General features: G+C 36.8%; 185 protein-coding genes, 2 tRNA genes, 2 pseudogenes and 2 riboswitches. Of the genes and pseudogenes, 99 read left to right on the forward strand and 90 right to left on the reverse strand.

What is annotated here, in order from left to right; translation table 11 throughout:
* The 11 genes from JML65_RS13020 to JML65_RS13070 all read right to left on the reverse strand — a co-directional run.
* The coding region (locus JML65_RS13020; protein WP_410669414.1) for a radical SAM protein at positions 1 to 710 on the reverse strand (710 nt) is incomplete at its 3' end.
* A 9-nt stretch (positions 711 to 719) separates the two neighbouring features.
* Entirely contained in the window at positions 720 to 1,496 is a 777-nt protein-coding gene (locus JML65_RS13025; RefSeq protein WP_202271106.1) for a thiazole synthase, read from the reverse strand.
* A gap of 71 nt (positions 1,497 to 1,567) precedes the next feature.
* On the reverse strand, positions 1,568 to 2,194 hold the full coding sequence (locus JML65_RS13030; RefSeq protein WP_202271107.1) for a thiamine phosphate synthase: 627 nt from the start codon (positions 2,192 to 2,194) through the stop codon (positions 1,568 to 1,570).
* A 40-nt stretch (positions 2,195 to 2,234) separates the two neighbouring features.
* A complete protein-coding gene (locus tag JML65_RS13035) occupies positions 2,235 to 2,822 on the reverse strand; it encodes a thiamine phosphate synthase (RefSeq protein ID WP_202271108.1) in 588 nt (195 codons plus the stop codon).
* Positions 2,819 to 4,630, reverse strand: a complete 1,812-nt coding sequence (thiC, locus tag JML65_RS13040) for a phosphomethylpyrimidine synthase ThiC (RefSeq protein WP_084087042.1) — start codon at positions 4,628 to 4,630, stop codon at positions 2,819 to 2,821. The genes JML65_RS13035 and thiC overlap by 4 nt, the downstream gene beginning before the upstream one ends.
* Positions 4,631 to 4,654: 24 nt before the next feature.
* Positions 4,655 to 4,861 (reverse strand): sulfur carrier protein ThiS, encoded by a 207-nt coding sequence (gene thiS, locus JML65_RS13045; protein ID WP_047491705.1) that lies wholly within the window; start codon positions 4,859 to 4,861, stop codon positions 4,655 to 4,657.
* A gap of 57 nt (positions 4,862 to 4,918) precedes the next feature.
* A riboswitch (TPP riboswitch) is annotated at positions 4,919 to 5,016 on the reverse strand.
* 100 nt (positions 5,017 to 5,116) lie between these two features.
* Positions 5,117 to 5,953 (reverse strand): hypothetical protein, encoded by an 837-nt coding sequence (locus JML65_RS13050; protein WP_202271109.1) that lies wholly within the window; start codon positions 5,951 to 5,953, stop codon positions 5,117 to 5,119.
* Between the two features lie 15 nt (positions 5,954 to 5,968).
* Positions 5,969 to 6,649 (reverse strand): RluA family pseudouridine synthase, encoded by a 681-nt coding sequence (locus JML65_RS13055; RefSeq protein WP_202271188.1) that lies wholly within the window; start codon positions 6,647 to 6,649, stop codon positions 5,969 to 5,971.
* An 8-nt stretch (positions 6,650 to 6,657) separates the two neighbouring features.
* Positions 6,658 to 6,975 (reverse strand): hypothetical protein, encoded by a 318-nt coding sequence (locus tag JML65_RS13060; protein ID WP_202271110.1) that lies wholly within the window; start codon positions 6,973 to 6,975, stop codon positions 6,658 to 6,660.
* 3 nt (positions 6,976 to 6,978) lie between these two features.
* The gene (panB, locus tag JML65_RS13065; protein ID WP_047491717.1) at positions 6,979 to 7,794 is read right to left on the reverse strand and encodes a 3-methyl-2-oxobutanoate hydroxymethyltransferase; all 816 of its coding nucleotides are present in this window, start codon (positions 7,792 to 7,794) and stop codon (positions 6,979 to 6,981) included.
* Between the two features lie 62 nt (positions 7,795 to 7,856).
* Complete coding sequence (locus JML65_RS13070; protein ID WP_034692595.1) at positions 7,857 to 8,570, reverse strand: Crp/Fnr family transcriptional regulator; 714 nt, start codon at positions 8,568 to 8,570, stop codon at positions 7,857 to 7,859.
* Between the two features lie 89 nt (positions 8,571 to 8,659).
* Here JML65_RS13070 and JML65_RS13075 point away from each other — a divergent pair, with 89 nt between their 5' ends.
* From JML65_RS13075 to JML65_RS13115, 9 genes are all read left to right on the forward strand, one after another.
* The gene (locus JML65_RS13075; RefSeq protein ID WP_047491972.1) at positions 8,660 to 11,038 is read left to right on the forward strand and encodes a heavy metal translocating P-type ATPase; all 2,379 of its coding nucleotides are present in this window, start codon (positions 8,660 to 8,662) and stop codon (positions 11,036 to 11,038) included.
* A gap of 109 nt (positions 11,039 to 11,147) precedes the next feature.
* Positions 11,148 to 11,360 (forward strand): cbb3-type cytochrome oxidase assembly protein CcoS, encoded by a 213-nt coding sequence (gene ccoS / locus JML65_RS13080; RefSeq protein ID WP_047491719.1) that lies wholly within the window; start codon positions 11,148 to 11,150, stop codon positions 11,358 to 11,360.
* Positions 11,361 to 11,381: 21 nt separating this feature from the next.
* On the forward strand, positions 11,382 to 13,643 hold the full coding sequence (gene ccoN, locus JML65_RS13085) for a cytochrome-c oxidase, cbb3-type subunit I (protein ID WP_047491722.1): 2,262 nt from the start codon (positions 11,382 to 11,384) through the stop codon (positions 13,641 to 13,643).
* 16 nt (positions 13,644 to 13,659) lie between these two features.
* The gene (locus JML65_RS13090) at positions 13,660 to 13,860 is read left to right on the forward strand and encodes a cbb3-type cytochrome oxidase subunit 3 (protein WP_027373015.1); all 201 of its coding nucleotides are present in this window, start codon (positions 13,660 to 13,662) and stop codon (positions 13,858 to 13,860) included.
* Between the two features lie 10 nt (positions 13,861 to 13,870).
* Complete coding sequence (locus JML65_RS13095) at positions 13,871 to 14,752, forward strand: cbb3-type cytochrome c oxidase N-terminal domain-containing protein (RefSeq protein WP_202271111.1); 882 nt, start codon at positions 13,871 to 13,873, stop codon at positions 14,750 to 14,752.
* A gap of 95 nt (positions 14,753 to 14,847) precedes the next feature.
* A complete protein-coding gene (gene ccoG / locus JML65_RS13100) occupies positions 14,848 to 16,302 on the forward strand; it encodes a cytochrome c oxidase accessory protein CcoG (RefSeq protein ID WP_202271112.1) in 1,455 nt (484 codons plus the stop codon).
* Positions 16,303 to 16,388: 86 nt separating this feature from the next.
* Entirely contained in the window at positions 16,389 to 16,841 is a 453-nt protein-coding gene (locus JML65_RS13105) for a FixH family protein (protein ID WP_047491730.1), read from the forward strand.
* Positions 16,832 to 17,557: a sulfite exporter TauE/SafE family protein gene (locus JML65_RS13110; RefSeq protein ID WP_047491732.1), complete on the forward strand. Its 726-nt coding sequence runs from the start codon at positions 16,832 to 16,834 to the stop codon at positions 17,555 to 17,557. Before JML65_RS13105 ends, JML65_RS13110 begins: the two co-directional genes overlap by 10 nt.
* Before the next feature lie 21 nt (positions 17,558 to 17,578).
* Positions 17,579 to 18,316 carry a hypothetical protein gene (locus JML65_RS13115; protein ID WP_202271113.1) on the forward strand — a complete coding sequence of 246 codons (738 nt, stop codon included), beginning with the start codon at positions 17,579 to 17,581 and terminating at the stop codon, positions 18,314 to 18,316.
* Between the two features lie 52 nt (positions 18,317 to 18,368).
* Here the strand turns inward: JML65_RS13115 and serS are convergent, their stop codons facing one another.
* From serS to JML65_RS13170, 11 genes are all read right to left on the reverse strand, one after another.
* Entirely contained in the window at positions 18,369 to 19,637 is a 1,269-nt protein-coding gene (serS, locus tag JML65_RS13120) for a serine--tRNA ligase (RefSeq protein WP_202271114.1), read from the reverse strand.
* 65 nt (positions 19,638 to 19,702) lie between these two features.
* Positions 19,703 to 20,224: a hypothetical protein gene (locus tag JML65_RS13125; RefSeq protein ID WP_047491741.1), complete on the reverse strand. Its 522-nt coding sequence runs from the start codon at positions 20,222 to 20,224 to the stop codon at positions 19,703 to 19,705.
* Between the two features lie 39 nt (positions 20,225 to 20,263).
* Positions 20,264 to 22,162: an asparagine synthase (glutamine-hydrolyzing) gene (gene asnB / locus JML65_RS13130; protein WP_202271115.1), complete on the reverse strand. Its 1,899-nt coding sequence runs from the start codon at positions 22,160 to 22,162 to the stop codon at positions 20,264 to 20,266.
* A 60-nt stretch (positions 22,163 to 22,222) separates the two neighbouring features.
* Positions 22,223 to 23,476, reverse strand: coding sequence for a lipopolysaccharide biosynthesis protein (locus JML65_RS13135; protein WP_202271116.1), 1,254 nt, complete (start codon positions 23,474 to 23,476; stop codon positions 22,223 to 22,225).
* Positions 23,477 to 23,478: 2 nt separating this feature from the next.
* On the reverse strand, positions 23,479 to 24,615 hold the full coding sequence (locus tag JML65_RS13140) for a glycosyltransferase (RefSeq protein WP_202271117.1): 1,137 nt from the start codon (positions 24,613 to 24,615) through the stop codon (positions 23,479 to 23,481).
* Positions 24,616 to 24,707: 92 nt separating this feature from the next.
* A complete protein-coding gene (locus JML65_RS13145; RefSeq protein WP_047491753.1) occupies positions 24,708 to 25,196 on the reverse strand; it encodes a hypothetical protein in 489 nt (162 codons plus the stop codon).
* A gap of 190 nt (positions 25,197 to 25,386) precedes the next feature.
* Positions 25,387 to 26,166, reverse strand: coding sequence for a (Fe-S)-binding protein (locus tag JML65_RS13150; protein WP_047491756.1), 780 nt, complete (start codon positions 26,164 to 26,166; stop codon positions 25,387 to 25,389).
* A complete protein-coding gene (locus tag JML65_RS13155) occupies positions 26,156 to 26,779 on the reverse strand; it encodes a hypothetical protein (protein ID WP_047491760.1) in 624 nt (207 codons plus the stop codon). The genes JML65_RS13150 and JML65_RS13155 overlap by 11 nt, the downstream gene beginning before the upstream one ends.
* Before the next feature lie 3 nt (positions 26,780 to 26,782).
* Positions 26,783 to 28,111: a (Fe-S)-binding protein gene (locus JML65_RS13160; RefSeq protein WP_202271118.1), complete on the reverse strand. Its 1,329-nt coding sequence runs from the start codon at positions 28,109 to 28,111 to the stop codon at positions 26,783 to 26,785.
* An 8-nt stretch (positions 28,112 to 28,119) separates the two neighbouring features.
* Complete coding sequence (locus tag JML65_RS13165; RefSeq protein ID WP_047491766.1) at positions 28,120 to 29,070, reverse strand: MlaD family protein; 951 nt, start codon at positions 29,068 to 29,070, stop codon at positions 28,120 to 28,122.
* A gap of 128 nt (positions 29,071 to 29,198) precedes the next feature.
* The gene (locus JML65_RS13170) at positions 29,199 to 31,352 is read right to left on the reverse strand and encodes a peptidylprolyl isomerase (RefSeq protein ID WP_202271119.1); all 2,154 of its coding nucleotides are present in this window, start codon (positions 31,350 to 31,352) and stop codon (positions 29,199 to 29,201) included.
* A gap of 260 nt (positions 31,353 to 31,612) precedes the next feature.
* Here JML65_RS13170 and lon point away from each other — a divergent pair, with 260 nt between their 5' ends.
* The 3 genes from lon (at position 31,613) to JML65_RS13185 (ending at position 35,884) form a co-directional block, all read left to right on the forward strand.
* Positions 31,613 to 34,018, forward strand: coding sequence for an endopeptidase La (gene lon, locus JML65_RS13175; RefSeq protein ID WP_047491771.1), 2,406 nt, complete (start codon positions 31,613 to 31,615; stop codon positions 34,016 to 34,018).
* 213 nt (positions 34,019 to 34,231) lie between these two features.
* Positions 34,232 to 35,344 (forward strand): AI-2E family transporter, encoded by a 1,113-nt coding sequence (locus JML65_RS13180; RefSeq protein ID WP_047491773.1) that lies wholly within the window; start codon positions 34,232 to 34,234, stop codon positions 35,342 to 35,344.
* Between the two features lie 162 nt (positions 35,345 to 35,506).
* Positions 35,507 to 35,884, forward strand: a complete 378-nt coding sequence (locus JML65_RS13185) for a MauE/DoxX family redox-associated membrane protein (RefSeq protein ID WP_084087022.1) — start codon at positions 35,507 to 35,509, stop codon at positions 35,882 to 35,884.
* Positions 35,885 to 36,019: 135 nt separating this feature from the next.
* Here JML65_RS13185 and JML65_RS13190 read toward each other — a convergent pair whose 3' ends face one another.
* A complete protein-coding gene (locus JML65_RS13190; protein ID WP_202271120.1) occupies positions 36,020 to 37,378 on the reverse strand; it encodes an acyl-CoA dehydrogenase family protein in 1,359 nt (452 codons plus the stop codon).
* Positions 37,379 to 37,585: 207 nt separating this feature from the next.
* On the opposite strand from JML65_RS13190, the gene JML65_RS13195 reads away from it, so the two are divergent.
* The 11 genes from JML65_RS13195 (at position 37,586) to JML65_RS13245 (ending at position 47,803) form a co-directional block, all read left to right on the forward strand.
* Positions 37,586 to 38,497: a DUF4349 domain-containing protein gene (locus JML65_RS13195; RefSeq protein WP_202271121.1), complete on the forward strand. Its 912-nt coding sequence runs from the start codon at positions 37,586 to 37,588 to the stop codon at positions 38,495 to 38,497.
* A 155-nt stretch (positions 38,498 to 38,652) separates the two neighbouring features.
* A complete protein-coding gene (locus JML65_RS13200) occupies positions 38,653 to 39,528 on the forward strand; it encodes a TraB/GumN family protein (protein ID WP_202271122.1) in 876 nt (291 codons plus the stop codon).
* 99 nt (positions 39,529 to 39,627) lie between these two features.
* A complete protein-coding gene (locus tag JML65_RS13205) occupies positions 39,628 to 40,062 on the forward strand; it encodes an RNA polymerase sigma factor (protein ID WP_374709626.1) in 435 nt (144 codons plus the stop codon).
* Positions 40,052 to 40,657: a hypothetical protein gene (locus JML65_RS13210; RefSeq protein WP_084087012.1), complete on the forward strand. Its 606-nt coding sequence runs from the start codon at positions 40,052 to 40,054 to the stop codon at positions 40,655 to 40,657. The genes JML65_RS13205 and JML65_RS13210 overlap by 11 nt, the downstream gene beginning before the upstream one ends.
* A 195-nt stretch (positions 40,658 to 40,852) precedes the next feature.
* A complete protein-coding gene (gene pgi / locus JML65_RS13215) occupies positions 40,853 to 42,493 on the forward strand; it encodes a glucose-6-phosphate isomerase (protein ID WP_115916890.1) in 1,641 nt (546 codons plus the stop codon).
* Between the two features lie 109 nt (positions 42,494 to 42,602).
* Positions 42,603 to 43,487, forward strand: coding sequence for a bifunctional 5,10-methylenetetrahydrofolate dehydrogenase/5,10-methenyltetrahydrofolate cyclohydrolase (locus JML65_RS13220; protein WP_047491792.1), 885 nt, complete (start codon positions 42,603 to 42,605; stop codon positions 43,485 to 43,487).
* 8 nt (positions 43,488 to 43,495) lie between these two features.
* The gene (locus JML65_RS13225; protein ID WP_047491795.1) at positions 43,496 to 44,125 is read left to right on the forward strand and encodes a 7-carboxy-7-deazaguanine synthase QueE; all 630 of its coding nucleotides are present in this window, start codon (positions 43,496 to 43,498) and stop codon (positions 44,123 to 44,125) included.
* Positions 44,126 to 44,167: 42 nt separating this feature from the next.
* Entirely contained in the window at positions 44,168 to 45,538 is a 1,371-nt protein-coding gene (locus tag JML65_RS13230; RefSeq protein WP_202271123.1) for an exopolysaccharide biosynthesis polyprenyl glycosylphosphotransferase, read from the forward strand.
* Positions 45,539 to 45,640: 102 nt separating this feature from the next.
* Positions 45,641 to 46,393: an MlaE family ABC transporter permease gene (locus JML65_RS13235; protein ID WP_047491802.1), complete on the forward strand. Its 753-nt coding sequence runs from the start codon at positions 45,641 to 45,643 to the stop codon at positions 46,391 to 46,393.
* Positions 46,393 to 47,208 (forward strand): ABC transporter ATP-binding protein, encoded by an 816-nt coding sequence (locus JML65_RS13240; RefSeq protein WP_084087006.1) that lies wholly within the window; start codon positions 46,393 to 46,395, stop codon positions 47,206 to 47,208. The genes JML65_RS13235 and JML65_RS13240 overlap by 1 nt, the downstream gene beginning before the upstream one ends.
* Positions 47,192 to 47,803: an outer membrane beta-barrel protein gene (locus JML65_RS13245; protein ID WP_052188686.1), complete on the forward strand. Its 612-nt coding sequence runs from the start codon at positions 47,192 to 47,194 to the stop codon at positions 47,801 to 47,803. Before JML65_RS13240 ends, JML65_RS13245 begins: the two co-directional genes overlap by 17 nt.
* 37 nt (positions 47,804 to 47,840) lie before the next feature.
* Here the strand turns inward: JML65_RS13245 and JML65_RS13250 are convergent, their stop codons facing one another.
* A complete protein-coding gene (locus JML65_RS13250) occupies positions 47,841 to 48,155 on the reverse strand; it encodes a hypothetical protein (protein WP_047491808.1) in 315 nt (104 codons plus the stop codon).
* Between the two features lie 89 nt (positions 48,156 to 48,244).
* A complete protein-coding gene (locus JML65_RS13255) occupies positions 48,245 to 49,051 on the reverse strand; it encodes a M48 family metallopeptidase (protein ID WP_084087004.1) in 807 nt (268 codons plus the stop codon).
* Between the two features lie 107 nt (positions 49,052 to 49,158).
* On the opposite strand from JML65_RS13255, the gene JML65_RS13260 reads away from it, so the two are divergent.
* Entirely contained in the window at positions 49,159 to 49,704 is a 546-nt protein-coding gene (locus JML65_RS13260; RefSeq protein WP_202271124.1) for a DUF4251 domain-containing protein, read from the forward strand.
* Here the strand turns inward: JML65_RS13260 and meaB are convergent.
* The gene (gene meaB / locus JML65_RS13265; protein WP_202271125.1) at positions 49,701 to 50,699 is read right to left on the reverse strand and encodes a methylmalonyl Co-A mutase-associated GTPase MeaB; all 999 of its coding nucleotides are present in this window, start codon (positions 50,697 to 50,699) and stop codon (positions 49,701 to 49,703) included. The genes JML65_RS13260 and meaB overlap by 4 nt on opposite strands.
* A gap of 198 nt (positions 50,700 to 50,897) precedes the next feature.
* Here meaB and JML65_RS13270 point away from each other — a divergent pair, with 198 nt between their 5' ends.
* Both JML65_RS13270 and JML65_RS13275 read left to right on the forward strand, forming a co-directional pair.
* A complete protein-coding gene (locus tag JML65_RS13270; protein ID WP_202271126.1) occupies positions 50,898 to 51,185 on the forward strand; it encodes a c-type cytochrome in 288 nt (95 codons plus the stop codon).
* Positions 51,186 to 51,205: 20 nt separating this feature from the next.
* A complete protein-coding gene (locus JML65_RS13275) occupies positions 51,206 to 51,493 on the forward strand; it encodes a c-type cytochrome (RefSeq protein ID WP_047491822.1) in 288 nt (95 codons plus the stop codon).
* A gap of 45 nt (positions 51,494 to 51,538) precedes the next feature.
* On the opposite strand, the gene JML65_RS13280 is transcribed toward JML65_RS13275, so the two are convergent.
* From JML65_RS13280 to JML65_RS13295, 4 genes are all read right to left on the reverse strand, one after another.
* Entirely contained in the window at positions 51,539 to 52,045 is a 507-nt protein-coding gene (locus JML65_RS13280; protein ID WP_202271127.1) for a tetratricopeptide repeat protein, read from the reverse strand.
* Positions 52,032 to 52,730, reverse strand: coding sequence for a peptide chain release factor H (gene prfH / locus JML65_RS13285; protein WP_084086997.1), 699 nt, complete (start codon positions 52,728 to 52,730; stop codon positions 52,032 to 52,034). The genes JML65_RS13280 and prfH overlap by 14 nt, the downstream gene beginning before the upstream one ends.
* 78 nt (positions 52,731 to 52,808) lie before the next feature.
* Positions 52,809 to 54,200, reverse strand: a complete 1,392-nt coding sequence (locus JML65_RS13290; RefSeq protein ID WP_202271128.1) for an RtcB family protein — start codon at positions 54,198 to 54,200, stop codon at positions 52,809 to 52,811.
* A 27-nt stretch (positions 54,201 to 54,227) separates the two neighbouring features.
* Positions 54,228 to 54,965: a hypothetical protein gene (locus JML65_RS13295; RefSeq protein ID WP_202271129.1), complete on the reverse strand. Its 738-nt coding sequence runs from the start codon at positions 54,963 to 54,965 to the stop codon at positions 54,228 to 54,230.
* Between the two features lie 435 nt (positions 54,966 to 55,400).
* On the opposite strand from JML65_RS13295, the gene JML65_RS13300 reads away from it, so the two are divergent.
* Complete coding sequence (locus JML65_RS13300; protein WP_202271130.1) at positions 55,401 to 56,246, forward strand: hypothetical protein; 846 nt, start codon at positions 55,401 to 55,403, stop codon at positions 56,244 to 56,246.
* Between the two features lie 59 nt (positions 56,247 to 56,305).
* On the opposite strand, the gene scpA is transcribed toward JML65_RS13300, so the two are convergent.
* From scpA to JML65_RS13340, 8 genes are all read right to left on the reverse strand, one after another.
* On the reverse strand, positions 56,306 to 58,429 hold the full coding sequence (scpA, locus tag JML65_RS13305) for a methylmalonyl-CoA mutase (RefSeq protein WP_115916903.1): 2,124 nt from the start codon (positions 58,427 to 58,429) through the stop codon (positions 56,306 to 56,308).
* Between the two features lie 137 nt (positions 58,430 to 58,566).
* Positions 58,567 to 61,617 carry a reprolysin-like metallopeptidase gene (locus JML65_RS13310; RefSeq protein WP_202271131.1) on the reverse strand — a complete coding sequence of 1,017 codons (3,051 nt, stop codon included), beginning with the start codon at positions 61,615 to 61,617 and terminating at the stop codon, positions 58,567 to 58,569.
* 138 nt (positions 61,618 to 61,755) lie between these two features.
* Positions 61,756 to 63,858: a prolyl oligopeptidase family serine peptidase gene (locus JML65_RS13315; RefSeq protein WP_115916907.1), complete on the reverse strand. Its 2,103-nt coding sequence runs from the start codon at positions 63,856 to 63,858 to the stop codon at positions 61,756 to 61,758.
* Between the two features lie 93 nt (positions 63,859 to 63,951).
* Complete coding sequence (locus tag JML65_RS13320) at positions 63,952 to 64,629, reverse strand: hypothetical protein (RefSeq protein ID WP_084086985.1); 678 nt, start codon at positions 64,627 to 64,629, stop codon at positions 63,952 to 63,954.
* A gap of 85 nt (positions 64,630 to 64,714) precedes the next feature.
* Positions 64,715 to 65,800, reverse strand: a complete 1,086-nt coding sequence (prfA, locus tag JML65_RS13325; protein ID WP_047491851.1) for a peptide chain release factor 1 — start codon at positions 65,798 to 65,800, stop codon at positions 64,715 to 64,717.
* A 116-nt stretch (positions 65,801 to 65,916) separates the two neighbouring features.
* Positions 65,917 to 67,245, reverse strand: coding sequence for an APC family permease (locus JML65_RS13330; RefSeq protein ID WP_202271132.1), 1,329 nt, complete (start codon positions 67,243 to 67,245; stop codon positions 65,917 to 65,919).
* Between the two features lie 6 nt (positions 67,246 to 67,251).
* A complete protein-coding gene (locus tag JML65_RS13335) occupies positions 67,252 to 69,696 on the reverse strand; it encodes a TonB-dependent receptor plug domain-containing protein (RefSeq protein ID WP_202271133.1) in 2,445 nt (814 codons plus the stop codon).
* A gap of 94 nt (positions 69,697 to 69,790) precedes the next feature.
* Positions 69,791 to 69,896, reverse strand: a riboswitch (SAM riboswitch).
* 172 nt (positions 69,897 to 70,068) lie between these two features.
* Positions 70,069 to 71,115, reverse strand: coding sequence for a T9SS type A sorting domain-containing protein (locus JML65_RS13340; protein ID WP_237390883.1), 1,047 nt, complete (start codon positions 71,113 to 71,115; stop codon positions 70,069 to 70,071).
* 145 nt (positions 71,116 to 71,260) lie between these two features.
* Between JML65_RS13340 and JML65_RS13345 the strand changes: the two genes are divergently transcribed.
* Entirely contained in the window at positions 71,261 to 72,121 is an 861-nt protein-coding gene (locus JML65_RS13345; RefSeq protein WP_202271135.1) for an AraC family transcriptional regulator, read from the forward strand.
* 92 nt (positions 72,122 to 72,213) lie between these two features.
* Here JML65_RS13345 and JML65_RS13350 read toward each other — a convergent pair whose 3' ends face one another.
* Positions 72,214 to 72,498, reverse strand: coding sequence for a hypothetical protein (locus JML65_RS13350; protein ID WP_174772367.1), 285 nt, complete (start codon positions 72,496 to 72,498; stop codon positions 72,214 to 72,216).
* Between the two features lie 92 nt (positions 72,499 to 72,590).
* On the reverse strand, positions 72,591 to 74,198 hold the full coding sequence (locus JML65_RS13355) for a fumarate hydratase (protein WP_202271136.1): 1,608 nt from the start codon (positions 74,196 to 74,198) through the stop codon (positions 72,591 to 72,593).
* 137 nt (positions 74,199 to 74,335) lie between these two features.
* Here JML65_RS13355 and fumC point away from each other — a divergent pair, with 137 nt between their 5' ends.
* Together fumC and JML65_RS13365 are read left to right on the forward strand one after the other, a co-directional pair.
* Positions 74,336 to 75,730, forward strand: a complete 1,395-nt coding sequence (gene fumC / locus JML65_RS13360) for a class II fumarate hydratase (RefSeq protein WP_115916917.1) — start codon at positions 74,336 to 74,338, stop codon at positions 75,728 to 75,730.
* A gap of 146 nt (positions 75,731 to 75,876) precedes the next feature.
* The gene (locus tag JML65_RS13365) at positions 75,877 to 76,068 is read left to right on the forward strand and encodes a bacteriocin-like protein (RefSeq protein WP_123863272.1); all 192 of its coding nucleotides are present in this window, start codon (positions 75,877 to 75,879) and stop codon (positions 76,066 to 76,068) included.
* A 77-nt stretch (positions 76,069 to 76,145) separates the two neighbouring features.
* Here the strand turns inward: JML65_RS13365 and JML65_RS13370 are convergent, their stop codons facing one another.
* The 7 genes from JML65_RS13370 to JML65_RS13400 form a co-directional block, all read right to left on the reverse strand.
* The gene (locus JML65_RS13370; protein WP_202271137.1) at positions 76,146 to 77,081 is read right to left on the reverse strand and encodes a Dyp-type peroxidase; all 936 of its coding nucleotides are present in this window, start codon (positions 77,079 to 77,081) and stop codon (positions 76,146 to 76,148) included.
* 61 nt (positions 77,082 to 77,142) lie between these two features.
* Complete coding sequence (locus tag JML65_RS13375) at positions 77,143 to 78,792, reverse strand: DNA repair protein RecN (RefSeq protein ID WP_202271138.1); 1,650 nt, start codon at positions 78,790 to 78,792, stop codon at positions 77,143 to 77,145.
* Positions 78,793 to 78,873: 81 nt separating this feature from the next.
* Positions 78,874 to 79,776 (reverse strand): DUF4835 family protein, encoded by a 903-nt coding sequence (locus tag JML65_RS13380; RefSeq protein ID WP_047491877.1) that lies wholly within the window; start codon positions 79,774 to 79,776, stop codon positions 78,874 to 78,876.
* A gap of 36 nt (positions 79,777 to 79,812) precedes the next feature.
* Entirely contained in the window at positions 79,813 to 81,018 is a 1,206-nt protein-coding gene (gene coaBC, locus JML65_RS13385) for a bifunctional phosphopantothenoylcysteine decarboxylase/phosphopantothenate--cysteine ligase CoaBC (protein ID WP_202271139.1), read from the reverse strand.
* 123 nt (positions 81,019 to 81,141) lie between these two features.
* Entirely contained in the window at positions 81,142 to 81,465 is a 324-nt protein-coding gene (locus JML65_RS13390; RefSeq protein WP_027378789.1) for a DNA-directed RNA polymerase subunit omega, read from the reverse strand.
* Between the two features lie 42 nt (positions 81,466 to 81,507).
* Positions 81,508 to 82,503, reverse strand: a complete 996-nt coding sequence (locus tag JML65_RS13395; protein WP_047491885.1) for an outer membrane protein assembly factor BamD — start codon at positions 82,501 to 82,503, stop codon at positions 81,508 to 81,510.
* Between the two features lie 103 nt (positions 82,504 to 82,606).
* Positions 82,607 to 83,236: a TetR/AcrR family transcriptional regulator gene (locus JML65_RS13400; protein WP_047491889.1), complete on the reverse strand. Its 630-nt coding sequence runs from the start codon at positions 83,234 to 83,236 to the stop codon at positions 82,607 to 82,609.
* Between the two features lie 96 nt (positions 83,237 to 83,332).
* Here JML65_RS13400 and JML65_RS13405 point away from each other — a divergent pair, with 96 nt between their 5' ends.
* The 4 genes from JML65_RS13405 to JML65_RS13420 all read left to right on the forward strand — a co-directional run bounded on the left by JML65_RS13405 (position 83,333) and on the right by JML65_RS13420 (position 85,879).
* Positions 83,333 to 83,959: a TatD family hydrolase gene (locus JML65_RS13405; protein ID WP_202271140.1), complete on the forward strand. Its 627-nt coding sequence runs from the start codon at positions 83,333 to 83,335 to the stop codon at positions 83,957 to 83,959.
* Positions 83,952 to 84,677 (forward strand): ThiF family adenylyltransferase, encoded by a 726-nt coding sequence (locus JML65_RS13410; RefSeq protein WP_202271141.1) that lies wholly within the window; start codon positions 83,952 to 83,954, stop codon positions 84,675 to 84,677. The genes JML65_RS13405 and JML65_RS13410 overlap by 8 nt, the downstream gene beginning before the upstream one ends.
* Entirely contained in the window at positions 84,677 to 85,051 is a 375-nt protein-coding gene (rnpA, locus tag JML65_RS13415; RefSeq protein ID WP_047491900.1) for a ribonuclease P protein component, read from the forward strand. Before JML65_RS13410 ends, rnpA begins: the two co-directional genes overlap by 1 nt.
* Before the next feature lie 219 nt (positions 85,052 to 85,270).
* Positions 85,271 to 85,879 (forward strand): DUF4126 domain-containing protein, encoded by a 609-nt coding sequence (locus JML65_RS13420; RefSeq protein WP_047491903.1) that lies wholly within the window; start codon positions 85,271 to 85,273, stop codon positions 85,877 to 85,879.
* 32 nt (positions 85,880 to 85,911) lie between these two features.
* On the opposite strand, the gene JML65_RS13425 is transcribed toward JML65_RS13420, so the two are convergent.
* From JML65_RS13425 to JML65_RS13480, 12 genes are all read right to left on the reverse strand, one after another.
* Complete coding sequence (locus JML65_RS13425; protein ID WP_202271142.1) at positions 85,912 to 88,440, reverse strand: hypothetical protein; 2,529 nt, start codon at positions 88,438 to 88,440, stop codon at positions 85,912 to 85,914.
* 1 nt (position 88,441) lies between these two features.
* Positions 88,442 to 88,993, reverse strand: coding sequence for an LptE family protein (locus tag JML65_RS13430; protein ID WP_047491908.1), 552 nt, complete (start codon positions 88,991 to 88,993; stop codon positions 88,442 to 88,444).
* Between the two features lie 41 nt (positions 88,994 to 89,034).
* On the reverse strand, positions 89,035 to 90,324 hold the full coding sequence (locus JML65_RS13435) for a sigma-54 interaction domain-containing protein (RefSeq protein ID WP_047491911.1): 1,290 nt from the start codon (positions 90,322 to 90,324) through the stop codon (positions 89,035 to 89,037).
* Between the two features lie 32 nt (positions 90,325 to 90,356).
* Positions 90,357 to 91,154, reverse strand: coding sequence for a tetratricopeptide repeat protein (locus JML65_RS13440; RefSeq protein ID WP_115916930.1), 798 nt, complete (start codon positions 91,152 to 91,154; stop codon positions 90,357 to 90,359).
* Positions 91,126 to 91,575, reverse strand: a complete 450-nt coding sequence (locus JML65_RS13445; RefSeq protein ID WP_202271143.1) for a hypothetical protein — start codon at positions 91,573 to 91,575, stop codon at positions 91,126 to 91,128. Before JML65_RS13445 ends, JML65_RS13440 begins: the two co-directional genes overlap by 29 nt.
* Positions 91,576 to 91,653: 78 nt before the next feature.
* Positions 91,654 to 93,090, reverse strand: coding sequence for a tRNA (N6-isopentenyl adenosine(37)-C2)-methylthiotransferase MiaB (gene miaB, locus JML65_RS13450; RefSeq protein ID WP_115917074.1), 1,437 nt, complete (start codon positions 93,088 to 93,090; stop codon positions 91,654 to 91,656).
* A gap of 233 nt (positions 93,091 to 93,323) precedes the next feature.
* Positions 93,324 to 93,737, reverse strand: a complete 414-nt coding sequence (locus JML65_RS13455) for an energy transducer TonB (protein ID WP_202271144.1) — start codon at positions 93,735 to 93,737, stop codon at positions 93,324 to 93,326.
* Position 93,738: 1 nt separating this feature from the next.
* A complete protein-coding gene (locus tag JML65_RS13460) occupies positions 93,739 to 94,218 on the reverse strand; it encodes an energy transducer TonB (RefSeq protein ID WP_202271145.1) in 480 nt (159 codons plus the stop codon).
* A gap of 118 nt (positions 94,219 to 94,336) precedes the next feature.
* Entirely contained in the window at positions 94,337 to 96,070 is a 1,734-nt protein-coding gene (locus tag JML65_RS13465; RefSeq protein ID WP_047491923.1) for a thiamine pyrophosphate-dependent enzyme, read from the reverse strand.
* Between the two features lie 252 nt (positions 96,071 to 96,322).
* A complete protein-coding gene (gene lysA, locus JML65_RS13470) occupies positions 96,323 to 97,525 on the reverse strand; it encodes a diaminopimelate decarboxylase (RefSeq protein ID WP_179140084.1) in 1,203 nt (400 codons plus the stop codon).
* Positions 97,526 to 97,788: 263 nt separating this feature from the next.
* Positions 97,789 to 99,012 carry a PolC-type DNA polymerase III gene (locus JML65_RS13475; protein ID WP_202271146.1) on the reverse strand — a complete coding sequence of 408 codons (1,224 nt, stop codon included), beginning with the start codon at positions 99,010 to 99,012 and terminating at the stop codon, positions 97,789 to 97,791.
* A gap of 133 nt (positions 99,013 to 99,145) precedes the next feature.
* The gene (locus tag JML65_RS13480) at positions 99,146 to 100,672 is read right to left on the reverse strand and encodes a helicase HerA-like domain-containing protein (protein ID WP_047491993.1); all 1,527 of its coding nucleotides are present in this window, start codon (positions 100,670 to 100,672) and stop codon (positions 99,146 to 99,148) included.
* Between the two features lie 134 nt (positions 100,673 to 100,806).
* Here JML65_RS13480 and JML65_RS13485 point away from each other — a divergent pair, with 134 nt between their 5' ends.
* From JML65_RS13485 to JML65_RS13500, 4 genes are all read left to right on the forward strand, one after another.
* Positions 100,807 to 101,880: a hypothetical protein gene (locus JML65_RS13485; protein ID WP_202271147.1), complete on the forward strand. Its 1,074-nt coding sequence runs from the start codon at positions 100,807 to 100,809 to the stop codon at positions 101,878 to 101,880.
* Positions 101,881 to 102,274: 394 nt separating this feature from the next.
* Positions 102,275 to 103,684, forward strand: a complete 1,410-nt coding sequence (locus JML65_RS13490; protein ID WP_202271148.1) for an MBL fold metallo-hydrolase — start codon at positions 102,275 to 102,277, stop codon at positions 103,682 to 103,684.
* Positions 103,685 to 103,688: 4 nt separating this feature from the next.
* Positions 103,689 to 104,060 carry a rhodanese-like domain-containing protein gene (locus JML65_RS13495; RefSeq protein ID WP_202271149.1) on the forward strand — a complete coding sequence of 124 codons (372 nt, stop codon included), beginning with the start codon at positions 103,689 to 103,691 and terminating at the stop codon, positions 104,058 to 104,060.
* Between the two features lie 20 nt (positions 104,061 to 104,080).
* Positions 104,081 to 104,380, forward strand: a complete 300-nt coding sequence (locus JML65_RS13500; RefSeq protein WP_047491938.1) for a thioredoxin family protein — start codon at positions 104,081 to 104,083, stop codon at positions 104,378 to 104,380.
* A gap of 60 nt (positions 104,381 to 104,440) precedes the next feature.
* Here JML65_RS13500 and JML65_RS13505 read toward each other — a convergent pair whose 3' ends face one another.
* Positions 104,441 to 105,193, reverse strand: a complete 753-nt coding sequence (locus tag JML65_RS13505) for a nitrilase-related carbon-nitrogen hydrolase (RefSeq protein WP_202271150.1) — start codon at positions 105,191 to 105,193, stop codon at positions 104,441 to 104,443.
* Positions 105,194 to 105,438: 245 nt separating this feature from the next.
* On the opposite strand from JML65_RS13505, the gene JML65_RS13510 reads away from it, so the two are divergent.
* The 6 genes from JML65_RS13510 (at position 105,439) to JML65_RS13535 (ending at position 111,481) form a co-directional block, all read left to right on the forward strand.
* Entirely contained in the window at positions 105,439 to 105,879 is a 441-nt protein-coding gene (locus JML65_RS13510) for a DUF6646 family protein (RefSeq protein ID WP_047491944.1), read from the forward strand.
* A gap of 105 nt (positions 105,880 to 105,984) precedes the next feature.
* The gene (gene rseP / locus JML65_RS13515; RefSeq protein WP_047491947.1) at positions 105,985 to 107,466 is read left to right on the forward strand and encodes an RIP metalloprotease RseP; all 1,482 of its coding nucleotides are present in this window, start codon (positions 105,985 to 105,987) and stop codon (positions 107,464 to 107,466) included.
* Between the two features lie 81 nt (positions 107,467 to 107,547).
* Positions 107,548 to 107,624 (forward strand) — tRNA-Asn (locus JML65_RS13520).
* An 84-nt stretch (positions 107,625 to 107,708) separates the two neighbouring features.
* Positions 107,709 to 108,428, forward strand: a complete 720-nt coding sequence (locus JML65_RS13525; protein ID WP_202271151.1) for an AAA family ATPase — start codon at positions 107,709 to 107,711, stop codon at positions 108,426 to 108,428.
* Between the two features lie 136 nt (positions 108,429 to 108,564).
* Positions 108,565 to 108,638 (forward strand) — tRNA-Asn (locus JML65_RS13530).
* A gap of 383 nt (positions 108,639 to 109,021) precedes the next feature.
* A complete protein-coding gene (locus JML65_RS13535; RefSeq protein WP_237390885.1) occupies positions 109,022 to 111,481 on the forward strand; it encodes a DUF5686 family protein in 2,460 nt (819 codons plus the stop codon).
* 121 nt (positions 111,482 to 111,602) lie between these two features.
* On the opposite strand, the gene JML65_RS13540 is transcribed toward JML65_RS13535, so the two are convergent.
* From JML65_RS13540 to rplU, 4 genes are all read right to left on the reverse strand, one after another.
* Positions 111,603 to 111,776, reverse strand: coding sequence for a bacteriocin-like protein (locus JML65_RS13540; protein ID WP_143330553.1), 174 nt, complete (start codon positions 111,774 to 111,776; stop codon positions 111,603 to 111,605).
* A 232-nt stretch (positions 111,777 to 112,008) separates the two neighbouring features.
* Complete coding sequence (locus JML65_RS13545) at positions 112,009 to 112,176, reverse strand: bacteriocin-like protein (RefSeq protein ID WP_157969872.1); 168 nt, start codon at positions 112,174 to 112,176, stop codon at positions 112,009 to 112,011.
* Between the two features lie 235 nt (positions 112,177 to 112,411).
* Positions 112,412 to 112,669 (reverse strand): 50S ribosomal protein L27, encoded by a 258-nt coding sequence (gene rpmA / locus JML65_RS13550; protein WP_047489604.1) that lies wholly within the window; start codon positions 112,667 to 112,669, stop codon positions 112,412 to 112,414.
* A 12-nt stretch (positions 112,670 to 112,681) separates the two neighbouring features.
* Positions 112,682 to 113,257 (reverse strand): 50S ribosomal protein L21, encoded by a 576-nt coding sequence (gene rplU / locus JML65_RS13555; RefSeq protein ID WP_081989034.1) that lies wholly within the window; start codon positions 113,255 to 113,257, stop codon positions 112,682 to 112,684.
* Between the two features lie 184 nt (positions 113,258 to 113,441).
* Here rplU and JML65_RS13560 point away from each other — a divergent pair, with 184 nt between their 5' ends.
* The 8 genes and pseudogenes from JML65_RS13560 to JML65_RS13595 all read left to right on the forward strand — a co-directional run bounded on the left by JML65_RS13560 (position 113,442) and on the right by JML65_RS13595 (position 123,375).
* Positions 113,442 to 114,326 carry a metalloprotease gene (locus tag JML65_RS13560; RefSeq protein WP_202271152.1) on the forward strand — a complete coding sequence of 295 codons (885 nt, stop codon included), beginning with the start codon at positions 113,442 to 113,444 and terminating at the stop codon, positions 114,324 to 114,326.
* A gap of 114 nt (positions 114,327 to 114,440) precedes the next feature.
* A complete protein-coding gene (locus JML65_RS13565; protein ID WP_202271153.1) occupies positions 114,441 to 115,529 on the forward strand; it encodes an acyltransferase family protein in 1,089 nt (362 codons plus the stop codon).
* 74 nt (positions 115,530 to 115,603) lie between these two features.
* A pseudogene (locus tag JML65_RS13570) lies at positions 115,604 to 116,181 on the forward strand (tRNA-(ms[2]io[6]A)-hydroxylase).
* Positions 116,182 to 116,213: 32 nt separating this feature from the next.
* Complete coding sequence (locus JML65_RS13575) at positions 116,214 to 116,831, forward strand: DUF502 domain-containing protein (RefSeq protein WP_084086948.1); 618 nt, start codon at positions 116,214 to 116,216, stop codon at positions 116,829 to 116,831.
* A gap of 91 nt (positions 116,832 to 116,922) precedes the next feature.
* Positions 116,923 to 118,299: a tryptophanase gene (locus JML65_RS13580; protein WP_084086947.1), complete on the forward strand. Its 1,377-nt coding sequence runs from the start codon at positions 116,923 to 116,925 to the stop codon at positions 118,297 to 118,299.
* Between the two features lie 248 nt (positions 118,300 to 118,547).
* Positions 118,548 to 119,621, forward strand: coding sequence for an FAD-dependent oxidoreductase (locus tag JML65_RS13585; RefSeq protein WP_202271154.1), 1,074 nt, complete (start codon positions 118,548 to 118,550; stop codon positions 119,619 to 119,621).
* Positions 119,622 to 119,625: 4 nt separating this feature from the next.
* Positions 119,626 to 120,783, forward strand: a complete 1,158-nt coding sequence (locus JML65_RS13590; RefSeq protein WP_202271155.1) for a pyridoxal phosphate-dependent aminotransferase — start codon at positions 119,626 to 119,628, stop codon at positions 120,781 to 120,783.
* Positions 120,784 to 120,945: 162 nt separating this feature from the next.
* On the forward strand, positions 120,946 to 123,375 hold the full coding sequence (locus tag JML65_RS13595; RefSeq protein ID WP_202271156.1) for a TonB-dependent receptor plug domain-containing protein: 2,430 nt from the start codon (positions 120,946 to 120,948) through the stop codon (positions 123,373 to 123,375).
* Between the two features lie 159 nt (positions 123,376 to 123,534).
* Here JML65_RS13595 and JML65_RS13600 read toward each other — a convergent pair whose 3' ends face one another.
* Entirely contained in the window at positions 123,535 to 124,752 is a 1,218-nt protein-coding gene (locus JML65_RS13600; RefSeq protein ID WP_202271157.1) for a PQQ-dependent sugar dehydrogenase, read from the reverse strand.
* 105 nt (positions 124,753 to 124,857) lie between these two features.
* Between JML65_RS13600 and JML65_RS13605 the strand changes: the two genes are divergently transcribed.
* The 3 genes from JML65_RS13605 to uvrB all read left to right on the forward strand — a co-directional run bounded on the left by JML65_RS13605 (position 124,858) and on the right by uvrB (position 128,859).
* A complete protein-coding gene (locus JML65_RS13605) occupies positions 124,858 to 125,229 on the forward strand; it encodes a BlaI/MecI/CopY family transcriptional regulator (RefSeq protein ID WP_047489637.1) in 372 nt (123 codons plus the stop codon).
* A gap of 85 nt (positions 125,230 to 125,314) precedes the next feature.
* Complete coding sequence (locus tag JML65_RS13610) at positions 125,315 to 126,643, forward strand: M56 family metallopeptidase (RefSeq protein WP_237390886.1); 1,329 nt, start codon at positions 125,315 to 125,317, stop codon at positions 126,641 to 126,643.
* A gap of 224 nt (positions 126,644 to 126,867) precedes the next feature.
* Positions 126,868 to 128,859, forward strand: coding sequence for an excinuclease ABC subunit UvrB (uvrB, locus tag JML65_RS13615; RefSeq protein WP_047489643.1), 1,992 nt, complete (start codon positions 126,868 to 126,870; stop codon positions 128,857 to 128,859).
* Positions 128,860 to 128,944: 85 nt separating this feature from the next.
* On the opposite strand, the gene JML65_RS13620 is transcribed toward uvrB, so the two are convergent.
* From JML65_RS13620 to JML65_RS13635, 4 genes are all read right to left on the reverse strand, one after another.
* Complete coding sequence (locus tag JML65_RS13620) at positions 128,945 to 129,181, reverse strand: DUF3820 family protein (RefSeq protein WP_047489644.1); 237 nt, start codon at positions 129,179 to 129,181, stop codon at positions 128,945 to 128,947.
* A gap of 11 nt (positions 129,182 to 129,192) precedes the next feature.
* Entirely contained in the window at positions 129,193 to 130,272 is a 1,080-nt protein-coding gene (locus JML65_RS13625; protein WP_047489645.1) for an AI-2E family transporter, read from the reverse strand.
* A gap of 15 nt (positions 130,273 to 130,287) precedes the next feature.
* On the reverse strand, positions 130,288 to 131,019 hold the full coding sequence (locus JML65_RS13630; RefSeq protein WP_047489646.1) for a hypothetical protein: 732 nt from the start codon (positions 131,017 to 131,019) through the stop codon (positions 130,288 to 130,290).
* 74 nt (positions 131,020 to 131,093) lie between these two features.
* Positions 131,094 to 131,819, reverse strand: coding sequence for a hypothetical protein (locus tag JML65_RS13635; RefSeq protein ID WP_047489649.1), 726 nt, complete (start codon positions 131,817 to 131,819; stop codon positions 131,094 to 131,096).
* Positions 131,820 to 131,863: 44 nt separating this feature from the next.
* Between JML65_RS13635 and JML65_RS13640 the strand changes: the two genes are divergently transcribed.
* Entirely contained in the window at positions 131,864 to 132,841 is a 978-nt protein-coding gene (locus JML65_RS13640; RefSeq protein ID WP_202271159.1) for an aminodeoxychorismate synthase component I, read from the forward strand.
* Positions 132,825 to 133,451, forward strand: a complete 627-nt coding sequence (locus JML65_RS13645; RefSeq protein ID WP_202271160.1) for an aminotransferase class IV — start codon at positions 132,825 to 132,827, stop codon at positions 133,449 to 133,451. Before JML65_RS13640 ends, JML65_RS13645 begins: the two co-directional genes overlap by 17 nt.
* Before the next feature lie 2 nt (positions 133,452 to 133,453).
* Here JML65_RS13645 and menD read toward each other — a convergent pair whose 3' ends face one another.
* Positions 133,454 to 135,124: a 2-succinyl-5-enolpyruvyl-6-hydroxy-3-cyclohexene-1-carboxylic-acid synthase gene (gene menD, locus JML65_RS13650; RefSeq protein WP_202271161.1), complete on the reverse strand. Its 1,671-nt coding sequence runs from the start codon at positions 135,122 to 135,124 to the stop codon at positions 133,454 to 133,456.
* Positions 135,125 to 135,208: 84 nt separating this feature from the next.
* Here menD and JML65_RS13655 point away from each other — a divergent pair, with 84 nt between their 5' ends.
* The 3 genes from JML65_RS13655 (at position 135,209) to JML65_RS13665 (ending at position 136,917) form a co-directional block, all read left to right on the forward strand.
* Positions 135,209 to 136,159, forward strand: a complete 951-nt coding sequence (locus tag JML65_RS13655; protein WP_047489661.1) for an isopenicillin N synthase family dioxygenase — start codon at positions 135,209 to 135,211, stop codon at positions 136,157 to 136,159.
* Positions 136,160 to 136,381: 222 nt separating this feature from the next.
* Positions 136,382 to 136,540: a bacteriocin-like protein gene (locus JML65_RS13660; RefSeq protein WP_167449341.1), complete on the forward strand. Its 159-nt coding sequence runs from the start codon at positions 136,382 to 136,384 to the stop codon at positions 136,538 to 136,540.
* 206 nt (positions 136,541 to 136,746) lie between these two features.
* Entirely contained in the window at positions 136,747 to 136,917 is a 171-nt protein-coding gene (locus JML65_RS13665) for a bacteriocin-like protein (protein ID WP_115916961.1), read from the forward strand.
* A 59-nt stretch (positions 136,918 to 136,976) separates the two neighbouring features.
* Here the strand turns inward: JML65_RS13665 and JML65_RS13670 are convergent, their stop codons facing one another.
* Together JML65_RS13670 and JML65_RS13675 are read right to left on the reverse strand one after the other, a co-directional pair.
* Positions 136,977 to 138,023 (reverse strand): PA0069 family radical SAM protein, encoded by a 1,047-nt coding sequence (locus JML65_RS13670; RefSeq protein WP_202271162.1) that lies wholly within the window; start codon positions 138,021 to 138,023, stop codon positions 136,977 to 136,979.
* 123 nt (positions 138,024 to 138,146) lie between these two features.
* Positions 138,147 to 138,341 carry a hypothetical protein gene (locus JML65_RS13675; protein WP_047489666.1) on the reverse strand — a complete coding sequence of 65 codons (195 nt, stop codon included), beginning with the start codon at positions 138,339 to 138,341 and terminating at the stop codon, positions 138,147 to 138,149.
* A gap of 174 nt (positions 138,342 to 138,515) precedes the next feature.
* On the opposite strand from JML65_RS13675, the gene JML65_RS13680 reads away from it, so the two are divergent.
* Positions 138,516 to 138,866: a hypothetical protein gene (locus JML65_RS13680; protein ID WP_047489668.1), complete on the forward strand. Its 351-nt coding sequence runs from the start codon at positions 138,516 to 138,518 to the stop codon at positions 138,864 to 138,866.
* A 118-nt stretch (positions 138,867 to 138,984) separates the two neighbouring features.
* On the opposite strand, the gene JML65_RS13685 is transcribed toward JML65_RS13680, so the two are convergent.
* Positions 138,985 to 141,645, reverse strand: coding sequence for a hypothetical protein (locus JML65_RS13685; RefSeq protein WP_202271163.1), 2,661 nt, complete (start codon positions 141,643 to 141,645; stop codon positions 138,985 to 138,987).
* 165 nt (positions 141,646 to 141,810) lie between these two features.
* Entirely contained in the window at positions 141,811 to 142,602 is a 792-nt protein-coding gene (locus JML65_RS13690; RefSeq protein WP_047489679.1) for a DUF2797 domain-containing protein, read from the reverse strand.
* 97 nt (positions 142,603 to 142,699) lie between these two features.
* On the opposite strand from JML65_RS13690, the gene JML65_RS13695 reads away from it, so the two are divergent.
* The 10 genes from JML65_RS13695 to msrA all read left to right on the forward strand — a co-directional run bounded on the left by JML65_RS13695 (position 142,700) and on the right by msrA (position 158,326).
* Entirely contained in the window at positions 142,700 to 143,728 is a 1,029-nt protein-coding gene (locus JML65_RS13695; RefSeq protein ID WP_047489682.1) for a GDP-mannose 4,6-dehydratase, read from the forward strand.
* Positions 143,729 to 143,863: 135 nt separating this feature from the next.
* Entirely contained in the window at positions 143,864 to 144,085 is a 222-nt protein-coding gene (locus JML65_RS13700) for a DUF2795 domain-containing protein (protein WP_002662059.1), read from the forward strand.
* 121 nt (positions 144,086 to 144,206) lie between these two features.
* Positions 144,207 to 147,281 (forward strand): preprotein translocase subunit SecA, encoded by a 3,075-nt coding sequence (secA, locus tag JML65_RS13705; protein WP_047489685.1) that lies wholly within the window; start codon positions 144,207 to 144,209, stop codon positions 147,279 to 147,281.
* Between the two features lie 150 nt (positions 147,282 to 147,431).
* Positions 147,432 to 149,639 (forward strand): TonB-dependent siderophore receptor, encoded by a 2,208-nt coding sequence (locus tag JML65_RS13710; protein ID WP_202271164.1) that lies wholly within the window; start codon positions 147,432 to 147,434, stop codon positions 149,637 to 149,639.
* 32 nt (positions 149,640 to 149,671) lie between these two features.
* A complete protein-coding gene (locus tag JML65_RS13715) occupies positions 149,672 to 151,831 on the forward strand; it encodes a TonB-dependent siderophore receptor (RefSeq protein WP_202271165.1) in 2,160 nt (719 codons plus the stop codon).
* A 41-nt stretch (positions 151,832 to 151,872) separates the two neighbouring features.
* On the forward strand, positions 151,873 to 153,072 hold the full coding sequence (locus tag JML65_RS13720) for a PepSY-associated TM helix domain-containing protein (protein WP_202271166.1): 1,200 nt from the start codon (positions 151,873 to 151,875) through the stop codon (positions 153,070 to 153,072).
* A complete protein-coding gene (locus JML65_RS13725; protein WP_202271167.1) occupies positions 153,072 to 155,186 on the forward strand; it encodes a TonB-dependent receptor in 2,115 nt (704 codons plus the stop codon). The genes JML65_RS13720 and JML65_RS13725 overlap by 1 nt, the downstream gene beginning before the upstream one ends.
* A 51-nt stretch (positions 155,187 to 155,237) precedes the next feature.
* Positions 155,238 to 156,449, forward strand: a complete 1,212-nt coding sequence (locus JML65_RS13730) for a PepSY-associated TM helix domain-containing protein (RefSeq protein ID WP_047489697.1) — start codon at positions 155,238 to 155,240, stop codon at positions 156,447 to 156,449.
* A 78-nt stretch (positions 156,450 to 156,527) separates the two neighbouring features.
* Positions 156,528 to 157,496 carry an ROK family protein gene (locus tag JML65_RS13735; RefSeq protein WP_047489704.1) on the forward strand — a complete coding sequence of 323 codons (969 nt, stop codon included), beginning with the start codon at positions 156,528 to 156,530 and terminating at the stop codon, positions 157,494 to 157,496.
* A gap of 275 nt (positions 157,497 to 157,771) precedes the next feature.
* Positions 157,772 to 158,326 carry a peptide-methionine (S)-S-oxide reductase MsrA gene (gene msrA, locus JML65_RS13740; RefSeq protein WP_115916977.1) on the forward strand — a complete coding sequence of 185 codons (555 nt, stop codon included), beginning with the start codon at positions 157,772 to 157,774 and terminating at the stop codon, positions 158,324 to 158,326.
* A gap of 61 nt (positions 158,327 to 158,387) precedes the next feature.
* On the opposite strand, the gene JML65_RS13745 is transcribed toward msrA, so the two are convergent.
* Positions 158,388 to 159,227, reverse strand: coding sequence for a hypothetical protein (locus JML65_RS13745; protein ID WP_202271168.1), 840 nt, complete (start codon positions 159,225 to 159,227; stop codon positions 158,388 to 158,390).
* A gap of 380 nt (positions 159,228 to 159,607) precedes the next feature.
* Between JML65_RS13745 and JML65_RS13750 the strand changes: the two genes are divergently transcribed.
* The 6 genes from JML65_RS13750 to JML65_RS13775 all read left to right on the forward strand — a co-directional run bounded on the left by JML65_RS13750 (position 159,608) and on the right by JML65_RS13775 (position 164,129).
* Positions 159,608 to 159,808, forward strand: a complete 201-nt coding sequence (locus JML65_RS13750) for a hypothetical protein (protein ID WP_202271169.1) — start codon at positions 159,608 to 159,610, stop codon at positions 159,806 to 159,808.
* A gap of 78 nt (positions 159,809 to 159,886) precedes the next feature.
* Positions 159,887 to 161,551: an ATP-binding protein gene (locus JML65_RS13755; RefSeq protein ID WP_202271170.1), complete on the forward strand. Its 1,665-nt coding sequence runs from the start codon at positions 159,887 to 159,889 to the stop codon at positions 161,549 to 161,551.
* Positions 161,552 to 161,565: 14 nt separating this feature from the next.
* Positions 161,566 to 162,231: a response regulator gene (locus JML65_RS13760; RefSeq protein ID WP_047489711.1), complete on the forward strand. Its 666-nt coding sequence runs from the start codon at positions 161,566 to 161,568 to the stop codon at positions 162,229 to 162,231.
* 127 nt (positions 162,232 to 162,358) lie between these two features.
* Positions 162,359 to 162,691: a YegP family protein gene (locus JML65_RS13765; RefSeq protein ID WP_047489715.1), complete on the forward strand. Its 333-nt coding sequence runs from the start codon at positions 162,359 to 162,361 to the stop codon at positions 162,689 to 162,691.
* A gap of 11 nt (positions 162,692 to 162,702) precedes the next feature.
* Positions 162,703 to 163,770, forward strand: coding sequence for a type I restriction endonuclease (locus JML65_RS13770; protein ID WP_084086929.1), 1,068 nt, complete (start codon positions 162,703 to 162,705; stop codon positions 163,768 to 163,770).
* Between the two features lie 53 nt (positions 163,771 to 163,823).
* Positions 163,824 to 164,129, forward strand: coding sequence for a hypothetical protein (locus tag JML65_RS13775; RefSeq protein WP_202271171.1), 306 nt, complete (start codon positions 163,824 to 163,826; stop codon positions 164,127 to 164,129).
* A 70-nt stretch (positions 164,130 to 164,199) separates the two neighbouring features.
* Here JML65_RS13775 and JML65_RS13780 read toward each other — a convergent pair whose 3' ends face one another.
* From JML65_RS13780 to JML65_RS13790, 3 genes are read right to left on the reverse strand one after another with little or no spacing between them, the layout of a single operon-like run.
* On the reverse strand, positions 164,200 to 164,649 hold the full coding sequence (locus tag JML65_RS13780) for a GNAT family N-acetyltransferase (protein WP_047489729.1): 450 nt from the start codon (positions 164,647 to 164,649) through the stop codon (positions 164,200 to 164,202).
* A complete protein-coding gene (gene yihA / locus JML65_RS13785; protein ID WP_047489732.1) occupies positions 164,642 to 165,265 on the reverse strand; it encodes a ribosome biogenesis GTP-binding protein YihA/YsxC in 624 nt (207 codons plus the stop codon). Before yihA ends, JML65_RS13780 begins: the two co-directional genes overlap by 8 nt.
* A 60-nt stretch (positions 165,266 to 165,325) precedes the next feature.
* The gene (locus JML65_RS13790) at positions 165,326 to 166,087 is read right to left on the reverse strand and encodes an alpha/beta fold hydrolase (protein WP_047489737.1); all 762 of its coding nucleotides are present in this window, start codon (positions 166,085 to 166,087) and stop codon (positions 165,326 to 165,328) included.
* A 272-nt stretch (positions 166,088 to 166,359) separates the two neighbouring features.
* Between JML65_RS13790 and mraZ the strand changes: the two genes are divergently transcribed.
* From mraZ to JML65_RS13870, 16 genes are all read left to right on the forward strand, one after another.
* A complete protein-coding gene (gene mraZ, locus JML65_RS13795; protein WP_047489740.1) occupies positions 166,360 to 166,818 on the forward strand; it encodes a division/cell wall cluster transcriptional repressor MraZ in 459 nt (152 codons plus the stop codon).
* Positions 166,819 to 166,860: 42 nt separating this feature from the next.
* Positions 166,861 to 167,754: a 16S rRNA (cytosine(1402)-N(4))-methyltransferase RsmH gene (gene rsmH / locus JML65_RS13800; RefSeq protein WP_202271172.1), complete on the forward strand. Its 894-nt coding sequence runs from the start codon at positions 166,861 to 166,863 to the stop codon at positions 167,752 to 167,754.
* Positions 167,755 to 167,854: 100 nt separating this feature from the next.
* Entirely contained in the window at positions 167,855 to 168,220 is a 366-nt protein-coding gene (locus JML65_RS13805) for an FtsL-like putative cell division protein (RefSeq protein ID WP_047489745.1), read from the forward strand.
* Positions 168,204 to 170,195: a penicillin-binding transpeptidase domain-containing protein gene (locus JML65_RS13810; protein WP_047489747.1), complete on the forward strand. Its 1,992-nt coding sequence runs from the start codon at positions 168,204 to 168,206 to the stop codon at positions 170,193 to 170,195. The genes JML65_RS13805 and JML65_RS13810 overlap by 17 nt, the downstream gene beginning before the upstream one ends.
* 62 nt (positions 170,196 to 170,257) lie before the next feature.
* Complete coding sequence (locus JML65_RS13815; protein WP_202271173.1) at positions 170,258 to 171,718, forward strand: UDP-N-acetylmuramoyl-L-alanyl-D-glutamate--2,6-diaminopimelate ligase; 1,461 nt, start codon at positions 170,258 to 170,260, stop codon at positions 171,716 to 171,718.
* A gap of 35 nt (positions 171,719 to 171,753) precedes the next feature.
* Positions 171,754 to 172,995: a phospho-N-acetylmuramoyl-pentapeptide-transferase gene (gene mraY / locus JML65_RS13820; RefSeq protein ID WP_047489752.1), complete on the forward strand. Its 1,242-nt coding sequence runs from the start codon at positions 171,754 to 171,756 to the stop codon at positions 172,993 to 172,995.
* Positions 172,996 to 173,081: 86 nt separating this feature from the next.
* Positions 173,082 to 174,419, forward strand: coding sequence for a UDP-N-acetylmuramoyl-L-alanine--D-glutamate ligase (gene murD / locus JML65_RS13825; RefSeq protein ID WP_047489756.1), 1,338 nt, complete (start codon positions 173,082 to 173,084; stop codon positions 174,417 to 174,419).
* 22 nt (positions 174,420 to 174,441) lie between these two features.
* On the forward strand, positions 174,442 to 175,680 hold the full coding sequence (locus JML65_RS13830; RefSeq protein ID WP_084087150.1) for an FtsW/RodA/SpoVE family cell cycle protein: 1,239 nt from the start codon (positions 174,442 to 174,444) through the stop codon (positions 175,678 to 175,680).
* A gap of 55 nt (positions 175,681 to 175,735) precedes the next feature.
* Entirely contained in the window at positions 175,736 to 176,833 is a 1,098-nt protein-coding gene (gene murG / locus JML65_RS13835) for an undecaprenyldiphospho-muramoylpentapeptide beta-N-acetylglucosaminyltransferase (protein WP_202271174.1), read from the forward strand.
* 50 nt (positions 176,834 to 176,883) lie between these two features.
* Positions 176,884 to 178,254: a UDP-N-acetylmuramate--L-alanine ligase gene (murC, locus tag JML65_RS13840; protein WP_047489761.1), complete on the forward strand. Its 1,371-nt coding sequence runs from the start codon at positions 176,884 to 176,886 to the stop codon at positions 178,252 to 178,254.
* Between the two features lie 84 nt (positions 178,255 to 178,338).
* Positions 178,339 to 179,310: a cell division protein FtsQ/DivIB gene (locus tag JML65_RS13845; RefSeq protein WP_047489763.1), complete on the forward strand. Its 972-nt coding sequence runs from the start codon at positions 178,339 to 178,341 to the stop codon at positions 179,308 to 179,310.
* A gap of 81 nt (positions 179,311 to 179,391) precedes the next feature.
* Positions 179,392 to 180,777 carry a cell division protein FtsA gene (gene ftsA, locus JML65_RS13850; protein WP_084087146.1) on the forward strand — a complete coding sequence of 462 codons (1,386 nt, stop codon included), beginning with the start codon at positions 179,392 to 179,394 and terminating at the stop codon, positions 180,775 to 180,777.
* A 78-nt stretch (positions 180,778 to 180,855) separates the two neighbouring features.
* Positions 180,856 to 182,754: a cell division protein FtsZ gene (gene ftsZ, locus JML65_RS13855; protein ID WP_084087144.1), complete on the forward strand. Its 1,899-nt coding sequence runs from the start codon at positions 180,856 to 180,858 to the stop codon at positions 182,752 to 182,754.
* A gap of 73 nt (positions 182,755 to 182,827) precedes the next feature.
* Positions 182,828 to 183,274: a GatB/YqeY domain-containing protein gene (locus tag JML65_RS13860; RefSeq protein ID WP_202271175.1), complete on the forward strand. Its 447-nt coding sequence runs from the start codon at positions 182,828 to 182,830 to the stop codon at positions 183,272 to 183,274.
* 449 nt (positions 183,275 to 183,723) lie between these two features.
* Complete coding sequence (locus JML65_RS13865; RefSeq protein ID WP_047489771.1) at positions 183,724 to 184,134, forward strand: BrxA/BrxB family bacilliredoxin; 411 nt, start codon at positions 183,724 to 183,726, stop codon at positions 184,132 to 184,134.
* 106 nt (positions 184,135 to 184,240) lie between these two features.
* Positions 184,241 to 185,755, forward strand: a complete 1,515-nt coding sequence (locus JML65_RS13870; RefSeq protein WP_202271176.1) for a GH3 auxin-responsive promoter family protein — start codon at positions 184,241 to 184,243, stop codon at positions 185,753 to 185,755.
* A 55-nt stretch (positions 185,756 to 185,810) separates the two neighbouring features.
* Here JML65_RS13870 and JML65_RS13875 read toward each other — a convergent pair whose 3' ends face one another.
* The 10 genes from JML65_RS13875 to JML65_RS13920 form a co-directional block, all read right to left on the reverse strand.
* Positions 185,811 to 186,224 carry a hypothetical protein gene (locus JML65_RS13875; protein ID WP_202271177.1) on the reverse strand — a complete coding sequence of 138 codons (414 nt, stop codon included), beginning with the start codon at positions 186,222 to 186,224 and terminating at the stop codon, positions 185,811 to 185,813.
* Between the two features lie 24 nt (positions 186,225 to 186,248).
* On the reverse strand, positions 186,249 to 186,617 hold the full coding sequence (locus JML65_RS13880; protein ID WP_202271178.1) for a hypothetical protein: 369 nt from the start codon (positions 186,615 to 186,617) through the stop codon (positions 186,249 to 186,251).
* 4 nt (positions 186,618 to 186,621) lie between these two features.
* Positions 186,622 to 187,593 (reverse strand): endonuclease/exonuclease/phosphatase family protein, encoded by a 972-nt coding sequence (locus JML65_RS13885; protein ID WP_202271179.1) that lies wholly within the window; start codon positions 187,591 to 187,593, stop codon positions 186,622 to 186,624.
* Between the two features lie 74 nt (positions 187,594 to 187,667).
* Complete coding sequence (locus JML65_RS13890; RefSeq protein ID WP_309946037.1) at positions 187,668 to 188,663, reverse strand: endonuclease/exonuclease/phosphatase family protein; 996 nt, start codon at positions 188,661 to 188,663, stop codon at positions 187,668 to 187,670.
* 9 nt (positions 188,664 to 188,672) lie between these two features.
* On the reverse strand, positions 188,673 to 189,428 hold the full coding sequence (locus JML65_RS13895; RefSeq protein WP_047489789.1) for a rhomboid family intramembrane serine protease: 756 nt from the start codon (positions 189,426 to 189,428) through the stop codon (positions 188,673 to 188,675).
* Between the two features lie 5 nt (positions 189,429 to 189,433).
* The gene (gene mutL, locus JML65_RS13900; RefSeq protein ID WP_047489792.1) at positions 189,434 to 191,227 is read right to left on the reverse strand and encodes a DNA mismatch repair endonuclease MutL; all 1,794 of its coding nucleotides are present in this window, start codon (positions 191,225 to 191,227) and stop codon (positions 189,434 to 189,436) included.
* Positions 191,228 to 191,474: 247 nt separating this feature from the next.
* Positions 191,475 to 192,302 carry a YoaK family protein gene (locus tag JML65_RS13905; protein WP_047489795.1) on the reverse strand — a complete coding sequence of 276 codons (828 nt, stop codon included), beginning with the start codon at positions 192,300 to 192,302 and terminating at the stop codon, positions 191,475 to 191,477.
* A 28-nt stretch (positions 192,303 to 192,330) separates the two neighbouring features.
* Positions 192,331 to 192,825: a hypothetical protein gene (locus JML65_RS13910; protein ID WP_202271180.1), complete on the reverse strand. Its 495-nt coding sequence runs from the start codon at positions 192,823 to 192,825 to the stop codon at positions 192,331 to 192,333.
* Positions 192,826 to 193,056: 231 nt separating this feature from the next.
* The gene (locus JML65_RS13915) at positions 193,057 to 194,460 is read right to left on the reverse strand and encodes a sensor histidine kinase (RefSeq protein WP_202271181.1); all 1,404 of its coding nucleotides are present in this window, start codon (positions 194,458 to 194,460) and stop codon (positions 193,057 to 193,059) included.
* Positions 194,461 to 194,463: 3 nt separating this feature from the next.
* Positions 194,464 to 195,171: a response regulator transcription factor gene (locus tag JML65_RS13920; protein WP_047489805.1), complete on the reverse strand. Its 708-nt coding sequence runs from the start codon at positions 195,169 to 195,171 to the stop codon at positions 194,464 to 194,466.
* Positions 195,172 to 195,351: 180 nt separating this feature from the next.
* On the opposite strand from JML65_RS13920, the gene JML65_RS13925 reads away from it, so the two are divergent.
* The 6 genes from JML65_RS13925 to JML65_RS13950 all read left to right on the forward strand — a co-directional run bounded on the left by JML65_RS13925 (position 195,352) and on the right by JML65_RS13950 (position 204,548).
* Entirely contained in the window at positions 195,352 to 195,921 is a 570-nt protein-coding gene (locus JML65_RS13925) for a helix-turn-helix domain-containing protein (protein ID WP_047489807.1), read from the forward strand.
* 481 nt (positions 195,922 to 196,402) lie between these two features.
* Complete coding sequence (locus tag JML65_RS13930; RefSeq protein WP_202271182.1) at positions 196,403 to 199,228, forward strand: TonB-dependent receptor; 2,826 nt, start codon at positions 196,403 to 196,405, stop codon at positions 199,226 to 199,228.
* A gap of 9 nt (positions 199,229 to 199,237) precedes the next feature.
* Entirely contained in the window at positions 199,238 to 200,536 is a 1,299-nt protein-coding gene (locus tag JML65_RS13935; RefSeq protein WP_202271183.1) for a DUF5690 family protein, read from the forward strand.
* A gap of 11 nt (positions 200,537 to 200,547) precedes the next feature.
* The gene (locus JML65_RS13940; protein ID WP_202271184.1) at positions 200,548 to 201,702 is read left to right on the forward strand and encodes a TIGR03364 family FAD-dependent oxidoreductase; all 1,155 of its coding nucleotides are present in this window, start codon (positions 200,548 to 200,550) and stop codon (positions 201,700 to 201,702) included.
* Positions 201,703 to 201,709: 7 nt separating this feature from the next.
* On the forward strand, positions 201,710 to 202,378 hold the full coding sequence (locus JML65_RS13945) for an HAD-IA family hydrolase (protein WP_202271185.1): 669 nt from the start codon (positions 201,710 to 201,712) through the stop codon (positions 202,376 to 202,378).
* A gap of 316 nt (positions 202,379 to 202,694) precedes the next feature.
* Positions 202,695 to 204,548, forward strand: a complete 1,854-nt coding sequence (locus JML65_RS13950) for an alkaline phosphatase family protein (RefSeq protein WP_202271186.1) — start codon at positions 202,695 to 202,697, stop codon at positions 204,546 to 204,548.
* A 75-nt stretch (positions 204,549 to 204,623) separates the two neighbouring features.
* Here the strand turns inward: JML65_RS13950 and JML65_RS13955 are convergent, their stop codons facing one another.
* Positions 204,624 to 205,112, reverse strand: coding sequence for a GNAT family N-acetyltransferase (locus tag JML65_RS13955; protein ID WP_202271187.1), 489 nt, complete (start codon positions 205,110 to 205,112; stop codon positions 204,624 to 204,626).
* Between the two features lie 14 nt (positions 205,113 to 205,126).
* A pseudogene (locus tag JML65_RS13960) lies at positions 205,127 to 205,478 on the reverse strand (PLP-dependent aminotransferase family protein); the annotation flags it as partial.

Consider the following 205,478-nt stretch of genomic DNA (forward strand, 5'->3'; position numbering starts at 1 on the left):
AAAAAACTGTCTACCCGCCAATCTTCCAGCCCTAGCAGAACTCCCAGTCCTATTTTATGAATACCTGACCTCCCTATTCTATCCGGGGTATCCAGGCGAAAATCAAAATTGGATTTCTTTCCTTTCGGATGGTATTCTTTGTATACTTCCTGATGATAAGTTTCCTGATATACCAATACCGAATGGACTCCCTCTTCATGCAAAAGTTTATATTCCTCTTCTGCTAAAGGCTGTACTTCGATGGAAATATTGGAAAAATGTGGTCTTAATAAACGGACCGCATTCTGAAAATAAGGAACCCCCACTATTTTGTTAGCTTCCCCACTTACCAGCAATATATGATTCACTTCCATAGACTTCAGTACCGAAGCCTCTACCATGAGTTCTGTATCGGATAGTGTTTTCCTCTTTAAGTTATTATCCAGGCTGAAGCCGCAATAGGTACAGATATTCTGACATTCATTGCTGAGATACAGGGGTGCATATAACTGAATGGTTTTCCCAAAACGTTTTTGGGTTAGCGCCTGTGTCATTCTAGCCATCTGTTCCAATTCTGAAGCGGCAGCCGGAGAAAGCAGGTTCAGAAAGTCTTCAAGGGTTTTATTTTTTTTCTGAAGGCTGATTTGAACATCAGACAGACTTACTTTTTCAAGCTTATTCTTTACCTCATCCCATTGAAATTGTTCAAAAACATCTTTAAAGCTTTTCATATCATGATTTTATTCAAATAAAAAGGAAGTAAGAGGACTTGATGCTTCTGCATGATCTGCAATTGCTCCCAACCCGGATTCAAAGGCTCTTCTTCCGGCAATAACCCCTTCTTTAAATGCAACTGCCATATTAACCGGATTTCTTGCTACAGCAATAGCCGTGTTCACAAGAACGGCATCTGCCCCCATTTCCATTGCTTTTGCAGCATCAGAAGGTGCTCCTATTCCTGCATCTACAACAACGGGTACATTACTTTGGCTGATGATAATTTCTAAAAAATCTAATGTTCTTAACCCTTTATTGGTTCCGATAGGTGCTCCTAAGGGCATAACCACAGCTGTTCCGGCATCTTCAAGACGTTTACATAAAACGGGATCTGCATGGATATAAGGCATCACTATAAATCCCAGTTTTGCAAGCTCTTCCGTAGCGTACAAGGTTTCAATAGGATCAGGCAGCAAATATTTGGGATCAGGATGAATTTCCAGTTTCACCCAATTGGTCTCCAGTGCTTCTCTGGCTAATTGGGCTGCTAATACGGCCTCTTTTGCCGTTCTGGCCCCTGAAGTATTAGGAAGGAGATGAACATGGGTTTCTCTTAATGACTCAAGCAAATCGTCTTCTGCCGACTGCGCGTCAATTCTTTTCAATGCCATGGTCACCATATCTGTTCCTGAAGCGACAACAGATGATGTCATATCTCTAAGACTTCCAAATTTTCCTGTTCCTAAAAACAATCTTGATTCAAAGGCCCTGTCTGCTATTATCAATTTTTGATTATTCATATTCTCTATTTATTTTTCCCAAGAAGTACAGTCTTTATTTTAGACTTTTCTTTACTTGTCTAAAAGTTTCGTTACTGGCAATTGTATATCATTGCCTTTTTTAATGTGTTAATAATAGATGGTTGTTTTGTGATCTCTCCTGAAACGGAAATCCCATAAATCCCGATTTGCTGTAATGGCACAATATCTTCAAGGGTAACACTTCCAATGGCAAATATTTTAGGAATCTCTAAGGATCTTTCTTTCAGGTGATCAATGATCTTCTGATATCCTTCAAAGCCCAGAACGGGGCTCAGTTTTTCTTTGGTGGCTGTAAACCTTAATGGTCCTAAACCAATATAGTTACACGGCTCATGCATCCTTTGAAGAACATCAGCTATCGTATTTGCCGTCCCCCCGATTATTTTATGCTCTCCCAAAAACAGTCTTGTTTCTTTAACAGATCCGTCATTCAATCCCAAATGAACACCATCTGCATCAATCTCCTTTGCTAGCTGCACATTATCATTAATAATAGAGACCGCCTCATATTCTGAACATAGCTGTTTTGCAATTTCACAAAGACCGGTCAATTCTCTTTCTGGAGCATTTTTCCATCGCACCTGTACCCATTTTACTCCATGGTCTAAAGCTTTCCTGATATTTAGCTCCTGCTCTTCTTTTGTATTTCCCTGTGATATGTATTGTAATTTTTCCATAGGTAGTAAGTATCCCGCTAAAGAGGGATCCGTTTTTTAATTATAAAAAGACTTTTTTTCTGCATTTCATAAAAGCTTCTAATGGTTCTTCACGTTCCCAGATACCGCCAAGCAAAGCAGCTCCATCTGCACCGGCATCAAAAACTTTCTGAATATTCTCCGCATCAATGCCTCCTAAAGCAATCAGTTTTACATGCTCATTATTCCGGGAGTTTATATCCTCCATAACAGTTGTATTTTCACCATATCCTTTTTTAGAAATACTTGGAAAGAATGGGCTTATGAAAGCATATTCCCATTCTTTTTCTAACCTGTTATATACTCTGATATCATGTACTGAGGTTGATATTGTATGCTCTTCCACCACAGGTTTATATTTCTTTTCTTCCCGATCAGCTTCCCTATAATGAAACCGTGATATATTATGTTCTTTTCCAAGCTCATAATGCGTATGCAAAACCAATTGAGGATAAAAAGACTGATCAATATTGCTGATAAAAGCAGTCAATTCACTTTTGCTGATCCCGGGTTTTCTGATATGAAGTAAATCCAGACCTTCCTGAAACATCTGATTAATAATCTCAGCTTCATTGGGAAATTTCTGTTCGGGAGTAATCACAAGGATCATATATAAATTTCCTTCCCTTTTTCGATAAATTCCTGAGACTTGTCCAGCATTCCTTGTTCTGCGGATTCCCTGATTTCCTGAGTGATTTTCATAGAGCAGAATTTTGGTCCGCACATAGAACAGAAGTGGGCAATTTTTGCTCCTTCTGCAGGAAGAGTCTCATCATGATAAGCTCTTGCCGTATCCGGATCCAGCGAAAGATTAAACTGATCTTCCCATCTGAATTCAAACCTGGCTTTACTTAATGCATTATCCCTGTATTGTGATCCTGGATGTCCTTTTGCCAGATCTGCAGCATGCGCAGCCAGTTTATAAGTGATTACCCCATCTTTAACGTCTTTTTTATTCGGAAGACCTAAGTGTTCTTTGGGAGTTACATAACAAAGCATGGCACATCCGAACCATCCAATCATTGCTGCTCCAATTCCTGAAGTAATATGATCATAACCCGGTGCGATATCCGTTGTCAAAGGGCCTAATGTATAAAATGGAGCTTCGTGGCATTCTTCCAGCTGTTTATCCATATTTTCTTTAATCATATGCATTGGAACGTGGCCGGGACCTTCAATCATTACCTGTACATTATGTTTCCATGCAATTTTTGTCAGCTCTCCTAAAGTTTCCAGTTCAGCAAATTGTGCGGCATCATTAGCATCCGCGATGGATCCGGGACGAAGACCGTCCCCAAGAGAAAAAGCGACATCATACTTCTTCATGATCTCACAAATCTCTTCAAAATGGGTATATAAAAAGTTTTCTTTATGATGGAAAAGGCACCATTTAGCCATGATAGAACCTCCCCTGGACACAATTCCTGTTACTCTATTGACTGTCAAATGAATATACCTTAATAAAACTCCGGCATGAATGGTAAAATAAGAAACTCCCTGTTCTGCCTGCTCGATCAGAGTATCTTTAAAAACTTCCCATGTAAGGTCTTCAGGCACTCCTTTTACTTTTTCCAATGCCTGATAAATAGGAACTGTACCGATAGGCACCGGGCTGTTTCTGATAATCCATTCTCTTGTTTCATGGATATTCTTTCCTGTGGACAGGTCCATGATGGTATCAGCTCCCCATCGGCAGGCCCATACTGCTTTCTCTACCTCTTCATCGATGCTGGAAGAAACAGCACTGTTTCCTATATTCGCATTAATCTTTACCAAAAAGTTCCTCCCAATGATCATGGGTTCGCTTTCCGGGTGATTGATGTTATTGGGAATAATAGCTCTTCCTGCTGCAATTTCATCTCTTACAAATTCCGGAGTGATTTTACCTTTCGGAGTATTTGCGCCAAAGCTGTTTCCCGTATGCTGAAAAGCCATCTCTTTTGAAACCGTTCCAAGCTGTTCAATACGTTGGTTCTCTCTAATCGCCACATACTCCATTTCAGCGGTGATGATTCCCTGTTTTGCATAATACAGCTGGGTAAGTTCCTTACCTTCCTGGGCAACTTTGGGTCTGTGATCATAAGAAAAACGCAGTTCATCAAGACGTGGATCTGCTAAACGGGCTTTTCCGTATTCAGATGATATTCCACTCAGGATGTTTACATCTTTTCTGTCTAAAATCCATTGTTCTCTTATTCTCGGAAGGCCTTTTTGAATATCAATTTCTGCATTGACATCCGTATAAGGACCTGAAGTATCGTAAACCGTTACAGGAGCATTGTCTTCAAAGCCTCCTTTCGTAAGCTTGGTGGGACTAAGTGCTATTTCACGCATTGCTACATTGATAGGATGTATTGTTCCTTCAACATAGATTTTCTTTGAGTTCGGAAATGGCGAACACGTAATTGAATGAGCCATAAATATTGGTATTAAATATGAAAATTAGCCGCCTTGAGTGGCAGTAATGATTAAAACTGAATCTTGATCTTTGAGAAATGTCTCTGCCCAGGCGGACAGTGGAATAATACGGTTGTTTACAGCTACAGCAATCCCTTTTTTCTTTCCGGGGAGTTCCATAGCCAGTAATGCTTCCAGATTATCGGGAAGTATATCAAATGTTTTTCGTGTGTGGTTGATTATAAGTTCCATTCCTAATAATTTAAATATACTTTAGGAATGGCCATTATTGTACAATAGAATGCACAGCAAAAGTCATCTGCTTTTCCCTACGCTGGTATAATCCAGATCAGGTTCAAAGGGTAAAGTCTCAGTCTGTTGGTCAACAGACACCCCTAAAGTCTGGGACGAAGGTAGGTATTTTTTCAGAACGGGCAAAATTGAATTTTCCTTAAACAAAAAACCACCTCAAAATTGAGATGGCCTATTTATCTGTACTAATTATTTTTAATAGTAAAGTTTTACATTTCCATTAGAGTCATACTGATTCACCCATTTTGATTCTCCAATTCCACTGTTATATAGTTTTACCTCTTTTTGAAAGTTATTTTTTGATAGTGAAAAATAAAAGTATTCTTCAAAAATCTGCAACTTTTTAAAAGGATTGGGGGCTGTATCAAAATTACTGAACTCTACTGTATTTTCTATGTAAAAATCAACGTTATTATGCCTTTCTACTTCAACAGATTTTTTCAGATTTCCTATATTATCATAAGTAAATCTTTTAGCTATTGTCCAAATAAAGTCATCAGGGTCAGTCGGATCATAAGGCATGTTTGGAAACATTGTTAAAATTTCAATGAGTTTCCCAGATGAATCATAACTATAATTCAGGTGTTTATCAAAATACGGATTATCTACTGAAGGAATAATAGATTTCATTATTCTTCCCTGATTGTCAACTTCAAATGTTCTTTTATTGATTGGGACAATATAGTCAGGGCTACTGCTGAATGTAGAAATAGAAATTATATTCCCATTATAGGAAACACTGGTATAAATGTCTTTAGAAAAATGTGTAGAGTTATATCCTGTATTAGGATCAATAAATATAAAACCTCCCACTTTTTTAGCAACCCTTCCCTGAGAATCATATTCAAAATAGATATTAGGGTCTGTCATATTTCCCACCCCATTAGGTGATAAAACCGGAAAGTTCCAGGATATTTTATTAGGACGATCCACAGTTCTTTGCTGTGGATTTTCTGTCAATATTTCATCATTATTACTAGAACAAGATGCAAAAGCCATTAATATGGCAAAGCACAATAATTGAATTTTCATGTATTTTAGTTTTTTTTACTCCTCACAAGCTCTCCAGATTGCATCATTTTGCGGAACCGGTGCTGTAATTTCGATCTTTTCTTTGGTTACCGGATGAATGAACTCCAATTTTCTTGCATGAAGATTAATTCCTCCGTCAGGATTAGAACGGGGTGCCCCATATTTAAGATCTCCTTTGATGGGAATTCCTGTTTTAGATAATTGGGCACGGATCTGATGATGTCTGCCTGTTTCCAGATCAATTTCAAGAAGTATATAATTATCAAGTGTTTTAATAACATGATAGGTTAAAATCGCTTCTTTAGCTCCTTCTGTCACTTTTGGAAAAACAATAGCTTTATTGTTTTTTTCATTTTTCTTTAAGTAATGAACCAGCCTCTGGCTTTGTGGAATTATTTCTTTTCCTACCACAGCCCAATACGTCTTTTTAACCTCACGGTTTTTGACCATTTGAGTCAGGCGGGAAAGTGCTTTGGAAGTTTTAGCATAGATTACCAATCCTGAAGTAGGACGGTCTATACGATGAACCAAGCCGAGAAAAACATTCCCCGGCTTAGCATCTCTTATTTTTATAAAATTCTTTATAGATTCTAATAGTGATTCATCGCCGGTTTTATCTCCTTGTACAAGTTGACCGACTTTTTTGTTAACCACCAGAAGATGGTTATCTTCATATACAATCTGCTCCTTCATAATTCTTCAGTCTATCTTCTTCTATTGGACAGCGAAAGAATAATCCCCCCCAAAAGGCCAATGGTTTTAAGTGCTGAAAGTTTTGAATCTTCAGGTAGAAAGGCTCCGATAACACAAATTCCTGCCGCAGCATACATGGCATAGACAAAGTTTTTATTGGTAAGCAATGGGGCCTGGATAAAGAAACTGGCCCCTATCAGTACATAAAAAACTTTTCGGGAAAGCAGATGATTGATTTCCGGAGAAAAAAAATTAAACCAGCCTATAGCAAGACAAATAAGTGCTGCGATAGATAAGATTCCCTGGATAGATTGTTGTTGATTTTGCATAGATTAATAACTTTCGTTTTCGTTTGGAAATTCTACAGTCTTTACATCTTTCACGTATTGAGCAACAGCTCCTGTTATTTCAGTATAAAGATCAAGGTATCTTCTTAAGAATTTCGGACTGAACCCTTTATTCATTCCCACCATATCATGATAGACCAAAACCTGTCCGTCACAGTCTGCTCCGGCGCCAATTCCAATAGTAGGGATAGAAATACTTTCCGTTACTCTTTTAGCCAGATCAGCAGGAATTTTCTCTAAGACTACAGAAAAACATCCCAGTTCTTCCAAAAGCTGTGCATCAGCAATCAGTTTCTCTGCTTCTGCTTCATCTTTTGCTCTTACTTTATAGGTTCCGAATTTATAAATAGATTGTGGAGTTAATCCCAAATGTCCCATTACAGGAATTCCTGCGTTCACAATTTTCTTTATTGATTTAGAAATTTCTTTTCCCCCTTCAATTTTTACGGCATGGGCTCCTCCTTCCTTCATCATTCTTACTGCAGATTCCAATGCTTTTTCAGGGTTACTCTGATAAGTTCCGAAAGGCAGATCCGCAATAACCAACGCTCTATCAGTTCCTCTTACCACACTTTGAGCGTGATAAATCATCTGATCCAGGGTAATAGGTAATGTGGTTTCAAAACCAGCCATCACATTTGCTGCAGAATCTCCAATCAAAATAGCATCTACACCGCCAGCATCTACCATCTTTGCCGTGGTAAAGTCATAGGCTGTAAGCATTGTTATTTTTTCCTTGTCGAATTTCATTTTACGCAAGGTTTCAGTCGTAACTTTTTTAATTTCAGAGTGAACAGACATAATTTATCTATTTTTAAAAGTTAAAAAGTCGGCCTTCAGCCGACTTAAATTTTGTATGATTTTTATAAAACTACGTGACCGAGTTTCATGAGTTTGTCGTGATTTAAAATCTTGATATTTCTTCCGTCTACTTCAATCAGGCTATCCTGTTTGAATTCTGAGATCAGACGGATGGCACTTTCTGTAGCGGTACCAATAATATTGGCAATTTCTTCTCTTGTCAGGGAAATCTTAATAAAGCCTTCCGGATCTACTCCCAGCTTCTGCTCCAGAAGCAGCAGTATTTCAGCCAACCTTTCTCTTACGGTTTTCTGTGCAAGGAATGTAATGGTGTTAGAAGATTCTCCTAATTCGTATGAAATTTTTTGAAGCATGACAAAAGAAAGCTGTGGATCTACCTCTAAGAGATACATAAAGATATCTGCAGGTAGAAAAACACATTCAATATCTGTCATTGCTTCGGCTTTGGCTTGGAAGTTTTCTCCACAAAGCAAAGAACGATAGCCGATGATATCCCCTTCTTTGATAAATCTTAAAATCTGATCTTTTCCGAATGCTCCTGATTTTGATAATTTGGCCGCACCTTTTTCCAGGACGAATACTCCTTTTGGAGTTTCTCCATCCTCAAAAATAGTGTCATGTTTCTGAAAACTTAATTTCTTTTTGCCATTAATATATTTTTCAAAATCTGCGCTAGAAAGTCTTTCCTTAAATGATTTATCATTAAAAACTCTGGCGAACCTCTCTTCAATTGCTATCTGTTGTTCCTGCGGCATTTTATATGATATTTATCACAAAAATAGAACTTTTTAACACGATAAACAAAAAAAATTGTTATAATTTTGTAGTTCAATATTTTATGGTGGTGAGCGAGAACTGTTTTCATTGTGGTCAAGGTATAGAAAAAGAGAGAATTTTGTTTGATGAAAGGACTTTCTGTTGCAACGGATGTAAATCTGTTTACGAAATCCTGAATTCGAACAATTTAAGTAACTTTTACGAGCTTAATAAGGGTGCCGGAATTCGTCCCGGTGATGAAAACTCTACACAGTTCGATTACCTGGATACCCCTGAAATTTTCGATAAGGTCACCGACTTCTCTGAGGGAAACACCAGTCTTGTAACTTTCAAAATCCCTGTAATCCACTGTTCTTCATGTATATGGTTACTGGAAAGCCTTCATACCTTAAATAAGTACATTAAGTATTCACAGGTTAATTTCACAAGAAAAACCCTACAGATCTCTTTTAATCATAAAGACTTACCATTAAGCGAGCTTGCCAATTTTTTAACTAATCTGGGATACAAACCGGTCATCAGTCTTGAAACAGCCGAAAAAAATGTTGATCACCTCGACAAATCTCTTCTTGTAAAATTTGCTATCGCAGGTTTCGCATTTGGGAACGGAATGTTCCTTGCCTTTCCTGAATATGTAGGAGGTGAAGATTACTGGATGGAACATTATAAAGGGCTTTTCAGAGTACTGATGTTTTTACTCGCCTGCCCCGTTGTATTTTATTCCGCTTCAGATTACTATAAATCAGCATGGTACGGTTTAAAAAATAAAATCGTCAATATTGATGTTCCTATTGTATTGGGAATATTTGTTCTTTTCGGAAGAAGTATTTATGAGGTGGCTACCGACTACGGTCCGGGATATTTCGATACACTGTGCGGCCTTTTATTCTTTATGCTGATGGGTAAGCTTTTCCAAAAAAGAACATACAGTGCCCTTTCGTACGACAGAGATTACAAATCTTTTTATCCTATTGCCGTAACGAAGGTTGACTTTGAAGGAAAACAGGACAACATTCTACTTTCTGAAGTCAAAGTAGGAGACAGAATATTGGTTAGAAACCAGGAAATCATTCCGGTAGATGCCATTCTGATCAATGGTGAAGGAAATATTGACAACAGTTTTATTACCGGAGAAAGTGAAAGCATCAGCAAACAGCCGGGAGATAAGATTTTTGCCGGTGGAAAACAGGTAGGATCATCTCTGGAACTGGAAGTTATTAAAGATGTAGACCAAAGTTATCTGACACAGCTTTGGAATAAAGAAGCCTTTAAGAAACATGAAACGGGGCTTGACACCCTGACCAACAACATCAGTAAATACTTCACATTCATTATTTTAGGCATCGCGGTCATTTCCGGAATTTATTGGTCATTTATTGATTTATCAAAAATGTTTCAGGTTATTTCAGCAATTCTGATTATCGCCTGCCCTTGTGCGCTCGCGCTGTCCGCACCGTTTACTTTCGGTCACATTATGAGGATTTTAGGTAGAAATAAATTCTATGTAAAAGATACGTTAACGATTGAAAAAATTGCTAAGCTGGATACCATTGTTTTTGACAAAACAGGAACAATTACCCATAGAAAAAAGTCTAATATCAAATATGACGGTTCTGAGATTGCTGAATTTGACTTACTAAATATCAAGACGTTATTAAAGAACTCCAATCACCCTCTCTCAAAATCACTCTATGAATTCATAGAAGTCAATGATAATTATTTCCCTGTAGAAAACTTCAAAGAAATTTCAGGAAAAGGATATGAAGCAAGCATAAGAGGAAATCTTTACAAAATAGGTTCTGCACGTTATAATAACCAGGAACCAAAGAATCTTGAAACCGCAGTTTTCATTAGTAAAAATGATCAGTTTCTAGGAAAATTCATCTTCAAAAATGAATACCGCCCTAGGCTTAAAGATTTATTCAATAAATTAACCCACTACAAAATATTTATCCTTAGTGGCGACAACTCCTCAGAAGAAACTCAACTTCAGGAACTTATCCCCAACTACAAAGGAATGGCCTTTAATCAAAGCCCGGAGGATAAGCTGAATTATATTAAAAACCTTCAGGATCAGCATATGAAAGTAGCCATGCTGGGAGATGGATTAAATGATGCCGGTGCGCTGAAACAGAGCAATGTAGGTATTGCCATTGCAGATGACACCAACAGCTTTACCCCATCTTCTGATGTCATTATGAATGGTGAAAAAGTAGTCAGTCTTGACAATTACCTGAACGTATGTAAAGGATCGATCACCATTGTGAAAATGACATTCATAATCAGTTTTCTGTACAATATAGTTGGTTTAAGTTACGCAGTTACAGGACATATGCACCCTCTTTTCGCCGCTATCATTATGCCGGCGAGCTCTATAACTGTGGTTACCTTCACTACACTTTCTACCTGGATTTTAGGTCGAAAATATTTTAAAAAACGCGCTTAAAAGCCCTTATTTAGACTGATTTTAAATTAGCTGAAATCGGCATTTCGTGATGAATGTCATTATTTTTCACTAAATTTGAACCCCGAAAATAGGTTAATTTTGTTGTCCAATGGATATTCTATATTTAATGATCGTTTGCAGTGTTTCCTTAGCTGCGATTTTCTTGGTCGTATTTATAGTGTATGCCCGGAAAGGACAGTTTGAAGATGATGAATCTCCGGCTGTCAGAATCCTTTTTGATGATGAAAGAATCGAAGAAAAAGATGAAACTGGCGACAAGAATAAAGACGAAAAAGAAATAGGAGAAAATAATAAAAATTGAGAAAAATAGTGAATAGTTGATATGGAAACACAAAAGTTTAGTTATGACAATAGTATTGTCCGTGCGTTCCTCTATGCGACCATCATCTTTGGTTTTATAGGGTTTACGTTTGGGCTTACGGCGGCATTAATGCTTTTCTACCCGGAATTACCTGAATTCTTATTCGGTACAGATGATACAACCATTAATAGTTTATCATCCGGTAATATCCAAGGGTTAATAAACACTCATGGGGCGTTTGGATTTGGTAGAATCAGGATGTTGCACACCAATACCGTAATCTTCGCGTTCGTGTGTAATATTGTTTATGTTGGAGTATATTACTCTACGCAAAGATTATTAAAAACAAGAATGTATAGTGATACATTATCATGGTTACATTTCTGGACTTGGCAGTTTATGATCGTTGCTACGTTCATCACCTTCTTTATGGGGATCAATACTTCTAAAGAATATGCTGAACATGAATGGCCGATCGACATATTGATTGCTTTCTCATGGATCATTTTCGGGGTTAATATGATTCTTACTATTTCGAAAAGAAGAGTAAGACACTTGTATGTAGCAATCTGGTTCTATTTGGGTACCTGGGTTGCAGTAGCAATGCTTCATATTTTCAACAACCTTGAAGTTCCGTTATCATTCACTGGCTGGAAGTCTTATTCTGCTTATGCAGGAGCAAAAGATGCCATCGTACAATGGTGGTATGGTCACAATGCTGTAGCATTCGTATTGACTACTCCGGTATTAGGTTTAATGTATTATTTCTTACCAAAAGCAGCAGACAGACCAGTTTTCTCATATAAACTGTCTATTATTCACTTCTGGTCATTAATTTTCGTATATATCTGGGCTGGTCCTCACCACCTTCAGTATACAGCACTTCCGGCATGGGCACAGGCAGTAGGAACAGGATTCTCTATCATGCTTATTGCACCGTCTTGGGGAGGAATGTTAAATGGTCTTCTTACCTTAAGAGGAGCTTGGGATAAAGTAAGAGAAAATCCTATCCTTAAGTTCTTCGTAGTAGCTGTTACTTGTTATGGTATGGCAACGTTTGAAGGACCGCTTTTAGCAACTAAAAACATCAACAAAATTGGTCACTTTACAGACTGGGTTATCGGTCACGTACACTTAGGAGCTCTTGGATGGAATGGTTTCATGGCATTCGGGGTTATCTATTATCTGGTACCAATTATGTGGAGAACAAAAATTTGGTCTGTAAAATTAGCTAACTGGCATTTCTGGTTAGGGACATTAGGAATTATTTTCTATGCAGTACCAATGTATATTTCAGGATTCACACAAGGATTAATGTGGAAACAATTCAACCCGGACGGAACATTATTATGGAAAAACTGGTTGGATACTGTAACGGCTATTATCCCTTACTTTAAAATGAGATTCTTAGGAGGTCTATTCTATATTTCAGGAGCTATCCTAATGATCGTAAACGTAATTGCTACGGTAAGAAAAGGATCATTCCAGAAAGAAGTACCTGCAGAAGCTCCAGCTTTAGCAAATATTGGTAACAAACGTAAAGAAGGAGAAGGATTCCACCTTTGGTTGGAAAGAATGCCATTATTGTTAACCGTATTATCATTGTGTACAATTTCAATAGGAAGTATGGTGGAGATTATCCCTACCCTATCTCTTAAGAAAAGTGTTCCTACCATTTCAGCAGTAAAACCTTATTCTCCGCTTGAATTAGAGGGTAGAGATATTTATATTCGTGAAGGATGTAATGCATGTCACTCTCAGATGATCAGACCGTTCAGAGATGAGATTACCAGATTTAACGGTAAAAACGGACAGTACTCTAAAGCAGGGGAATTCATCTATGACAGACCATTCTTATGGGGTTCTAAGAGAACAGGACCGGATTTACATAGAGAAGGAGGTAAAAACCCAAGTTCTTGGCACTACAAACACATGTATAACCCAAGATCTACATCAGCAGGTTCTATCATGCCACGTTACCCTTGGTTGATCGCTACTAATCTAGACAGATCTAAAATGGTAGACAAAATGAAGCTAATGAAGAATACATTCGATGTACCTTATACAAAGGCTCAAATTGATTCTGCAGACCAGTGGGCGAATAACCAATCGGCAAAAATTGTAAAAGATATCTTCTCTGAAGCAAATGACTTGAAAGAGGCTTATGCTAAGAGACCTCAGGGAGAATTGGAGAAAAAAGAAATTGTTGCTCTTATTTCTTACCTACAGAGATTAGGAACTGATATCAAAACAACAGAAATCAAAACAGCAAGTAATAACTAAACATTAAAATGTTCATATGATTCCTCAGAACTTTAAAGATATATTATCCAATACAGAAAATGCTGGTTTCTACCAGACCCTGGCTCTAATTTTCTTTATGCTGTTCTTCGTTGCTTTGATAATCTATGTTTTTAGCAAGCCTAAAAAATATTACAAAGAAGAAGAAGAGGCACCACTTGGGGATGATGAAGATGACGATTTTAATTTAAAAAATTAAACTATTTTTTATGAAACAAAGAACACCTGTTGTCGTAAACATCTTGATAATAATTGGACTTTTAATAGTTTTTTATTATTTATTTGTACAGAGCTACGCATTCCTAGCTTCACCTTATTTCTGGGGAACTGTAGTGATCGCTGGTATCTTGGCATACATCCATAGTTCGATTGGAGATTTGATTGAAAACAACAAATTCAAAAAATTATCTCCGGAAGAAAAAGCAGCTTATTTAGCTGAAAAGAAAGTTCCTTTCTTAAGAAGAATGTATGATGCAGCTTTCAAAAAGCAATCTGAAACTGAAGAAAAGGATATCCTTATTGACCACGGTTTCGATGGAATTATGGAGTTGGACAACCAATTACCGAAATGGTGGGTAGGTTTATTCTATTTTGGGACTGCTTTTTGTATTGTATATATTGCCGCTTATTCATTTACAGATTTCGCTCACCCGTTAAGCGAATATGAAAAAGAATACAAAGAGCAATTGGCAAGCATTGAAGAATATCAAAAAACTCAGCCTCCTGTAACGATTGAAACAGCTAAATATTCAGCTGATAATATCGCAGAAGGTAAAGAATTATTCAAAACAAACTGTGCATCTTGTCATAAAGAAGACGGTAGTGGAGGTATCGGACCAAACCTTACTGATAACTACTGGATCAATATGCCAGAGAAGACTTTATTCAAGAACGTTTTCCATATGGACTGGAATGGTTCGCCTACTAACCCGGCGATGAGAGCATTCGGTAAAAACGGAGAAGTTTCAGGTGCCGAGATTGAGAAGATTGCAGCGTATGTATATCACATCAATCAAGAGCAACCACCAGTGACTCAGGCTCAGGGAGGAGCAGCTCCTCAAGGAACTGAAGCACATTGGGAAAAAGAATAATTTAAGAAATTAGAAACATATGAAAAAAACATAATTTGTTATTAGCTAAAAAATAGTAACGAATTATGTTTTTTCTTTTTTAAACCTAGTACAATATGTCAGACATAGAAGAAATAGAAGCAAGAGGCGGACAGGGGCAAGTTCTGGACCCTGAAACTTACAGAGATTCTATCGGGACAATGGAGCAATCCGGGAAAAGAAGATGGGTGTTCCCAAGAAAACCTAAAGGGAAATACACCAATTATAGAAACCTTGTAAGCTACGCTTTACTCATTATTTATTTTTCACTGCCATTCATCAAGATCAATGGTAATCCATTGCTGTTATTTAATGTTATAGACAGAGAATTTTTCATCTTTGGACAACCTTTCTATCCACAGGACTTTTTTATCCTTACTTTAGGAGCCATCGCATCTTTAATCTTTATTATTGTTTTTACGATTGCATTCGGAAGAATTTTCTGCGGGTGGATATGCCCTCAGACAATTTTTATGGAATCTATCTTCCGTAAAATCGAATATCTGATTGAAGGAGACCGAAACAAGCAAATGAAGCTGGACAGACAGGAGTGGAATAGTGAGAAAATCTGGAAAAGAAGCTTAAAATGGACGGTGTATATCATTATATCACTTATTATCACTCACTTTATGTTTATGTATATTGTGGGTTATGAAGAAGTACTTAGAATTGTCTCTGAAGGGCCGTTTGCTCATCCTACCAATTTCATAGTAATGATTCTCCTTACGGCTGCATTTTATTTTGTATTTGCATGGTTCAGAGAACAGGTTTGTACACTGGTTTGCCCTTATGGAAGACTTCAGGGGGTACTGATTGATAAAGATACGATCAACGTTTTCTACGATTTTAAAAGAGGGGAAAACAGATCAAAATGGAGAAAGGGTGAAGACAGAAAAGCTGCAGGTAAAGGAGATTGTATAGACTGTCACCAATGTGTAGTGGTATGTCCTACTGGAATTGACATCCGAGACGGGCAGCAGCTGGAATGTATCAACTGTACAGCGTGTATTGATGCCTGTGATGAAGTAATGGAAAAGGTAGGTCTTCCGAAAGGGCTTGTAAGATATGCTTCTGAAAATGAAATTGAGCAAGAGACTCAGTTTAAATTTACCGGAAGAATGAAAGGCTTCTCGATATTCCTATTCCTTTTGGTAGGATTCCTGGGATATCTTCTTTACAGCCGTGGCGAAATGGAAGCAAAATTCATTAAACCTGCAGGAAGTACATTCTTTGTAAGGGATGGAAAAATTACCAATACCTACAATTATACTTTCCTTAATAAAACAAACGATAAGAAAATTGTAACCATAAAGGTCATTAATCCTGCCCATGGTGAGATCATTTACAGTGCATCAAGTAAAATTCAGGTAGACAGAGATAAAATCTCTAAAGGAACCATCAATATCAGTTTCCCTGAAGATGAGATGAAACTTTCTAAACAGAATATTACCATTGGTGTTTACGATATGAAAGGCAAGCTGATCGATTCCTATCAGACCTATTTTGAAGGACCTTTCAAACTACAATTTTAATTTTTACGAAACCTCAGGGATTCAAAGAGTATTAATCAGGGAGGTTTTTGAGTATCATAAAAGACAAATAAAAAAATCCGGAAAAAATGAAGAACTTTAGTTGGGGACATGGTGTTGTAATCGCATTATTTGCATTCATAGTTTTTATATTATCCATGTTATTTCTTTTCCCGAACGGGCAGAAGAATTCTGAGATGGTCACTGATAATTATTATGAAGAGGAACTACAGTACCAGGATGTAATTGATGCTAAGAAAAAGGCTGACAATCTGCAGGAAAAGCCTGCGTATAGCCAGGATACCAATGGAATAAAAATCACTTTTCCAAAAGAATATGATAATTCTAATACAACGGCTAAATTTGTTTTAAACAGAACCGATGATCAGAATTTAGATATCAAAAAGTCTGTACAGCTTGATGCTGACCATACTTTCGTAATACCTGCACAGGTATTGAAAATGGGTAACTATACCCTAAGACTGAGCTGGACAAAAGATAAAACAGACTACAGAATGGATTATGATGTAATATGGAAATAGGACTTGTCATATCAGCTATTGCTTTAGGCTTTGCTTCCGGCTTTCACTGTATCGGAATGTGTGGCCCTATTGCCTTATCGATGGGACTCACAAAGAAGCAGGCCGCAAATTTCTATCTTCAAAATCTCACTTACCAATTCGGAAGGATATTTACCTATTCTTTATTAGGAGCTCTTCTGGGAATTATTGGACAGGGTTTTGAGATGGCGGGATTTCAGAAATACCTGACGATTACCGCAGGGGTTCTGCTGATTATTATGGCTGTATTTTCTTTTGGGGGAAAAGATTTTGCTTCAAAAATCCCTTTTCTTTCCAAATTTTTATATTCTGTAAAATCAAATTTAGGAAGGCTGCTTCAAAAGGCAGATTACCGTTCCAGATTTACAACAGGTATTCTTAATGGCTTTCTTCCGTGTGGAATGGTCTATATGGCTTTAACAGCCAGCCTGGCAGGCGGAGGAATATGGCAGGGAGCCGCATATATGGCTTTATTTGGTTTAGGAACCCTACCGTTCATGTTTGCTATTGTTTTAGCCGGAAATCTCATGAATCAAGCCTTTAGAATAAAAGTCTTAAAAGCTGTTCCTGTGATCATGATTATCCTGGGAGGATTATTCATTCTAAGAGGCCTGGAACTGGGAATACCTTACGTTTCCCCAAAAGCAGAAGCCATGACGATATCCAAAGATCCCAATGGAGCTGTAAACTGCCATTAAAAAGAAACTTAAAATAGAACCATGAAGAAAATGATTGTCTTATTTCTGATAAGCCTCTTTATGCTGGAATCCTGTAGTGTCAACTCTGAGATTATCTATCATCAGGATGCCTCCTCTACCTCTGCAACGGATATTGATACCAGAGAGTTTATGGCAGAAATGAAAGCAATGACTCCTGACTCCCTGAAACAGAATGAATTTGCAGAGATGGATAAGCTCCCCACTACCTGGACAAGCATCTATGAGCTTGAGAAGCAGGAAGGGAAATTAAAAACAGCGAATCCGGACACCATCAGAATCATGAAAAAGATTTTCATGAAATCTAAAAAAGAAAACAATCAGCCTTCTGGCTTTGCCTTTAAAATGGAACATTTCACCCCTGAAGACTATCGGGCGCTGAAAAACTTTACCAAGGAGGAAAAGCTCCCTCTCGATCAGAATATTTTCAATAGCTGGGATGGAAAAACACTGACTATAGACACAGAAAATTTTAACCTTAAAAATATTGAAGAGGCCCTTCGTACCAAGACATCAAAAGAAGAATCCGAAAAAATGGAAGGCATGATGACGATGTTTTTTAAAAACATAGGAACTTCTTTAAAATTTGAGAACAAAATAAAATCTATTACAGGAAAACATGACTGGCTGAAGCAGACCGATGATTATTCGGTAAGGATAGAATATGATCTGAAAACTTTATATGATACAGAAGCAAAGCTCAAAAATGCAGACCAAAAGATTGTTATCATAACAGAATAAATAGAGCCCACCAAATGAATTGGTGGGCTCTATTTTATTTAGTTTCTATTGATTAGTTTATCACTTCAAATCTTGCGTACTCAGCAATTTTCTTAGGAAGTTTGATTCCTTCTGCAGTTTGATTGTTTTCAAGCAATGCAGCCATAATTCTTGGCAATGCCATTGCAGATCCATTTAAGGTGTGAACCAGCTGAGACTTACCATCTGCTTTATAACGGCATTTCAGTCTGTTAGCCTGGAACGTTTCAAAATTAGATACAGAACTTACTTCCAACCACATTTCCTGAGCGGCACTCCACACTTCAAAATCGTAGGTCATTGCAGAAGCAAAACCTGTATCACCACCGCAAAGTCTTAATACTCTGAAAGGAAGTTCAAGATCAGTAAGAATTTCTTTGATGTGTTCTACCATTTCTTCTAAAACAGCATAAGAATTTTCCGGTTTTTCAATTCTTACAATTTCTACTTTTTCGAATTGGTGAAGACGGTTCAGTCCTCTTACATGAGCTCCGTAGCTCCCCGCCTCTCTTCTGTAACACTGAGAAAAAGCTGTATTTTTAATAGGAAGATCTTTCTCATCAAGCAATACATCACGGTAAAGATTGGTTACCGGAACCTCTGCCGTTGGAATTAAATATAGTTTATCTTCATTGATATAGTACATTTGTCCTTCTTTATCAGGCAGCTGACCTGTTCCAAATCCGGATGCTTCATTTACTACGTGAGGGGGATTTACTTCTGTATATCCTTTATCAACATTTTTATCAAGGAAATACTGAACCAAAGCTCTCTGTAATCTGGCTCCTTTACCCAGATAAACAGGGAAACCGGCTCCCGCAATTTTCACTCCCAATTCAAAATCAATCAGGTTATATTTTTTTGCCAGTTCCCAGTGAGGAATAGCCCCTTCGCCAAGACCTTCCACTGTATGAGACTGGAAAATAATTTCGTTATCATCTGCAGAAGCTCCACTCTTTACCAATTCATTCGGTATGTTGGGAAGTTGGTATAAAATATCCAATAAAGCAGCTTCTTTTGCTTCTAACTGAATTTTCAATTCTGAACTCGACTCTTTGTACTGTGCTGTTTTAGATTTTGCCGATTCCGCCTCTTCTCTCTTTCCTTCCTTCATCAAAAGTCCAATTTCTTTGGAGATTTTGTTGATCTCGGAAAGCTGGGAATCTAATTCAAACTGGATTCTTTTTCTTTCTTCGTCAGCAGCGATAGCCTCGTCTACCAACTCAAGATTCTTGAATTGTCTTTTCTTAAGACCTTCTAAAACGCGCTCTTTATTGTCGCGCAAAAAATTGACTTGTAACATTTTATTGAGATGTTAAATATTAGAAAGTTAGCTTCAAATAAACTAACAATTGTACAAATTTAAAATTATTTTGTGATAGTAAAGGTATTTATCGAATTTGGTTGATCTGCTTCTTTGGAAAATTGCAGCACATCATTGTAATATACTTTAGATACCTGGAATAAAGTGGGTGTTTTACGATACTCGATTCTTAATCTGTCTGTGATAGTATCTGCGACATTATTCACAGTTCTTCTTAAGCCAAGCGTCATTACAGAATAGTAAGAATTGCCTGTTCCCGGATTATCCGGACTCACAGAATCCAGCCTTTTTCTTTTTGCCCCCGCAATATATTCCATATAAAATGTAGAATCAGCCCTCATTCTCAGCGGAATATTAACAGGAGAAATATCTCTGTCTCCTAAACTGTCGTTCACCGAATACCCGCTAAATGATCCTGGCTTTTTGCTATTCAACAAATCCTGCCCTGCACTATTAACCATATAAATATTCATGATCTGATCAATCCTTTGTAAAGATTCATCATCACTTTTACAACTTAAAAGTGCGAAAGCCATAACCAATATTCCAAAAACAAAATTTCTCATTCACAACAAAGATAAAATATTAATCTTTAGACTCCTTCTTTATTTCTCAAAATATTTCTGGTACCATAGCTCAAAAGTCACCAGCTGCCAGATTTTCACCCAGTCATATTCATTTTCCAAACGGTTCCACCATTCATCAATAACTTCTGTTTTGAAAAAATTTCTTTTTTTCAGGCTCTCAAGATTTTCAATAATAAAATTTCTGATTTTTTGTTCATTCTTAATAAAGTGGTTAAGAGGGAAAGAAAAACCTCTTTTTGACATATTCAAAACTTCGGAAGGAAGATATTTTTCTGCTGTTTTACGTAATAAAGGTTTATTTTGAATACCATTAAACCTGAAATGCTCCGGCAAAACCGCAACATAATCTATCAAGCGGTTACTGAGATAGGGATAACGAAATTCTACCCCATATTTCATGGCACTCAGATCGTCTCTGAAAACATGATGAGAAGAGAGAGAATATTTTATATCATACTCAAAATAACCTGAATAATTTTTTGATTCTGATAAATGATAACCTGCAAGGTCCGAATCAATATTTTTATAAATGTCTGATGTTATTATATTTTTCGCCTCAAAAGGGGTCATACTGATCTGGCTCTGACGGAAAAAATCAAACATAAAATCCTGAGAAAAATAGTTTTTAACCTTCCTGGAAAAAGGGTCTTTCGTGAAAATAAAATGTCTGGTAAAATTAAAATTCCTCATCAAAAGCCATTTCTTAAGCTTCAGTGTATGGGAATAACCTCCAAAAAGCTCATCTGCCCCATTTCCGCTCAACACCACTTTTATACCATTATCTTTCGCATATTTTGCAGCATTGATCAGCACTTCAAGGCTACAGTAGGGTTCTTCAAAATGCTGTATATTTTCTTTCAACTGGTCTAAAACATCTTCATCGCTCACTTTTTCAACCTTATGCAGAACTCCAAAATGTTCGGCAGCCAGAGAAGCATTTTGTATCTCCTCTTCAGAAAAAGGATAGGAAATAGTGTATGTGTTGATCCTGGCATTAAAAGGTTTTGATTTAGCGGCAATTAGCGTAGAATCAATGCCACCACTCATCATGACCGCTACAGGAACATCCGCATACAGCTGTTCCGATATGCTTTCAGACAACAAATGATCTATGGTTTTTACAGCTTCTTCTTCAGAAATACCCTGCTCCATCTTTAAAGGCAGCTTCCAAAATTTTTCAACAGTCAGTTTCTGATCTGGTAAACTAATGGTCATTACAGAAGCAGGTTCTAAAGAAAAAATTCCTTTAAAACAGGTTTTGGGAGCTAATGTCGTCTGAAAAAGGAAGTTGGTATATACTCCATCCCAATTGATTTCAGTCGTTACCAGTTCATTTTTCAAAATGGCCTTTATTTCTGAAGCCCAAACTATCCCCTGCTCACTTTGATGATAAAAAAGAGGTTTCATTCCTACTCTATCCCTAGCTACCATAAGTTTCTGTGTACTGAGATCCACAATGCAGAGAGCAAACATTCCATCCAGCTTTTCAAACATGCCCGTGCCCCATTCCTGATAAGACTTCAGCAGTACTTCAGTGTCGGAAGATCCATCAAAGTGATACCCCAATATCTGAAGTTCTTCCCTGAGCTTTCTGAAGTTGTAAATCTCCCCATTGAAAGTAATTACAACCTGCTCATCTTCGGTAAGCATAGGCTGATGCCCTTTTTCAGAAAGATCAATAATAGAAAGTCTTCGAAATCCTAAAGCAATTTCTGACTTATCATCTTCCAGAATCGGAAACTGTTCTTTTATTTTCGGAGTAGAATCACTTCCGGAAAAAGAGGTTCCCTTTTTTTTGTCAGACAGCCAAAAGCCTTCATCATCCGGGCCCCGATGTTTAATGGCCTGATTCATCTCTAAAATATTTTTAGAGGAAATACTTTTATGAAATGAACAATAACCGCTGATTCCGCACATACTAGATCTTAATAGGGTTGTAAAAATAGGAAAATGACTTTATTTGCTGGCTACAAGGACCTATTTCTTTATAAATTTTGCTTTTAAAAGATGGATCTCTTCTTTTGAGATCATAAAATCATTCAGTTTAAATTCCGTAGAACGGTAAAACTTCCGGAATAACAGGAATGCAGAAGCTAAATAAGAAAATGTGGTCACAAAACATGCCCCCAAAATTCCCCATCTTGGTATGGCTATAAAAGAAAAAACAACTGTAATCACCAATCCCACAATTGCCTTTACATTCAGTATTTTAAGTTCCCTGATCCCTGAAAAATAATATCCGATCATATCACTTACCGCAATAGCAAAAATACCGGGAGATAAAAGAAGCATAATTTCTTTGGTATTCCTGAATTCTCTTCCGAAGATCATTTCGTAAACCTGAGCAGGAATAATGATGATTCCCAGGACAAAACCCAGCATGAGAATAAACGTCAGCTTAAGTGAAGATTTCGTCTTTTCTATAGATTCTTCCCTGCTTTTACTGTTGACAACATCGGAATATAAAACCACGGCAATACTTCTGGTAATGGTCCATATGGCTTCTGAAAAGGTAATCCCGATCGAAAAAATCCCTACACTTGCTATCCCCTCAAAATGTTCGAGGAAATAAAATGAAAGCCTGTAATTAAGAAACTGGACAAATGCACTCAATTGTGTTTTCCAGCCATATTCAAACATATTTCTTGAAACTTCTTTTGAAAAAGATATTTCCGAAATACTACATTTTCTCATAATTTGAAAAAAGCTGGTGAAAAATAAAAGTCCAAGGCATCCAATCTGGGCAAGGAAATACACAGAAACATCTTTAATATTGAAAAGATAGATGAAAATTCCAATAAAGACAATATGCACCAGCTGTTGTAAAACTGTATAGATATTAAACTTTCTAATATTCTGGGTTCCAACAAATAAATTGATATTTGTGGATAGTAATGAAGAAAAAACGGAGATACCGATAAGGTAAGGAAGATAGCCACTCTGAATTGAGGCAAAACTAAAGGCAAGAGGAATTAATATACCTGTCACAAGAGACCATAGATAGGCATACAGCAAAACTTTTTCAATCTTAAACTTCGAAACAAAATAAGAAGTACTGCTGCCTGAAAAGATACTGCTGAAAAAGCTTACTGCTGCAGCATTGGCAATGACAATAGAAATGGTTCCCTTTCCCTCACTTCCCCACATATTCGTGGAATAAATAACCAAACCAAAACTCAGGATCAGAATCAGAAAGCGCGAAATAAAGGTTTTAATAACAGTAAGCTTCATGATTATAATTTTTCGATAGCTCTTTTTACAAAATTAGCAAATGAATCACGAATAACTCCCCAATTGTATTTTTCCTTAAATTCTTTTCTGGCATTGAATGCATGGGCATCGTACAGCTCAGGAGTCTTCACATACTTTATGATGATTTCTGCAATCTGCTCCGTATTCTGAGGGTCTACAAGGCTTCCAAACGAAAGACTTCGCATATGTTTCCGGATTCCCTTCAGATGGGAGTAAATAACGGGTTTTCCGGCTCCCATAAAATAAAACAACTTGATCGGTAGAGAGTGATTATTCTCAAAATTGATTTCCCTGAGATCAAAACACATGTCAGCACCGGAAAATGCTTCCGTAAATTTCTCAAAAGAAGTTGGTTTTTTGATTTCAATCTCATCAAACGCATATTTTTTAAGCAGTGATGAAAAATACATCTCATCACTTTCCTGCCTTGTAGATCCTACAATAAGGATTTTAAGTCTAAGCCGAGGCTCCTTTTTTCTTACCCGATCAGCCGCTTTAAAGAAATTATCTATTCCTTTATCTTTTGAAATCATCCCTGTATAGCAAAGGGTAAGGGTACCAGGCTCAAGTTTTTTTATACTTTCCCGGATATACATTTCATCCGGGTAATAAGGAAGAACCATCTGTTTTTTAAAACCAAACAAATAGCCCAAAGGAAATTTCTTTGTAGTTTCTCCAAAAATAAAATGGGTACTGAGGCAACCGGCATACAGCTGAATCAGAAAAAACTTTACCGCCTGAATGATCTTAACAGGAAACGGATAGACTTCAAGCATAGACATGGCAGGATACCATTCCGTAATATCATAAATACAGCTGATTTTATGGTCTTTTACAAACTTTCTGGAAGCAATTACTGCCAAAGGTTCTGAGCAGATAATACCATCGGGCTGAAAGGACTGACAAACATCCCGGAATATTTTTATTTTCGACTCTATGCTTTCTTCTAAAGCAGAATAAGACTCAATATCAATCCCATCAAGAAAGCCTCTATAATCTGCATATAAACTACATATTTTAACGGTATACCCTTCATCTCTGAGAGCTTTAGCCTGATGATAAAAAATCCGGTCATCATCGTAGCGGTGTGAGGTCGTTAAGAAAAGTACTTTTGGCATTAGCAATTACTGAGTCCCTGCAAAGATACATTAAAACAAAAAAGTGGAAATGCATTCCACTTTCTGATTGATTACCGTGTTTCTTTAAACACTTATTTTATAGAAGCCGCCCAACTTTTTTCCAAAGGTAAAAGGAAGTGGCTTAAGAAGTCCAGATAGGTATTTTTAGAGAAATCAAAAACCTCGATATCCCCTGAAAGCTCTCCGCTTCTCAATTGGGATTTAAAATCCTGAAGTTTTAATGTCTTCACCTCTCCGTTGTCTACAAAACTGGCTTTCATTCTGTCGAAAAGTCCCAGTTGGTATTCTTCATCAATTTCTCTCATGATCTTACCCAATGCATCAATACTGCATCCTGAAGCCATTTCTTTTTCTTCATCTACACAGATGATGATAAATTGATTTTTTTCAATTTTAAAAGAAGAAGAAAGTGCTTTTCCGTGAGCCGCCCATGTCGCAAGGAAGTCAAACAATTTTTCAGTAATTGCTTTTGCTTCTTTAGTTTCAAAAGGCCTTGAAGCCGGGTATATAATAACTCTGTAGTCGTTAGTTTCTACAATATTGGATTCTTCTATTTTCATATGTAAGTATTTATTTATTAATAACATATATTATCTTCATCACCAGTTCTTCCTGCCAGAAAGTATCATGGAATGACGATTTCATATGTTATCAATTTAAAGTATCAAAATTAAGAAATATTCTTGAGTTGATCACAAATAAAAACTCAAGCTAAAGCCTGAGTTTTTATCTATATTGTATGTAAAAGTATTATAAATCCTCTGCTTCAGCAAGAAGTTCTACAATATCTTTTACGGCAACTTCTGTATTCTTATTAAAGTGTTTTACTCCATCAGTCATCATCGTATTACAGAAAGGACATCCTGTAGCAATCACTTTAGGTTCAAAAGATAAGGCTTCTTCGGTTCTCTCGATATTGATGTCTTTATTTCCTTTTTCAGGTTCCTTAAACATCTGTGCACCTCCAGCACCACAACAAAGACCATTCGTTTTGCAACGTTTCATTTCCACAAGCTCCGCATCCAGCTTTTCAAGCAATAATCTCGGTGCTTCATACTCGTCGTTGGCTCTTCCCAGGTAGCACGGATCATGAAAGGTAATTTTCTTTCCTTTAAATGCACCGCCTTCAATTTTTAATCTTCCCTCTTCCATCAATGTTTTAAGGAATTGGGTATGGTGAACCACATCAAAGTGTCCCCCAAGGCTTGGATATTCATTTTTAAGGGTATTGAAACAGTGCGGGCAAGCCGTTACTATTTTTTTCACCTCATATGCATTCAGTACTTCAATATTGGTAAGGGCCATCATCTGGAAAACAAATTCGTTTCCAGCTCTTTTTGCAGGATCTCCGGTACAGCTTTCTTCCTGTCCCAGCACCGCAAATTCAACTCCTATTTTATTTAATATTTTGCAAAATGCTTTTGTAATTTTTTTGGCGCGGTCATCGAAACTTCCAGCACATCCAACCCAAAATAAAACTTCCGGGGATCTTCCTTCGGCAGCAAATTCTGCCATTGTTTTAATTTGCATTTTCTTTTTGTTTAATTAATAAGTTAGCATAGTATTCCTTTGCCTTTTTCATGACCTCCACAGGGACTATAGAAACATATAAAGGATTGGCTTCGTCATAATTCAGATACTTCCAGGTATTTGATGTTGTTTTATCATTGAGGGCAAGGATCATACTTTGCTTACTCATTTCCAGGGTCGTATCATTGATAAATTGTGCCTTCATTCCTTGAGCTTCCATCATTCCCAGCACCATCTTCTTTTTATCTTCATCAAACTTTTCCTTTAAAAATGTCATTTTCATTTTCATCGGATAGCTGCTGAACGCATATTTTGTGTTATCTGTAGTGGTAAAAATATCAGAAACATTAAATCTGGTCTGATCCGTATCTACCATTTCTATTTCAAATTCATCATTCTTCTCAAACATTTTTTTGAAACCATCGATCATTGATTTTTTATCAATTTTTTCAAATATTGCCGGATGGGTCATATTCAGCATTCCATCATAATCTTTCTTTTGAAATAAAGATATGAAAGACCGTGAATCCTCAAGAATTTTCTTCTGATCCTCCGATTGAGCCAGAAGAAAACCTGAACATAAGAACAGAAATATGAAGATTAGTTTTTTCATGATTTAATCATTTGCCCAGTTCAAACGGTCTGCCTGGTTATATTGCCAAGGAGCAGCATTATTTTCCACATTCGTCATCATCAGGTTCAGTTCCTGTGGTGCAGCAGACTGCTCCATTACCAGGAATCTTCTCATCTCAAAAATAATGGAAAGAGGATCTAATAATACAGGGCAGGCATCTGTACATGCATTACAGGTGGTACAAGCCCAAAGTTCTTCTTTTGTGATATAATCATTCAACAACTTTTTACCGTCGTCAACAAATTTTCCGTTTTTATCTATATTTTTTCCTACCTCTTCCAATCGGTCTCTTGTTTTCATAAGGATTAATCTTGGAGAAAGTTTTTTACCCGTAATATTAGCAGGACAAACAGAAGTACAACGTCCACATTCTGTACAGGAATAGGCATTAAGCAGTTGTACCTGATTGAGGTCAAATATATCTTCTGCACCAAATTTAGAAGGAGCAGCATCTGCCTCACCTTCAGCCGGAGCTGCATAAGGATCAGCATTAGGGTCCATCATTAATTTGATTTCCTTAGTTACAGATTCAAGATTATTGAATTTTCCTTTTTTATCAAGATTGGCAAACCATGTGCTTGGGAACGCCAGGATAATGTGTAAATGTTTTGAATAGTAAAGATAGTTCATGAAGAAAAGAATTCCCACAAAATGGAACCACCATGCTGCTTTCTCTGTAAAGAAAAGAAAACCGTCACTAAAGCCACCTAAAACCGGTGCTAAAAAGGTAGAACTGATAGGGAAACTTCCATGCTCAGGAAGAAGACCTCTCTGTTGCAAAATCCAATCTGCTCCGTTCATCTTAAAGAAAGCCATCATTAAGGCAAATTCTATAATAAGAATCCAGTTAGCATCTTGTTTTGGCCACCCGAAAAGCTCTTTCATGGTTAATCTTTTGACTCCATAAAAGTTTCTTCTGATAAAGAACACCACTACTCCGATCACTACAAGAAGTGCCAGAACCTCTAATGTCGCAGTAAAGAAATTATAAAATCCATGTCCGAAAACCGAAGCCAGGAAACGGTGGGTTCCGAATAATCCATCCACCACAATTTCTATAAGCTCGATATTAATAATAATAAAACCTACGTATACAAAAAGGTGCAATATCCCTGCAACAGGACGTTTTACCATTTTGCTCTGCCCCATAGCCACTCTTGCCATGGTAGTCCAGCGCTCAGATTTTCTGTCATTTCTGTTAATTTCATGCCCGAGCCTGATATTTCTGTAGATCTTCTGCAGGCTTTTAGCAAACAAGCCAAACCCAGCCACTAATAAAATCAGGAAAATAATGTTATCGATGTACTGCATAGGACGTATTAGTCTTTATTATTTTTACCGAAAACCGAGAAATTAATATATCTCTTAGGATTCGCTTTCATATCTTCAATCAATGAATTCAGATTCGAAGATGCTGAATTCAGATTATTATAAAGTTGTTCATCCTTCATTAGTTTGCCTAAACTTCCCTCTCCTTTATCTATACCGCCAATTACCTGATTCAGCTTACCTACAGTAGTATCCAAATTGGCAATGGTTGCATTTAATTGTTTGGTATCAATGCTTTGTGCTAAGTTTCCATATTTGTCTAAGGTTACTTTTCCACTCTGCATAGTAAGGCTTGCATCGTCCAATACTTTCTGAAGTTTAGGATCATTATGTCCTACCAGCGTATTGACACTTCCTGCTGTTGCCTGTAATGCTCCTACCGTTTTATTAAGATTGGTTAATAAAGCCTTGATTTCAGCTCTATTCTGAGCATCAAAGATCTGATTGGCATTGGTCATCAAAGAATCTACTCTATGTAATACCACCTGTAGCTGATCTTTAACCGGGCCTACCTGAGAAGAAAGACTTCCCATCATTCCCAATTTAAAAGCTCCTTTCAGGGTATCACCATCTTTTGCAGTAGCCCCTCCATACACAAGATTCACTCTCATTTCTTTACCGGACATTAATCCCGGTTCAAAAATTTCCAGCATTGAATTTTTTGAAAATTCGAACTTGTTATCAACCGTAATTTTGACAATAAAGCTGATTTTACCGTCTTTTGCTGTTTGAGGAATGATCTTATCCACCTGCCCTACTTTCAGACCGTTGATAGACACCGCTGAAGATTGCGCAAGGCCTTCCACATTGTCATATTTTGCATAAAATATATTATCGGTAGTAAAAAGGCTTTTCCCTTTCATGAATTGAAACAACACCACAAAGCCTACGATAGCTAGAAGTGTGATCACACCAGCTTTTAATTCTTTACTGAACTTCACTTGCTAATTTTTTTCTAATAAGCAAATATAGTACATTTTAAATAAATCTTTTCGGTTATTGTTCTGCGTTAAATACAAAAAAAGCGACAAAAAAATTTGTCGCTTTTATATTGTTGAAATTTAATTTCTTATTGTTGTTGATTTCCTACCTTATTCCAGATCTCGATTCTATAATCTTCGATTTCAGAATTATCCTGAAGACTCTTTAACCAAGCCTGTCCGAACATTCCTACATTTCTCTGTGTAATAGATTCTGTGAACTGCTTAAGATCTCCAGGCTGTTTGTTTATTGTTTCTGATTTTTTGATCAGAACATATACTCCTGTTCCACCTTCAACCGGCTTAGAAAGCTGACCTTTCTTCACTCCAAATGCAGCACCTGCCACTTTAGGTTCCATAGCACCTGCTACTGAAGGGTTCAATAGATTCACCTGAGCTGATTGTTTTGAAGAAGCAAACAATGTAGCAATCTGATCTAAATTAGAAGCTTTAGCTCCTGCAATTTTATCAGAAATCTGTTTTGCAGCCAATTTATTTTTAACAATCACTTCAATCTGATCTCTTACAGATTCCGGATCAGCAAGACCAGCTTCCTGTTTTCCGTTCAGGTATACTACAATTTTGTCACCTGTTCCTTCTACAGTAAATAATTCTGTATCTCCTTTAGTTCTTTTCTTATCAAAAGCCCAAGTAAGGATCTCAGCGTCTTTGTCAGTACCTAAGCCCTGAAGCTGACCTTCAAATCTTTTTGCTGCTTTTGGATTAGAGAACTGATAGTTATCTTTCTTAGCAATATTCACAAAATCGTTGAAAGATTTCCCTTGAATCTGCTGAATGAATTTTCTTGATTTTTTATCTGTTTCTGCTTCTGTAGCATCTGAAGCTTTAATTGCTTTCACTAAGTTAGCAACCTGATACCCCATTGATCCGGATTTTTTATCTTCAATATTGATGATATGATAACCGAACTGTGTTTCTACTACCCCTGTAGCTCCTTTAGGATTATTTGCAAGGTAAGTAAGGAATTCAGGAACGAAAGGAGTTTCTGGAGTTGTCCATCCTAAACTTCCTCCTTGTGCTGCAGAATTTGGATCGTTAGAAAGCTTAAGGAATTCTGTAAATTTAGCAGGAGTTGATTTTACAATAGCTCCGATAGAGTCTGCCAATTTCTTAGCCTGCTCTTTAGATCTTGTTACTCCTTCTCCGGCAGGACTTCCTTTGAAAGCAATAAGGATATGTCTTGACAATGTAGAATCTGAAGTCTTTTTACCAACAAGTTTAGACACTACATAAAAATCCTGTTCTTTATATGGTCCAAAAGTTTGTCCTATTGCTGCCGTAGTAATCTGGCTCTGTATTGTAGCCGGTAACTGAGCAGGTTTCATATACTGAGGATTGAAAGGCATATCAGAGTTTGCCATTACAAACATAGAATCGTTCTTTGTATTCTGGAAGTTTTCCGTACCTCCGCTGGCATCACTACCTGCTGAGTATAATTTTGTAATTTCTTTCAATGCTGCGGCATCATCTGCTGCGCTAGGTTTAGATGGGAAATATACAATTCCAATATTTCTGCTAGGTTCAGCTTTGAACATTACAGGATGCTGCTTGATGTAATTAGCAAGATCTTCCGTCGTAACATTAATTTTAGTTTTCTGAAGATAAGCTGCATAGTCCACTTTCACAAAGTCGATATCTGCAAGCTGATCTCTCTGCTTCATCAATTCTTCAGCTTCTTTTTTACCTGTAGTAATACCTGCTGAAATATTGCTGAATACCTGTCTCGCCATCAGTCTGTATTCAATCGTCTTCTTTGTTTTCAACCATTGAGCATATCCCTGAGGGTTAGCACTTTGTAATGTTTCGATTTCTTTTTTAAGCTCTTGAGTTTTAAAGTTACCCTTCTCATCAAAAAACTGTTTATTCTGAGCAAACATCTGATCATACTGAATCTGGTTCCAGAAATAATCATCAGTCATTTCAAAGCCCAATTTCTCGAACTGCTGTTTGATAAGTTTAGATTGCACCAATAATTGCCAAGCCTGTTCTTCAAGACCGGTCTTTGGACCGCCTTGTTGTTCAGCTTGTTGCTGCAATACGAAAAGCTGATCGTTAAACTCTTCGCGGGTAATTTTTTCACCATTTACTTTTCCTAAAATGTCAGGATTTTTACCAAAAACCTTGTCAATACTGTCTGGGTTAACCAAAAACGCTAAAAGCGCTAAGGCTATTACTCCCATTAAAAGCCAAGGCTTACTCCTAATTTGTCCTAAAATTGCCATTTTATAAATTATAGTTTTTTATCAGTTTGCGAAAATACACATTTTTAAGAAATTACAGAAATAGAAGTGCTTTATTTTAATTTTTAATCATCAAGTTTATTCAAAAAAGGAAATTTTGACCATATTTTTTCGTAAAAAACAAATGGCATAAGTATTGTGCAACATAGAGTATTATAATATACCACCCGTTTTCAGGGCTTATTATAAAAAATCACTTTAACGATTAAAAACGAAAATGACAATTTGTCATTTGATTGAGTATGACAGAATTTGAAGATATTAGTTTAGAAGAAATGATCAGCGACGGATTTGATATCGTAACTGAGGAAATCAATCTTTCCGACTTTTCGGAAACTGATAAAAATTCCGAACAAAAAATATTCCCTATACTTCCTGTAAGAAATATGGTAATGTTCCCTAATGTGGTAATTCCTATTACTGCAGGGAGAAAAACCTCAATACAACTTCTTGAAGAAGCTCAGAAGAACGGAGATTTTATTGGAATCGTAAGCCAGAAGAATTCAGATCTGGAACAACCTACTGAAAAAGACATCTATCTTACCGGAACACTGGCCAAGATCATTAAGATTATAAAATTACCCGAAGGCAATATTACAGCTATTACTAAAGGTTTTCACAGATTTAAGATCAAAAAGATTGTTGATCTTCAGCCTTATTTTAAAGCTGAAATTTCAAAATTAAAAGATTCCAAACCGAAAAATCAGGAGGAATACGAGGCATTGCTTGAAAACATTAAAGAACTTGCTTTAAAAATCATTGAACTGGATCCTAACATTCCCAATGCAGCTAATTTTGCTATCAAAAACATCAATAATAATGATGATCTTTTGAATTTTATCTGCACCAACTCCAGTTTCCCTTCTGTGGAAAAGCAAAAGCTGTTGGAGGAAAAAAGCATGATGGAAAGAGCTAAGAAATGCTATGAAATGATGCATGAGGATTTCAGAAAGCTGGAATTAAGAAGCCAGATCCATCAGAAAACCTCCAAAGATCTTGACAAACAACAAAGAGAATATTTCCTGAACCAACAGATCAGAACGATCCAGGAAGAGTTGGGTGGCGGTCCTGAAAGTGATGTAGAAGATCTCATTGCTAAAGCTAAAACCAAAAAATGGAGCCAGGAAGTAGAAGACCATTTCCAGAAAGAGATTGGCAGACTACAGCGTCAGAATCCAAATTCTCCGGACTATAATGTTCAGAGAAATTATCTGGATTTCTTTACGGATCTTCCATGGGAAACTTACACCAAAGATATTTTTGATATTGCAAAAGCAGAGAAAGTATTGGATAAAGCTCATTTTGGATTGGAAGATATCAAGAAAAGGATCCTGGAGCATATGGCTGTTTTAAAATTAAAAAACAACATGAAATCTCCTATTCTCTTATTGGTAGGACCTCCGGGAGTAGGTAAGACCTCTTTAGGAAAATCTATTGCTGATGCTTTAGGAAGAAAATACGTAAGATTATCTTTAGGTGGCCTTCATGATGAAAGTGAAATCCGCGGACACAGAAAAACCTATATCGGAGCAATGGCAGGAAGAATTGTACAGTCTATTAAAAAGGCCGGTACTTCTAACCCTGTAATCGTTCTGGATGAGATTGATAAAATCGGACAGGGTCTTCATGGCGATCCCAGCTCAGCATTGCTGGAAGTTCTTGATCCCGAACAAAATAAATCTTTCTATGATAATTTCCTTGAAATGGGTTATGACCTATCCAAAGTCATGTTCATAGCAACAGCCAATTCATTATCAACCATACAGAGTCCTCTTTTAGACAGAACAGAGATCATACAGATTGCAGGATATACACTGGAGGAGAAAATTGAAATTGCAAAAAGACACCTGATCAAGAAACAACAGGAGGAAAATGGATTGGACACCAAGTCATTTAAACTTGGAAACCCTGAGCTTAAGCACATTATAGAGGCACACACTTCAGAAAGCGGAGTAAGAAGTTTAGAGAAAAGAATTGCATCCATCGCCAGATGGGTGGCATTACAGACAGCCCTGGTAAAAGAGTATGACTCTAAAATTTCTGTTGAAAAAGTAGATGAAATCCTGGGCGTTCCAAGACCTAAAAGTCTATCTGAAATCACAGGAGTACCCGGTGTTGTTACAGGTTTAGCCTGGACGAGTGTAGGTGGAGATATTCTTTACATTGAAAGTATCTTGAGCAACGGAAAAGGAACGTTAACCATGACCGGAAACCTGGGAACCGTGATGAAAGAATCAGCAACCATTGCGCTGGAATATATTAAAGCAAGACATGACGAACTGGGAATACCACAGGAGGAACTGGATAAGAAAAACATCCACGTTCACGTTCCTGAAGGGGCAACTCCTAAGGATGGGCCATCAGCAGGTATTGCCATGCTGACTTCTATGGTTTCTTCTTTCAAAAATAAAAAGGTAAAACCTCACCTTGCGATGACAGGAGAAATTACACTAAGAGGAAAAGTTCTTCCTGTAGGGGGAATTAAAGAAAAACTTCTTGCTGCAACCAGAGCTGGAGTTAAAGATGTCATATTGTGTGATGCCAACAGAAAAGATGTAGAAGAGATCAAAAAGGACTATTTAAAAAACCTGAAAGTTCACTATGTCAGCAGAATGGAGGAGGTCATAGACATCGCTATTGAAAAATAATTCATTATAACATATCAACTTCTCAATAAAGAAACACGTTTCGGATATCCGGAACGTGTTTCTGTTTGATGTTAACCCGTATAAAATACGTTCAGTCCTCATTTTGATGGAATAAAATTTGCTGTTCTAAAAATAAAACTCAAGTTGATCCCTAATTAATTTCTCAATTCAGTGGGTTTTCTTATTTTTAATCCATACTGCATATTTTAAATTATGAATTTTCTTAGACTCCCTTTCCTTACCAAGCTTACATTGGTTGTAATTTCTATTATTGGCATTGGTTATCTGCTGGCATTAGGACAGAGTATTCTAGCTCCATTTTTCTTTGCATTCCTGATGGCCATGCTATTTTTGCCTGTAGCCACTTTCATGGAAAGAAAGCTCAGATTTCCAAGGTCTGTATCTACAATGACTTCCGTTTTTATGATGTTGGTCATTTTAAGTGGGGTGATATATTTTTTCAGCACCCAATTGTCTGACTTCAGTAAGGATCTTCCTCATCTCAGAGAACAGTTTACCACTTTATTTAATAATCTTCAGCATTGGGTTTCTAAAACATTCAATGTCAAAGTAGATGAACAGGTAGATTACATCAACCAAGGACTGAATAAACTTTTATCTTCTTCAGGGGCTATTTTAGGATTTACATTTGGAATATTTTCAACAGGATTCGGGTTTATTCTATTTTTCACATTGTTCTTCATCTTCATTTTAAATTACCGAAGACTTTTAAATAATTTTATTGTTACTGTTTTTAACGAAAGACATAAGAACAGTGTGCAGGAAGCGGTAACAGAGATTCGCGTGATGACCAAAAAATATATTTTCGGTCTTTTTCTTCAGGTTATTATTGTATCCACGCTTACCTCTATCGTTCTCACTATTTTAGGCGTGAAATATGCCATCCTTTTAGCGGTCCTAACAGGCCTGCTCAATGTTATTCCATATCTTGGAATTTTCATCTCTCTTGTCATATCCTGTTTTATTGCATTTGCTACCTCTACACCATCTACCTGTATTTATGTTATTATTGGCTATATTGGAGTACATGCTGTGGATGGAAATATTGTTCTGCCATTTGTAGTAGGTTCAAAAGTGAAAATCAACGCATTATTTTCTTTTATCGGAATTCTTTTAGGAGAACATCTTTGGGGAATAGCAGGAATGTTTCTGTGTATTCCAGCCATTGCAATCATTAAAATCATCTGTGAAAAAGTAGATGATTTAAAACCTTGGGGAAGACTGCTTGGGGAAGAACAAAAACCTAATAAAAAGAAGAAAAGCTATAAAATTTCCAAGAATATTACCCTCGAGGAAATGGATTAGACATAGGTATCAAGCCATAAACAAAGAGCAGTACTTAAAACACAAACGACACTTTACTAAAACACACCAATATTAAAAAAGAAACACGGAAATTGTAATTTTTATTAAAAACCAATAAACAAATCTCATATTTGTTTTACATTTGATATAAAATTATCAATTATGAAAATCGTAAAATTCATTTTCTGTCTGTTGTTCGCACTTACTTTTATCAATGCGGGCTTAACCAAGTTTTTCCAGTATGCTCCCATGCCTAAAATGACGGATGAACAGGTGAAAATATACGCTGCTTTCACTGAAATTGGCTGGCTAATGCCTTTGGTAGGCGTTGTAGAAATTGTTGGAGGGATATTATTTATTTTCCCAAAAACCAGAGCGTTGGGCGCAATTATCATATTACCTGTCATGGTAGGAATATTCCTTCAAAATGTATACAGAGACCCATCCCAAATGGGGATAGGCATGTCTATTGTTTTGCTTCTAATTAATCTTTGGGTAATTCTTGATAATAAAGAAAAGTACAGGAATTTAATCAGTTAATAATTAGATCGCAGGTGTCAGATAGCAAGCAGGAGATTACTATGTAGCGATACTCCAAAATTTATGTTGTTTAAAACAACAAATCATTAAAATTTTACAAGGCTGCAACCTGCTTTACTATCTGCCACCTATACCCTAAACAAATGCACTGAATCCCGTGATCGAACGTCCTACGATCAGAGAGTTTATTTCTTTTGTTCCCTCATAAGAATAAATAGCTTCTGCGTCGGCAACAAATCTTGCCACATCGTATTCCAGCAAGATTCCGTTTCCACCCATTACTTCTCTGGCCCTGGACACAATATCTCTTGTTCTAAGGGTACAGAAAACTTTAGCTAAAGAAGCATGTTCGTCTTTTAAAATCCCTTCATCCTGCATTTCAGACAATCTGAAAACCATTGTCTGCATCGCAGTAAGATTGGATAACATTTCCACTAAGTGCCCCTGAATCATCTGAAATGAAGCAATTGGTCTTCCAAACTGCTCCCTTTTTCGGGTATAATCCAAAGCACTTTCATAAGCCCCCCTTGCGCAACCTGTAGCCATCCAGGCCACTCCTGCCCTGGTCATCCGAAGTACTTTTCCGGTATCTTTAAATGAGTTGGCATTCTGAAGTCTGTTTTCTTCAGTCACCACACAGTCTTTTAAAGTAATAAGGCCATTCTGAACAATTCTTAAGGCCATTTTCCCTTTGATTTTTTCTACAGAGAATCCGGGATTGTCTTTTTCTACAATAAAGCCTTTTACTTCTCCGCTATCCAAATCTCTTGCCCAGATAATGATAATATCTGCAAAAGTTGCATTTCCAATCCATTTTTTCTGTCCGTTAAGAATCCAGCCCTCATCTGTTTTTCTGCATGTCACGGTAAGACCTCCTGCAGCTCCGGATCCCACTTCGGGCTCCGTAAGTCCGAAAGCTCCTATCTTTTCAAATTTCTGCATTTGGGGAAGCCATTTCTGTTTTTGCTCTTCTGAACCGCAGATGTAAATAGAACCCATAGCCAGCCCGGACTGCACTCCAAAAAAGGTGGCAATTGATGCATCTACTCTAGCCATTTCCATAGCAATAACACCCTCCATCAAAAAAGGCATTCCCGGACAGCCGTATCCTTCATAGGTAACACCACAGATATCGAGTTTCTGAAATTTAGGAATCAGTTCAAAAGGAAATTCGTCTCTCAACCAATAATGGTTCACCAAAGGCTTCACTTCCTTTTCCATAAAAGCTCTTACTTTAAGCTGTATTTCCCGCTGCTCAGGAGTTAAGGTGTGGTAGATATCATAAAAATCACCGTCAATAGGTGGAAGCTCTTTCTTTTTCTTATCCGAATCCAGCATTTTCATAAGCCCTGCAAGCTGTTTATCATCCAGTTTTGAAAAATTTTGCATCAGTTTTGGTAAGTCCACTTTTTTAGAGATTGTACTCAATTGATCAAAATCTATGGACGTGAATAGTCCTATCGCGTTTCTTATTTTAGAAAAGGTATTTGACATAATGATTATTTGTGGGTTTGGTTTGTAAAAGATAAGCAAAAATTACTCCGAAAAAAAACAGCATCCATTGAATCAGTTTTACAAAATACTTAAATTCAACACATTACAACGGAATATTTTCTTTACAAGCTTTTTACTGCAGTTTTTCAAGCATTACAAAAGATCCTGCCCCAACTTTGACCTAAGCAAAACATTAAACCTCACACTATGAAAACTACGTACATTACATTATCGCTATCTGCATTTCTTTTATTAGGAATATCTTCATGTAAAAAAGGAGAAGTAGCTTCTACAGAGCTTGAAGCCTATGCCAGTGCAGATTCAACAGCAACCATTGTATCAGACAGCATCTCATCAGTGGCTACGATGAAAGTAAAAGACAAGCAGTTCATCAAAACTGCGGATATTAATATGGAGGTAAAAGATGTTTATAATACAACCCTCTCTATCGAAAAATCAGTTCAGGATCTTGGTGGATTTGTAGTTAAGAGTAATCTTCAAACTAATATCGTTTCGGAAAACACTTATAATACCTCTAATGAAGAAGCGATGCTGATTAAAAAATATCAGACAGAAAATACGATGCAGGTACGTGTTCCCACGGAAAAACTAGGCGAGCTTCTGACCTTGGTTAATAACAATAAACTATTCCTTAATTCCAGATCTGTTAACGCGGAAGATATCACAGCCAGCATTAAATATGCAGAAATGGAAGGTAAGAGAAACCAAAAAACATCTGAAAACATCGGCCAACTGAAAACAGATAAGGATAAAGTAAAGCTTGATGATGAAAACATGGCAGAGGGAAATATCCAAAAACTGACCAGTATGGATACAACTGATAATCTGAAGTACAGTACCGTTGATATCTACATCAAAGAACCCAAATTACGCATTGCAGAAATCGCCATTACCAATACTAACAGTATTGACAATAAATATAAATTCAATTTTATATACCAAGTGAAAGAAGGTTTTGTATATGGATTTTATCTGATTCAGAATATTATAGTAGCGCTTATCAATATTTGGCCTCTCTTACTCATTGCAGGTGTAGGTATTTATTTTTTCAGAAAAAGAAAAACAGCAAAGCATGAGCATTCAAAAATATCGGAATAAAAAAACACCTAACCAATTGGTTATCATTATAATTTTAGATTTTACAACCTCCTTTTTTAAGGAGGTTTTTATTTTTTTTCAAAAAAAACTGTAACGATTGCAGCACCACATTTACCTACTGTTTAAAGAATAAGAAATCAAAAAAAATTAATAATATGAAAAATTTAGTAAAACTTGGATTCGCAGCATTATTATCAATGAATACGATGACCACAAAAGCACAGAAATCAACTCCCAGCAATGACAACAGCCTGCTATGGGAAGTATCCGGAAATGGTCTCTCCAAGCCTTCTTATATTACCGGAACTTTTCATATCTTATGCAGTAAAGATTTTGAAATAAAACCCAAGGTATTGAAAGCTCTTGAGAAATCTGACAATTTTGTCATGGAGATCAATTATACAGATCCTGCTGAAATAAAATCACTACAAAAAATGTATCAGACAGATAAAAAAATATCAGAACAGCTTTCTCCGAATGAAGCCAAAGAACTGAATACAATTCTGGCTGATTATGGGACGGATCTAAAAAGTATAGACTCATCAAGTCCACAAGCACTTTATGCTCTACTTTCTACTAAAGCAATACCATGTCCCCAGACTGAAATAAAGCTCTATGAAATGGAACTTCTCCAGAAAGCAATAAAAGATAAAAAAACGATCAAAGGTCTTGAAAAGGTAGAGGATCAGTTGAAGAGCATTAATGAAGCTTATAATCTGAGAAGTACAATCACCCAACTAAAAATGGGTAAGGAATATGAAATCCTTTTTAAACAAATGATAGAAGCTTTTAAAAATGAAAATATACACTTACTTTATAGTCTTTTTAAGGATGAAAGATTTATGAATACCCAACAGGAAAAAGCAATGCTCACCAACAGAAATCAAAACTGGGTAAAAGCAATGCCTGAAATAATGAAAAACCAAAGCTCTTTATTTGCTGTGGGTGGATCTCATCTTATGGGTGAAAATGGCATTATCCCTCTTCTGCAGTCAAAAGGTTATACTGTAAAGCCTGTATCAAGTTTATAATCATAACCAAACCATGAAACTATTGTGAGTAATCCAACTGAAACAGCTTTTTTAAAGCTTGTCAACCAGCACAAGGGTATTTTGTACAAAGCCTCACGGATCTACGCAGATTCCACTGAGGACCGGGAAGACCTGCAGCAGGAGATTCTTATCCAGCTATGGAAATCTTACCAAAACTTTAAAGGAAACAGTGAATTCTCAACATGGATGTACCGTGTCGCCATCAATACTTCCATTACTTATTTAAAAAAAGAAAAACAGAGAACCAATACCCATACAGACCCTTCTCATCATTTTGAAGTAGCGCAGGAAGACTACAACCCGGCAAAAGATAGGCAGCTGGAAATTTTTTACAGCGCCGTACAGGAACTCAATTCGTTGGAAAAAGCCGTCATATTTTATTTCATGGAGGGGATGTCTCATAAGGAAATCGGAAGCAATCTGGGACTCAGCGAAGGCAATGCCCGCGTAAAACTTAACAGAACAAAAGAAAAAATACAGCAAATCATAAAAAAATCAGGTTATGAATTTTGATCAATTAAAAGAACAATGGAATAATGAAGACCATAACGTCCAAATTCCAGATACTATAGAAAAGCTAAAAGAAAGTAAACATCCTATTTCAAAGATCCAGAAAAACATGAAAAAGGAATTCCCAATGCAGGTGGTTGCCATCATCCTTATTGGTTTTTTCCCTCTTCAACTGGGATTCCCATCTTCGCAATACATCATCTACTATATATCTTATACGATGATGGTTGTTATATCCTCTTATTATCTTTATGGATTTTATAAGTTTTATAAACAAACTGAACTGTATACAGGCAATACTAAAAACAGTCTTTGGAAGATATATCATGAGCTGAGATTGAATATGGAAAGATATCAGTCTTTCGGGTTTTTGTTACTCCCTCATTTTCTTATCACCATTGGCCTAGAGATCTATAATCTTTTGGAAAAAAAGGGAAAAACCCTGTCTGAACTTACCAATTCCTATCAGCAAGCTTTGATAATAGCCGTATTATTGGGAACACTTTCTATTGTAGTAAGTATTGTTCTATGGACAAAATATATCTATGGACGCAATGCCAATCAGCTGGAAAATATCCTGAATGAAATGGATGAATAATATAAACCAAATCTTCTAATCAGTGAAAAAAAACAAAGCCCCGGATCCTATCTGAGGCTTTGTTCTTTAAAAAAATGTTATTTATCATCTTCAAATTTATTTGAGGTTTTATTTTTCCTTAAATTTGCAGATCAGAAATAAAGTCTTATGAATTTTTAAAAATGTTTATTCTCTGAACTCTAATTCCCGAAAAATATGCTATCAAAAATAAATCCTATACAAACTAACAGCTGGAAAGCTCTTGACGAACATTTTGCAGGAAACGATTTTGACCTGAGAAGCCTTTTCCAGTATAATCCGAATCGTTTTTCAGAATTTTCTTTACAAAAGGACAATTATCTTTTTGATTATTCTAAAAACTTAATTGATTCGAGAACAAAAGAACTTCTGTTACAGCTGGCCGAAGAATGTCAGTTGAAAGAAGCCATTTCAAAAATGTTCTCTGGTGATAAAATCAACGAGACAGAAGGAAGAGCAGTATTGCATACCGCGTTAAGAGATTTTTCTGACCGCGAAATTCTTGTAGACGGTGAAAATATCAAACCACAGATCAAAAGAGTTCTTGACCACATGAAAGCCTTCTCCGAAAAAATCATATCTGGAGAACACAAAGGTTTCAGTGGAAAAGAGATCACGGATGTCGTGAATATAGGTATTGGAGGTTCAGATTTAGGACCGGTCATGGTATGTTCTGCTTTAAAGCATTTTAAAACCAGACTGGATGTTCATTTTGTATCCAATGTAGATGGCAATCATATCGCAGAGGTAGTTAAAAAATTAAACCCTGAAACCACTTTATTCATCATTGCTTCCAAGACCTTTACGACCCAGGAAACAATGACGAATGCGAACTCAGCAAAAGACTGGTTCCTGAAAGCTGGAAAACAGGAAGATGTAGCAAAACACTTTGTAGCCTTATCTACCAACATCGAGGAAGTTAAAAAATTCGGAATTGCAGAAGAAAATATTTTTGAATTCTGGGATTGGGTAGGCGGAAGATATTCGCTTTGGAGTGCTATCGGATTAAGCATTGTCCTTGCTGTAGGATATGAAAATTTCGAACAGCTGTTAAGAGGTGCTTTTGATACCGACCAACACTTCCAAACTGCAGACTTCTCCGAAAACGTTCCGGTTTTAATGGGACTTTTAGGAATCTGGTACCGTAATTTTTATGCGGCGACCAGCTACGCTATTCTGCCATATTCTCAGTATTTAGACAGGTTTGCAGCTTATCTTCAGCAGGGAGACATGGAAAGCAATGGAAAATGCGTAGACAGAAACGGAGAATTTGTAGAATATGAAACCGGACCAATTATCTGGGGAGAACCGGGAACAAACGGACAGCATGCATTTTACCAACTGATCCACCAGGGTACCGAATTGATTCCGGCAGACTTTATAGCTTATGCAAAAAGCGCTAACGAGGTATCTGATCACCAGGAAAAATTGCTGGCCAACTTCTTCGCTCAAACAGAAGCCCTTGCTTTTGGTAAAACTGAAGAAGAAGTAGAACAAGAGCTTATCAATGCCGGGAAATCCGATGAGGAAATAGACCGACTGTTGAACTTTAAGGTCTTCCATGGAAACACACCCACTAACTCAATGATATTCAAAGAACTAACCCCATTTTCACTAGGACAACTTATTGCCATGTATGAGCATAAAATTTTTGTTCAGGGGGTGATCTGGAATATTTTCAGCTTCGATCAGTTTGGAGTGGAATTAGGTAAAGTCTTAGCTAATAAAATCCTTCCGGAACTGGAGAACAATGAGCCCATAGACTCACATGACAGCTCTACCAACGGATTGATTAATTATTATAAAGAAAATAAATAGTCTATAAAAAAGAAGATTCCGGAGAAATCATGTAGAGAAAGAAGAGGCTGGTGAATTTCAGGATATCATTGTATTCAATAAAATCTAAATAAAAGTAAAAAAAGTAAAAATGGCAGAAATTCTTGACGGACTTAAAGTATCCAAAGAAATAAAAGCAGAGATCAAGGTTGAAGTAGATAAGATCCTTGAAAGCAAAAGAAGAGCACCCCACTTAGTGGCAATTCTTGTTGGAAACAACGGGGCAAGCAAGGCTTATGTGAATGCTAAAGTAAAAGACTGTGAAGAAGTAGGATTTCAATCCAGCTTGGTTAAATTTCCAAGTACGGTTTCTGAATCTGAATTGCTGGAAAAAATTGACGAACTGAACAAATCTAAAGCAGTAGATGGATTTATCGTTCAGCTACCTTTACCAGATCAGGTGGATCAGGAAAAAATTATCAATGCAATCGATCCAAGAAAAGATGTGGATGGATTCCACCCTGAAAACTTTGGAAAGATGGCTTTGGAAATGGATACTTTCTTACCGGCTACCCCTTTTGGTATCTTAACTTTACTGGAGAGATACAACATTGAAACTAAAGGAAAAGACTGTGTAATTATCGGAAGAAGTAAAATTGTAGGAAGACCAATGAGTATTCTTATGGGAAGAAAAGATTTCCCTGGAAATTCTACGGTTACCCTTACCCACTCTTACACTAAAGATATTGAAGAATATACTAAAAAAGCAGACATTGTAATTACCGCTTTAGGAGATCCTCATTTCTTAAAAGGAGAAATGATCAAAGATGGTGCTGTGATTGTTGACGTAGGAATTACAAGAGTAGATGATGATTCTCCAAAAGGATATTATCTGGCAGGTGATGTAGATTTTGACAGCTGTGCAGCTAAAGCAAGCTGGATCACTCCGGTACCTGGAGGAGTAGGCCCTATGACAAGAGCAATGTTAATGAAAAACACCATCATTGCTTATAAAACTTCGGTCTATAATGACTAATTTTAAAAATGAACAAAGAAGAAGATATTTTATTAAAAGAAGGTAAAATGCTCCCTGTAATGGAGCATTTTTACACTTTACAGGGAGAAGGAGCCCATACGGGAAAAGCCGCCTATTTCATCAGATTGGGAGGTTGTGATGTAGGATGTCACTGGTGTGATGTAAAAGAAAGCTGGGATCCTGAGCTTCATCCTTTGATGAATGCTACAGAGATTGCTGAAACAGCAGCTAAACATTGTAAAACTGTTGTTCTGACAGGAGGAGAACCCCTTATGTGGAACTTAGAGATTCTTACCTCTAAATTAAAAGAATTAGGATGTACTATTCATATTGAAACTTCTGGAGCATATCCTATGAGTGGACATTTGGACTGGATCACTCTTTCCCCGAAGAAAACAGGATTACCAAAAGAAGAGATTTATCAAAAGGCTCATGAGCTTAAAGTCATCATTTTCAATAACAACGACTTTAAATTTGCTGAAGAACAGGCTGCAAAAGTTTCTGACAAGTGTAGGCTATACCTTCAAAGCGAATGGAGTAAGAGAAATGACATGTATCCAAAGATTACGGATTTCATTCTGGAACATCCGGAATGGCAGGCCTCTGTTCAGACCCATAAATACCTGAATATCCCATAAAAACACGTAAATTAGCTAGTCGTATTTTTTAAAAACTGATAGATGCAGAGAATTCGATACTCTAGATACCTGAAATCGATTATTATTTTGCTTGACCTAATGGTTATTGCATCTATCTTCATATTTTTTTTTATAAGCAGAAACGAAAGTTTAAAATACCATAAGGAAACCTGGTATCAAAATATTTTTTCTCTGATTTTGTTATTTTTGTTCTGGGTACTTTTAAGTGGTAGGACAAAAATTTACAATATTCCAAGGAATCTGACCTATACCCTTTTCCTTGAACGCCTTTTTATCCATTTCCTCTTTTTTATACTGGGAGTTCTGCTTATTGGAAAAGTAAGTAAAAATGTTTTTTTCAATTCTGATATTTACTGGCTTTCGTTTTACCTTTTGGCTTTTATTTTTCTGGCAAAATCTATCATTTATTTTACCATTAAGTATTTCCGTTCATTGGGTATCAATTATAGGAATGTAATGTTCCTGGGAAATAACGATTCTACGGGGATCCTTAAAAATATATTTGAAGCCAGAAAAGATTATGGATATCGGATATTTGAATATGAATACGCAGATATAAATACGGATGAATTAGTTAGTTTTTGGAAAAAAAATGGGATACATACCCTATTTTTATCCACAGAAAATTCATTTAACGAAAATACGGAAACAAAAATTTTTAAGCTGGCAGAAGATCATAAGGTGCATATCTCGTTAATTCCGAGTATAACACAAAGTGATTTTTTCCTTTATGATCTCGGATATATCCAGACCCAACCCGTTCTTAACCAGGCAAGATATCCATTAGATTATTACTCTAATTTTCTGATGAAAAGAACTTTTGATATTGTTTTTTCCATTATAATATTAGTTTTCATCTGCTCCTGGGCATTCCCCATTATTGCTATTTTAATCAAAGCAAGCTCTAAAGGTCCGGTTTTCTTCCTGCAAAAAAGGTATGGCTTCCACGAAGAAGTCTTCAACTGTTTAAAGTTCAGAACCATGGTGCCCAATGATGAATCTGCTACCAGTACGACCAGGGAAAATGATTCAAGAATTACTAAAGTCGGGAAGTTCCTGAGAAAAACCAGTATGGATGAGCTTCCTCAGTTTATCAATGTACTGAAAGGAGAAATGTCCGTCGTAGGCCCACGCCCTCATATGCTGGCCGTAGATAATTATTATAAGCCGAAAATCGGAAGATATAGCTTAAGAAGTATGGCCAATCCTGGGATTACAGGTCTTGCACAGGTAAGCGGTTTGCGGGGTGATTTTGGAGATGTGGAAGTAGAAATGAAAAAGCGGGTTCTGGCAGATGCATTCTATGTAAGAAACTGGAGTTTCGTATTGGATATGGTTATTATTTTAAAAACAGTCTTATTGGTTATAGGTGGAGATAAAAACGCAAAATAAGGTGTAAAGCAATAGAAAAAAAATTCAATTTTAACACTTATCTGGGTTCCTGTCTTGGTATCAACCTTAGCCCAATTCAATAAAAAAGTCTAATTTAGCGCTATGTTAAAAAAGTTTTTCACAGCAGTAGGGGAATACATGATTCTACTGGGAAAATCCTTACAGAAACCTCAGAAAATGAAGGTTTTCTGGAAGCTGTTCATGAGAGAAATTAATGATTTAGGGGTCAATTCTTTTGGCCTTGTTATCTTCACTTCTATATTCGTAGGGGCAGTAGTTGCCATTCAGATGTTCAACAATTTTGATGCATCGTCGTTTCCTATTCCTCCTTCATTTGTAGGATATGCCACAAAAGCAGTACTTGTTTTAGAGTTTGCTCCTACAATTATCAGTTTAATTCTGGCCGGTAAAGTAGGCTCTTATATTGCTTCCAGTATTGGAACAATGAGAGTTTCCGAGCAGATAGATGCATTAGACATTATGGGAGTTAACTCACCTAATTTTTTGATTTTTCCTAAAATTATTGCCTGTATGCTTTTTAACCCTCTGCTTATCGCCATCAGTATCGTATTTGGTATCGGCGGCGGATATATTGCAGGGATCTTAACAGGAAACTGGACAGAAAACGATTATATTGTAGGAATTCAAATGTATATGCCTAATCTCTTTATATATTATGCATTTAGCAAAACTATTGTTTTTGCTTTCATCATTGCTACCGTTCCTTCTTATTTCGGATATAATGTAAAAGGTGGATCTCTGGAAGTTGGTAGAGCCAGCACGCAGGCTGTGGTATGGACAATGGTATTCATTATCATTTCGGAATTAATTTTAACCCAATTAATATTAAGCTAATGATTGAGGTAAAAGATCTTAAGAAAAGTTTTGGAGATGTTGAAGTACTTAAGGGAATTTCAACTTCATTTGATAAAGGAAAGGTAAATCTGATCATTGGACAAAGTGGTTCCGGGAAAACGGTTTTTCTTAAAAGTCTATTGAATGTTTATATGCCGTCATCCGGAGAAATCTTATTCGACGGAAGGAATGTCAATACAATGACAAGAGACGAAAAACAACATCTTCGTTCAGAAATTGGAACGGTATTCCAGGGAAGTGCCCTATTTGATTCTTTAACTGTGGAAGAAAATATTATGTTTCCACTGGATATGTTTACCAATCTTACCTATAGAGAGAAAAAGAAAAGGGTTTTTGAGGTAATAGGCAGAGTTCACCTTGACAAGGCTGATAAAAAATATCCATCTGAAATCTCTGGAGGAATGCAGAAAAGGGTAGCCATTGCAAGAGCCATTGTAAACAATCCTAAATATTTATTCTGTGACGAACCCAATTCAGGGTTAGATCCATATACTTCCAAAATCATTGATGATCTTCTCTATGAAATCACCAAGGAATATAATACGACTACGATCATCAATACACACGATATGAACTCTGTAATGACGATTGGTGAGAAAATTGTATATCTGAGATTAGGAATCAAAGAGTGGGAAGGAAATAAAGATATCCTGATCACTGCAGGCAATAAAAATCTGATCGATTTCGTTTATTCTTCAGAACTGTTTAAAGAGCTGCGAGAATATTTGCTTGAAAATAATAAAACAATTGAAAATACAAATACAAAAATAGACGATAATGAAAAAGGCACTTAGTATAGCATTAATAGGGTTTTCAATGTGGGCTTCAGCACAGATCTCACTGGCAGGTAAAGCCAATTTAATATTTCCTACAGGCTCTCCTTCATGGTCAAACATCAAAGGAACTGTGAATGATGCTATTGAAGGAACAGGAAAAAATAATGTAGGTTTCAATGTGGGGCTTTCCCTAAAAGTAGGTCTTCCTACTTCATTATTTGTAATGCCTGAAATCTATTATACTCACTTCAAAAATGAGTTCACAACAGAGAATACAACTTTTGATGTAAAAAGCAACCGTATAGACGTTCCGGTTCTTTTAGGGTATAATCTTTTAGGAAATATGCTGGGCGTATTTGTAGGTCCGGTAGGAAGCTTTAATTTGAGCAAGGATAATACTTACAATGACTTCAAAGAAAATTCCAAAAACGATTTTACAGTAGGATACCAGTTTGGAGCACAGCTTGAAATTAAGAAGCTGATTGTCAATGCAAGGTATGAAGGAGCATTCAGTAAGGATGAAAGAAACTTTATCAATAAGGTTTCAGGATCTGAGATCAGATATGACAACAGACCTAACTTATTTATGGTAGGTTTAGGGTATAAGTTTTAATCAACTATCGAAAATAACAACTTTAAATCCTCAAATTTTATATTTGAGGATTTTTATTTTGACTTTCTTCAAGCTCTGCCTGTCTTTTAGCAATCTCAGCAGCCTGTTTTTCAAGGTCTTCTTTATCCTTTTGCAACTGCTTGAATTCTTTTTTCTTTTGTTCTGCTTTTATAGCACTTCCTTTACTTACATAGCCTACCATTCCTCCAATAATTAATCCTATTCCTACTCCTGCCATCATCCCCATAATATGAGAAATTTTAATCTGCTCTACAGCAAAATCAGTAGTTAAATAAAAAAGTAAAGCGGAAACAGCTAACAGTATAAGTCCGGTAATTGATAAACTCTTCATAATATTGTGTTTGGGTGGTTAATTAAAAAAGCCTTACCAAATTTACTAAAAATTTAATAAGGCTTACTCAAGATTAAAATTCTATACGATTATATTTTCCCGCCAGCAGCCTTATAATATTCTAAAGCTTTAGGAAGGTCCTTATTAATATCTGAAATTCTGGTTTCCGGATTCGGGTGGGTAGACAGGAATTCCGGCTGTCTGTTTCCTGAAGATGCAGCTTCCATTCTATTCCAGAAAGGAATCGCAGCTCTAGGATCATATCCTGCCATAGACATCAGATAAAGTCCCATTTCATCGGCTTCAGACTCTTGTCCTCTTCCGTATTTCAATAAAGCAACCTGAGATCCGATAGGATATACCTTTTGAAAAACACCTGCCCATTGTGCATTTGAAATAGTTCCTCCCAAAATAGCTCCTCCGTATTGTGCTACCATAGCCTGAGAAATTCTTTCATTTCCGTGTCCTGCCAATGCATGGGAAACTTCATGTCCCATTACTACAGCAAGTCCGTTATCATCTTTCGTTACCGGCAAAATCCCTGTATAAACAGCCACTTTACCTCCTGGCATACACCATGCATTCAACTCACTACTCTGCAAAAGATTAAATTCCCAGTTGTAGCTGGAAAGATCTGCCGATCTTCCAATGCTCTGATAATATCTTTCTGCTGCGTTTTTAATTCTACTTCCAACATTTGCCACTCTCTTTGCATCTGCCGTACCGGTAATCACTTTACCTTTAGACAATGTCGTTCTGTATTCCTGCGCAGACATTGTTAAAATTTCCGAGTTGTTGGCCAACTGTAACGATGATCTCCCGGTAATCGGGTTCGTAGTACAGGCAACAGCCGACAGAGCAATAGCTCCTATTCCAAATAGATGTGTAACTTTCATAGTTTGAGTGTTAATAATTCAACCTTAACAATTTTTATTCCAAAACAGTATGAAAAAAATATATTTGCATACATTTTGCTATTTAAAATTAATAATTTAATTCGATCATGAAAAAGTTTATTTCTTTCTTATTTGCTTTTGGATTGTTGTTCTTTTTTCAGAACTGCGCTTCTCAAGGTTCAGTAGATCCAAAAACAGTAGAAACTTTAGTGGATTCACAGGAGTTTACATTCTATGCACAAAGGGCAAATCCTACAAACTATGATGTGATCAACGTGATGAATTCAATGCCGAATTCCACAGCTACAAGAGTACTGAATCTGAATGGGGATTACACGATTGATCTCAGTAAAAATAATATGGTTGTCGTTCTTCCTTATTTTGGAAGAGCATTTAGCCCTAATTACGGAAATCCCGATCAGAATAGCTACAGATTTACATCAAAAGATTTTACCGTAAAGAAATCACAAACTAAAAAAGGAAAATGGGTTCTCAAGATCAGACCTAATGATGTAAGTAACGTTAGTGACATCAATATTGAGATCTTCAAAAATGGTAAAGCATTTGTTTCAATAGGAAGTAGTGACAGACAGCCTATTACCTATGATGGATATATTGGAAAAACTGAAATAAAAAAAGATAAGGAAAACTAATCCTTATTTTCTTTAGATTTAGATAGAAACATTTCAACAAATAATTTTGCTTCAGTGCTTGGGCTTGAAACCATCTCTGAAGCATTTTTTTTGTGCATCAGATAAGCTTCTTCCATGGATTCACTTTTTTTCATCAAGGCTAGAATATATTCCTGAACCCAATATTCAAACCTTTTTTCGGCCTGTAGAATGCGGATTTCTTCAAACCGACCACTTTTTTTCTTCAGCTCAATAAATTCAGTGATTGTATCATATATTTCTTTCAAGCCTTCATTATGCAAGGCAGATCCCAATAAAACGGGGATTTTCCATCCTTTTTCCTTAGGAGGAATAAAATCTAACGCTCTTTTTAATTCTAATCTTGTGTTTTTGGCTTTCTGAAAATTATCCTGATCTACTTTATTGATAAAGATTAGATCTACCATTTCCATGATTCCACGTTTTATCCCCTGAAGTTCATCTCCGCCGCCGATAATTTTAAGAAATAAAAAAACATCTGTAATATCTGCAACCAATACTTCCGACTGTCCTACTCCAACAGTTTCAATGAGTATATAATCATAACCTGCAGCTTCGCAGATCATCATGGTTTCAAAAGTTGTATTGGCAACTCCTCCTAAGAACCCAGAGCTTGGGGAGGGGCGAATGAAAGCATTTTCTTCTTTGGCAAGTTCTTCCATCCTGGTTTTATCTCCCAAAATACTTCCTTTATTGATAGAAGAGCTGGGATCAATGGCTAAAACAGCAACTTTTTGACCCTGGGCAATAGCCAGTCTTCCGAAATTTTCAATGAAAGTAGATTTCCCTGCACCGGGCACTCCTGTAACGCCTACTCTGACAGATTTTCCCGTAAGGGGCATTATTCTTTTCAGAAGTTCTTCTGCCTGCATCCTGTGCTCTGCCTTTTTACTTTCAACCAATGTAATAGCTTTTGCAATCAGGCGTTTGTTTCCTGATCGTATTCCTTCTATTAAGTCTTCTGTAGAAAATTTCATTGGTTCAAAAATAATTAATTAAATGGGAATGGCCAATAATTAATGGGGAATGATGAACCAGAAATGGCTTATCATTTGAGCAAAAATCTATTTCCTGTATGTTTTTAATTTTTATTTCTTCTAAATTAAAACTACAACGCCGCGTATCAATGGCTTAGAGAATTTGTTACATTTGTTATCTATCAAAAAATAAGAAACATGAAAAAATTCATCGCTGTGGCGTCATTTACTTTCATTTTATTGGTTTCCTGTACACCAAAAGCATCTACATCTGCTGTGGGATCTTCAACCTCAACGGCAGAACAAATTGCTCAGGGAAAAACAATTTTTGAAAATTCATGTGCAAAGTGTCATAAATTACCCGATCCTACCTCTCACAATCCTGTACAATGGGTAGGAATTATGAATTCTATGGCTCCAAAAGCAAAATTAAACGATGAACAGCACCAATGGGTTTATGATTATATCATTTCTGTGAAAAAATAACACCAAATCCCAATAGCTTTATGAAAAAACTTATCTTAACCGGCATCGCAGCATCAGCATTTCTGGTATCCTGCGGACCAAAAAGTGTGGCTGTAACAGGGCCAAAGTATACCTCATCTGAGCAGTTGGCACAGGGAAAAACCATTTTTGAAAACTCCTGTGCAAAATGTCATAAGCTGCCAGAACCTACCAAGCATGACGACAAGGGATGGATCAACACTTTAAGCAGAATGGCTCCAAAGGCTAAACTGACTGATGACCAGCATCAAATGGTGTATGACTATCTGATCTCTGTAAATAAAAAATAAGCTTTCTAACGAAAGCTTATTTTTTTAATATGGTTTGAAAACAGATTATTCCGTCTTTTTTCTTGTTCTTGCTCTGGCTGCCTTTGCTCTCACAAATTTTTCTCTTTCTTCAAGTGCTTCAAGCGTAGTTTTGCAGTAAGTGAATTGTTTGGCTTCTTTAAGGATTTCCAAGGCTGGTTTATACTCATTTTTTCTTTCCAGTAAGAAAGATTTACAATTCAGGATTTCGGCCTTATCAATTCCTTTTATCTTAAGAGCAAATTCAATAAGTTTTTCTGCTTCTTTATAATCTTCATTATTCAAAAGACATTCAATGTAATATTTGGGGATATTGATATTTCCGATATTACTCTGCATGGCTTCATCAAAGTATTTTTTAGCTGTTTCATAATCCTTCAATTCTTCCGAATATACTCTTCCCATCAAACAAAGGCTGTCTGCATCTTCGGGTTCATAGGACAAGGCATAGTTCAGAGCATCCATACATTCAGAAAGATTGAATGGAAAATAGTCTAATGCTTCAAAATAGTATTTACTTTTAGTTAAGGTCATTTCTGTAGTTTTTGAGTTCGTTTTTTAAGACATTCCTTTGTTTTCTAAACGTCCTGTCTTCGTAATTCTTTTTAAAATCTGTTCCTGAAAATGTCCGAACCGGATTTCCACGTTCCACCTGCATCTGAAGAGACCAGGTTTCTTTCAGCTTTCTTTCCAGTTGTTGAATATAAACTTCCATTACCTTCTCTTTGAGTCTGATAACAGATCGTTTTTTATTCTCCAGCTGCGAACGCGAATCCTGTACAAACACGGTTTCTCTAGTAGGAATATGGGTGGCACGCACAGCAGTATTCACTTTGTTTACATTTTGTCCGCCGCTTCCCTGACTTCTCGCTGTTTGAAACCGGATATCTTTTTCATTGAAATCAATCATTTTTACATCTTCAAGTTCAAAGATTCCGATAAACCAATTGCTTCTTTTATTGAGTTTCCTGAATGTACTTTTTCCTATCCAGCAAACACTTCCCAGCCAGTTTTTTAAAAACAGGTTTAGGTCTTTTCCTTTTAAAAGCAGGGTCACAGACTTTAATGTCAGGTTTTCATCACCGTTTTCACGATGAATGATTTCGTATTCTATTGTATTTTGTTTTAATTCTTCAAGAAAGGTCTTCAGAACCTTGGCTACTACCCATTGGCATTCTAAAGGTCCTCTTCCTGAAGTTATTTGTATTAATTTTTCCATTGTTTACGTATTGAAAGCTGTTGGTTTACAGCTAACAGTCAAGCTCTCTCAACTGTTAACTACAAACCATAAGCTTAATTATCGGTCCATTCTCACGATTCTTGGTTGAAATGTCCCTAAAATATCTACCAGCCCGCTCTGTGCATTCATCACTTCATTGATATCTTTATAAGCCATTGGAGCTTCTTCAGCATTTCCCCCCATTAAGGTAACGTTCTTCAGTTTCAGTTCCTTTTTAATATCATTTTGAGTGAAAAGACTTCTGCATACCCCTCTGGAGTGCGCTCTTCCTGCCCCATGTGATGCAGAGTTCAGAGAATCCGGATTTCCTTTTCCACGAACAATAAATCCTTTTGCCGTCATAGACCCGGGAATCATTCCCAGCTCATTCTCATTGGCTGGAGTAGCCCCTTTTCTGTGAACAATCACTTCTTTCCCATGATGAATTTCCTTCCAGGCAAAGTTGTGATGGTTTTCAATTCTGGCTTTTACTCTGCCCCCTACAGCTTTCACCAATCTTCGGTGAATATCATCATGACAGGCAGAGGCATAGTCTCCCGCAAGGTTCATAGCCGTCCAGTATTCCAATCCAAGATGGGTACTAAGGTCTAGCCATGCAAATTGCTGGGCTTCTTTTGGCAGCGGACACTGTTCTACAGCCACTCTCGAATAATACTGGGCAATCTCTGCTCCCAGTCCTCTGGAGCCGCTATGAGAGAGAATTCCCAGATATCTTCCTTTCGGTAATCCGATCTGTTCATCCTCTTCAGTAATCTCTACTTCTCCAAATTCCACGAAATGATTTCCACCGCCTGATGATCCCATTTGTTTAATGGCTTTGCCTTTTAATCTTCTAAGAATTGGAATATGATCAAAGGTATCTCTATCAAAGATTTCGTGATCTATATGGGATTTATGAGTTTCATACATCCCAAATTTGGTATGTTCCGCAAGAGCCTTTTCATATTTATCTCTTGCTCCGTTAAGATATGAAACCGGTGTATCCAAAATACTGAGGCTCATCCTGCATCCGATATCCATCCCAACTCCGTAAGGAATCACTGCATTTTCCACGGCAAGAACTCCCCCGATCGGAAGACCATAGCCACTGTGTGCATCGGGCATCAAAGCTCCCTGGACCGATACCGGTAGTTTTAAAGCAGTATACAGCTGATTTTTTGCTTCTTCCGAAATATTGCTCCCAAAGATCTGGAAAGAAGCACGCTGAGTATTCAGCATCCTTTTTTCTGTTTTTTTGGATGAAAGCAGGCTCTCTGCAATCTGCCCAAAAGTCAGATCCTTTTCAAAATTTTCCGGATGTACCAGTATTTCCTTTAAAAGAGATTTCACATGGTGAATATTTTTAGTTGCAAAATTTCTTTTCATGACTTCCAAAGCCACATTAACGCTTTGATTACTGGGGTAGCCCAGTTTTAATATATCTTTTCCTTTTAGTTTTAAATTTCCCATTGTTTTTGTTTTAAATAATAACAGGACCTATACGTCCATAAAGCTTTCTGCAATCTCTGTTGCAGACATTCTGCAGTTTATATATTTCCTGCTTTTGATAAGATGTAAGTCTTCTTTTTTCGTTCGCCATGAATTTGATTTACCATACATTGTTTTGTGAACAATTCCGGCAACGGTATGGTCCCTTAAATAAGATTCCAGTTCCGCGTATTCTTTTTCCAGTTCAAAGTCTACAGGTTTATAGTGGGTAATCATATTGACCTTTACACGTAAAATAAACCTCCATGGCTCAGTAAATTCGTAGTACACTTCATTGCATTTCCGATAGGGACAATATTCTTCGTATTTCAGAAAATATCGTCGCTCTTGAACACTGAGTCCAAATTTTGGATCATTCCAAGACAAGGAAGAAATACGTTTCAGTTTTTGCTCTTTTTCTACATATATTCTTTTACCGAATTTTCTCTTTTTCTTAAGAAACTGACGGCTTTCGGAGTACATATAGGTATTGATTTTCTTTAGAATTCCTTCGAAAAACTCTCCGTCTTGGGATCTCATTACATCGTCCCTGACGACAAAGAACCTTACAAATCCCCTTTGATAAGGATTATCTAAAGGAATCCATGGGATATTTCTTTTTATATCCCTAAGCTCTTCACTACGTTTATACTTTTTTCTTATTTGCTTTATTACATCTTTTCTAATAATTCTTTTCCTGCTTCTGACGCTTCTAAGGCGGGAAAACAGAAGGTTATCATTTTCCATTTTAAGACACCAGATATCGATACAAGATCAACGATGATGAGCTTGTAAAACATCTGTTTTTTTTCAACTTAAATTTTAGTTGAATAATTTTACAATGATGAACAAGACGAAGTTTTAATCATAAAGATTCCTTCATTCTGTCCTTAATGACACTGAAAAGATTTCGGGGAAACGTGAGTTTGAAATATTGCGCAATAAAAAACCCGAAATCTCTACGACTTCGGGTTCTGATATTTCATTGTACTGTTATTCTATGAGTATACCAAACCACGAAGCCTTACCACCATAAGTGGCAATCCAACTGTAGAATTCTGTTTTGTTCTGAACATTGCTTCGTTGTTTTTTAATGGTTAGACTTGATTTTCAGATGCAAATATAAAATTATTTTTTTAATCACCAATTCTTTTTAAATCTTATTTTTGTGAAAAACAATTTATGTATAAACTTTTATTAGGCTTGCTTCCCTTGCTTTTTGTTGCATGTAAGAAGGAAAATCCTGTAAAAAAAGAAGAAGTAAAAACAACTGACACCGCCTGCAATTCGTCTCATTTTATGAAAAAGATTCTGGAGTTAGATGAAATGAAGACTCAGGCTAAATTTTTGGATTCAGTAACCCATGGAAAAAGCAGAATTGCTTTTTTGGTAGACAGTACAAGGGTGAAAAATGTCTGGGAATACTCTTTTTCTGCCGGTTATAATGGTCCAGACCGTTTTGAAACCTATCATATTTTTTATGCTTCAAGTGACCAGTGCAACGCTCTAAAGATTGCAGAACCTGTATCCGGGGAGACTCTTTCTATAGAGGAATGGAGAAAACGTAAAGATGAGCCTGTAGAAATGGAGTCCTCTTTAAAAAAAGGCCTCTACAGTTTACCTGTAGAGAGTCTTCCGCAAGTGGATGTGAAGTTTTTGGAAACAGATTTTCTCATAGAAGGATCAGAGCAATACAGCTGCGGAAATCCTATGTTCAGATATTTTCCTTTAACTCGGTATAAAAATATTGAACTGGTTCTGGTTCCTATGGATTGTGGTGATTTTGACTACCGGTATTATCTTCTTACGGTATTGAATAACAAAATAATCGGAGAACTTTATGTGGAAGGACTTTGGTTTGATCCGGGAAAGGATGATAAAATCGAAGAATTCAGCAGCTATGAAATCAGTAAGAGTGGGAAGGTTACTGTAACTACAGAACAAAAGCTTGACGGAAATCCTCAAAAAACAACGGATACTTATTATCAGATTATGGATGATGGTCATATCAATCCAATAAAAAAATAAAATAAAAAGGCTGTTTTCCATGTTGAGAAACAGCCTTTTGTTTATTCTTGATTTATCATTCAGATTTTTGCCAACAGTCTTTCTAAGATTTCCACGGCACATTTGGGAAGGTTTGTTCCCGGCCCAAAGATAAAGTCAGCTCCATTAGCATACAGGAACTCATAATCCTGTTGCGGAATTACTCCTCCTACCACAATGGTCACATCATCTGCTCCCAATTTTGACAACTCTTCTACAACCTGTGGTACCAATGTTTTGTGTCCTGCAGCCAGTGAAGATACTCCCAGGATATGGATATCGTTTTCAATGGCTTGTTTTGCCACTTCTTCCGGAGTCTGGAACAATGGCGCTACATCAACGTCAAATCCCATGTCTGCAAATGCCGTAGCCACCACCTTTGCTCCTCTGTCATGCCCGTCCTGCCCCATTTTGGCAACCATAATTCTCGGACGGCGTCCTTCTTCTTCTTCAAACTTCTGAGTAAGATTAAGGGCTTTTTCAAAGTATTCATTTTTACCGGCGTTCATAGCATATACTCCAGAGATTGTTTTAATGTTTGCTTTATATCTTCCAAAGGTCTCTTCCATGGCATCACTCATTTCGCCAAGGGTAACTCTTCTTTTTGCGGCTTTGATACATAAAGCTAACAGGTTTCCTTTGCCTGTCTTAGCGCTTTCACGGATCTCATTTAAAACCTGTTCAACATCTTCAGCATTTCTTTCTGCTTTGATGGTATTCAATCTTTCGATCTGCTTTCTGCGAACTTCTGTATTATCAATATCCAGGATTTCTATTCCATCCTGTTTCAGTGAGGTTTTGAATGAGTTGACTCCAATAATAAATTCTTCCCCACTATCAATCTTGGCTTGTTTTTTTGCAGCAGCTTCTTCAATTCTCATTTTAGGAATTCCGGCTTCAATAGCTTTGGTCATTCCTCCCTCCTGCTCTACCTCATCAATATACCTCATCGCTTCCTCTATCATCTGCTGAGTAAGGCTTTCTACAAGATTACTTCCTCCCATCGGATCTACCACATCACAAATTCCGCTTTCCTGCTGAAGGATGATCTGTGTATTTCTGGCAATTTTCGCGGAATAATCCGTAGGAAGAGCGATAGCCTCATCCAATGCATTGGTATGCAGGGATTGCGTTCCGCCTAATGCTGAAGATAGTGCTTCAATAGCTGTTCTTGTAATATTGTTGAAAGGTTCCTGCTCCGTCAGAGACCATCCGGAAGTTTGCGAATGGGTTCTTAAGGCTAAAGATTTTGGATTCTGAGGATTAAACTGCTTTAAAAGAGTCGCCCAGATATATCTTGCAGCCCTCATTTTAGCAATTTCCATAAAATGATTCATCCCGATTGCCCAGAAAAATGACAGTCGTGGCGCAAAATCATCTACATTCATACCGGCCTTAATCCCTGTTCTTACATATTCTAGGCCATCTGCAAGCGTATAGGCCATCTCCAGGACCGGAGTAGCACCCGCTTCCTGCATATGGTATCCTGAGATGGATATCGAGTTAAATTTGGGTATATTTTGTGAGGTATATTCAAAGATATCTGCAATAATCTTCATAGAAGGTGCCGGTGGATAGATATAGGTATTTCTCACCATAAATTCTTTCAGGATATCATTCTGAATAGTTCCAGAAAGGAGTTCCTGTTTTACGCCCTGCTCTTCGGCAGCAACGATATAAAAAGACAGAATAGGGAGCACCGCTCCATTCATCGTCATGGAGACAGAGATCTGATCCAAAGGGATTTCATTGAAGAGTATTTTCATATCTTCCACAGAGTCTATGGCAACGCCTGCTTTTCCCACATCACCTACTACTCTTGCATGATCAGAATCATATCCCCTGTGGGTAGCAAGGTCAAAAGCAACCGATAGTCCTTTTTGCCCCGCTGCCAGGTTTCTTCTGTAAAATGCATTAGATTCTTCTGCTGTGGAAAACCCGGCATACTGTCGGACTGTCCATGGTTTCTGAACATACATCGTGGAATACGGGCCTCTCAGATAAGGTTCAATTCCCGGAGAAGTCTGTGTTAAAGATTCATCTTTTACATCTTTTTTTTCATAAGATGACTTAAGCTCTAATCCGTCTTTTTCAAAATTGTATATTTCTCTTTCCTGAGGTAATACATTAAAATCCGGCTTTTTCACAGAAATTGTCTTTCGCATTCCAATAATTTTTGTCTGCGTAAAGTTAATTTTTTTGAATGAAACACAAAACTTCTGTTAACATTCTATTTATCTAAAACTTAGCCACAAAAAAGGCCGGGCAAATGCCCGGCCTTTATGATAGATATACGCTTTGCTTATTTTTTGATAAGCTTAGTATTGTACGTATTTTTCTCGTCTTTGATTGTTACTACATACATTCCTTTAACTAATGAAGCAACATTGATTCTACCTTCAATCTTACCTTCCTGAACCAATCTACCGTCTGCACTGTAGATTTTGTAATCTGCTTTACCTTTAAGGTTTTTCACTTCTACAAAAGTATCAGCAGGGTTAGGGTAGATAGATACTTCAGAAGTTTTTGTACTGTTTACTTCACCTACTGCCAGGTTCCCTGCAATTTTAACCGGGAAATCTTTAAATGAACCAACTGAATAGATTCCTCCACCTTCTAAATAAGATGGGCTACTACATGGTCCGCTAGCAGTAACAAAAGAGGTATTTGCCACTCTCATTCTTAAAGTTTTATCCCCCGAATAAGTGTCTCCAGGAACAGTAAATGTCATTGTTCCTGCGTTTAGTGAGTTAGCATCAGGAGTAGCACTATTAGATCCAATCTTCTCTGTACTTTCGAAAACACCATTCCTGTTGTAATCGATCCATACTTCTACGTTGTCAGGATAGTTATCATCTCCAATTTCGTTACCTATACCAATGTAAGACAATGTATATTGCGTTCCCTGAGTAAGGTTAATCATTTTGGTCGTATCTTCACTGAAATCTAAATAAGTTCTGAAGATACTCTTATAAGTTGCATCTAAGTAAGCCAAATTAGCTACGTTTAATTTAGCTAAACCACTATTAAGTGTAAAGCTTGCAAAACTATTTCCACCAGTACTCATTAAGCAATAATCTGCTCCTGTTCTTAGTCCTTTAGTTTTGAATGTATAATTATTTGAAAAAGCTCCAGGAACAGAGTTTACAACAGCAGCAACCTGTACTTCATAATTAGTTTCATCTTCAAGAGCGTTTAGCAATACAGAATTAGTAGGGCTCGTAGTATTGGTCCAGTTAGTAACTCCTGCTTTTCTATAATTAATAGAATAGGTAGCACCAGGAACACTATTCCAGCCTACAACAGCCGTGTTTTTCAATATATCCGCAGCAATCGCAGATACTCCTGTTGGCGCATCTGTAGTTGAAGTTGGTGCAGTACCAATAGCAACTTTTGGAGATACTGCATAGAATATATTTCCAATTGCAGAAATTTTTAATTTAATAGGACCTGTAACACCAGAAGGGATCTGGCCAGTATAACTTCCTGTATTAGGAGTAGAAGCTACAAGCTCTGTCCATGAAGATCCGTTTACAAGATCCGTTGTGTATTCTATTTTTACGTTAGCTACATTGTATGGTGCAGAGTTAGTATTCACTACATCCCATGAAATTGTATTAGCAGCATTATTGTATAGTACTGTAGCTTCAGTAAGACCTTTAAATTTGAAAGGGCCATCATCTTTAACATTAACTGTAGTTTCCGCCGATACTAACATTGGGGTAGCATTTTCGTCCCTAACAGTTACCGCATACTTAAGAGTTCTTGGAATATAAGAAACGGTTTCCCATTTTGTTTTATCTGTTAAATTCCCTGACATTACTATAGGAAGGCTTGGAAAATATCTTCTTCCACTGGCTGTTCCAAAATAAGATCTTGTCAATGCTCCCTGAGAATTATATCCCCAACCACTGTCACCGGATATTGAATGGTAAGAATCAGCACTGTCATATTGTTCCCATGTATATTTAATAGGATCAGCATCTGTAGCTGCAGCATCCAGATAATAAGCAGTACCTTTAGGAATATTATAAGCAGTAAGAGGTGAAATTACCGGAGCTGTATTGGTTGTTATATCCTGCCACACCCCGCATGTTGTCTTGCCATCCAGCTTGTTTAATACCTGGTTCACAGACGAATAATGGAAATAGGCATCAGTAAAGTTCTGTACATTATCTCCTGTAATTCCAGCATATCCCATTATGGTAGTACCACCACCTGGTTCTATGTTTACTCCCGATCCTTCTGAGTTGTGTGAAAATGTATGGTTTGCACCTAGCTGGTGTCCCATTTCATGAGCTACATAATCAATATCAAAAGCATCTCCCAATGGAGTTGTATTCTGTGTAAAAGCAGAACCTTTAGCTAAAGAAGTTGCCGTTGCAGGGTTATTACATGTTGTTCCTATACCTCCTGCATTACCGTTACCTCCTGCTGCATTGAATACGTGTCCCATATCATAGTTGGCATTTCCGACCTGTTGGGTTAGCGTCTGCTGAAGCTGTAGATTTAAATTATTGGTATAAGGGTCTGCAGCAGGATCAATATATATGATATTGGGAAGATCCTGGATCAAAGCTTTAATTCCAAAATCTTTCTGAAAAATTCCGTTTACACGGGTCATTGTATTATTCATCGCTACGAGTGCAGGAGCTCTCTTTTCAGCATCTGTAGCGGTAGCAGGTACCCCTGCCTGGTTCATAAAATATTGGGTATACTCTCCTGATGCAGAAAGAGCCAATCTATACGTTCTGAATTTTGTACTTGCTGGTCTGTTGGTATTCCCAACATTCATGTTAGAAAGGTTTTTTTTTCCGTAAGCTTCTAATGACTTTATATCTTTAAGGCTCTTCTCTTCCGTGGTACATTCAAATCCATGTTCTCCTTCCGTTCTCTTTGTTTTATAGAAAACACCATATACTTGCTTATCTGTAGTAATAGGCTCAATAAACTGGAATTTCCCATCTTTAATAATCATGGACTGCATTTCCGTTGGAGAAGTACTGAATCTTAAATATTTAGACGGATCGTCTACCCCAACTCCCATATAAGATCCTAGCTGATATCTGTCTGCCAGAGATTTCTCCATTACAGGATCACTATATACAGCAAATCTTTCAATCTTCCCTTCTGCTGTAGGTAAAGAAACAATAACCGCCTGAGCTCCTTTTCCTGTTTCCACAGCATCCTTTAAAACGCTCCTAAGAGACTGTAAATCTAGTCTATAAGAATGTTGAACTTCTACTTCTTTTCTGATTTCGGACGTTCTTTGTGATGCAGGCGTCCACCTTTGTGCATTAAAGCTGGATAGCCCAGCCGCTAGTGCACAAACTAGTAAAATTCTTTTTTTCATAATTACTTAATTGAATAAAAATTAGTAAACTTTAAATATCCATGGTAAAAATACTAATTACAATCAAAGTAACCTCTAAAAAAACGACTGATTTTTAATAAAATCAGTCGTTTTTGTTATTTTTTTATTATTTATCTATTATTTCTTAATTCCCATCTCATACAAAGCAAACGATATGAGATCCGCATTTTCAGCAATCACTTGTTCTGTAGATCTTCCTGCGCCATGACCTGCATTTTTTTCTATTCTTAATAAAATAGGATTTTTACACGCCTGCTTATCCTGAAGTTCTGCTCCGAATTTGAATGAGTGAGCCGGAACTACCCTGTCATCGTGATCACTTGTAATAATCATTGTAGATGGGTAACACGTACCAGCTTTTACGTTGTGAACCGGAGAATATGATTTAAGATATTCAAACATCTCTTTATTATCTTCCGCTGTTCCATAGTCATAAGCCCAACCGGCACCGGCAGTAAATTTATTATATCTCAACATATCCAAAACGCCAACTCCCGGGAATGCTACTCTTGCTAAATCCGGACGGATAGTCATGGTCGCTCCTACCAATAATCCTCCGTTTGATCTTCCTGAAAGGGCCATATATTCTTTTGAAGTATAGCCTTTACTTTGCAGGTATTCTCCGGCAGCAATAAAGTCTTCGAAAACGTTTCTTTTCTGCATTTTGGTTCCGGCATCATGCCATTTTTTTCCATATTCACCCCCACCACGGATATTTGGAACGGCATAAATACCACCATTTTCCATCCAGATGGCATTCACTACAGAGAAAGAGGGCTGTAAACTGATATTGAAACCTCCATAAGAATATAAAATAGTAGGGTTTTTACCATCAAGCTTAGTTCCTTTTTTATAATTAATCATCATAGGAACCTTTGTACCATCCTTAGAAGTATAGAATACCTGTTCAGATACATAATCTTCAGGATTAAATTTCACTTTCGGCTTCTGGTAAACTTCAGATTTACCCGAATCTACATTAAATTTATAGGTGGTTCCCGGGGTGATATAATTACTGAATGAATAATATACTTCTTTTTCCTTTTCTTTTCCTCCAAAACCGGAAATATTTCCTTTTCCAGGAAGTGTTATTTCTCTGATTAATTTTCCTGTCTTATCAAATTGTTTTACCTGATCAATGGCATCAATCATATACGTAGCAAAGAAATATCCTCCTCCCTGGGTAATCCCCAACACATTTTCAGTCTGAGGAATCACATCTTTCCAAGTTTCAGGAGCTGGATTTTTAATTGAGGTTTTCACAAGACGCATATTCGGAGCATCTTTATCTGTAGAAATAAAAAGATCATCTCCTTCTGTATCTACGATACTGGCATTAATATCAAATCCTTTTGTAATCTGTACAAAGTCTCCTCCATTCTTTAAATCTTTAATATACAATTCATTTCCATTGGTTGCATTGGCCGCAGAAATAATCAGAAATCGTTGATCTTCAGAAACATTTGCTCCCAGATATCTTCTTGGGGTTTTCTCGCCACCGAAAATCAGCTTATCTTCAGACTGCTTGGTTCCCAGTTTATGAAAATATACCTTATGCTTATCCGTCATCCCAGAAAGCACCGTTCCTTCTTTTGGTTTATCATAACTTGAATAATAGAAACCTTCGTCTCCCTGCCATGAAATACCACTGAATTTCACATCTAATAAGGTTTCATCAATCTGCTTTTTTGTAATCGCGTCAATGATGATAATTTTGTTCCAGTCACTTCCTCCTTCCGAAATGGAATAAGCAGCTAAATTTCCTTTTTTATTAAATGAAAGCTGTGAAAGTGAAGTGGTACCTTTTTCTGAAAATTTATTAGGATCTAAAAATACTTCTGTTGCTTTGGTCTTATTGTCTGTTCTATACAAAACAGACTGTGCCTGTAAACCATCGTTTTTAGAATAATATGTATAATCTCCTTCTTTGAAAGGGGCTGAAATTTTCTCATAATTCCAGATCTCTCTCAGCTGATCTTTAATTTTATCTCTGAATGGAATTTTTGAAAGATAATTCTGGCTGTAGGCTACTTCTTCATCCACCCATTTTTTAGTAGGCGCCGAATCATTTTCCAAATCTCTGAAAGGATCAGCTACAGCACTCCCAAAATAGGTATCAGTCTGGCTTCCTTTTAATGCTTTAGGATAATTCATTTTTTGAGAATAAAAAGATGCTGAAAACAGAACTCCAGCAGTTAATAATATAGGTTTAAAATTCATAGTGAACGGTTTTCTCAAAAATACGTAAAGTATGTGAAATAAAAAAAGCCCCGAAAACAGGGCTTTTAAATCTTTAATATATTAGTAATCACACTATTCTTTCGATCCGAAACTATCAAAATAGAAATCGGTCAGGTTGGTAACAATCTCATCCGGGCTACCGTTCCAGTAATATATTTTATTGTTTTCTTTAAGTTCATACAAACTGAACTCCTGATCAACACTCACTGTTTTATCTGCATTTTTAAAATCCTGAACAGACTGAGTAAGATATTTCTTCAAGTCTTCAGCTTTTACTTTCTGTGGATTTTCTGTAGGTTCCGGGGCTAATTTTGAAGGAACTTTAAAGCTTACGGCATAACTTACCTCTGCAATTTTTTGCCCTTCCACATATTCATTCGGCACCACCTTCACACTTTTAACACTAAGTTTTCCTTTTCTGAAGTTTTCAAACATCACTCTGAAGTAATCTTCAGCTTCTTTTTTACAAGCTGAGGCTACTGTTTTTGGGAAAGCTGTCAGAAAGTTTTCGGCTGTCGTCTTAACTGTTTCTTCAGAAGTGTCTTTAAAGTTGACCTGATAAGCATCCTGACCTTCTACAGTAGGTCTTAGATAATCATTAAGCTTACCAATTGAAGCATCATCATTATTCACAAATGCTCCAAAAAACAATTCAAAAGCTTCTGCCGGTTTTTTTACTTCCGTCTGGGCCGTTGCATAATTACCCAGCATGGTAAGTACTAAAAATAAAATAATTTTGTAGTTTTTCATAGTTTATATTTTATGATATGTTGTTGATTTGGAAAAAATAAAGCCTCCAAAAAAATCGGAGGCTTTACTTTTATTTTTAAATATTTTAATAATTTTCTTCTTCTCCTTTCATCTTTTCTGCATTTTCTGCCATGATTACAGCATCTATCATTTCCGCGATATCTCCATTCATGTAGGCATCAAGATTATACATAGATTTATTGATTCTATGGTCTGTTACTCTTCCCTGAGGATAATTATATGTTTTGATTTTTGCAGAACGGTCTCCTGTAGAAACCATGGTTTTTCTCTGGGCAGCAATATCTCCCTGAACTTCCTGCAATTTGATATCATATAATTTGGCACGAAGCATTTCCATTGCCAATTCACGGTTAGCTAGCTGAGAACGGGCCTGCTGGCAAACCACTACAAGACCTGAAGGCTTGTGTGTAAGCTGAACTTTAGTTTCAACCTTGTTAACATTCTGACCTCCTGCTCCTCCTGAACGTGAAGTCTGCATTTCAATATCAGCCGGGTTAATCTCTACATCCACTTCTTCAGCTTCAGGTAAAACAGCAATGGTAATTGCAGAGGTATGAACCCTTCCCTGAGATTCTGTTTCCGGTACACGCTGCACACGGTGAACTCCTGATTCAAATTTCATAATCCCATAAACACCTTCACCTTCCACCTTCATAATCAATTCCTTGTATCCTTTCGCCGCTTCATTAGAATCTGTCACTTCATGTCTCCATCCTTTTGTTTTGAAGTACATGGAATACATTCTGTAGATATCTTCCACAAAAATAGCTGCTTCATCACCTCCGGTTCCGGCACGTAATTCCACAATAATGTTTTTGTCATCTGCAGGATCTTTAGGAATAAGCAATACTTTCAGCTCTTCTTCCAAACCTGGAATCTTAGCCTGAGCTTCTAATTTTTCTTCTTTTGCAAGATCTACCAAATCTCTATCCGAACCATCGGCAATGATCTCATCAGATTCTTCAATAGCATCCAAAGCTCCTTTGTACTGATCATAAACCTTTACAATTTTGCCCAAATCACTATATTCTTTGTTTAAAGAAGAATATCTTTTTTGGTCTGAAATGACATCAGGCTGTATAATAAGGTCTGCAACCTCATTATATCTTTGTTTTATAGCTTCTAATTTTGGAATTAATGATTTAGACATTATAGAATTTTTGTGGGTGCAAAGATAAGGATTATTAATTCAAAATTAAAATTACAAATCAGCATAAATTTTTGAGCATTAGACTAAAAATCCAAAAGGTCAATTTATCAATTGTCTTATTCGCTTTTGGAATCATCCATTTCCGGCTTACTTCTTTTAGAAAGTTTTCTGTCTATTAAGTACAGGACAACTCCTACAGCTACAATTCCCAGTCCAATAAAACTTTCCTTAGGATTATGAATCAGGGTAAAATAAAGAATATAAATACTGAACAGTAAAAAAACCGTGGGGAAAATATAAAAAGCATTGGATTTAAATATTTTCCGGTCTTCTTTTTTAAGAAAATATACCGTAGAAATGGCCAGACTGGCAAATAACTGAAGAATGAATGCTGTATAAACGAAAATTTCCTTAAAACTTCCTGTTAAAATAATTACCGAAGCAATAACAGCATGGGCAAAAATAGCTCTTACCGGGATTCCTTTTTTGTTACCCGTGGAAAGAGGCTTCCACAGATAAGTATCCTTCGCAAAAGCCTGAGTAAGCCTCGAACCTACCCATAAATACCCACTAATGGTTGCAATCAGTTGTAAGGCAATAAAGATATTCACTATTTTTCCAAAGGTAGAGCCCAGCATATTAACTGCCGCTTCACCCATTACATCTTCTTTTCCTGCCAATTGATTCACTGAGGCATGTTTCAGCATAATGTAATTGACTAAAATATAGCTTACTGTCACAAAAACAGTCCCTATAATCAGAGATTTAGGAAGATTTTTCTGCACATCCTTTATTTCTCCCGCGATATAAGACGCTGAATTCCAGCCTGTATAAGAATAGGTAACAAATACCAGGGAAGTAGCAAAAGCAGGAAGCATGATTTCATTCTGCCAGCTGTCACTGAAATTAAGACTGTTCCCTATCTGGCCAGATTCCGAAAGTCCCACGCCCAAAATAACCAAAACGATAATAAAGGTGATCTTGATTAATGTAAAAAAATTATGAAACCTACTTGAAGCTTTTAAACTAAATGATAAGGCGGCAGCCACCAGAAAAATTGCAGCGATGGCAAAACTATTTCCAAATGTGTATTGAAATACTGAAAGATATTTTGACATGGCTAATGCCGCTAAAGCCACCGGGGAAGAGAAACCGATAATCAAAGAAATCCAACTTATAAGGTATCCAAATAACGGATGATAGGTTTCTTTGAGATAAATGAAGTCTCCGCCATTGCCTTTAAAATGGGATCCTAATTCAGCGTAGCAAAAAGCCCCGAATAATGCCAGAATCCCACCAATACCCCATAGCAGAAAGATGCTGTAGGTATTTGTAATATCAGATAACTGAAATCCCAGTGTTGTAAAAATTCCGGTTCCTATCATATTGGAAACCACAATGGCTGCAGCTGTTTTCCAGCCGATCTGATGTGAAGGAGTATTCATTAATGATTAAAAATTAAAATTAAGCCTTCCGAAGAAATAGCTACCTAATGTTCCCATTTGTACCGGAGCATATTTAAATACTCCATAATATGAATTTTCATAAATCTGACGATCCGGGAACACATCAAAGACATTATTAGCACCTACGGTAAAGTTGATATTTTTTGTAATATCATACCCTACACTGACATCTGTAATCACTTTCGGTGAAAATTCCTGAACGCTTCCAAAAGGATATCCGTCTCTTATTACTTTACCAAAATAGGTATTTCTTACGAGAAAATTAAACTTTCCCATTCCATAATTCAATCCTAATGAGGCCTTTGTTTTGGGTGATAAAGTTTCTATAATATTGATCTGATCAGGCCCAAAAAACTCATTCTGAGGAGTTCCCAGGTTTTCAGGGAAATGAAAATCTGTAATTTTTGTTTCTGTATAATTTCCGGCAAGGTTCACATTCAGGTTTCCTCCACCCAATTTCCAGTCGTAGGAAATAACCAAATCCACACCTTTCGTCTCCGTATCAATAGCATTGGCAAAAAATCTACCGCTTTCAACTTCTTTTCCCACCCCTACTACATCAGGATCTGATAATCTGGAATCTGTAATATTACTTGTAATGACAATTCTGTCTTTCACTTTGATGATATAACCATCTAAAGTAATGAATAGTCCTTTCGCCGGTTTTAAAGTAAATCCAAGGCTTCCGTTGACCGAGGTTTCCTGTTTTAACTTATCAAATCCAAGAACCTGTGCCGCTTTACTGTCGTTATTAAAAATTCCTTTAGTTACAATTGTGGACCCTGAAGTTGAAATATCTGCATAAGAATTGTTGAAATACTGCTGTTGCAGAGAAGGTGCTCTGAAGCCCGTTCCTACAGCTGCTCTTACCGCATAATTTTTTAAAAACTCATATCGTACGGCGAGTTTTCCATTCAGGGTATTTCCAAAATCAGAATAGCTTTCAAATCTTGCCGCAACATCAATATTCAGCTTTTTATCCAAATCATAAGATATATCAGCATATACCGCTGTAGAATGCCTGTCTTTTTTTAAGGTATTATCCGGTGAAAAGCCGATGAATGACTGTGATCCCCCTGCTCCTATCACTGTTGATCCCGTACCTGCTACATTTCCGTTGACATCATATTGGGTATAGGATGCAGGATCTCCGGATTTAATCTGATATTGTTCAAATCTGAATTCACCTCCAAATGCTATATTAAACCGGTTTATATTTTTAGAGACGTCAAGATTAAGGGTATTTTGCAGAAAACTGTGTGCCCCGGCATAAAATCGGGTCGGTGATTTTGCTCCTAAAGAAGCATTATTCGTATTGCTTACGTTATAATTGAAAGTATTGTTTCCAAACGTATTGCTTACATCAAAAAGCCAGTTGTTTACATTATATTTTGCTCCGACAGCATAAGAGATATCATATACCTGAGATCCCAGCTCCGCCTGAAATCCGTTGGGATAAAGTGATGAAACAACATTAAACGTTTCACTGGGAAGCCTTCTGAAGCCATATCCTTTTCCCTCTTTGATACTGAAACCACCAAATGAATAGAGTTTAAAATGATCATTAAAAGGATATTCTGAATTAAAAAACAGCTGCGCCTGCTTGATCTGTGCATCTCCGATCTGAAAGTTGAAATCGTCACGGGTTAAACCTCTTTTTCTAATTTCCTCATCATCTGCAGCTCTTGCCGCCTCCGGATCATCTGCGAAAGGATACGCAAAATTATTTCCGAAAATATCCAAATCATGATTTTGAGTCCTCGTTGTTTTCCCTCTGTGGCTTAGCTGTAATGAAAGATTGACATACCCTTCTTTTTTTCCTAATGAAGCCCCATAATTAACTCCTGCCTGATAGGTGTCTCCATCATTCCTTCCGCTTAATCCGTAAGTAATACTTGCTGAAGCGCCTGCATTTTTTTTGAGTATAATATTGATTACTCCCGCAATGGCATCAGAGCCATACTGAGCTGCCGCCCCATCTCTTAATACTTCAATTTTTTCAATAGCAATAACAGGAATTGTACTCAAATCTGTTCCCACAGAACCATTTCCAACGGTATTTTGATAATTGACCAAAGAAGTGGTATGTCTTCTTTTTCCATTAACCAATACTAAGACCTGATCCGGGCCCATTCCTCTTAATGTTACAGGATCAATATGCTCGGTTCCGTCAGAAGCAGACTGTCTTACGGAATTAAATGAGGGAATAACATAGTTCAATAAATCCTGAACCGTTATTTGGGGGGATGCTTTCTGTATTTTTTCAATATTAATAACATCTACGGGAACCGGTGTTTCAAGTTTTGTCCTTTTAACATTACGATTTCCTACGATGATAATATCTTCAATTTGTTTTCCTTTTTCTTCCTGTTCCTGGGCAGCGATCCCAATGGTGCCAAGCAATAATACAGCTATGCTTACTTTTTTCATCTTTTGTTCCTGCAAAAATTATTATACATTCCGAGAATCAATCCTCAGACACACAAGACTTCAAGAAATGGAATTCATATAAGAATATTGACTTCAATTATCTCCCCCATCGGGTTGGAATTAGCACCTTTACACTTCTGGAATTGTGTAGGTTGCTAAGGTTTCTTTGGGCCAAATCCCTCCACCTTTCTTGATAAATCTACTGCAAAAGTAGACTATTTTTTTCAATATGCAAAAGCCGTTTTTACGATTTGCAAACGCAGCATAAAAAAGGCTTATGAAAAATTTCATAAGCCTCCCTAATAAAAGTAATTGTAATTGAAGTGAACTATTTTATGTAAAGGGAATACAGTGATTCTACAAGAAAACTGCTTATCCTTTAATAATCTTTTTAGAAACGGTCTGTCCGTTTTTTAATTTTATTTCTACAATGTATAAACCGTCCGGAAGTCCTGTCATATTAACCTGATCATTTAAAAACCCGGCCTCCATCTTTTGTCCTACTGTATTCGTTATCATTATACTTTCAATCGAGGAATCTGCTTTAATGGTAAGAATTCCTTTTGTTGGATTGGGATACATCCCTATGCTGTTATGATTTAGTCTTACCTCCGAAGTAGCAAGTGCCGAGGTAGGTTTAATACATCTTACTGATGCTCCCTGCCCTCTGGGTGCCCCTGCTGAGGCATTAGCACTGATGGTCCCTACGTACAGATATTTCCCTCCAAGCCCGGATACATCCGAACTCCAGAAATACCCTCTCTTTCCTACAAAAGTAAAACCAGCGTCTGAAGAACTGCGATATCCTCCTGCAGGCAATTTCAGATGACTGCTGTAAGCGCTTGCGGGGGCCGTAACACTTTCAAGGCTAACAATACTTGCCCAGTCTGCCTGTGTTGGCATTCTCCAATCGGCACCTATTGCCTTACATGGGTCTACACCCACTGTCTTTCCCAGCCCATCTATGTTCTTTGCGGTCCATTCATCATTAGCTTCAAGAGTAGACCACCACGCGGGTGTTCCTATGATGTACGAGCTCACCCCTGCTAAGCCGTCCGGCCTGTTAGGAGTAGGAGCAGAAACTGTGGCTGAATTTCTTAACTGATGGCCGTCATCCCATCTTCCCCACTGAAAGAAATCTCCATATGAAGCTTCATCATCCAGAGAAGAGGCTACTTTAGAGCTTCCCAGGTTCTGCTGCAGCCATATTTTTCCATCATTAGCTCTTACAGTCGTATAGGAAACCGTTTGGCCTTGGTAAGTAAATTTCACACATCCTACATCTCCAGGATTATTTCCAGGGTCTGCATTGGTACAATTTTGAGGATTTCCCTGCGCATATAAACCATTCAAAGCGATGAGTATCAGCATCATTCCCGCGCTTAGTTTTCTCATCACAAAATATAGATTTTCAAACATAATCAATATTATTTTTAATTATTCTAAATTTAATTTAATTTTGCGCAAAAGTAGCTTACCCGTTTAATTCAGAGTTATCATTTTCCAACTTTTAGTTATCCGATATAGGAGTTATATATGAACACCATCAAAAATAACACTGATTATGAGTAATTTAGAAGAAGAAAAGATATTATTTGCCTCAGATAATATTAGCATAGAATTTTGTTCCGAACGATATTCAAAAACGTCAATACTGGAAGCTGGATCGAGTTTTAACCTACTCTTTCTATTGGGTTCGGACATATATCTTGAAAAATCTGCCGGTCATCTTCCAATAGTATTCAGAAAAAATCAATACATTCTTTATTATTCATCAGAAGAAAACAGAGCAGAATTACGATCTGATAGTCAGGAAGCATTACAATATCTGCTGATCCGGATTGACTATCAGTATATCAATCACCTTATCAATCCCCAATCCAGTGAGGAAAGTGCTGATATATTGGAAAACATGATGAGAAACAGCTTCATCTATTTTCATAAAGAAACACCACCCACCATGACTGTTGAAATGCATATAATCCTTAAAGAAATCATCGGATCTTCAAAAAAAGGTATTATTCAGAAGTTATTTATTGAAGCAAAGCTCATCAAGCTGCTTATTCTTGTATTCGAACAGTTCCACGAAAAAAACAGCGCACAATCAGCCCCAAAGGCCCCTGAAATGATCAAGAAATACATCGATGAAAATTACCACAGAAATATAAAGGCTGAGGAAATAGGAAAACTGATCGGGATTAATCAGAATATCATCCGGCAGGAATTTAAGAGTCAATATCATATAACCATTTCCCATTATATTTCTGAACTAAGAATGCTGAAGGCAAAAAAAATGATTACCAACAGTGATGTAATGATCAAAGAAATCGCTATTGAATGTGGGTATGAATATGTACAGAATTTCACCCGTGCTTTTAAAAAGAAATTTGGTGTTGCTCCTGAAAACCTGAGAAATAACAAATAGAAAAACCGCCTAAAAAATTAAGCGGTTTATATATGTTGTTTTGCTTTGATATTACTTTTTCAGAATTAAGGTGAAAAAGCAATGACAATCAATTAATGATGATGTCCGTGATCGTGAATGAACGGTCCGTTACCTTTAGGTTGGTTGTAAAGAACCTCTACACCTTCCTGCTCATAAATATTCTTTCTTCTGATATCTTCAGGATCGAAAGCCTTTACTTTTCCAAAGTATTCTTTCAAACCTTCCGTAAGCCACATTGGAATGACTAATCCGAAGAACATAAAAATACACCAGAACCCTACTAAGAACATAGTAATAAAGAATACAGTCCATAGGAACTGGTAGAACGGCCAAAATGCTGATAAAATAGTTATCATTCTCTTTAGATTTTAGGCAAAAGTAGAGCTTTTTTCTTTTTTACACAAAAGATATAGGCTCTATTTTATAATTTATTTTAATTTTAAACTAACTAGTGGGCAAGATTTGCGAAGAAATCGTTTCCTTTATCATCCGTAATAATGAATGCAGGGAAGTCTTTTACTTCAATTTTTCTTACAGCTTCCATTCCTAATTCCGGGAAATCCACAACATCTACAGATACAATATTATCCTTTGCAAGGATAGCTGCAGGCCCTCCGATAGATCCAAGATAGAATCCTCCGTATTTATTACATGCATCTGCAACATCTTTACTTCTGTTTCCTTTAGCCAGCATGATCATACTTCCGCCATGGCTTTGAAACTCGTCAACATACACATCCATTCTTCCTGCGGTAGTAGGTCCGAAACTTCCTGATGCCATTCCTTCCGGAGTCTTTGCAGGTCCTGCATAGTAAATCGGGTGGTTTTTGAAATACTCTGGCATTGGTTTACCACTATCTATCAGTTCTTTAATCTTAGCATGAGCGATATCTCTTGCTACGATAAGGGTCCCATTTAATTTTAGTCTTGTTTTGATTGGATATTTTGAAAGATCAGCTAAAATATCCTGCATAGGCTTATTCAAATCAACTTCTACCGCTTCTTCCAAATGGGGAGGGGTAGCTGGTAAAAATCTCTTTGGATCCTGTTCCAATTGCTCAAGGAAAATTCCTTCTTTTGTAATTTTTCCTTTGATATTTCTATCTGCAGAACAAGAAACTCCCATTCCTACCGGACATGAAGCTGCGTGTCTTGGAAGCCTGATCACTCTTACATCATGGGTAAGATATTTTCCACCAAACTGTGCTCCAATAGCACTTTCCTGGCATATTTTCTGAACTTTAGCCTCCCATTCAAGATCTCTGAACGCCTGTCCGGCTTCATTTCCTTCCGTCGGAAGATGATCATAATACTTAGCCGAAGCTTTCTTTACAGCCGCAAGGTTCGCTTCTGCAGAAGTTCCTCCAATGACTAAAGCAAGGTGATACGGAGGGCAGGCTGCCGTTCCAAGATCTGAAATTTTCTCTTTGATAAACTCTTCAAGAGATTTTTCGTTCAGTAAAGATTTTGTTTTTTGGTACAGGAATGTTTTATTGGCAGAACCTCCTCCTTTTGTTAAAAACAAGAACTCATAGTAATCTCCTTTTTTAGCATAAATATCAATCTGTGCCGGAAGGTTGGATCCTGAATTTTTCTCATCAAACATAGTTAAAGGAACCACCTGAGAATATCTTAAGTTTCTTTTTTGGTAGGTATTGAAAATTCCTCGGCTTAAAAATTCACCGTCGTCTACTCCTGTGTATACATTTTCTCCTTTTTTACCCATTACAATTGCTGTTCCTGTATCCTGACAAGAAGGAAGAGCTCCCTCTGCAGCTACTGCAGCGTTCTGTAGCAGGTTATAAGCAACAAATCGGTCATTGTCCGTAGCTTCAGGATCATCAATAATTTTTCTAAGACTCTCTAAGTGAGAAGAACGTAACATAAAAGAAACGTCAGCCATAGCTTCCTCAGCAAGTAATTCCAACCCTTTAGGATCTACAGTTAAGATTTCCCTGTCTCCTAATTTTTCAACTTTTACATAATCTGATGTAAGCTTTTTATACACCGTATCATCTTTCTGAATTGGATACGGATCCTGATATCTAAATTCCATTCAATTTTTTGTTTGCACAAAAATACGGCTACCGTAAAAAAATATGAGTAAAATCAGTCATTAAAATTGATATTTATAATGATTATAAATTGCGAAATTCTGGTGTTATCAGTAACTTTATAAAAATTTCAATCACAATGAATTACAGAATAGAAAAAGACACCATGGGCGAAGTTCAGGTACCTGCAGACAAATTTTGGGGAGCACAGACAGAGCGTTCCAGAAATAATTTTAAAATAGGTCCTGAGGGTTCAATGCCCCACGAAATCATTGAAGCATTTGCCTATTTGAAAAAAGCAGCAGCGTACGCCAACAGCGATTTGGGAGTTCTTGCTGCTGAAAAAAGGGATATGATTGCTAAGGTCTGTGATGAAATTCTGGAAGGAAAACTTAATGATCAGTTCCCACTGGTTATTTGGCAAACCGGGTCGGGAACTCAGTCAAACATGAATGTCAACGAAGTTGTTTCCAACAGGGCACATGTCAATAATGGGGGTACTTTAGGAGAGAAATCTGAAATCCACCCAAACGATGATGTCAATAAATCTCAATCATCCAATGATACCTATCCTACAGCGATGCATATTGCTGCTTATAAAAAAGTAGTGGAAGTAACGATACCTGCTGTAGAAAAATTAAAAAATACATTATCTGAAAAATCCAAAGCATTCAAGGATGTTGTAAAAATCGGAAGAACCCACCTGATGGATGCTACTCCACTTACCCTTGGACAGGAATTTTCAGGATATGTCGCTCAGCTGGAATTTGGCTTAAGAGCTTTAAAAAATACACTTCCTCACCTTTCTGAACTTGCACTTGGTGGAACGGCAGTAGGAACCGGGTTAAATACTCCAAACGGCTATGATGTAAAAGTAGCTGAGCATATTGCAAAATTCACCAACCTGCCTTTTATTACTGCAGAAAATAAATTTGAAGCTCTTGCTGCTCATGATGCCATTGTTGAAAGTCATGGTGCTTTAAAACAGCTTGCCGTATCTTTATTCAAAATTGCACAGGACATCAGGTTATTGGCCTCAGGACCAAGATCAGGAATTGGTGAAATTCACATTCCAGAAAATGAACCTGGGTCGTCTATCATGCCGGGGAAAGTAAACCCTACTCAAAATGAGGCGCTAACTATGGTTTGTGCTCAGGTTTTAGGAAATGATACCACCATTTCTTTTGCCGGAACTCAGGGAAATTATGAGCTTAATGTTTTTAAACCTGTTATGGCTTACAATTTCTTACAATCTGCCCAGTTGATTGCCGATGCATGTATTTCATTTAATGATCACTGTGCAGTTGGAATTGAGCCTAATCACGAGAGAATTAAAGAGCTTGTTGACAAGTCTTTAATGCTTGTAACAGCTCTTAATACTCATATTGGTTATGAAAATGCAGCTAAAATTGCAAAAACAGCCCATAAGAATGGGACCACGTTAAAAGAAGAAGCTGTAAATCTGGGGCTTTTAACTGCCGAACAGTTTGATGAATGGGTAAAACCTGAAGACATGGTGGGAAGCCTGAAATAGGATTACAAACACAATATATCAATAAAAGCCTTGGAATTCCCAAGGCTTTTTTAATGATGCAAAATACTGAATAACAATTTTTTATTAAATTCAGATTTGCGTATTATTTTTTCATAAATTAGTGATATAATTTCAAAACAAAAGCCATGAAAAACCTAAAGAAATTAAAGAGACAAAGCTTAAAGGAAGTATTAGGCGGAAATTCAGCATCAAACTGCCAGGGGAAATTTAAATATCCTGCTTATTATAATGGATATTCGGCATGTTGCGTTGCACAAACAGACTATCCATGTTCCCAGACTGTCATGTGCCAACTTCCTATCGGAATGTGTGATTGAGATTGTCATTTGATATCATCTCTGTAAGTAATTGATAAAAGGGCTGCCTCCGTAAAGAAGCAGCCTTTTTTCTTATATTATCCTGAAAATTCGTCAAGCATATTTCTGGTTGGAACAAAGAAGAGCGTACCCGTTACCGCTGTACTGAAGTCTAAAATTCGGTCATAATTTCCCGGAGGATCTCCAATAAACATATGGGTCAACATCTTTTTCGTAGTGGTAAAAGTACTTGCATAAGAAATGAAATAGGTTCCAAATTCATTTTTAGAAGGGTTTCCGAAAGGCATATTATCTCTTACAATCTTAAGTTCTTCACCATTCTCTCCTTCTACATTCGCTAAAGCAATATGTGAGTTTGAAGGTTTTACTTCATCAGACATTTCAATATCATTTTCCTTTGATCTGCCGATTACCTTCTCCTGGTCTTCTGTAGAAAGACTTTTCCAGGCATCCATATTATGAAGATATTTCTGAACAAAAAGATAGCTTCCTCCCTGATATTGAGAATCTTCATTTCCAATTTTCGCAAAATAATCACGGTCTTCTCCGTGTGGGTTTTCTGTTCCGTCTACAAAACCAAGAATAGACCTTGCATCCCAATATTTAAATCCATGAATTTCCAGAATACTTTCTGCTACGGAACTTAATAGTTTTGAGATTTCAACACCCATATCGAATATAACACTTTGATTGTCTGCTCTTAAATGAAAATGCAAATCTCCGGGAGTAGAAACAGCAGTATGCTTTATCCCTTTTATCTCTTCGAAATTCGCAAGTTCCTTGGGCATAGGAGTAGGAAGACTTAGCTTTTTCCATGCTTCAAAGCCAATTCCCATCACACAGCTTGCTCTGCTGCCCGGGAATCTGTTGAAAACAGAATTATTAAGATTTAAAACCAAAGCACATAGCTCCTGGAAAACATCTTTCAGCTGTGGAACATCATTAAGCCTCCACACCATGAATATGGTATTCGTGTTAGGGTAATCCGTAACATTTTGCGATTCTAAACTCATGTTTATTTTTTTGAATTAAGGTACGTAACAGAATGGTAATCTACAAGCCTGTGAGCACTTTTTAACCGATCAATTCTTTAGCCTGTGCTAAAGCAGCTTCTGTAATTTTACTTCCTGAAAGTAATTGTGCTATTTCGGTTAGCTTCTGATCATCGGTTAAAGGAATAATTGTAGATTGGGTTCTTCCTGAAATATCCTGTTTTACCACTTTATAATTATCGTTTCCTTTTGCAGCAACCTGTGCCAAATGAGAAATAACAATCAACTGCATATCTTTAGACATCTCTCTCATAAGGTTTCCGATTTCTTCAGCCACTTTCCCTGAAACTCCGGTATCTATTTCGTCCAGAATAAGAGTGGGAAGATCATCACTTTCAGCAATAATTTTCTTTACGGCCAGCATAACCCTCGATCTTTCTCCACCGGAAATAGCCGTTTGAATAGGCCGTAACGGGAATCCCGAATTCGCCTGAAATAAAAGCTGAATATTTTCTTTTCCGAAAGCATTAAATTCAGGAATATCAAGGAGCTCTATATCTACTTTTGCTTTTTCAAGGCCCAGTTTTTTAAGAAGAGTTTCTGCTTTTTTTACAAAAACAGGAACATTCTTTTTTCTGTTTTTTGAAAGTTTCTCAGAAAGAGTTTGAAGTATTTTTTCTTTATTAGAAATATTTTCTTTTGTTTCAATAATTTGTGCTTCCAATTCTGAAGCGCCTTTCTGATCTCCTGCCAGTTCATTCCTCACTTCTATCAGCTCATTTACATCTGAGACATTATGCTTTAAGAGTAAGGCATTGATTTTATTATTAAGCTCCGTGAGAAGTAATAAGTTCTCCGGGTTAATTTCTACTTTTTCAGATTCATTTTCAAGCTCGGAAATAATATCTTTTATTTCTACAAAAGAAGTTTCCAGTCGCTGATCCAACTCAGCAAAGCTGGTTGAAATCTCGGAAATCCTGGAGAGTTTATTCTTCGCTTCATTAAAGAAAGTTAAAATTCCGATTTCTTCCTGGTGGAATCTCGATAGGATCTGACCCAGATTTTCAGAAATCATTCCTGCATTTTCCTGAATAGCGAGCTGATTCTGCATCTCTTCGTAATCTACTTCATCCAGCTTCAGTTCTTCCAGTTCATTAAGCAGAAAGTCTTTATAATCACTTTCTTTATTAGTCTCGGAAAGCTGTGTCTGAAGTTTTTTAAGCTGAAGTTTCAAGCTCTGGAAATCAGAAAATACCTGTTGGTATTCTTCAATGATCTGCTTATTTTCAGAAAGTCCGTCAATTATTTTAAACTGATATTCTGAAGTAAAAAGATTGGAAGTTTCAAACTGGGAATGAATATCGATCAGCTGTGATGAAAATTCTTTAAGCACATCCAGGGTTACCGGAACATCATTAATGAATGCCCGTGATTTTCCCGAAGGCAGAATTTCCCTTCTGATAATAGTCTGAAGCTCATAATCAAGGTCGTTTTCTATAAAGAATTTTTTAAACTGATTATTCAGTGCAAATTCAGTTTCTACGACACTTTTTTCTTCTGCATTCGAAACCGATTTTATATCTGCCCTTTCTCCAAGAATAAGTCTCAGAGCACCCAGAATAATAGATTTACCTGCTCCCGTTTCACCGGTGATTACCTGCAAACCGTTTTTCAATGACACTTCAAGGGTATCAATCAGGGCAAAGTTTTTAATATAAATTCTCGAAAGCATGGATGAAGGGCTGGTTACTTTAAGTAGTGCAAATATAGAATTTTAGAGTTCAGTATTCAATAGCTGAATGTTTGAATTCTTTTATTTCCACTTATTCCATTTATTATCAATATTTTTTGGAGAAAGAACAATCATGGTCTGTTTCAGATCATTAATATTGACAGGTCCATTATTCCCTGAATTAAAAATATTGAAGATCTCGTCACTTTTATTATCCATAAAGGTATTGAAGAAGTATGACTGCTGGAATGAGTTTTCATACATTTTCAGCTGCATCAGAGCATCAAAAATCACTTTTTTGGCTCCTCCCTGGTCTTGGTTAAAGAGATTATCCAATCCCGCTCTGTGATAGGTATAAATGACAGAACGCAATTGGCTCCAGTTAGGATTCAAAATTTCATTAACCAGTATCGTACGACTTCTTGGTTCATTTACCGTATTCCATCCCTCATAATTTCTGTTCTGTGAATTCTGGGCAATCTGCTGGGCTTTTGAAAACCATTGCGAGCCACCCATAGACTGGAAGCTGTCGGCATCATACCCTAAGATCAGATAGATATAAAAACTGATTACATCGGTAAGGTTCTTTCCGGAAAACTGTCTTTCATTAAATATAAGATTTTCATTTTCGATATATTCGAATGCAAATCTTTGATCCTGAAGGTTTAATAACGGAGATTCATAATTTGAGCTATAAACAGGGCGTACAGCCTGTACTACTATAGCACCTTTAAATCTGTTATCCGTTCTTTCAGAAATAACAATAGAGAAACCACATTTTATTTTTTCAAAATTCTGTAGTTTTTTTCCTGTCCAGCTGGTATTATTAATAAAGTCTTTGAGACTTTTTTCCAAAGCCTTATAAGCTTGCTGGTTACTTCCTCCCAATTGTTGGGAGTTTACCTGTACGGTTGCCAGCAATTCCTGGGAAAAGCTAATGCTGTATATAAAAAGCAGAAAAAATAAGCTTATAATTTTTTTCATTGTCTATTAAAAATTGAGAACGGAAATTTATTAAAATTATTTTAAAAGCTGAGCTTCCACAAAGTTGAGAATATCTTTGGCGACTTCATCTTTTGATTTAAGGTTAAATTCTGTCTTTTCCGTTTTGGTAAATATTTTAATTTTATTGGTATCGTTTTTAAAACCTGCACCTTCATCGCGCAGAGAATTTAAAACAATCATATCAAGGTTTTTCTTTTCAAGCTTTCCTTTGGCATTCTCTTCTTCATTCTGTGTTTCGAGGGCAAATCCTACCAAGAACTGATGGGTTTTCTTTTCGCCCATCGTTTTTAAGATATCGGGATTCTTCACCAGCTCAATCGTTAGATTTTCATCATTCTTCTTGATCTTTTCTTTAGCCACTTCTTTTGGAGCATAATCTGCTACAGCAGCACTGGCAATTCCGATATCTATTGTATCATAAAACTCAAATACTTTGGCCAGCATTTCTTTAGCAGAAGTGACTTTGTGAAGTTCAACATTTTTATCATGAATCACCTGAGCACTAGGTCCTGAAATTAAAATTACTTTTGCTCCCCTCTTTGAAGCTTCTTCAGCTAAAGAGAAACCCATTTTTCCTGAAGAATGATTTCCTATAAATCTCACCGGGTCGATCGCCTCATATGTGGGACCAGCAGTAATCAATACTGTTTTTCCTTCAAGACTTTTTCCTGTAGTTTCAGGCTTAAAATAATTTTCAACTGCATTAAAAATGGTTTCAGGCTCCGCCATTCTTCCCTGTCCGATAAGTCCACTCGCCAATTCTCCGTTTTCTGCAGGAATTATTGTATGTCCGAAGCTTTCTGCAAGCTCTATATTTTTCTTTGTAGACGGATGGACATACATATCCAAATCCATCGCAGGAGCAATAAATACGGGGCATTTTGCAGACATATATGTGGCAATAACCAGATTATCGCACATCCCATGAATCATTTTAGATAGGGTATTGGCTGTACAAGGCGTTACAAGCATTACATCTGCCCAAAGTGCCAATTCTACATGACTGTTCCAGCTTCCGTTATCTCCATAAAAGTCTGAGTAAACAGGCTTTTTCGATAATGTAGACAAGCTTAATTTCGTTACAAAATGTTCAGCATCGGGAGTCATAATAACCTGTACTTCGGCACCTTTCTTTACAAAATCCCTTATCAGAAAATGAATTTTGTAAGCCGCAATCCCTCCGGAAACTGCGATAAGTATCTTTTTACCGGAAACACTCATTTAGTTCTAATTTTTTTTGAAACACTAAAATACTTATTTTTTCCCACAATCAGGGTTTAAAACAACAAAGGTCATAAAAGAACCGAGTTCCTTTATGACCTTTGTCTATAAAAATACAGATGATTATTTTCTTTCTTCTGTTTTTCTGAAATAAATATCTTCATTTAACCATTCTTCAATAGCGATTGAAGTTGGCTTCGGAAGTTTTTCGTAGTGTTTAGAGATTTCAATTTGCTCTCTGTTTTCGAAAACTTCTTCTAATGTAGAATTGTGAACAGCAAATTCATCTAATTTATTGTGAAGTTCCGTACGGATCTCCGCATTGATTTGCTCTGCTCTCTTTCCCATGATAACAATAGCTTCGTAGATTGAACCTACTTTATCTTCAATCTTATCTTTGTCGTAAGTAATAGTATTTACTTCGGCTTTTGTATCTTTTACACTCATTTTGAGAAAATTATTTTATTTATAAGGTGGCAAATTTACGAATTATCTTTTAATTTTGAAAGTCGCCGCTGGAGGAGGGGTATTAAGTGCCGCACTATCCCTCTGGATCTGCATTGCTTTCTTTTCATTACTGATCTGATCCTTGATTTGTTGATCTGTTTTATTCTTTTCAGCCAGTTTTGCTTCCTCTTTTTTCTGTTTTGCGTTCAAAGTGGCAATTCTAGCTTCCACCTGTTTTTTAACAACAACGAAATCTTTCTTTTCTTTTTCCAATTTCCCACGCAGATCTACCGCCGTTTTAGAATATTCCGTATTAGGCAATTCTTTTTCTACCACCTTCGTGTAGGCTAGTGCACTTTCAATACGCTCATCTTTAAGTTCATAAACAGACTTTGCAGCTAATTCATAACGAGATTTCATGATATAATCATAAATTTTCGGACGAAGTTTTGTACTCGGAAAATCTTCCAACACATTTTCAAGTGCTACATACGCTGCTTTGTACTGGCCCATTTTGAAATACTGTCTTGCATTTTCATAGGCTTTAAACTCTAATTTATAAGTCAGCTCATCAATAAGCTGGCTGATATTTTTAGATCTTTCAGAATTTGGATAATTGGTAAGGAAATCCTGAAGTTCATTAATTGCTAATTCTGTACTGGACTGGTCAAGGTTATAATCCATTGATCCTTCATAGTAGCATAATGCAGACATATAAGCTGCTTCTTCTGCTCTGGGATCTTTTGGAAAGTTGACCGCAAAATTTTTAAATTGGTGTCCTGCCAGTTTATAACTTTTATCGTAATAATTTGCATAGGCTGTATTGAAACCTACGTTGGGAAAATCATCTGTTCCTGCTACCAGATTGGTAAGTCTGTCATAAAGAGCCAGTGCGTTTTTCCACTTTTTCTTAGCAAAGTTGTCATTCGCTGCTTTTAAGATAAAATCTTTATCAGCACTCTTCATTGCTTTTTCCTGACGGCTTGCACATGAAGCAACCACTGCTACAGCAAACAGCCCTAAAATATATTTTTTCATATAAAAAATTCAACAGTTTTCGGATTAGACAGCCGATTTACTAATTTGCAAAAATATAACTTTTTTGTCAATAGATTTTTTTTTATGAATATTTAACGTAATTTTAGTCTGCAGCGTATCCCAAAATTGCAAAAACACTCAATAAAAGATTCATTCTCACTTTCTTTTCAGCTTCTTTCGCATAGGTTTCCTCATTTTTACTTGGGACATACAGTTCATAGAAGTTTTTATTTCGGATCACAAATAATGTGGACCCTATAATCATGGTAAGAATATCTTCAGGTTTCGGGGTAAAAGTAAAAACTCCCGATGCTACTCCTTTTTTTATGACTTCATCCAGTTTTCTTACAAACAGCTGGTAGAAGTCTAGCAGCTCATCCTTCAGGTTTTCCGTATGACGAAGTTCCTGCGTAACAAAGCCATGAAAATAATTGTATTTGAAAAGCTGTGATACAATGTATTTGATCATTTCTCTCATCTGCATTTCCGGCTTTCCTTCTTTGATTGTATCTGCAAATTCTGAAAAATTCTCTCTGGTTTTCAGCACTCTATATTGGTAGAGATAAGACATCATCTTTTCTTTAGAACCAAAATAATAGGAAATCATTGCTACGTTGATATTTGCTTTTGAGCAGATATCTCTTACAGAAGTTCCCTCGTATCCTTTTTTTGCTATTAATTCTTCAGCAATGTCTAAAATGTGAATCTGTTTTTCTGTAAATTTTTTCTTCATGAAGTGCACTTTGAGTAAAGTTAAGAAATTTTTAACACATTTGTAAACGTTTGTTTAATAATTTTATATTAATTCTAAATAATAGTATTTTTGAGGATGGAATTTTTTGATTTTCATCATCATAAAAAAAACACCGGATATGGAATTTACAATGTAAATATTGAAGAAATTCCATCAGATTCCCTATATTCAATAGGAATTCACCCTAAAGACATTGACGTTAACAATATTGAAGAACAGCTCAGCTGGGTAAGAAATACAATATCGCAAAACGGCTTTGCTATTGGAGAGTGCGGTTTAGATTCTTTGGTGGCGATTCATCAGAAAATTCAGGAGGATGTCTTTTGGGAACAGATCAAAATAGCCAATGAGGTAAAAAAACCCGTCATTATTCACTGTGTCAAAAAATTTTACGAAGTCATTTCTTTTAAAAAAAAGGCTGAACAAGCTATGATTATCCATGGTTTTAACAAAAAACAAAAAATTGCAGATGACCTGCTGGCTCATAATTTTTACCTGAGTTTTGGAAAAGCTGTTTTGTATAATTTATCTTTGCAGAATGTTTTAAAGAACACACCATTAGACAAATTCTTTTTAGAAACGGACAATGAAGATTTTGGTATTGAAGAATTATATCTGAAAGTATCACAAATAAAGGGAATTTCTTTGGAACAGCTCAATGAACAAATTTTAGAAAATTTACACACTATAAAAAATGGATAAATACTGGCTCGAGAGAACTGAGCTTTTAGTTAAAGATGAAGGATTGGAAAAGCTGACTAAAGCAAATGTCCTGGTTGTAGGGCTGGGAGGAGTTGGCTCTTTTGCTGCAGAATTTCTTGCAAGAGCGGGAGTAGGAAGCATGACGATTGTAGACGGCGACACCGTAGACATCACAAACATCAACAGGCAGCTTCCGGCTTTGCATTCTACCATTGGAAAACATAAGGTAGAAGTAGTTGCAGAAAGACTTCTGGACATCAATCCCGAGATAAAATTAATTAAAATCAATGAGTTTCTGAATCCTGAAAGAATGGATGAAGTGCTTGATTCAGGTAAATTTAGTTATATCCTGGACTGTATTGACAGTGTGACCCCTAAATTATGCCTTATCCGGGCCGCTAAAAGAAAAAAAATAAAACTTGTAAGCTCTATGGGAGCCGGTGGAAAGACCGATCCCAGCAAGGTTATGGTAAGAGATATCAGTAAAACACAAAACTGTTTCCTGGCCAGACAAATAAGAAAGAGGCTTAAAAAAGAAAAAATTAATAAAGGATTTAGATGTGTTTTTTCCAACGAACTTCAAAATGAGGAAAGCCTTAAGATGACCGATGGAGCTAATTACAAAAGATCTTTCTATGGCACTATAAGCTATATTCCGGCAATTTTCGGTCTGTATGCAGCCTCTGAAGTCATCAATTATTTATTGAAACAAGATTAATGCAAAATTTTACCTACCCCAGAGCTGAAAAACTCAAAAAAAATATAGAGATCGCTTTACTTTTCGAAAAAGGTAAATGGAGAACCTGTGGAAATCTAAGAATAATCATCTTAAAAGATAAGCCTAATCTTCCGGTAGAAAGCGTCAAGTTCGGGGTTTCTGTTTCTAAAAGATATTTTAAAAAAGCGGTTCACAGAAACCGTTTGAAAAGACTTCTGAGAGAATGTTACCGTCTGAACAAAGGGTTATTTGAGACCGCATTCGGAGACAAAACCCTTGCTATGCTATTTTGGGTTTCCTCGGAAATGCCTCAAAAATATCAGGATGTAGAGGCCCAGTTTATCAAGCTCTGCGAAGCACAAAAAAAGCCATAACGGCAATATATACCATACAGATATCTGCTTATTCAATAAAATTTGTAAATGCTATTTTGGCATTCAGATTTATAGGGTAAGCAGATTTCTGTTTTTATCATCTTCTTTTTTGAAACCATACTTGAGGCATCTTCACCCACTTATCTTTATGAATTTAAGTTTTCATTAAGTGGGATACTTTTTGTAATTTTAAGGGAAACAATAAATCTGAAAATTAATATGTTAGACCATATTCCCTATTTTTCTTACATTCTCAGTGCTTTTATCGGCATTGGATTGGCTGCAGCCACAGGATTCCGAGTCTTTCTTCCCATGTTTTTTGTAAGCCTGGCTTCTTACTTCCATTGGATTCCTATGAGTGAAAATTTTGAATGGCTCTCCGGTCTGCCGGCACTCATTACCACCGGTATTGCTACTATAGCGGAGATTCTGGCCTATTATATTCCTTTTATAGATCATTTGCTGGATACGGTTTCTGTTCCAATGGCTGCCGTAGCCGGATCTGTATTATTTGCCAGTCAGTTTGCAGGCCTGGAAACATTTCCCCAGTGGGCGTTAGCTCTTATTGCAGGAGGGGGAACAGCCGCAACGATAAGTTCCGGTTTCGCAGGAATACGTGCTGCCTCTACAGCAACAACCGGAGGTTTGGGAAACCCCATCGTGGGAACTACTGAGACTGCAGGAGCAGGTGTGATGTCTATCCTGGCAATGGCCATGCCGGTCGTAGCGGCTATTTTAGCCGTCTTACTTATTATTCTGGTAGTTGTCTTCGGACGGAAAGCCTGGAAGAAGTTACGGGGCCGTAAAGAGCCTCATGATACCTTATAAAAAATGTGCTGTCTCCCGGACAGCACATTTTTTTAGTTTTTACTTCTAAAATCTTTTATTTCCTTGATTTTAGATTCAAAATATCCTTTTTTATCCGGATTTTTCTTAATTAATATCTCGAATGCTTTTATCGCTTTTGTATATAGCTTTTGTTCAAAATAAAGGTTAGCCAATGTTTCTGTCATCAAATGGGAGATATCATCATTCTTCTCTTTAACGACATAAGAACTTTCTTCTTTTAACTGACTGATTTTAGGATTGTTTTCAATAAAGTTATCAATAACTTTTATCTTCTTTTCAGGTTTTTCTTTTTCAACCTCTTCCGGTCTGTCGATTTTCAGCCAGCTTTGCCATGTATTGATAAAACCGGGAACATTGCTGTCTACAACAGGCTGAACCGTTTTCTGTACCGGAACTTCCTGCACTGTTTCTTCTTTCATTGAATCTTCATTAGCTTCTTTCCTTCCTTCCGAAACCCTCAAACTTGAAATATCAGTCCCGAAGAATGACACATTCATCACCGGAGCTTCTTCTTTTGCCACCTGTGTATGAGCGCTATCTTCAGCATTTTCAGGGGCATCATCTTCCGGCAGTTCGGGAGCTTCTTCTATAGCCTGTACAACCTCTGTATCAGATACTTCCATTATATTTTCAAATTCTTCTACAGCTGTGACACTCTCACTTTTCCCCTCTGTCTCTGCCTCCATTTCAGGAGTTTCATCCTGTAATGACGCTTCTATTTTAGGTTCGGAAACTTTTCCAGGTTTAGCAATTAAGGAATCCGGCATATTGGTTTCAAGGCTCATCGGCTTCCATCCAGACTGGATTTCCGAAACGGCTTCTTCTTCCTGTATAACTTCTATAGTATCTGGTACTTCTACAGGTTCAGAAATTTCCTCTTTTTCTTCTACCGGAGCTGTCTGTGAAGGCTCCTCTTTAGCAGGTTCTTCTTTTTCTGTGGACCAGAAATGGAAATTTTGAGTTTCTGCAAAACTTATTTCATGATCAGCAACGACTTCCGGTTCCTCTTTTTCTTCCTGAGGAACAACTTTAGCCTCTTTCATTTTTTTCTCAACCTCTTCAATCAGACGTCTCATTTCGTCTTCATGCTTGTTTACATTAGGTTGTGAAATTTCCGTGTTTTCTATTGTTTCTTCTTCATTTACCTGAATTTTGACATCCGGCATAAATGAATCTGTCCCATGGAAACTAATTTCGGCCTCAGGTTCATCAGCAATTTCTTCTTTATCAGAAACGGTATTGGCTTCTTCTATATTTTCCTCTACCTCCTCATGCTCCCGAACGGTTTCTTCCTCAACGGTAAGTTCCGGTGCTATGGCTTCTACTTCGTGGAAGCTTACTTCCTCTTCTTTCTCAATCTCCTCTTCTTCAGGTTCTGAAGAAATTTCATCTTTTTCTTCTACCGGAGCTGTCTGTGAAGGCTCCTCTTTAGCAGGTTCTTCTTTTTCTGTGGACCAGAAATGGAAATTTTGAGTTTCTGCAAAACTTATTTCATGATCAGCAACGACTTCCGGTTCCTCTTTTTCTTCCTGAGGAACAACTTTAGCCTCTTTCATTTTTTTCTCAACCTCTTCAATCAGACGTCTCATTTCGTCTTCATGCTTGTTTACATTAGGTTGTGAAATTTCCGTGTTTTCTATTGTTTCTTCTTCATTTACCTGAATTTTGACATCCGGCATAAATGAATCTGTCCCATGGAAACTAATTTCGGCCTCAGGTTCATCAGCAATTTCTTCTTTATCAGAAACGGTATTGGCTTCTTCTATATTTTCCTCTACCTCCTCATGCTCCCGAACGGTTTCTTCCTCAACGGTAAGTTCCGGTGCTATGGCTTCTACTTCGTGGAAGCTTACTTCCTCTTCTTTCTCAATCTCCTCTTCTTCAGGTTCTGAAGAAATTTCATCTTCATTAATAATGGTTTCAGGCGTGAAACTTTCTCCTGTATTTTCTTCTTTTTCCTCCTCTTTTATATCTTCTGCTACTGTTTGAGATACAGGTTTCTGAGTAACCAACGTCCCTGATTCTAGGGTAGATTCAAGATCAATCTTTTCCGTATGCTCTTCATCAAGAAAATTCTCTTCTCCTTCAAAAAGAATTCTGTTACGTTCACCGTTAACATAAATAGGTTCAATACTTTGTGAGGCTTCCAGAACACATGAAACACCTTCTTCTTCCTTCACTTCATTTTCAGAAGACTCTTCTCTTTTGATAGGAAAGACTTTTTCTTTATTAAAAGAATATCGGGCAGATTTCTGAGCGTTTTCAGAAGCCTGTTTTTCTTCTGTAGTTTCAGGTTTAGGACTTTGCTGAATCACTCCATTGATCAGCTGATAAAGAATTTTTTTATCTGTAGTGTACGCTGCCGTTAAGGAAAGCTCCTTCTGATAGCTTTCTTTATCATAAAGATGTACCCCATATAAGTGGAGTGCCCTAATATTTTGAATATAGGGAAAAGCGTGAATCTCTTCTTTCAAAAGATGAAGATCTTCTGACTGAATATTTTTCGGATTTTTTATTAATTCTAAAACTCTTGGATTCATCTTACCAATTCGCTACAATGTCGTTAAATATCTTATTAATTATTCTTTCTGTAACAATTTTCACCTGAGATGCTTCGATCTCACTTTGTGATAAATTGCTATTAAAAGCAGCTTCATCTGTGTAGGTTCTGTCAAAACTGGAATCAGGATGTACTTTATTTTCATAATGTACTTTCACTGTGATTACAAGTCTGTTTTGAGCCTGTTGTATCACTCCACCAGAAGGATTTGTCTGGGTATTGGAACTAATGGTAGTAGGAGAAATACTGTAATCTGAAATTTCCCCTTCTATCAGAATATCAGGATTTTCTTTAGTCCCTTTCAATGTTGTTCTCTGCAGAAATCTATTTTGAATATCGGTAGAAAACTGTTGGGACAATGTAGGGTTTACAAGAGCCGCATTATTCGGAAACTCATTGATCTGAACGGTCTTTTCATCTGTCAGGGATGATCCTGTAAAGCTGTAGCATGAGTTTAGAACTCCCAGCAAAACGAAAAGTACCCCAACTAATATTGGTCTCTTCAGACTAATATTTTTAATCTTAATATTCATCTTTTATTTTATTTCATAGAATCCAATTCCCTTATACAGGATTAGTCTTCCAGATTATACTGTTTTATTTTTCTATACAAAGTTCTCTGTGAAATTCCCAATTCATCTGCCGCCCTATTTCTACGTCCCTTATGCTTTTCCAACGCTTTGACAATCAGATCTTTTTCATTATTCTGAAGAGAAAGGGATTCCGGTTTATTTTCCTCCACTTCAATGTCTTCAATATCTTCATAGCTATCATCCTGCGTTGAGATAATGGTTGGGTTCTGAACAGTCTGGGTATCATTATTATTTTCAAAATATAATAAAGATCCCTGGCTTACCTGCGGCTGGCTTTCCGGAGTATAGATTCTATTGATCAGGTTTTTCTCCTGATTACTCAAGTCACCTGCTCCTCTGTTCTTTATCAATTCCGAAGTTAGGGATTTTAAATCATTGATATCATTTCGCATATCAAAGAGAATTTTGTACATAATCTCCCTCTCACTTCCAAAATCATTTTGCTTGGGTGTATTTTGATTATTGACCACCATCGGAAGATGCGTTTCCATTGGGATATATTCTGCAAGCTTCTCGGCTGTGATATTTCTATTCCTCTCTACCACAGTCATCTGCTCCACAAGATTTCTTAACTGACGGATATTTCCCGGGAAAGAATAATTTTCAATATAATGAACGGCACTGGGTTCCAATTCAAGTTCCGGCATTCTGTACTTCTCTGCAAAATCTATTGCAAATTTTCTGAATAACAAATGAATATCTCCCTTCCGTTCTCTTAAAGGAGGCATATCTATCTGAACGGTATTCAAACGGTAATATAAGTCCTCACGGAATCTTCCGTCATGAATAGCCTTCATCATATTAACGTTGGTAGCGGCTACAATCCTTACGTTGGTCTTCTGAACCTGTGAAGAACCTACTTTCATAAATTCACCACTTTCCAGTACCCTTAAAAGACGAACCTGTGTTTGTAGGGGAAGCTCTCCCACCTCATCCAAAAATATAGTCCCGCCATCAGCTACTTCAAAATATCCTTTTCTAGTGGCGGTAGCCCCTGTAAAAGCTCCTTTTTCGTGTCCGAATAATTCAGAGTCTATAGTTCCTTCAGGAATAGCTCCACAGTTAACTACAATATAAGGTTGATGCTTTCGTCTCGATTCTGAATGGATGATTTTTGGAATAAATTCTTTTCCCACTCCACTTTCTCCAATCACCAAAACGGAAATATCCGTAGGTGCTACCTGGATAGACTTTTCTAAAGCCCGGTTAAGTGCCGGAAAATTTCCGATAATTCCAAAGCGGTTTTTTATGTTTTGTAACTCGTTGCTCATAAGTAAATGTTTGATTATTGATTTAATATAATCTACAGCTCTTCAATCTGCTTTCTGTAGATCTTGTTAAAATGATGAGTGTAGACATCTTTCATGGTCTTTCCTTCATCGTACGTTTGCAATGCCAACGTTTTTAAATCCAAATAATCTTTGTTTCTTATTTTCGAAACTTTACTTTTAAAGTATATATTCTCAGCAAAGTCGTATTCTTTGCTTTGTTGTTCAAAATTTTCCAGGGCTTTATCATACTTCCCCAGCTCAAAATAGGTTACGCCCAGCTGGTAATGATCAAACATTCCCTTTACATACCCTCTGGTGGCCAGCTGTCTTTCGATAATTCCGGCAGCCTTTTCTTTCTGTCCTAAAGCACTGTAAGACATAGCTTTTACTATGCTCAGGTTATAATCTCCGTTTTGAGATCTCCCCAAATCTTCAGGATAATATTTTTTTAGTGTTTCTAAATCCAGAATAGCACCACTATAGTCTCTTAAAAACTGAAATTTGCACCAGCCTCTGTATCCTAAATGCATTTTAGGGTCTAGGGCAACCGCCTTGTCAATTAACCCCTTCCATGTTACAAAATCTCCATTTTTAAGATATGGAACCGCCTTCTCCATATAGGCATTGGCAAAATCCGGGCACAACTCAATAGCTTTATCAAAGCCTTCCTGAGATGCTCTGTACCCTTGAAAATCGGAAGCCAGATTGTATAACTCACAAGCTTTTTTACAGTCCTCTCCCTCTATTGCGTTACAGTTAACCTGTGCAATAGTATTGGTATACACTATAAGTAACAAAAAGCTAAGGTAATACCTCTGAAACTTTTCCATTTTCAATTTTATAGGTTAAATACTGATAATAGTCTACTTTAGAACCATTGATTTCCTTTGGAATCCATCCATCTAATGATTGGGTAAACTGTAACAGCTTATTTTCCAATTCTACATCCAAGACTGTATCTTTCAGATCCGGGCTCATATGCTGTAACCTGAACAGTCCTGTCTTTCCTTCACAATTTACTAAAAATCTGACGGTAATAAAACCGTTACTCTTATTTTCAGAATAAATATTTTCTTTTTTCAGTTTTTCTACAATGGCAATCTTTTCTCCTTTGTAATCAAACCCTTTTGCACCGTGATAATACTGAAAACTGAAGGGTTTATCTTTTCCGGCTCCGCATTTTTTAAAATCTGCGGCATCTAATTTCCTGTCAAATTCAATATCTCCAACCGTATTGGGATATTTACTCACCTTTTTCTCTGTCTGACACGAGATCAGAATACAGGAAAACAAGGCTAGAAAACAGATTGCTTTTATCAAAACTTCAAATTATTCAACCATTCTCCCTAAAAGTGTGCCTTGCGTATTGCCATAAACAAAAACGTCCACAATGTCTCCTATTTTCTGCCCTTCAAGTTGGTCAAAAACACAAACGGCATTCTGGGAATTTCTACCCTTCCATTGGTTTTTGTTTTTCTTAGAGATTCCTTCAATCAGAATCTGATGTACTTTTCCTACATAAGATATCATTCTTTTTCTGGAAAGCTCTCCCTGTAGTGCAATAACCTCAGCTAAACGTCTTTGCTTCACATCCGCCGGAATATTGTCTTCCATCTTCTTGTGAGCAGGAGTTCCCGGTCTTTCTGAATAAGCAAACATATAGCCGTAGTCATATTCTACTTCTTTCATAAGACTTAAGGTATCCTGGTGATCTTCTTCCGTTTCATCACAGAAACCAACAATCATATCCTGTGAAAATGAAACATCAGGAACAATTTCTTTAGCCTTTCTGATCAGCTCTAAATACTCCTCACGGGTATGCTGTCTGTTCATGGCTTTAAGCATATTGTTACTTCCGCTTTGTACCGGAAGGTGTACATACCTGCAGATATTCTCGTGTTTAGCCATCATGTGGAATACATCCAAACTCATATCCTGAGGATTCGAAGTAGAGAATCTGATTCTCATTTCAGGTACCGCTTTCGCTACCAAATCAAGTAATTGCCCAAAGTTAATAGCTGTAGCTTTCTGCATCTCAGAAGCTTTAGCAAAATCTTTTTTAGGACCTCCTCCATACCATAAGTAAGAGTCTACATTTTGGCCGAGAAGGGTAATTTCTTTATAACCATTATTGCTAAGTTCTTTACATTCTTCGATAATAGAATGTGGATCACGGCTTCTTTCTCTTCCTCTTGTGAATGGAACCACGCAGAATGTACACATATTATCACAACCTCTGGTAATCGTTACATAAGCGGTTACACCGTTCCCACCCAAACGGACAGGATTAATATCGGCATAGGTTTCTTCTTTGGAGAGTATGACATTGATGGCGTCTCTACCATCATCGGTTTCTTTTAAAAGGTTAGGGAGATCTCTATAAGCATCAGGTCCCACAACAAGATCAACCAGCTGCTCTTCTTCCAAAAATTTGGTTTTTAGCCTCTCAGCCATACATCCAAGAACTCCTACCGTCATATTCGGTCTTTCTTTCTTAAGATTTTTGAACTGAGAAAGACGCATTCTTACAGTCTGTTCTGCTTTTTCACGAATAGAACATGTATTGAGAAGGATAAGATCCGCTTCTTCCACCTTCATTGTTGTATTGTATCCCTGCTCATTAAGAATAGAAGCAACAATCTCAGAATCAGAAAAATTCATCTGACACCCGTAGCTTTCTAAAAATAATTTTTTAGAATTTTCAGGTTTTTCAGCCACTGCAAAAGCTTCCCCTTGCTTTGTTTCGTCTATATATTTTTCTTGCACAATAATCAATTTAAGGTTCGGAATTTAAATTTCAGGGCATAGATCCTGAAAACTTAAATCACAAACAGATAAGTTTGCAAAGATACAAAATATTGTGACAGAATGTCAGGAGATTCTGCTGAAGTATTATACCCTTTTTAAAACCTAGTTTTAAGAAATAAAAGTATAATCAAATCATTAAATTTCAAATACTTACACGGGTTCTTTTTAAAAACATACCAAGAACTTATTTTCTAATCTCCATGGTCAAAATGATCTGATGTAAAATTGATTTTAATTATTTTTTTAGAAACCACCGGTATTCCATCTTTAATCGCCGGCTTCCATTTCTTTTTTACTCTTTTGATAGCAAACTGCATATCATCAATAAACATTTCGCTATTTTTTACTTTGGGCAAGACATCAAGATTTTCAACTTTCCCATTCGTGTTCACATCAAAAACAAAAACGAACTGTCCATTCACGGCATACTTCTTTAAATCGATATAAGCATGAATCATTTTTAAAAACTCCTGAGTAAAAGCAGCATCTCCGCCTGGAAATTCAGCATTCTGCGAATTGGTTACACTTTCATTCTGTGGTTTTGATTCTTGGGAATACCCCAAAAAGCTGAAAAGAAGGAAGAGGATTACAATATATTTTTTCATATTATATGTCTACGGATAAAGAAGTCAGGCTCATTCTCAATTTCATTTCAGATTTTACAGGCTGACCATTGCAGGTTGCAGGCATCCAGTTTTTCTTTATCCTCCTCACCACATACTGCATATCATCAAAGAAAACTTCACTATGAAGTACTTTAGGGGCTCCCGCAATATCAATCACTTTTCCAGCTTCATCAATTGTTAAGGTAAATGTAAAATCTCCTGTCAGGGTGTAGAAGTCAGAATTCAGATAAGTGTACATATACTTTCTCAGTATCTCTTTGTACGCAGCTGCTCCTCCTTCATAAGCAGCAGGTTTAAAATCATTGCATTTAACAACAACCTGCATAAAAGGCTCCTTAATATCTATTTTCAAAATATTTTTGTTGTTCTCTGTGATAAAAGAATCATCTCTGTCTTCAAGATCCTGGGCAAATGAAAAATTGCCAACACAAAGCGCAAGAAATAAAAATATCGTCTTCATTGTCTATATATAATAATAAACAAAGGTAAATATTTACATTCCTTATAAAAAAGAAAAACTTCACACAATCAGTATGAAGTTTTATGTTGAGTTTAAGAAATCACAATGTAATTTCAGTTTACAGCAATCCTTTAATATGCTTATAATTAGATTTTACCGTTTCAAAAGCTTCTTCCATTTTTCCACCCAGCATCAGCTGAGCCATTGATTTTGTCATGCCTATGACCTGATCAAATTCAATTTTAGGGGGCAAGGCCAGTGCATTAGGATTGGTGAATATATTCAGAAGGTAAGGACCATTATATTCTAAACACTCCTTAATTGCATTTTCCACCTCTTCAGGATCATGAACATTTTTCCCCGGATATCCCATTGCCTGAGCCACCATAGCAAAATCAGGATTAATCATATCAGTCTCATTATCCGGCATTCCTCCCACTTCCATTTCCAGCTTTACCATTCCCAATGTTCTGTTATTAAAAACAATCAGCTTTATGGGAAGTTTATACTGAAAAATGGTTGCCATATCTCCTAAGAGCATTGACAATCCTCCATCTCCACACATGGCAATCACCTGTCTTTCCGGATGAGCTAAAGAAGCTCCAATAGCCATTGGCATTGCATTGGCCATCGATCCATGATTAAAAGAACCGAGCATTTTCCGTTCTCCTGTTCCTGTAATAAACCTTGCTCCCCAGACGCAACACATCCCAGTATCTACGGTGAAAATAGCATCCTTTTTGGCAAGCTGATCCAGGGTATATGCCACATATTCCGGCTGAATAGCATCTTTTTTTCCAAAATCTTTAACATACGTAAGCTGATTCTCTTTTACTTTTTCATAGAATGCCAGCTGTTCATTGAGAAAATGATCATCTGTTTTTTCCTTCAGCATGGGAAGCAGGGCTTTAATTGTTTCTTTCACATCTCCCGTCAGCCCCAATTCCAGCTTAGCTCTTCTTCCCAGTCTTTCGGGACTTTCATCAATCTGTATGATTTTATTTTTGACCGGCATAAACTTTTGATACGGAAAATCTGTTCCCAGAAGTATAACGAGATCTGCTTCATGCATCGCATGGTAAGCCGACGGATATCCCAATAGTCCGGTAAGCCCCACTTCATTGGGATTATTTGGCTGAATGGCCATTTTCCCACGGAATGAATATCCCACCGGGGCTTTTAATAATTTTGATAATTCCACCACTTCTTCATTGGCTGCACCCGCTCCTATTCCACAGTATAGGACAACTTTTTTATTTTCATTCACCAGTTCTGCCAGGTGTTTCAGCTCATCATCTGAAGGTCTGATCACAGGGTGGGTTTTAAATAACTGAGCGGAAGTAGCCGCTTCCTCTGCATCCAGTTCAGAAACATCTCCCGGAAGGCCGATTACTGCTACTCCTTTTTTAGAAATAGCATGCTGAATAGCAGTCTGGAGTATTCTTTGCACCTGCTCGGGTCTCGTAATCATCTGATTATAATGACTGCAGTCATCAAACAGCTTTATCGTATTCGTTTCCTGGAAATAGTCCATGCCCATTTCCTCACTGGGGATAGTGGAAGCAATAACCAACATCGGAACATGGGAACGGTGTGCCTCATACACCCCATTGATCAGGTGAACATGTCCCGGACCACAGCTTCCTGCACATACAGCAAGGCCGTCCAGCTCAGCCTCAGCAGCGGCGGCATAAGCTCCCACTTCTTCATGTCTCACATGAATCCATTGAATACTGCTTTTTTTTACGGCTACATTCAAATGGTTGAGACTGTCTCCGGTTACTGCATAAATTCTTTTCACATTGGCATTTTCGAGCATTTCTACAATCTGCTCTGCTATATTTTTAGCCATAATTGATTAGGTTTGGTGTTTATATGTAAGGAAAATACAGCCTTGAAAAATCTGTATCCCTATCAAATTTAGCTAATTAAAATGAAACCTTCCCGGGGTTTCAATGTTAAAAAATGGTAATTTAATAATAAACCCATCCCTACAGAATGTAACTTCCCGACCAGCCAAAAGATTTTTAAACCTTGATGACCACAGTATTGAAAATAAAAACGGCCATCCAAAGGACAGCCGTTGATGTATTATATATTTGATTTAGATAACTACTTCAATCTGATTTCTCAATAAATCTTCGAATTCATCTCTTTTACGGATCAAATGCGCTTTTCCATCAAGGAATAAAACCTCAGCAGGCTTTAATCTTGAATTGAAGTTTGAACTCATTTCAAAACCGTACGCTCCGGCATTATGGAAAGCAAGGATATCACCTTCTCTCACCTCGTTCAGTTTTCTGTCCCATGCAAAAGTATCTGTTTCGCAGATGTTCCCTACTACGGTATAAATTCTTTCCGCTCCTTTTGGATTAGACAAGTTTTCAATTAAATGATAAGAATCGTAGAACATTGGACGGATCAAATGGTTAAAACCAGAGTTTACTCCCACAAAAACAGTAGCAGTCGTCTGCTTGATTACATTAGCTTTCACTAAAAGATAACCGCTTTTTCCAACTAAAAATTTTCCCGGTTCGAACCAAAGCTCAAATTTTCTTCCTGTTGTTTTAGCAAAGTCGGCTAACACTTTTTCTACTTTTCTACCTAATGTTTTAACGTCAGTTTCTTCTTCGCTATCCTGATAAGGAATTTTGAAACCACTACCCATATCAAGATACTTCAGGTTCGGGAAATGTTCTGAAAGCTCGAGCATAATATCTAAAGCCTGAAGGAAAACTTCCGGATCTTTAATCTCACTTCCCGTATGCATGTGAAGACCTTCCACATTAACGTTTGTACTCTTCATCACTCTTTCGATGTGGCGAAGCTGGTGAATTGAAATCCCGAATTTACTGTCGATATGACCTGTTGAAATTTTATAGTTTCCTCCGGCAAAAATATGCGGGTTAATTCTCACAAAAATAGGGTAAGAATTTCCATATTTATTCCCAAACTGCTCAAGAATAGAGATGTTATCAATGTTAATATGAACTCCAAAAGTCATTGCTTCTTCTATTTCCGCCAAGTCAACACAATTGGGAGTAAACAATATTTTTTCTTTCGTAAATCCTGCTTTTAATCCAAGTTTAACTTCATTAATAGATACACAATCCAAAGAAGCACCCAGCTTCTTGACATACTTAAGGATATTGATATTTGTCAATGCCTTCGCTGCATAGAAGAACTTAGTGTGTTTTAAAAAAGAAGATGTAAGTTTTTCGTATTGAATTTTGATGGATTCAGCATCGTAAACATACACTGGTGTACCAAACTCATTGGCAATCTTTAATAATTCTTTTGAATTCATAATTTCATTTTTAACATAAAAAAAGGCAGATCCTTCGAAAAAGAGTCCACCACATTAATTATTTTTTATGCAAGACAACTCTTTTAAATATTCCAAACCTTAGAGAACTTAATAGCTCCCTTTTTTCCAGTTTTTATTTGTTTAAAATTTTGCATTGCTTATTTTTATTTTTTGCAAAAATACTATTTATTTTTTACTTTTAAGAAATTTGATTTGAAAAGCACTTTCTTTCCGACAAAATCTGTAAAGTGCAAATTCTTCTATTATTTTGGTAACGGCAGTGTTTCAAAATCGCCACGAAGGAGTGCCAGCTGTAACTCATTAATCAAATCACCCGCAGGTAAAGGAAGATCAATTTTCAGCTTAGCAAGCTTGTTTAAGGTTTGTATCTGCGTAAACAGTTCATAAAAACCAAATGATATCACCTTTCCGTTTTCAATGATTAAAAATAACTTTTCACCCAATTTTCTTCCGGACCCCAACCACAGTTCATTTCTTTTTCTAAAGTCTATTTTTTGTTTCAGGACGGCAGAGTCTTTATATTCGGGTAATGCTCCGAGAAACTGAACAGCCTTCGTTCCCTGGGTAAAAGATCTGAATTTTAAAATCGGTTTTTCAGTTTTATTAAGGTTGTTTTTTTCAACAACATATTTATTATTTCTGGAATAAAGCCCAAAAGGCAGGACTTCCTTCTTCTTAACATTCTTAGAATTCAGAATGAGCTTGGCAATAATATCCGTTCCGGTAAGTTCAAAATTGATCTGTCCTACATTATTCTGAACCTGTTCCCATTTTTTAGATTTGGAATTGAAAACTTTTTTGGAAAATTTATTGATATCCTGAACATAATCTGAGAAAATAATCTTCCCGGCTTCATTCTGGAAATAAATAAATCCTTTTTCATTCGGTAGATCCTGGGTCAGCTCTTTGATCTTATTGATATAGGTTTTGGCATTGGACTCTTCATGTTGCTTCTGGATGATTTCGTTTTCGATATCTTTTGATACTAAAAGCCTGAAGAGTTCCAAGGTCGCTCTTGCATCGCCCTCAGCTCTGTGATGATTGGTCAAAGGAATCCCTAATGATTTCACTAATTTCCCTAACGAGTAACTTACCTCATCGGGAATGAGTTTTTTAGCCAGCGGAATGGTATCTAATGTATTGATTTTAAAATCATAGCCAAGCCTTTTAAAAGACTGACGGAGCATCCGGTAATCGAAGTCAATATTATGCCCAACCAGGGTGGTGTTTTGAGTTATTTCTATAACTCTTTTGGCTATTTCATGAAATTTCGGTGCCGTTTTGACCATTTTTGGGGTAATACTGGTCAGTTTCTGTACAAAAGGTGTGATATCACTTTCGGGGTTTACAAGAGATATAAACTGGTCCGTAATTTTCTGACCATCATATCTGTAGATGGCAATATCTATAATGCATTCATTTCTATAACCTGCACCATTACTTTCTATATCTATAATCGAATACATTTATTTCCCGTTAACTGATATTTTTAATTAAATTAATAATCCTGTGGTCCTGATATTTTCTTCGTCAATCAAGATAACCTGCTAAAGTAACGAAAAATATATCAAAAACATAACAGGCCCTCTTTCTTTTCAACTATCTTCTTCGACCTCCGAGGCCAAACATTCCAAGAATAGCTTTTGCCCCTTCTCTCATTAAGGTTGTGGTAAAAGTTCTTCCTGCTTTGCTTTGCAGCACCTGTTCAAACATCCCCGGTTCTTCTTTTACCGGTTTTGTTCGTTGATTGGATGCAGGATTCTGGGCAGCCTGTTCCATTCTGTTCGTAAGCATTTCATAGGCAGACTCTCTGTCTACAGCCTCTTCATACTTGGCTACTAAAGCAGATTTCGATGTAAGCTCGGAAATTTCAGCGTCGCTCAGAACATCCATTCTTGATTCCGGAGAAATCAGGTAAGTATGTACCAATGGTGTAGGAATCCCTTTTTCGTCCAAAGCCGTTACAAATGCTTCTCCAATTCCTAAATTCTGAATCAGACTTGAAGCATTATAAAATTCCGTGGTCGGATAATTTTCAACTGCTTTTGTGATCTCTTTTTTATCTTTTGCGGTAAAACCTCTGAGTGCATGCTGTATTTTTAGTCCTAATTGTGACAATACATTTTCAGGAACATCACCAGGAATCTGCGTGATAAAATAAATTCCAACTCCTTTTGACCGGATCAGTTTCACCATGGTTTCAATCTGTGATAAAAGAGCTTTTGAGGCTTCATCAAAAATAAGGTGCGCTTCATCAATAAACAGCACTAATTTTGGTTTTCCACTATCCCCTTCTTCTGGGAATGTCATATATATTTCTGCGAAAAGCGAAAGCATGAACGTGGAGAACAACTGTGGTTTACTTTGTATTTCAGCCACTCTTAAAATATTCACGACCCCTTTTCCGTCTCTTGTTTCAAGTAAATCCTGGACATCAAAACTTAATTCCCCAAAAAAGCTGGAAGCTCCCTGCTGCTCCAACGCCACAATAGACCTGAGAATAGCACCTAAGGAAGCCGGAGCTATTGATCCGTAATTGGCAGCAAGCTCTGCCTTTCCCTGAGCATTATCCGTCACATACTGCAATACTTTCTTTAAGTCATTCAGATCAATTAACGGAAGACCTTTATCATCACAATATTTAAAAACAATAGACATAATACTCTGCTGAGTATCATTCAATTCTAATATTTTACTCAGAAGAACCGGTCCGAATTCTGTAACCGTAGCTCTCAGTTTCACTCCCTTACCTCCTGAAATGCTCATCAGCTCTACCGGAAACCCCTGAGGATTATAAGGCAGTTGTGTTTTAGCATATCTCTCTTCGATAATAGCATTCATCTGACCTGCTTCAGCTATTCCTGAAAAGTCACCTTTAATATCTAAAACAAGCGAGGGTATTCCTGCATGAGAAAGCTGTTCTGCAAAAACCTGCAGTGTTTTTGTTTTACCGGTTCCTGTGGCTCCGGCAATAAGACCATGACGGTTGATTGTTTTTAAGGGAATAGTCACATTAACTTCCGGAACAACTTCTCCGTCCAACATTCCCTTTCCCAGTATAATATGATCCCCTTTCGGAGTATATCTAGCATTTAATTCTTCTGTAAATTGTGTTTTGTCTGCCATCTGATCGCTTTTTAAACTTATAAATATAAAAGTTTTTGTAAAATATTTAATCATTAAGAAAATATTATACCATTAATTTTTGTTTTTACTTTCTGCAGATTAATGCTTATCTTACTTTTTAAAATGAACATCAGATGTATGTAAACAAGATCCTTTGCAGAAAGAACTTATTAATTCTCTTCTCTTTTTTATTCACAACCCTTTTTTCCCAACCTCGGAAACAACCTGTAGATCTATTGATCAAATGTGATTTTACTCATCAAGCCACTTCAGTGATTTTCCCTCCACTATGGTCAGGATTCCAAAGAGAGGCCATTTATTCTTATGATATGCAGAATAAGCATGTAGCTATAAGCTATATACAGCAAAGCACGAAAAAGAACAAGACTATACTCACGCTGTATATTTACCCCAGAAAATCAATTGACAACCAATCGCTTAGAGATGAGTTTTCTTCATATGAATATGCCCTTAATCAGAATTCCAATAAAGGCACAGATATAAAACCTTCATTTGGAAGCGCTTCCAATGACCAGATAAAAGTAAATTATATTTATTCCATATTCAATCACTCAATGGGTGAGCGCGATTTTTTCAAAGGGGTAAAGTATACTGATAAAATGTCTCTTCTTTCTATTTATGAATGTGGGGGATGGAATTTTAAGATCAGAATATCTAGTGATGATATGACCCAGGGTCAGCTGGCTGAATTAAAAGCTAAAACTGAAGGATATTTTTGCCTCCTGGATATCGCTTCTAAAAAACCTATGCCGATCGAACAGACACCGGACATCATTCTGTCTCCCGTTGTGAAGAGAGATTCTATGATGATGTACTCCACAATCGCTGCAGCTAAGGCTAAAATAGAATGGTTAGGGAACCACTCAGAAAAAAAAGAACTTCTGACAGGATTTAATGATATGAAAATTGATTCTGAGGTTTATGCCATTGAGAAAATGATAGCATTCTATAAAGCCCATGAAAAAGATTGGCCCCTGCACGAGGACACAAAAAAATATTTTACTCAAATGATCACCATAGCCGACAACGAAAAAATTAAAGATCATATTTATGATAAGTATAACCGATTGATTAATTATGAGGAAGGAGAGGCCAGAAAAGATGAGTATATCCAATTCAAAACAGATAAAAATATTTCAGAAAACACCAATGAAATTGTATACAAAATATATTATAAACTGGAATAGATAAAAAGTCCGTTTAAACTTAACCATAAAAGTCATAAAAGATTTTTAAACACTTAAGCTATTTAAGTTATATACTTTGTGTATAAAAAGTACACAAAAGTTTTGTGGTTTTTGACTAAGTCGAAATAATATTCATCGACTGAAAGGAGATAATCTTCGATTTGTGGTTGAGTAAAAAAGTTTAAACAGCTTTATATCTTAAGTTTTATTACAAGAACATGATAAAAAACAGTATTTAAAAATTAACATTCTCTAAGGCATTATTTTTGTTGAAAGGAAAGGGATCTAAGTATTTATCGAGTTATTGTATTGAAAGAAACTATTATTCAGATTTAACATTTCGTTTACAATTCATCTAATACTTTGTATCTTTAACTCATTAAAAAAATACCCAATGAAAATTGAACAAATATATACGGGCTGTCTGGCTCAGGGTGCCTATTATATTGTATCAGAAAATGAAGCTGCCATTATAGATCCGCTAAGAGAGGTAAAACCTTATCTGGATCGCTTGGAAAAAGACAATGTCACCTTAAAATATATTTTTGAAACCCACTTTCACGCTGATTTTGTTTCAGGTCATTTAGACTTAAGTGAAAAGACGGGTGCTCCAATTATTTACGGACCAACTGCCGCTCCTGAATTTGAAGCTATCATTGCGGAAGACAACCAAATTTTTGAAATTGGAAAAATAAAAATAAAAGTACTGCATACCCCAGGTCATACAATGGAAAGCAGCACCTACCTTTTGATTGACGAAAATGGTACTGAAACGGCAATTTTCACAGGAGACACTCTGTTTTTAGGTGATGTGGGAAGACCGGATCTTGCCCAAAAGGCAACCAGCCTCACTCAGGAAGATCTTGCCGGTATTTTATACGACAGCCTTCAAAGCAAAATTATGCCACTGGATGACAGCATCACTGTTTATCCTGCACACGGTGCCGGCTCTGCGTGTGGAAAAAACATGCAAAAGGAAACGGTAGATATTCTGGGAAATCAGAAAAGAACCAATTATGCACTGAACCAGCCCGATAAAGAATCTTTTATCAGGGAAGTTCTGGATGGGTTAACGGCTCCTCCAAAATATTTCGGGATGAATGTAGCTATGAACAAAGGTGGATATGAAAGTCTTGACGTTGTGATGGACAAAGGGTTAACGCCTGTTTCCGCAGAAGATTTTGAGGCTTTTGCAGAAGAAACCGGTGCTTTAATTTTAGATACCAGAAGTGCTGCAGAATTCCATAAAGGATTTATTCCAAACTCCATCAATATTGGAATAAAAGGTGACTTTGCTCCATGGGTAGGAACGCTTATCGTGGATGTAAAACATCCTCTGCTGTTGGTAACAGATACTGAAATGGAAGAAGAAGTGATTACCAGATTAAGCCGAGTAGGTTTTGATAATGTTGTAGGCTATTTAAAAGGAGGTTTTGAAGCCTGGAAAAACGCAGGCAGAGAAATTGATGAAATCAAAAGAATTACTCCCACTGAATTTGCAGATCAGTTTACAGAAGAGGCTACCGTTATTGACGTCAGAAAACTGAGTGAATACTCGGCAGAGCATATTGACAATGCTTATAACAAACCATTAGATACCATCAGTGAATGGGCTCGTGGCATCGATGATTCAAAACATTTTTTCCTGCACTGTGCAGGTGGATACAGAAGCATGATTGCTGCCAGCATTCTTAATTCTCACGGGATCAGGAATTTCACAGAAATCGAAGGAGGTTTTAACGGAATCAAAAAGACAGAAAAATTCCCAACAACGGATTTTGTATGTCAGTCCAAAACATTATAAATTCATGAGAATTCAATTTTGGGGACTTATTTTCGCTTCAGCTTTTATCTTAGCTTCCTGCAAAACAACCAATCTTGCAGAGGCTCCAAAAGCCGATATTAAAGAAGTGGTAAACAGTTCGGAAGTAACATTGGTAGATGTAAGAATTCCTGAACAATATGCTGCAGGAACAGCTAAAAACGCCATCAATATTCCTCTGGCTGAAATTCAGAATAATATTGAAACATTAAAAGGCAAAAAAGTAGTGGTATTCTGTAACAAAGGAATGCAGGCAGACCAGGCCATGGAAATTTTAAAGAAAAACGGCGTAGAAGCTTACGACGGAACATCCTGGAAAAATGTAAAAGCAATCCAGAACGAAACTGACAATAAATAATTTGAATAAGCTAAAAAACTATGTCACAAAAATTTCAGGAAATCATAAACTCCGAAAGACCGGTACTTATTGATTTTTTCGCAACCTGGTGTCAGCCTTGTAAGGTACAGTCTTCGGTGCTGAACACTGTAAAAGAGAATATCGGAGAAGGAGCCAGAATTATAAAAATAGATGTGGACCAATATCCGGCAATTGCATCACAATACGGAGTTCGGGGAGTTCCTACACTAGCCATTTTCAAAAATGGCGAGCTTTTATGGAAAGAAAGCGGAGTACATGATGTCAATACCCTGACGACTCTTCTTCAGCAATATATTTAACTAAGGCTAAGATTAAGGTTGAGCTTTTAATCATAAGGCTCAACCTCAATCTCAGCTCTCTTACCATTGAATTGAGAAATCATCCCGATCATTTAAAAACTGGAAGTGTTTTCTAAAATCGGCCAATTCATTCATATCCAATTCTGCAGATACCACATTCCCGTTTTTATGGGAAATTTCTTTGCCATCAGCAAAAAAGCAGTGCGAACTTTCCTGATAAAAGAGATTATTTCCATCCGTTCCTATTCTGTTCAAACCAAAAACAAAAGACAGGTTTTCAATAGCTCTTGCTTTTAAAAGATGTTCCCAGGCCCCTACTCTTTTCTCCGGCCAATTAGCTACATATAAAATAGCGTCATAATCATCATTGTTTCTTGCAAAAACAGGAAAACGAAGATCATAACACACCTGAAGCAGAAATCTGATTCCTTTATAAGTGACAATAACCCGTTCTTTTCCGGGAGTATACACTTTATCTTCCCCTGAAAAGGAAAATAAATGTCTTTTATTATAAAACACTGTTTCTCCATCCGGCTGTACAAAGTACATTCTATTATAAAAATGACCATTCTGCTCTACCGGAGCACTTCCGCAGAAAGCCGTATTCTTTTCTTTTGAAATAGTTTTTAAAAACTCCAGAGATTCTTCATTTCTATCCGAAACTTCAGAAGCATCCATACAAAAACCGGTTGAAAACATTTCAGGCAGCATAAAAAGATCAGCTTCCTGATGCTGAAGCTCATGTTCTATAGCTTTAAAATTTCCGGCTTTATCTTTCCAGATGATATCTAAATTAAGTCCTACCACTTTCATCTTTAATGTACGTTTAAATTATTACAATCCGATTTATAAAAATACGGCTTTTATATTTACAAACGGACAAAGAGACCTTAGATCGTCTCTTCTTTACCCGCTACGGTCTCTTTTTTAAAACTTATTATTAAAAGATTGAATTTCTTAATAATTCATAAAGTCTTCTGTTTTTGCCAGATTGATGGTTTTCGGTTTCATTTTTGATGGTGATAATTTTTATTAATATCATTAAAAATTAGAAATTTATGAAGAAATTGGTTTTTATGGTGATGGTACTCTTTTTTGGAGTTGCTGCCAATGCTCAGGCTTGGACAGGAAAAGGAGACCAGAAAATTCAGTTGGGTTTAAGTGCCTGGGGATACGGAACAGGTATTACGGGGACTTATGATTATGGACTAAACAAAATGATATCAGTGGGAGCCGGTATCAATGGTTACTTCGACAATTACAAAGATAACGATAAAGACAACCGTGTTTTTGTTTTCGGAAGACTGAATTTTCACTTACAGGAAGCTTTGAACCTTCCTTCCAAATGGGATATCTACCCGGGAGTTGATCTGGGAGTGCTTGGAAAAGACTTCGGAATAGGAGCTCATATTGGGGCACGTTACTTTTTCACAGAAAAAATTGGCGTTTTTGCAGAGGTCGGTAATAATGGAAGTCTTGGAGTTTCGTTCAATTTATAACCAATCGTCTTTAAATATGACAAAGCTTCTCGTTTAGAGGGGCTTTTTTATTTGGCATAGTTTTGATAATTGTTACCTTTGCAAATTAAAATCTAAAATTTATTAATGGAAATAGCAATCAAACTCTTTCAGTTCATTCTGAGTATCTCTATACTGGTAGTTCTTCATGAGCTTGGGCACTTCTTACCGGCCATATGGTTTAAAACAAGAGCCGAAAAATTCTTCCTGTTTTTTGATCCTTACTTTTCAATTTTCTCAATGAAGAAAATCAATGGTCAATGGAAGTATAAATTCTTCTCAAAAAACCTGCCGGACACTGAAGTAACAGAGGTTAACGGAAAGAAGGAAGAAGTTCCTATCGATATATCAAAACTTCCAGACAGTGACTGGAGAAAACATCCTGAGCAGACCAAATACGGAATCGGATGGCTTCCTTTCGGAGGATATGTGAAAATTGCCGGAATGGTAGACGAAAGCATGGATACCGCACAGCTAAAAAAAGATCCGGAATCTTGGGAATTCAGAGCTAAACCAGCCTGGCAGAGACTGATCATTATGCTTGGTGGAGTTACTGTCAACTTTTTCCTTGCATGGATCATATTTTCAGCACTGGTTGGGAAAAATGGAGAAAATATTTTTGAAGCGGATAAAATTACAACCCCACTTCATTATACGGAAGCCGCAAAAAAAATGGGCTTTCAGGATGGGGATAAGATCTTAAAAGTAGACGGAAACGTTCAGAAAGATTTCAAAAAGTTAGCACTTGATGTTTTATTGAGTGATGAAATAACTGTTTTAAGAGATGGAAAAGAGGTTACTTTCCCAACCAATGACGACGGAAAGGCTTTTGCATTCCAAGATCCTGAACCTAAAGCATTCTTAACTCCAAGAATGTCTCCTGTTGTGGATACTATTGTAACAAAATCTACTCTGGATGCAGGATTAAGAATCGGTGATAAAATACTTTCTATCAATGGAAAGCCACTTAATTATTATGATGAAGTAAAACCTTTGGTAGTTCCTAATGCCGGAAAAGTAGCAGATTTTCAAGTCTTGAGAAATAATCAGGTGGAAGATTTAAAAATCCCGGTATCGAAAGAAGGAACAATTGGAATCTTAGCATTCAAAGAAATTGAAAAATATTCTGTTCATAACGATTATAACTTCTTCGGATCAATCAAAAGGGGATTCACACTTACGATTGAGAGTTTAACGTACCAGATTAAGCAGTTCAAATTAATCTTCAATAAAAAGATCAAAGGATACAAGAAAGTAGGCGGACCCATCGCTATTGTAAAAAATATGCCTATAAATAAAGATGCTACAGGACATGTTTCTATTGACTGGTCAGCATTCTGGGGCTTTACAGCAATGTTCTCCGTATGGTTGGCATTCCTTAACCTTATTCCAATTCCGGGACTTGACGGAGGTCACGTTTTATTTACCCTATATGAGATCATTGTAGGAAAACCTGTTCCACAAAAAGTATTGGAAAATGCTCAAATGGTGGGGGTTATCTTCCTGTTAGGATTAATGGTACTGATATTCGGAAGCGACATTTTTAAAATGCTTACCGGAGGTTTATAATTTTTTTGAGAAAATTTATTAAAAATATTTGCAGGGTATAAATATTCGTCCTATATTTGCACCACTTAAAAACAAGGACATTCCTCCTTAGCTCAGTTGGTTAGAGCATCTGACTGTTAATCAGAGGGTCGCTGGTTCGAGCCCAGCAGGAGGAGCCAAAAAAAGACTTACATTTTGTAAGTCTTTTTTTATTTGCATATATTTTGCTTAGTAGACATTGATATACTGTAATTATATAAACAATGCCTTACCTATCCCGGATCTATTTAAAAGACAACCACCCGCAAGACTTCCCTTTTAACCTTCCTTTTTTGAGTAAAGGCTTGGATCTAAGGCTTAAAAACAATGTTACTTTTTTCGTTGGAGAAAACGGAATCGGTAAATCAACTCTGTTGGAAGCTATTGCGGAAAACTGCGATTTCAATGTGGCCGGAGGAAACCGAAATCATCATTATAATTTCCATAAAACAGAATCCGGGTTATCAGAACACCTTGTGCTTTCCTGGAGTACCAAAACGACACAGGGATTCTTCATGAGAGCTGAGAGTTTTTTCAATTTTGCCACCTATATCGACGAAGTAGCTGAAGAAGACAGAAGGGTCTTGGAGGCCTATGGAGGCAAGTCTCTGCACCAGCAATCACATGGCGAGGCTTTCCTATCATTATTCCACAATCACTTTCAAAAAGGAATTTATATCCTTGACGAACCTGAGTCTGCTCTATCACCCCAGAGACAGCTTTCTTTGCTCTCCATCATCCACAAATTAGAAAAAGTAGGAAAAGCTCAGTTCATTATTTCAAGCCACTCACCTATCTTGATGAGCTACCCGAATGCTGAAATCTATTTATTAGATGACAAAATTCAACGTATCCCATACAAAGAAACGGAGCACTATCAGCTGACAAGGAATTTTTTGGAGCATCCGGAGCGGTATTTTAAACATTTATTCGAAGATATCTAAGATGAAATTAAAAATAAGTGAAATATTTCTTACTGAAATTCAACATATTTAGTTTAAAACCATCGATAATTGGGGATAAAACTTGACTGATATTAATATTCCTCTTATATTTGCATCACTTAAAAATAAGGAAAATTCCTCCTTAGCTCAGTTGGTTAGAGCATCTGACTGTTAATCAGAGGGTCGCTGGTTCGAGCCCAGCAGGAGGAGCAAAAAGACTTACATTTCTGTAAGTCTTTTTTGATTAATAAATCTTCTGTTTGCTGAAAACAGCAAACAATAAAGGACTTCAGCTCATCACTTTCATCTTTGTATAAGTCGTAAATATTGTGACTTTTCATCTCAATTTAATCTCCTGATTCATTACATTTTAAGCGCTTAAAAATCATCTCTCAATCTTAATAATTGCTAGTATTATTTTCGTTACATTTGCAAACTTATAGGGAATAATAATTTTTTCTATTTTTTTCTAATTTTTTTGAATAAACTGCATACTTTTTGTTTGTGATAATTGCTTGAAGAAACGAATGATGTTAAACAATAACCCTAAACACAATTTTTTATTTTTTTTCCTGCTTTTCACCAGCTTTTCGTTGGCTCAAAATAGAGTAAGCGGAAGAATTGTCGATGAAAAAAATAACAAAGAGCTTACTAAAGTTGATATCTTTATCAATAACAGTAAAATCCCGGCACTTACGACAACTTCCGGAAGCTTTGTTATTCAGTCTGACAGTATCATCAGTACATTAAAATTCTCAAGAAAAAGCTATACGCCTGAAACCCTGGAGGTCACTCCCGAAACTGCTGAAAATATTATTGTTCAGCTATCTCAGGCAAAAGTGAGCAGCATCCAGGAGATTGTTATCAATACCGGAAAAACCAAATACAAAAGCAAAAAAGAAAATCCCGCATATGCCATTATGCAGAAAGTCTGGGCACGCAAAAGAAACAATGGCTTAGAAAAGTTTGATACCTATTCATACAAGGAATATGAGAAAACTCAATTTGACCTTAATAACCTGGACAGCACATTTATGAAGAAAAAAATCTTCAAAAAACTGGATTTCATTTTTGATTATGCTGATTCTACAGCAAGCGGCAGATTAGGACTTCCCATCTTTATAAATGAAGCTGTTTATGAAAATTATGGTAAAAATAAGCCCGAAAAAGACAGCAAAAGAACACTTGTCGCCCAGAAGACTTCAGGGTTTCAGGATAATCAGGTAATCACTGTTTCGGCAAAAAACCTGTATCGTGAAATCAATATCTATGACAATACCCTTAATTATTTCGATATAGGATTTCAAAGCCCCGTAGGATCAGATGGATTCAACACCTATGACTACAGCCTGGTAGATACCATTGCCATTCATGGGGAAAAAGCTTTCCATATAAGATACCAGCCTAAGAGAAAGGATATACTGGCTTTCCAGGGAAATCTCTATATAGACACAGACACCTATGCCGTTATAGGAGCCACCTTAAAATCAACACAAAAAATAAACGTCAACTTTGTCAATAGTGTTTCTACCCAACTGGAATATGACAACCCTGACGAAACCACATTCCTCCCTAAAAAACTGGTTACAGAATTTGAGATAAGTCCTTTTTCCAAGAAAAAAGGATCTAAAAGTATTATCGCTAAAAGATCCGTAGATTATTCAAATTACGAATTCAATAAACCTCTTGACCCAACCGTATTCAAGAGAAAAGAAGAGGAATACGAAGACGAGTTTGTCAAAAAAGATGATGCTTATTGGACAAAAGCAAGACCTGACACATTATCCAAATCTGAACAGGGAGTGTACAACATGCTTGATCAGCTCCAGCAGACGCCAAAATTCAACCATATGGTTAAATTATTTGAAACTCTCGGTTCCCGTCACTATAATGCCTTTAAAGGCGTAGATATTGGTCCTATTTTTTCAATCTATGGAAGAAATGAAGTGGAAGGAGACAGAATAAGACTGGGTGCAAGATCGTATTTCGGATTAAATGATACATGGAGAGTACAGTTTTATACAGCATATGGATTTAAAGATCAACAGATAAAATATGGTGTTGACGCCAGATATATGTTCAATAAGCTAAACAGGTTTATGATAGGAGCCGGAACCAGTAGAGATATTGCTCAGCTGGGAGGACAGCTGACCAGTGGAGACGGTATGACCGGCCCACAATCTACTTCTACATTCTTTGCAAGAGGTGAAAACAATTCCTTAAGTTCCGTCAACCAAACCAGAGTATTTGCAGCCATTGAACCTTGGAAAAACATACAATTCAGAGTAGATGGGGTAATGCAAAGCATTAAATCTGCAAACCTGGAGCTGTTCAACCTTATGTATTATAAAGACGGAAACTTAAGAAAAACAGTAAATGACTCTCATGTTACCTTCAGCATAATAGCAAAACCGGGAGCAAAATTTTCCCAAACAGGGATTGACCGATACCAGGCAAAAAACCTTGCCCCAACCATTGTATTAAGATATACAAGGGGAATTGAAGGACTCTTCAATGCCGACTTTAATTATGACAAGCTGCAGTTCATGCTTTCCAAACCATTCCTTATTGGAACCATCGGTAAAACAGTTGTTAACTTTGAGGCCGGAAAAAACTTTAATACCGTTCCACTGGCATTACAGAATATCATTCCCGCCAACCTTTCCTATGGGTTGGTACCTAATACCTTTTCACAGCTTAATTATTACGAATTCGTGGCCGATTCTTATGTCACCCTTAACCTTGAGCATCACTTCAACGGAAAAATACTTTCTTACATTCCATTGATCAAAAAATTAAAGCTTAGAGAGGTTGCATTTATAAGAGGGGCTTATGGATCATTAAGTGACGAATCTAAAACAATTAACGTAGAAGGTTTCAAATACTCAGCGCCCCATGAGCATATTTACTTTGAATACGGATTTGGAATTGAGAATATTGGAATTGGAAATCTTAGAATTTTCAGAGTGGATTTCAACTGGCGAGGAAATTATCTTGACAGACCGGATATCTCAAAATTCGGTATTAAAGCAGGATTTCAGGTTGGATTTTAATATCATATAAATAATCCGCGGCTTCAGAGAAGCTGCGGATTATTTTTTTTCAATTTTATCTAACATTTATGATGCATTGGAAGACATAGGGTAAAACACCCAAGGCATCTATTGATATTAACTAGTCAAAACATTCCGACAAGGTGCATGGCTCAGAAAGCATACAGTTGGCCTGCTGCCATGAGTTCCATCTGCACCAATCAAAACATGATTGAAATAAAGAAGGGCACGTTGCTGCCACTCCTCCGCTTATTTCCTTTAAACTTTTTTTAGTTAATTTTTTCAGATTTTTCATATCAATGCATATTAATGGTTATTAGTCATTTATATTGTCAACCTGTTAGCACTCACAAGGTTCTTCGTAAGTATTGGTTAAACAATGTACCTTCTGCCATGCGCTCCATCCACACCATACACTACAAGAACTTGTTATAGGCGGACATTTTTCTGCACCTCCCTGAATTAGTTTCAAATTCTTCTTTGTTAGTTTTTTTAGATTATTCATATCAATGTGATGGTTATCGCCATTAATTACATGAGCAAGATTGCTCTACATAGAATATACAACGAAATTTCTCTATCGGAGACAACCCACACCATACATCGCATGATCTGATTGGAGCCTGAGGACATGATCCCGCTCCACCATTAATTTCTTTAAGGTTCTTCTTTGTTAATTTTCTTAGATTTTTCATGTTAATTAGTTTTTAATTTTTGCCTACTCTATACGCTTTTCGGCTTCCGCAATTAACTTATTGTATGACACTTAACAAATATATAAATATTTCACAAGCAATAGAATATTAATGAAAATATTTTTATTTCTTCCGTAAACAAATGGCTCAGGCCTCTTTTTCAGGATAAAAAAGACAAAAAAAAGCCTCAGCAAATGAATGCTGAGGCTTAATTTTTTATAAAACGCTTAACTTATTATGCGTTTGCTTCTACAGATACGAAAGATCTGTTGTTTGCTTTCTTTCTGAAAACTACTTTACCATCTATTAATGCAAACAAAGTGTGATCTTTACCGATTCCCACGTTATCACCTGGGTGGTGCTGAGTACCTCTTTGTCTAACAATAATATTTCCGGCAATAGCTGCTTGTCCTCCGAAAATCTTCACACCTAATCTTTTAGAGTGAGACTCTCTACCGTTCTTGGAACTACCGACTCCTTTCTTGTGTGCCATTTTATTATTGGATTATTTATTAAGTGCTTTAAATTGATCGATATTCTTAATGATAGCAGCATCTACTTCTTCATGAGTAAGAATATTCTTTTCTAATTCAACTTTAACCGCTTTTCCTAAAGTAATTAAAGTTTCTCTGTTCTCTTTAGACTGAGACAAGTTGTTTTTCTTTAAGTGATAGTTCAACTCGTGATCTTCACCAAAGTTAACAGTTGCATGGTCAGAAAGAACCTCTGCTTTCACAGTTTCTTTTTTAGCAGCTTTTTTTGCTCCTCCTTCAAAACCAGTAATACCAGTGATTACGATTTGAGTTAAAGATTGTCTGTGACCATTTTTCACTTTGTAACCTTTTCTTCTTTTCTTTTTGAAAACGATTACTTTATCAGCTTTTACGTGATCTAGGATCTCTGCTTCTACAGTGATTCCGTTTACAGCTGGGGCGCCTACAGTGATTGCTCCGTTTACAGTAAGAAGAACTTTATCGAAAGAAACTTTTCCTCCTTTATCTCCTTTTAAACGGTTTACAAACAACTTCTGGTCTTGCTCAACTTTGTATTGAAGCCCTGCTATTTCTACAATTGCAAACATTGTTTATAAAATTTTTAGTTATTTCGAGGTGCAAATATACAAATAAAAATCTAAACCCCTTACAATCAAAGCAATGTTTTTTTCGTAAATAATCTATTCACTATGTTTTGAATAATTTTTTGCAATAAAGTATTCATATGTAAAAGATAATTTTATATCTTCGTTTTACCAAACTAATATTTTTATGAAAAAAAACCTTAATTTCTGCTTAATAGCAGGATTTATTGCTGCGTTTTCATTAACATCATGCAGCGATGACAAAATGGAAGAAACGGTTTCACCGGACCAAGCTTCAAGTGCAAAAATTGATCAGCCGAGCGATCTTGAAAAGATCTGTTATTATGTGGACAATAACTGGAACTCCACTGCAGTATTGAAAACATCTTTACAAAATTCTACTGACACCAACTTCATGAATGCCCAAATGACTAAGATTGCAAGTCTTTGGGGAAGAAGTAACCCCACTCTACGATTTGTAGACGATCCATCCAATTACAATTCTACGTACAATGCCATTTCCTATTCCACAGGAAAAATTTATTATGGCTATGCAATCTATTACGATGCAAAATCAAAAGGCGGAGATATCGTTAATGCCATGATTCTTGCACATGAATACGGACACCAGCTTCAGTACATCTTTGGACTCCCTTCTGTTAGTGAAAACACAGCAAGACCCAATGAATTGGAAGCAGATGGTTTTGCCGGGTATTATTTGAGAAGACCTAACGGTTACAACAAAACAAATTTTACAGAAATTGCATCAGCCTATGAGTTTGCACAAAGCATAGGTGATTATCAGACCAACAGTCCTGGACATCATGGAACACCTGCCCAGAGAAGATCTGCAGTACGTTTAGGTTTCCTTTTAGGACAATACGACCTTAATGCAGCTAATTTCGACTATAATTTCTTCTATTATTATCAGGGAGTTTTAAACGGCACTTACAAAATGGCTAAAAACACAGTTAATCCTGAAATTGACGCTTATATGAGTCAGTATATTGATGAACTGAAAAAAATTCAGACAGGAGAAATTTCTGCTGAAGAGTTTAAAAATCTTAAATAACACAAACATTCATTTTTATCATATTTAAGAAAGGAGGCAGAATATTCTGCCTCTTTTTTATTGACTTGAAAAATAGCGTAAGTTTATTTACTTTTGACTCCACATCCTACAACAATGAACAGAGACCTTTATATTGATTTTGCCAAAGGACTGGCAACTCTTTCTATTATATTTATCCATACCGCTTTCTGGTCTGGCCAATTTTATATTCCGGCAGAAGTAAGGGTATTTTCTCTTGTCTTTGATGTAGCGCTTTTTTACGCATTAAGCGGGATTACTTCAGGAGCGAATATTGAAAAAACATTGTACAGGCTGCTGAAACTACAGATCACCTATATGATTTTTGTAACATTCCTTTTCTTTATGGATTATTTCTTTAAAGTCTTTGGGCTCAGTTTCTTTTCTTTGGAATGGCTTCAGCATTTTTATTCAACATTCGGTTCAAAATATACCACTACAAGCATTTCCACAACACCCCAGTGGCAGAATCTCGGGAACTGGTATCTTCACCAATATACCAATGCCGATACCTTTCCGGTAGTAATGGGAAGTTTCTGGTATCTCAAGGTTTACTATATCCTGACTGTTTTTGGCGTTTTAATTTTAAGGTTTTTCCCAAAACATATCAATTGGTTTATAGGGATTTGTGTTGCTTTAACCATATTATTCCATATTTTCCCTGAATATTATCCTACGGGCCAGGTTGGCTATGTAGCCTTCTATCTGGCTGTATTTTTAGTAGGCAACAGAATGCGTGGAAAAAAAATTCCGGGAAAACTAATTCCCGTTTTATATCTTCTTGTTGCCGGTAGCTTATTGTGGATGTTCTGGTATTATGGAGGTGAGATTTTTTACAAAATAAATAAAAACAAATTCCCTCCCAAAATACCTTATATCATATGGACGCTGTTTTCCCTTGTCACCTTATTTGTTCTTTATAACAGATTAAAGATCACAAAAGAAAATTTCATTACCTACATTGGTAAAAATGCTATTTTCTTCTATTTCGCACAGGGACTCAGCTCATCCCTGGTTTATTTCCTGGTAGTTCCTTTACAAGAAAACATGCCTTGGTGGATACTGATGTTGCTTATCTACTTTATCAATATCATATTAGCCTTTATTATTTCTGCGGGTTTAAAAAAGGTAGATACTTCAGGATGGAATATTTTGGAATTCCTAAGGAGAAAGACCGCATCTTAGCATTTTAGAGGTTAATTTGAAATAAAATAATCATTCTTACCTCAATTTGTCTTAATTTTACAAAAATTTATAACATGTTTAAGTTGAAACTTCCTACCGATCCCAGGTGGGCAAATATTGCGGAAGGAAACATTGAAGAAATTTTGACCGATCATGCATGGTGTGAGCAAAAAGCAGCTACCAACGCCATTACACTGATCACAATGCTTCCGGAATATCCCGAAATGGTTACAGAGCTTCTGGCTATTGCCCAGGAAGAACTGGATCATTTTAATCAGGTTCATGAAATCATCAAAAAAGAGGCTACACCTTCGGGAGAGCCAGAAAAGATGATTATGTCAACCAATTAGCAAAATTTATTGTTCAAGGATCCAGAGACGAGCTCATTATAGATAAATTGCTTTTTGCAGCAATGATTGAAGCCAGGAGCTGTGAAAGATTTAAAGTACTCACAGAAAACATTAAAGATGAAGAACTTAAAGTTTTCTATAGAGAGCTTATGATATCTGAAGCCAACCATTATACTTCATTTATTGGTTTTGCAAGACAGCTTGGAGATCCGGAAACAGTAAACAGACGCTGGGAAGAATGGCTGGAATATGAAGCTAACATCATTAAATCCTATGGAAATAAAGAAACCATCCACGGGTAAAATTTAAAAAATAATAGAGTAAAGACGATACATTGAAGAAACCTAGCTTTGAAAATATTGCTAACATTTTTCTGAAAAACTTTTTTCAGGGACTGGTTATTATTGGCCCTATTGGGCTTACTATTTTTGTGATCTGGTATGTGGTGAGTGCTATTGACAATCTTGTTCCATCACTTGCCAAACAAATCCCAGGGCTTGTTTTTGTTTCAATTATATTATTTACAGCTATTCTGGGCTATTTAGGAAATAAATTCGTGGTAGGAAGGTTCTTTTTTGATACCATGGACAGTTTACTGGAGAAAACTCCAGGTGTAAAACACATTTACACCCCCACAAAAGATGTCATGTCTTCATTTGTGGGCGATAAGAAAAAATTCAACGATCCTGTGTGGGTGAAAACCAACGAAAATCCTGAAATATGGAGAATTGGCTTTCTAACCCAAAAAGAAATGTCAGACGTTGATAAGCATAACTATGTTGCAGTATATCTTCCCCACTCGTATGCTATTTCGGGCTGGGTAATTGTGACTGAGGAAAAAAACATCAAACCTGTAGTAGGAATGAATGCAGCTTCAGCAATGAAGTTTGCAGTAAGTGGCGGTGTAGCCGGTTTCCACTCTGATGAAAATATATTTAAAGCCCCTGAGTAATCCCCTACTCTCCTTTACGTATACTTTGATGAATTTGAAATTATTTTCGAAGCAATTTTCTCTATAAACAATTAAAAACATACTATAGCACATGAATTTACCTTACGCGGAACCTTTCCGCATTAAAATGGTGGAAGAAATCCGCCAATCCACCAGAGAAGAAAGAGAGCAATGGCTTAAAGAAGCAAATTATAACCTTTTCAACTTAAAGTCGTCACAGGTTTTCATCGATCTTTTGACAGATTCCGGAACCGGAGCCATGTCAGACAGACAATGGGGAGCCCTGATGACCGGAGATGAAAGCTATGCCGGATCACGCTCTTTTGAGCAACTGCAAAATACAGTTGAAAAAATTACCGGTTTTAAGTATTTACTTCCGACACACCAGGGAAGAGCTGCAGAAAATGTGCTTTTTTCGGTATTGGTAAAAGAAGGAGATGTAGTACCTGGAAATTCTCATTTTGATACCACAAAAGGTCATATTGAAATCAGAAAAGCTCACGCTATCGACTGTACTATTGACGAAGCTTTTGAAATTAATGACCTTCACCCTTTCAAAGGAAATATCAACCTTGAAAAACTGGAAGAAGTCTATAAAAGCCATCCTAAGGAAGACATTCCCTTCTGTCTGATTACAATTACCTGTAATTCTTCGGGAGGCCAGCCTGTTTCTTTAGAAAATATGAAGGCTGTAAAACAACTCTCTGATCAATATGGAATTCCTGTATTTTTTGATTCAGCAAGGTTTGCAGAGAATGCTTACTTTATTAAAAAAAGAGAAAAAGGTCAGGAAAACAGAAGTATCAAAGAGATCTGCAGAGAAATTTATTCTTACGGTGACGGAATGACCATGAGCTCCAAGAAGGACGGACTGGTTAACATCGGAGGATTTATCGCTCTGAATAATGAAGAACTTTTTAGAAAGGCCTCAAACTTCACGATTATCTTTGAAGGCTTTATCACGTATGGAGGAATGGCAGGAAGAGATATGGCTGCCCTGGCTGTAGGCTTGGATGAAGCTACTGAATTCGCTTATCTTGAAAGCAGAATTTCTCAGGTTGAATATCTCGGTAACAAACTGATAGAATACGGAATCCCGGTTCAGAAACCTATTGGCGGACATGCTGTATTCATCGATTCATTAAATTTCCTTCCTAATGTTTCCCGTGCAGAATATCCGGCACAGACTTTAGGACTTGAAATTTACAAAGAAGCAGGGATCAGAACCGTAGAAATCGGCACTTTACTGGCCGACAGAGATCCTCAGACAAGAGAAAACCGCTATCCTAAGCTGGAGTTGGTACGTTTAGCTATCCCTAGAAGAACCTATACCAATAATCACATGGATTATATTGCTGCTGCAGTCAAAAATGTATATGAAAGACGCGAAGAAATAGCAAAAGGATATAAGATCACCTGGGAACCGGAAATTTTACGACATTTTACGGTTCACCTTGAAAAAGCATAAAAACAAAACCGGAAGAAATTCCGGTTTTTCTATTATCCGGATAATTGTCCATTTTTCATATAAACAAATGAAAATGTTCAACTTAAAAGAAACAAAGTTCTATGCTTTTCGTTTTATTTTTCAGAAATTCAGAATTAAATTACTTTATTTTTTTCAAATCATGAATGTTTTTGATTTACATTTGCACCTATCTAAAAATAGATTGCGAAAAGTAATTAAACACCAACTGAAAAATCCGTTATTCCGAAATGAAGAAAATTGCTGTCGTGGGCGCTGGTATTTCCGGCTTAAGCATGGCGAATTACTTAGAAAAGCACAATATTGATTATCATATTTATGAAAGAAGGAAAAAAGAAGATTTAGCAGGTCACGGCTTCCTACTCCCACAAGAGGGAATTGAATATCTTTCACAGATTATAGACCCTAAACTCCTTTTCAACCATGGGAATTTTCTAAAAAAATACATACAATACTCTCACAAAGGAAAAATTCTTGCCGAAAAAGATCTTAATGATGTTTTTGTGATTTCAAGACATGCATTAATCAATATTTTAACTCAAAATATTTCTCCTGACAAAATAACGTATGAAAAAACGTTAACTTATGACGAAAAAGGGAAACTCCAACTTCCTGACGGCACTGATATCGATTCAGACATTGCTATTATTAGTGATGGTTCCAGAAGCCGCATCAGAAGGGAGATTTTTAAGAATGAAAAATTGAGACTTGTAAGAGAAAACGAAATTGTCAACATCATTCAAAACAAAAAAATAGCAGCCTGCATTGAAAACAACTTTATGAAATTCCATCTTGAAGAGGGCGGACTGACATTCGGAATCCTCAAACTTTCCACAGATTCTATTCTATGGTATTCACAATTTGACAGTGAAAAATACAAGATCAGTGAAGAATGCTCCATGGGCAGTCTAAAAAAATACATGACTGAACTTTTTAAGGACTGGAGCCCTTTAGTCTCATCTATTATCAAAGAATCCAGTTATAAAAACGCCCATTTATGGCAAGTATATGAATTGGAGGAACTTAATCCTTTTTATCAGGATAATGTTGTCTTTATCGGAGATGCCGCACACCCACTCATCCCGTTTACAAGCCAGGGAGTTACCTCAGCACTAAAGGACTCGTTCACTTTGACTAAACACTTAATTGAGGAAGAAACTACAAGTGTGGCCTTCCAAAAATATGAAGCAGAAAGAAAACCGGAAATTGAAGTCCATATTGCCAACGGAAGGGCTTTACTTAATCAGTTTTTACTTCCGCTAGACCAACATTCTAAAAACATTTTACCAATCTCTTATAAATAAAAATATGTTCACCAATAACGATATCAATTTTGAAGCTCTGAAAAGAAAAGCCTACAACGGAAGATGGGCAACCCTGGAAGATGGAATTATTCCTTTGACCGCAGCGGATCCGGATTTCAGAACAGCTCCTGAAATTGAACAGGGTATCATTGAATACATTAAAGATGGCTATCTGAGTTATGGTCCTTTTTCCGGCCTTCCGGAGTTTAAAAAGAATGTAGCAGAGCATTTCAATACAGAGAAATTTGGAAATTTCACGCCCGAAAACGTGCTTGCTGTCAACAGCGCAGCGCAGGGGATGTTTTTAATTGCCTCCTACGTTCTGGAACCGGGAGAAGAAGCTATTATCCTGGATCCTGTAGATTTTCTATTTAAAAAATCCGTGGAAGCAGTGGGTGGAAAGGTTGTATTATGCCCTGTAGATACCGTAACCGGAGCTATTGATTTTGAAAAAATGACATCACTGATTACTCCAAAAACCAAACTTATCAGTATATGCAATCCACATAACCCACTCGGAAAGGTATATTCCAAGGAGACGCTAAAAAAGGTTTCTGAAATTGCTTCTGCTCATAACTTATGGGTGATGAGTGATGAGATATGGAGCGATATCGTCTATGATCACAAAGATTTTCATACCTATTCATCCGTCTCAGAAGAAGCAAAGAAAAAAAGTTTTACAGTATATGGATTTTCAAAATCATTTGGTATTGCAGGGCTCAGAATTGGGGCTGTTTTATGCAATGATCAGGATGTCTTTGAAGATTTTGTAGAAAAATCAAATTTCAACTCAACTATAGAAGGAGTTTCTACATTATCACAGATTGCAGCAAGTGTGGCCCTGGAAAAAGCAAAACCCTGGTACAGGGAATTTTTGACACATTTACAGAATAACAGGGATCTTGCTTTCCAAATATTGAGCAGGTCTGAGGTTCTGCAACCTCATCTACCCGAAGCTACTTTTGTTTTATTTCCCAAAATTAAAAACGGAATGTCCAGCGATGAATTTGCCAAACATGTTCTCGATCAAGGTAAAGTAGCTATTGTACCGGGTTCAGAAAGATGGTTCGGAAAAGGAGCGGAGGGACACATCAGGATCTGTTTCTCTACTTCACAAGAAATCCTGGAAGAAGGACTGAATAGAATAATAAAAAGCTTTTAATATTAAAAATATTCATCAAAAATTAATAATAAGTTATTTTTTTTCTAAAACCAATACAGAATTCAATAAATTTAAAATATTCATAACGAATATTCAATTTTAATACTGATTTAAAAATAAAAATTAATAATTTTGAGACAATCACCAATCAAAGTCTCAAATATGAAAATAAAATACATCAGCGTTATTTTTCTTAGTGCTTCTTCATTATCTTATGCTCAGCAAGTACATGATACTATTGCCAAGGAGTCAAAAATAGAGGAAGTTGCCATTACCGGAAGCCGGAATAAAAAAAGAACGGTCATCAACACACCTGTTCCCATAGACGTCATTGACATTAAGCAGGTAAGCCAGGCAACAGGTCAGGTAGAAGTCAACCAGCTGCTGCAGTTTGCCGCACCTTCTTTTAATTCCAATAAACAATCCGGATCGGATGGCGCTGATGCGGTAGACCCAGCTACTTTAAGAGGGTTGGGCCCTGATCAAACCCTGCTATTACTCAATGGAAAAAGATACCATCAGTCTTCGCTAATCAATCTTTTCGGAACCAAAGGAAGGGGAAATACAGGATCTGACATGAATACTATTCCCATTGGGGCTATCAAAAGAATAGAAGTCCTTCGTGACGGAGCTTCGGCACAATATGGCTCGGATGCCATTGCCGGGGTCATCAATGTCATCCTTAACGACCGCGATAAAGGTTTTGAGGGGAATGCTTTTTACGGGATGAATCTTTTTAAAAGTCCCGGAGATAAAGATATTGTATCCGATCGCAAAATTGATGGAAATACATTTGACTTCAGTGGAAATCTGGGAACCAAAATAGGTTCAAAAGGAGGATTCGGAAACTTTACTGTGGAGTTCGTTAACAAAGACTATGCTATCAGAAATGCAAACCCTGACAGATATACTGCTCCCAGACAACGTTTTGGAGATGCCAAAGCCCAGAATGTATATTTTTTCGGAAATATAGAGCTCCCATTATCTGACGGTCTTACCTTCTACTCACGTCAGGGATTCTCACACAGAAATACCAAAGCCTATGCGTGGACAAGAACACCAGATGCCGATGGAAATATTCCGGAAATTTATCCTAATGGTTTTGACCCTATTGAAGATACCAGCATTACAGATTTCACCTTTGACAATGGTCTGAAATTTAAAGTGGCAGACTGGGATGTCGATTTCTATAATGCTTTTGGAAGCAATCGTTTTACTTATGATATTAAAAATACGGTAAATGCTACTTTAGGAGCTCAATCTCCCACTAGTTTTGATGCCGGGGGACATTCCTTACTTCAAAATACGACAGGCTTTAATGCCGCTAAACAATTTAAAGTATTGGAGGGGCTTAATATTGCTTTCGGATCTGAATTCAGATATGAAAAATTTGAGATTATTAAAGGTGAAGAAGCATCTTATGCCATGTATGATATTAACGGGAACATTGTAACCCGAACAACTCCGGATGCTCTATTGGTCACAAACCCTTTATCCGGGGCGGTACGGCCTGGAGGATCTCAGGGTTTTCCCGGCTATTCTACTGATATTAGCAAAAGCAGAAATAATTTTGCAGCTTATGTAGACACCGAACTCGACATTACCAAGAAATGGATGATCAGTTTGGCCGGAAGATTTGAAAATTATAATGATTTCGGAAGTACTTTAAACGGTAAATTTGCTACCCGCTACGCTATTACCCCACAATTGGCATTCCGGGGATCAGTATCTACAGGCTTTAGAGCTCCTTCTCTGGCACAGAAATATTACAGCCAGCAATTCACCAATTTTCAGGGAGGAAAACTGGTTACCATTCAATTGGCATCTAACGACAGTGACCTTGCCAACAAAGTAGGAATTGACCAGCTGAAACAGGAAACCTCTCTTAATGGAAGTGCCGGATTTACTTTTAATACCGGAAAATTTACCGCTACAGTAGATGGCTACTACATCAAAGTAAAAAACAGGATTGTTTTGACCGGAAATTTTTCCAGAGACGACCTGCCCACTGATGTTCAGGCAGAATACCCTTACATAAATCAGGCACAGTTTTTTGCAAATGCCATAGATACCAGAACAATGGGTATTGATGTTATTTTGAATTATAATGAAACCATCGGCTCCGGTAAGTTAACCGCTACCCTGGCAGGTAATTATAATAATATGGAAATTACCCAGGTCAATACTTCAGAACAGTTAAAAGGCAAAGAAGACATCTACTTAAGTGCCAGAGAAAAAGGGTTTATTCTAGCCTCTGCCCCTAAAACAAAGATCAATCTAAACCTCAACTATAAAATCAGTAAGTTCAATGCTAATTTACAGCTTGTAAGATTTGATAAAATCACTTTAATCGGCTATGATAATGCTGAGCAGGTTTACAATTCAAAGGTAACTACAGATGTTTCCTTCGGATATGAATTCACCAGCAACCTGAATCTGACATTGGGAAGTAAAAATATTTTCAACAGATATCCTACTCTCCAGCCTACTCAGGTATCATCAGGAAATACAGAATCAGGAGGTATTTTTGATCCGGTTCAAATGGGATTTGCGGGAAGACAGATTTTTGCCCGACTTAATTTTAAGTTTTAACAGCGGTTAAAAGTAAGGAGATGGTAAGTTAGTGAATAGCGTATAGCCACATACTTGCAACAGCTCCTCACTCATAAGTTCTCATAAAACATTCAGAACTTTCTGCTTCCGACATATAAACAAACAAAAACTCCTGAAGCTGTTTCAGGAGTTTTTGTTTTATTTTTTTGAAATTTTATAGAGCTTTCCACTGTCTGTCACTCCGTATAGATTACCATCCAATCCATCCAAAACATCCCTGAACCGTTCTTTCTGATCCGCCAGAAGACGTTCTTCACCTACCACTTTATTATCTTTCATTACTATTCTGTTGATGTGTTCTCCACTCAGACATCCTATAAATAAATTTCCTTTCCATTCTTCAATATTTCCTGTATAAAAAGTGATACCACTGGGAGAAATCACAGGGTCCCAATAATAAACCGGCTGTTCCGTACCTTCTCTCTGTGTAATTCCTTCCCCAACTTTTTGCCCGGAATACTCAATCCCATAAGTTACATCTCCCCAGCCATAATTTTTACCGGGCTGTATAAGGTTTATTTCATCTCCACCACGCGGCCCCATTTCAACATCCCATAATGTTCCGTTCGGATCAATGGCCATTCCCTGTGGATTTCTGATACCATACGCGTAAATTTCAGGTTTGTAGCCCTGTTTACCTATAAACGGATTTCCGGGAGCCGGTTTTCCATCTTTGGTCATTTTTAATATTTTCCCCAAATAATTATCTGTTTTTTGAGCATAAACCCTTGTCTCCCTATCTGACCTTTCACCCGTACTTACAAATAAAAATCCATCTTTATCGAATGCCAGTCTGCTTCCATAATGCTTATCCCCATCATAAGAAGGCTCTGCTCTGAAAATCACCTTAACATCAGAAACCGTTTTTAGATCTCCGGACAGCCTGCCTTTTGCTACAGAGGTAAGATTTCCCTTTCCAAACGGTTCTGAAAAACTGAAATAAATGATATTATTGGTTTTAAAATCCGGATCAAGAGCAACATCCAGCATTCCTCCCTGCCCTTTTGAATCTACTTTCGGAAATCCTTCTACTTTAGAAACCTGCTTCCCGTCTTGTGAAACGACATTCATATAGCCTCTTTTATCTGTAATGAGAAATTTTCCGTCCGGCAGATTGATGATGCCCCATGGTCTTCCAAGGTCTTTATTTACCATTTCAACATGATAAGGAGTTGTTGTTTTTATGGCTTTAATCCTCGTCTGTCCTTTAAATGCAGGTTTATAGTCCGAATTAGGACTTTCCGTTTCTACACTGCCATCTGTTCCTACCTGCTGAGCATTCACATTAGCCTTCTTACACGAAGACAAAATAAAAAAAACACTAAGCAGTGGGATATAAAATTGATTGATTTTCATGATATTATGGATTAATTAATGAGAATGAATGGAAAAATAATGCCATAAAATTTGCATAGTAAAATTTTTATTCTACATTTGTAGAACAAATTACAACATTGTAGAATGAAAGAAATAAAACTAACTGATTCAGAAAAAGCTCTTATGGAAATTCTTTGGGAAAAAAAGAAGATTTTCATGAAAGATATTTTAGATTCTTATCCTGAACCCAAACCGGCTGCAACCACTGTTGCCACACTGCTGAAAAGAATGCAGAATAAAGATTTGGTAGGGTATACACTCTATGGAAATTCCCGTGAATACTATCCAAAAGTAGAGAAAGGGGAATATTTTAAGGAAGAAATGACTTCCATGATTGACCGTTTTTTCAACAGCTCGGTGACGCAGTTTGCCTCTTTTTTTACTTCTAATGCCAAACTTAGTCAAAAACAGCTGAAAGAACTTCGTGAAATAATAGATCAACAGATAAAAGACTAGAAAAATGATTGGTATAGTTCTAAAAATAATGATTTGCTCATCCCTATTGATCGCAATCTATTACTTGTTTTTGGAAAAAGAAAAAATGTACGGATTCAACAGGTTTTATTTACTGTTCTCCCTAGCGTTTTCTTATACAGTCCCTTTTATTTCAATTACAACAGCGCTTCCAAAACCAGAAAAAACAGCTTCGCTGACGTTTGAAGAAACGGCACAGCAGATCATTCTGACACCATCCGGGGAAAGCTCTTTTGACGGAATGACTATCGCATGGATCCTTTATGGAGTCATCACTGCTTTTCTACTGTTCAGAAGTATTCTGGCTATCCGGGCCATAAAAAAAATAAAAGGAAAAAGAATCACGTATTTGAATTACCATATTGTATCTACTGAAAAAAGGATTTCTCCATTCAGCTTCTGGAATACTATTTATTTAGGAGAAAACTATATCACCGGCAATATCATTGATTCAAGAATCTTTTTGCATGAAAAGAGTCATATCGATCAGAAACACAGTATTGACATTGCATGTATGGAAATAGTAAAAATATTCACCTGGTTTAATCCGGTTCTTTTCCTCTATAAAAAAGCAATGCTTACCAACCATGAATTTCTAGCAGATGAGGCTGTTTTAAAAAATAATTTCAATGTTAAAAGCTATCAGGCTTTAATTTTAGATGAAATTATCAGCAGTCAAAATCCAGCATTGGCCCATTCTTTTAATTTTAACAACACCAAAAAACGTTTTATTATGATGACCACTAAAAAATCTAAACTGATTCTATTTAAAAAGGCTGCAAGTATACCTGTTTTTATGGCCGCTTTTATGGTATTCACATCAAAAATCTATGCCAATAATCCTATCGGAGCAAATACAGAGCCCCAACAGCTACAACCCTCAAAAAATGTCCTGCCACAGCATATAGATAAAGCCATATATTCTTCTGATGAAGGTGTTAAAAATGAGAAACCACTTCCAGTAACAGAACTTCAAAAGGAAAGTTTCAAAACCAAAGCAGACACCTTATCACCCAAAAAGAAAACTGTAGCAGAAAGCAACGAGGATAAAAACACACTAACCGAGAAAACTTCAAATTCCAATGATCATAATGTAGAGCCGCAATACCCTGGAGGACATCAGGCCCTTCGCGCAAAAGTAGTCAACACTATGGATATAAGTAAAATGGAAACGTTAAAAGGAGTCATTAAGTCAGTTGCTTATATTTACATTGATGAAAATGGAAAAACCACCAAAGTAACCACTTCAGGCGATAATGAAATGTTCAACAATGAGCTTTTTAAAGCTGTCACCACCATAGGTAATGAAGTAACCTGGACGCCCGGCACACAAAATGGAAAAGCCATAGCAGCGGTAGTGAAACTCCCTGCCACGCTCTCTTTTTCAAAACCATAACATACAAGCGCTATATATTTAGCGCTTTTTTTGGGGAAATACTTAAGGTGGGACAAGCTGGTCAGAAACTCAGAAAGCATCTTTTATTCATAAGCATACTCTCAAATAAGAAAAGAAACGAAAGATTACCAATAAGTTAAAATTTTACAATCAAGACATTCGTCTTCAAAACTTTATCCTGTCTAATAATTTCTTTCGTATTTTTGTTGTATACATTCTTTTCTATGGATTTTAAGCTTCAATCAGAATATAAACCTACCGGAGATCAGCCACAGGCTATCGAAAAACTTACCGAAGGAATCAATATCGGTGAGAAATACCAAACTCTCCTTGGGGTAACGGGCTCAGGAAAAACCTTTACAGTAGCCAATCTGGTACAAAATGTACAAAGACCTACTTTAGTACTGGCTCACAATAAAACGCTGGCCGCCCAGCTTTTCATGGAATTTAAAGAATTCTTTCCTGAAAATGCTGTTGAATATTTTGTCAGTTACTATGACTACTATCAGCCGGAAGCATATATTGCTACTACGGGAACGTATATTGAAAAAGACCTGAGTATTAATGAGGAAGTTGAAAAATTACGTCTTTCTGCTACCGCCAGCCTGCTTTCCGGGAGAAGAGATGTTTTGATTGTAGCATCCGTTTCCTGTATTTACGGTATTGGAAATCCCACAGAATTTCACAAATCATTAATTTCCATAGCAATTGGTGAAAAAGTAACCCGAACTGCCCTTTTACATTCTTTGGTAAGTGCATTATATGCCAGAACCTTAAATGAATTCCAAAGAGGAACATTCCGCGTGAAAGGCGATGTCATAGATGTCTTTCCTGCTTATGCCGACAATGCGCTTAGAATACAGTTCTTTGGTGATGAAATTGAAAAAATCCAGAGTTTTGATCCTGTAACCGGAAATGTAGATTCCAATTTTGAACAGATTCAGATCTATCCCGCCAACCTTTTTGTGACTTCTAAAGAAACATTAAACGGAGCGATCAAGGATATCCAGGACGATATGGTAAAACAGGTAGACTTTTTCAGTTCTATCGGAAAACCTTTGGAAGCTAAGAGACTTCAGGAAAGAACCGAACTGGATCTTGAAATGATTAAAGAACTTGGCTATTGCTCAGGAATCGAAAATTACTCAAGATATCTGGACGGCAGGCTTCCGGGAACAAGACCTTTCTGCCTGATTGATTATTTTCCAAAAGACTTTTTAATGGTTATTGATGAAAGCCACGTTACTGTACCACAGGTTCATGCCATGTATGGAGGTGACCGCAGCAGAAAAGAATCATTAGTAGAATACGGCTTCAGATTACCTGCAGCAATGGATAACAGGCCGTTGAAGTTTGAGGAATTTGAAGCAATACAAAATCAGGTGGTTTATGTTTCTGCGACTCCTGCAGACTATGAATTAGAAAAAACCGGAGGAGCCTATATTGAACAGATCATCCGTCCCACAGGACTTCTTGACCCTATTATTGAAGTAAGACCCAGCCTTAATCAGATTGATGATTTAATGGAAGAAATCCAGAAAAGAGCTGATGCTGATGAAAGAGTACTGGTGACAACGCTCACCAAGAAAATGGCAGAGGAGCTCACTAAGTACTTTGTAAAATTTGGAATCAGAACAAGATATATCCACTCTGATGTTGAGACCCTGGAGCGTATCCAGATTATGCAGGATCTGCGTTTAGGCCTTTTTGATGTTTTGATTGGTGTCAATCTATTGAGAGAAGGTTTAGATCTACCCGAGGTTTCATTGGTCGCTATTCTTGATGCCGACAAAGAAGGAATGCTGAGAAGCCGAAGATCAATGATACAAACGGTAGGACGTGCCGCAAGAAATATTAATGGAAAAGCCATTATGTATGCTGACAAAATCACCAAATCCATGCAGGCTACTTTGGATGAAACCGAATACCGCCGCGCAAAACAGATGCAGTATAATGACGACCATGGACTTAAGCCAACAGCCTTAAACAAAAAAATATCTGAAAATCTTGTAGGAAGAAGCAAAGACTTCCCGGATGAAAAATATACCCAGAAAGAAATTCTGCAGAAAGTAGCCGAAGTAAAAGCCAGCTATGCAGGGGAAGATATAGAAAAAATGATCGGTCAGAAACAAAAAGAAATGGAAGCAGCAGCTAAAAACCTTGACTTTATCAAGGCTGCCAAATTGAGGGATGAGATCGCAGCTTTAAAAAGCTAATTAGCCTGAATCAGGCAATATTTATATAAAAACTTACGGCGGCATCAGAGATGCCGCCGTAAGTTTATCTTATGATCTGCGTGTATTATCTTCCATTTCTTACCGCTGCCCTGATTGGAATCAAAAGATCCGTCAGTCCATTCAGTTTGATTTCATAAACGGTTGAGAGCTGCATTCCCAGTTTTCCTTTAGGCATTCCGGTCCTGTTAAACCATTCAAGATAGCTTATCGGAAGATCAGCGAGAATGGTCCCTTCATATTTTCCGAAAGGCATTTTTACTACACAGATTTCTTTTAGTATTTCTGAATTTACTCCTTCCAAATTTTCACTTATTAAATTAATTTATTCTCTTTTATTCCCTGATCAGGTATTTCCAGATCCGGAGGTGTATCTTCGTCAGAAAATTCATTTCTATATACCTGAACCAGAAGTAAGGTAAGCGAAATCAGAATGGGTCCAAAAATAAGCCCCATAAAGCCAAAAAGATTCATTCCCATAATAATTCCAAATACGGTATTTAAAGGATGAATGTTTTCCAGTTTTTTCAGAAGGGTAAAGCGAAGAAGGTTATCTGTAAGCCCTACCACTACTACGCAGTAAATAGCCAACCCAAGTCCCTGTGCTGTATTTCCTTCAGCAATCATAAAGATACACACCGGAACATACACTATAGCGGTTCCCACTACGGGAATTACTGAGGCAGCGGCTGTCAGGGCAAAAAGCAAAACAGCACCCGGTGCACCAAATATAAGGTATCCAATCAGCGAAACGATCCCCTGCCCTATAGCCACTACAGGAATACCAATAGCATTGGCCATAATCAGCTTGCGCATTTTCTCGCCTATTAAAGATATATTAGCTCTTTTTAAAGGGGCTGAAGAGGTAAGAATTTTTTCAAATAATCTGGGCTTCTCCAACATGAAGTACAGGATAAAATACATGGACATTACTACTGTCAGGGTATTAAACGTCCCGCTAAGTGCAGAAGTTGAAACTTTTCCAACAGAATTCTTCAGCTTGTTCATATTATCCTGGCTAAGAATATCAAAGTTGGTTTTTGAGTAAATATATGAGTGTATTTTATCTAAAAACACATTGAATTTAGCCATATAAGCCTGTGCATTTCCCAATTTATCTATAATCAGGTCTGCAATAAAATAGATGGGTAAAATCAGAATAATAAGACTGGCAAACATCAATGCAAATGCGGCAAGTGAAGGCTTCCATTTTTTCTCTTCCTGTAGGTAAAAGTTATATTTTCTGCAAACGACATAAATCGTAATAGCACCTAAAACAGAAGGTATAAATAATGCAAGATTGAAACAGATCAAGCCTGCCAGCACCACAATGATCACCAGTAAGAAGACCTGCTTTATAGCAACACCACTTATTTGTTTGTCTTTATTTATCATTAATTACTCCTGTTTTTATTGCTGCTTATACATGATTTGTCTCGGTTTTCCAAGGAATGCACAATACGCAGAGTACATCACAACCATCATAAATGGAGCCGTCAAAATAATTCCAATTCCACAAAGAAGAATCCCTGCAAAAGAAATAATCCCCCCTAAAAGTGTTACCAATAGGAAAACAGCATAATTCTCTTTTGCGATATTGAAAGACTTTCCTAAAGCCTCAGTAGCTGATGCATTCTCAAATAATAAAATTGGATATCCTAGTAAAAGAAACGGATAAACAAAAATAAGCGGAAAGAAACATAATGCTGCTGCAACAGAAGAAATAATTCCTGACAGAATACTGTAAATCAATATATTTACAAAATTCTGGCGATATCCTATAAACAGATCTGAAAACTCAATCTGGCTTTTAGTGTTGAATTTATTAACAATGTAGATTAACCCCACATATAAAGGAGCTAATAAAATACCAAAAATACCGGAGAATGTCATATACATCGGAAGGCCGGGAGCATTCCAGTAACTGAAGTCACCTCCTGAACTTCTCATTTCTTCCATCATGGACGCAGAATTAAATCCTGTAAGTGTTTGTATGATGTATCCTCCGACAAGATAAATTATCATCGCGACAATTCCATAGCCGAAAACACCCTTATACATTTCAAATGCATGTGAAATTATTGATCCTGTATCCCTATTTGGTACAGAGCCTTGTTGATCAAATTCGTTAAATTCAGACATAGTTTAATATTTTAATGGTTTTTACCAAATTTAACTTTTTTTGATAAAAAAACCACATTAAACTCTATTGAAATTTACTTTTGCTCAGAAAAGGCTGTTTTATAAAGAGAATAAATCATTGCATTCCAAAAAGGAAAAGTAAAAAGACCTCCTACAAAAAACAAAGTGAATCCGATGTATTTGAAAAGGACAGCCACTATAGCACATACGAATATTTCAAGAAAATACATTCTCAGTGCTTTAAGATTTAAAGAAATCGCTTCAAAAATCCTTTTATCGGTAAAGAACATTATCGGGGCTACAAACAGCGTAATAAGCACCCAGATGATTCCCAAAATAATGGTCTGAAAAGTATAGGCAAATACAAAGAACCAAAAAATATAATATCCTATATATTTAAAAAAATTAATGCCATTATATCCAACAAGCAAATCCTTTAATTCCGGTTTTTCATTAAGATCAAGCTTTCTGTAAATCTGATAAAACCCTAGATTCAGGGGATAGAGAAAAATAGTAGTTCCTATGATAGCCCACGAAAATTTTTGAAATCCATCATTGGACATCATTTTCGCCAACTGTGCGGAATATATCTCCATTCCGTCTTTTGCATACTTCGCAGCCTCTGCATATTGGCTTAGAATAGCATATCTTGAATCAAAGAAAAAAAGTACCGAAAGGAAAATCCCAAAATAAAAGATCGAAAACATCAGCTGAAATAAAAGAGTTTTATTCCAATAAAAAAAAGCCTGCTTCAATATAAAATCTAGTCCCGGTTTCTGAGGATATTTATTCTGCATCATAAAAATTTTATGCAAAAGTAAACATCAATAAGTATTTTTGCCGAATGTTTTCAGTGAATCATCAAAAATTTCTAGAAATGGATGAGCTTTCTCTTCAGAAAGTTCCTTATTTTTTCGTTATCGACTTCCTGTCTGAGAATGTCGAAATATATAAAGAAGACGAAATAGAAAAATCAGGCTTACTTATTGATTTTCAACATTTTTCAACTGTAAAAAACAAACAGGAATTACCCAATAAAATTGAATGGAAATCATTTCCTGAAACACAGGAAAGCTTCAAAATAGGCTTTGAAAAAGTTCAAAAAAATATTCGTCTGGGAAATTCTTATTTGGTAAATTACACCAGAAAAACTAAAATCCAGACCAATTTAAGCCTAAAAGAAATTTTTTATCACTCAAATGCAAAGTATAAAGTTTTTTATAAAGATTTTTTTGTATTTTTTTCTCCAGAAACTTTTGTCAAGATTATCGATGGTAAAATTTTGACCTTTCCCATGAAAGGCACTATTGATGCTTCTGTAGAAAACGCCGCAGAAATTTTAAAGAATGATAAAAAGGAGAAGGCAGAACACTATACTGTGGTGGATCTTCTCCGTAATGATCTGAGCATGGTGGCAGATGATGTGAAGGTAGATCAGTTTCAGCATATTGATTTTATTAAAACTCAGCAGAAAGACCTGTATGCCATGAGTTCTGAAATTTCAGGAACCTTAAAACCTGAATTTAATGGAAAGCTGGGAAGTGTAATGCAAAAATTACTTCCTGCAGGATCAATTCTGGGTGCTCCAAAACCCAAAACCCTGGAAATCATTCTGGAAGCAGAAGGATATGAAAGAGGATATTATACGGGAGTTTGCGGCTGGTTTGACGGCGAAAATGTTGACAGTTGTGTGATGATACGCTTTATTGAAAAAGAAGGAGAGCAACTTTACTTCAAAAGCGGAGGCGGTATCACACACATGAGTAAATTAGAAGACGAATATCAGGAAATGAAAAACAAAATTTATGTCCCAATTCATTGAAAGTATTAAAGTAGAAGATCAGGAAATTTTTCTATCGGACCTACATCAAAAGCGTGTTAATCAAACTTTTTCTCACTTTGGGAAAGAAGACCCTATTGACCTGGTCAAAATTTATAAAAATCTCCATCATGATGAAGACGGCTTATTTAAGCTCAGGGTTTCTTATGATCTGGATAAAAGAGTCCGGACTCAGATGATTCCGTATGCGATTCCTGAAATACATGATTTTCAGCTGGTAGAAAACAACAGCTTCGATTATTCTTTTAAGTTTGAAGACCGGAAAGAGCTTGATAAAATGAAGATGAAGTCTAAAGCTGAGGAAATCATTATCATTAAAAACAACCATATCACCGATACTTCTTTTTCCAATCTTTTATTTTTAAAAGGTAAGGAATGGTTTACCCCAAGCACCTACCTTTTAAACGGGGTACAAAGACAACATCTTTTAAAGCAGAAAAAAATCAAAGAAGCGGAAATCACTCTACAAAACATAAAGCAATTCACGCATTTCCAAATCATTAATGCTTTAAATGATTTCGATGATATGTTTATTTATCCTATTGACAGAATTATGAATCTGCCGGGAAATGAAGAATACCTGGATCTTTAATTTTATTTAAGAAAACTAAAATAGTCCTTCAATACATCTGCATTGTTTTTCCCGTGGGTATTTACTTCCAGGATTTTTGGCTGTGCATCCGGCTTAAAGAAATTCTCCAGCACACGGTCTAATGTCAGCTCATCTTCCACTCTGATATATGAGAATCCAAAATGTTTAGCTAAATATTCTGCATTTTTACGGTGCTTAGTCGCGATAAATTCATCCAAAGTATTGGGATTGGCATTTCCCGGACCCGGAATAATTTTAAAGATATTTCCTTCCCCGTTATTAAAGATCATAATTCTTACAAACGGTGGAATATATTGATTCCAAAGACCATTGATATCATAGAAGAACCCTAAGTCTCCGGTAATCAACAATGTAGGATTCTCATTTTTGATTGCAAAACCCATTGCTGTAGAGGTAGATCCATCAATGCCACTGGTTCCCCTGTTGCAATACATTTTCCTCTTACCAAAATCAAACAGCTGAGCATATCTGATGGCTGAAGAATTACTGAAATGAATATTATAATTCTCAGGAATTGACTGTGAAGCTTTATTGAAAAAGTAAAAATCAGAAAATCCAACAGTATTTAAAAACTGCTGATGTTTTGCATCTTTTTTATCTCTCAGCACATCCCATAGGTTGAAGTAAGGTCTTGGTTCCAGATTAATGAAATTGAGCAGTTTTGAAAAGAAAACTTCAGGCTTAACTTCAATTTTTTCTGTCAGTGAGAAATAGGTGTCGGGCTGCCACACTTCATCCAGATGCCAATGCTGCTTTGGACGGGCACTTCTCAAAAACTGTTTTACTTTTTTAGAAACTACATTTTGTCCCACAGTAATCAATAGATCCGGAGCATAAGTCTTATAATCCTCTTCTGTAAAGTTAAAGATCAGGCGGTCAATATGTCTGAAGAATTTTTCATGATGCAAATTCGAATTGGCTTCACTTAAAACCACTACCGAATGGTTTTTCACCAGCTGATTCAATTGGTTTTCCAATTCAGGACTATAATCCCTGGTACCAACCAGCAACATGATCCTTTGAGAGGTATGCCATCCGGCAATCAGATGGGAAGGAATTTCATATTCTTTACGTCTGATTGTTTTTTCAACAGATGGAAAAGCAGGAAGTTCTGAAACCAACTCATATAAAGGCTCTTCTAAAGGTATATTGATATGGACCGGACCTTGCTTTTCAAAACAAAGCTCGATGGCTTTTTTAATAATATCGAAATTAATATCTTCTGCATTTTCCTTGCTGTCTTCCAAAAGCTGGAAATCACCGTAAGAATGCTGGTGAAAAACATCTTTCTGCCTGATTGTCTGTCCATCGAAAATATCAATAAAATCCGTTGGCCGGTCAGCAGTTAACACCAAAAGGGGAATATTCTGATAAAAAGCTTCTGTAACTGCCGGGTAATAATTGACTACTGCAGAACCGCTGGTACAGGTAATTGCTACCGGCTTTTTCTCACTCTTAGCCATCCCCATTGCTACAAATGCAGCACTCCTTTCATCTACAATACTGAAACAGTTGAAAACGTCCACTTCTGAAAAGTGAATTGCTAAGGGAGCATTTCGTGATCCCGGTGAGATGACAATGTCTGAAATTCCATACTGCTGAAGAAGATGTGCAAGTATCTGAATGCTTCTCTTAGAAGAATATTTTTTCATACAGCAAATTTAACTTATAAAAAATGATTTTAAAATCATTTAATTTAAAAAAAATGTAATTTTGCTGTTCGTAAATTTCTAAAAATGGATAAAATACCTAGTGTAGACCTGCGTGATTTCCTTTCGGGCAACCCGGAACGCAAACAGAAATTTGTAAATGAAATCGGAAAAGCTTATGAAGAAATTGGTTTTGTTGCCTTAAAAGGCCACTTTCTTGATGACAACCTGGTAGATGAATTGTATGGAGAGGTAAAAAACTTTTTTGAACAACCAGTGGAAACGAAACACAAGTATGAGATTCCAGGAATTGGTGGCCAAAGAGGGTATGTAGGATTCGGTAAAGAGACTGCTAAAGGTTTCAAAAGAGGAGACTTAAAAGAATTTTGGCATTTCGGACAATACCTGTCTGATGATTCAAAATACAAAACAGAGTATCCTGACAATGTCATCGTTGATGAACTTCCAAAATTCAATGAAGTAGGTAAAGAAGCATTCCAAATGCTTGAAAAAACAGGCCAGTATGTGCTAAGAGCTTTAGCGATTCACCTTGGTCTGGATGAATTTTATTTTGATGATAAAATTGCAGAAGGAAATTCTATTTTAAGACCTATTCATTATCCACCAATCACTGAAGAACCGGATGATGCAGTAAGAGCAGCAGCACACGGAGACATCAACCTTATTACGCTTTTAATGGGCGCTCAGGGTAAAGGTCTTCAGGTTCAGAACCACAACGGAGAATGGATTGATGCTATTGCAGAGCCAGATGAGCTGATGATCAATGTTGGAGATATGCTTTCAAGACATACCAACAACAAATTGAAGTCTACTATTCACAGAGTAGTAAATCCTCCAAGAGAATTATGGAGTACTTCAAGATATTCAATTCCTTTCTTTATGCACCCAATCAGTGCCATGTCTTTAAATGCACTTGAAAACTGCGTAGATGAAAACAATCCAAAATTGTATGAAGATACAACAGCGGGGGAATTTTTACATGAAAGACTGATCGAGCTGGGCTTGATTAAGAAATAATACTATAATAGTCAATAATTGATCTGTTTTTAATGTTATCTTTTGTATAACAGCAGATTAATTATTGACTGTTTTTTTTACGCTACTGCCTATTTTTCCTGTAAGCAATTCTCAATGCTTAAGCCCTCCAACTATTTTTTATTTTTTTATATACCTCATCGATATTAGTTAAAAATATTTTATATAAATTTACATTACTATCAAATTTTTAATTAAAACAGTATGAAAAATTTAAAAAAACTAAGAAAAGACCAATTGAAAAGCATTTCTGGAGCAGGAATCAAACTTCCAGAGCCTGAATTTTGTATGTATTACTGCAACGGCACCGTTATCTGTGCAGGATGTAGTGATGATTTCAAATGTCCGGATAATTCAATGTAAAATTGAAATTCAAAAACATTTATAAGATCTACCACTCTTTCCAGAGTGGTTTTTTATTTCCCACACCTCCTTAACCCAACCATATGAGCCTATGAATTAAAGCTTTAACAATTTATCTATTAAGTCTGATTTGATGAAAAATAATTCCAGCACTGCTGAATTATCAGTATTTTGACTATCTTTAGTTACTTCAAACTAAAAATAATATGAAAAATCTAAAAAAACTGAGTAAAAACAAACTGAAAGCTATTTCCGGAGGAATAAGCTATCCTTTTCCCGGAGACTGCTTTTATGTATGCAGCGACGGAATAACGTATAAGGAATTATGCAGGGCCGAATTTATCTGTCCGGACGGTGAACAACCTGTTATCTATTAATAACAACTTCTTCCCCATAAAAACCGTTCCTACTGGGAGCGGTTTTTTTGATACTAAAATTAATCAAACAACCGCAACTGCTGGTCTCTGCTTCCTGTAAAGTTTGCCGTAGAGAGTTTGGGAAACTCCTTTCCTTCAAAAAACTTCTTCCTGCCAATTTTAAAGGTATTATGAATCATCTCAGCAATATTTCCTTCGCCCCGCTGTCTTTCAAAATATCTTTTATCTCCCAGCTTTCCCCCGCGCATAGAACGGATCAAATTCAAAACTTTTTGGGCTCTATCCGGAAAATGAGCCTCAATCCAGTTGACAAAAACAGGTTCCACAGTATCATTTAAGCGGACCAGGGTATATCCAAATCCCGATGCACCCGCATCAGCAATTGATTTCAATATAGATAAGGGCTCATCACTGTTTAATCCGGGAATAATAGGAGCTACCATTACATGTACCGGGATTTTATGCTCTGAAAGAACTTCTATTGCTTTCAATTTATTAGGGGCAGAGCTCGTTCTGGGTTCCATTTTTCGTCTAAGCTCTTCATTGATTGTGGGAATACTTAATGAAACAGATACAAGGTTCTGCTCTGCCATGGGCTCTAAAATATCCAGATCTCTCAACACCAATGCATTTTTTGTCAGAATATTGACAGGATGTCTGTAGTCAAGACAAATTTGCAATAGTTTTCGGGTAATTTCAAATTGCCTTTCAGCAGGCTGGTAACAGTCTGTATTTCCGGACAGCAGAATCGGGGCAGCCTGGTATCCCCGTTTCTGGAAAAATTTTTCCAGTAATTCCGGAGCATTCTTCTTTACCATGATTTTTCTTTCAAAATCAATCCCCGCACTGTATCCCCAATACTCATGAGTAGGCCTTGCAAAACAGTAAGAACAACCATGCTCACAACCCTGATAAGGATTCATGGAATATTCCATAGGCAGATCCTCACTTTTAACCTGATTCACAATAGTTTTGGGGAAAACCTCCGTAAAAGAGGTCTTTACCGATTCGAAATCTTCCTCTTCAGGCTCATAGGTATACCTGTCGAAACGGTTGATAACGTTTCGCTGCGCACCCTGACCTTTTTTGAAATTTTCGTTTTGCATTCTGATGTAAAATTAGAATGGAATTTTTATAAAATAATGAGTTTTAACACTAAAGTTTTCCACAAAGAAAATCCAACACTTTCAAAAGCGTTGGATTTAAACATAATTAAATATATTATTTTACTACTTCAGCGCGAATAATTCTACTCCATGATTTTCATCTTCCTGGTTTTTTTCATCAAAGTGTCTGTGATAATCTGAATAACTATCACTATATTTTTTATCTTTTTTCGTTAATATTTTTTTAATGCTTATAAAGCTTAATACTGCCAAAAGACCAACTCCTCCTGCCAGCAAAACTCCAACCTCTTTTTTCATATTTTCTTTGATTTATTGCTGTTACCATTGCAAAAAGTGTACCTATTTGAATTTTTCGAATTATAAATTTTGTTAACATTAAACTTTATTTTTAAGGAAATTATAATTCACTATTTTTCTTATATTTAGAAATGTAATGGTTTAATTATTGCACTAATTAATAAAAATATTATTATGGAAAATCCTGAAAACTTCGACAGAATGACCACCTTAAGCCAAGTAATGAAAATACTTTCTGAAAGGGGAATACAGAGGGAATTCAGAATGAATGAAAATTGTGAAATGAAGTTTGAAAATTCTGATAAAATCTATCAGCCATCTGAATTAACCATCTTAAAAACATACCGTTTCGAGGGAGACAGTAACCCTGATGACAACGCTGTCCTTTACGTCCTAAAAGACAGTAGCGGAAACCGGGGAATGATCATTGATTCTTATGGAGCAGACAGCAATTATCCGGGAGAAGAATTTGACAAGTTTTTGAGAGATATTCCTGTTCTGGAAAGTGACGAATTTAATTTCTAAAGCCTATCGCTCCAAATATTGTTTTTTAAACCATTACCGCTATTTTGATTAAAAATAATTTTATTCCATCCTTGGGAATTCAGCTTTTATCATAGTGATATCGTAATGGTTTAAAAAATTATTCCGTTGCAGAACTATCCTTCTTTTTAAAGACGTTATGTAAGAAGCCTTTCTTTTTCTCACTTTGTGGTTTAGGATCCGGCTGTTTATCTTTGGAATCTTTGATTTTCTTTTTTATTTCTTTAACAGACTGCTTCACTTCCTTCACCGAAGAAACGGCATTCTTGACCGTTTTTTCCGTTTTTTCAACATTTTTACCTATCAGTGTTTTTTTCAACCCCAACTCAATCCCTTTCCAAAAGAGATTAAAAAACGACTTCGTAGGATCCCTTTCTACATTTTCTACCGTCACCGCTTCAGGGAAGCTTCCTGAATCAGATTTTAAGAAAACATTTGCTACAGCAGTCAGAAAGCCTTTCTTTTCATGATTATTTTTATTCAGAACAGCAATCTTCAGATCTTTATGCTTTAGATTGAATGTACCGTGTAATCCGGCAGGGTTTCCCTTAAAGCTAAAGAGCATTTCCTGGATGACTCCAGCCGTGGCTGTCACATGAAGATAAGGCCTTATAAACGGATTGATCCCACTTGCAGGAAGATTGGCCGTCCTACCTGATATTGTAAAAGCATCATTTTGATCTGCAACATCAAAGTTCCAGTTTACAGAAAGCGGTGCCAGATTCATAAATGAGCAGTTGATTTTAATATCGACTTTGGTAGGTTTTCCTTTTGCTTTGGCAGAGTTCAGGTTTTTCACATTCATATTAAAATGACTGAATATCAGTTTCCCGGGGCCCATACTTTCGGGAGTATCTTCCTCATATACCAAAGCGGAGTTCTTCAGATCCAGATTGGCAATATTCATCGGAATTTTAATACTCCGCAGCATCTTTGAATATAAAGCTTTTACCTTAGGATCATCTTTTGGAATTTTACTCCTGAAAATATTGGCATCAGCAGACTGAATGGTCACGTGGGATGCATTGATAAATTTCTGATGAGAGAAAAGATCCCAACTGCCTTCAGCATCTACCTGTCCTGCTTTTAAATCATAAAGATCTCTTTCTACAGGAATCATTTTGATAAACTGGGCTCTCGAAATGAGAGGTTTCATCGCAAAATTATTAACCTGGATTTTATTCTTATTTAATTTCAAAAGCCCGAGACTGATATGGTAGAACTGCGTTTTATATGCCAAATTGCGCGTTGTCAGAAAATAGTCTTTAACATTCAAAGAAAGTCCCTGATTATTGGGTTTAGGAGCGATTTCAATACCATTCACCGTTGCGTTCAAATCATTAAAAGCTAGTGGCTGTTTTCCTTTATCATAAATAATATTGGAATTTTTCAAGGAAACTTTCCTTAGAATGACCGAATGAATAATTCCTGGATGGGGACTTTTAGGCTTTACAGGATTATGCCCTCCCCTGATCGTTCCATTTACATTTTCTACCAGAGCATCTTTCAGGTCCAGCGCCAGTTTTCTGTCAATAAACTCAAGTTTGTTAATATTAAATGCAATATGCCGGATTGTTCCATCCATTATTGTCCGTTCACTCGCAGAAACTGCCGGGGTTAAAGTAACATTTCTGATTTCTCCACTTGTTGGCTTTAAGGCCACACTTTCTATCTTAATGTTCTGATGATCAGAATACACAATATCTTTTCCTGAAAATGTAAAATCCTTATATCCTAGAGGGATAACCTTTTCTGACGTTTCTTTACTGAATTTCAGCTGATTGATTTTCAAATTAAGATTTCCGGCAGACAGAAGATTATTTCCATCCGGCTTATTCACCTTAACCACTGCATTAGTAAGTTTTATATTTTCTAAATCAACTTCAAAATTTGATTTCTTCTCCGTTTTCTTAGCTTTTACACCTGCATTATACACTGTAAGAACAGGATTTTGGAAATCAGCAGTGGCTAGAGAAACCTTATTTTTATTTAAAGCTATATCTTTAAAATCCATCCTGGGAATGGTAAATTCAAACAGGTTTGTTTTCCCGGGGTAAAACTTTTTGAACTGATCAAAAGACAAAAGCGGAATCAGTTTAAAGTCTTTTATTGACATCTGACCGTCTGTGGTATTAATAGAATCAATGGTAATGGCATATACTTCGCCTGGCCGAAGAAAGAATTTCTGCCCTTTAATACTATAACGGTCAAAAACCACAGGCAGTTTTCGCTCTACAGACTCTTCTGTCATCTGTAGGTTTTCTACAAACAGATTCAGATGCTGTACAGACAAGAATTTTTGTTTGGTAGGTTTGAAAATCGCTATAGTCCCGTCATTGATTCTGATATTTTCAAATAAAAACGGATTTCTTTTTTTACCTGTCTTTTGTTCAACAGGCTTTGCAAGGACCACATTCAGATTGGGTTTTGCCAACAGTAAATCTGTGGAGCTTATCTTTTTATTGAAAATGGCATCGTAAATGCCAAAACGACTTATTTTTAAAGTATCAATAGTTCCCTGTAGCCCTATAACATTAGTATTTTGTGGATTTTTACTATTTACAGAAATAGCGGTAGCTAAAATATTTCCTGTACTAAGATCTACATCAAGTGTTTTATAAGATACTTTATACTCTGTATTCTTTTTAATATAATCCGGAAGCTGGGTCTTAAGCCATAAGTTCAATCCGAAATTCGCAGCAAGAAGAATTCCTGCCAAAATTCCAAGACTAATTAATAACTTTTTAATCCATCTTTTCATATTGTGATTTTAGTTTAGCTTAAAGATAAGATTTATTGATATATCTTCTCTCTTTTTAAGAGTCCTATTGTTCAGAATAAGACCACACTTATCTATAGAGTAAGGGGAAAGACAAAATTGATATTAAAAACCTTACCGGCAGAACCGATAAGGTTTTTTAGTGGTTTATATTCCCAGTTCAATTACATACCCTTCGTGTCCCCTTATATTTATAAAGTTACCTCCTTCAAATCCCAGGTACTGCCCTTTTATACCGGTAAGTTTTCCGGTAAATTCCGGCTTTTTATCCAAGGTAAACGAAGTCACTTTCTCCGGTTTTTCAAAAGGATAATCAAATCTCCAGAGATTTTCGCCTTCACTATAGAATTTTTGAAAATCTTCAGGGAAATATTCTTTAATTTTCTCTCTGAAATCAGCAAGATCTATCTCATCTTCAAAATCATCCTGAAGCATTTTTCGCCAGTTGGTTTTGTCCGCCAGATGATCTTTTAAGGCAACCTCTATCATTCCCGCTTCATAACGGTTTTCTGTTCTTGCAATAGGTAAAGCAAAAGTAGCTCCCTGGTCAATCCATCTTGTCGGAATCTGTGTATTTCTTGTCACCCCTACTTTTACATCTCCGGTATAGGCAAGATATACGGTATGCGGCTGAAGCTGAATTTCTTTTTCAACTTCCAGATCGCGTTCCGCAACTCCCAAATGTGCCGTAGAAAGTTCAGGCCGGATAATGGTATCACTTGCATAAGGACTTTCAAAAAAACAATTTTTGCAGAATCCCATTCTATAAATCGCTTTATCCTTCCCACAGTTCACACATTGGAATCCGATATGTTTGATGCTTAATTCCTTTCCAAACAACTCATTCATATGGATCAGATCCCCTGAAAGATTGAGATAGTATTGGATTGGTTTTGCATCATAGCTTGTCATTTTTAAAATTTGCCCTTGAAACTGCATATTATATTTTATAGTTTATATTACTTTTTTAAGTAAATTTAATGATTATATTTTTCAAAAAGTAAAATTTATATTTTTGCGCTATAAAAAACCACAGATGATTTATCTTGTAACAGGAGGAAGCGGGTTTATCGGTTCTCATTTAATTGAACGATTATTAAGAAATGGACATTCTGTCATAAACATTGACAATTTTGATGATTTCTACAGTTATCATGTAAAAATCAAAAATACTTTAGAGTCTATAGGTATAATTTCTGATTTTGAGTTCTCTGACAAAGAGACAGATATTCAACGTTTAATCAGCCTCTCTCATTCTGACAAATATTCCCTTTACCATCAGGACATTAGAGACAAAAAAGGACTCGAAAATATCTTTAAAAATCATCAAATAGACATGGTGATCCATCTGGCAGCACTTGCCGGCGTTCGCCCTTCCATTGAAAGGCCTCTGGAGTATGAGGAAGTCAATGTCAGAGGAAGTATGAATCTTTGGGAGCTATGTAAAGATTTCAATATCAAAAAATTTATTTGTGCATCCTCTTCAAGTGTTTACGGCAATAATGATAAAATTCCGTTTGCAGAAACAGATAATGTAGACAATCCTATATCACCTTACGCCGCCACAAAGAAATGTGGAGAAATTTTAGGCCATGTTTACCATGACCTTTATCAGATTGATATGATCCAGCTTAGGTTTTTTACCGTTTACGGACCAAGACAGAGACCGGACCTTGCCATACACAAGTTTACAAAACTTATTGTAGAGGGTCAGGAAATTCCTTTTTATGGGGACGGAAATACAGCGAGAGATTATACATATATTGACGATATTATTGACGGGATTACAAAGTCTGTTCTTTATCTGGAAAACCACTCTGATATCTATGAGATTATTAACCTGGGAGAAAACCAGGTAGTCACTTTATCTGAGATGGTGGCCACCATAGAAGAAGCATTGGGAATGACTGCCATGAAAAAAAATCTGCCAATGCAGCCGGGAGATGTCACAAAAACAAATGCAGATATTACCAAAGCAAGGGCTTTAATAGATTATCAGCCAAGCACAGACTTCCAAAATGGCATAAAAAAATTTGTGGAATGGTTTTTGAGAAAACGACATTAGTAAATTGCTGACATCACTGTAAGACGGTTTATGACAGGCAATCATCAAAAAAAATTATAAAAAGAATTGAAAATCAAGTATAAAAAAGCTTATTATATAACCTATTTTTATACTTTTGCAAAAAATTAGAAAATTATGTACTGGACATTAGAATTAGCCTCCTATCTAAGTGACGCACCTTGGCCAATGACAAAAGCAGAGCTTATTGACTATGCAATCAGAACTGGTGCACCTATGGAAGTAGTAGAAAACCTTCAGGCCATTGAGGACGAAGGAGAAATTTATGAATCTATCGAGGAAGTCTGGAGTGACTATCCTACGGATGAAGATTTCCTTTGGAACGAGGACGAATATTAATAAAGCGATAAGCTTTAGGCTGTGTGCTTAGAGCTTTTTTGCCCTTTTTATATAGTAACACGATAAGCGTGTCATTTAAAACGCTTAAGGCATCTTGTATTAAGCATAAAGCAAAAAATTTATGAGTTTTTTAAACAAAGTTCTTAAAGGGTTTTTGGGAGACAAAAAAGCGCAGGACCTAAAAGAAGTAAAAAAAGTTGTAACAAAAATCAAAGCTGTAGAACCTAATATCCAACAATTAACGGATGACGGGTTGAGACAAAAAACTGCTGAGTTTAAAGAGAATATAAAATCTGCAACCAGTAAAATTACAGCTCAAATAGAACAGATAAAAGAGCAGATAAAGAACTCAACAAATGTTGACGAGAAAGAAGCTCTTTTCTCAAAAATTGAGTCTTTAAAGAAAGAATCATACGAAATTGAAGAGAAAGTTCTTGCTCAGATCCTTCCGGAAGCTTTTGCATTGGTAAAAGAAACGGCAAGAAGATGGGCTCAGAATGGAGAAATCCGTGTAACAGCCAATGACTGGGATAGAGAATTAGCTGCCATGGGGAAAGATTTCGTAGAAATTCAGGGAGACACAGCTGTTTGGAAAAACTCATGGGATGCTGCCGGAACTCCAGTAGTTTGGGATATGGTCCACTATGATGTTCAGTTTATCGGAGGAATCATTCTTCACGGAGGTAAGATTGCCGAAATGGCGACCGGTGAGGGTAAAACTTTGGTAGGAACATTACCTATCTATTTAAATTCACTTCCTGAAAGAGGGGTTCACGTGGTAACTGTGAATGACTATCTTGCGAAAAGAGACTCCGCTTGGATGGGTCCTCTTTATCAGTTCCATGGAATGTCTATCGACTGTATAGACAACCACCAGCCGAACTCAGACGGAAGAAGAAAAGCATACAACTCAGATATTACCTATGGAACCAATAATGAATTCGGTTTCGATTATCTGAGAGATAATATGGTGGCTTCACCTTCAGAATTGGTACAAAGAGAACTTAACTTTGCTATCGTGGATGAGGTAGACTCTGTATTGGTAGATGATGCAAGAACACCATTGATTATTTCCGGACCTGTTCCACAAGGAGACAGACAGGAATTTGATGTTTTGAAGCCATCTATTGACAGGATTGTTGAAGTTCAAAAGAAAACGGTTTCTGCTATTTTTAATGAAGCAAAAAAATTAATTGCAGCAGGAAACACCAAAGAAGGAGGATTCAAATTGCTTCAGGCTTACAGAGGTCTTCCTAAAAACAGACAATTAATCAAATTCTTATCGGAAAGCGGGAACAGAGCATTGCTTCAAAAAGTAGAAGCACAGTATATGCAGGATAACAACCGTGACATGCCGATCGTAGATAAAGATCTCTACTTCGTTATTGAAGAGAAGAACAATCAGGTTGACCTTACAGACAAAGGTGTTGAATACATGTCTCAGGGGAACTCTGATGCCAACTTCTTCGTACTTCCTGACATCGGGACTGAAATTGCTGAAGTAGAAGCTAAAAACTTATCTAAAGAAGAAGAGTTTGAAGCAAAAGAAAGACTTTTCTCTGACTTTGCTGAGAAATCAGAACGTGTACACACGATGAGCCAGCTATTGAAAGCCTATACATTATTTGAGAAAGATGATGAATATGTGGTGATTGATGGTGAGGTAAAAATCGTTGATGAGCAGACAGGGCGTATCATGGAAGGACGTCGTTATTCAGACGGTCTTCACCAGGCCATTGAAGCAAAGGAAAATGTGAAAATTGAGGCAGCAACTCAAACTTTTGCAACCATTACACTTCAAAACTATTTCCGTATGTACAACAAACTTACGGGAATGACAGGTACTGCAGAAACAGAGGCGGGAGAGCTTTGGGAAATCTACAAATTAGACGTTGTGGTAATTCCTACCAACCGTCCTATCTTAAGAAATGACAAACAGGATTTAGTTTTCAAAACTAACAGAGAAAAATATAATGCTGTCATTGAAGAAATTGAAAAATTAACGGCAGCAAGAAGACCAGTACTGGTAGGTACAACTTCTGTTGAAATTTCTCAGTTACTTTCAAAAGCACTTCAGCTAAGAAAAATTCCACACCAGGTACTGAACGCGAAACTTCACAAAAAAGAAGCAGAGATCGTTGCAGGAGCAGGACAGCCGGGCGTTGTAACTATTGCAACCAACATGGCAGGTCGTGGTACGGATATCAAGCTTTCTAAAGAAGTAAAAGAAGCCGGAGGTTTAGCAATTATCGGTACTGAAAGACACGATTCAAGACGTGTTGACAGACAGTTAAGAGGTAGAGCGGGACGTCAGGGAGATCCTGGAAGCTCTCAGTTCTATGTATCTCTTGAAGATAACTTGATGCGTTTATTCGGATCAGAAAGAATTGCTAAAATGATGGACAGAATGGGTCATAAAGATGGTGAAGTAATTCAGCATTCTATGATCAGTAAATCTATCGAAAGAGCTCAGAAAAAAGTAGAAGAGAATAACTTCGGAACAAGAAAGAGACTTCTAGAATATGATGACGTAATGAACAAGCAGCGTGACGTAATCTATAAGAGAAGAAAGAATGCTCTATTCGGAGATCACTTGAAATATGACATCACCAATATGATTTTCGATGTTGCCAATTCTATCGTTACGAAAGGAAAAGCAAACGGAAGTTATAAAGATTTTGAATATGAAATTATCAAAACTTTCACCATGGAATCTCCTGTTTCTGAAAGCGAATTTGGTAACAAAAACATTCAGGATTTAACGAATATCTTATTCAAAGCTGCTCAGGAAGATTATCAGATGAAACTGAACCTATTGAAAGAAAAATCATTCCCTATTATTGAGAATGTATATCAAAATCAAGGTTCAATGTTTAAAATGATTCAGGTTCCTTTCACAGACGGTCATAAAACAATGACTATTGTAGCTGATCTTAAAGAAGCTTATGATACTCAGTGTGAGAGTCTGGTTACTGATTTCGAGAAGAACATCACCCTGTCTCTTATTGATGAAAACTGGAAACTTCACCTTCGTGAGATGGACGACTTAAGAAGATCTTCACAAGGAGCTGTTTACGAGCAGAAAGATCCGCTTGTTATTTATAAGCAGGAGTCTTTCCACTTATTCAGTGAGATGATCGACAAATTAAACAAAGAAATTATTTCGTTCTTATACAAAGGAGAAATTCCTGCGTAAGAAATAATTCATAATATTATAAAAAATCCGCATCAGCATTGCCTGGAGCGGATTTTTTTTATGTGGATATCATAATTTTATGACAAATATCAATCATTTAATTTATTTAGAACAGTTAAAAATAATATATTTGCAAAAAATTTGACTTTCATGAAAAATGTACTGATCTGTGCTTCTATGCTAGGCTCAATGCTGGCTTTTTCTCAGAAAAAGGACTCTGCTGCCACCAAAAGCATTGATGAAGTTATCATCAACACGTATGTGAAAAAAGATAGTGAATATTCAAACAAAATGCCTTTAAAAGCTATTGAAGATCCACAGGTATATTCTTCAATTGATAAAGGGGTCTTAGAAAATCAGCTTTTGTTTACTGTAGATGATGCTTTCAGAAACGTTGCAGGAGCACAAAAAATGTGGAGTGCTACCAACAGAGCAGGTGATGGAGGAATCTTCCTTAACCTAAGAGGTTTTGTGGCCGGAAACTCTATCAGAAATGGGATGGTAGCTCCTATTACCACGTCAATGGATGCTATCAATGTTGAGAGAATTGAAGTATTGAAAGGTCCTTCTGCCACATTATTTGGAAGTAATGTAACCTCTTACGGAGGAGTTGTAAACAGGGTTACTAAAAAACCTTTTGAGACTTTTGCAGGTGCAGTTTCTTTAGCAGGAGGAAGTTATAACTACTATAGAGTACAAGCAGACGTCAATGCTCCGATTACCCAAGACAAAAAACTATTATTCAGACTCAATACAGCTTACACTAACCAGGGAACTTTCCAGAGAACCAATGCAAAAAACTCATTTTATGCATTTACTCCTTCTCTTACCTACCGTCCCACAGATAATTTAGAAATCAATGCGGAGCTGGAAATGTTTGAAACCAATGCATATCCGGAAACAGCATTCTTCTTTTATGTTCCAAGTGCCCAGCTGGGAGCAGATAATATGGACCAGCTTGAAAAACTCGGATATAATTATAAGCAAACCTATACTGGTGAAGGTCTTAAAACGACAGCTAAAGCCAGAAACTTTTTTGGACAGGTTAATTATAAAATCAACGAACATATTAAATCATCTACTAATGTAAGTACTTCTTATTCTTATTCGGATGGATTCAACCCTTATTTCTATTTTGCTCCGAAAGGAATGGTAACAGGAATTCCAACTGATACAGAATTGGGAGTTGTAAGAGCTGACCAGTCAACAAAAGACAGTAAAAGAACTTATTTCCAGGTTCAGCAGAATTTCAATTTTGATTTTAATATTGGAAGCGTAAGAAACAGAACAGTAGCCGGTTTTGATTATATGAGATTAAACGACAACCAATACTTTATGTTTACCAATTTTGATTGGGTTCCTTTCACAGGTACAGACTATTCTACTATGAATGGGCAGACATTGGGAGCAATGTATGACAATTTGAGAAGCCAGCCTGATTTTGAGAAAAACAACACTTATATCAGCCGTGGAAAAAAAGATACATATAGTGGTTACATTTCTAATGTCATTACCCCTATTACAGGGTTAAACATCCTTACATCCTTAAGATATGAAAGTGTTGACTTCAAAGGAGGTCAGACAGGACAAAAACTTACAGATTCATATAGCCAGGGAGCTTGGTCACCAAAATTTGGTATTGTTTATCAAATACTTCCTGAGAAATTATCCGTATTCGGAAACTATCAGAACAGCTTTGCAGTCAATGGATATTATACTTCAGATACAACAGGAAATGTAGCACTTTCAACACCCGAAAGAGCCAATCAGTTTGAAGGTGGTATCAAAACGAATCTTATCAAAGGAAGAATTACTACAACTTTAAGCTACTATAATATTCAGGTAAAAAATACTCTTCTCAATACCGGTGAAATGACGGGAACTGGGCAGGCTGTCCAAAACCAGGCAGGTTTATTGAGAAGTCAGGGAGTAGAATTGGAAGCCAATGCTTATCTGATCAAAGGATTCTCTGTCATCGCTGGAGTAAGCTACAACGATATGAAATATACAGAAGCTGATGCTACAGTAATCGGAAGAAGACCTGCTACAGCCTCATCTCCATGGTTAGTCAATTTCAATGCAAGTTACCAGTTCCTTGACGGAAAATTAAAAGGACTTGGATTCGGGGTTGGAGGAAATTATGCGAGTGATAACAAAATTGTCAACTCAACTTCAATGGGAACTTTCATCCTTCCAAAATACCTGGTATTGAATGCTAACGCATTTTATGATACAAAAAAATTCAGAATCGGTGTGAAAGTAGACAACTTTACCAACGAACATTACTGGAGCGGATATACTACAGCCAATGCTCAGGCTCTAGCGAATGTATTAGGAAGCTTCACTTATAAATTTTAAACTGTTAGAATAATTTATTCCCCTTATAAACAATGAAAAGAATAACAATAGGAGCGGCATTATTAGCATCGCTGTTAAGTTTTGCTCAGGAAAAAAAAGACACCATCAAATCCAACGATATTGAAGAAGTAGTTGTTAACGGAAGATATTATCAGAAATACAAACTCAACGAGGTTTCTGGTTCATTGAGAATCCAGACTCCGATCCTTGAGCTTCCACAGAATGTACAATCGATAAGCTCACAGGTTCTTGCCGATCAGCTTACATTGAATATGTCTGAGGGCATTGTTCGTAATGTGAGTGGTGCAAGAAAAGTAGAACACTGGGATAATGTGTATTCTAATGTTTTTATGAGAGGAGCAGGTATTTCCACTTTCATGAACGGAATGAACGTTTCTTCTACATGGGGACCTATTAACCCTGATGCCTCTATTATTGACAGGATAGAGTTTGTAAAAGGACCTGCCGGATTTATGGGTTCTATGGGAGATCCTGCCGGATTTTATAATGTGGTAACCAAAAAACCAACCGGGAAATTTGCCAACAGTGTACGTTTCACTACCGGAAGTTATAACCTTTTCAGAGGTGAAGCAGATCTGGATGGAGTTCTTGTAAAAGACGGTGTTTTAGATTACCGTATCAATTTAATGGGAAGTTCTAACAATTCGTGGGTTGAAAATGATAAAACAAGCAAAATTATTGTTGCTCCGTCTATTACTTTCAGACCAACAAAGACCACTACATTTACTGCACAGTACAATTATCAGTATTTAAAATTCAATCAGCCGGGAGCTTATCTGATGTCTAATGACGGATATGCTTCACTGAATGTACACACTAATTTTAATGATCCTAACTTCAAGAAGACTGAAGTAAAAGATCAGAGTTTATTCTTAAGTTTAGATCAAAAGCTTTTCAAAGACTGGGTTTGGAGTACACAATATGCTTACATGGATCTTACATACGACGGAGGTTCATGGTGGGGAACTTTTGATCCGAATAATAAAAATGTATTAAACAGAACATTAAGCAACTGGCAAGCTAAAGGAAAAAATCACATTTTCCAGACCTATGTAAGAGGAACTCTTAATACTGGGAATATTGTTCATAAAATCATTGCAGGGTTTGATTATGGTGACAGAAAATACAAGGCAGACTTTTCATCTTTTGCAGGTGGACCATTCCCGATTGATATTTATAATGTTCAGTATGGTGTAGATCCTTCAAAACTTCCTTCTTCTGACTTTTACACATTAAACCCATCTGCTCCTTTTTATGATGATGAAGGCGTAAAATATACTTCATATTATGCTCAGGATCAAATTGAAATGTTTAACAATAAGCTAAGAATAACATTAGCAGGAAGATATACAAGTGGTACCACTTATGCCGGATATCCATATTATTCTCCGGAAAATATTGTTCCAAGAAATCAAGCAGGAGAATTCACACCGAGAGTCGGAATTAGCTATTCTATCCTAAGCGATTTCTCTGCGTATGGAATCTATGATAAAACTTTTGTTCCACAATCTGCAGTAGGAATTAATAATACTCAGATCACAGATCCTTTCAGAGGACAAAATATTGAATTCGGATTGAAGAAAGACTGGTTCGGTGGAAAATGGAACTCTACTTTTGCCGTTTACGAAATCAGAAGACAAAATATTCTTGTTGCAGGACCTAAAGAACAAAATGGAGGAAATCCTTTCCAGGTTGCTACAGGTGAACAAAGAGCAAGAGGTTTTGAAACAGATATCAAAGGAGAAATCATCAAAGGGCTGAACATTGTTATCAACTATGCTTATACTGATGCAAAAACCATCAAAGACACAGATCCTACAAGAATTGGAATTCAGTCTCCGGGAAATGCGAAAAATGTACAAAATACTTGGGTAAGCTACAGGTTTGAAAATGGCCTTATGAAAGGATTCGGAATTTCAGCTGGTTATCAGTATCAGGGAGGAAGACAATCCTGGTTTGGGGTAGGTGCAACAAAAGACCAAAGCCTTCCGGATTATTTTGATACCAACTTCGGGGTTTCGTATGTTGCCAAAAAATTCGATGTCAATCTAATATTGAATAATGTCCTTAACAAAAAACTTTACAGTGGATACAGAGGCGATGCCGGCGAATATGCTTGGATCTACAATGCTCCACGTAACTGGAGACTATCAATAGGATATAAATTTTAAAAAAATCAAAGGTTAGCCCCTCACGGGGTTAACTTTTTGCTATGAGAAAAAAGCATCACAATAAAAAGAAAGCTTCTTCAAAAAAATGGTCCGCAAAACTGCATTTGTGGTTTGGTTTGTCCGTTGGTATCATTGTATTCATAGTCTCTCTTTCGGGGACTTTATATGTTTTTAAGGACGAAATACACAATAGCTTACGCAAGGAAGCCATTGATCTCAAAAAAGAGGATATCGGGGAAAAGCCATTGCCTATTACTCTGCTTCGTGAAAAAGTATCGCTAGAGCTTAATGAAAAGTATCCTATCAGTGCTGTAGAAATTCCTTTGGATAAAACCAAGTCCTATCAGTTTGAATACTATGAAAAAAGTAAGAAAGGATGGAACTATTTTCAGCAGGTACTCATCAACAAGCAAGTCTATGTAAATCAGTATACCGGAGAAATCCTTGCCGTCTACAATGAAAAATATGATGTATTCAGTATCTTGAAGTATATCCACTGGGGACTTTTGCTGAATTCAGAATGGGGGCCGTACACCGTAGGAATCCCAACTGTTCTTTTTGTTATTATGCTGATCACCGGAATCATTTTATGGTGGCCAAAAAATAAAAATGCCAGAAAAGGGCGTTTTTGGTTCAATTGGGAAAATGTAAAAAATTGGAAACGTAAAAACTATGACCTCCATAATATCCTGGGATTCTATGCATCATTTATCGCACTTTTATTAAGTGTTACAGGACTTTATTTTGCATATCCTTATGTAAAAAACACGTTTACGTTTGCATTATCCGGTTCCTGGGAACTTCCAAAGGAAAAAGAAAGAAAATCTCCGGACTCTCTGATGGCGAAGAATGAAGCTATTTTTGATCTGGCTGCGGCTCAGACAGAAAAATTATATGCAAAATCATCCAGCTTCAGGATAAATCTAAACGGAAAAAATAAAAAAGGAAAAGAACTGAAAAACCTTCCGGTAACCGTATACGGACTTGACGGAAGATACAGTGAAAGAAATATCCTGACATTTGACAAATATTCAGGAAAACTACTAGCCAACAAACCTCATCACAAACTCAATACCGCCGAGAAATATTCTAACGCCAATTATGATATCCATACCGGATCTTATTTCGGGATCATTGGAAAAATCATCTGGTTTATCGCGGGTCTCATCTGTACATCACTTCCTGTAACCGGATTTCTGGTCTGGTGGGGAAAAAGAAAGAAAAAAGGAAAAAAAATATAATGAAAAAAGTGCTTTTATCAGCTGCCTGCTTAGGAACGACAACCGTTTTTGCCCAGGTTAAAGATAGTTTACAGACCAAGAATGTGGATGAGGTCGTAATGACCGCTTCAAGGAAGAAGGAGAACATTAAAGAAGTTCCCAGCTCCATCACTGTTGTTGCAGAAAAGCAGATACAGTCTCAGCTGACCGTCAATTCAGATATCACAAGTATCCTTCAGTATACCGTTCCAAGTTTAGGAACGAATTCCGGTCAGACTTCCAACACAGGTCAGACCTTAAGAGGGCGTCAGGTATTGGTATTAATCGACGGGATTCCACAGTCTACCCCACTTCGGAACGGAGCAAGGGATTTAAGAGTAATTGATCCTTCAGCTATCGAAAGAATTGAAGTGATAAAAGGGGCATCCTCCATTTATGGGAACGGTGCAGACGGTGGTATAATCAACTATATTACGAAAAGAAGTAAAACGGATAAGAAGATTTCCGGGATTTCTCAGATTGGTATTACAGAGCAGTCTTATGGAGGAACGTTAGGCGTAAGAGCCAGCCAGCTTTTAACCGGAAAGGTCAGAAAATTTGACTATACCTTATCACTGGCCTATGAAAGAACGGGTTATATGAAAGATGGAGACGGTGTCATGCTAAGCCCGACTTACAGTACCGCAAAAATGGACAACTATAACGGAATGCTGAAGCTAGGTTATGATATCAATGACAATCAGAGAATTGAAGCATCCTATATTGGCTACTCATCAAGATCAAATCTTAATTTAGGATTAAAGACAGGTGTTTACGGAATTGAACCTACTATTGGACAAGGAGAAGGGAAAAGCCTGGAAACAACACCTCAGGGGACACCAAAGAACCACAATATCAGACTAAGTTATGATAACAAAAACTTATTTGCCGGAACAGCCTTAAATATTAATCTTTATTACCAGGATTTTAAAACAGTTTACGGATATAGCGATACGTTTTTTAATGGAGGGCAATCCAATGTTATTTCCAAAAAAGCAGGAGCCAGATTTAATTTTGATACACAGCTTTGGAACACTCAAAATTCTCAGGGAGAAATTATCTATGGAGCTGATATTTTAAATGATCAAACGGTACAAAAACTGGAAGACGGACGCTTCTGGACTCCCAATATGAGTATGACCAATATTGCGCCTTTCCTGTTGGTAAAAATTGATCTGCTTAAAAAGCTAACCATTAAAGGAGGGCTTCGCTATGAAAACATCAAGGTCAATGTAGATGATTTCAACACCCTTTCTGTTATTAAAAATGATGGAACATTTACCAAAAGTATTCCTGTAAACGGAGGAAAACTAAGCTATAATGCCTTAGTGGGAAATATTGGTCTCCGCTATAATATTGAACCTTATATCAATCTTTTCGGAAGCTTTTCACAGGCCTACTCTATCAATGAGCTGGGAAGAATTCTAAGAACCTCAACTTCTGAGACGATTCAAAACCTTGAAACAAAACCCATCATTGTTAACAATTACGAACTGGGAGCAACAGGACAGCTTTCCAGCTGGCTTAACTATGAGCTGACTTCCTACGTAAGTACATCAAAACTGGGAGCAACCTTTGTACAGAGTGCAGACAGAGCTTTAACCATAAAAAGAGCTCCTGAAGTGATTTATGGAGTGGAAGGATTTCTGCATTTTACACCTGTCAAATGGCTTCAGTTCGGAGGAAGCTATAGCTGGATGGAAGGTATTACCTCTCCGGACGACAATGGAGATTATTCTGCAAAAATCAACAACAGCAGAATTTCAGCACCTAAAGTACTGGCTTATGCTCAGGTAAAGCCTATCCAGACATTATCTGTCGGGGTAGATATGCTTCATTCATTCAGACAGAACAGATTTGATCCTAATGCAAAAACAGGGTTATATGCTTATGGGGAAGGATATGTTCCGGACTACACTGTTTTTAACTTAAAAGCAAGCTACGAGGTAAACAACAACTGGAAAGTATCTTTAGGGGTTGAAAATATTCTCAACAGAGTTTACCAGCCGTCAATTGCCTGGTGGGCTGCCAGAGACAGTGATTTCACCAACTCTCTGGGAGCAAGGGGAACTTTCATGATTGAATATAAATTTTAATTAAACTAAATAAAACTAAAACTTATCTTTGCGTTAGTTTTCAATTACGATATGAATAAAAAGCATCATCATAAAAAAAAACCGGGATTCTTTAAAAAATGGTCTGCAAAACTGCACCTGTGGTTCGGGCTGGGAATAGGATTTCTGATTTTTATTATCTCCATTACCGGGGCACTGTATGTCTTTAAAGATGAAGTAGAAAACTTTACCCGTAAAGATGTCATTTACCATCAGGAACAAAATATTGAGCAGAAGCAGGTTCTTCCCATTAGAATAATGGAAAAATCCGTTGCAGAGCAGGTAAAAGAAAAATATCCTGTCCACTGGGTCAATATTCCTATCGACAAAAAACTGTCGTATGTCTTCTACTGGTATGAACACAATACGGACGCCTGGAATTATTTTGATGAATTTCCTGTCTATAAAGCAGCCTATGTCAATCCCTACACTGGAAAAGTGCTGAGGGTGTATGACGAGAAAAACGGCTTTTTCAATATTGTAAAAATGATTCACTGGAGCTACCTTTTAAAACAGGACTGGGGAACTTATGTAGTAGGAATACCGGTAATCATTTTCATCATTATGCTGATCAGCGGGATTATTCTGTGGTGGCCAAAAAACAAAGCAGCAAGAAAACAACGTTTTGCATTCAAGTGGAAGAATATCAAGAGCTGGAAAAGAAAGAACTACGACCTTCATAATGTCTTAGGATTTTATGCTTCCATCTTTGCTTTAATTTTCTCTATAACCGGATTGTTTTATGCCTTCTTTGTGGTTCAGGCTATGATCTATGTACTATTCTCCGGGGGAGAAACCAAATACCCGGATTTTTCACACATCAAGACAAAGGCTCCCATTGAGCTCAGAACGGAAGGAACTCTGGATAAAATCATCAATACAGTGAAACAGAAATATCCGGATTCTTATGGATTTGCGATCGATCTTGGCCACGAGCATATGGATGACCACGAGCATCCTAACTTTGAAGTCTATGTAAAACATCTCAGCTATTCTTATCACAAAAGCAGCAGCCTGATCTTCGATGAAAACTCAGGAGAATTGCTTCATACCCATGATCAGAAAGACAAAAATTTCGGTGAAAAGGTAGTGGGATCCAATTATGATATCCACGTGGGATCCATTTTAGGGCTTCCTACCAAGATTATTGCCTTTATTGTCAGTCTTATCTGTGCATCACTTCCGGTAACAGGATTTATGATCTGGTGGGGACGGAAAAAGAAAAAACCGTTAAAAACAGCCTAAAATTTTAAATAAAATGCAGTTCTTAATCCATTAATACAATCTTTTTTATAATTTTAGCCCCTAGAATTTAATAATAGAATGTCATTAATAGATTTATCAAAACAAGTTGCTCTGGGAGTTGATATTGGCGGAACCAATACCAAATTTGGAATAGTCAATCATCGTGGAGAAGTTCTGGACAAAGGAAACCTTAGAACCGATGCCTATGACAGAGTGGAAGATTTTATCGATGCTTTATATGAACACGTTTATCCTTTAATGGAAAAACATGGTACTGAAAAAAATTTCGACGGAATCGGAGTAGGTGCACCCAATGCAAACTATTACAAAGGAACTATAGAACTGGCTCCTAACCTGCCCTGGAAAGGTGTCATTCCTTTTGCAGAACTGATGACGGCTAAGTTTAATTTGCCTTGTACTGTGACCAATGATGCAAATGCAGCAGCTTTAGGGGAAATGCTTTTCGGAGCAGCAAGGGGAATGAAAGACTTTATCATGATCACTCTGGGAACAGGAGTAGGAAGCGGAATCATTGCCAATGGAAGTCTAATCTATGGACATGATGGCTTTGCCGGAGAATTGGGCCATACCATTGTAAAACCGGGAGGAAGAAAACACTGGAGTACAGGTTCTGAAGGAAGTCTGGAAGCTTATGCCTCTGCAACAGGGATTACAATCACAGCAAAAAAGATGAGAGCAGAATTCGCAGAGTCTATGCTGAACCAATATCCTGAAGAGGAAATCAATTCTAAAACAGTGTATGAATGTGCATTAAAAGAAGACCCGATTGCTATTGAAGTTTTCAGATATACAGGACAAAAACTGGGTGAAGCATTAGCTAATTTTGTAATGTTTTCTTCACCACAGGCAATCCTTTTATTCGGAGGGGTCATCAAGGCAGGAGACTTTATCTTAAAGCCTGCAAAACTGCATATGGAAAGAAACCTTCTTCCAATCTTTAGAAATAAAGTGAAATTAGTATTCAGTGAGCTGGACGAAGCAGATGCAGCCATCTTGGGGGCAAGTGCTTTGGTTTGGGAAAAATAACTGAAAAGCTATTTTAAATAATATCAAGCATCCTTTTTAGGGTGCTTTTTCTTTTTCAGAAAATATAGATGACGCTGATTCCTACAGATGATTGAGGTTTATTTTTTATGATACTCGTTGGGATCAATTGGGGTTTAAAATCATTTGCCATATCTATCATTGTAATTTGAGTTTAAGATGCTTAAATGAAAAACTTTTTCATAATTTTGATTTGCCTTTTTAACGCCCTTCATGGGTAAAGAAAAGAATATGTAAATGATATAATTACCCTAACAATGGATAAAAATAATTTAGAACAGATCATCTTTGGTGGCGGATGTTTCTGGTGTGTAGAAAGCTGCTTCAATATGCTGAAGGGTGTTGAATCTGCTATTTCAGGATACTCCGGTGGACACAAGGAAAACCCGACTTATGAAGAAGTATGTACCGGAACAACTGATCATGCCGAAGTAGTACAGATCACTTACGATCCTGCTATTATTTCTTATGAACAACTGATGGATGTATTCTTTTTCCTTCACGACCCTACCCAACTGAACCGTCAGGGAAATGACATCGGAACGCAATACCGTTCGGTAATCTTCTATAAGGATGATGCTGAAAAACAGAGTGCTGAAAAAGCATTAAAGACCTCTGAAGAATCAGGAAGATGGTCAGGAACCTATGTGACTGAATTGGCTCCTTTCGAAAAATTCTGGCCGGCAGAACAATACCACCAGGGATATTACAATGTCAACCCTAATCAGCCTTACTGCAGTGCTGTAGTAGGTCCTAAAATACAGAAATTTAAAAAGCATTTCGGCGAATTGGGAATGCTGAATATCGAGTAAATAAAACAGAGCGGAGAGAAATCTTCGCTTTTTTTTTGATAAAATAAAACGCCTGTAAAAACTATTCCTGTACTTCTATAGAATCTTTATGCTCACCTGCATATTTATAGATGATGAATGGTGTAGATTTTCTCAACTCTCTCCCGTTATCAGGATCTATACCATCCTCAGTAAAAAACTCAACTTCATTATTGTATTTGGAATACCAGGTTTTCCCTAGCGCATTAAATTCCGTTAGCGTATCCTTTCTGGTGATTTTTTTAAAGTACTGGAATTTATGTTCATTCATCGCCACGATATCAAGCCCTGGCCTGATATAGCTGCTGTCTGTACCCATATACCTTTCCCCATCCCAATACATATACTTTTTCTCAATACCCGGTTTTACAGGGCTTATAAATGAAAGCCCTACGGTCTTATTATTGGAAAAAACAACATTTCCCGTAACCAGGCATAGCAGTAAAGCAATCTCCATAATCCCCAACCCATTCTGTTTGATATACTCAGGCACTTTAAAATGCTGTTCATTGGTAATGTTAATGACCAACTTAGAAATTTGTTCTGATATGGACTCTTCATCTTCATCCACCTTAATCTTGATCATCGTTTTATTAGCCTTTTCATCTTCTTTCGTGAAAGTCCGGGAGAAGTCTACAAAATCCTTATATCCAAGGTATTGACTTAGCTTATCAAGCTTAAAGGGTTCTATGTTTATCTTATCCTTAATTTCTGTCACATAGGCATCATAATACCTTACAAGAGATTTATCTGTAATCGTAAAATACAGGGTTTCCTCCAGGTGTACGCTTAAAAAAAGAGCTATTCCACTTTTCGTTTCCTTCCCCGAATCCTCCTCTCCCTGCTTGAATACCTCATGAATTAGTAGTTTTATTTTGGACATATATAGTTTTTATCAGTCTTTACAAAATAGGTGATTTCCTCTCGTCCCACATTACGGATTTCCGTAACCCCTTCCTTTCCATTTCCTGTCTATCGATGTCTGTGTTTTGTCTAACACCTGCTCCTCTTCTTGTCGCATCTTTGCTTCAGAAAATCAGTGATAAACAAAACATTACAAAAACAAATTTACAAAACTGATTTCAAAATCACCAGATAAAACGGAGGAAAACTCCGGGTTGGGAAGCAGATGTTTCTCCTCCGTTTTTGAAGGTTCACTTCCCAAAAAATTAAGAAGCGCTTCGAAATTTTAAACGTGTACAGCCTGAGATAAATACATCTCAGGAGGAAGAAAACAATTTCAACTTCAAAAATTTTACGGAAATGATCCAGATTATATTAATGCTATTCGGTTTAGCATTCCCAAATAATAATGCAAATACAGTAACTAGTGATAACGGCGGAACAGTACTAATGTCAATAACAGAAGACCCAATTACTGACGGCGGAGGAAACGGAAATGGAAATGGTGGTGCTACAACAGGAGATACAGGACAAACTCCTCCTCCATATTCTCACCCTTAATACATTATACTTATTTAATTATCATGAGCAGATTGCATAGATCTGCTCTTTTTGCTATTTTGCAAACAAAACAAAGCCATGAAAAAATTTTTAGCATTATCAATATTAATCAATCTAATTTCATGTTCAAAAAAAGAAATAGCGGTTGTACAAGATAATGAAGAAAATAATTATCATATAAAAGCAAGAGCATTTAGAGATGCAAAAGTATCAGATTCAGCATTTTATTATTATATGCTTGCTAAAGATGAATATATCAAAACAAATGATTCATTAAGAGCTGGTCAATCACTTGTCAACATGGCCATTATAGAAACAGGAAAAGGAGATTTTTACGGAAGTATAGAAACTTCTTTAGAAGCCAACGGATTTCTTAGAAATACTAAAGATAAGATTGTAAGAAGGGATTTAGCCTCAAACTATAACAATATGGGAATTGCTTCTTCATTTATGTATAATTATGATGATGCAATTCATTTTTATAAAGAAGCAATTAAATATGGTGAAGGTAATAATCTGCTGATGTATTATAACAACATAGCAGTTTCACTATTAGCGAAGAGAAATGCAAAAGATGCAAAAGAATACTTAAAACACTCTATTTTAGCAACAGATAATAAAATTCATTCTAAAGCATTAAATAATTTAGCAAAAGCTAATTTTTTAGAGAATAAAAGCTATAATCCTTTACCTGAATATTATAAAGCTTTGGAAATTAGAAAAAACAGCAATGATATTGAGGGATTAAATTCTAGCTACTCTACTTTATCCGATTACTTTAAAGGGCAAAACCAACAAAAAGCACTGTTTTTTGCACAAGAAATGCTTGAAACTGCAAGCAAAGTTAATAATCCTGAAGACCGAATGCAAGCACTACAGAAGCTTATTAATTTAGATTCAAAAAATTTCCTGATATATTTTAAAAGCTTTAAATCCCTCAATGACAGTCTTATTATTGCAAGAGGAAAGGCAAAAAATCAATTTGCTTTAATTAGATATGAAACAGAAAAAAATAAAGCAGCCTTCTTAAAGTCACAAGCGGAAAATTCCCAAAAAGAAAATCAAATATTAAAACAATATGTTATTTTGATAACATTATCTCTAGCTTTAATTGGGGGGCTATTTTGGTACAGAAGAAGGAAAAAAAGACTTCAGCAGGAGAAAGAACTTGAGGTAAAAAATACACAGCTAAAAATGTCTAAAAAAGTTCATGATGTGGTAGCCAATGGGATCTATCAGGTGATGACAAAAATTGAAAACCAGGAAGTTTTTGACAAAGAGGAAGCACTGGACGAACTGGAATTCGTGTATGAAAAATCCAGGGATATTTCTTATGACAAAACAGACATCCATGAAGCCCTGGAATTTGATCAAAAAATATCAGCTCTTGTGGGTTCATTTAAAAATAATGAGGTAGAAACATATCTTGTCGGAAATGACAAAAGTATTTGGAACGGGTTGAAGGACTCGTCAAGAAATGAAGTCTACCAAATCATTCGTGAATTGCTTGTCAATATGAAAAAACACAGTAGGGCTAGCAGAGTGGTTTTTAAATTTGAGCGAATTAACAACAAAATCCAAATTCAGTATACAGACAATGGAATAGGAATATCCGAAGGCTTAGTCCGTAAAAATGGACTTACAAATACGGATTCCCGTATTGAAACCATTCATGGAGAAATTATTTTTGACACTAAAACCGAAAAAGGATTGAAAATTAGTATTTCGTTTCCTGTTTCTTAAAAAATCTAAAAAGAATGTTCAAAAAAATTTTAATTGCCGAAGACCACGAAAGTATTAACCTCTCTGTACAAAAAACATTAGAAGAGCTCAACATCCCGAATGTTGACTATGTATATTACTGTGATGATGCCTTAGCTAAAATTCAAAAGGCAATCCGTGAAAACAACCCTTACGATTTATTAATTACCGATCTTTATTATGAAGAAGATCATCACCTCCAGAAAATTAAAGACGGAAAAGAACTGATCCTGAAAATTAAAGAAATACAGCCCTCCCTAAAGGTAATTGTATTCTCTGCAGAGCACAAATCCGGGGTAATTGACTCTCTCTTCAATGAGTGTAAAGTCAACGGATATGTCCGGAAAGCCAGAAATGACTCTAAAGAACTCAAAAAGTCGATTGCTTCCGTCTACATTAATGAGAACTATTTATCTCTTGATCTGAAACAGGATATAAAAAAGCTCAACAGCTATGAATTTTCTGCATATGACATTACTCTGGTCACCTTACTTTCAAAAGGAGTCCTGCAGAAGAACATTCCCAATTATCTACAGGAAAATGACATAAAACCTTACAGTTTAAGCAGTGTAGAGAAGAAATTAAATGGTCTGAAAGAAGATCTTGAAGTCACCAGCAATGAGCACCTTGTGGCTTTTTGTAAGGACATAGGAATTATTTAATAACCATATCAATTAAGTCCCTTTTAATAAAAACCTTTCAATTTTGAGAGGTTTTTTGTTTTACGGATTCCCGTAAGGATTGGAAACTAAAGGGTTATATTTTTGGAGTATTAAACAGAATATAATTATGGGAACGTTTATCATCTCGAAAAGAAAAAATAATGAATATCAATTCAATCTGAAAGCCGGAAACGGAGAAATTATTTTAACCAGTGAAGGATATGTCCAGAAAGCATCATGTCATAAAGGAATAGAGTCTGTTAAAATTAACTCTCAGGAAGATTCCAGGTATGACAGGCGAATAGCTGTAAATACTAAAGATTACTTCGTTCTTAAAGCCCGGAATGGAGAAATTATCGGCAAGAGCCAATTTTACAGTTCAAAACTGGCAATGGAAAATGGGATTGCTTCTGTAAAAAATAATGCTCCTGAAGCTGAAATTATTGACGAAACTATCTAAAAAATAAAACAATGGATCTTAAAATAAAACTGGAACAACTCCATCAGAAAGTAACAGGACTAAAAGATCAGATCAGTACGGAAGAAGCTACAAAAAATGCTTTTGTAATGCCTTTTATACAGATTTTGGGCTATGATATTTTTAATCCCACAGAAGTAGTTCCGGAATATATCTGTGATATCGGAACAAAGAAAGGAGAAAAGGTAGATTATGTAATCAAAAATAATGACGAACCCATTTTCATTATTGAATGTAAGCATTGGAAAGAAAGTGCAGACGCCCATAATTCTCAGCTCCACAGGTATTATCATGTTTCCAAAACAAGATTTGGAGTTCTTACCAACGGCATTATCTATAATTTCTATACCGACCTTGAAAAACCTAATGTGATGGATGAAAAACCATTTTTCACGATAAACATTGAGGATTTAAAAGACAGCTCCATTAAAATCCTGGAAAGCTTTACCAAGAAAGACTATAATCTGGAAAGCATTCTGGATTCTGCAGAGGCATTAAAATATATTAAAGCCATCAGAAAAGAATTTGAAAAAGAAATTGAAAATCCTTCTGATGAAATGGTGCGTCTTCTGGTCAACCGTTTTTTCGAAAAAACCCTGACGGCCAACAGAATGATTTCTTTCAAAGAATATGCAAAAAAAGCCTTATCGACTTCCATTAATGAATCCATAAGCTTTAGACTGAAATCTGCATTAAGCATTAATGAGCAAATTGAAAAACAGGATGAAAATGTAAGTGTTCCTCAATCTATTGATGAAAATAATGACTCTAAAATTGTCACGACAGAAGAAGAGCTTGAGGGGTTTCAAATCGTAAAAGCCATTCTAAGAGAAAAGATATCTTCTTCCCGAATTGCGTATAGAGATACCTTATCCTATTTCGGAATTTTGCTGGATGATAACAATAGAAAACCGATTTGCAGATTACATTTCAACACCTCTAATAAATATATTGAGACCTTTCACAATGGTAAAGATGCAGGTGAAAAAGCTCTACTGAATAATCTTGATGAAATCTATAATTTCAGGGAAGAGCTTCATAAAACATTAGAAAATTACTAAAGTCTTAAAAACAAATATCCATGAAAACCATTCTATAATTCAAAACTAAGCTTATGAAAAAACTACTTTTTACTGGCCTTTTAGGATTAGGCTTATTATTACCGGCTTCTTTTTCTGCTACTACAGGTGCAATCTCTTCAGCTAAAGAATTTTCCACTAAAAAGCCCAAGAAGAGCAAAACAAAAAGCAGCAGAAAAAGCAAATCTACAGGCTCTAGATACACCCGATCTTACTCGCAAAGCAGAGGATGTACATACAACGGAAACCAGCTGTATGTAGGATCAAGAGGAGGCTGTTATTATTATTCCGGCAGCAGTAAACAATATGTAGACAGATCTTACTGCTCAGGTTGTAATTAAAATACCTAATAAAAAACTAAAAACCATTCAACATAACTAAAAAGGTATCTCATTTCTGAGATACCTTTTTTTATTTTCTAATCATTTCCGTATGTGGAATATCATCTTCAAGATATTTCTTGCCTGTATCCACAAACCCGAATTCAGCATAAAATCTTAACAGGTAATCCTGTGCTGAGATTTTGATTTCAGAGGTATGAAAACGGTTTTCTATGGTTTCCACAGCATATTTTATCAGCAGTTTCCCAAGGCTCTTTCCTCTGGCCTGTTCTGTTGTTAAAACCCTTCCAAACGAAGTCTCATCGTACTTGATTCCTTTATCAAAAACACGACAGTATGCAAGAACCTGCCCTTCTTCTTCGGCCCAGATATGCACTGCTTTCTGATCATAGTTATCCAGATCAGGATAAGGGCAGTTCTGTTCAATTACAAAAACATCTATACGGGCCTTTAATACTGAATACAACTCAGGAACCGTAAACTCTTCAAAAGTTTTAATTTTCCAGACTATATTACTCATCGAAACTTACGTGGTTATTAATTAAAAATTCATTTGTTGTTTGGATGAAATTCAGAATTTCATCACAGCCTGATTTCTTTTCGGCAGAAGTCACATAAATTTCCGGTAAATCTTCCCATGTTTTATGCAGCTCATTTTTATAGTTTTCTACATTCTGAACAGCCACATTGGGTTTCAGCTTATCAACCTTTGTGAAAACAATTGAAAAAGGAACTCCGCTTTCTCCGCACCATTGAATAAATTCCAAATCAATCTTTTGAGGACTGTGTCTGGAGTCTACCAATACAAAAAGATTAACAAGATTTCTTCTGTTTAAAATATAATTGGTAATCAGCTTTTCAAAATCTTTTCGCTGAACTTTTGAAACTTTGGCATATCCATACCCTGGTAAATCCGTAAGATACCAGTTTTCATTCACAAGAAAATGATTGATCAGCTGGGTTTTTCCCGGAGTCTGTGAAGTTTTAGCCAAATCTTTATGATTCATCATGGCATTGATCAATGAGGATTTTCCTACATTAGATCTTCCGATAAAAGCATATTCCGGAATATTCGGTTCAGGGCATTCCTGCCATTTTCCACTACTCTTTACAAAATCTGCTGTCTTAATAATCATTTTGAATATATTTTAGAAAAATAAACCATTAAGAAAAGCTCCTAATGGTCATTTATGTATTTAAACTTTATCTTTTACCCAGCTATAGAGAATTTCATTGAATTCATCTGGTTTTTCCATCATCGCAGCGTGCCCGCACTGATCTATCCAAAACAAATCTGAATTGGGGATAAACTTGTGCATATCCTGGGCCACTTCCGGAGGGGTTACATTATCCTGTTTTCCCCAGATCAGACAGGTTGGCGTCAATATCTTGGGAAGATCATTCAACATATTATGCTTGATGGCACTTCTGGCCAGCATAACGGTCTTTATTCCTTTCATTCTGTCATTGACTACCCCAAATACCTCGTCTACAAGGTCTTCAGTGGCAATTTTAGGATCATAAAAAACTTCTTCCGTCTTCTTTCTGATATAAGATCGGTCATTCTTTCTGGGAAAACTATCCCCGAATGTCCTTTCATACAATCCTGAACTTCCTGTCAGAACAAGGTTTTTTACCAGATCCGGTCTTGCCAATGTTAAGATAAGCCCTACGTGACCTCCCATTGAGTTTCCTACAATAGTAACTGGTCCCGAAATATGACTTTCTATAAACTTGATAATATATTTTGCTATGGTGGTAAGATTCGTATTGAGTACCGGTAGATCGTAGATAGGCAATTGAGGTACGTATACCTTAAATCCTCTGTCCGAAAAAAAATCTACCATTTTATCGAAATTACTCAAACCACCCATTAACCCGTGCAACAGCACCAATGGATGTCCTTCTCCCGCCTCTACATAGGAATATTTCTTTTCTTTTTTTGTACTAAATATCATAAAACGCTTTAATGAAGCCCTGCAAAAATACAAATTAAACCTCAAAAATATTTTGATTATCCTAATTTAAGATAAAAATAATATAATATTCCCCTTTTTAACTTTTTTTTTCTAAACCTCTTTACTATGGCCTGAATAGCACATTTAGCAACCTGTTACAGATCAAGTATTTATACAATCGAAATTCAATCTTTAATAAAACTTATTAACATTGAGTCAAAAAGTGGGAAAAAGTGGGAAATTTTGGAAATTATTATATAAATTTGTCCCAAATGAAAAGTTTCATTGGAACATATGAGTGTAAAATTGACGACAAAGGCCGCCTAAAAGTTCCTTCATCTTTAATCAAACAGATGGAAAACTTCGACGACAAGGCGTTTGTAGTCAAAAGATCTGTGTTCCAACCTTGTCTGGAAGTCTACCCTATGAATGCATGGGATAAGCTGATGGGCAAAATTAATAAACTGAACAGATTCATAAAAAAGAATGCTGATTTCATACGAATGTTTACAGCAGGCGTAAAAACAGTAGAGTTGGATAATGCCGGGAGATTACAGATTTCAAAAGACCTGACACATTTCGCAAATCTTCAGAAAGATATTGTGATCACCAGTGCCGGAGAACTTTTTGAAATTTGGGATAAAGAGGCTTATGAAAAGGTAATTGCCACCAACGAAACTGATTTTGCAAGCCTTGCTGAAGATGTAATGGGCTCTTTCGATGAAGAATAACTGTGATGGTTATTAGTATATTTTAATAAAACACAATTAAGCATGTATCATAACCCCGTTTTGTTGAAGCAGAGTGTAGATGATTTGGTGACGAATCCTGGCGGAATCTATGTAGACTGCACCTTTGGAGGAGGTGGCCACTCAAGGGAAATCCTAAGCAGACTTTCTGAAAAAGGAAAACTGTTTAGTTTTGATCAGGATCTGGATGCACTTAAAAATACAATTGATGACCCAAGATTTACATTAGTTAATCAGAATTTCAGATTTCTGGAAAACTCTTTATTAATGTATGGAGCTCCTCAGGTAGATGGTGTTTTGGCAGACTTAGGTGTTTCATCACATCAGTTTGATGAAGCAGACAGAGGTTTTTCTACCAGAAGTAATGCTCCTTTGGACATGAGGATGAATGTTATGCAGAATCTGGATGCCAAAAGAGTGATCAATGAATATGAAGAAGCAGAACTTGCCGATCTTTTTTACCATTACGGAGAATTAAGAGAAGCCAGAAAACTGGCAAGAGAAATCGTTCATCACAGAAAAACAAAAACCATAGAAACCACAGAGGATCTGAAAAAGCTTTTCAGCTATATTCCTCCTCATAAGGTCAATAAATTCTATGCACAGCTTTTTCAGGCGATAAGAATTGAAGTCAACCAGGAACTGGAAGTTTTAAAAGAAATGCTTGTTCAGGCTTACAATGTTTTAAAACCGGAAGGAAGATTAGTCGTTATTTCTTACCATTCTTTAGAAGACCGTCTGGTAAAAAGATTCCTGAAAAACGGAATGTTTGAAGGAGAACCGACAAGAGATATCTACGGAAATTATAAAAAGGCATTTGAATTGATCAAGAGTAAAGCGATTATCCCCGATGACAAGGAGATTGAAGAAAACTCAAGAGCAAGAAGTGCAAAAATGAGAACAGGAATAAAAGTATAAAAATACAGCGTGAATGGTTAATGGTCAGTTTTCATAAAATAAACAATCAACCATTAACAAACAAAGTGGATTCACTGCGAAGCAAATTGACATACATAATTTGGCAAAAAGAACAACAAATCGCCCTCAGAAGAAGCTCACCTTTATAGATATTATAAAAGGAAACTTCCTCAACCGTGATGAAATAAAAATACATTACCGGTATTTCTTATTGTTGTTTGTGCTGATGATGGCCATGATTTACAGTAACCATCTCGTCAACAAGAAAATTAGGATTGTCAATGCTTTAAAAGAAGAAACAGAAGAATACAAATCGAGAAACGCTTACGCCCAGAGTAAGCTAATCAAAGTAAAAATGGAATCAGAACTGGGGAAAGAAGTGGCAAGGGACTCATTAATGACCCTCGAAAATCATCCTCATAAATTGCTAATAAAACTGGACAGTACAGATGCAAAAGCAAAATGAATACGACAATAAACGTAAAAAAACGTTAAGATGGGGCTACCTCTTCGCAGTGGTAGCTTTGTGCGTGTTTGTAATGTTCTTGGCAAGGATTGTAATCCTTCAAAACACTAATGTTCAGGAAATTAAAGACGATTACATTAATAAAAACTACCGTGAGGCTACTTTAAAAGCGGCCCGCGGAAATCTATTTGCCTCCGACGGCTCTATCCTCGCTACAACCGTAATGCGCTACGATATCTATCTTGACTTCAAAACGATGAAAGATACCATCTACAGCAACAATATCGGGGCACTCACAGATTCTTTAAGCAAAATGTTCGGAAAGTCCAGAGGAGAATTCAGACAGAAGTTTGACGAACAGAAGAAAAAGAAAAACCAATATTATACCTTAGTAAAGGGGCTTGATTTTGATCAGTATGACAGAATCAGAAATTTCCCGATATTCAAAAGAGGTAAAAATAAAGGAGGTTTTATCGTTGACAGGAACTACAAAAGAGAACTTGCTACCTCAGAAATCGGCTCAGGAACGATTGGTATGGATAACGGAGAATTGAAATCCGGACTTGAAGGAGCCTTCTCAAAATACTTAACCGGAACGGACGGAAAAAGACTGGAGCAAAGAATTAATTCTTCTCAATGGAAACCTATTGACTTCTGGAAAGTTCAGGAGCCTGTGGACGGAGAAGATGTTTACACCACTTTAGATCTTAGAATTCAGGACATTGCACACTCTGCACTGGAGAAACAGCTGATTAATTTTGAGGCTAAACACGGTACCGTAATCGTCATGGAAGTAGAAACAGGAAAAGTACGTGCCCTTGTCAACCTAAGAAGAACAGAATCAGGAGAGTATGAAGACTCTTACAACTATGCTCTGAAAGACAATATCGAACCGGGTTCTACCTTTAAAACCATTTCACTTCTGGCTGCAATGGATGACGGTTTTATCGATGAAAATACAACGGTAAACGTAGGAAACGGAGTCTGGACTTATGCAAAACAAAGAATTTCAGACGGACATGGTGGTGGAACTTATGACATCAGTGATGTTTTAGCCAAATCCAGTAACGTGGGAACCTCAAAACTGATTACAAAATACTATGCTGAAAAACCGCAGATTTTCCTTGATCATTTAAAACGTTGGAAATTATTCGACAAAATGGACATTGAACTTCCGGGAATCACAAAACCGAAGATCGTAACTCCACAAAATAAAAGATGGAATGCCGCAACACTGGCTTCTATTTCTTACGGATACTCTTCAAACATCAATCTGCTGCAGCTAACCACTTTTTATAACGGGGTTGCCAATGGCGGTAAAATGCTTAAGCCTTTATTCATCGACAAAATTATGAAAGATGGAAAGGTAATGTATAATGCAAAACCCGAAGTAATGGTCAATAAAATGGCTTCAGAAAAAGCCATTAAAATGATGACCAATGCGTTAACCAAAGCGGTAGAAAAAGGAACGGGAAGAAGTATCTTCACCCCGAACCTTAAAATGGCCGGAAAAACAGGAACCGCAAGATTTGAATATTGGCTTCCGGGACCTATGAAATACAGGGCCTCATTCGCGGGATTCTATCCTGCAGACGCACCCAAATATACATGTTATGTAATGGTAAGTGAGCCCAACACCTCAATAGGATTTTACGGGGGACCCGTAGCGGCACCAGTATTTAAGGAAATTGCAGGAAAAACATTCCTGAAGACCCCTCAAAATATTGAAAAAGAAATGCTGGTGGACAAAAAGGTGAACCTTAATAAAATGGTGGAACCTAATGTAAAAGTAGCCGTAAATGATAAGCAAATGCCCAATGTAGTGGGATTAATTGGTAAAAATATAATCCCGCAATTGGAGAATTTAGGATACCGTGTCGATTATAAAGGTGTGGGAAGAATAAAAGAACAATTCCCATTAGAAGGCACAACCATCAGTAAGAACCAGAGAATTTATTTGTCTCTGCAAAATTAAATAGAAACAGAGTCTCCTAGGGACGATTTAATAAAAGATAGGAAAAGTCCTATTGATAAAAAATGACAGTAACAGAATTAGTAAACAGAATTCCAGTAATAGAAATCCACGGTGACAACAACCGTGAGGTGAAAGAATTGGTATTTGACAGCAGAAAGATTACAGAAAACGCTCTTTATATAGCAATAAGGGGAACCGTAGTGGATGGTCACTCATTCATTGCATCCGCCATTGAAAAAGGAGCAACTACAATCGTCTGCGAAGAGTTTCCTGAAGTATTGGCAGAAAATGTCACTTACATACAAGTAAAAGACGCATCCAAAGCTTTAGGTCATTTGGCTTCTAATTTCTATGGAAACCCATCTCAGAAACTGAAACTGATAGGTGTTACAGGAACCAATGGGAAAACCTCTGTTTCCACCCTTCTTTTTGATGTTTTCAAAAACCTGGGTTACGATGCTGCTTTACTGTCAACTGTTGAGATCAGAATTGGAGAAGAAATCATTCCGGCAACCCACACGACTCCGGATGTGATTACGATTAATAAAATTTTAGCCGATGCTGTTGAAAAAGGATGTGAATTTGCCTTTATGGAGGTAAGCTCTCACGGAATCGCTCAAAACAGAATTGAAGGATTACACTTCAAAGTGGCAGGCTTTACTAATCTTACCCATGATCATTTAGATTACCATAAAACGTTCGAAGAATATTTAAAAACGAAAAAAAGATTCTTTGATCAATTAGAAGATACCGCTATTGCCATCACTAATATAGATGATAAGAACGGCCCTGTTATGCTTCAGAACACAAAGGCACAAAAGAAGTCTTATGCTTTGAAAACAATGGCAGACTATCATGGAAAACTCTTAGAAGTTGATTTCAACGGAATGCTGCTGAACTTTAACGGAAAGGAATTCTGGACTACGCTGACCGGAAAATTCAATGTTTACAATCTACTGCTTGTCTTTGGAATTGCAGAAGAACTTGGTTTTAATCAGGATGAGATCCTTCAGGCGATCAGTACATTAAAAAGAGTTTCCGGAAGATTTGAAACATTCAAATCAGATGGAGGGATTTTCTTTATCGTAGATTATGCACACACCCCGGATGCATTGGAAAATATTCTGGACAGCATTAACGATATCAGAACAAAAAATGAAAGATTAATCACTGTTTTTGGCTGTGGTGGTGATAGAGATCACTCCAAAAGACCTGAAATGGGAAATATTGCCACTAAAAAATCAACACTGGCTATCATCACCTCAGACAATCCGAGGACTGAAGAGCCAGGGCAGATTATAAAAGAAATTGAAGCAGGCGTTGAATCTCAAAACTTCAGCAAATACACTTCAATTCCCGACAGAAGGGAAGCTATAAAAATGGCTATAAAGTTTGCAGAACCTAAAGATATTATTCTAGTTGCCGGAAAAGGCCACGAAAATTATCAGGAGATAAATGGTGTAAAACATCATTTTGATGACAAAGAAGTAATTAATGAGCTTTGGAAATTAATGAGTAAATAAATTGAAGATTGAATTTATTTAAATAAAAAAGAAACATGCTATACTATCTATACGAATATTTAACCAACCATGGAATCCATGTTCCGGGATTAGGAATGTTGAAATACATCTCCTTCCGTGCCGGAATGGCTGTACTTTTGTCTCTTATCATTGCTCTTGTTTATGGAAAAAGGGTTATCAACTACCTGAGAACAAAACAGATGGGAGAACTGGTACGTGACCTTGGATTAGATGGCCAGAAACAAAAAGAGGGAACTCCTACAATGGGAGGTCTTATCATCATTTTGGCAACCATTATTCCCGTATTACTGTTTACGAGAATTACCAATGTTTATATTGTTCTGTTATTGGTTTCAATGTTCTGGATGGGAGCCATTGGTTTCCTGGATGATTATTTAAAGAAGATCAAGAAAAATAAAGATGGGCTGAGTGGTAAATTCAAAATCGTGGGCCAGGTTGGATTAGGATTAATTGTGGGAGTTACCATGTATTTTCACCCTGACATTACCGTTAAAAGAAAATACGCTGATGCAAAGGTGGTCAACAGAAACAATGTAGAGCAAAACTTTATGCCTACTGAAAAGATTACTGTTTCCACTGTGCCTTTTGCAAAAAACAACGAGTTCGATTACAGCGGAATTTTGTTTTGGATGAATGATAAAGATGCCCACGAATGGGCATGGGTTGTCTTTATACCTATCGTTATTTTCATTGTAACAGCCGTTTCAAACGGAGCCAACATCACCGATGGAATAGATGGCCTCGCAGCAGGAACAAGTGTCGTCATACTCCTCACGCTGGCACTCTTTGCCTACCTTTCCGGGAACATCATCTTTGCAGACTATCTCAATATCATGTTCCTCCCGAATATGGGGGAAACCACCATTTTTGCCGTCGCTATGGTAGGAGCGGTTATCGGATTTTTCTGGTACAATACTTATCCTGCACAGGTCTTTATGGGAGATACCGGAAGCTTAATGCTGGGCGGAGTTATTGCCGTTTTAGCTATTATTTTAAGAAAAGAATTACTGATTCCTGTGTTATGCGGAATCTTCTTAATTGAAAACCTGTCTGTTATGCTTCAGGTAGTCGTTTTCAAGTACAGAAAGAAAAAATACGGGCTGGAATATGCCCAAAACAATAGACTATTCAAAATGTCACCGTTACACCACCACTATCAGAAAGATGGCTTCCACGAAAGTAAAATCGTGAACAGAATGATCATCATCGGTGTAATACTGGCTATTGTGTGTCTGATCACCTTAAAAATGAGATAAATATTGTTAAGCGTAGAAAGTATTAATCTTAAAAAACCAGATTACGTTAATACATTTTTACATTTTACATCTTACAAAAAAAGAATATGAAAATAGTTGTTTTAGGAGGAGGAGAAAGCGGATGCGGAGCTGCATATTTGGCTAAAAAGAAAGGTTTGGAAGTATTTCTTTCAGACAAAGGAGTCATTAAAGATAATTACAAGCAGTTTCTTACCGAAAATGAAATTGAATTTGAAGAAGGAACGCACGATGAAGAAAGAATTCTCAATGCAGACTGGATCGTAAAAAGCCCGGGAATTCCTAAAAAGGCTGAGATTATCTATAAAATTCATGAGAAAGGAATAAGACTTTCTTCTGAAATTGAATTTGCTTCTGAATTTACAGATGCAAAAATCATTGCTATTACCGGAAGCAACGGAAAAACAACAACAACCTCTCTGATCTACTATATCCTGAAAAATGACGGATTAAACGTAGGGTTGGGAGGAAATATCGGGTACAGTTTTGCAAAACAGGTAGCCGATGAAAATTATGAATATTATGTACTGGAAGTAAGCTCTTTCCAGTTGGATGATATCCAGAACTTCAGACCTTATATTTCTTTATTGCTCAACTTATCCCAGGATCACCTGGATCAGTATAACTACAATTATGAAGAATATGCATTAGCAAAATTCAGAATTGCTGAAAATCAGGAAAATGACAATTTCTTCATCTATAACAAGGATGATGAAATGAGCAAAAACCTTCTTGAAAAGCTTGAAATAAAAGCCAAAATGATTCCTTTCTCAACAAAGGAAAAATTATCTGAAGGGGGTTTTATCAATGATGACAGCATCGTCGTAAAAGTAAAGGATGATTTCTCAATGAAAATTGAAGAATTATCGCTGATGGGAAACCATAATGTTGCCAACAGCTTAGCAGCATCAATAGCTGGTAAAATATTGGAAATCAACAATGAAAGCATAAGAAACTCATTAATGACATTCCAGGCAGTAGAACACAGACTGGAGTTTGTTTCTGAAATTGATGGCGTTAAATACATCAATGACAGTAAAGCCACCAACGTCAATGCCACATATTACGCTTTGGAAAGTATGAAAACCCCAACCGTATGGATTGTAGGGGGATTAGATAAAGGAAATGACTATACCGAAATTGAGGATTTAGTTAAGAAAAAAGTAAAAGCAATTGTTTGCTTAGGAATTGACAATAAGAAGATTATAGATTTCTTTAAAGATAAAAAAGAATTTATTTATGATACTTCAAGCATGGAAAAAGCAGTGGAAATATCAAAATCACTGGCGAAAAAAGGCGATACCGTCCTACTATCACCATGCTGTGCAAGCTTTGATTTATTCAAAAGCTATGAAGACAGAGGAAACCAATTTAAAGAGCAGGTATTAAAAGCCAATGGCCATTAGCCAAAAGCCAATAGCATTAAATATGGACGAACAGAACACAGAAAGCAGATTTGAATTTCTAAAGGGCGATAAAGTACTTTGGATGGTCATTCTTGTGATCTCCATTTTCTCTATTTTCCCGGTATACTCTGCTAGTTCAAATCTGGAATACATCGTTAATAACGGGACCACTACCGGTCACGTTATCAAACATATGTTCTTTGTAGTCTTAGGATTAGGAATCATGAGATTGGTAGGAACCGTAAAATATGAATACATCGGAAAGCTCAGCAGTATTTTACTCGGTCTGATGATCGTTTTATTGGTGGTTACCATGTTTACCGGTCAGACCATTGATGGGGCCAGCGCCTCAAGATGGCTGAAAATCCCAGGAACCCCCATCTCATTCCAGCCATCATCATTTGCCTTTTTAATGCTGATTATCTATTTGTGCCGGTATTTAACAAAAAAAATAACAAGAGAAAGACTTCCGATAGAAAATATCATGTATATTTTCGGGCCTATTCTTCTTGTTTTTGTACTTGTTGCGAAAGATAACGGATCTACAGCATTAATGATCTTAATGGTTTCTGTCGTTGTTTTGGTTATCGGACAGCTTCACTGGAAGTATATTGCAGGCTTTATTTCGGCTTCGTTTATTGCTATAGTGCTGTTTCTGTTGATTGCTTTAAACACCAATATGATTGGAGGAAACCGTGTTCACACATGGATGAGCCGTGTAGAAACCTTTACTTCAAGCAAGGCAAAATCTGCAGATACCGATGATGAAAGTGTAAAAGCAAAAAATTATCAGGTAATGCAGGCAAAGGCAGCCATCGTACACGGTGGAATTACCGGAATGGGACCTGGAAAAAGCGCATTAAAGCAAATGCTTCCGCAGTCTGCTTCCGATTTTATCTTTGCCGTCATTGTAGAAGAATATGGTGTCATTGGGGCCGCTTTCCTCATCAGCCTTTATCTCATCATGATGATAAGGATTGTAATGATAGCCAGCAAGATGCCGGCCTTCTTCGGATCGTTGCTCGTCCTCAGTCTCGGGGTAATGATTTTTATACAGCTCGCCGTAAATATTGCCGTAGCAGTGAATCTGATCCCAGTAACAGGACAGCCTCTGCCACTAATAAGCTACGGAGGAACATCAATGCTCGTTACCTATTTGCAGTTAGGAATTATCCTCAATATAAGCTCGAGAATACAGATTTATGATGAAGAAGGAATGGGCAAAAAACAAAGCATAGCAGAAATAAACGATATCGCGTAAACCAAGAGTCCCAAAGGGATCATTTAATAAAAAATCGGACGAAGTCCTATTCAATATGAACAAAAAATTAAAAATAGTATTATCAGGCGGAGGAACAGGAGGACACATCTTCCCGGCTATCGCTATCGCTGATGAAATCAAAAAAAGATTTCCTGATGCAGAATTTTTGTTCATTGGAGCCAACGGAAAAATGGAAATGGAAAAGGTTCCTCAGGCTGGCTACAAAATAGAAGGAATTGATATCGCCGGAATCGACAGAGGAAACCTGTTATCCAATTTGGGACTGCCTTTCAAGATTCTGAAAAGCTTATCCAGATCCAAGAAAATCATCAAAGCCTTTGCTCCTGATTTTGCAGTGGGAACCGGAGGTTTTGCCAGTGGCCCTGCCCTTTATGAAGCAAGTAAAATGGGAATTCCCATCTTCATACAGGAACAGAATGCCCATGCAGGAGTGACCAATAAGATTTTAAGTAAGAAAGCCAAAGCTGTCTTTACAGCCTATCCAAAAGTAGAAGGTTTTCCGGCAGAAAAAATAAAATTTCTGGGTAATCCGATCCGCTCGGCTATTATTTCAGGAATGCAGGAAACAGCTCAGGCAAAAGAGAAAATGGGATTGAATCCGGACAAACTTACCATTCTGTCTGTAGGAGGTTCTTTAGGATCCAGAACATTAAATAATGCCTGGAAGTCTCATTTAAATGAAATCGTAAACAAAGATTATCAGCTGATCTGGCAGACAGGTAAGCTTGATTATAAAGATATTATAGAGGAAACAAAAGACGTTGATACCAGAAATATTCAGATCCTTGAATTCATCAAAGACATGGAGCTGGCCTATTCTGCGGCAGATATTATTGTTTCCAGAGCCGGAGCGATCGCCATATCAGAACTGGCGGTAGCACAAAAACCGGTGCTATTGGTTCCTTTCCCTTTTGCAGCGGAAGACCATCAAACGAAGAATGCCATGAATCTGGTTGAAAAAAATGCAGCCAGAATGGTAAAAGACTCTGAAATGAAGGAAAAATTCTGGAATGTTTTATCAGAGATCTGCGAAAATGAAAGTGTAAGAAAAGAAATGTCTGACAATCTGAAATATTTTGCCAAGCCTAATGCCGCAAAAGAGATTGTAGATGAAATATTTAATAAACTGTAAAAAGTAGGAAAAGTACATTATAGTTTGTACCGGCTACATTAAGACAAAAAATGAAGAAATTAGAAACATATCAAAACTTTTACTTCGTTGGAATCGGAGGTATCGGAATGAGTGCATTAGCTCGTTATTTCCATGCATCCGGTAAAAAGGTATGGGGATATGATAAAACCAATACCAAACTTACTCAAAACCTGATGAATGAAGGCATTGATATTGTTTTTGAAGACCTTATTGATGAAAGGATAACTTCCCTTCACAAAGAAGACACGTTGGTCATCTATACTCCGGCTATTAAGACGCTTGGGATTCTGGATTATTTCAACCAAAATCAGTTTGAAGTATTGAAACGGGCTAAAGTTTTGGGATTGATTACAGAAAATACAGATTGTATCGCAGTAGCAGGGACACACGGAAAGACGACAACCTCTACCCTTGTGGCGCATTTGTGCAAAGAAGCGGATCTGCCTTTCTCATGTTTTTTGGGAGGTATTTCTGAAAATTTCAAGTCCAACTTCCTGTACAATGGTTCCACTTATTCTGTGGTAGAAGCCGATGAATACGATAGAAGCTTCCTGAACCTGTCCCCGGACTGGGCCGTAGTAACGTCCACCGATGCTGACCATTTGGATATTTATGGTGATAAAAGCCATATTGAAGAAGGCTTCAGACAGTTTGCAGCATTGGTTCCCGAAGATAAAAAACTCTTTGTAAGAAAAGGGATAGAAATAGGCAGAGGACATCAGACTTATGCTGTAAATGAACCTGCTGATTATTATTCGGACAACCTGCGTATGGATCATGATAAAATCTATTTTGATTTTCATACCCCAACGGAAACAGTAAAAGATTTTGTCTGGGAAATCCCGGGAATCCATAATGTGGAAAATGCTACCGTGGCATTGGCTATTCTTCACAATTTGGGCGCAGATTTTGATACGCTGAAAAAGGCTATTGCTAATTTTAAGGGAATTAAAAGAAGATATACTAAGCATTTTTATCAAAACGGCAAAATTTATATTGATGATTATGCCCACCACCCTACAGAAACAAATGCTGTAATAAGCTCTATCAGAACATTTTACCCTGATAAAAAGCTATTAGTTGTCTTCCAGCCGCACCTGTTCAGCAGAACAAGAGATTTTGCAGACGGATTTGCGGAAAGCCTGAGCCAGGCAGATGAATTGATTTTGCTGGATATTTATCCCGCAAGAGAACTTCAGGAAAACTTTGAAGGTGTCACGTCAAGCTGGCTGCTGGAAAAAGTACATTTAGAGAATAAAGAAGTATCGGCTTTATCCGCTGCTTTTGAAAAAATAAAAGAAAAGGATTTTGATATCCTTCTTACAGTAGGGGCAGGAAATATTGATACCCTGTATGACCCTATCTGTGAGTGGTTAAACTCTGTACAAAGTACGATGTAAAAAGTACAGGTATAGAATTATTGATAAAGAGATTAGTAAATAAAATACGTAAGTACATTGTACTTTTTACACTGTACAGGAAATATGAAAAATAAATACAGAATATTAAAAATTGTTGTCACCGTAATCATCCTTGGGTTGTTACTGAGTTTCTCGTTGAAGAGATTCGGTAATCAACAGATTAGTGACAATAAAATTTCTGTAAAAATGAGCGAAAGAACTCCGGTTTACTTTGTTGATGAAAAAGATATCCGGGAGATTGTAAAAAAAGAAAATCCATCGGGAAAAGTAGGTGAACTCAATATTCCTTCACTGGAAAAAAAGATCAATGCTCTGCCCGCTGTTGACAGCGCCAATGTATATCTGAACTTAAATGGTAAGCTTAACCTGGATATCAAGCAGAGGGTTCCTGTCTTCAGGCTAAATAAAGATGGAAAAGACTTTTATGTAGATGAAAAAGGGATAGAGTTTCCTATTTCAAAAACCTATTCTCACCCCTGCATGCTGGTAACCGGTAATATTCAGCCGGATGAATATGAAAAACTGGCAGAGCTGGTTGAAAAAATTGATAAAGATGATTTCAGTAAAAAGTATTTTATTGGAATTTCAAAATATAAAGACAGCTATAATCTCCTGACAAGCGAAGGAAATTATAGAGTGGAAATCGGAGATTTAGATAATATAGATTTTAAAGTAAGAGGGTTTAAAACGTTTGTGGAAAAATACCTGGTCTATCAGGACCCTCAAAAATACAGTATGATTTCTGTAAAATACCAGAACCAGATTGTGACCACTTTAAATCCTTATTTTAAAGAAAACGACAGTCTTCTGAAAGCAGGAAAACTTGAACTGGCAAAAGCGCCGTCGCTAACAGCTATCGCTAAGAAAACGGACGCTAAACCCAAAATAGCTGAACCAAAAAAAACGAACTCATCAAAACCAAAGGAAAACACAAAACCCAAAACACAGGCAAAAGAAAAGACAAAAACAGAGAAAAAAACACAGGCTCCGGTACAGTCCAAGCCTAAGCCCAAATCAAAGGTGAAAATAGAATAAAAGTCCCCAAAGGACATTTTAACACAAAATAGGAGATATCCTATAATGGAAAAAAGTAGAAAAAATCAAATCGATATAAAAATGGAAAATCAAGAGTATTCAGTAGGTCTGGACATCGGAACAACAAAGATTGTTGCGATTGTCGGAAGACGGAATGCACATGGGAAAATAGAAGTTCTCGGTGTAGGAAAAGCTAAAAGTCTTGGTGTTCATAAAGGAATTGTGAATAATATTTCACAAACCATTAATTCAATCAAGGCTGCAGTATCCGAAGCACAATCCAGTGCAGGAGTTCCTATCCGTAAAGTAACGGTAGGTATTGCAGGAAAACACATACGTTCTCTGCAGCACTCAGATTATATTATGCGTGAACATCCGGATAAATTTATTACAGATGATGACATTGAAGCATTAAAAGATCAGGTCAAGAAACTGGTAATGCTTCCTGGAGAAGAAATAATCCATGTACTTCCTCAAGAATATAAAGTGGATTCCGAAGGTGAAATTCAGGAGCCTGTCGGAATGCACGGAAAACGTTTAGAAGCTAACTTCCATGTTGTAGTAGGACAGATGGGAAGCATCCGAAATATTGCAAGATGCGTCCGTGAAGCCGGGCTGGAAATGGAAGCTCTTACTTTGGAGCCACTAGCATCGTCAGAAGCTGTTCTTACCAAAGAAGAAAAAGAAGCTGGTGTAGCTATCGTTGACATTGGTGGTGGTACTACCGATATCGCTATTTTTAAAGATAATATTATTCGTCATACGTGTGTGATTCCATACGGAGGTGGAATTATTACAGAAGATATCAAAGAAGGCTGCTCAATTATCGAGAAACATGCAGAACAACTGAAAGTAAAATTTGGTTCGGCTGTTCCCGAATTGGAAAAAGACAGTACTTTTGTAACAATTCCCGGACTTCACGGAAGACCGGATAAAGAAATTTCTTTAAAAACCTTAGCACAGATTATCAATGCAAGGGTAGAAGAAGTTTTGGAAATGGTAAACACAGAGCTGAAGGCTTACGGTGCTTTTGAACAAAAGAAAAAGCTGATTGCCGGAATTGTTCTTACAGGTGGGGGTTCAAATTTGAAACACCTTCGTCAGCTGGCCAATTATACCACAGGTTTCGACAGTAGAATCGGTTTTGCGAATGAATATATTGCGAACGATAAAAATCAGTATCTGAAAGGCCCTGAATTTGCTACTTCTATCGGGTTATTGATGGAGAGTTTAAAGATCAGAGACAAAAAACAGACGGCTGATGAAATGGAAGAAGTTGCCCATGAACAGCCTCAGGCTGAAAAAACGGCTCCACAGGCAGAAACTGTTCAACAGGTTCAGCCTCAGGCAGCCATCGTTCAGGAGCAACCTGTAGCCAACGAACAGAGAGAAAACAGAAGAGCAAAACTGACTTTTGGGCAGTCGCTTATGGAAAAAGTAAAAAAATTCTTTGAAGAAGTAGAATAAGTTATCAATGATAGATGATCAATGATAAATGATTTATCAGCCATCACTCATCATTCATCAATTGTAAAAAAAATAGTTATGGAAAATATAGGTACACAAGGATTTTCATTTGATTTACCAAAAGGAAATTCATCGATCATAAAAGTAATCGGTGTAGGTGGCGGAGGAAACAACGCCCTGAAACACATGTACGAAAAAGGGATTCACGGAGTAGACTTCGTGGTCTGTAATACGGATGCTCAAACTCTAGATAATAACCCTGTTGCCAATAAAGTTCAGTTAGGAACTACCATTACAGAAGGTCTTGGAGCTGGTGCCGACCCCGAAGTGGGAGAAAAATCTGCAATAGAAAGTATTGAAGATATTAAGGCGGCTATGGGACAGAACACTAAAATGGTGTTTATTACTGCCGGAATGGGTGGTGGTACAGGTACCGGAGCTGCTCCTGTCATTGCTAAAGTAGCAAAAGACATGGGGATTCTTACAGTGGGTATCGTTACTGTTCCTTTTAGCTTTGAAGGAAAAAGAAGATTGGATCAGGCCGAAAACGGTCTTGACAAATTAAAGAATAATGTTGACTCATTAATTGTGATCAACAATGATAAACTAAGACAGCAGTTCGGAAACCTTGGATTCAAACAGGGATTCTCAAAAGCGGATGAAGTTTTAGCCAATGCTGCAAAAGGAATGGCGGAAGTTATTACCGGTTATTTTGATGTAAACATTGACTTTAGAGATGCTAAATCTGTGCTTCAGAACTCCGGTACGGCGCTGATGTCTACAGGTACGGCTTCAGGTGAAAATAAAGCTGAAGAAGCAGTAAGAAAAGCTCTTGATTCTCCGTTATTAAATGACAATAAGATTACAGGTGCTAAAAATGTATTATTGCTGATCAGAAGTGGTGCAGAAGAAGTAACCATGGATGAAATCGGTATCATTATGGACCACATCCAGAAAGAAGCCGGAAATACGGCTGATATCATCTTTGGAGTGGGTGCTGATGAAGAATTAGGAGATGCTGTAAGTGTTCTTGTAATCGCTACAGGGTTTTCTAATGACAACAAAAAATTTGCAGGCCCTACAGAAAAGATCAGAATCAGTCTTAATGACAATTATGATGCTCCAAAGTCTTCCCCTTTCAAAACCAGAGAAGAAAGAGAAACGGCTCCTGAGGCATCACATGATTTTAGCAGAAAAAATCTTTTTAGATTAGATGACGAAGACCACGATACTCCACAGTTCGGGGCTACATCTATCGAAAAAAAAATGATTATTGAAGAAGAGGAGATTAAAACGGAAATAAAATTCGCTGACAGACAAGAAGATACTCTGAACACTCCTGAGCAAAACTGGAGAAATGAAGAAGAAAATGACCAGGACGGTTTCAGCTTATTTTCAATTGATGAAGAGAATGAAGATCCTAACGATTTGGAGATCCAGTCTTTCTCTTTTGATTTTGAAAATAAAAAAGAGGAACCTCAGTCTGGAAGTACGTTTAACAATTCTTTCTCTGAGGAAAAACCTGTAGAATTCAATTTCTTTGTCAATGAATCCAGCAGAAACGAGCCAAAGACAGACTTTGGACAGCCTAAAGCGGAGTTTAATGCTCCTACCAGTGCTGTAGCTGAACCTGCACAAAAGATCGAAACCTTCTTCCAGAAACAGGAAGAAATAAAGGCGGAAACAAAGACAGAAATTGAAACTCCAAAATCTGAAGAATCAGAATTCACTTTCGTCAATAAAGCTGTGGATCAGGAAAGAATTTTTGAAAGAAGAAATAAATTAAAAGAATTCAATTCCCGTTACCAAAGTTTTGACAGCACAAGTGAATTTGAGTCTATTCCTGCTTTCAAGAGAAAAAATATTTCAATTGACGGAACGAATGCATCAGACCAGAACATCAACACCTATCTGTCTGATAACAACGGGTCTATGCAAATCAAGGAAAACAGGTTTTTAAATAAAGACGTAGATTAATGCTAATGGCAACTGGCTGCTAGCCATATCCAAAAGCTAATAGCCAATTGCCAAAAGCCAAAAGCATATCAACATGAGTTTAGAAAATATAATTAGCGAAGCTATAAAAACAGCTATGAGAGAAAAAGACAGAGTTGCTTTAGACTCTCTCCGTGCTGTAAAATCTCAAATTCTTCTTCTGAAAACGGAAGCCAGAGGGGCTGAAGTTTCTGCAGAACAGGAAATTGCGATCCTTCAGAGAATGATCAAACAGCGTAAAGATTCTTTTGAACAGTTTACTGCTCAGGGCAGACAAGATCTGGCAGAAGTAGAAGATGCACAGATGAAAGTCATTGAGAAATTTTTACCAAAACAACTTTCTCTTGAAGAATTAGAAACAGAAATTAAAACTATTATTTCTGAAACCGGAGCCGAATCTATTAAGGATTTAGGAAAGGTAATGGGAGCTGCTTCAAAAGCATTAGCCGGAAAATCTGACGGAAAAAGTATTTCCGAGATGGTTAAAAAGCTTCTTTCATAACAGAATTCCGGGTACGGATTTTGGGTATATCCCGGAGTCTGGCAAGTGAATTCTCACAACTATAGGATATTCAACCTTTGCATATCGATTTGATTAAAGAATCCCGGAACTCTACAGTCCCGGGATTCATTTTTTGGATATTAAAAGTTTATTATTCAGCTCAATTTAAACTGAAAAAAAGAAGATTTAACTGCGATTTATACCGAGTTAAATAATTTCTTAGCCTGAGGGAAAGCCGTAATTGTTTTTTTCATGGTCGTTTGTTTTTTCAGAATCATTTCAAATTTAATAAAAATATTTTATTATTCCTATTTTAAATTCATCTTTTTTCAAATATTGTTGAAATATTAATATTACATTAATTTTATATGACTAATCCAGCGATAGTTATTATATATTGATCAAACGTAAAGAATTGTTTAACTTTGTAGCGATAAAAAACAAAATATATGTATCCAACAGATTTAGTAATGCCTATGAAGGCTGAACTTACAGATAAAGGTTTCCAGGATTTAACTTCTCCTTCTCAGGTAGAAGAAGCGTTAAAGCAGTCAGGAACTACATTATTAGTAATCAATTCAGTATGTGGATGTGCTGCAGGAGCAGCAAGACCTGGTGTAGTATATTCTTTAACAGGAGATAAAAAGCCAGACCACTTAACAACTGTTTTTGCAGGATTTGATACTGAAGCTGTAGTAGAAGCAAGAAAACACCTTGCTCCATTCCCACCAAGCTCTCCTTGTGTTGCTCTTTTTAAAGATGGAGAATTAGTTCATATGCTGGAAAGACACCACATTGAAGGGAACCCTGCAGGGGCTATTGCCGCTAACCTTCAGGCTGCTTATGATGAGTATTGCTAAGAAACAAATAAGCTAAAAAGCAAACCGTTACACATTTTGTAACGGTTTTTTTATTTAACATCATAAAAAATTCTCTGAAAAATCAAATATTATTATATTTGTTGGAATGGCAACCAAGGCACTTTTCAATACTGTAGTTAACTGGTTTATCCGTCAAAGGATAGATCAGATACAAAATTTTATGGATCATCCCATTGAGACCCAGAAGGGCATATTGTTCTCTCAGCTGTTTCATGCAGAAGATACAGAATATGGTAAACTACATGGATTCAATTCCATTTCGAGTTATCAGGACTTTAAAAATAAGGTTCCGATTGTCACCTACGAAGACTTTGAACCTTATATTGAAAGAGCAAGACAGGGATATAAAGACGTAAGCTGGCCAGGCCTTATTAAACATTTTGCCAAGTCCTCAGGAACCACCAACGCCAAGAGTAAATTCATTCCTATTTCAGCAGAAAGTCTTGAGTACTGTCACATGAAAGCAGGAAAAGACATGGTCTCTATTTACGCAAACAATCATCCTGAAAATCAGCTTTTCACCAATAAGAATCTCCGTTTGGGGGGAAGCTCCGAGCTCTATGCAGATTTTAATACCAAGTTTGGAGATCTCTCTGCCATTCTTATTGATAATCTTCCTTTTTGGGTTGAAATCACAACAACCCCCAGTAAGAAAGTTTCTCTGATGTCTGAGTGGGAAAGTAAATTAAAAGCCATTACTTCGGAAGTGAAGAATGAAGATGTAGGAAGCATCCTTGGAGTACCCAGCTGGATGATGGTTCTCCTGCAGAGGGTATTGAAGGAAACAGAGGTTGGCAGTATCTCAGAGCTGTGGCCCAATTTAGAGGTGTTTTTTCACGGTGGAATCAGTTTTAAGCCCTATCGGGAGCAATACCGCAATATCATCGGAAAAAACATCAATTACTACGAAATATACAATGCTTCGGAAGGCTTCTTTGGTATCCAGGACAGATCAGACAGCGATGAAATGCTTCTTATGCTTGATTATGGCATTTTTTACGAGTTTATTCCAATGGACCAGTTCCATTTTTCCAATCCGAAAGTAGTGAACCTTGAAGATGTTGAAATTGGTAAAAACTACGCCATGGTGATCACAACCAATGGTGGACTATGGAGGTATTTGATTGGTGATACGGTAGTCTTCACCTCGATTAATCCTTTCAGAATAAAAATAACGGGAAGAACAAAACATTATATCAATGCATTCGGTGAAGAACTAATGATTACGAATGTAGAATCTGCCCTCTCCAGAGCATGCGAAGCTACTGGCGCTCAGGTTACAGACTTTACCGGAGCCCCTGTTTTCATGAAAGAGAATGAAAGCGGAGCCCATGAATGGATCTTTGAGTTCAGCCATCATCCTGATAATCTGGATCAGTTTATAGATGCTTTTGATCAACATCTTAAGACCATCAATTCGGATTACGAAGCTAAAAGATACAACAATATAACACTGAAAAGACCGGTGGTTCACATTGCCAAGCACAACTTATTCTATCATTGGCTGGAATCTAAAGGAAAGCTTGGAGGTCAGAATAAAGTACCAAGACTGAGCAATGACAGAGAATATATAGATCCGTTACTGGAACTGAATAAGTAGAATTTTTTCAGAACGGGACACAACATAAAAAAACCGCAGTGAACTGCGGTTTTTTTTATTTACTTAAATCTTCTTTTACTTTTTTGGCAGCGTCTTCTACTTTTGAAGCTCCTTGTCTCGCGGCATCTTTAGCATCTTTTCCTGCTTCCTGTACCCCGCTTTTAATATCCTTTCCTACCTTATTAAGATCCTGTTTGGTTTTATCGGCCGTGGCATCAATCTTATCTTTCGCTTTCTGGGCAGCGTTATCAATCTTATTTCCGGCCTCGTCTACCTTTGTTTTAATGTCTTCTTTTGTTTTGTTGACTTTTGAACTATCAACAATATCAGAAGGTGTTTCTGTAGTGGTAGTTGTGGTGGTGGTCACTGATCCGTCAGAATTTTCTACCTGTTCCGTTTTTGTCGTCGATTTTGTGCAAGCCATGGCGAATACTGAGATCACCAATGCTGCTAAGATGTTTTTTTTCATATTGTATACTTTAAATGATGTTTTTTATTCTGTTTTGGTTTTGGTATCGGCTGCAGAGGGTGTTTCTGAAACTTTTTGCTTCTTTTCAGCATCTATTTTCTTCTTCTCTTCCTCCAGTTTCTTTTTGGCTTCCTTATCAAGCTCTTCTTTAAGTTTCTTTTCTTCTTCCTGAAGCTTTTTAACCTGTTTTACGGAGTCCAGATACTGCGGAGAAGACATTCTTATCTTTCTGGCAATATCTACTGAAACAGCACCCGTTGAAAATGAATCTACGGCTGTAGTATCATACTGTATTTTAACCTCTTGTTCGGCTCCAAAGCCCGCAGATTCTTTTTTAGAACACGCTATGAACAAAATGACCAAAATAAAAGCCGCAAAAAGTAAATTTTTCATGGAACTAATTTAGTAGAAATTCTGCAATTACAGGATAGTGATCCGATAATTTCACAGAATGATCTACCTTATAGCTTAAAGGAATGATTGATTTTGAAGTAAAGATATAATCTATTCGCAATGGTACTTTATAGTCATGAAAACTACTTGCACTTCCTTTTCCTGCAACCAAAAAGGCATCCTGAAGATCTTTTCCCAAATTATAATACTCATAAGAGTTGGGAACAGAGTTAAAATCTCCTGCTAAAATAACAGGATAAGGAGAAAGGTCTATTATCTTTCTTATTTTCTTCACCTGGTCCTCATGGGCTTGAAAAGTAGGAATCATATGGGAAAGAAGAGCAGAGATGTTACCTGCCCCAAAGGCATCCAGCTTTGTAAACATAGATTTATGAAGGCGGAACGGCTCCAGGTATACATTGACAATTCTTACAATTTTTCCGTTGATATCTATATCTGCATAGAAAGAATTACCTCTTGCTTTTTCTTCAATGATTTCGGCCTGTCTTACAATCTTATGTTTTGTTTTAAGAATAACTGAAGGGTATTTTACAAGATCCTGTCTTAGTGCACGGTTGGTATCTTTTTCCTGTACCAGGATAATATCGGCATTTTGTTCTTTAATATAATCCTTTATCTTGTCCCATCCATAATCCCCATATTTTACATTAAATGTCAGAACTTTGATATCTCTTATTGTCTTTACATTCTCTACTTTCGGAGTGTAATTAACCCATCTTCTTATTGGATTGTAAAATAGAAAGATTCCCAAAGCAAAGGCTACTGCTACTTTTTGCTTTTTAAAAATCCATACCACCGTAAGAATAAGATACGCGAACATCAGATATGGGAAACCCAGAGAAAGAAGATTAAGGTTCCCAAAAATATTTGGAGGAACCCATGCATTTCCCAATGTGCAGAGCAATAAAACAGCAATAACAATATGTATAAATAGCAGTATCTGATTCGACTTCATGAAAAAACGGTCTTGGTACGTATTTTTTTAAGCAAAAACCCTACCAAGCACCTATATTTTAACTTTTTTTATGATTATTTACTGTCTGAAGAAAACTCAGAAATGACAGGATAATGATCTGAAAAACTGACAGAACGGTCTACCACATAGGAAACAGCCTTCACAGATGGAGAAGAAAAAATGTAATCAATTCTTATGGGAAATTTATAATCGTGGAAACTGGTAGCGCTTCCTTTTCCGGCACTCAGAAATGCATCTTCAAGTCCTGATGATAAATGATAATATTCATAAGAATTGGGAACCGAATTAAAATCTCCTGCCAGGATAACAGGATATGGCGAGCTTTCAACGGCATTTTTAATAAGCTCAACCTGCTTTTGGTGGATTTTAAAAGTAGGAATAAGTCTTTTTACAATATCTTTCATCTTTTGCTCATTGGCATCAGAATTCCCATTAAGGGTCACCATCTCTCTTTCAAACTTAAAAGGATGAAGATAAACATCAATAAACCGGTATACTTTTCCTTTTATCTCGATATCAGCCTGCACAGCCGGTGGAATTTCACTTTTTTCAGGAAAATCCAGTTCTTTAGTATTCAAGACTTTATGTTGAGTAAGGATTGTTCCCACTCCGGAAAAATTCACTCTCTTATACTCTTCAAGGTACGGAAAGTCACCTCCTCTGCCTTCCTGTAAGAGTATCACATCAGCTTCCTGAGATTTTAAATACTTTCCGATCTCCTCTTTCCCCATAATTCCCCCCTTCACATTAAAGGAAACTATTTTAATAGCTGCCTTCTCTTTTTTATCAGAAGAAAAATTAATGATTCTTTTGACTGGATTAATAAAAATCAATCCTACCAGCATGAACACAAAGGCTCTCTTCTTCCAGCTGAATATCCAAAAAACAGTCATCAGAATATAAACAATCATCAGAATAGGAAATCCTAATGACAGCAAATTAAACCATGGAAATATCCTAGGCGGAACATACGCATTCAGTAAAGAACCCAGTAAAAGGAACAAAATTCCCAGGTGCAGAATCAGGATGATAAGTCGAAAAATTTTCACAAAGCGGCTTTAGTTAAATCTGTATAAATGTTTTCTCCAGCTTCTCGCCAGCAGCCACCCTACCAAAGCACCTCCAACGTGAGCTAAGTGGGCAATACCTCCTCCATTTCCTGAAACACCCAGATATATGGAAACGACAACAATAATAGGTAGCAGATACTTTACTTTAATAGGAACAGGAATAAACATTATTCCAATTTTCGAATCCGGATACAGCGTTGCAAATGCAGCCACTACTCCAAAAATTGCTCCCGAAGCTCCCATCATACGTGATTTTAATAACCCATAATACTCTCTTGATAATGCTAGCCCCTCAGCCGTTTTAGCACTAATTCTCGAATCTCCTGAGTAATCGAGAGCAGCTTTAGGATAAATTTCAGAAGCATTTAATCCCAAACTTTGTAAGCCTGAAATAATCTGCTGGGCCTCAACAAAGTTCCAAAGGTTAAATAAGAAAAAAGCCCCTAACCCACTTGCAAAATACAATATCAAGTATTTTTTTTCACCCAATGTTTGTTCCAAAATTGGCCCAAAGCTGAATAAAGTAAACATATTGAATAAAATATGCATTAATCCACCCGGCTCTGCAAAAGGTGCGTGCATGAACATGTGTGTGATGACCTGCCAGGATTTAAAATTGGGAGAAAAGGGATAAAACCCCGAAAGTGTATCGTATAAATTAAAAAACAAGAAATTGGATATCAAATAAACAATAACATTAATAATGATAAGATTTCTTGTAATCGGTGGTATATTGTTAAACATCTTTTTTAAAATTTGTTTTTAAAATCATTAAACGGAACTTCATAGAAACATCTTTTTCCGTCCGGCAAAAACTCAGGGAATCCTAATGCGGTAAAATCTTTGATGAGCTGTTCTGCATCTTTTTTATAAAGGAAGTCAAATCTTGACTTCGAGTGCATTTTAGCCCATTGGTTTTGATAATACTGCATGAATTCTTCTTCTGTCTTATATTCCAGGATCTCAAAAAGGTTCTCCAGAAACTTCATAGCCTGTGTTTCTTTCAGCCCTTCGGGAAGTGAATCTATTCTCAGTACACTTTCATGAGCAATTTTCATGTCAAACCCGAGTTCCGGAAGATATTTTTTGATAGAATTATATTTATTCTTTTCTATTTCGTTCATGTGGTACTCCAGAGAAAACAGGAGGGCATGACTGTTGGTATTGGATTTCTTTGATGTTGATTTATTATTATTTTCAGAAACCACAAGCCTGTGCATTCTTCCAAGATCCAGCATCAGAGTCATATCACCTTTATTGAAAACCCAGTATCCGTTCGGGAGCCTCATCAGATCTTCATCGAAATCTTCATCTTCAAATAAATTGATTTTGGAAGGTTCTGCCGTGATATTCTGGCTGTACATTTCTGTAAGATTCTGAATCTCCTCCGGAAGCACTATATTTTTCTCCTCCAAAAACGGATTATAGTCTTTATCAACAATAATTTCAGGCATTTTTATCACTCCTCCGCCACCGTTCCCTTTACTGGGAATAGGCTTATTCATCATTTCGTCTAAATCCGGATCTCTGTCAAAATCAAGACTTGGAGAAACATTATAAATCCCTAAAGATCTTTTTATCGTGGAACGAAGTAAAGCAAAAATAAGATGCTCATCTTCAAACTTCACCTCAGTTTTCTGTGGATGGATATTAACATCTATTTTTTCAGGATCAAGCTCCAGATAAAGGAAAAATGAAGGTACATATCCCGGTAAAAGCAATCCTTCAAAAGCTTCCTGAACGGCCTTATTGAAGTAAGGGCTTTTGAAATACCTTCCATTCACAAAAAGGAACTGTTCTCCTCTGTTTTTCTTGGCGCCTTCCGGTTTCGCTACAAATCCGTGAAGCTTACACCAGATAATATCTTCTTTGATAGGAATCAGCTGGGGCTGCAGTTTTCTTCCGAAAATATCTACAATACGCTGCATCTGGCTTCCCTTTCTGAGTTTGAAAACCGGCTCATCATCATGGAATAATGAAAATTCCAAGCCTTCATGCGCCAATGCAACACGTTGAAATTCATCGATTACGTGTCTGAATTCAATATTATTATTTTTCAAAAATTTTCTTCTGGCAGGAACGTTGTAGAATAGATTTTTTACCAGAAAATTCGATCCGTCTGCCGTTTGTATCGGGTCCTGAAATTGGAAAACGCCACCTTCAAGGTAAATATTGGTTCCGATGGATGCGTTTTTCTGTTTTGTTCTTAGCTCAACCTGAGAAACCGCGGCAATAGAAGCCAATGCTTCCCCCCGAAATCCTTTTGTAGCAATCTTAAAGATATCTTCCGTTCCCCTGATTTTGGATGTGGCATGTCTTTCAAACGCCATTCTGGCATCTGTTTCAGACATTCCTTTTCCGTCATCCACTACTTGTATCAGGTTCTTCCCGGCATCCCTGAGAATCAGTTCGACCTTTGAAGCATCTGCATCAATAGCGTTCTCCAAAAGCTCCTTCACAATGGATGCAGGCCTCTGCACCACTTCTCCTGCTGCAATCTGATTAGCTACATGATCCGGTAAAAGTTGAATAATATCTGACATAAAAAAACGTAAATCAACTTACAAAAATAGACAATGAAATTGGGAATTAAAACATTAAAAGAGGGAATTAATATTTAATTATCAACATTTCAACAATGCAGCATTTTAAAGACTGAGCCTCAAACCATTCACTACAGCGGTTTTTTGAATAGAACAATCCCCTATTGTTTTTACACAAATAGAGGATTGATTCACAGCTAGTTTATACAAAAAAAATTAATAGTGATATTTATTTATCATTCCACATTCAGTCTTCAAAAGCGAGCTTTCTTTTCTTTTCTCTTCCTGGAATCCCGTGGATCTTCTCATACAGATAAGCCAGAAGGTTGGGTTTTTTATAAATCCTGTTATATCTATACTTGGTATTAAAATGTCTTACATGAATTTTATATGCATCATATCCGATCACGATTAAAAGACACAGGCTGATAACATAAAACACCCTGAATTCCAGATAATAATAGGTAAGTCCTGAGAATACTGCTCCCAATACATAGGCAACCATGATACTCAAGAGTAATTTTGCCCTTCCGATCAGCTCCCCGTTTTTTCTGTATTTTTTTTGAGTAAACATAGAAACCAGGATTCCCAGATCGGTAGTTGTTCCGGTAAGGTGGGTTGTTTTTACTGAAAAGTTTGAGATACTGGCCGTCAAACCATTTTGAAGCCCTGTAGCAAAAAGCATCAATGCCACCAGATATTCTGTTTCTTCCAGTGTTTTCTGATAATAAAACTGTCCGTATACGCCTACGAAGAGAAGACATATAATCTCCAATACAATAGGCATTGAATGGGCAAAATACTTACTTTTTTTATTGAAGTTGATGACAATAAAATTGGATAGAAAGCTTCCGAAGAAGAACAAAAAGATCCATCCAGCTACGACTCCAACCTGCGCCCAGTTTGCCTTACTGATTTCTGCTGCCAGCACAGCGTAATGTCCCGTTACATTCGATGTAAAAGAGAGAAATATTAATAGGGATGCTATATTTATAGTACCTGCTGTAAATGCAGTCAGCGTCCCCAATCTGATATTATCCCCCAGTGTCCTGCTGTTACTATAATTTCTTAACATTTTTTTATTTTTTTAGTTTGTGTTTATTTTAGACCTCTACAAAGATCTCTGCAAGCCTTCCTCTTTCCGGAAGCCTTTCTCTAACCTCAACGGCAATTTCATGAGACTTCAGGTCTTTGCAATTCTTGATATAAGGAATAAGATCAAACTTTCCTTTACCCTTGCTCTTAATAGACGAAGAATAATAAGCTTCTTCTATATTCTCTGCGCTCACGTACTGATTGAATGTTCTCTGAAAGCTTCCTGTAAAAACATCACAAATGATTTTATTGACCAGATGAGGATATTTATTCTTCACGATCCCATAAGCATCGCAAAATTCTGCCGGCCTGATCTTATTGAAAATAGATGTCTTGGTATTGAATAAAAGATCTCTGATAGAATCCCCGGAATCATATCCTGATGTAAGCAGGATATCATATTGGTTTTGATCTTCCGAAGCTTCTTTCTCTTTCAGCACTTTTTTCAGTATGTTTAATGACTCAAGAGAGTAATCCGTTGCAATTAAAATTGTTTTAGTCATGTTCTTTATTATTTTGTTTTGTGTTTATCTTTTTTGATGATACAAAACTAGAACGACCAAATTAGAAGACCTTTGGAACGGAATTAAAATGTGATTAAAGAGATTAAAATGAGATTAGAAAATTGTTAAGAGAAATTAATGTGGGGAAAAAACAAAACAGTAATTTTGCGTAAATAAATGATATTCAGTCTATTATATATCCAACTTGTATACTTTGAATAATTTGAGGGATTAAGTGCCCTCCTGCTGTGTGCTGTAGAAATTAGGGAAACGCATCTGAACCGTAGTTCCCTGATTTTCGTGCGAGCTTACAATCAGCTCACCGTGATGCATTCTTACGATATTTCTCGCCAATGGAAGCCCAATTCCATAGCCTTCATAATTGTTGGTATTGGAAGCCCTGAAGAACGGATCGTAGATTTTATTCATTTCTACCTCCGGAATCCCGATTCCATTATCCTTTACAATGATATAGACATCTGTATCCGTGGCTCCTAAAGAGACTTTTACCTGCTGGAAATTAGAATATTTACAGCCATTACTGATGATATTGGCCACTGCAAGATGCAGCAACTGTTCATTCCCCTGTACTTTCAGTTTTTTAGGATTATCAGGGAGCATACTGATATCGAGATAGATATTATTCCTGGAATCTATTCTTCTTAGCGTTTCAATCACATCCCACAGCAGCTGGTCAATTCTTACCTTATCCATTTTCTGGATCTTACCGTCAAACCCGGTTTGGGCGATCATTAATAAAGCTTTGATCTTTTTATCCAGTTTTTCGGCTTCATCCAGGATAATTTCCAGCGTTTCTTTATATTCTTCTGCTGACCTGTTGATGGAAAGTGCTACATCCGCCTCTCCCATAATGGAAGTAAGTGGAGTTCTCAGTTCATGGGAGACATTGCCAATCAGATGGTTTTGGGTCTCAAAAGAGGTCTCAATGCGGTTGAGCATATCATTGAAGGTATCTACCAGCTCATTCAGTTCCTTATTGTCCGGTTGAGACTCCAATCTTAAATGAAGGTTTTCAGAGCTTATTTCTTTTACTTTTCCTGTAATTTTTAAGATCGGTCTGAACAATGTCTTAGATAAGTAAAAAGAGAAGATCATACTGAAGAATAAAGAAAGCACAATACAGGTAAGCAGTGTTCTTTTTAAAAAACCAAGATAATAGACCACATAATGGTTCTTGGCAGAAGCAATAGCGATATAGTCTTTATCGTCATACCTGAAAGTCTGCCCGATATAATAGAATTCCTTATCATTATAATTAGCCTCCCCCTGCTTGATAATATTTTTAAAAAAATAAGATGGAATATGAACTTCCTGGGATATCTTCTTGAAATTGGAATCTGTAGGGACAGCAAAAACATAATCCTTTTCCATAGGCAGCTCTTCATCATTCAGGCTACTCAGGACATAATTCTCCGGAAGGTCAAGATGGTCTTTGCTTTTTTCTATCTGTACAATGGTTGCTGTACGGATCTTCAGCAGCTCATAAAATCTCTGATGTGAAAAATTAACGATCGAAAAATAAACCAAGCCACTGAAAAGCAATATAATGACAGTAAAAACCAACATTAAAAGCACCATTGTTTTGGTCTGATTTGTGATCACTTTATTAAACATTCATTAAGATTTTTTCAGGACGTACCCCATTCCTATTACTGTATGAATCAACTTATTATCATCCTGGCTGTCCAGTTTCTTCCTTAAATAATTGACATAGACATCTACCACATTGGTTCCCAGCTCATAATTAACACCCCATACCGCATCCAGAATTTCCGCTCTTGAAATCACCTTTTCGGGATTCGTAAGGAAATAGAGTAATAATTTATATTCAGTAGAGGTAAGCGTAATTTCCTCCCCTCCACGGGTCACTTTTTTTGTATAGTCGTTCACGATAAGATCAGAAAACTGAAAAACATGCTCACTATCCGGTTCCGGCTCAACCGTCTCCTGCGGTCCGTTGTTATTGCTTCTTCTTAACAGAGATTTCACACGGGCTACCAACTCAATGAATTTAAACGGCTTTACCAGATAATCATCTCCTCCGCTTTCTAACCCCAGCACAATATTTTCAGAAGTCCCCAATGCAGTTAAAAACAGAATAGGAACGCTCTGATTGGTTTTCCGGATCTCCTTACAGACATCCAGCCCATTCATTTCCGGAAGCATAATATCTAAAATCACCAAATCGAAATCATTTGCCTGAACCAGCTGTACTCCGGTACGCCCGTCAAAAGCGACAGAAATTTCATATCCGTTTTCCTGAAGTCCCTTTTTAATAAAAGACACCACACTGGTTTCGTCTTCGATAAGAATAATTTTTTTCATAAATGAAATAACGAGTTTTACAAAAATAGGCAAATTTTGTTCATCCCAAAATTGCTCTTCTGTCCTCAATAATAATTTTAAATGAATTGAGCTTCTTCCTTATCCAACCTATATAGAATAATACTACCTTTGTTTTTCATATAATGACGAAAAATAATTCCAGGTTAAATTGAATACAGCATGAATGACTTTTTAATAGGTATCGGTAAGCGATTAAAGGATATTAGAAAAAAGAATAATTTAACCATTAATGAACTGGCATTCAAAGCCAATGTAAGCAATGGTCTTGTTTCCAGAATCGAGAACGGCAGAACAATACCTTCTCTTCCGGTGTTACTTGACCTCATCCAGTCTTTGGAAATTGATGCAAGCTATTTCTTTGAAGGGGTAGAGAAAAAATCCCATGCAAAATTCATTTACGTGCCGAAAGAAAGCCAGCAGCTCATAGAAAAAGAAGTGGAAGCTGAAGGTTTTAAATACATGCATATCTTCAGTAAAAGTCTTCATTCTTTAGGCTTTGAAGCGGTATTGCTGACTCTTGAACCTAATTCTAAAAGAGAAAAGGTGATCACAGATGCCTGGGAGTTCAAATTCGTCCTGAAAGGAGAAGTAAAATATGTTATTGATAATGAAGAAATCATTTTAAAAGAAGGTGATTCTTTATATTTTAACGGAAAGTTTCCACATGTACCCGTAAGCATCAGCAATGAAAGCTGCGTAATGCTGGTTCTTTATTTTTATACTGCATAGATTTTCACAACTTCATATAGCACAAAACCTTATCTTCTGTTTCTGATATTGTAAAGAAGTGAAGGTGGAAATGCTTTCTCTTTACATCCCATCCTCCATTTTCTTCCGAGGTTATATAAGCTTGTACCCTAACCCATTCTCCGTTTTGTTCTTTCAACTTCTAAAGTTGACAAGCAAAAGTTTACTATTTGTAAACTTTTAGTTTTCTTATTTTGGGTAAAATGAACGTAATGTTAATCAAAAACGCCCTTCCCACACTCCATTCAAAAATTAAACAAAAACATCAAAACAGCCTCATAAACACCTTAAAATAAACAATTTAATATAAAAATTAAATCAAAATATTCTTTTATACAAATATTTTTAAGGTAAAATAGAAGTAACAAACAGCCTTGATTTATTAAACAATACTTAATATCAAATATTTATATATATTAAAATTATTAGCGTGATTTGCATAAAAAATTTAATATATGTAAAAATGAGAACAAATTTAGAGAAATTACTAACCCTTGCTTTTGTCTGTATCGTCACTTCTGTTTCAGCACAAAAGCAGCTTATTATAGGAACTGTTCTTGATAACACCCAGCCCCTTCCCGGTGCCACTGTCAAAATAAAAGGTCTATCTAAAAATATAACGACTGATATTGATGGAAAATTTACGATCAATGATATTAAAGAAGGTCAGTACAATTTACAAATTACCTACATAGGATATGAAACAGCAGATATCATTATTACACTAAAGCCTGATCAAACTGTAGATTTAGGAACCGTTATACTTTCTCAGCCCCGAAAAAATATTGATGAAGTTGTGGTTACCGGTACTTTGAAAAATACGGAAGCAAGAGCTTTAAATCTTCAGAAAAATGCGATCAATATCACCAATGTCATTGCATCAGATGGAATTGGAAAACTTCCGGATAGAAATGCTGCAGAAACCGTACAGCGCGTACAGGGAGTCTCTATCGAAAGAGACCAGGGAGAGGGAAGATTTGTTTCATTAAGAGGACTTCCTCCCTTCTGGGCTTCCACGACCATCAACGGAAACAGGCTTCCCACCGCAGAGGAAGAAACAACCTCCAGAGCTACGGCATTTGACTTTTTCCCCACAGAGCTAATCTCTTATGTACATGTCAATAAGTCATTTACCCCGGATATGGAAGCAGATGGAATTGGCGGGGGTGTTAATTTCATTACCAAAACTCCTCCCATGAAAACAGAGTTTAAAGCAACATTGGGAAGCGGTTATAATGCCAAAGCGGATAAAGGAGTTTATAATATCGGCCTTTTGTATGGCGGAAGAACAAAGGATAAAAAATTCGGATACTTATTCAATTTTGCCCATTTCATCAGAAACTGGTCTACTGACAATTTTGAAGCGAGAAGAAGTGGTGACGAAGGGGTCTTCAGAATGGAGCTTCGCGATTACAACGGCGTAAGGAAGACAACCGGAATTAATGCTGCCTTTGAATATGTTCTTTCCCCAAAAAATACCATCTACGTAAAAGGAATGTACGGAACCTTGTCTGATGATGAAACACATTATAAACACAGGGTTCGCTTTGATAAATTCAGCAGTACCAATAATACGGCAAGAGTAGAACTTCAGAATATCCACAACTTACTGATCACAGAGCTTACCTCTGTTTCATTAGGGGGAATTCATAATTTAAATAAAGGAAAAATCGACTGGGATCTTTCTTATTACGACAATCAGTTCAAGTATGGGAATATCCCTGACAAACAGAACAATTCTTATTATGTCATCAAGTATACCCAATCCGGAGTAGGAATCAATCCTGATTATATTTCTGATCATGGGAATGGTCCAAGAGCCTACTGGAAAGCCGATGGTGGAAAATTGGATTACAAAAATCCTGATGCCTTATTTGGTTTCTACAGTGATCCTAATTTTAAAATGGATGCTTCACAAATGAAATTTACAGACCTTGAATTTTACAAAGTCTTTGTTCAGGAAAAAGACAAGATTGTTGCAGCCTTTAACCATGAGATTAATGCTTCTGATAAACTGACCCTGAAATATGGTTTTAAGTACAGGGATAAAGAACGTAATGCAAGGTTTTCAGATATTTTTTACACATGGAACGGCGGAGCAGCTCCTCTTTTAGCAGATTATTCTCAATTCATTACTTCACAACCGAACGGAACCAAGTATCTCAGTGAAATGAATGCACACATCGGAAACACTTTCGGTCCGGTACTTTCTACCTCAGGAATGAATCAGTTCTGGTTTGACAATCAAAAAAACCTGAAAATCAACACCGCTGATTCCGAGGCTTTAGAATATAATAAAGCGTTAGGAAGAAACTTTGATGTTCTGGAGAAACATGCTGATGCATTTGGAATGGCAACCTATAAAGTGAATGATAAGATTACCGTTTTAGGAGGAATAAGATTATCCAACACCAATACCAAGGTAAAGGGCTACAGCGTGATCGATGATGTACTGACCCCTGTTGAAAATACTAAAAATTACCTGGCAGTTCTTCCCATGATCCATGTAAAGTATACATTAAACGATAAAACGAATCTTCGTTTTGCTGCCACAAGAACTTTCTCCAGACCTAACTTCGGAGACCTTACTCCGGGAGGAACGTATAGTGAAGCGGATAATGAATTCAAGGGAGGAAATCCCAACCTTAATCCAACATATTCATTAAACTTTGATCTGATGGGAGAATATTATTTCTCCAATGTAGGGATCCTGAGCGGTGGTGTTTTCTATAAATCCATTACAGATCCTATTTTCCAGGATTCATTCATTGGAAATTATAACGGGATCAATGGTGTCCAGTTTACAGCTCCAAACAATGGAAATGCTGCATGGCTGGGAGGTATTGAACTTGGGATCAACAAGAGGTTTGATTTCCTTCCAGGCTTCCTTCAGTATTTTGGAGCCCAGGTGAATGCAACTTTTATGACCTCAGAAATGGAGAAGCCAAGCGGAAGAAAGGTAAAACTTCCTTATCAGGCCAAAGAACTCTATAACGTACAACTCTTCTTTGAGAAAAAAGGCTTCAATGCAAGACTTGCTTATAATTATAAAGGAAAGTACGCTGTAGAATATGCTGAAGACGATACTAATGACTCTTATTATGGTAAATACAGCAGCCTGGACTTCGGAGGTTCTTACCAGTTTACTAAACATCTGAGTCTGTATGCGGATATCAATAACATCCTCAATAAACCTCTGATCTATCATTTCGGACAAAATGAAGACCGTCCTGAACAGGTGGAATATTATGGGGTAAGATGTAACCTTGGAATAAAACTGAACTTCTAAACCCAAATAATGGCCAGAACAATCAATCCTAAAACACTGGTAACACTGAAAGCTGCTTTTGCCGCTTTTGGTGTTTACTTCTGCATGTACGGTTTCAGAAAACCTTTTACCGTAGCCTCTTTCGAAGGACTATCCTACTTCGGAGTAGATTATAAAATCCTGATCATCATTGCACAGGCTGTAGGGTATTTCATTTCGAAATTTATTGGAATTAAATTCATTTCCGAATTAAAACCCGTGAAAAGACTGCGCTATTTATTTTCCTTTATTGCCATCGCAGAATTATCATTATTAGGGTTCGCAATCATTCCGGCTCCCTATAATATCCTTTTCATGTTTCTCAATGGTATTCCGCTGGGAATGATCTGGGGTATTGTTTTTTCCTATATAGAAGGCCGTAAAACAACTGAAATTATCGGATTATTTCTGTGCTCAAGCTTTGTGGTTTCTTCAGGGTTTACAAAGTCTGTAGGAAAGTTTTTGATGGATACTTTTGCTATTTCAGAATTCTGGATGCCTTTTTCTGCCGGGCTGATATTTATTGTCCCTTTACTTATTTCAGGAATTCTTCTGGAAAAGATTCCGAAACCCACTGAAGAAGATATTCAGCTTAAAAGTAAAAGAAAACCTCTTAACGGAAAAGAAAGGAAAGAGCTTATCCGCCAGTTTTTCATCCCTGTTGTCTGCATAATTTTTCTTTATATCTGTTTAACGGTCCTAAGGGATTTCAGAGATAATTTTAACCGCGAGATCTGGGACGGTCTTCACTTTACATTTGACAGTTCTATATTTACATTGACGGAAATCCCCATTGCCATCATGGTTCTTTTGATTTTAAGCTGCATGGTAAAGGTTAAAAATAACAAAAAGGCTTTTGCTTATTATCACTATATCCTCTTTGCCGGAATTTTAACGGTGGGGCTTTCCACCTATCTCTTCCAGCAGAATTCATTATCCCCGTTTTTATGGATGACGATCTCCGGATTTGGAATGTATATCTGCTATATTCCTTTTAATGGAATTTATTTTGACAGAATGATTGCCGCATTTGATATTAAAGGCAATGTAGGCTTTCTGATCTATATGGTAGATTCCTTTGGATATTTGGGAAGCGTTCTGATCTTACTCTATAAGAATTTCGGTTCTGCACAGACTTCATGGCTCAGCTTTTACATCAGTCTGAATTATATCATTACGGTCAGCGTTTTAATTCTTTCTGTTATTGCTTTTTTGGCTTTCAAAAAAAAGGCAAAACCCAATTCTAATTCTAATCAATACATCAATTTCGATACTTCGAAAATCTTATAAATTATAGTAAAATGAAAACAAAATTTGATTTACTCATTGTGGGAGGCGGAATCTTAGGAACATTCCATGCCTATCATGCCCTGAAGAAAAATCTGAAAGTAGCTTTACTGGAAAGAAATGCGCTGCCTCAAGGGGCAACGGTAAGAAACTTTGGACAGGTAGTACCGTCCGGAATGGATCTTAAATGGCAGAATTTCGGGAGAGAAAGCCTTGCTATATATAATGAACTTCATGCTCAGGCAGACCTTACTATCAGGCAAAACGGCTCTGTATACATTGCTTCTGACGCTGAAGAGCTTCAGCTTATTGAAGAACTCTATGAAATCAACAGAAACAATGATTATGAATCTGTTTTATTATCTAAAAATGACTGCATCAAGAAGTTTGATGGGCTCCGTTCGGATTATTGCAAAGGAGGATTATTCTTTCCCCAGGAGCTTTCTGTAGATTCTGCAGATATGATTGTAAAACTTCATAAGCTTTTACAGGAAAAAATGGGTCTGGAGATCTTCTACAACACTACAGTGATTGAAACCGGTGAAGATGATCGGAAATGTACTGCTGTAACAGCTGAAGGAACAGAGTTTTCTGCTTCCCGGATTATCATCTGCGGGGGACATGAATTTAAAACATTATACCCTAAAGTATTCAATGAAAGCGAACTGGAAGTAAGCAAGCTGCAGATGCTGCAAACCAAACCCCAGGGAATCTATTCTCTTCAGGGAAATATTCTTACCGGACTTTCCGTCAGAAGATATGAATCATTCAGTGAATGTCCTTCTTTCCAAAAAATCAAATCATTGGAAGATCCTCATTCATTTGAGAAGAAATATGGTGTTCATATTCTCTTTAAGCAGGCTCTTGACGGCTCCATCATTCTTGGAGACTCTCATGAATATGCAGATGCTAAAAATGCGGACGATCTTGGATATGATCTCAATATGGAAATTGATGAATTCATGATCCATGAAGCCAAAAAAATAATTGACCTTCCTACGTACGAAATTCAGAGAAGATGGTTTGGAGTGTATTCCCAGTGCAAGACGAAAGATATTTTCGAATACAGCCCCTCTCCGAATATCCATATTGTGACGGGTATCGGAGGAAAAGGAATGACGGGAAGCGGAGGGTTCTCCAAGTTTAATATAGAAAAAATTTACGCATAAAAATTCAATGAAAAATATAGAATTACTGGTTCTGGATATGGCCGGAACAACAATTGATGAGGACAATGTAGTGTATAAAACCTTAACAGAGGCTGTCAACAGCCACGGTTACTCTGTGAGTCTGGAAAAAGTTCTTAGCAGCTGCGCCGGAATGGAAAAACTGGAGGCCATTACAAGTCTGCTGAAGGAAATTAATGGTAACGAGGAAGATGCCACTGTTATTTTTGAGAACTTTTCCGAAAAATTAAAGGAGGCTTACTGTAATCTTGATGTAAAACCCATCAACGGTACAGAAAATTTTCTTCTTACCATGAAAGCCCAAAACAAAAAAGTGGTTCTCAATACAGGATATACCTCTGAAATTGCCCACCAGCTTTTAGACAAATTACAGTGGAAAGAAAATATACATTTTGATGCTCTGATCACCGCTGACGATGTTTCAGAAAGCAGACCCAGCCCGGAGATGATCAATCTGGCTATGAAAAAATTCAATATTATGGAGCCCGAAAAGGTCCTAAAGGCCGGAGATTCCGTGATTGATATTGAAGAAGGAAAAAATGCAGGATGCGGACTGACTATCGCAGTGCTTTCCGGTGCTCAAAACAGAACAGAGCTGGAGAAAGCAAAACCTGATTATATTCTAAATACAATTTCTGAAGCTGAACATATTCTTTAACAACTTCTTTTTCAACTTTATTTACAAATGGCACAACTCTTTTTGTGTCGTTTGTTTTTTAATAAGTAAGTACATCACCCTTCAAAAATTCTCTGAATTTCCAACATCCCTCCAGAGAAAGGGAATTTAATTCCTTCGATTGATTATTTGTAAAAGTATTTGATTTTCTTCTTAAATAGACTTTCAACTTTTGTGAACTATTTACTTATCAATTAATTAATTTTCTGTTTACATATGTTTACAAATAGTAAACTAATTTTACAATAGTTAAAAATAAATTACTATTTGTAAACTTTTTATTTAAAACCCTTACCCCATGAAAACAAAACTATTCTCAATGGCTGTTGTTGTGAGCTGCTTCCTTGGAGCTCAGACCAAAAAAGTTCTTTTTATCGGTATAGACGGATGTCGTGCAGACGTCATGATGTTTGCCAGTACTCCTAACATCAAGAACCTTATCAATCAGTCTATTTATTCTCTTGACGGACTTTGCGCTGCCACTACATGGAGCGGAAACGGATGGAGTACAATGCTTACGGGTGTTTGGCACACCAAACACAATGTGCAGGATAATAATTTTACCAGTCCCAATTATGTAAATTATCCTGACTTTTTGACAAGAGCAGAAAGCCATAATCCTAATTTAAGAACAATTTCTCTGGCACATTGGGCACCCATCAATGACAAAATTATTCAGAATGCAGATGTAAAATCTAATCTGGCAACAGATCTTGCTGTGAAAAATGCGGCGGTCAATGCTCTGCAAAATGACAATCCTGATATTCTGTTTGTAGATTTTGATGATGTAGACCATGCAGGGCATTCTTACGGCTTTTCTTCAGCTGTTCCCCAATACGTGTCTTCTATTCAGACAACAGATTCATATATCGGCGAGATAGTGAATGCAATGAAAAACAGAGCCGGTTATCAAAACGAAGATTGGCTGGTTGTTTTAACAACGGATCACGGAGCGGTAGACAGCTCGCATGGCGGAGGGAACCTTTCTGAGAGAAATATTTTTACCGTGTATTCTAATCCCGGATTTACTCCTCAGCAGATCAGTAAAACGGTTTTAGAATCCAATAAAACGTTCAATCAGCTCAGCTTTCCGGCAGGAACTTATGCCAAACCAACCAACCAGAATCCATTCAACTTTGGCGCAAACCAGGATTTTACCATTGAGTTTTGGGTGAAACCCAATGCGGCCTATTCCAGTGATCCTGTCATGATCGGGAATAAAAACTGGGCTAGCGGAAAAAATAAAGGGCTTGTGATCTCAGGATATTCCGGACAGACGTTTAAAATGAATATCGGTGACGGAACAAACAGAATTGACCTGGTAGGAGGAAAAGTGGAAACCAATAAGTGGAAGCATATTGCAGTCAGCTTCGATAGAGACGGCCTTGTCACTTTATATGAAGATGGTGTTCCGGTCACTTTTGCCAAGATGAATACCATCGGAAATATTGATTCCGGTCTTCCACTAACGTTAAACCAGGACGGAACCAATACCTATGGAATCAACCTTCCTGCATCCTATAAAGACCTCAGAATCTGGAAATCCGCTCTTCCGAACGATGTGATCGTTAACTGGGCCAATCAGGACATTACCCCTTCACACCCTTATTATTCTCAGCTGCTGGCCAACTGGAAGTGTGATCATGTTTCAGGAAATACCATCACCGATTCAAGTCCCAATGCGAATCATATGAGCATTACAGGATCTCCTGCTTATAATGCCAACACCTCAGGCAGTTTTAAGATCTATGATTACACCGCAACAACAAGAGAAACAGATCATTTTCCAACGGTACTGAACTGGATGTGTATTCCGGTACAATCCACATGGGGAATTGACGGGATAAACAGAATTCCGGTTTGTTCAAACGGTGTTTTAGCCAATAAAGAAATAAAGAAAAACACTAATGATTTTGCCCTTTATCCCAATCCTGCATCAGCAAGTATAACCATCCGATATCCATCTGAAAATAAAGAATCTAAGGTAGAAATCATTGATTCTAAAGGGACACTTGTTTCAACTCTTCATTTGAAATCTTCCAATGGGTATTACAATGAAAAAATAAATATTGAAACCCTTCCAACCGGGATATACTTCATTAAATTTAGTGAAGGGAAAAACTCAGTGACAAAGACTTTCATTAAGAAATAAACAGTAAAGCAATTAGATTTAATTTTTTGATATTAGAACTCGGATAGAAATATCCTTGTTCTAATATTTTTTTTATCATCCGTTTTTGAGATCTAATTCCATCTGTACATCCACACGGTCATATCCCGCATTGATAACCGGCATATGTTTAAATCCAAGTTTTTCGTAGAGTTTTATAGCTGGAACCAGAATTGAATTGGTTTCCAGAAATACCTTCTCTGCCTTTAATTCTTTAGCTTTCTCTATTAAAGTATTACCCAGCAGATATCCAATTTTCTTTCCTTGTGCTTTCGGGCTCACTGCCATTTTTGAAAGTTCAAAAATAAGGGGCTCATCGCTGTTCTTTACTAATGCACATGTTCCCACCGCCTCTCCATTAAGCAGAGCAAAAGCAATATGTCCTCCTTTCTCTAGGATATGTTCTTCAGGGTGATCCAGCAGTTTATAGTCACCGGATTCCATCACAAAGAAATTCCTGATCCATTCTTCGTTTAAAGCTCTGAAAGCTTCTTTATATTGAGGTTCATAGGCTATAATTTGTACTTCATTATTGATATCATTCATCTCTATAGGGTTTATTAAATTTTATTTTTTATCATTTTACCAAGCTTCTCCAAGTCACTTTCTACACGGTCTGTCCATTCCAGGGCATAATTCAGCCTCATACAATTCTGATACTGGTTATATTGTGAAAACATTCTACCAGGAGCAAAATTTATTTTCTGACTTAATGCTTCATCATAAAGATCTTCCGTGCAGATTCTTTGATCCAGTTCCAGCCACAGCATAAAACCGCCTTTCGGTTCAGAAATTTTGGTATTATCCGGAAAATACTGAGTAACAGATTTTTGGATCTGAAGGTAATTGGCATATAGTTTTTTCCTGAACATTCTCAAATGATGGTCGTACCGTCCATGTTCAAGGAAATCA

The organism is Chryseobacterium sp. KMC2 (assembly GCF_016756935.1).
Classification (GTDB): Bacteria; Bacteroidota; Bacteroidia; order Flavobacteriales; family Weeksellaceae; genus Chryseobacterium; species Chryseobacterium rhizosphaerae.

Coding starts and splice junctions, on each gene's coding strand:
- JML65_RS13760 (WP_047489711.1), top strand. CDS start 161,566: ATGTTCAAAAAAATTTTAATTGCCGAAGACCACGAAAGTATTAACCTC.
- JML65_RS13590 (WP_202271155.1), top strand. CDS start 119,626: ATGTTCACCAATAACGATATCAATTTTGAAGCTCTGAAAAGAAAAGCC.
- JML65_RS13145 (WP_047491753.1), bottom strand. CDS start 25,196: ATGAAAATAGAAGAATCCAATATTGTAGAAACTAACGACTACAGAGTT.
- JML65_RS13830 (WP_084087150.1), top strand. CDS start 174,442: ATGGACGAACAGAACACAGAAAGCAGATTTGAATTTCTAAAGGGCGAT.
- lon (WP_047491771.1), top strand. CDS start 31,613: ATGACAGAATTTGAAGATATTAGTTTAGAAGAAATGATCAGCGACGGA.
- JML65_RS13875 (WP_202271177.1), bottom strand. CDS start 186,224: ATGAAAAAAAACATCTTAGCAGCATTGGTGATCTCAGTATTCGCCATG.
- JML65_RS13240 (WP_084087006.1), top strand. CDS start 46,393: ATGATTGAGGTAAAAGATCTTAAGAAAAGTTTTGGAGATGTTGAAGTA.
- JML65_RS13350 (WP_174772367.1), bottom strand. CDS start 72,498: ATGATAACTATTTTATCAGCATTTTGGCCGTTCTACCAGTTCCTATGG.
- JML65_RS13260 (WP_202271124.1), top strand. CDS start 49,159: ATGAAAAAGTTTATTTCTTTCTTATTTGCTTTTGGATTGTTGTTCTTT.
- JML65_RS13140 (WP_202271117.1), bottom strand. CDS start 24,615: ATGCCAAAAGTACTTTTCTTAACGACCTCACACCGCTACGATGATGAC.
- JML65_RS13685 (WP_202271163.1), bottom strand. CDS start 141,645: ATGAAAAGATGGATTAAAAAGTTATTAATTAGTCTTGGAATTTTGGCA.
- ccoN (WP_047491722.1), top strand. CDS start 11,382: ATGGAAACACAAAAGTTTAGTTATGACAATAGTATTGTCCGTGCGTTC.
- JML65_RS13155 (WP_047491760.1), bottom strand. CDS start 26,779: ATGAAAAAACTAATCTTCATATTTCTGTTCTTATGTTCAGGTTTTCTT.
- meaB (WP_202271125.1), bottom strand. CDS start 50,699: ATGAAATTTTCTACAGAAGACTTAATAGAAGGAATACGATCAGGAAAC.
- JML65_RS13595 (WP_202271156.1), top strand. CDS start 120,946: ATGAAAATAAAATACATCAGCGTTATTTTTCTTAGTGCTTCTTCATTA.
- prfH (WP_084086997.1), bottom strand. CDS start 52,730: ATGGAAAAATTAATACAAATAACTTCAGGAAGAGGACCTTTAGAATGC.
- JML65_RS13275 (WP_047491822.1), top strand. CDS start 51,206: ATGAAAAAACTTATCTTAACCGGCATCGCAGCATCAGCATTTCTGGTA.
- mraY (WP_047489752.1), top strand. CDS start 171,754: ATGCTATACTATCTATACGAATATTTAACCAACCATGGAATCCATGTT.
- JML65_RS13440 (WP_115916930.1), bottom strand. CDS start 91,154: ATGGAAAAGTTTCAGAGGTATTACCTTAGCTTTTTGTTACTTATAGTG.
- JML65_RS13745 (WP_202271168.1), bottom strand. CDS start 159,227: ATGTCCAAAATAAAACTACTAATTCATGAGGTATTCAAGCAGGGAGAG.
- JML65_RS13630 (WP_047489646.1), bottom strand. CDS start 131,019: ATGTCTGAATTTAACGAATTTGATCAACAAGGCTCTGTACCAAATAGG.
- JML65_RS13430 (WP_047491908.1), bottom strand. CDS start 88,993: ATGAATATTAAGATTAAAAATATTAGTCTGAAGAGACCAATATTAGTT.
- JML65_RS13700 (WP_002662059.1), top strand. CDS start 143,864: ATGTACTGGACATTAGAATTAGCCTCCTATCTAAGTGACGCACCTTGG.
- yihA (WP_047489732.1), bottom strand. CDS start 165,265: ATGATTATTAAGACAGCAGATTTTGTAAAGAGTAGTGGAAAATGGCAG.
- JML65_RS13115 (WP_202271113.1), top strand. CDS start 17,579: ATGAAGAAAATGATTGTCTTATTTCTGATAAGCCTCTTTATGCTGGAA.
- JML65_RS13510 (WP_047491944.1), top strand. CDS start 105,439: ATGAAGAAATTGGTTTTTATGGTGATGGTACTCTTTTTTGGAGTTGCT.
- JML65_RS13400 (WP_047491889.1), bottom strand. CDS start 83,236: ATGAAGAAAAAATTTACAGAAAAACAGATTCACATTTTAGACATTGCT.
- rpmA (WP_047489604.1), bottom strand. CDS start 112,669: ATGGCACACAAGAAAGGAGTCGGTAGTTCCAAGAACGGTAGAGAGTCT.
- JML65_RS13270 (WP_202271126.1), top strand. CDS start 50,898: ATGAAAAAATTCATCGCTGTGGCGTCATTTACTTTCATTTTATTGGTT.
- JML65_RS13435 (WP_047491911.1), bottom strand. CDS start 90,324: ATGAGCAACGAGTTACAAAACATAAAAAACCGCTTTGGAATTATCGGA.
- secA (WP_047489685.1), top strand. CDS start 144,207: ATGAGTTTTTTAAACAAAGTTCTTAAAGGGTTTTTGGGAGACAAAAAA.
- JML65_RS13090 (WP_027373015.1), top strand. CDS start 13,660: ATGATTCCTCAGAACTTTAAAGATATATTATCCAATACAGAAAATGCT.
- JML65_RS13365 (WP_123863272.1), top strand. CDS start 75,877: ATGAAAAACCTAAAGAAATTAAAGAGACAAAGCTTAAAGGAAGTATTA.
- JML65_RS13780 (WP_047489729.1), bottom strand. CDS start 164,649: ATGAGTAATATAGTCTGGAAAATTAAAACTTTTGAAGAGTTTACGGTT.
- JML65_RS13955 (WP_202271187.1), bottom strand. CDS start 205,112: ATGAATGATATCAATAATGAAGTACAAATTATAGCCTATGAACCTCAA.
- JML65_RS13675 (WP_047489666.1), bottom strand. CDS start 138,341: ATGAAAAAAGAGGTTGGAGTTTTGCTGGCAGGAGGAGTTGGTCTTTTG.
- JML65_RS13195 (WP_202271121.1), top strand. CDS start 37,586: ATGAAAACTACGTACATTACATTATCGCTATCTGCATTTCTTTTATTA.
- JML65_RS13695 (WP_047489682.1), top strand. CDS start 142,700: ATGATTTATCTTGTAACAGGAGGAAGCGGGTTTATCGGTTCTCATTTA.
- JML65_RS13815 (WP_202271173.1), top strand. CDS start 170,258: ATGACAGTAACAGAATTAGTAAACAGAATTCCAGTAATAGAAATCCAC.
- thiS (WP_047491705.1), bottom strand. CDS start 4,861: ATGGAACTTATAATCAACCACACACGAAAAACATTTGATATACTTCCC.
- JML65_RS13480 (WP_047491993.1), bottom strand. CDS start 100,672: ATGGCAGACAAAACACAATTTACAGAAGAATTAAATGCTAGATATACT.
- mutL (WP_047489792.1), bottom strand. CDS start 191,227: ATGTCAGATATTATTCAACTTTTACCGGATCATGTAGCTAATCAGATT.
- panB (WP_047491717.1), bottom strand. CDS start 7,794: ATGTCTGTTCACTCTGAAATTAAAAAAGTTACGACTGAAACCTTGCGT.
- uvrB (WP_047489643.1), top strand. CDS start 126,868: ATGGATTTTAAGCTTCAATCAGAATATAAACCTACCGGAGATCAGCCA.
- ftsA (WP_084087146.1), top strand. CDS start 179,392: ATGGAAAATCAAGAGTATTCAGTAGGTCTGGACATCGGAACAACAAAG.
- JML65_RS13645 (WP_202271160.1), top strand. CDS start 132,825: ATGTCCCAATTCATTGAAAGTATTAAAGTAGAAGATCAGGAAATTTTT.
- JML65_RS13690 (WP_047489679.1), bottom strand. CDS start 142,602: ATGCAGTTTCAAGGGCAAATTTTAAAAATGACAAGCTATGATGCAAAA.
- JML65_RS13340 (WP_237390883.1), bottom strand. CDS start 71,115: ATGTTTGAAAATCTATATTTTGTGATGAGAAAACTAAGCGCGGGAATG.
- JML65_RS13930 (WP_202271182.1), top strand. CDS start 196,403: ATGAGAACAAATTTAGAGAAATTACTAACCCTTGCTTTTGTCTGTATC.
- JML65_RS13910 (WP_202271180.1), bottom strand. CDS start 192,825: ATGACTAAAACAATTTTAATTGCAACGGATTACTCTCTTGAGTCATTA.
- JML65_RS13455 (WP_202271144.1), bottom strand. CDS start 93,737: ATGAAAAAATATATTGTAATCCTCTTCCTTCTTTTCAGCTTTTTGGGG.
- thiC (WP_084087042.1), bottom strand. CDS start 4,630: ATGGCTCATTCAATTACGTGTTCGCCATTTCCGAACTCAAAGAAAATC.
- JML65_RS13125 (WP_047491741.1), bottom strand. CDS start 20,224: ATGAGAAATTTTGTTTTTGGAATATTGGTTATGGCTTTCGCACTTTTA.
- JML65_RS13335 (WP_202271133.1), bottom strand. CDS start 69,696: ATGAAAAAAGTAAGCATAGCTGTATTATTGCTTGGCACCATTGGGATC.
- JML65_RS13895 (WP_047489789.1), bottom strand. CDS start 189,428: ATGTTTAACAATATACCACCGATTACAAGAAATCTTATCATTATTAAT.
- serS (WP_202271114.1), bottom strand. CDS start 19,637: ATGTTACAAGTCAATTTTTTGCGCGACAATAAAGAGCGCGTTTTAGAA.
- JML65_RS13110 (WP_047491732.1), top strand. CDS start 16,832: ATGGAAATAGGACTTGTCATATCAGCTATTGCTTTAGGCTTTGCTTCC.
- JML65_RS13290 (WP_202271128.1), bottom strand. CDS start 54,200: ATGGGAAATTTAAAACTAAAAGGAAAAGATATATTAAAACTGGGCTAC.
- JML65_RS13460 (WP_202271145.1), bottom strand. CDS start 94,218: ATGAAGACGATATTTTTATTTCTTGCGCTTTGTGTTGGCAATTTTTCA.
- JML65_RS13860 (WP_202271175.1), top strand. CDS start 182,828: ATGAGTTTAGAAAATATAATTAGCGAAGCTATAAAAACAGCTATGAGA.
- JML65_RS13750 (WP_202271169.1), top strand. CDS start 159,608: ATGATCCAGATTATATTAATGCTATTCGGTTTAGCATTCCCAAATAAT.
- JML65_RS13500 (WP_047491938.1), top strand. CDS start 104,081: ATGTCACAAAAATTTCAGGAAATCATAAACTCCGAAAGACCGGTACTT.
- JML65_RS13390 (WP_027378789.1), bottom strand. CDS start 81,465: ATGAGTGTAAAAGATACAAAAGCCGAAGTAAATACTATTACTTACGAC.
- JML65_RS13490 (WP_202271148.1), top strand. CDS start 102,275: ATGAAAATTGAACAAATATATACGGGCTGTCTGGCTCAGGGTGCCTAT.
- JML65_RS13310 (WP_202271131.1), bottom strand. CDS start 61,617: ATGAAAAAAAGAATTTTACTAGTTTGTGCACTAGCGGCTGGGCTATCC.
- JML65_RS13560 (WP_202271152.1), top strand. CDS start 113,442: ATGAAAAAAAACCTTAATTTCTGCTTAATAGCAGGATTTATTGCTGCG.
- JML65_RS13905 (WP_047489795.1), bottom strand. CDS start 192,302: ATGTTAAGAAATTATAGTAACAGCAGGACACTGGGGGATAATATCAGA.
- rplU (WP_081989034.1), bottom strand. CDS start 113,257: ATGTTTGCAATTGTAGAAATAGCAGGGCTTCAATACAAAGTTGAGCAA.
- lysA (WP_179140084.1), bottom strand. CDS start 97,525: ATGAATTCAAAAGAATTATTAAAGATTGCCAATGAGTTTGGTACACCA.
- JML65_RS13915 (WP_202271181.1), bottom strand. CDS start 194,460: ATGTTTAATAAAGTGATCACAAATCAGACCAAAACAATGGTGCTTTTA.
- JML65_RS13680 (WP_047489668.1), top strand. CDS start 138,516: ATGGAAAATCCTGAAAACTTCGACAGAATGACCACCTTAAGCCAAGTA.
- JML65_RS13710 (WP_202271164.1), top strand. CDS start 147,432: ATGAAAAATGTACTGATCTGTGCTTCTATGCTAGGCTCAATGCTGGCT.
- JML65_RS13845 (WP_047489763.1), top strand. CDS start 178,339: ATGAAAAATAAATACAGAATATTAAAAATTGTTGTCACCGTAATCATC.
- coaBC (WP_202271139.1), bottom strand. CDS start 81,018: ATGAGTGTTTCCGGTAAAAAGATACTTATCGCAGTTTCCGGAGGGATT.
- JML65_RS13025 (WP_202271106.1), bottom strand. CDS start 1,496: ATGAATAATCAAAAATTGATAATAGCAGACAGGGCCTTTGAATCAAGA.
- rnpA (WP_047491900.1), top strand. CDS start 84,677: ATGCAAAATTTTACCTACCCCAGAGCTGAAAAACTCAAAAAAAATATA.
- JML65_RS13405 (WP_202271140.1), top strand. CDS start 83,333: ATGGAATTTTTTGATTTTCATCATCATAAAAAAAACACCGGATATGGA.
- JML65_RS13465 (WP_047491923.1), bottom strand. CDS start 96,070: ATGGCTAAAAATATAGCAGAGCAGATTGTAGAAATGCTCGAAAATGCC.
- ccoG (WP_202271112.1), top strand. CDS start 14,848: ATGTCAGACATAGAAGAAATAGAAGCAAGAGGCGGACAGGGGCAAGTT.
- JML65_RS13505 (WP_202271150.1), bottom strand. CDS start 105,193: ATGAAAGTGGTAGGACTTAATTTAGATATCATCTGGAAAGATAAAGCC.
- JML65_RS13105 (WP_047491730.1), top strand. CDS start 16,389: ATGAAGAACTTTAGTTGGGGACATGGTGTTGTAATCGCATTATTTGCA.
- JML65_RS13235 (WP_047491802.1), top strand. CDS start 45,641: ATGTTAAAAAAGTTTTTCACAGCAGTAGGGGAATACATGATTCTACTG.
- JML65_RS13715 (WP_202271165.1), top strand. CDS start 149,672: ATGAAAAGAATAACAATAGGAGCGGCATTATTAGCATCGCTGTTAAGT.
- murC (WP_047489761.1), top strand. CDS start 176,884: ATGAAGAAATTAGAAACATATCAAAACTTTTACTTCGTTGGAATCGGA.
- JML65_RS13920 (WP_047489805.1), bottom strand. CDS start 195,171: ATGAAAAAAATTATTCTTATCGAAGACGAAACCAGTGTGGTGTCTTTT.
- JML65_RS13295 (WP_202271129.1), bottom strand. CDS start 54,965: ATGGAAAATGATAACCTTCTGTTTTCCCGCCTTAGAAGCGTCAGAAGC.
- msrA (WP_115916977.1), top strand. CDS start 157,772: ATGGATAAAAATAATTTAGAACAGATCATCTTTGGTGGCGGATGTTTC.
- JML65_RS13605 (WP_047489637.1), top strand. CDS start 124,858: ATGAAAGAAATAAAACTAACTGATTCAGAAAAAGCTCTTATGGAAATT.
- JML65_RS13540 (WP_143330553.1), bottom strand. CDS start 111,776: ATGAAAAATCTGAAAAAATTAACTAAAAAAAGTTTAAAGGAAATAAGC.
- JML65_RS13730 (WP_047489697.1), top strand. CDS start 155,238: ATGAATAAAAAGCATCATCATAAAAAAAAACCGGGATTCTTTAAAAAA.
- JML65_RS13585 (WP_202271154.1), top strand. CDS start 118,548: ATGAAGAAAATTGCTGTCGTGGGCGCTGGTATTTCCGGCTTAAGCATG.
- JML65_RS13180 (WP_047491773.1), top strand. CDS start 34,232: ATGAATTTTCTTAGACTCCCTTTCCTTACCAAGCTTACATTGGTTGTA.
- JML65_RS13885 (WP_202271179.1), bottom strand. CDS start 187,593: ATGAAGTCGAATCAGATACTGCTATTTATACATATTGTTATTGCTGTT.
- murG (WP_202271174.1), top strand. CDS start 175,736: ATGAACAAAAAATTAAAAATAGTATTATCAGGCGGAGGAACAGGAGGA.
- JML65_RS13410 (WP_202271141.1), top strand. CDS start 83,952: ATGGATAAATACTGGCTCGAGAGAACTGAGCTTTTAGTTAAAGATGAA.
- murD (WP_047489756.1), top strand. CDS start 173,082: ATGAAAATAGTTGTTTTAGGAGGAGGAGAAAGCGGATGCGGAGCTGCA.
- JML65_RS13380 (WP_047491877.1), bottom strand. CDS start 79,776: ATGAAAAAAATTATAAGCTTATTTTTTCTGCTTTTTATATACAGCATT.
- JML65_RS13790 (WP_047489737.1), bottom strand. CDS start 166,087: ATGATATTTAGTACAAAAAAAGAAAAGAAATATTCCTATGTAGAGGCG.
- JML65_RS13775 (WP_202271171.1), top strand. CDS start 163,824: ATGAAAAAACTACTTTTTACTGGCCTTTTAGGATTAGGCTTATTATTA.
- JML65_RS13070 (WP_034692595.1), bottom strand. CDS start 8,570: ATGCCGCAGGAACAACAGATAGCAATTGAAGAGAGGTTCGCCAGAGTT.
- JML65_RS13200 (WP_202271122.1), top strand. CDS start 38,653: ATGAAAAATTTAGTAAAACTTGGATTCGCAGCATTATTATCAATGAAT.
- ccoS (WP_047491719.1), top strand. CDS start 11,148: ATGGATATTCTATATTTAATGATCGTTTGCAGTGTTTCCTTAGCTGCG.
- JML65_RS13755 (WP_202271170.1), top strand. CDS start 159,887: ATGAAAAAATTTTTAGCATTATCAATATTAATCAATCTAATTTCATGT.
- mraZ (WP_047489740.1), top strand. CDS start 166,360: ATGAAAAGTTTCATTGGAACATATGAGTGTAAAATTGACGACAAAGGC.
- JML65_RS13945 (WP_202271185.1), top strand. CDS start 201,710: ATGAAAAATATAGAATTACTGGTTCTGGATATGGCCGGAACAACAATT.
- JML65_RS13865 (WP_047489771.1), top strand. CDS start 183,724: ATGTATCCAACAGATTTAGTAATGCCTATGAAGGCTGAACTTACAGAT.
- JML65_RS13225 (WP_047491795.1), top strand. CDS start 43,496: ATGAACAAAGAAGAAGATATTTTATTAAAAGAAGGTAAAATGCTCCCT.
- fumC (WP_115916917.1), top strand. CDS start 74,336: ATGAATTACAGAATAGAAAAAGACACCATGGGCGAAGTTCAGGTACCT.
- JML65_RS13230 (WP_202271123.1), top strand. CDS start 44,168: ATGCAGAGAATTCGATACTCTAGATACCTGAAATCGATTATTATTTTG.
- JML65_RS13660 (WP_167449341.1), top strand. CDS start 136,382: ATGAAAAATTTAAAAAAACTAAGAAAAGACCAATTGAAAAGCATTTCT.
- JML65_RS13565 (WP_202271153.1), top strand. CDS start 114,441: ATGAACAGAGACCTTTATATTGATTTTGCCAAAGGACTGGCAACTCTT.
- JML65_RS13950 (WP_202271186.1), top strand. CDS start 202,695: ATGAAAACAAAACTATTCTCAATGGCTGTTGTTGTGAGCTGCTTCCTT.
- rsmH (WP_202271172.1), top strand. CDS start 166,861: ATGTATCATAACCCCGTTTTGTTGAAGCAGAGTGTAGATGATTTGGTG.
- JML65_RS13245 (WP_052188686.1), top strand. CDS start 47,192: ATGAAAAAGGCACTTAGTATAGCATTAATAGGGTTTTCAATGTGGGCT.
- JML65_RS13250 (WP_047491808.1), bottom strand. CDS start 48,155: ATGAAGAGTTTATCAATTACCGGACTTATACTGTTAGCTGTTTCCGCT.
- JML65_RS13935 (WP_202271183.1), top strand. CDS start 199,238: ATGGCCAGAACAATCAATCCTAAAACACTGGTAACACTGAAAGCTGCT.
- JML65_RS13255 (WP_084087004.1), bottom strand. CDS start 49,051: ATGAAAGTTACACATCTATTTGGAATAGGAGCTATTGCTCTGTCGGCT.
- JML65_RS13135 (WP_202271116.1), bottom strand. CDS start 23,476: ATGAAGCTTACTGTTATTAAAACCTTTATTTCGCGCTTTCTGATTCTG.
- JML65_RS13300 (WP_202271130.1), top strand. CDS start 55,401: ATGTATAAACTTTTATTAGGCTTGCTTCCCTTGCTTTTTGTTGCATGT.
- JML65_RS13330 (WP_202271132.1), bottom strand. CDS start 67,245: ATGAATACTCCTTCACATCAGATCGGCTGGAAAACAGCTGCAGCCATT.
- JML65_RS13610 (WP_237390886.1), top strand. CDS start 125,315: ATGTACGGATTCAACAGGTTTTATTTACTGTTCTCCCTAGCGTTTTCT.
- pgi (WP_115916890.1), top strand. CDS start 40,853: ATGCTATCAAAAATAAATCCTATACAAACTAACAGCTGGAAAGCTCTT.
- JML65_RS13185 (WP_084087022.1), top strand. CDS start 35,507: ATGAAAATCGTAAAATTCATTTTCTGTCTGTTGTTCGCACTTACTTTT.
- JML65_RS13670 (WP_202271162.1), bottom strand. CDS start 138,023: ATGCAAAACGAAAATTTCAAAAAAGGTCAGGGTGCGCAGCGAAACGTT.
- JML65_RS13485 (WP_202271147.1), top strand. CDS start 100,807: ATGTATGTAAACAAGATCCTTTGCAGAAAGAACTTATTAATTCTCTTC.
- ftsZ (WP_084087144.1), top strand. CDS start 180,856: ATGGAAAATATAGGTACACAAGGATTTTCATTTGATTTACCAAAAGGA.
- JML65_RS13600 (WP_202271157.1), bottom strand. CDS start 124,752: ATGAAAATCAATCAATTTTATATCCCACTGCTTAGTGTTTTTTTTATT.
- JML65_RS13420 (WP_047491903.1), top strand. CDS start 85,271: ATGTTAGACCATATTCCCTATTTTTCTTACATTCTCAGTGCTTTTATC.
- JML65_RS13095 (WP_202271111.1), top strand. CDS start 13,871: ATGAAACAAAGAACACCTGTTGTCGTAAACATCTTGATAATAATTGGA.
- JML65_RS13545 (WP_157969872.1), bottom strand. CDS start 112,176: ATGAAAAATCTAAGAAAATTAACAAAGAAGAACCTTAAAGAAATTAAT.
- JML65_RS13060 (WP_202271110.1), bottom strand. CDS start 6,975: ATGCAAAATCAACAACAATCTATCCAGGGAATCTTATCTATCGCAGCA.
- prfA (WP_047491851.1), bottom strand. CDS start 65,800: ATGTCTAAATCATTAATTCCAAAATTAGAAGCTATAAAACAAAGATAT.
- JML65_RS13280 (WP_202271127.1), bottom strand. CDS start 52,045: ATGACCTTAACTAAAAGTAAATACTATTTTGAAGCATTAGACTATTTT.
- JML65_RS13345 (WP_202271135.1), top strand. CDS start 71,261: ATGAGTAATTTAGAAGAAGAAAAGATATTATTTGCCTCAGATAATATT.
- JML65_RS13395 (WP_047491885.1), bottom strand. CDS start 82,503: ATGAAAAAATATATTTTAGGGCTGTTTGCTGTAGCAGTGGTTGCTTCA.
- JML65_RS13725 (WP_202271167.1), top strand. CDS start 153,072: ATGAAAAAAGTGCTTTTATCAGCTGCCTGCTTAGGAACGACAACCGTT.
- JML65_RS13030 (WP_202271107.1), bottom strand. CDS start 2,194: ATGGAAAAATTACAATACATATCACAGGGAAATACAAAAGAAGAGCAG.
- JML65_RS13220 (WP_047491792.1), top strand. CDS start 42,603: ATGGCAGAAATTCTTGACGGACTTAAAGTATCCAAAGAAATAAAAGCA.
- JML65_RS13425 (WP_202271142.1), bottom strand. CDS start 88,440: ATGAATCCAAGAGTTTTAGAATTAATAAAAAATCCGAAAAATATTCAG.
- JML65_RS13210 (WP_084087012.1), top strand. CDS start 40,052: ATGAATTTTGATCAATTAAAAGAACAATGGAATAATGAAGACCATAAC.
- JML65_RS13355 (WP_202271136.1), bottom strand. CDS start 74,198: ATGGAATTTAGATATCAGGATCCGTATCCAATTCAGAAAGATGATACG.
- JML65_RS13150 (WP_047491756.1), bottom strand. CDS start 26,166: ATGCAAATTAAAACAATGGCAGAATTTGCTGCCGAAGGAAGATCCCCG.
- JML65_RS13870 (WP_202271176.1), top strand. CDS start 184,241: ATGGCAACCAAGGCACTTTTCAATACTGTAGTTAACTGGTTTATCCGT.
- JML65_RS13770 (WP_084086929.1), top strand. CDS start 162,703: ATGGATCTTAAAATAAAACTGGAACAACTCCATCAGAAAGTAACAGGA.
- JML65_RS13665 (WP_115916961.1), top strand. CDS start 136,747: ATGAAAAATCTAAAAAAACTGAGTAAAAACAAACTGAAAGCTATTTCC.
- JML65_RS13170 (WP_202271119.1), bottom strand. CDS start 31,352: ATGGCAATTTTAGGACAAATTAGGAGTAAGCCTTGGCTTTTAATGGGA.
- JML65_RS13640 (WP_202271159.1), top strand. CDS start 131,864: ATGTTTTCAGTGAATCATCAAAAATTTCTAGAAATGGATGAGCTTTCT.
- JML65_RS13580 (WP_084086947.1), top strand. CDS start 116,923: ATGAATTTACCTTACGCGGAACCTTTCCGCATTAAAATGGTGGAAGAA.
- scpA (WP_115916903.1), bottom strand. CDS start 58,429: ATGCGAAAGACAATTTCTGTGAAAAAGCCGGATTTTAATGTATTACCT.
- JML65_RS13765 (WP_047489715.1), top strand. CDS start 162,359: ATGGGAACGTTTATCATCTCGAAAAGAAAAAATAATGAATATCAATTC.
- JML65_RS13925 (WP_047489807.1), top strand. CDS start 195,352: ATGAATGACTTTTTAATAGGTATCGGTAAGCGATTAAAGGATATTAGA.
- JML65_RS13625 (WP_047489645.1), bottom strand. CDS start 130,272: ATGATAAATAAAGACAAACAAATAAGTGGTGTTGCTATAAAGCAGGTC.
- asnB (WP_202271115.1), bottom strand. CDS start 22,162: ATGTGCGGAATCAGCGGTTATTGTTCATTTCATAAAAGTATTTCCTCT.
- JML65_RS13495 (WP_202271149.1), top strand. CDS start 103,689: ATGAGAATTCAATTTTGGGGACTTATTTTCGCTTCAGCTTTTATCTTA.
- JML65_RS13735 (WP_047489704.1), top strand. CDS start 156,528: ATGTCATTAATAGATTTATCAAAACAAGTTGCTCTGGGAGTTGATATT.
- JML65_RS13940 (WP_202271184.1), top strand. CDS start 200,548: ATGAAAACAAAATTTGATTTACTCATTGTGGGAGGCGGAATCTTAGGA.
- JML65_RS13370 (WP_202271137.1), bottom strand. CDS start 77,081: ATGAGTTTAGAATCGCAAAATGTTACGGATTACCCTAACACGAATACC.
- JML65_RS13320 (WP_084086985.1), bottom strand. CDS start 64,629: ATGAAAAACTACAAAATTATTTTATTTTTAGTACTTACCATGCTGGGT.
- JML65_RS13720 (WP_202271166.1), top strand. CDS start 151,873: ATGAGAAAAAAGCATCACAATAAAAAGAAAGCTTCTTCAAAAAAATGG.
- menD (WP_202271161.1), bottom strand. CDS start 135,124: ATGAAAAAATATTCTTCTAAGAGAAGCATTCAGATACTTGCACATCTT.
- JML65_RS13190 (WP_202271120.1), bottom strand. CDS start 37,378: ATGTCAAATACCTTTTCTAAAATAAGAAACGCGATAGGACTATTCACG.
- JML65_RS13525 (WP_202271151.1), top strand. CDS start 107,709: ATGCCTTACCTATCCCGGATCTATTTAAAAGACAACCACCCGCAAGAC.
- JML65_RS13655 (WP_047489661.1), top strand. CDS start 135,209: ATGGATAAAATACCTAGTGTAGACCTGCGTGATTTCCTTTCGGGCAAC.
- JML65_RS13315 (WP_115916907.1), bottom strand. CDS start 63,858: ATGAATTTTAAACCTATATTATTAACTGCTGGAGTTCTGTTTTCAGCA.
- JML65_RS13880 (WP_202271178.1), bottom strand. CDS start 186,617: ATGAAAAATTTACTTTTTGCGGCTTTTATTTTGGTCATTTTGTTCATA.
- JML65_RS13375 (WP_202271138.1), bottom strand. CDS start 78,792: ATGCTTTCGAGAATTTATATTAAAAACTTTGCCCTGATTGATACCCTT.
- JML65_RS13050 (WP_202271109.1), bottom strand. CDS start 5,953: ATGAAAATTCAATTATTGTGCTTTGCCATATTAATGGCTTTTGCATCT.
- JML65_RS13160 (WP_202271118.1), bottom strand. CDS start 28,111: ATGCAGTACATCGATAACATTATTTTCCTGATTTTATTAGTGGCTGGG.
- JML65_RS13475 (WP_202271146.1), bottom strand. CDS start 99,012: ATGTATTCGATTATAGATATAGAAAGTAATGGTGCAGGTTATAGAAAT.
- rseP (WP_047491947.1), top strand. CDS start 105,985: ATGGAAATAGCAATCAAACTCTTTCAGTTCATTCTGAGTATCTCTATA.
- JML65_RS13635 (WP_047489649.1), bottom strand. CDS start 131,819: ATGATGCAGAATAAATATCCTCAGAAACCGGGACTAGATTTTATATTG.
- JML65_RS13810 (WP_047489747.1), top strand. CDS start 168,204: ATGCAAAAGCAAAATGAATACGACAATAAACGTAAAAAAACGTTAAGA.
- JML65_RS13035 (WP_202271108.1), bottom strand. CDS start 2,822: ATGATCCTTGTGATTACTCCCGAACAGAAATTTCCCAATGAAGCTGAG.